206 protein-coding genes and 1 pseudogene (2 of these 207 cut by a window edge) are annotated in these 226,531 nt (G+C 63.0%); 106 read left to right on the plus strand and 101 right to left on the minus strand.

Going from position 1 to position 226,531, the window contains the following annotated elements:
* Positions 1-425 carry the 5' portion of an O-methyltransferase gene (locus DKK67_RS05300; protein ID WP_111495097.1) on the minus strand. The gene continues 202 nt to the left of window position 1, outside the view, so the window shows 425 of its 627 coding nt (coding positions 1-425); its start codon is at positions 423-425; the stop codon falls past the left edge of the window.
* Positions 426-901: 476 nt separating this feature from the next.
* Between DKK67_RS05300 and DKK67_RS05305 the strand changes: the two genes are divergently transcribed.
* Entirely contained in the window at positions 902-1,921 is a 1,020-nt protein-coding gene (locus DKK67_RS05305; protein ID WP_111495099.1) for a porin, read from the plus strand.
* Positions 1,922-2,043: 122 nt separating this feature from the next.
* Here DKK67_RS05305 and DKK67_RS05310 read toward each other — a convergent pair whose 3' ends face one another.
* Positions 2,044-3,309, minus strand: a complete 1,266-nt coding sequence (locus DKK67_RS05310; RefSeq protein ID WP_111495101.1) for a LysR family transcriptional regulator — start codon at positions 3,307-3,309, stop codon at positions 2,044-2,046.
* 234 nt (positions 3,310-3,543) lie between these two features.
* On the opposite strand from DKK67_RS05310, the gene DKK67_RS05315 reads away from it, so the two are divergent.
* The 5 genes from DKK67_RS05315 (at position 3,544) to DKK67_RS05335 (ending at position 10,254) form a co-directional block, all read left to right on the plus strand.
* On the plus strand, positions 3,544-3,744 hold the full coding sequence (locus tag DKK67_RS05315) for a DUF1656 domain-containing protein (RefSeq protein ID WP_111495103.1): 201 nt from the start codon (positions 3,544-3,546) through the stop codon (positions 3,742-3,744).
* An 8-nt stretch (positions 3,745-3,752) separates the two neighbouring features.
* Positions 3,753-4,616, plus strand: coding sequence for an efflux RND transporter periplasmic adaptor subunit (locus DKK67_RS05320; protein WP_111495105.1), 864 nt, complete (start codon positions 3,753-3,755; stop codon positions 4,614-4,616).
* A 9-nt stretch (positions 4,617-4,625) separates the two neighbouring features.
* Entirely contained in the window at positions 4,626-6,728 is a 2,103-nt protein-coding gene (locus tag DKK67_RS05325; protein ID WP_111495107.1) for an FUSC family protein, read from the plus strand.
* A gap of 458 nt (positions 6,729-7,186) precedes the next feature.
* A complete protein-coding gene (locus DKK67_RS05330) occupies positions 7,187-7,873 on the plus strand; it encodes a hypothetical protein (RefSeq protein ID WP_162628754.1) in 687 nt (228 codons plus the stop codon).
* 260 nt (positions 7,874-8,133) lie between these two features.
* A complete protein-coding gene (locus DKK67_RS05335; protein ID WP_111495111.1) occupies positions 8,134-10,254 on the plus strand; it encodes a TonB-dependent receptor in 2,121 nt (706 codons plus the stop codon).
* A 100-nt stretch (positions 10,255-10,354) separates the two neighbouring features.
* Here the strand turns inward: DKK67_RS05335 and DKK67_RS05340 are convergent, their stop codons facing one another.
* The 3 genes from DKK67_RS05340 to DKK67_RS05350 are packed head-to-tail and all read right to left on the minus strand — an operon-like array spanning position 10,355 to position 13,366.
* The gene (locus tag DKK67_RS05340; protein WP_111495113.1) at positions 10,355-11,386 is read right to left on the minus strand and encodes a FecCD family ABC transporter permease; all 1,032 of its coding nucleotides are present in this window, start codon (positions 11,384-11,386) and stop codon (positions 10,355-10,357) included.
* 13 nt (positions 11,387-11,399) lie between these two features.
* Entirely contained in the window at positions 11,400-12,404 is a 1,005-nt protein-coding gene (locus DKK67_RS05345; protein ID WP_111495115.1) for a FecCD family ABC transporter permease, read from the minus strand.
* On the minus strand, positions 12,398-13,366 hold the full coding sequence (locus tag DKK67_RS05350; RefSeq protein WP_111495117.1) for an ABC transporter substrate-binding protein: 969 nt from the start codon (positions 13,364-13,366) through the stop codon (positions 12,398-12,400). The genes DKK67_RS05345 and DKK67_RS05350 overlap by 7 nt, the downstream gene beginning before the upstream one ends.
* 155 nt (positions 13,367-13,521) lie before the next feature.
* Between DKK67_RS05350 and DKK67_RS05355 the strand changes: the two genes are divergently transcribed.
* Both DKK67_RS05355 and DKK67_RS05360 read left to right on the plus strand, forming a co-directional pair.
* Positions 13,522-14,367, plus strand: coding sequence for an ABC transporter ATP-binding protein (locus DKK67_RS05355; RefSeq protein ID WP_111495119.1), 846 nt, complete (start codon positions 13,522-13,524; stop codon positions 14,365-14,367).
* Between the two features lie 8 nt (positions 14,368-14,375).
* Complete coding sequence (locus tag DKK67_RS05360) at positions 14,376-15,329, plus strand: sucrase ferredoxin (RefSeq protein ID WP_111495121.1); 954 nt, start codon at positions 14,376-14,378, stop codon at positions 15,327-15,329.
* Positions 15,330-15,332: 3 nt separating this feature from the next.
* Here the strand turns inward: DKK67_RS05360 and DKK67_RS05365 are convergent, their stop codons facing one another.
* Positions 15,333-16,034, minus strand: a complete 702-nt coding sequence (locus DKK67_RS05365; RefSeq protein WP_111495123.1) for a lytic transglycosylase domain-containing protein — start codon at positions 16,032-16,034, stop codon at positions 15,333-15,335.
* Positions 16,035-16,336: 302 nt separating this feature from the next.
* Here DKK67_RS05365 and DKK67_RS05370 point away from each other — a divergent pair, with 302 nt between their 5' ends.
* Positions 16,337-16,972: a DUF1326 domain-containing protein gene (locus DKK67_RS05370; protein ID WP_111495125.1), complete on the plus strand. Its 636-nt coding sequence runs from the start codon at positions 16,337-16,339 to the stop codon at positions 16,970-16,972.
* Positions 16,973-16,982: 10 nt separating this feature from the next.
* Positions 16,983-17,771: a DUF2182 domain-containing protein gene (locus DKK67_RS05375; protein ID WP_204355733.1), complete on the plus strand. Its 789-nt coding sequence runs from the start codon at positions 16,983-16,985 to the stop codon at positions 17,769-17,771.
* A gap of 35 nt (positions 17,772-17,806) precedes the next feature.
* Here DKK67_RS05375 and nfsA read toward each other — a convergent pair whose 3' ends face one another.
* Entirely contained in the window at positions 17,807-18,544 is a 738-nt protein-coding gene (gene nfsA / locus DKK67_RS05380; RefSeq protein WP_111495129.1) for an oxygen-insensitive NADPH nitroreductase, read from the minus strand.
* Positions 18,545-18,843: 299 nt separating this feature from the next.
* Between nfsA and DKK67_RS05385 the strand changes: the two genes are divergently transcribed.
* The 3 genes from DKK67_RS05385 to DKK67_RS05395 all read left to right on the plus strand — a co-directional run bounded on the left by DKK67_RS05385 (position 18,844) and on the right by DKK67_RS05395 (position 21,590).
* On the plus strand, positions 18,844-20,727 hold the full coding sequence (locus DKK67_RS05385) for a methyl-accepting chemotaxis protein (protein ID WP_111495131.1): 1,884 nt from the start codon (positions 18,844-18,846) through the stop codon (positions 20,725-20,727).
* Between the two features lie 202 nt (positions 20,728-20,929).
* Complete coding sequence (locus DKK67_RS05390; protein ID WP_111495133.1) at positions 20,930-21,310, plus strand: SpoIIAA family protein; 381 nt, start codon at positions 20,930-20,932, stop codon at positions 21,308-21,310.
* Positions 21,311-21,410: 100 nt separating this feature from the next.
* A complete protein-coding gene (locus DKK67_RS05395; protein ID WP_111495135.1) occupies positions 21,411-21,590 on the plus strand; it encodes a hypothetical protein in 180 nt (59 codons plus the stop codon).
* A gap of 33 nt (positions 21,591-21,623) precedes the next feature.
* On the opposite strand, the gene DKK67_RS05400 is transcribed toward DKK67_RS05395, so the two are convergent.
* Together DKK67_RS05400 and DKK67_RS05405 are read right to left on the minus strand one after the other, a co-directional pair.
* Positions 21,624-23,459, minus strand: coding sequence for an ABCB family ABC transporter ATP-binding protein/permease (locus tag DKK67_RS05400; RefSeq protein ID WP_111495137.1), 1,836 nt, complete (start codon positions 23,457-23,459; stop codon positions 21,624-21,626).
* A 240-nt stretch (positions 23,460-23,699) separates the two neighbouring features.
* Entirely contained in the window at positions 23,700-26,015 is a 2,316-nt protein-coding gene (locus DKK67_RS05405) for a CehA/McbA family metallohydrolase (RefSeq protein WP_111495139.1), read from the minus strand.
* A 240-nt stretch (positions 26,016-26,255) separates the two neighbouring features.
* Between DKK67_RS05405 and DKK67_RS05410 the strand changes: the two genes are divergently transcribed.
* The 9 genes from DKK67_RS05410 (at position 26,256) to DKK67_RS05445 (ending at position 33,918) form a co-directional block, all read left to right on the plus strand.
* Entirely contained in the window at positions 26,256-27,563 is a 1,308-nt protein-coding gene (locus tag DKK67_RS05410) for a hypothetical protein (protein WP_111495141.1), read from the plus strand.
* 255 nt (positions 27,564-27,818) lie between these two features.
* Complete coding sequence (locus DKK67_RS05415) at positions 27,819-28,208, plus strand: encapsulin-associated ferritin-like protein (protein WP_111495143.1); 390 nt, start codon at positions 27,819-27,821, stop codon at positions 28,206-28,208.
* Positions 28,205-29,011, plus strand: a complete 807-nt coding sequence (locus DKK67_RS05420) for a family 1 encapsulin nanocompartment shell protein (protein ID WP_111495145.1) — start codon at positions 28,205-28,207, stop codon at positions 29,009-29,011. Before DKK67_RS05415 ends, DKK67_RS05420 begins: the two co-directional genes overlap by 4 nt.
* A gap of 6 nt (positions 29,012-29,017) precedes the next feature.
* Positions 29,018-30,004 carry an FAD-binding oxidoreductase gene (locus tag DKK67_RS05425; RefSeq protein WP_111495147.1) on the plus strand — a complete coding sequence of 329 codons (987 nt, stop codon included), beginning with the start codon at positions 29,018-29,020 and terminating at the stop codon, positions 30,002-30,004.
* A 296-nt stretch (positions 30,005-30,300) separates the two neighbouring features.
* Positions 30,301-31,095: a DUF6615 family protein gene (locus DKK67_RS21545; protein WP_162628755.1), complete on the plus strand. Its 795-nt coding sequence runs from the start codon at positions 30,301-30,303 to the stop codon at positions 31,093-31,095.
* A 76-nt stretch (positions 31,096-31,171) separates the two neighbouring features.
* On the plus strand, positions 31,172-31,480 hold the full coding sequence (locus DKK67_RS05430; RefSeq protein WP_111495149.1) for a hypothetical protein: 309 nt from the start codon (positions 31,172-31,174) through the stop codon (positions 31,478-31,480).
* 68 nt (positions 31,481-31,548) lie between these two features.
* The gene (locus DKK67_RS05435) at positions 31,549-32,151 is read left to right on the plus strand and encodes a DUF6988 family protein (protein WP_162628756.1); all 603 of its coding nucleotides are present in this window, start codon (positions 31,549-31,551) and stop codon (positions 32,149-32,151) included.
* Positions 32,152-32,244: 93 nt separating this feature from the next.
* Positions 32,245-32,787 (plus strand): hypothetical protein, encoded by a 543-nt coding sequence (locus DKK67_RS05440; RefSeq protein ID WP_111495153.1) that lies wholly within the window; start codon positions 32,245-32,247, stop codon positions 32,785-32,787.
* A gap of 501 nt (positions 32,788-33,288) precedes the next feature.
* The gene (locus DKK67_RS05445; protein WP_162628757.1) at positions 33,289-33,918 is read left to right on the plus strand and encodes a hypothetical protein; all 630 of its coding nucleotides are present in this window, start codon (positions 33,289-33,291) and stop codon (positions 33,916-33,918) included.
* Between the two features lie 93 nt (positions 33,919-34,011).
* Here DKK67_RS05445 and DKK67_RS05450 read toward each other — a convergent pair whose 3' ends face one another.
* On the minus strand, positions 34,012-35,733 hold the full coding sequence (locus tag DKK67_RS05450; RefSeq protein WP_111496775.1) for a bifunctional protein-serine/threonine kinase/phosphatase: 1,722 nt from the start codon (positions 35,731-35,733) through the stop codon (positions 34,012-34,014).
* Positions 35,734-35,789: 56 nt separating this feature from the next.
* Complete coding sequence (locus tag DKK67_RS05455; protein ID WP_111495157.1) at positions 35,790-36,632, minus strand: formate/nitrite transporter family protein; 843 nt, start codon at positions 36,630-36,632, stop codon at positions 35,790-35,792.
* Between the two features lie 448 nt (positions 36,633-37,080).
* On the opposite strand from DKK67_RS05455, the gene DKK67_RS05460 reads away from it, so the two are divergent.
* The 5 genes from DKK67_RS05460 (at position 37,081) to DKK67_RS05480 (ending at position 42,455) form a co-directional block, all read left to right on the plus strand.
* Positions 37,081-37,962, plus strand: a complete 882-nt coding sequence (locus DKK67_RS05460; protein ID WP_111495159.1) for an AEC family transporter — start codon at positions 37,081-37,083, stop codon at positions 37,960-37,962.
* Between the two features lie 599 nt (positions 37,963-38,561).
* Positions 38,562-39,644 carry an extracellular solute-binding protein gene (locus DKK67_RS05465; RefSeq protein ID WP_111495161.1) on the plus strand — a complete coding sequence of 361 codons (1,083 nt, stop codon included), beginning with the start codon at positions 38,562-38,564 and terminating at the stop codon, positions 39,642-39,644.
* On the plus strand, positions 39,641-40,723 hold the full coding sequence (locus tag DKK67_RS05470) for an ABC transporter ATP-binding protein (RefSeq protein WP_204355734.1): 1,083 nt from the start codon (positions 39,641-39,643) through the stop codon (positions 40,721-40,723). Before DKK67_RS05465 ends, DKK67_RS05470 begins: the two co-directional genes overlap by 4 nt.
* A complete protein-coding gene (locus tag DKK67_RS05475) occupies positions 40,720-41,580 on the plus strand; it encodes an ABC transporter permease (protein WP_111495163.1) in 861 nt (286 codons plus the stop codon). The genes DKK67_RS05470 and DKK67_RS05475 overlap by 4 nt, the downstream gene beginning before the upstream one ends.
* Before the next feature lie 11 nt (positions 41,581-41,591).
* Positions 41,592-42,455 (plus strand): ABC transporter permease, encoded by an 864-nt coding sequence (locus DKK67_RS05480; protein ID WP_111495165.1) that lies wholly within the window; start codon positions 41,592-41,594, stop codon positions 42,453-42,455.
* Here the strand turns inward: DKK67_RS05480 and DKK67_RS05485 are convergent.
* Both DKK67_RS05485 and DKK67_RS05490 read right to left on the minus strand, forming a co-directional pair.
* Positions 42,449-42,805: a hypothetical protein gene (locus tag DKK67_RS05485; protein WP_162628758.1), complete on the minus strand. Its 357-nt coding sequence runs from the start codon at positions 42,803-42,805 to the stop codon at positions 42,449-42,451. The genes DKK67_RS05480 and DKK67_RS05485 overlap by 7 nt on opposite strands.
* Positions 42,798-44,141 (minus strand): GMC oxidoreductase, encoded by a 1,344-nt coding sequence (locus DKK67_RS05490; protein WP_111495169.1) that lies wholly within the window; start codon positions 44,139-44,141, stop codon positions 42,798-42,800. The genes DKK67_RS05485 and DKK67_RS05490 overlap by 8 nt, the downstream gene beginning before the upstream one ends.
* 218 nt (positions 44,142-44,359) lie before the next feature.
* On the opposite strand from DKK67_RS05490, the gene rarD reads away from it, so the two are divergent.
* The 3 genes from rarD to DKK67_RS05505 all read left to right on the plus strand — a co-directional run bounded on the left by rarD (position 44,360) and on the right by DKK67_RS05505 (position 46,811).
* Positions 44,360-45,265, plus strand: coding sequence for an EamA family transporter RarD (gene rarD / locus DKK67_RS05495; protein ID WP_111495171.1), 906 nt, complete (start codon positions 44,360-44,362; stop codon positions 45,263-45,265).
* Between the two features lie 131 nt (positions 45,266-45,396).
* Entirely contained in the window at positions 45,397-46,014 is a 618-nt protein-coding gene (locus DKK67_RS05500; RefSeq protein ID WP_111495173.1) for an ABC transporter ATP-binding protein, read from the plus strand.
* The gene (locus DKK67_RS05505; RefSeq protein ID WP_111495175.1) at positions 46,005-46,811 is read left to right on the plus strand and encodes an ABC transporter permease; all 807 of its coding nucleotides are present in this window, start codon (positions 46,005-46,007) and stop codon (positions 46,809-46,811) included. The genes DKK67_RS05500 and DKK67_RS05505 overlap by 10 nt, the downstream gene beginning before the upstream one ends.
* A gap of 47 nt (positions 46,812-46,858) precedes the next feature.
* Here the strand turns inward: DKK67_RS05505 and DKK67_RS05510 are convergent, their stop codons facing one another.
* The 4 genes from DKK67_RS05510 to DKK67_RS05525 form a co-directional block, all read right to left on the minus strand.
* Positions 46,859-47,056: a hypothetical protein gene (locus tag DKK67_RS05510; protein WP_111495177.1), complete on the minus strand. Its 198-nt coding sequence runs from the start codon at positions 47,054-47,056 to the stop codon at positions 46,859-46,861.
* Between the two features lie 9 nt (positions 47,057-47,065).
* Positions 47,066-47,347: a hypothetical protein gene (locus DKK67_RS05515; protein ID WP_111495179.1), complete on the minus strand. Its 282-nt coding sequence runs from the start codon at positions 47,345-47,347 to the stop codon at positions 47,066-47,068.
* A gap of 248 nt (positions 47,348-47,595) precedes the next feature.
* Positions 47,596-48,102, minus strand: coding sequence for a DUF2244 domain-containing protein (locus DKK67_RS05520; protein WP_111495181.1), 507 nt, complete (start codon positions 48,100-48,102; stop codon positions 47,596-47,598).
* A 145-nt stretch (positions 48,103-48,247) separates the two neighbouring features.
* Positions 48,248-48,703: an aminoacyl-tRNA deacylase gene (locus tag DKK67_RS05525; RefSeq protein WP_111495183.1), complete on the minus strand. Its 456-nt coding sequence runs from the start codon at positions 48,701-48,703 to the stop codon at positions 48,248-48,250.
* A 259-nt stretch (positions 48,704-48,962) separates the two neighbouring features.
* Between DKK67_RS05525 and DKK67_RS05530 the strand changes: the two genes are divergently transcribed.
* The 3 genes from DKK67_RS05530 to betA all read left to right on the plus strand — a co-directional run bounded on the left by DKK67_RS05530 (position 48,963) and on the right by betA (position 53,807).
* Complete coding sequence (locus DKK67_RS05530) at positions 48,963-49,847, plus strand: chemotaxis protein (RefSeq protein WP_111496777.1); 885 nt, start codon at positions 48,963-48,965, stop codon at positions 49,845-49,847.
* 165 nt (positions 49,848-50,012) lie between these two features.
* The gene (betT, locus tag DKK67_RS05535; RefSeq protein WP_111495185.1) at positions 50,013-52,097 is read left to right on the plus strand and encodes a choline BCCT transporter BetT; all 2,085 of its coding nucleotides are present in this window, start codon (positions 50,013-50,015) and stop codon (positions 52,095-52,097) included.
* Between the two features lie 24 nt (positions 52,098-52,121).
* Entirely contained in the window at positions 52,122-53,807 is a 1,686-nt protein-coding gene (gene betA / locus DKK67_RS05540) for a choline dehydrogenase (RefSeq protein WP_111495187.1), read from the plus strand.
* Between the two features lie 44 nt (positions 53,808-53,851).
* Here betA and DKK67_RS05545 read toward each other — a convergent pair whose 3' ends face one another.
* The 5 genes from DKK67_RS05545 to DKK67_RS05565 form a co-directional block, all read right to left on the minus strand.
* Positions 53,852-54,142: a DUF6482 family protein gene (locus tag DKK67_RS05545; protein WP_111495189.1), complete on the minus strand. Its 291-nt coding sequence runs from the start codon at positions 54,140-54,142 to the stop codon at positions 53,852-53,854.
* A 159-nt stretch (positions 54,143-54,301) separates the two neighbouring features.
* Positions 54,302-55,006, minus strand: coding sequence for a peptidase associated/transthyretin-like domain-containing protein (locus DKK67_RS05550; RefSeq protein WP_111495191.1), 705 nt, complete (start codon positions 55,004-55,006; stop codon positions 54,302-54,304).
* A gap of 93 nt (positions 55,007-55,099) precedes the next feature.
* Positions 55,100-55,822, minus strand: coding sequence for a response regulator (locus tag DKK67_RS05555; RefSeq protein ID WP_111495192.1), 723 nt, complete (start codon positions 55,820-55,822; stop codon positions 55,100-55,102).
* Position 55,823: 1 nt separating this feature from the next.
* A complete protein-coding gene (locus DKK67_RS05560; protein ID WP_111495193.1) occupies positions 55,824-57,224 on the minus strand; it encodes an ATP-binding protein in 1,401 nt (466 codons plus the stop codon).
* Between the two features lie 119 nt (positions 57,225-57,343).
* Positions 57,344-57,958, minus strand: coding sequence for a LysE family translocator (locus tag DKK67_RS05565; protein ID WP_111495194.1), 615 nt, complete (start codon positions 57,956-57,958; stop codon positions 57,344-57,346).
* Between the two features lie 136 nt (positions 57,959-58,094).
* Here DKK67_RS05565 and DKK67_RS05570 point away from each other — a divergent pair, with 136 nt between their 5' ends.
* Both DKK67_RS05570 and DKK67_RS05575 read left to right on the plus strand, forming a co-directional pair.
* The gene (locus DKK67_RS05570; protein WP_111495196.1) at positions 58,095-59,222 is read left to right on the plus strand and encodes a patatin-like phospholipase family protein; all 1,128 of its coding nucleotides are present in this window, start codon (positions 58,095-58,097) and stop codon (positions 59,220-59,222) included.
* A gap of 798 nt (positions 59,223-60,020) precedes the next feature.
* The gene (locus DKK67_RS05575; RefSeq protein ID WP_228160516.1) at positions 60,021-61,208 is read left to right on the plus strand and encodes a Fic family protein; all 1,188 of its coding nucleotides are present in this window, start codon (positions 60,021-60,023) and stop codon (positions 61,206-61,208) included.
* 121 nt (positions 61,209-61,329) lie between these two features.
* Here DKK67_RS05575 and DKK67_RS05580 read toward each other — a convergent pair.
* Together DKK67_RS05580 and DKK67_RS05585 are read right to left on the minus strand one after the other, a co-directional pair.
* Positions 61,330-61,943: pseudogene (locus tag DKK67_RS05580) on the minus strand (tyrosine-type recombinase/integrase).
* Between the two features lie 111 nt (positions 61,944-62,054).
* Complete coding sequence (locus DKK67_RS05585; protein ID WP_111495197.1) at positions 62,055-62,522, minus strand: Lrp/AsnC family transcriptional regulator; 468 nt, start codon at positions 62,520-62,522, stop codon at positions 62,055-62,057.
* A 147-nt stretch (positions 62,523-62,669) separates the two neighbouring features.
* Between DKK67_RS05585 and DKK67_RS05590 the strand changes: the two genes are divergently transcribed.
* The 3 genes from DKK67_RS05590 to DKK67_RS05600 all read left to right on the plus strand — a co-directional run bounded on the left by DKK67_RS05590 (position 62,670) and on the right by DKK67_RS05600 (position 65,623).
* Entirely contained in the window at positions 62,670-63,710 is a 1,041-nt protein-coding gene (locus tag DKK67_RS05590; protein WP_111495198.1) for a zinc-dependent alcohol dehydrogenase family protein, read from the plus strand.
* A 525-nt stretch (positions 63,711-64,235) separates the two neighbouring features.
* The gene (locus DKK67_RS05595) at positions 64,236-64,652 is read left to right on the plus strand and encodes a DUF2628 domain-containing protein (protein WP_111495200.1); all 417 of its coding nucleotides are present in this window, start codon (positions 64,236-64,238) and stop codon (positions 64,650-64,652) included.
* A 194-nt stretch (positions 64,653-64,846) separates the two neighbouring features.
* On the plus strand, positions 64,847-65,623 hold the full coding sequence (locus tag DKK67_RS05600) for a CLCA_X family protein (RefSeq protein ID WP_111495202.1): 777 nt from the start codon (positions 64,847-64,849) through the stop codon (positions 65,621-65,623).
* Here DKK67_RS05600 and DKK67_RS05605 read toward each other — a convergent pair whose 3' ends face one another.
* From DKK67_RS05605 to DKK67_RS05615, 3 genes are all read right to left on the minus strand, one after another.
* A complete protein-coding gene (locus DKK67_RS05605; RefSeq protein WP_111495204.1) occupies positions 65,624-66,835 on the minus strand; it encodes an MFS transporter in 1,212 nt (403 codons plus the stop codon).
* 168 nt (positions 66,836-67,003) lie between these two features.
* Positions 67,004-69,427, minus strand: a complete 2,424-nt coding sequence (locus DKK67_RS05610) for a response regulator (protein ID WP_162628759.1) — start codon at positions 69,425-69,427, stop codon at positions 67,004-67,006.
* Positions 69,428-69,600: 173 nt separating this feature from the next.
* Positions 69,601-70,386: a ZIP family metal transporter gene (locus DKK67_RS05615; RefSeq protein ID WP_111495208.1), complete on the minus strand. Its 786-nt coding sequence runs from the start codon at positions 70,384-70,386 to the stop codon at positions 69,601-69,603.
* 209 nt (positions 70,387-70,595) lie between these two features.
* Here DKK67_RS05615 and DKK67_RS05620 point away from each other — a divergent pair, with 209 nt between their 5' ends.
* From DKK67_RS05620 to fes, 3 genes are all read left to right on the plus strand, one after another.
* Complete coding sequence (locus tag DKK67_RS05620) at positions 70,596-71,702, plus strand: mandelate racemase/muconate lactonizing enzyme family protein (protein WP_111495210.1); 1,107 nt, start codon at positions 70,596-70,598, stop codon at positions 71,700-71,702.
* A 167-nt stretch (positions 71,703-71,869) separates the two neighbouring features.
* Positions 71,870-73,201: a DUF2252 domain-containing protein gene (locus tag DKK67_RS05625; RefSeq protein WP_111495212.1), complete on the plus strand. Its 1,332-nt coding sequence runs from the start codon at positions 71,870-71,872 to the stop codon at positions 73,199-73,201.
* Between the two features lie 202 nt (positions 73,202-73,403).
* Positions 73,404-74,957: an enterochelin esterase gene (fes, locus tag DKK67_RS05630; protein ID WP_162628760.1), complete on the plus strand. Its 1,554-nt coding sequence runs from the start codon at positions 73,404-73,406 to the stop codon at positions 74,955-74,957.
* Between the two features lie 74 nt (positions 74,958-75,031).
* On the opposite strand, the gene DKK67_RS05635 is transcribed toward fes, so the two are convergent.
* The 7 genes from DKK67_RS05635 to DKK67_RS05665 form a co-directional block, all read right to left on the minus strand.
* Positions 75,032-76,558, minus strand: a complete 1,527-nt coding sequence (locus DKK67_RS05635; protein WP_162628761.1) for a LamG-like jellyroll fold domain-containing protein — start codon at positions 76,556-76,558, stop codon at positions 75,032-75,034.
* 26 nt (positions 76,559-76,584) lie between these two features.
* Positions 76,585-77,373 carry an HAD-IIB family hydrolase gene (locus tag DKK67_RS05640; RefSeq protein WP_111495218.1) on the minus strand — a complete coding sequence of 263 codons (789 nt, stop codon included), beginning with the start codon at positions 77,371-77,373 and terminating at the stop codon, positions 76,585-76,587.
* 20 nt (positions 77,374-77,393) lie between these two features.
* Positions 77,394-78,203 (minus strand): carbohydrate ABC transporter permease, encoded by an 810-nt coding sequence (locus DKK67_RS05645; RefSeq protein ID WP_111495220.1) that lies wholly within the window; start codon positions 78,201-78,203, stop codon positions 77,394-77,396.
* Positions 78,204-78,223: 20 nt separating this feature from the next.
* Entirely contained in the window at positions 78,224-79,090 is an 867-nt protein-coding gene (locus DKK67_RS05650; protein WP_111495222.1) for a carbohydrate ABC transporter permease, read from the minus strand.
* 111 nt (positions 79,091-79,201) lie between these two features.
* Positions 79,202-80,482, minus strand: coding sequence for an ABC transporter substrate-binding protein (locus tag DKK67_RS05655; RefSeq protein WP_111495224.1), 1,281 nt, complete (start codon positions 80,480-80,482; stop codon positions 79,202-79,204).
* Positions 80,458-81,513, minus strand: coding sequence for an ABC transporter ATP-binding protein (locus DKK67_RS05660; RefSeq protein ID WP_111495226.1), 1,056 nt, complete (start codon positions 81,511-81,513; stop codon positions 80,458-80,460). Before DKK67_RS05660 ends, DKK67_RS05655 begins: the two co-directional genes overlap by 25 nt.
* Positions 81,510-82,289: a DeoR/GlpR family DNA-binding transcription regulator gene (locus DKK67_RS05665; RefSeq protein ID WP_111495228.1), complete on the minus strand. Its 780-nt coding sequence runs from the start codon at positions 82,287-82,289 to the stop codon at positions 81,510-81,512. The genes DKK67_RS05660 and DKK67_RS05665 overlap by 4 nt, the downstream gene beginning before the upstream one ends.
* A 250-nt stretch (positions 82,290-82,539) precedes the next feature.
* Here DKK67_RS05665 and DKK67_RS05670 point away from each other — a divergent pair, with 250 nt between their 5' ends.
* Positions 82,540-83,199 carry a hypothetical protein gene (locus tag DKK67_RS05670; protein WP_111495230.1) on the plus strand — a complete coding sequence of 220 codons (660 nt, stop codon included), beginning with the start codon at positions 82,540-82,542 and terminating at the stop codon, positions 83,197-83,199.
* Positions 83,200-83,205: 6 nt separating this feature from the next.
* Here the strand turns inward: DKK67_RS05670 and DKK67_RS05675 are convergent, their stop codons facing one another.
* A complete protein-coding gene (locus DKK67_RS05675) occupies positions 83,206-84,024 on the minus strand; it encodes an ATP-grasp domain-containing protein (protein WP_228160517.1) in 819 nt (272 codons plus the stop codon).
* A gap of 132 nt (positions 84,025-84,156) precedes the next feature.
* On the opposite strand from DKK67_RS05675, the gene DKK67_RS05680 reads away from it, so the two are divergent.
* Positions 84,157-85,035 (plus strand): TIGR02285 family protein, encoded by an 879-nt coding sequence (locus DKK67_RS05680; RefSeq protein ID WP_111495234.1) that lies wholly within the window; start codon positions 84,157-84,159, stop codon positions 85,033-85,035.
* Positions 85,036-85,045: 10 nt separating this feature from the next.
* On the opposite strand, the gene DKK67_RS05685 is transcribed toward DKK67_RS05680, so the two are convergent.
* The 3 genes from DKK67_RS05685 to DKK67_RS05695 form a co-directional block, all read right to left on the minus strand.
* The gene (locus DKK67_RS05685) at positions 85,046-85,453 is read right to left on the minus strand and encodes a DUF2721 domain-containing protein (RefSeq protein ID WP_228160518.1); all 408 of its coding nucleotides are present in this window, start codon (positions 85,451-85,453) and stop codon (positions 85,046-85,048) included.
* Positions 85,454-85,587: 134 nt separating this feature from the next.
* Positions 85,588-86,382 carry an SDR family NAD(P)-dependent oxidoreductase gene (locus DKK67_RS05690; protein ID WP_111495236.1) on the minus strand — a complete coding sequence of 265 codons (795 nt, stop codon included), beginning with the start codon at positions 86,380-86,382 and terminating at the stop codon, positions 85,588-85,590.
* 64 nt (positions 86,383-86,446) lie between these two features.
* On the minus strand, positions 86,447-87,640 hold the full coding sequence (locus DKK67_RS05695) for an MFS transporter (protein ID WP_111496780.1): 1,194 nt from the start codon (positions 87,638-87,640) through the stop codon (positions 86,447-86,449).
* A gap of 149 nt (positions 87,641-87,789) precedes the next feature.
* Between DKK67_RS05695 and DKK67_RS05700 the strand changes: the two genes are divergently transcribed.
* Both DKK67_RS05700 and DKK67_RS05705 read left to right on the plus strand, forming a co-directional pair.
* Complete coding sequence (locus DKK67_RS05700) at positions 87,790-88,701, plus strand: LysR family transcriptional regulator (RefSeq protein WP_111495238.1); 912 nt, start codon at positions 87,790-87,792, stop codon at positions 88,699-88,701.
* A 65-nt stretch (positions 88,702-88,766) separates the two neighbouring features.
* Positions 88,767-89,894, plus strand: coding sequence for an ion channel (locus DKK67_RS05705; protein ID WP_111495240.1), 1,128 nt, complete (start codon positions 88,767-88,769; stop codon positions 89,892-89,894).
* 21 nt (positions 89,895-89,915) lie between these two features.
* Here DKK67_RS05705 and alr read toward each other — a convergent pair whose 3' ends face one another.
* From alr to DKK67_RS05720, 3 genes are all read right to left on the minus strand, one after another.
* Positions 89,916-91,004 carry an alanine racemase gene (gene alr, locus DKK67_RS05710; RefSeq protein WP_111495242.1) on the minus strand — a complete coding sequence of 363 codons (1,089 nt, stop codon included), beginning with the start codon at positions 91,002-91,004 and terminating at the stop codon, positions 89,916-89,918.
* Positions 91,005-91,032: 28 nt separating this feature from the next.
* A complete protein-coding gene (locus DKK67_RS05715) occupies positions 91,033-92,292 on the minus strand; it encodes a D-amino acid dehydrogenase (RefSeq protein WP_323528333.1) in 1,260 nt (419 codons plus the stop codon).
* Positions 92,293-92,593: 301 nt separating this feature from the next.
* On the minus strand, positions 92,594-92,950 hold the full coding sequence (locus DKK67_RS05720) for a RidA family protein (protein WP_111495246.1): 357 nt from the start codon (positions 92,948-92,950) through the stop codon (positions 92,594-92,596).
* A gap of 215 nt (positions 92,951-93,165) precedes the next feature.
* On the opposite strand from DKK67_RS05720, the gene DKK67_RS05725 reads away from it, so the two are divergent.
* Positions 93,166-93,672, plus strand: a complete 507-nt coding sequence (locus DKK67_RS05725; protein WP_111495248.1) for a winged helix-turn-helix transcriptional regulator — start codon at positions 93,166-93,168, stop codon at positions 93,670-93,672.
* Between the two features lie 19 nt (positions 93,673-93,691).
* Here DKK67_RS05725 and DKK67_RS05730 read toward each other — a convergent pair whose 3' ends face one another.
* A complete protein-coding gene (locus DKK67_RS05730; protein WP_111495250.1) occupies positions 93,692-94,609 on the minus strand; it encodes a LysR substrate-binding domain-containing protein in 918 nt (305 codons plus the stop codon).
* 215 nt (positions 94,610-94,824) lie between these two features.
* Here DKK67_RS05730 and DKK67_RS05735 point away from each other — a divergent pair, with 215 nt between their 5' ends.
* Complete coding sequence (locus DKK67_RS05735) at positions 94,825-95,526, plus strand: FMN-dependent NADH-azoreductase (RefSeq protein WP_111495252.1); 702 nt, start codon at positions 94,825-94,827, stop codon at positions 95,524-95,526.
* A 3-nt stretch (positions 95,527-95,529) separates the two neighbouring features.
* On the opposite strand, the gene DKK67_RS05740 is transcribed toward DKK67_RS05735, so the two are convergent.
* Positions 95,530-96,564 carry an MBL fold metallo-hydrolase gene (locus DKK67_RS05740; RefSeq protein WP_111495254.1) on the minus strand — a complete coding sequence of 345 codons (1,035 nt, stop codon included), beginning with the start codon at positions 96,562-96,564 and terminating at the stop codon, positions 95,530-95,532.
* 318 nt (positions 96,565-96,882) lie between these two features.
* Between DKK67_RS05740 and DKK67_RS05745 the strand changes: the two genes are divergently transcribed.
* The 14 genes from DKK67_RS05745 (at position 96,883) to DKK67_RS05810 (ending at position 114,548) form a co-directional block, all read left to right on the plus strand.
* Complete coding sequence (locus DKK67_RS05745; protein WP_111495256.1) at positions 96,883-98,133, plus strand: methyltransferase; 1,251 nt, start codon at positions 96,883-96,885, stop codon at positions 98,131-98,133.
* Between the two features lie 360 nt (positions 98,134-98,493).
* Positions 98,494-99,519 carry a CobW family GTP-binding protein gene (locus tag DKK67_RS05750; RefSeq protein WP_204355736.1) on the plus strand — a complete coding sequence of 342 codons (1,026 nt, stop codon included), beginning with the start codon at positions 98,494-98,496 and terminating at the stop codon, positions 99,517-99,519.
* A 56-nt stretch (positions 99,520-99,575) separates the two neighbouring features.
* On the plus strand, positions 99,576-100,316 hold the full coding sequence (locus DKK67_RS05755; protein WP_162628762.1) for a GntR family transcriptional regulator: 741 nt from the start codon (positions 99,576-99,578) through the stop codon (positions 100,314-100,316).
* A gap of 205 nt (positions 100,317-100,521) precedes the next feature.
* Positions 100,522-101,583: a phosphotriesterase family protein gene (locus DKK67_RS05760; protein ID WP_111495262.1), complete on the plus strand. Its 1,062-nt coding sequence runs from the start codon at positions 100,522-100,524 to the stop codon at positions 101,581-101,583.
* Positions 101,580-102,554, plus strand: a complete 975-nt coding sequence (locus DKK67_RS05765; RefSeq protein WP_111495264.1) for a phosphotriesterase family protein — start codon at positions 101,580-101,582, stop codon at positions 102,552-102,554. The genes DKK67_RS05760 and DKK67_RS05765 overlap by 4 nt, the downstream gene beginning before the upstream one ends.
* Positions 102,555-102,605: 51 nt before the next feature.
* Complete coding sequence (locus tag DKK67_RS05770; RefSeq protein ID WP_111495266.1) at positions 102,606-103,724, plus strand: FAD-dependent oxidoreductase; 1,119 nt, start codon at positions 102,606-102,608, stop codon at positions 103,722-103,724.
* Position 103,725: 1 nt separating this feature from the next.
* Positions 103,726-104,664: an alpha/beta hydrolase gene (locus DKK67_RS05775; RefSeq protein WP_111495268.1), complete on the plus strand. Its 939-nt coding sequence runs from the start codon at positions 103,726-103,728 to the stop codon at positions 104,662-104,664.
* Positions 104,661-105,596 carry an MBL fold metallo-hydrolase gene (locus DKK67_RS05780; protein ID WP_111495270.1) on the plus strand — a complete coding sequence of 312 codons (936 nt, stop codon included), beginning with the start codon at positions 104,661-104,663 and terminating at the stop codon, positions 105,594-105,596. Before DKK67_RS05775 ends, DKK67_RS05780 begins: the two co-directional genes overlap by 4 nt.
* Positions 105,593-107,290, plus strand: a complete 1,698-nt coding sequence (locus DKK67_RS05785; protein ID WP_111495272.1) for a CocE/NonD family hydrolase — start codon at positions 105,593-105,595, stop codon at positions 107,288-107,290. Before DKK67_RS05780 ends, DKK67_RS05785 begins: the two co-directional genes overlap by 4 nt.
* A 156-nt stretch (positions 107,291-107,446) precedes the next feature.
* Positions 107,447-109,159 carry a DUF1302 domain-containing protein gene (locus DKK67_RS05790; RefSeq protein ID WP_204355737.1) on the plus strand — a complete coding sequence of 571 codons (1,713 nt, stop codon included), beginning with the start codon at positions 107,447-107,449 and terminating at the stop codon, positions 109,157-109,159.
* Between the two features lie 23 nt (positions 109,160-109,182).
* Positions 109,183-110,550, plus strand: a complete 1,368-nt coding sequence (locus tag DKK67_RS05795; RefSeq protein ID WP_204355738.1) for a DUF1329 domain-containing protein — start codon at positions 109,183-109,185, stop codon at positions 110,548-110,550.
* A 12-nt stretch (positions 110,551-110,562) separates the two neighbouring features.
* Complete coding sequence (locus DKK67_RS05800) at positions 110,563-111,624, plus strand: WD40/YVTN/BNR-like repeat-containing protein (RefSeq protein ID WP_111495274.1); 1,062 nt, start codon at positions 110,563-110,565, stop codon at positions 111,622-111,624.
* 10 nt (positions 111,625-111,634) lie between these two features.
* Positions 111,635-114,103, plus strand: coding sequence for an efflux RND transporter permease subunit (locus tag DKK67_RS05805; protein ID WP_111495276.1), 2,469 nt, complete (start codon positions 111,635-111,637; stop codon positions 114,101-114,103).
* 223 nt (positions 114,104-114,326) lie between these two features.
* The gene (locus DKK67_RS05810; protein WP_111495278.1) at positions 114,327-114,548 is read left to right on the plus strand and encodes a hypothetical protein; all 222 of its coding nucleotides are present in this window, start codon (positions 114,327-114,329) and stop codon (positions 114,546-114,548) included.
* 257 nt (positions 114,549-114,805) lie between these two features.
* On the opposite strand, the gene DKK67_RS05815 is transcribed toward DKK67_RS05810, so the two are convergent.
* Together DKK67_RS05815 and DKK67_RS05820 are read right to left on the minus strand one after the other, a co-directional pair.
* Positions 114,806-115,423 (minus strand): flavodoxin family protein, encoded by a 618-nt coding sequence (locus DKK67_RS05815; protein ID WP_111495280.1) that lies wholly within the window; start codon positions 115,421-115,423, stop codon positions 114,806-114,808.
* A 1-nt stretch (position 115,424) separates the two neighbouring features.
* Positions 115,425-116,357, minus strand: a complete 933-nt coding sequence (locus tag DKK67_RS05820; RefSeq protein ID WP_111495281.1) for an AraC family transcriptional regulator — start codon at positions 116,355-116,357, stop codon at positions 115,425-115,427.
* Between the two features lie 241 nt (positions 116,358-116,598).
* On the opposite strand from DKK67_RS05820, the gene DKK67_RS05825 reads away from it, so the two are divergent.
* From DKK67_RS05825 to DKK67_RS05835, 3 genes are all read left to right on the plus strand, one after another.
* Positions 116,599-117,516: an alpha/beta hydrolase gene (locus DKK67_RS05825; protein WP_111495282.1), complete on the plus strand. Its 918-nt coding sequence runs from the start codon at positions 116,599-116,601 to the stop codon at positions 117,514-117,516.
* 86 nt (positions 117,517-117,602) lie between these two features.
* Entirely contained in the window at positions 117,603-118,538 is a 936-nt protein-coding gene (locus DKK67_RS05830; protein ID WP_204355739.1) for an alpha/beta hydrolase, read from the plus strand.
* Positions 118,539-118,674: 136 nt separating this feature from the next.
* Positions 118,675-119,841: an NADH-dependent flavin oxidoreductase gene (locus tag DKK67_RS05835; RefSeq protein WP_111495283.1), complete on the plus strand. Its 1,167-nt coding sequence runs from the start codon at positions 118,675-118,677 to the stop codon at positions 119,839-119,841.
* A gap of 48 nt (positions 119,842-119,889) precedes the next feature.
* On the opposite strand, the gene DKK67_RS05840 is transcribed toward DKK67_RS05835, so the two are convergent.
* The 4 genes from DKK67_RS05840 to DKK67_RS05855 form a co-directional block, all read right to left on the minus strand.
* The gene (locus DKK67_RS05840; RefSeq protein ID WP_111495284.1) at positions 119,890-122,139 is read right to left on the minus strand and encodes a hypothetical protein; all 2,250 of its coding nucleotides are present in this window, start codon (positions 122,137-122,139) and stop codon (positions 119,890-119,892) included.
* On the minus strand, positions 122,136-122,888 hold the full coding sequence (locus DKK67_RS05845; protein WP_111495285.1) for a TVP38/TMEM64 family protein: 753 nt from the start codon (positions 122,886-122,888) through the stop codon (positions 122,136-122,138). Before DKK67_RS05845 ends, DKK67_RS05840 begins: the two co-directional genes overlap by 4 nt.
* 328 nt (positions 122,889-123,216) lie before the next feature.
* Positions 123,217-125,172, minus strand: a complete 1,956-nt coding sequence (locus DKK67_RS05850) for a sensor histidine kinase (protein WP_111495286.1) — start codon at positions 125,170-125,172, stop codon at positions 123,217-123,219.
* 315 nt (positions 125,173-125,487) lie between these two features.
* On the minus strand, positions 125,488-126,702 hold the full coding sequence (locus tag DKK67_RS05855; protein ID WP_111495287.1) for an MFS transporter: 1,215 nt from the start codon (positions 126,700-126,702) through the stop codon (positions 125,488-125,490).
* Positions 126,703-127,143: 441 nt separating this feature from the next.
* Here DKK67_RS05855 and DKK67_RS05860 point away from each other — a divergent pair, with 441 nt between their 5' ends.
* The 3 genes from DKK67_RS05860 to ypfJ all read left to right on the plus strand — a co-directional run bounded on the left by DKK67_RS05860 (position 127,144) and on the right by ypfJ (position 131,137).
* The gene (locus DKK67_RS05860; RefSeq protein WP_111495289.1) at positions 127,144-128,538 is read left to right on the plus strand and encodes a sigma-54 interaction domain-containing protein; all 1,395 of its coding nucleotides are present in this window, start codon (positions 127,144-127,146) and stop codon (positions 128,536-128,538) included.
* A gap of 360 nt (positions 128,539-128,898) precedes the next feature.
* Positions 128,899-130,008 carry a DcaP family trimeric outer membrane transporter gene (locus DKK67_RS05865; protein WP_111495291.1) on the plus strand — a complete coding sequence of 370 codons (1,110 nt, stop codon included), beginning with the start codon at positions 128,899-128,901 and terminating at the stop codon, positions 130,006-130,008.
* A 220-nt stretch (positions 130,009-130,228) separates the two neighbouring features.
* On the plus strand, positions 130,229-131,137 hold the full coding sequence (gene ypfJ / locus DKK67_RS05870; protein ID WP_111495293.1) for a KPN_02809 family neutral zinc metallopeptidase: 909 nt from the start codon (positions 130,229-130,231) through the stop codon (positions 131,135-131,137).
* A gap of 46 nt (positions 131,138-131,183) precedes the next feature.
* On the opposite strand, the gene DKK67_RS05875 is transcribed toward ypfJ, so the two are convergent.
* From DKK67_RS05875 to DKK67_RS05895, 5 genes are all read right to left on the minus strand, one after another.
* Positions 131,184-134,036 (minus strand): mechanosensitive ion channel domain-containing protein, encoded by a 2,853-nt coding sequence (locus DKK67_RS05875; RefSeq protein ID WP_228160519.1) that lies wholly within the window; start codon positions 134,034-134,036, stop codon positions 131,184-131,186.
* A 146-nt stretch (positions 134,037-134,182) separates the two neighbouring features.
* The gene (locus DKK67_RS05880; RefSeq protein WP_111495297.1) at positions 134,183-134,893 is read right to left on the minus strand and encodes a pseudouridine synthase; all 711 of its coding nucleotides are present in this window, start codon (positions 134,891-134,893) and stop codon (positions 134,183-134,185) included.
* 22 nt (positions 134,894-134,915) lie between these two features.
* Positions 134,916-135,356 carry a RidA family protein gene (locus tag DKK67_RS05885; RefSeq protein WP_111495299.1) on the minus strand — a complete coding sequence of 147 codons (441 nt, stop codon included), beginning with the start codon at positions 135,354-135,356 and terminating at the stop codon, positions 134,916-134,918.
* Positions 135,353-136,273 (minus strand): sigma-70 family RNA polymerase sigma factor, encoded by a 921-nt coding sequence (locus DKK67_RS05890; RefSeq protein ID WP_111495301.1) that lies wholly within the window; start codon positions 136,271-136,273, stop codon positions 135,353-135,355. Before DKK67_RS05890 ends, DKK67_RS05885 begins: the two co-directional genes overlap by 4 nt.
* Positions 136,274-136,285: 12 nt before the next feature.
* Positions 136,286-136,762, minus strand: coding sequence for a carboxymuconolactone decarboxylase family protein (locus tag DKK67_RS05895; protein ID WP_111495303.1), 477 nt, complete (start codon positions 136,760-136,762; stop codon positions 136,286-136,288).
* Positions 136,763-136,911: 149 nt separating this feature from the next.
* On the opposite strand from DKK67_RS05895, the gene DKK67_RS05900 reads away from it, so the two are divergent.
* Both DKK67_RS05900 and DKK67_RS05905 read left to right on the plus strand, forming a co-directional pair.
* A complete protein-coding gene (locus DKK67_RS05900) occupies positions 136,912-137,421 on the plus strand; it encodes a GFA family protein (RefSeq protein ID WP_111495305.1) in 510 nt (169 codons plus the stop codon).
* Between the two features lie 155 nt (positions 137,422-137,576).
* Positions 137,577-138,596 (plus strand): class I fructose-bisphosphate aldolase, encoded by a 1,020-nt coding sequence (locus tag DKK67_RS05905; RefSeq protein ID WP_111495307.1) that lies wholly within the window; start codon positions 137,577-137,579, stop codon positions 138,594-138,596.
* A 33-nt stretch (positions 138,597-138,629) separates the two neighbouring features.
* Here the strand turns inward: DKK67_RS05905 and DKK67_RS05910 are convergent, their stop codons facing one another.
* On the minus strand, positions 138,630-139,211 hold the full coding sequence (locus DKK67_RS05910) for a GNAT family N-acetyltransferase (protein WP_111495309.1): 582 nt from the start codon (positions 139,209-139,211) through the stop codon (positions 138,630-138,632).
* Positions 139,212-139,416: 205 nt separating this feature from the next.
* Entirely contained in the window at positions 139,417-140,043 is a 627-nt protein-coding gene (locus DKK67_RS05915; RefSeq protein ID WP_111495311.1) for an HPP family protein, read from the minus strand.
* 227 nt (positions 140,044-140,270) lie between these two features.
* Between DKK67_RS05915 and DKK67_RS05920 the strand changes: the two genes are divergently transcribed.
* Complete coding sequence (locus tag DKK67_RS05920; RefSeq protein WP_111495313.1) at positions 140,271-141,050, plus strand: SGNH/GDSL hydrolase family protein; 780 nt, start codon at positions 140,271-140,273, stop codon at positions 141,048-141,050.
* A gap of 61 nt (positions 141,051-141,111) precedes the next feature.
* Complete coding sequence (locus tag DKK67_RS05925) at positions 141,112-142,152, plus strand: hypothetical protein (protein ID WP_111495315.1); 1,041 nt, start codon at positions 141,112-141,114, stop codon at positions 142,150-142,152.
* Between the two features lie 9 nt (positions 142,153-142,161).
* Here DKK67_RS05925 and DKK67_RS05930 read toward each other — a convergent pair whose 3' ends face one another.
* Positions 142,162-144,582, minus strand: a complete 2,421-nt coding sequence (locus DKK67_RS05930) for a putative bifunctional diguanylate cyclase/phosphodiesterase (protein WP_111495317.1) — start codon at positions 144,580-144,582, stop codon at positions 142,162-142,164.
* Between the two features lie 268 nt (positions 144,583-144,850).
* Between DKK67_RS05930 and DKK67_RS05935 the strand changes: the two genes are divergently transcribed.
* Complete coding sequence (locus DKK67_RS05935; RefSeq protein WP_111496784.1) at positions 144,851-145,117, plus strand: DksA/TraR family C4-type zinc finger protein; 267 nt, start codon at positions 144,851-144,853, stop codon at positions 145,115-145,117.
* 40 nt (positions 145,118-145,157) lie between these two features.
* Here DKK67_RS05935 and DKK67_RS05940 read toward each other — a convergent pair whose 3' ends face one another.
* The 9 genes from DKK67_RS05940 to DKK67_RS05980 all read right to left on the minus strand — a co-directional run bounded on the left by DKK67_RS05940 (position 145,158) and on the right by DKK67_RS05980 (position 153,377).
* Positions 145,158-146,105: a patatin-like phospholipase family protein gene (locus DKK67_RS05940; protein WP_111495319.1), complete on the minus strand. Its 948-nt coding sequence runs from the start codon at positions 146,103-146,105 to the stop codon at positions 145,158-145,160.
* Positions 146,106-146,262: 157 nt separating this feature from the next.
* The gene (locus DKK67_RS05945; RefSeq protein ID WP_111495321.1) at positions 146,263-147,222 is read right to left on the minus strand and encodes a hypothetical protein; all 960 of its coding nucleotides are present in this window, start codon (positions 147,220-147,222) and stop codon (positions 146,263-146,265) included.
* A gap of 86 nt (positions 147,223-147,308) precedes the next feature.
* Positions 147,309-148,346: a sodium:calcium antiporter gene (locus DKK67_RS05950; protein WP_111495323.1), complete on the minus strand. Its 1,038-nt coding sequence runs from the start codon at positions 148,344-148,346 to the stop codon at positions 147,309-147,311.
* Positions 148,347-148,509: 163 nt separating this feature from the next.
* Positions 148,510-149,238, minus strand: coding sequence for an amino acid ABC transporter ATP-binding protein (locus DKK67_RS05955; RefSeq protein ID WP_111495325.1), 729 nt, complete (start codon positions 149,236-149,238; stop codon positions 148,510-148,512).
* The gene (locus tag DKK67_RS05960) at positions 149,225-149,875 is read right to left on the minus strand and encodes an amino acid ABC transporter permease (RefSeq protein WP_111495327.1); all 651 of its coding nucleotides are present in this window, start codon (positions 149,873-149,875) and stop codon (positions 149,225-149,227) included. The genes DKK67_RS05955 and DKK67_RS05960 overlap by 14 nt, the downstream gene beginning before the upstream one ends.
* Complete coding sequence (locus tag DKK67_RS05965) at positions 149,872-150,558, minus strand: amino acid ABC transporter permease (RefSeq protein ID WP_111495329.1); 687 nt, start codon at positions 150,556-150,558, stop codon at positions 149,872-149,874. Before DKK67_RS05965 ends, DKK67_RS05960 begins: the two co-directional genes overlap by 4 nt.
* 41 nt (positions 150,559-150,599) lie before the next feature.
* Positions 150,600-151,412 carry a transporter substrate-binding domain-containing protein gene (locus DKK67_RS05970; RefSeq protein WP_111495331.1) on the minus strand — a complete coding sequence of 271 codons (813 nt, stop codon included), beginning with the start codon at positions 151,410-151,412 and terminating at the stop codon, positions 150,600-150,602.
* A 34-nt stretch (positions 151,413-151,446) separates the two neighbouring features.
* Complete coding sequence (locus DKK67_RS05975) at positions 151,447-152,121, minus strand: FadR/GntR family transcriptional regulator (RefSeq protein ID WP_111495333.1); 675 nt, start codon at positions 152,119-152,121, stop codon at positions 151,447-151,449.
* 359 nt (positions 152,122-152,480) lie between these two features.
* Positions 152,481-153,377, minus strand: a complete 897-nt coding sequence (locus tag DKK67_RS05980) for a LysR family transcriptional regulator (protein WP_111495335.1) — start codon at positions 153,375-153,377, stop codon at positions 152,481-152,483.
* A gap of 148 nt (positions 153,378-153,525) precedes the next feature.
* On the opposite strand from DKK67_RS05980, the gene DKK67_RS05985 reads away from it, so the two are divergent.
* Positions 153,526-153,843 (plus strand): hypothetical protein, encoded by a 318-nt coding sequence (locus DKK67_RS05985; protein ID WP_111495337.1) that lies wholly within the window; start codon positions 153,526-153,528, stop codon positions 153,841-153,843.
* Between the two features lie 19 nt (positions 153,844-153,862).
* Here DKK67_RS05985 and DKK67_RS05990 read toward each other — a convergent pair whose 3' ends face one another.
* Together DKK67_RS05990 and DKK67_RS05995 are read right to left on the minus strand one after the other, a co-directional pair.
* The gene (locus DKK67_RS05990) at positions 153,863-154,465 is read right to left on the minus strand and encodes a CBS domain-containing protein (protein WP_111495339.1); all 603 of its coding nucleotides are present in this window, start codon (positions 154,463-154,465) and stop codon (positions 153,863-153,865) included.
* A 96-nt stretch (positions 154,466-154,561) separates the two neighbouring features.
* Positions 154,562-154,870, minus strand: a complete 309-nt coding sequence (locus DKK67_RS05995; RefSeq protein ID WP_111495341.1) for a hypothetical protein — start codon at positions 154,868-154,870, stop codon at positions 154,562-154,564.
* A gap of 411 nt (positions 154,871-155,281) precedes the next feature.
* Between DKK67_RS05995 and codB the strand changes: the two genes are divergently transcribed.
* The 4 genes from codB to DKK67_RS06015 all read left to right on the plus strand — a co-directional run bounded on the left by codB (position 155,282) and on the right by DKK67_RS06015 (position 159,676).
* Positions 155,282-156,565, plus strand: coding sequence for a cytosine permease (gene codB, locus DKK67_RS06000; RefSeq protein ID WP_111495343.1), 1,284 nt, complete (start codon positions 155,282-155,284; stop codon positions 156,563-156,565).
* 3 nt (positions 156,566-156,568) lie between these two features.
* A complete protein-coding gene (locus DKK67_RS06005) occupies positions 156,569-157,318 on the plus strand; it encodes a PucR family transcriptional regulator (protein ID WP_111495345.1) in 750 nt (249 codons plus the stop codon).
* Positions 157,315-158,613 (plus strand): cytosine deaminase, encoded by a 1,299-nt coding sequence (codA, locus tag DKK67_RS06010; RefSeq protein ID WP_111495347.1) that lies wholly within the window; start codon positions 157,315-157,317, stop codon positions 158,611-158,613. The genes DKK67_RS06005 and codA overlap by 4 nt, the downstream gene beginning before the upstream one ends.
* A 277-nt stretch (positions 158,614-158,890) precedes the next feature.
* Positions 158,891-159,676, plus strand: a complete 786-nt coding sequence (locus tag DKK67_RS06015; protein ID WP_111495349.1) for a substrate-binding periplasmic protein — start codon at positions 158,891-158,893, stop codon at positions 159,674-159,676.
* A gap of 25 nt (positions 159,677-159,701) precedes the next feature.
* Here the strand turns inward: DKK67_RS06015 and DKK67_RS06020 are convergent, their stop codons facing one another.
* Positions 159,702-160,130, minus strand: a complete 429-nt coding sequence (locus DKK67_RS06020) for an organic hydroperoxide resistance protein (protein WP_111495351.1) — start codon at positions 160,128-160,130, stop codon at positions 159,702-159,704.
* A 239-nt stretch (positions 160,131-160,369) separates the two neighbouring features.
* Between DKK67_RS06020 and DKK67_RS06025 the strand changes: the two genes are divergently transcribed.
* The gene (locus DKK67_RS06025) at positions 160,370-161,221 is read left to right on the plus strand and encodes an NAD-dependent protein deacetylase (RefSeq protein ID WP_111495353.1); all 852 of its coding nucleotides are present in this window, start codon (positions 160,370-160,372) and stop codon (positions 161,219-161,221) included.
* A 22-nt stretch (positions 161,222-161,243) separates the two neighbouring features.
* Here the strand turns inward: DKK67_RS06025 and DKK67_RS06030 are convergent, their stop codons facing one another.
* The 4 genes from DKK67_RS06030 to DKK67_RS06045 all read right to left on the minus strand — a co-directional run bounded on the left by DKK67_RS06030 (position 161,244) and on the right by DKK67_RS06045 (position 165,106).
* The gene (locus DKK67_RS06030; protein WP_111495355.1) at positions 161,244-161,612 is read right to left on the minus strand and encodes an STAS domain-containing protein; all 369 of its coding nucleotides are present in this window, start codon (positions 161,610-161,612) and stop codon (positions 161,244-161,246) included.
* A gap of 33 nt (positions 161,613-161,645) precedes the next feature.
* Positions 161,646-162,071: an ATP-binding protein gene (locus DKK67_RS06035; RefSeq protein WP_111495357.1), complete on the minus strand. Its 426-nt coding sequence runs from the start codon at positions 162,069-162,071 to the stop codon at positions 161,646-161,648.
* Positions 162,068-163,993: a SpoIIE family protein phosphatase gene (locus tag DKK67_RS06040; protein WP_111495359.1), complete on the minus strand. Its 1,926-nt coding sequence runs from the start codon at positions 163,991-163,993 to the stop codon at positions 162,068-162,070. The genes DKK67_RS06035 and DKK67_RS06040 overlap by 4 nt, the downstream gene beginning before the upstream one ends.
* Positions 163,994-164,167: 174 nt before the next feature.
* Positions 164,168-165,106, minus strand: coding sequence for a succinyl-CoA synthetase subunit beta (locus tag DKK67_RS06045; RefSeq protein WP_111495361.1), 939 nt, complete (start codon positions 165,104-165,106; stop codon positions 164,168-164,170).
* Between the two features lie 359 nt (positions 165,107-165,465).
* Between DKK67_RS06045 and cfa the strand changes: the two genes are divergently transcribed.
* Positions 165,466-166,617, plus strand: coding sequence for a cyclopropane fatty acyl phospholipid synthase (gene cfa / locus DKK67_RS06050; protein ID WP_228160520.1), 1,152 nt, complete (start codon positions 165,466-165,468; stop codon positions 166,615-166,617).
* On the opposite strand, the gene DKK67_RS06055 is transcribed toward cfa, so the two are convergent.
* On the minus strand, positions 166,610-168,223 hold the full coding sequence (locus DKK67_RS06055) for a L,D-transpeptidase family protein (RefSeq protein WP_162628763.1): 1,614 nt from the start codon (positions 168,221-168,223) through the stop codon (positions 166,610-166,612). The genes cfa and DKK67_RS06055 overlap by 8 nt on opposite strands.
* A 233-nt stretch (positions 168,224-168,456) precedes the next feature.
* Here DKK67_RS06055 and DKK67_RS06060 point away from each other — a divergent pair, with 233 nt between their 5' ends.
* The 3 genes from DKK67_RS06060 (at position 168,457) to cysQ (ending at position 170,574) form a co-directional block, all read left to right on the plus strand.
* Positions 168,457-169,119 (plus strand): murein L,D-transpeptidase catalytic domain family protein, encoded by a 663-nt coding sequence (locus DKK67_RS06060; protein WP_228160612.1) that lies wholly within the window; start codon positions 168,457-168,459, stop codon positions 169,117-169,119.
* 96 nt (positions 169,120-169,215) lie between these two features.
* Complete coding sequence (locus DKK67_RS06065; RefSeq protein WP_111495367.1) at positions 169,216-169,701, plus strand: PaaI family thioesterase; 486 nt, start codon at positions 169,216-169,218, stop codon at positions 169,699-169,701.
* Between the two features lie 99 nt (positions 169,702-169,800).
* A complete protein-coding gene (gene cysQ, locus DKK67_RS06070) occupies positions 169,801-170,574 on the plus strand; it encodes a 3'(2'),5'-bisphosphate nucleotidase CysQ (protein ID WP_111495369.1) in 774 nt (257 codons plus the stop codon).
* A 116-nt stretch (positions 170,575-170,690) separates the two neighbouring features.
* Here cysQ and DKK67_RS06075 read toward each other — a convergent pair whose 3' ends face one another.
* Complete coding sequence (locus DKK67_RS06075) at positions 170,691-172,052, minus strand: 8-oxoguanine deaminase (protein ID WP_111495371.1); 1,362 nt, start codon at positions 172,050-172,052, stop codon at positions 170,691-170,693.
* A gap of 393 nt (positions 172,053-172,445) precedes the next feature.
* On the opposite strand from DKK67_RS06075, the gene DKK67_RS06080 reads away from it, so the two are divergent.
* Complete coding sequence (locus DKK67_RS06080; protein ID WP_111495373.1) at positions 172,446-173,837, plus strand: nucleobase:cation symporter-2 family protein; 1,392 nt, start codon at positions 172,446-172,448, stop codon at positions 173,835-173,837.
* A gap of 45 nt (positions 173,838-173,882) precedes the next feature.
* Here DKK67_RS06080 and DKK67_RS06085 read toward each other — a convergent pair whose 3' ends face one another.
* Positions 173,883-174,107, minus strand: a complete 225-nt coding sequence (locus DKK67_RS06085) for a DUF308 domain-containing protein (protein ID WP_111495375.1) — start codon at positions 174,105-174,107, stop codon at positions 173,883-173,885.
* Between the two features lie 297 nt (positions 174,108-174,404).
* Here DKK67_RS06085 and DKK67_RS06090 point away from each other — a divergent pair, with 297 nt between their 5' ends.
* Complete coding sequence (locus tag DKK67_RS06090) at positions 174,405-175,592, plus strand: AI-2E family transporter (protein ID WP_111495377.1); 1,188 nt, start codon at positions 174,405-174,407, stop codon at positions 175,590-175,592.
* Between the two features lie 81 nt (positions 175,593-175,673).
* On the opposite strand, the gene DKK67_RS06095 is transcribed toward DKK67_RS06090, so the two are convergent.
* From DKK67_RS06095 to DKK67_RS06110, 4 genes are all read right to left on the minus strand, one after another.
* On the minus strand, positions 175,674-177,080 hold the full coding sequence (locus tag DKK67_RS06095; protein ID WP_111495379.1) for a sodium-dependent transporter: 1,407 nt from the start codon (positions 177,078-177,080) through the stop codon (positions 175,674-175,676).
* 295 nt (positions 177,081-177,375) lie between these two features.
* Entirely contained in the window at positions 177,376-178,476 is a 1,101-nt protein-coding gene (locus tag DKK67_RS06100) for a Glu/Leu/Phe/Val family dehydrogenase (protein WP_111495381.1), read from the minus strand.
* A gap of 132 nt (positions 178,477-178,608) precedes the next feature.
* Positions 178,609-182,127, minus strand: coding sequence for an indolepyruvate ferredoxin oxidoreductase family protein (locus DKK67_RS06105; protein ID WP_111495383.1), 3,519 nt, complete (start codon positions 182,125-182,127; stop codon positions 178,609-178,611).
* Between the two features lie 593 nt (positions 182,128-182,720).
* Entirely contained in the window at positions 182,721-184,274 is a 1,554-nt protein-coding gene (locus DKK67_RS06110; RefSeq protein WP_111495385.1) for a sensor histidine kinase, read from the minus strand.
* A 170-nt stretch (positions 184,275-184,444) separates the two neighbouring features.
* Between DKK67_RS06110 and DKK67_RS06115 the strand changes: the two genes are divergently transcribed.
* The gene (locus DKK67_RS06115; protein ID WP_111495387.1) at positions 184,445-185,218 is read left to right on the plus strand and encodes a TSUP family transporter; all 774 of its coding nucleotides are present in this window, start codon (positions 184,445-184,447) and stop codon (positions 185,216-185,218) included.
* Positions 185,219-185,228: 10 nt separating this feature from the next.
* On the opposite strand, the gene DKK67_RS06120 is transcribed toward DKK67_RS06115, so the two are convergent.
* Positions 185,229-186,194: a nucleoside recognition domain-containing protein gene (locus DKK67_RS06120; RefSeq protein WP_111495389.1), complete on the minus strand. Its 966-nt coding sequence runs from the start codon at positions 186,192-186,194 to the stop codon at positions 185,229-185,231.
* A gap of 168 nt (positions 186,195-186,362) precedes the next feature.
* On the opposite strand from DKK67_RS06120, the gene DKK67_RS06125 reads away from it, so the two are divergent.
* Entirely contained in the window at positions 186,363-187,235 is an 873-nt protein-coding gene (locus DKK67_RS06125) for an MBL fold metallo-hydrolase (RefSeq protein ID WP_111495391.1), read from the plus strand.
* 71 nt (positions 187,236-187,306) lie between these two features.
* On the opposite strand, the gene DKK67_RS06130 is transcribed toward DKK67_RS06125, so the two are convergent.
* From DKK67_RS06130 to DKK67_RS21905, 3 genes are read right to left on the minus strand one after another with little or no spacing between them, the layout of a single operon-like run.
* Positions 187,307-188,302: a DUF4340 domain-containing protein gene (locus DKK67_RS06130; RefSeq protein WP_111495393.1), complete on the minus strand. Its 996-nt coding sequence runs from the start codon at positions 188,300-188,302 to the stop codon at positions 187,307-187,309.
* A 3-nt stretch (positions 188,303-188,305) separates the two neighbouring features.
* Positions 188,306-191,206, minus strand: a complete 2,901-nt coding sequence (locus DKK67_RS06135) for a Gldg family protein (RefSeq protein ID WP_111495395.1) — start codon at positions 191,204-191,206, stop codon at positions 188,306-188,308.
* A complete protein-coding gene (locus DKK67_RS21905) occupies positions 191,199-192,107 on the minus strand; it encodes an ABC transporter ATP-binding protein (RefSeq protein WP_111495397.1) in 909 nt (302 codons plus the stop codon). Before DKK67_RS21905 ends, DKK67_RS06135 begins: the two co-directional genes overlap by 8 nt.
* A gap of 464 nt (positions 192,108-192,571) precedes the next feature.
* Between DKK67_RS21905 and DKK67_RS06145 the strand changes: the two genes are divergently transcribed.
* The 5 genes from DKK67_RS06145 to DKK67_RS06165 all read left to right on the plus strand — a co-directional run bounded on the left by DKK67_RS06145 (position 192,572) and on the right by DKK67_RS06165 (position 198,623).
* Positions 192,572-193,552 (plus strand): helix-turn-helix transcriptional regulator, encoded by a 981-nt coding sequence (locus DKK67_RS06145; protein ID WP_111496786.1) that lies wholly within the window; start codon positions 192,572-192,574, stop codon positions 193,550-193,552.
* Positions 193,553-193,722: 170 nt separating this feature from the next.
* Positions 193,723-195,804: a TonB-dependent siderophore receptor gene (locus DKK67_RS06150; RefSeq protein ID WP_228160521.1), complete on the plus strand. Its 2,082-nt coding sequence runs from the start codon at positions 193,723-193,725 to the stop codon at positions 195,802-195,804.
* A 194-nt stretch (positions 195,805-195,998) separates the two neighbouring features.
* Positions 195,999-196,553 (plus strand): isochorismatase family protein, encoded by a 555-nt coding sequence (locus DKK67_RS06155; protein ID WP_111495402.1) that lies wholly within the window; start codon positions 195,999-196,001, stop codon positions 196,551-196,553.
* Positions 196,554-196,613: 60 nt separating this feature from the next.
* Positions 196,614-197,969 (plus strand): nicotinate phosphoribosyltransferase, encoded by a 1,356-nt coding sequence (locus DKK67_RS06160; protein WP_111495404.1) that lies wholly within the window; start codon positions 196,614-196,616, stop codon positions 197,967-197,969.
* Positions 197,970-198,083: 114 nt separating this feature from the next.
* Positions 198,084-198,623, plus strand: a complete 540-nt coding sequence (locus DKK67_RS06165) for a hypothetical protein (RefSeq protein ID WP_111495406.1) — start codon at positions 198,084-198,086, stop codon at positions 198,621-198,623.
* 35 nt (positions 198,624-198,658) lie between these two features.
* Here DKK67_RS06165 and DKK67_RS06170 read toward each other — a convergent pair whose 3' ends face one another.
* From DKK67_RS06170 to DKK67_RS06185, 4 genes are all read right to left on the minus strand, one after another.
* A complete protein-coding gene (locus DKK67_RS06170; protein ID WP_204355740.1) occupies positions 198,659-198,958 on the minus strand; it encodes an ACT domain-containing protein in 300 nt (99 codons plus the stop codon).
* The gene (gene ilvG, locus DKK67_RS06175; RefSeq protein ID WP_111495408.1) at positions 198,955-200,682 is read right to left on the minus strand and encodes an acetolactate synthase 2 catalytic subunit; all 1,728 of its coding nucleotides are present in this window, start codon (positions 200,680-200,682) and stop codon (positions 198,955-198,957) included. Before ilvG ends, DKK67_RS06170 begins: the two co-directional genes overlap by 4 nt.
* Before the next feature lie 305 nt (positions 200,683-200,987).
* Positions 200,988-202,160 carry a GNAT family N-acetyltransferase gene (locus DKK67_RS06180; RefSeq protein WP_111495410.1) on the minus strand — a complete coding sequence of 391 codons (1,173 nt, stop codon included), beginning with the start codon at positions 202,158-202,160 and terminating at the stop codon, positions 200,988-200,990.
* Positions 202,161-202,224: 64 nt separating this feature from the next.
* Positions 202,225-202,797 (minus strand): Spy/CpxP family protein refolding chaperone, encoded by a 573-nt coding sequence (locus DKK67_RS06185; protein ID WP_162628764.1) that lies wholly within the window; start codon positions 202,795-202,797, stop codon positions 202,225-202,227.
* 205 nt (positions 202,798-203,002) lie between these two features.
* Between DKK67_RS06185 and DKK67_RS06190 the strand changes: the two genes are divergently transcribed.
* Together DKK67_RS06190 and DKK67_RS06195 are read left to right on the plus strand one after the other, a co-directional pair.
* Positions 203,003-203,689, plus strand: a complete 687-nt coding sequence (locus DKK67_RS06190) for a response regulator transcription factor (protein WP_111495414.1) — start codon at positions 203,003-203,005, stop codon at positions 203,687-203,689.
* Complete coding sequence (locus DKK67_RS06195) at positions 203,686-204,999, plus strand: sensor histidine kinase (protein ID WP_111495416.1); 1,314 nt, start codon at positions 203,686-203,688, stop codon at positions 204,997-204,999. Before DKK67_RS06190 ends, DKK67_RS06195 begins: the two co-directional genes overlap by 4 nt.
* Positions 205,000-205,004: 5 nt before the next feature.
* Here DKK67_RS06195 and DKK67_RS21715 read toward each other — a convergent pair whose 3' ends face one another.
* Entirely contained in the window at positions 205,005-205,178 is a 174-nt protein-coding gene (locus tag DKK67_RS21715; protein ID WP_204355741.1) for a hypothetical protein, read from the minus strand.
* 91 nt (positions 205,179-205,269) lie between these two features.
* Here DKK67_RS21715 and DKK67_RS06200 point away from each other — a divergent pair, with 91 nt between their 5' ends.
* From DKK67_RS06200 to DKK67_RS06240, 9 genes are all read left to right on the plus strand, one after another.
* Positions 205,270-205,896, plus strand: coding sequence for a YigZ family protein (locus DKK67_RS06200; protein WP_111495418.1), 627 nt, complete (start codon positions 205,270-205,272; stop codon positions 205,894-205,896).
* A gap of 59 nt (positions 205,897-205,955) precedes the next feature.
* Positions 205,956-206,477: a DUF4136 domain-containing protein gene (locus DKK67_RS06205; RefSeq protein ID WP_111495420.1), complete on the plus strand. Its 522-nt coding sequence runs from the start codon at positions 205,956-205,958 to the stop codon at positions 206,475-206,477.
* Between the two features lie 10 nt (positions 206,478-206,487).
* Positions 206,488-206,838, plus strand: coding sequence for a putative signal transducing protein (locus DKK67_RS06210; protein ID WP_111495422.1), 351 nt, complete (start codon positions 206,488-206,490; stop codon positions 206,836-206,838).
* Between the two features lie 46 nt (positions 206,839-206,884).
* On the plus strand, positions 206,885-207,241 hold the full coding sequence (locus DKK67_RS06215; RefSeq protein WP_111495424.1) for a translation initiation factor Sui1: 357 nt from the start codon (positions 206,885-206,887) through the stop codon (positions 207,239-207,241).
* A gap of 76 nt (positions 207,242-207,317) precedes the next feature.
* Positions 207,318-208,073 carry a glutathione S-transferase family protein gene (locus DKK67_RS06220; protein WP_111495426.1) on the plus strand — a complete coding sequence of 252 codons (756 nt, stop codon included), beginning with the start codon at positions 207,318-207,320 and terminating at the stop codon, positions 208,071-208,073.
* A gap of 165 nt (positions 208,074-208,238) precedes the next feature.
* On the plus strand, positions 208,239-209,492 hold the full coding sequence (locus DKK67_RS06225; RefSeq protein ID WP_111495428.1) for a D-amino acid dehydrogenase: 1,254 nt from the start codon (positions 208,239-208,241) through the stop codon (positions 209,490-209,492).
* 72 nt (positions 209,493-209,564) lie between these two features.
* Complete coding sequence (locus DKK67_RS06230; RefSeq protein ID WP_111495430.1) at positions 209,565-210,437, plus strand: DMT family transporter; 873 nt, start codon at positions 209,565-209,567, stop codon at positions 210,435-210,437.
* 107 nt (positions 210,438-210,544) lie between these two features.
* Positions 210,545-211,210, plus strand: a complete 666-nt coding sequence (locus DKK67_RS06235) for a glutathione S-transferase (RefSeq protein ID WP_111495432.1) — start codon at positions 210,545-210,547, stop codon at positions 211,208-211,210.
* Entirely contained in the window at positions 211,197-211,610 is a 414-nt protein-coding gene (locus DKK67_RS06240; RefSeq protein WP_111495434.1) for a hypothetical protein, read from the plus strand. The genes DKK67_RS06235 and DKK67_RS06240 overlap by 14 nt, the downstream gene beginning before the upstream one ends.
* Before the next feature lie 20 nt (positions 211,611-211,630).
* On the opposite strand, the gene DKK67_RS06245 is transcribed toward DKK67_RS06240, so the two are convergent.
* The 4 genes from DKK67_RS06245 to ppnP all read right to left on the minus strand — a co-directional run bounded on the left by DKK67_RS06245 (position 211,631) and on the right by ppnP (position 214,951).
* Positions 211,631-212,104, minus strand: a complete 474-nt coding sequence (locus DKK67_RS06245; RefSeq protein WP_407657829.1) for a DUF4442 domain-containing protein — start codon at positions 212,102-212,104, stop codon at positions 211,631-211,633.
* A gap of 15 nt (positions 212,105-212,119) precedes the next feature.
* Positions 212,120-212,632, minus strand: a complete 513-nt coding sequence (locus DKK67_RS06250; protein WP_111495438.1) for a DUF2780 domain-containing protein — start codon at positions 212,630-212,632, stop codon at positions 212,120-212,122.
* Between the two features lie 214 nt (positions 212,633-212,846).
* Positions 212,847-214,493, minus strand: coding sequence for a fatty acid--CoA ligase (locus DKK67_RS06255; RefSeq protein WP_111495440.1), 1,647 nt, complete (start codon positions 214,491-214,493; stop codon positions 212,847-212,849).
* A 176-nt stretch (positions 214,494-214,669) separates the two neighbouring features.
* Complete coding sequence (ppnP, locus tag DKK67_RS06260) at positions 214,670-214,951, minus strand: pyrimidine/purine nucleoside phosphorylase (RefSeq protein WP_111495442.1); 282 nt, start codon at positions 214,949-214,951, stop codon at positions 214,670-214,672.
* A 66-nt stretch (positions 214,952-215,017) separates the two neighbouring features.
* Here ppnP and DKK67_RS06265 point away from each other — a divergent pair, with 66 nt between their 5' ends.
* A complete protein-coding gene (locus tag DKK67_RS06265; RefSeq protein ID WP_228160522.1) occupies positions 215,018-215,524 on the plus strand; it encodes a DUF4112 domain-containing protein in 507 nt (168 codons plus the stop codon).
* Between the two features lie 10 nt (positions 215,525-215,534).
* On the opposite strand, the gene DKK67_RS06270 is transcribed toward DKK67_RS06265, so the two are convergent.
* The 6 genes from DKK67_RS06270 to DKK67_RS06295 are packed head-to-tail and all read right to left on the minus strand — an operon-like array spanning position 215,535 to position 221,330.
* Entirely contained in the window at positions 215,535-215,867 is a 333-nt protein-coding gene (locus DKK67_RS06270; protein ID WP_111495444.1) for a Na+/H+ antiporter subunit G, read from the minus strand.
* Between the two features lie 10 nt (positions 215,868-215,877).
* Complete coding sequence (locus DKK67_RS06275; RefSeq protein WP_111495446.1) at positions 215,878-216,147, minus strand: K+/H+ antiporter subunit F; 270 nt, start codon at positions 216,145-216,147, stop codon at positions 215,878-215,880.
* The gene (locus DKK67_RS06280) at positions 216,144-216,635 is read right to left on the minus strand and encodes a Na+/H+ antiporter subunit E (RefSeq protein ID WP_111495448.1); all 492 of its coding nucleotides are present in this window, start codon (positions 216,633-216,635) and stop codon (positions 216,144-216,146) included. Before DKK67_RS06280 ends, DKK67_RS06275 begins: the two co-directional genes overlap by 4 nt.
* Complete coding sequence (locus tag DKK67_RS06285; protein ID WP_111495450.1) at positions 216,632-218,155, minus strand: monovalent cation/H+ antiporter subunit D; 1,524 nt, start codon at positions 218,153-218,155, stop codon at positions 216,632-216,634. The genes DKK67_RS06280 and DKK67_RS06285 overlap by 4 nt, the downstream gene beginning before the upstream one ends.
* Positions 218,152-218,535: a Na+/H+ antiporter subunit C gene (locus DKK67_RS06290; protein WP_111495452.1), complete on the minus strand. Its 384-nt coding sequence runs from the start codon at positions 218,533-218,535 to the stop codon at positions 218,152-218,154. Before DKK67_RS06290 ends, DKK67_RS06285 begins: the two co-directional genes overlap by 4 nt.
* Positions 218,535-221,330 carry a monovalent cation/H+ antiporter subunit A gene (locus tag DKK67_RS06295; RefSeq protein WP_111495454.1) on the minus strand — a complete coding sequence of 932 codons (2,796 nt, stop codon included), beginning with the start codon at positions 221,328-221,330 and terminating at the stop codon, positions 218,535-218,537. The genes DKK67_RS06290 and DKK67_RS06295 overlap by 1 nt, the downstream gene beginning before the upstream one ends.
* A gap of 450 nt (positions 221,331-221,780) precedes the next feature.
* On the opposite strand from DKK67_RS06295, the gene DKK67_RS06300 reads away from it, so the two are divergent.
* On the plus strand, positions 221,781-222,269 hold the full coding sequence (locus DKK67_RS06300) for an EF-hand domain-containing protein (protein ID WP_162628765.1): 489 nt from the start codon (positions 221,781-221,783) through the stop codon (positions 222,267-222,269).
* A 61-nt stretch (positions 222,270-222,330) separates the two neighbouring features.
* On the opposite strand, the gene DKK67_RS06305 is transcribed toward DKK67_RS06300, so the two are convergent.
* Positions 222,331-223,143 (minus strand): crotonase/enoyl-CoA hydratase family protein, encoded by an 813-nt coding sequence (locus tag DKK67_RS06305; protein ID WP_111495458.1) that lies wholly within the window; start codon positions 223,141-223,143, stop codon positions 222,331-222,333.
* Positions 223,144-223,248: 105 nt separating this feature from the next.
* Between DKK67_RS06305 and DKK67_RS06310 the strand changes: the two genes are divergently transcribed.
* Positions 223,249-225,303: an NADPH-dependent 2,4-dienoyl-CoA reductase gene (locus DKK67_RS06310; protein ID WP_111495460.1), complete on the plus strand. Its 2,055-nt coding sequence runs from the start codon at positions 223,249-223,251 to the stop codon at positions 225,301-225,303.
* 16 nt (positions 225,304-225,319) lie between these two features.
* Here the strand turns inward: DKK67_RS06310 and DKK67_RS06315 are convergent, their stop codons facing one another.
* Positions 225,320-226,390, minus strand: coding sequence for a YeiH family protein (locus DKK67_RS06315; protein ID WP_228160523.1), 1,071 nt, complete (start codon positions 226,388-226,390; stop codon positions 225,320-225,322).
* Positions 226,391-226,494: 104 nt separating this feature from the next.
* Here DKK67_RS06315 and DKK67_RS06320 point away from each other — a divergent pair, with 104 nt between their 5' ends.
* Positions 226,495-226,531: the 5' portion of a LysR family transcriptional regulator gene (locus tag DKK67_RS06320; protein WP_111495463.1), read on the plus strand. It continues 875 nt past the right edge of the window; 37 of the gene's 912 nt are visible here — the first part of the coding sequence; it begins with the start codon at positions 226,495-226,497; its stop codon lies off the right edge, out of view.

Below are 226,531 nucleotides of genomic sequence, written 5' to 3' on the forward strand. Positions count from 1 at the left end.
CAGGGCACGTACAGATCTTTCCAAAGATCCAGCAGCACGAAATCGATGCCTTCATCCAGATCGTTGATCATGGCGACCGCGTCGCCCACGCGGAAGTCGATGAAGTCGGCAAGGCCCGCCTTGGTGGCCATTTCCCGGGCGAACTCCGATTTGTGCGCTTCCTGCTCCATGGTGATCACCCGGCCACCGCTGGCCCGTGCGGCGTCGGCCAGCCAGATGCCGGAGTAGCCCATCGACGTGCCCAGTTCGAGAATGCGGGGGCGATCGAGGCTGCGCACCAGGGTGTTGAGCAGCTGTCCGGTTTCCGGGCCGACGGCCATGAAGCGATGGGCACGATCCTGTCGCTCCGGATCACGCGGTTTGTCCCGCTCCTGTCGAATCAAGTCGTGATAGTGGTCGATGACGGCCTGAACCTGAGTGTCCATAGTGAGTTCCGTTCGCAAAACTGAATGAAATGACGGGCGATCGAACGAGCGCTTCGCCCGGCCGGTCCGCGCATTACGGCACAGCCCGGCGGTCCCTTCAAGCCACGCCTGATACGAAATCATGCTCTTCGTCACATGGCTTCGGGGTGAGCCCGATTTCCGCAGTCGTCAATTTCTCCGCCTCCTTCGCAACGTGTCATGGCGGTCGCTTCATTACGGCTGGAGAGGCTGCTGCGCGTGGGTGATTCACAAAAAAGAATGGCGCTTCATAAAATCCGATTTCTCCGCTCCGATTTGGTTTGGTTCTCTAGTCTTGCCTTTTTTGAATCGATAGAGAGAACAAAGAATTTCCAACGGAACCATTAAAAACTGAAGATTTTTCTAACTGCTAGCCGCAGTTGGTATTCGCGGCCGATTCCCGGAATTGGGTCGCTTGCCAAATAAAAACAATGTTTTATTGCAGGAGCGACAACTAGATGAATAAGAACGTGCTGAGCCTGTTGGTTGCAGGCGCAATGACCGTCCCCATGGCCGCTCAGGCCGAGATGAACTTCGACGTTGATGCTGATCTTTATGGCTCCATCCGTGCTGGCGTGAATGATTTCAGCGGCGAAGACGCTGAGTTCACCGACGAGCTGTCCCGTCTCGGGGTCAAGGGTGAAGTGGATATGGGCCTGGATGACGTGAAGGGGATCTTCCACTACGAGGGCCGTCTGCGGGTGGACACCGGTGAATTCGCCGGCTCCGGCGAAGACAATGCCCGTCTCGCCTACGCCGGCGCGAAAGGTAGCTGGGGTACCGTGCAGGGTGGCCGTATGTGGCTGCCGGGCGCCATCTGGACCCACCTGATGGCCGGCGGCGGTTTCAACGACGTCCAGATCAACGACTCCCACAACGTGCATCACCGCATGCCCAACGCCATCACTTACATCTCGCCGAACCTGGGCGGTCTCCAGGCCTCCGCATCGGCGGTGCTGGGCGGTTCCGGCGGGCGTATCGGTGATTCCATCTTCGGCACCGTGGATTCCAGCAATTTCGACGACAACGACGAAAACATGGACATCTACGCGGTGGCGTTGCAGTACAACATCGGCGGCTTCCACGTCGGTGCCACACGTACCTCCACCAAGCTTGACGATTACGAGGGCGATTACGACGTCAACACCGTCGCGGCGACCTACAAGTTCGACAGCGGCATCTCGCTGGGCGGCCTGTACCAGGACGAGAGCAACGACACCGGTCAGGGTTCCTTCGAGGACGTGGAGATCTACAACGGCTCGGTCCAGTATGCCTACAAGGATACTTCCGTGCGTGCCATGTACACCCACCAGGACGTTGACGATGCCGAGAACAACCGGGTATCCCTCGGCGTTCAGCAGATTTTCGGCAAGACCCGTCTGTGGCTCGAATACGCCGATGTCGATAGCGACAACGGCCTGAAGTACAGTCTGGCCAGTTCCGATCTGATCAGCCTGGGTTTCCGGGTCGATTTCTGATGCGGTCAGCGGGAGGGTCCCGGACCCTCCCGCACTTCCTTCCTGTTTGCTGTCCTTTCCTTCCCGTCCGTGACGCGCGGCCTTAGCCAAACGGCTTGTCTTCGTGGCATCGGTTTACCCGCCTAACGGGCAATCCTGGCGCGAAAGCGTTTCTTGGCGTCCTTGATCTGCCGATCGATCTCGGTGGCCTGGGTTTTCAGGGTGTCGATGAAAACCTGCTGGGTCCGGGTGGGGCGCCAGTCCTTGCGCAGGGTGATGCCGATGGGGCGGCTGTTGCCTTCCAGTTCATAGGGCAGTACCCGCAGCGCGCCTTCGTTCAGCTCGCGCTGGATCTGGTGGACGGAAATCAGCGTCAGCCGGTCGCTGTCCTCGAGTATCGCCCGGCTCAGGTTCTGGGAGCCGGACTCGATCAGCTGTCCGGGGACCGGTTTGCCGTGATCGGTGAAGATCTTCTCGAAGATGCGTCGGGTGGGCGTGCCTGGCCGGCCGATGACCCAGCCGGATGCCGCCAGGTCGTCGAGGGACAGTGGGCCGCTGGAGAAATAGGGGTGATCGGGCCGGGCGACAATGACCAGCTCCGACTGGAAGAGCTCGACCTGCACCACGTCGTCGCTAGGCAGCGGTGAGCGCAGGGCGCCGACGATCAGGTCAATCTCCGCATGGCGCAGGTGATTGAGCAGGTCGTCGTAGTTGCCGTCGAAAATGCTGATGCGGAAATCCGGATAATGACTGGAAAAGGCGTTGATGGAGCGGGGCAGCACCGCCGCCCGCGCCAGCGCCATGCTGCCGATGTGCAGATGACCCACTTCCCGGTTCTGCAGGGACTGGATTTCGTCGCGACCCTGGGCCACTTCCGAGAAGCCGATCTTGGCGGCACGGATCAGTGACAGCGCGGCCTTGGAAGGTGTGATGCCGGTACTGGTTTTCTCCAGCAGCTTGATTTCCAGCAGGCTTTCCAGATCCCGTGACGACCGGTACAGCGACGATTGCGACACGCCCAGGTTGCGACCCGCCAGGCTGAAGCTGCGTGCCGCCGATACGGTGACCAGGGCCCGCAGCTGGGTCGTCGTCAGCAGGTTTATCAACTGACTGGCCCGGGCTCCGGAGCGGTCGCCGCCGATGCGCAGGGCTTCGCGCAGGCCGTCCTGGATGGTTTCCAGAGCCCGTCGGACCCGCTCGGCAAAAACCTCCCCGGTGGCGGTGAGGTACATGCCATCGCTCTTGCGGTCGAACAGCCGGGTCTCGAAGCTGGTTTCCAGCTTGGACAGAGCCTGGGTAATCGCCGGTTGGGAGAGATAGACCTGGTTCGTGGCCTTGCTGATGCTCTGGCATTCGGCAACCGCAAGGAAGGCTCTTAAATGTCTGATGTTGGGGGAATTATTATTCATTGAAGTCTCTTCGAACATCTTTGCCCAATATAAGGGAAGGGCAGGGGGCGTTCAATAGAGGCCATTGACCGCGGCGGTCTTGATGGGGGCCATCGATTACGGCCAACGTCAGGTGGTGACTGGCTTGTGCCGGGACGAATCCCTAGAATAATCGCTCGGGTGAGCCTTCCACTCGCAATCCGTTTGATTTGACTATCCTTTCGGTCAGGTTGGTCGCAAAACGACAGGATTTTCATGCTGCACGAACTGGGATTTGGCGGACTGCTGTTCAGTCCATTGGTGGTGTTGGTGCCCCTGGCCTTTCTGATGGCCTTTGTTACCCGCCTGGCACTGCACCAATTGAACCTGCGACACCTGATCTGGAAAGAAGCCTGGTTCGATGTGGGACTCTTCGTGTGCTATCTGGCACTGGTGATCTATTGGCTGGGGGATTGAGCCGACTCATGGGCAAGCTTTTACGCATTGGTTTGACGCTGGTTGTGGTTGCGGTGGCGATTCTTGCCGGAACCTGGGTCTGGAACCACTACCTGTATTCGCCCTGGACCCGTGATGGCCGCATCCGGGCCGATGTGATCACCATTTCCCCGGACGTCTCCGGCTGGGTGACGAATCTGGCGGTGGCCAACAACCGGCCGGTGGCGCAGGGGGATCTGTTGTTCACCATCGACAACACCCGCTACCAGGCCCAGATTGCCGAGGATGAGGCCCAACTGGCCCAGAAGCGCGCTGCCTGGGAGCTGGCCAAGCACCAGTACCAACGGCGCCAGCGGCTGACCGACCGCCAGGCTATCAGCGAGGAAGACCTGGAAACCTACCGCATCAACACCGAGTCGGCGAAGGCGAGCTTTGAGCTGGCCCAGGCCGAGCTGGACTCGGCGCGCATCGATCTGCAACGCACCGAAGTGCATGCGCCGGAGTCCGGTACGGTCAATAACCTGTCATTGCGGCAGGGCAACTACGTGAGCAAGGGAACGCCGGTGCTCTCCCTGGTGCGGCAGGGCTCCTTCTACGTGACCGGCTACTTCGAGGAAACCAAGATCCAGATGATCCACGAAGGCCAGCACGCGAAGATCCGCCTGATGGGCGGCGACCGCACCCTGACCGGCGAGGTGGTCAGCATCGCCAAAGGCGTGGCCGATACCAACACCAGCAGCAATGAGCAGTTGCTGCCCCAGGTTCAGCAAACCTTCAACTGGGTGCGCCTGGCGCAGCGGATCCCGGTGGACATCAAGCTGGATCCACTGCCCGACGACGTTAACGTCAGCGCCGGCATGACCGTCTCCATCTATCTGGACAGCGACGGGTAAGCCGCGCCCATGACGCTCCATCCCGCCTTCGCGCAACTGCTGATGCCGCAACGGAGTGCGGTCATCTATGCCTTCAAGGGGGTGATCTCCATGGCGCTGGCCCTGTTTGTGGCCATGTACCTGGAGCTGGACCGTCCATACTGGGCACTGGTGTCCGCGGTGTTCCTGCAGGTGCGTCCGGAAAGCGGACTGGTCATCGAGAAGGCGATCTGCCAGATCTTCGGGTCCGCCATTGGCGGGGTGGTGGGCATCCTGATCCTGGCCTACCTGATGCCGTACCCGATGCTGGCGCTGGGCTGCCTGACCCTGTGGATCGGCCTTAACTCCGCCGCCGGCACCATGATGCACAGCACCAACTTCATCTACGCCTTTGCCATGGCGGGCATGACCGCGGCGCTGGTGGTGATTCTGGTGATGGTCAATGCCAGCACCGCCAGTAGCCAGTCGGTCTTCGAGATCGCCCAGGCGCGCATCAGTGAGATCACCGTGGGGGCCATCTGCGCGATGCTGGTGAGCCAGCTGCTGTGGCCGGTCAAGGTCAAGGACGGGCTGCGTGGGCATGCCCGCAACGTCATCAACAAATCCCTCGATTACCTGGCCCTGGAGCTGGATCCGGAAGGCTCTCACGACGACCGCCACCAGCATGCCGATGAGATTCTCGAGACCCTGATGTTGCTGACCGACGACTCCAGCGCCGTCGTCTACGAGGGGCCCGAAGGACCGGGACGGGCGCGGGCCTCGAACCTGCTGTGCAACAAAGTGATGTCGCTGCTGGCGGTGGTACAGATCCTGGGGCGTTTCCAGCGGAATCACGCCGAACTGATGACGCCGGCCTTCCGTGAACTGCTGGCCCGGGTGCGTGAACAGTTCCAGGCCATCGCCGCGACCGACAGCTACGAAGAAGGCTACCGGCTGGCCCAGGCCCTGCGCCGGCGCCTGCTCCAGTATCGCAGTGACCATGAGGCCAGCTCGCCGATCGAATCGCGCATGACCCAGGCGGCGCTGGAGCTGGTGGCCGACCTGGTGCTGGTGCTGCGCGCCTACAACGCGCTGGAGAATCGTGACAATACGCTGTTGAAGGCGGCCAAACTCAAGCCCCACCGGGACCTGCTGCTGGGCGCCACCAACGGTTTTCGCACTGCGCTGGTGTTCCTGATCGGCGCCTTCGTCTGGATGCAGACGGCCAGCTCGGCGGCGCTGATGCTGATGATCCTGCCGGTGGTGTTTTCCATCATGTTTGCCCGGTTGCCCCAGGGGATCCAGTCGTTCGTACTCAAGCGGCTGCTGGTCGGGGTCATGTGGGCGATCCCGGTGTCGCTGTTTTTCGCCCTGGGGCTGCTGGCCCAGAGCAGCGGTGACTTCGAGATTCTGGTGCTGGTGCTGGCCGGACCCTATTTTGCCGGCCTGTTGCTGCTGGCTGAACGACCCACGCTGCCCTACGGGCTGGGCTTCTGTATCCCGTTCACCATCATCACCCAGCCGGCCAACAACATGAGTTTCAGCATCGACACCTCGGTCAGCACCGCACTCGGGCTGTTTGTCGGGGTCAGCGTGCTGTTCTGGGTGTTCCGTCTGGTGACACCGCCGGACAGCCTGCTGATGCAACGCCGACTGCTCAAGGCCACCGCTGCCGACCTGAAAGACATCGACCGGCATGACCAGCCGGAAGACTGGTTCAACGGCCGCATGGGGGACAGGCTGCTGAAACTGGCGAACTACGACCAGGGGACCGGCACCCGTGACCGTTACATGACGGATCTGGGGTTCACCGGGCTGAACCTGGGGCACGTCTCCATCCGGTTGCGCCGCCTGATTGAGGGGCGGCGCACACCCCAAGTGGAAACGCGTTTGCGGCGTTGGCAGATGGTCCTGGCCGACACCTACCTGCTCAGCGCCCGGGGAGAGGTCAGTTCCGACTTTCGCGAGGCCAGTCACGCACTTTTGCGGGCCCTGCACGGCGATGCCGAGGCGGACCCGCAGATCGCCAACGTCGAGGGGATGTTCGAGCGCCTGGCGCTGACCTTCGAACGCACCGCTCACACCATTGCCGAGGCCACCGGCAAGCGGCTTCCCGCAAACGAACCCGTCGAGGGTAACGCCGCAGCGTCCTGACAGGGGCAGTCGATGCCCCTGCCATGTTTCCCCGGCATCGGTGATGCCTCTGTACATTCATGCCTTCGTCTTGCCCTCCTTTAACTTGCCCTGAAATCGCCTCGACGTATTGGGTGACAATGTGACCGCTTTATCTATTGATTGGTTGTTTTATTGTCATGGATTGCGTGCCGATCATCGTCCTTGAATATGTTTTTTATATGTCAGATATACGCTTTATGAATGCTTGATAGGAGTATTCGCATATTGCCGGTGACCGAAAATGATTTATCTTTGACGGGTGTTTGACACCAATTTGATGTTTGCGGATTTGCCCCGGGATTTTCGGATCATTCCGATGCATTGATCCGGGAACGGCGCCGCCTGGCGCCACATCCAGTCGCTATCCCAACCACCTTCATGCCCTGGTGCATGGCCTTGCGCCGTTGTCGGGCCGGTTCGCTGTATTGGAAAAGCTGATGAAAGAAAACTGGAAAATCATTTATGCCGCTTTGGCGCGTTTTATTCTGGTAGCCGTAGGCTTTGCGGCGTTATTGGGAATACTGCTTTTTGATATTGTTGTCTTGGGAAACGATATTCCTGAAATATCAGCCACGGAAATATCCCAGGAGTTATTATTGGGGGCCACGGCGATTCTGTTTCTGATGCTTGGTCGTCACTATCCAGCGCGTCGTGGCTTATACGTCCTGGTGGCCGGGTTCTTTGCAGCCTTTCTGATACGCGAGCTGGATGCGCTGTTTGATCTGGTCTATCACGGTTTCTGGAAAGTCCCGGCGCTGGCCGTCACCCTGGGCGCGATTGCCTACGCCCGTCGCCAAAAGGGAACGACGCTCAAGCCTCTGGCTGACTTTGTGCGCTCGCCAGAGTTCACAACCATCGCCTACGGCCTGGCCATCGTGTTCGTTTTCAGCCGCCTGTTCGGCATGGGTTTCCTGTGGGAGAACGTGATGGGGGCTGGCTTCCAGCGTATCGTCAAGAACGTGGCTGAGGAGGGGGTCGAACTGCTGGGCTATGGTTTCGTGTTCAGCGGTGCGTTGCGTTATTACCTGTTGAGCCGGAACCCCGGCCAGACCGCGACGGTGTCGCAGGAGCGTGTCGTGATCGATCTCTACAGCGCCTCCGAGGCTGACCACCAGGCAGCCTGACCGCGCGTTTCATGCGCGTTGTCCGGGGCTCGTCGTTGCCGGCGGGCCCCACTTTCCCTCCAGAACCTCTGTCCGGCTTCCTGTCGGCCTGTTCCTGCGTCTTCATCTTGAATGTGTGATGTTTGCAGTTGTTAATAAGAATATTTAACATCTGCGGCTCTTCCGTGATCCGGCTGGTTGGGCCCGCACGTTGGATTGCGACATTCCCATAACGACGTATCCCATGACGACGTTCCCCATAAAAAAGGAATCCGACAGACATGATTGCTGTACCCAAACGACGTGCCCTATGGCTGGCACCGTTCCTGTCCGGCGCGGTATTGCCCGGCGTTGCTTCCTCCAACACCAACACGAACACGGACGAGCTGGCGCCTTTGGTGGTCTCCGCCACCCGTAACAAGAGCGTGGAAGGGGAGACGCCTCAGAAAGTCACCGTCATCACCCGTGAGCAGATCGAGCAACAACTGGCCATCACCAATGACCCCGGCCAGGTGCTGAGCAACCTGATCCCGTCCTATTCACCCAGCCGGCAAAAGCTATCGAACGCCGGCGAGACCTTTCGCGGCCGTTCCGCGCTGTTCCTGATTGACGGTGTTCCCCAGACCAATCCGCTGCGTGACAGTGCCCGGGACAGCTATACCATCGACCTGAGCATGGTTGAACGCATCGAGGTCATCCACGGCGCCAGTGCGGAGCACGGCCTGGGGGCGACCGGCGGTATCATCAACTTCGTGACCAAGCGCGCGGAAAGCGGGTCATTCAACCAGTCCGCCGGTGTGCAGCTGACCTCGGATGACGACTTCGAGTCCGACGGCCTGGGTTACAAGGCGAATTATCAGGCCAGCGGCCAGAGCGGCCAGTGGGATTACCTGGCGGGCGGGACCTTCCAGGAGCGGGGCGTTTTCTACGGCGGCGACGACGAGCGCATCGGTGTGGCCTATCCCGGCGAAATACAGAACTCCACCAGCTACGATGTGATGGCCAAGCTGGGCTATTGGATCGACGACAACCAGAATGTCGAGTTTTCGGTGAACCGCTTCGATCTGGAAGGCAACGGCGACTACGTGCCCGTCTCCGGCGACCGCGATGCGGGCATTCCGACCACCGCGGAGAAAGGCGACCCCGACGGCGATCCCGGCTACAACGAGGTGACCACCGCGAGCCTGTCCTACGCCCACGGCGACTGGCTGGGTAATCAGGTGGACGCCAAGCTCTACAGCCAGACCTTCCGCGCGCGCTTTGCCACTACCCCGTACTTCCCGTACGACGACGGCAACGGCAACACGCTTTACGACCAGACCCGCAATGAGTCGGACAAGCTGGGCGGCAAGTTCACGCTGGTGCGCGACGGGCTGTTCAACGACCGCCTGAAGCTGACCACCGGGGTGGACGTGCTGCAGGACGAAACCCGACAGGAGCTGGTGCACACCGGTCGCACGTACGTGCCGGAATCCACCTTCCGTAACTACGCCGCGTTCCTGCAGGGCGACCTGTCGATCACCAATGATCTGACGCTGCACGGCGGCGCTCGGTACGAGTACGCCGAACTGAACGTCGACACCTACCAGACCATCGACCGCAGCAACGTCACCCAGGACAACGTGACCGTCGATGGCGGCAACCCGGACTTCGACGAGACCCTGTTCAACGTCGGCCTGGTCTACAACCTGACCGACTGGGCGCAGGTCTACGGCAACTACTCGGAAGGTTTCGGTATGCCGGACGTGGGCCGGGTGCTGCGCGGTATCAGCGATCCGGGGCAAGACGTGGACACCCTGCTGACGCTGCAGCCGATTGTCACCGACAATCGCGAGATCGGCACCCGCTTCAACTGGGACCGTTATGAGCTGGAAATCAGCTACTACGAATCCGACTCCGACTACGGCGAGCGCCTGACCGAAGTGAACGGCGTCTGGGTCGGTAATCGGGAGAAGACCGAAATCCAGGGTGTGGAAGTCAGCGGCGCCATGCAGGTCAACGACGCCCACCGCGTGACCTTGAGCTACGCACACTCCGAGGGGGAGTCGGACACCGACGGTGATGGCGACGTGGATACCGAGCTGACCGGCATCAACATCGCACCGGACACCTTCCGTCTGGGCTGGAGCAGCACCTGGACCGAGCGTCTGACCACCCGCTTCCAGGCATTCCACTACCTGGATCGCAACGTCGATAACGACGAGCTGGACTTCGACGGTTACACGCTGGTGGACGCGGCCGTGGGCTACCGCCTGCCGAAGGGGCGCATCAGCCTGGGTATCGAGAACCTGACTGACGAAGACTATGTCACCTACTACTCCCAGGCGGCACGGGTCAGCGACGACTACTACTTCAAGGGACGCGGACGCACCGTGACCCTTGGCTACGCCGTCAACTTCTGATCAGGATGATTCGGATTCAGGGATGAATAGCTCGCAGTAACGAACAGGCCGGTCTGTTCGGGCCCCCAGGGCGGACCGGCTCTTTCCTCTTTCTCCTGCCTCAGCGCCGCAGTCGATAGAGCTGATAGACGAACCAGGGCGCGCCAATCCCCGCGACAAACACCCCGGCCGGCAAATCCCGCGGCAGGAAACCAATCCGACCCACCAGATCCGCAAACAGCAGGATCAACCCGCCGATCAAGGCAGCGGCCAACGCGATTGCCGCGCTGCCCGAGCGCAGCAGGTTGCGCGCCATGTGCGGCGCCACCAGACCCAGGAAGCTCAGGCCGCCGGCAAAGGCCACCGCCGAGCCGGCCAGGGCCACCGCTGCCAGCAGCAGGATCAGGCGGTTTCGTTGCAGGGCGCTGCCCAGCCCCGTGGCCATGTCGTCGCCCATGGCCATCACGTCCAGGTGCCGGGCGCTCCCCAGGGCCAGCGGCAGGAAAACCACCAGCCAGGGCAGCAGCCCCAGCACGTCGCCCCACTGGGCCGCGTAGAGGCTGCCGGTCAGCCACAGGTAGGCGTTCATGGCGGTGGTGTCCGGGCTCATCACCAGCATCAGGGTGATCAGCGCGCCCATCGCCGCGGCAATGCCCACGCCCACCAGAATCAGCCGTCCCGGCGACATGTGTCGCTCCCAGGCCAGTGCCAGGATCACCAGCGCAACGACGAAGGCGCCGGCAATTGCACCGGCCGGCAACAGCGGGCTGCCCTGGGGGGCGATGCCGAGGGTGAGCAGCAGCACCGCAGCGGCCGAAGCGCCGGTGGTGATGCCGATCACGTCGGGAGAGGCGAGAGGGTTGCGCACCAGGCCCTGCAGCAGCAGGCCGGCGATCCCCAGCGCCGCGCCGACCATCATGGCGAGCAGCACCCGGGGCAGGCGGATTTCCCGAACGATCAGGGACAGCTCGGTATCGCCGGTGAGGGCCTGCCACACCGCCAATGGCGAGGTGTCGCGCGTACCCAGGCTCAGCGACACAAAAGCGCTGACGGCCAGGAACAGGGTCAGGCCCGCGATGGTTGTGAGCGTGCGCAGCGGCAGTTTCAGGGCCAGGCGTTCGCCAGCGGTTCTCAGGACCAACGTTTTGCTCATGGCGTACCCCGTGTCATAGCGCGTGTTTTTGTCGGCTGGCCAGGAACAGGAACAGCGGTGTGCCCAGCAGGGCCGTCATCACGCCTACAGGGATTTCCTGTGGCGGGATGATCAGCCGCGCCGCCGTGTCGGCCAGCAGCAACAGGGCCGCGCCCAGCAGGGCGCAGGCCGGCAGCAGCCACCGGTGATCGCGGCCGAAGAGACCACGCGCCAGGTGGGGCACGATCAGGCCAATGAAGCCGATCATGCCGGCCAGGGCCACTGATGCTCCGGCCAGCAGGATGACAATCACGCCCACACCCAGTCGCACCAGCCCGGTTCGTTGGCCCAGCGCGCGGACCAGCTCGTCGTCCAGCCCCAGGATGTTGAGCTGGCGGGTGAGCAGCAGGCACAGCACCAGCGCCGTCAGGAACAGGGGAAGCAGGGACCGCACGGTCTCCAGATCGCGGCCCGATACCGAGCCGGCCAGCCAGAACAGCAGGCTGCCGAAGCGTTCCTGGTTGATCACCAGCAGTCCCTGGGCGAACGACACAAACAGGGCCGTCACGGCAACGCCGGCCAGCACCGTGCGCAGCGGGGAGATGCCGCTGCCGGGCTGGCGGCCCAGCGCGTAGACCAGCGCCGCGGCGACGGCGGCTCCGAGAAACGCGGCCCACACCAGCGTCTGCGGGGCGGAGGTCTGCAGCAGCGCGGCGCTGACCACCACAAACAGCATGGCGCCGGCGTTGATGCCGAGGATGCCTGGTGAGGCCAGGGGGTTGCGGGTCAGCGACTGCATCAGCGCACCGGACACCGCCAGGCTGGCGCCCACCAGCATCGCCAGAACCGCCCGGGGCAGGCGCTCAGCGGTGATGATCAGGTGGCTGGTGGACGCCGGATCAAATGCAACCAGTGCATCGATCACTACGGCCGGAGCCGTGTGGAAGGTGCCCAGCGCCAGGCTGCCGGCAAAACCGGCCAGTACCAGAACCAGGGCGCACAGCAGTCCGGCCAGCTTGCCGGCGCGGGAAGTCAGCACGATGGGCACTCCCTGGCGCTGTCGTCCTCGCCGTCGAACGGCGTCAGGTCGTAGTGGGCGTAGAGGTCGTCCAGCATGCGATTGGCCGCGAGGTAGCCGCCGCCCATGTTCCAGGTCACCGGATCGACGCGGAACACGTCGTGATGTCTGGCGGCCTGCAGTTGTTGCCAGAGCGGGTGGTGGGTCCAGGTCCGGTAGGTGTCCATGACCGCCTCGTCCGACGCCACCATGAAGATAAAGATCGCCTGCGCGTCCATGGCCGGGATGCTTTCCTGGCTGGTCAGCTTGATGCCCCAGCCGGGTTGCTGCTGGGCTTTGGGGCGGCGAAAGCCCAGATCGTCCAGCACCGTGCGGGCAAAGCCGCCGTAGTAGATGCGGGCGTGGTTGCTGCGGAAGCTGATCACCGACACGGTGGGCGGCCAGCGATCCCCCAGTTGGTCCGCCATCTTGCGACGAAAGTCATCGGCGCGGCGTTGCCAGTGAGCCAGCAGCCGTTGCGCCCGGGCATCACGTCCGGTGGCGTGTCCCATGCTTTGGAGCAGCGCCTTGAAGTCGTAGAGCTGATCGGCGATCAGCGTGGGCGCCATGCGCGACAGCAGCGGCTCGATCAGGGTGTGGCGATTGCGGGCGCCGACAATCAGGTCCGGCTTGAGCCAGGCGATACTCTCCAGGTCCGGCTGGGTTTCCAGACCGAGGAACTGCACGTTGGGCAGCGCCGGGCGCAGATAGCGGTACATGGGCTGTTCCACCCAGGATTCCACCACGCCGACCGGCTTCAGCCCGAGGGCGACCGCCGTGTCGGTGGCGCCCTGAAACAGGGTGACCAGGCGTTCGGGCCGGGTTCCGGAGGCATCCGTTGGCGACGCCGGGGCGCCCGTCGCCAGGGACGGAGCGCCGGCAAGCGCGGCCAGGAGAAGGGTGGAGGCGCCCAGCGCCCGCCAGGGTCGTGGGAGCTGAGGCATAGAACGGGCTGGGCTGGGTGGCATGTCCGGTGAGTGTCGTAACGATTCGCGGAATTGAAAATGAGAATCGTAAATAATACCATCCCTCGTCATTCTATTTCGACCTTGATGCCGCGTTGACTCCGGCCAGGAACCTCCATTGCCCGATACTGCCTATGTCTTCACCGCAAGACCCTGATGCCCGCCATCGCCTCGAAGGCCGTGGTCTGGAGGTGACCTACGGCGACCGGGCCGTGCTGCACGGCGTCGACTTCCAGGTCGCCGACGGCGAGGTCACCGTCCTGCTCGGTCCCAACGGCAGCGGCAAGTCGACCCTGCTCAAGACCCTGGCGCGCACCATCGATCCACGCGCCGGGCAGGTCATTCTCGACGGTGAGGGCATTCACGGCCAGTCCACGCTGTCGGTGGCCCGCCGCCTCGGGTTGCTGCCCCAGAGCCCGACCGCGCCTGAGGGCCTGACGGTCCGTGAGCTGGTCGGTCTGGGGCGTTTCCCTTACCAGAGCCTCTGGAAGCAGTGGACCCGCCGTGATGAGGCCGCGGTCCTTGAGGCCATGGATACCGCCGGCGTGTCGGCGCTGGCGGATCGGCCGGTGGATGCGCTGTCCGGCGGGCAGCGTCAGCGTTGCTGGATTGCCATGGTGCTGGCGCAACAGACCGACTTGATCCTGCTGGATGAGCCCACCACGTTCCTCGACCTGAAAGTCCAGGTCGAGCTGTTGGAGCTGCTTGTCCGACTGGCCCACGACCATGGCCGGACGCTGCTGATGGTGCTTCACGACCTCAACCTCGCCGCCACCTACGCCGACACCCTGGTGATGCTCAAGGCGGGGCGGGTCGAGCACGTGGGATCACCGGCGGAGGTCTTCACCGCCGATCGCCTCAAGCACGTCTTTGATCTGGACAGCCACATCATTCACGACCCGCACTCCGGTCGGCCGGTGTGCGTGCCCCGGGTTTCGGTGAGGCAGCCGGCGACCGGGCGTCGCAGCGAAGCATCCTAGGAGCGGTCATGGCCAGTGAAGCAACCGTATTCTGCGCCACACAGAGCCGACAGGTGGACGACCCGCTCCCGGGCTCTGGCGCCCACGCTACGTGCAACCTGCTGATCAGCTGGCCCAGCGGCAAGTGGCTGCGCAGTCTGCGAAAGGCGCGGGACATGAGCGACGCCGTGCTGGACCGCATTGAAGCGGTGTTTGCCGGCGGGCGGCGGGTTAACCTGATTCACCGGCAGCAGCAGGCGTCGGACCGTCACCGCATCTACCTGATGCCCGAGAACCTGACGCTGGAGGTGCCCCGGAAGCAGCTTCCCGATTTTCTGGAGGCGCTGCTCAACGGCGACGACCTGGAAGCCTGGGGAGCGACCCGCGCCGATAAACCGCTGATCCTGTGCTGCACCCACGGCAAGAAAGACAAGTGCTGCGCCAAGTTTGGCAACGCGACTTTCCAGGCACTCGAACGCGCGGTGGCGCAGGGTGGCGGACGGTTTGAGGTGTGGCAGAGCTCCCACCTGGGCGGTTGTCGCCTGGCGGCCAGCACCATGGTGTTTCCGGCGACCCGTAAGTACGGCCGACTCGATGCCGGGCATATCGAACCGTTACTGGCTGCCGAGCTGGCGGATCGTCCCTATTGGCCCTGTTATCGTGGTAACTCGATGCTGAACCCCTTACAGCAATGCGCGGAGGTAGCGGCCCTGCAGTGGCTGGAGAACAACGGGGTTGTCGCCCGGGTTGAGCTGGAGAGCGGCGGGGAAGTGGCCGAAGGCAGGGCGACGGTGTTGTGTGCGTGGCGCAGCGACGACGCGCAGGGCCGGCTCGTCGTCCACTGCGCTCAATCCCGGGTTTTACGCTACGACACCTGCGCGGATATCGGGCCGGATGGTCCCGCCACCGCGACCGTCTGGCGAGCCAGTGATGTGCAGGCCCTCGAATCCTCCCGTTCCCTGAACGTCACGGCGGGCGGCTAAGCGTTACTGGCTGTCCGCGTAGCGATCCCGCAGAATCCCCACCCGCTTCACGTAGGCCTTGGTTTCCGCATAGGGCGGCACGCCGCCGTAGCGGGAGACGGCGCCAGGCCCCGCGTTGTAGGCCGCCGTGGCCAGACGCACATCACCGTTGAACTGCTTGAGCATGCGGGCCAGGTAGTCGACGCCGCCACGAATGTTCTCCGACGCCACCAGGGCGTTATTCACGCCCAGTTCCCGAGCCGTTGCCGGCATCAGTTGCATCAGCCCCTGGGCGCCCTTGGACGACAGGGCCTCGGGGTTGAACGCCGACTCCGCGTGAATCACCGCCCGGACCAGGGACTTATCCACACCGTAGCGGTCCGCCGCCTCCTGGATTTCGTGACGATAGGGCGTGCGGAACAGAGGGGTCGTATGCCAGTTCACTGACGAGTTGGGGTTGCAGGCGTAGCAGGAGAAGCGGATCACGTCGTCCACCTGGCCGTGGTCGGGCCGCTCCCCGCTGTAGGACACCACGCCGTTGTCGTCCCGATAACGGTAGACCACCTCATTCTTGGTGGAGGCGATGGCATCGCCCTTGACGTTGGTGAACTCCACCGAACCGTCCGGGAGCACCACGCGCTTGATGGTGTCGGCCGCCAGGGGGGCGCACAAAAGCAGACCCGCCAGTGCGAGAAACGCTAGGGGAGAGTGGGTTTTACCTGTCATGGTCGTTCAGCTGTTCCGGTCTTCCTTGTCACACGCCGCTGTGCACAGAGCATAGCATTTGCGTGCATCATAAGCGTTTGAGCCCCGGATGAAATCCCTTCGTTTGTGAGAGAACTGTTACGTTTGGAACGCTGTTAACCGGTTCCGTTTCTCCGGTGTTCCTCGCCGTCGTAACGGACGCCACTATCCACGCTCTGCTTGCGCCACATCGATCTAACAGACTGTAAAACGGGGCTTGGGTACAGGCCCCGCGCGTTATTAACCTGAGGGTTGAGGCGGCGAGACTCAGAGGAGCCGCAGCAATGGACACGGTTGATTGGCGACTGAAGGGTTTCGAATTCATTAACTGCAATTGCGACTACGGTTGCCCGTGCCAGTTCAACGGGCGGCCGACGCAGGGGGACTGCAAGGCGATTGGCGCCGTCCGCGTGGACGACGGTTATTTCGGGGATGTCCGGCTCGACGGTCTGTCCTTTGTGATGACCCTGAAATGGCCGGGAGCGATCCACGAAGGCAACGGTGAGGCCCAGGCGTTCATCGACGAGCGGGCCACCCAGGAACAGCGCGATGCCCTGCTGGCGATCCTGTCGGGAGAAACCTCCGAGCCGGGGGCCACGTTCTTCAATGTGTTTGCCAGCACCATGACGAAGATGCACGACCCGGTGTTCTGTGACATCCGGATCGAGGGTGATGTGGACGACCGGACCGCCCGGGTCAAAGTCGGTGACATGATTGAGGCCGAAGGCCAGCCGATCATTAACCCGGTGACCGGTGAAGCGCACCGGGCGCGTATCGACCTCCCCGGGGGCTTCGAGTATGCGGTGGCGGAAGTGGCCAGTGGCCGAACCCGGGCCAGCGGCGCGATTCCGCTGGCACTGGATGCCAGTCACAGCCATATGTCGCGCCTGGATATCGGGCCGACCGGCGTGCACCGTTAGGTGATTCGGCATGGGCAATGTCGGCTCCCGGGCGCTACCGAACCAGTCTCTCTCGCGTCAGAGTATGGCCCTGCTCGGCGGTGTCGGGCTGGTTATCCTGCTGAGCTGGTGGTACCTGGTGGACATGGCGCTGGGCATGGACAGCATGGCGTCCATGGGGCAGATGATGACGTTCCGGCCCTGGACCGCGACCTACGCCGTCATGATGTTCCTGATGTGGGCCATCATGATGATGGCCATGATGCTGCCCAGCGCGATTCCCATGGTCCTGGTACACCGCCAGGTGGCGGCCTATAACCGGCAGCCTCGACAAACCGCCGGAACGCTCCTGTTCGTGACCGGCTACGGCCTGGTCTGGGTGCTGTTCAGCGTCGTGGCGACGGTCCTGCAGTGGCTGCTGGAGCAGTGGGCGATCCTGTCACCCATGATGCGCAGCCAGAGCCTGGTGTTCAGTGGCGTGGTGTTGTTGCTGGCCGGGCTGTACCAGTGGTCTCCCTGGAAAGCGGCGTGCCTGCGTCACTGTCGAGGCCCGGCGGGGTTTATCATGCAGCACTGGCAACCGGGGCTGGCCGGCGCGTTGCGCATGGGGCTGGTGCACGGCGCCTACTGTGTGGGCTGCTGCAGCGCCCTGATGGTGTTGCTGTTCGTCGGCGGGGTGATGGATCTGCTGGTGATCGCCGGCCTGACCCTGGTGGTGTTGCTGGAGAAGGTGATGCCCGGCGGCGAATGGCTGGCCCGGGGCCTGGGGGGGTTATCGGTCCTGGCGGGGAGCTGGTTGCTGGTATCGGCGTTGGCCTGAAGCCGGGCGCTGGCCGGCTCCAGGTACGCGATTGGCTACTTCAGCCCGAAGCCTCGCTGCTTGAGGAAGTCGCTCATGTGCGGGCGCAGCTTGGAGGTGAACAGCGGCTTGAGCTGTTCCGACCAGTTAGTGTCCTTGGTGCCGCCGGTGCGGGAATGGTAGTAGTCGCGCATGGTGCTGTCGAAGGCGGCCACCAGCGGATCGTCCTGGGCGTCCTGGTAATAGTCCTCCTTCAGCACGGCCTCGATGGGCAGGCGTGGCTTCACTTCCGGCGACTGATCGGGATAGCCCAGGCACAGGCCGAAGACCGGGTAGACGTGCTCGGGCAGGTGCAGCAGCTCGCTGACCTCCGCCGGGTTGTTACGGATGCCACCGATGTAGCAGATGCCCAGCCCCTCGGACTCGGCCGCCACCACCATGTTCTGGGCCATCAGCGCGGTATCCACGCTGGCCACCAGCAACTGTTCCATCATGCCACGGACCACGTCCGCCCCGGCGCGCTCGGCCGCTTCGGTGGAGCGTTTCATGTCAGCGCAGAACACCAGGAAATCCGAACACTCGGCGATGTAGGCCTGGCCACCGGCCAGTTCGGCCACTTTGGCGCGGTTGTCCGGATTCACCACGTGGATGATGGAATAAGCCTGCACGTGGTTGGAGGTGGCCGCGCTCTGGCCCGCGCGCACCAGGGTTTCCAGCAGGGGGCGGGGGATTTTCCGGTCGCTGAACTTGCGGATGGAGCGGTGCGATAACAGGGTCTCGATGGTCGGATTCATGGAACCTCGCTGTAATCCGGTGGGACGAACGCTCATTCTGCCTGTTTTTCGGGTGAGCTCAATCGTTGGCCTTGACCGGGGAAACGTCTGAAACCGGCAATCAATACGGCAACATGACCGTGAGCATGTTAAAAGCTGTTAAACGCATAGAAAGTAACAAAAAACACATAGAATCTCGTGCGACCAACCGGAACAATTCGCCCTAAATAGAATAAAAGCAATGGCGGATTACCACAGCATTCATTTCACGAAGTCGTGCCGTTCGCAACAACGTGCCGTTCATAATAAGGAGAAGGCCGGTGTCCCTGAATCTGTCCTGGCGTCAGAAATTTCTCGCGTTGATCGTGGTCACGCCCCTGGGCTTCCTCGCCATCGCCCTCGCTGTGATCTGGGGGTTGGAGTCTGTGTCCTCGTCCTACCGGGACGCCTTCGACATGATCAATCACCAGAGTCGCTACGGCGATCTCATCACCCGCTACAACGGCGTCGAAAAAGACCTGGCGAATTTCCAGTCAGCGGATCGCGATGCCGTGATCCAGCGCCTCGATACTTTTCTCGCCAAAGCCCAGGATCTGAGCGCCCAGAGCAAGAAGCTGGACGACCCGGCGGTGCGCAAGCTGGCGGACCAGGTGTCCAGCCAGTCGCGCCAGTATGTCGAGCAGCGCAAGACCTGGATCGACGAGCTGCAGACCCTGGGCCTGACCGATGAGGAGGGCATGCGCCAGACGCTGACCAAGGCGCTGCTGGACCTGAAGAATCTGTCCATCAGTCTCTTCGACGAGACGGTTGAAGCGGTTGAGCAGGGCAAGTCCCGCTACATCAACGAGCGCGATGTCACCGGCGCCGAGGGGGCTCGTCAGGCGGTATCGGATCTGGAAGCCCTGGTCAAACAGTACGATTGGGAAGACAACGTGATCGGCGAGAAGGTCAAGGCCTACCGCAAGACCTTCGACCAGGCTGACAATCAGATGCAGGCCCTGCTGGCTGTGGACAGCCAGGCCACCGCCTCGGGTGAGGCCCTGCAAGCGGCCGTCATGAAGCTGAGCGAGACGCTGCACTCCAGCATCGTGGCCCGCTCGCTGGCCGAGGCCGAGAACGCGGAAACCTCAGCCCGCTGGGCCAGCCTGGGCACCCTGGGCGTTTTCGGACCGGTGCTGGTGATCGCGCTGTTCATTGCGTCCCGCACCCTGGTGCGCCGCCTGCAGCGGACGGTGGAAGTGCTGTCCGGCGTGTCCGACGGCGACCTGACCCGGCACCTGACGCCCGGCAAGAATCCCCGCGATGAGTTCAACCAGCTGGCGTCGGCGGTGAACCAGATGATCGACAACATCGGCCACCTGATGCGCGACGCCATCGGCAGCACCGACAGCCTGGTCCAGGTGCGCCAGCAGCTCGACCAGAGCATGGCGCGTCTGGCGGCCAACAGCGACACGGTCGAATCACAGACCGTGCAGGCGGCCACCGCCAGCCAGCAGATTTCCGTCACCCTGGCGGATGTGGCCCAGCGCACGTCCCAGGTGGGCGTGTCCACCCAGAAAGCCAATGAAGCGGCCCAGTCCGGCGCCGAGGTGATCCAGAAAAACATGGCCACCATGGACAGCCTGTCTGACCTGATCCAGGAGTCCCACAATCACGTCAAGCAGCTGACCCAGTCCAGCTCCCGCGTCACCGGCATCATCGACGTGATCAACGGGCTGGCGGACCAGACCAACCTGCTGGCCCTCAACGCGGCCATCGAGGCGGCCCGGGCGGGCGAGGCGGGTCGTGGCTTCTCGGTGGTGGCCGACGAAGTGCGCACCCTGGCCCAGAAAACCGTCGAGGCCACCAACAGCATCGTCAGCATCATCGATGACCTCAACAAGCAGACCCGCCTGATGGACCAGGTGATCGGCAACGGCCTGAAACTGGTGGAGGAAAGCGAAGCCAGCGCCGGCGAGATCGCCAGTGCCATGGGCCATGTCACCGAGTCCATTGCCTCGCTGACTGCCGAGATGGACCAGGTGGTGGTCGCCGTCGAGGAAATCTCCACCACCACCGACGACATTGCCCAGAAGATGGAGGAAATCCGTCACCAGAGTGGCGAGTCCCAGACCATCGGCACCGAGCTGGGCGAGCAGAACCAGCGCCTGGCGGATCACTCCGAGCGCCTGTCCGGCAGCACCCGCCGCTTCCGGGTGGCCTGAAGCAGGCCCTCTCCGGTGCGGCCCGGACGGCGGCCGTGCCGGGGTTTTCCTCCCGCCTGTCTGGCACCCGGAGATTGTCTGAGCTGGATCAAACTGTTGCCTCGCGTCGGTGTCAAACTGAATGCAGGAGCAGTGTCAGTCGCTCCCGAAAAGTCGCCCCCGGAAAAAGGGGCGGACATGAGCTGGGATGGGAGGAACGGTGATGGACATCAGAAGACATGGCTTGGCCATCGGTATCGCGCGGGTCGACAATCAGTTCCTGCTGACTTTCAAGGCGCAGGGCAAGCTGACCCACGAAGACTATGAGACCATCACGCCGATGATCGAGTCCGCCCTGGCGGCGGTGGAGAAACCGAGGATTAAAGTGTTGTTCGACGCCTCCGAGCTGGAAGGCTGGGGGCTCCGGGCGGCCTGGGATGACTTCAATCTAGGCCTCAAACACGGCAAGGAGTTCGACCGGATTGCCATCTTCGGCGACAGGCACTGGCAGGATCATGTCGCCAAGATCGGTGCCTGGTTCATCTCCGGTGACCTGAAGTTCTTCAAGACGGAGGCCGAGGCGCTGGCCTGGCTGAACGGCTGAGCTTGTCCGGTTGAGACTGTCAGGTTGAGATTACCGGCGAGGGCGGCGGCTTTACCCGGCGTCGACCGCGTGATGCAATGGCCGTCAGGAGGTACCGATTGTGACAACACTGCTGATCATCCTGGCGGTCCTGTTCCTGACCCTGTTTATCCTGATACCGATTCTGGAGAAGTACGCCGGCAACGACGACGGGCGCGACTACAGCAAACTGACCCGCTGGATTTTCCCGCTGCTGGCGCTGCTGATCGTCATGCAAATGGTGCAGCATTTCTTCTTCTAGGGAGCCGGGCAAGGGGCTCCCCAAAGGGCCTTTCTAGTCGGGTCCGGGCGTTCTGGCATCGGCGATCGGGGACTCCTGCCGGGCATCGTCCCGGTGCTGCTGGCGCCAAAGCGCCGCGTAATGGCCGTTTCTGGCCAGCAGACTGGCGTGGTCGCCGCTTTCGACGATGGCGCCCTGGTCCAGCACCAGGATGCGGTCGGCGTCGCGAATGGTGGACAGGCGGTGGGCGATCACCAGGGTGGTGCGGCTGCGGCTGACCTCGTTCAAAGCGCCGAGAATGGCTTGCTCCGAGAGAGAATCCAGTGACGAGGTGGCCTCATCCAGGATCAGCAGCGGCGGGTTCTTGAGGATCACCCGCGCGATGGCCACCCGCTGCTTTTCACCGCCGGACAGCTTCAGTCCGCGTTCCCCCACCCTGGTGTCATAGCCCTCCGGCAACGCTTCGATAAACCGGTCCAGATGGGCCAGCCGGGCGGCGTGATGCACGTCCTCCGCCGTTGCCTCCGGTCGCCCGTAGGCCAGGTTGTTGTAGAGGCTGTCGTTGAACAGCACCGTGTCCTGGGGCACCACGCCGATGGCGCGGCGCAGGCTGTCCTGGGTGACGTCGCGGATGTCCTGGCCGTCGATGGCGATGCCGCCGCTGTCCACGTCGAAGAAGCGGAACAGCAGGCGGGCCAGGGTGGACTTGCCGGCGCCGCTGGCGCCGACCACGGCGACCTTGGTGCCGGCTGGGATCGTAAAGTCGATGTCCCGCAGAATCGGGCGATCGGGACGGTAGGCAAAGCCCACGTGTTCAAAACGGACGGTCGCGCCGTCGGTGGCCAGCTCTGGCGCGTTCGGTTTGTCGGTGATCGTGGGCGGCTGCTCCAACAGCCCGAACAGCCGTTCCACATTGACCAGAGCCTGGCGAATCTCCCGGTACACGAAGCCCAGCGCATTGAGCGGGATGAACAGTTGGATCAGGTAGGCGTTGATCATGGTGAAGTCGCCCAGGGTAATGGCGCCGCTGATCACGTCCGACACCGCCATACCCATGATCACGATCAGCGCCACGCCGATGATCAGCGCCTGGCCGGCGTTGAGCGTGGCCAGTGACAGCCGGTTTTTCAGACGCGCGCCTTCCCAGGCCTTGAGGTCCTCGTCGTAGACTTTCGATTCGTGGGCCTCGTTATTGAAGTACTTCACCGTCTCGTAGTTGAGCAGGCTGTCCAGGGCGCGGGCGTTGGACTCGTTGTCCCGGGCGTTGGATTCCCGCACGAAGCCCGTGCGCCACTCGGTGACCTTGACCGAGAAGATGATGTAGGCCAGCACCGCGACGACAATGGCCACCACATACGCGGGCCGGAAGGCGACCAGCAGGATGCCGGCCACCAGAATGATTTCCAGGATGGTGGGCACGATGTTGAACAGGGTGAAGCGCAGCAGGAAGCTGATGCCGGTGCTGCCGCGCTCCATGTCCCGGGCCAGCCCGCCGGTCTTGCGATCCAGGTGGAACGCCAGCTCCCGGGCGTGCAGGTGCTCGAACACCTTGAGCGACACCCGCCGCATGGCGCGTTCCGCCACCCGCGCGAAGATGGCATCGCGCACCTCGTTGAACAGCGTGCCGCTGAAGCGCAGCAGGCCGTAGCCCACCACCAGCATCACCGGCACCCACAGGGCGGCCTCGCCGCCGCGGCCCTGGTCGAGGGCATCGACGATGTATTTCAGCGCCACCGGCGTGGCGACCGTGGCCAGTTTGGCGATCACCAGGCAGACCGCGGCCAGGATCACGCGGCCGCGGAATTCCAGGAAGTAGGGCCAGAGGCTGGCGATGATGCGCCAGTCCGGTTTTCTGCTGGCGAAATCGTCTTTGTCGGCGTAAGGATTCAAAGCCGTGGTTGTCCTGTGACGGTGGGAATGATCAGGAAGTACGTGCACTGAGCGGTGACCGATCTGTCGAGTATCGCGGTGTCGAACGGCCCCGGCAAGCCCGCATTGGATGCGGCGACGCAAATGAAAGGCGCAGCCAAAGAGCGGCGTTGCGAGAGAATCGTGCTGTGAAAGAAGAATGCTGCGAAGGGAAAGAGACCGATCACGGAGCGGGCGGCGCCCCGTGACCGGTTGGAGGGATCAGCTTTCGGTGGAGGCGTCTTCGTCTTCGGCCGCTTCGGGGTCAGCCGGGGCCGGACGGTGCTCCATGGCGTTGATCCAGATCGGGTTGGAGAACGCCTTCTTGCCCTCGGCGTCTTCCACCACGACCGCGTAGAAGGTGTCTTCGTAGGCGGTGATCTCGAACTCGGCTCGGCCCTTCACGTCATCCTCGTCGAAGGAACGCTGTTCGACCACCTGGCCGTCCTGGCCGATTAGCTGGATCGACTTGAGGCCGTTGGCCGCTTCCAGGTCGAAGCCCAGGGTGGTGCTGTCGCCGAGCTTCATGTTCAGGTCGTCGCCGAACACCTGGTCCGGGTAGACCATCGGCCCGAAGGTGACGAACGCGTGGCCGTCACGCAGGGCAGTGACAAAGCTGGGGGCGTCGAGATGGCCGGACACCTTGGCATAGGCGCGTACGGCGCCCGAGCGGTGCTTCCAGACGTCGTGCACGTCGGAGCCGGCGCTCAGGTAGATACGCTCGCCGTGGCTCCAGTGATCCCAGGCCTTGCGCAGGGTCTTCTCGTACTCGCCCTCGGCGTTGATCTCCATCAGGTCGAAGCGCGGGAAGTAGCCGCCGGTCGCGGTGCCGTTCTCCACGTTAGTGTAGTAGCCGTACTTGATGTACGGGTGGTTCATCTGGATGGCCTCGCCGCCCAGAGCCTGCGTCTGCTCCATGATGTCCTGCACCGACGCCTCACCGGAGTTGAGGGTGTAGTTCGCTTCCGGATCGATCGGGTAGGGGTTGAAGTGGCCCCAGGACGGCGAGATCTCGATCGACGGGATGAACGGCACATCGCGGCTCGCGGACAGCTTGGCCGCTTCCGGCAGGTTGCGGGTGGTGTCGTGATCCAGCAGCAGGGTCAGGTCCAGACCGGCGGCCAGCTGCGAGCGGATCGCGAACTCCGGCGGTGTGAAGCCGTCCAGCACGTCGGAGTGATGGTGCATGTCGGCGGCGTACCAGCCGTGCTGGTTGGGGAAGGCGACCTGCTCGACCTCGACTTCCTCGGTGGTCGTCTCGCCGGCGTCCACATCCACGTCAACCCGCGTGGCGCGGCTCAGGAAGTTCTCGCCGTAGCTCACGTCGAACTCGTAGTCGCCCGGGGCGATGGCGATTTCCCGTTCGCCGACCGTGTCCAGCTCGGTGAAGTAGGTGGTCTGCCCCAGGAAACCGACCAGCGGCGTCTGCCCTTCGCGGATGGTCAGGCGGGCATCGCGGGGTTCTTCGCTGTCCTCGTCAACGACCTTGAAGTGCACCTTGCCGGGCGCGCGCACGTCGTCGAAATCGATCGTCCGGTCGCTGTCGGCGGTGACCGTGACCGAGACCGACTCACTGTCGGCGTAGCTGCGGCCTGTGGCGTACAGCTCGTACTGGCCGGTGGGCAGGTTCAGGTCGTAGGCGCCGTCCTGGCCGACCACCCAGGTGTAGGGCTCGCCGTCGCGTTCCACCACGACCACGGGCTTGTCGACGCTCTCGCCGTCCGGTGTCTGGACGCTGCCGGAGAGGTGGCCGGATTCCATGCCCAGGCGCTCGATGTCAGAGTCGACCGCGCGGGCGATGCTGCCGTCCGGCAGCACCTGGATCCAGGCCTCGAAGATGCGCGACGCCTTGGGAGCGAGGTCCTGCTGCTCGTACAGGTCGCGGGCGTCGTAGTCGATGTAGTTCATGTAGGGCGCGTGCAGCACGAATCCCCAGTTCTCGTCATAGGCGGCGGACCAGTTCGCCACGGCCTTGTCGGTGGGGCCTTCCTCGGTGCCGTGCATGCCCGGCGGACCAAACAGGTGGCCGCCGTCCGGCCACATCACGTAGCCGGACAGGATGTCCTTGTAGTGCTTCTTGCTGTGGTTGGTCATCTCGGTGACCACGTGGATCTGGTCGGATCCTTCCTCCAGCGAGTAGACGGTGACCAGCTCCACGCCTTCCCAGTCCCGCTCGACGCGGACAACCGCGCGATCGTCGTCGTCCTCGACGATCCGGAAGCGCTGATAGGTGGTGGGCCAACTGGACCAGTTGTTGGGAATGAAATCGATCAGGGACACCTTGTCCCGGGCCGGCTTGCCGTCGATCACCGGCGCGGCGTCGATGATGCCGCCAGGCGCCACGCCCCACGGCGGCGGGGTCTTGACGGCGATGGACGCCACCAGGCGGTCGTTGCGCAGGGTGATGTCTTCAGCGGATTGGGCGTCCCCGTTGACCAGCGGGGTGGCGCCGCGCTCGACGGAAACGTCGGCAGAGGCTTGGCCCGCGCCCAGGGCGAGGCCCAGTAGCGCGAATGCGGTCAGGCGTGCAGTGGACATGGTATCTCCTTATGGCCTTGTCGTATGCGAGTCGGGTGTCGGAAACCGGTTTGTTGGATCTTGTGTCGTCCGTGTGCGGTGCCCGGCTGAAGGGAAGGGTACGAAGCCTTGAATGTCTGTTCAATAGCCATCTTTGTTCCGGCGTTCTGCCGGAACTGTCAAGAACCCTCGCACAATTGCGAATACCACCGGTTGCATAGCTTGCTTAGAATACAGGCTTCGCTCGCTGAAGGATGCCCCATGCCGTTTTCGCCCCGCTCGCTGCTGGCCTACCTGTCCCTGATCCTGGCGGTTTTTGCGTTCCTGCCCGGCGCCACCTATGCCGGTGCCCTGGCGGTGGCGATCGTCGTCATACTGGGCTGGAAGGACATGCGACGGGTGCCGCAGGGCGTCTTCCTGGTGGCCTGTATCGGCCTGGTCTATGCCCTGTGGCGCGATATCGACCTGCTGGCGCCGGCGGTGGCCAACGTCACCCGGCTGGCGGGGCTGGTGCTGGCGGTGATGCTGCTGTCGACGGTGCTGGGGCGCTCAAGGGATCTGCAGCGGATTTCGGTGAGCCTGTTCGCGGGCCGCCCCACCACACGGTACCTGAGTCTGGCGTTTGGTACGGCGATGGTGTCCATCCCCCTGAATTTCGGCTCCGTCGCCGTGGTGGGCAGCCTGGTGGGCGAACGCATCCGCCGGGACGGCGACTCCGCCGCCACCCGCAACGCCACCCGGGCGGTACTGCGCGGGTTCGGCACCACGCCCTCGTTCTCGCCCCTGTCCATCTCGGTGGTGCTGACCCTCACCCTGCTGCCGGGGCTGACCAGCGCTTCACTGATGGCTGTGGCCATTCCGTTTGCGGTTTTGATGGTGTTTCTGGGGCTCATCTGGCGCGAGCCGGAAGCGCCGGAGGAAGAGGCGGGCACGGACGAATCCGCCAACCTGGCCGCGTGGTTGCGCTTCGCCGGCGTGATCGTGGCGATCTGCATTGGCGTCTTTGTGCTGAGTCACCAGTTTGCCGTGAGCTACGCCCACGCAGTGACGCTGAGCTGTCTGGCGGTGGTGATCGGGGCCCGGCTGCTGGCCTGGAGCCGTCGCCGGAACCCGCCGCTCGCCAGCATGGACAAGGTGAGCAACGAGCTGGCCATCGTCGGTGGATCGGCCTTTATCGGCGCCATCATCAGCGGTCTCGTCCTGGGCCAGATCAACGGCGCCGCCGAACTGCCGCACTGGAGCTGGCCGCTGCTGGCCGCCTGCGTGCCCTGGATATACTTCCTGGCGGGCCTGGCCGGCATCAACCCGATCGTCATCGGCACCCTGGCCGGCGGCATCCTCGGGTCGATCTGGCCGGAAGGCGCCGTCCTCGGTCTGGGCGTGGCCATGGTCACCGGCTGGGGCATCACCGCCTTCGGTACGCCCTTCGCCGCCAACGCCCTGATCATGGAGCGTCTGACCGGCTACCGGGCCAACGACGCCTCCCTCAAGTGGAGCCTGGCGCTGTCCTGCACCGGGCTGGGCCTGGCCAGCGTCCTGTCTGCCGGCATCACCTACGCCCTGAACTGATTACGCCCTGAACTGATTCGTTCGTCCTGCCGGGAGCGGCGTGACCTGCGCCATCGGGGCCTTGTGTCCATCAAACGCCGTTTCCTGTTGCTTGTCGGAAGCATCCATGGCCCGTTACCGACGTGTCATCTCCCCTTGTAATCCGCTTTTTGTGTCATAAGGTTAGTAAGTAAGCCTCTTTACGCGTCCCGAATGCGGACAGCGCTGATTTCGATCCACCCATGCGTTTCAATTCATTCGACTCTGGAGATTGCGATGGCGGGTGCAAGTGAGAGCTTTCATGAATCCGAGGAGCTGTTATCGGAGCAGACCAAGGAGATGCACCGGGCCCTGGTGTCCGTGCAGGAGGAACTGGAAGCGGTCGACTGGTATCAGCAGCGCGCGGATGCCAGCAGCAATGAGGAACTGAGAGGACTGTTGCTGCACAACATGCGCGAAGAAATCGAGCACGCCTGCATGGTGCTGGAATGGCTGCGGCGCAACCACCCGGACTTCGCCCAGCAGATGTCCATCTACCTGTTCTCCGACAAGCCCATCCTGGAGGCCGAGGAAAGCGACAAGGACCTCAGCGATGCCAGGGCGGACGATTCCGGGGGCACGCTCAACGCGTTCACCATTGGTACCATGAAGGGGGCGTCGTCATGAATTACCTGAATCGGGGCAACGCGTCTTTCTCCCAGGAGATCTGGGAGCAGATCGATCAGGTGGCCGTTACCGCCGCACGGGAAATCCTCACCGGCCGCCGCTTCCTGGACGTCGACGGACCCTACGGTGTGGGCCTGACCGCCATCGAAGTGGGCGAGGAGGGCTACTGCCGTCAGCCGGCACCCGATGAAGCCGGCGCCGTGCTTAGTCGCGCGGTGGCGATTCCCATGCTGCGCAAGAGTTTCGACCTCAGCGTGCGGCGCCTGGAAGGCTTCCAGTCCATGGGGCAGCCGCTGGACCTGCGTTCGGTGGAAGACGCCGCCGAAGCCGTGGCCCGGCGCGAAGAGGAGTTCATCTACTACGGCCAGCCTGATTTCGGTCTGGAAGGCCTGATGACCGCGCAGGGCCGCAATGAGGTCAAGTGTGCCGACTGGAGCAAGATCGAGGAAGCGCTCAACGACGTGCTGGCGGCGGTCAACCACCTGGACGACAAGGGCTTCCACGGCCCCTACGCCCTGGCCCTGTCGCCGCGTTGGTACAACCTGCTGTTCCGGCGCTACGAAGGCACCGACATGCTGCAGCTGGAGCATCTCAAGCGCCTCTGCGAAGTGGGTGTGTTCAAGGCCGAAATCGAGGGCGGGGTGCTGGTCGACCCGCGCGCCGGCCGCATCATCGTCGGCCAGGACCTGATGACCGGCTACTCCAGCAACGACGGCATCCATCACCAGATGTTCGCCAGCGAGAGCCTGGTGCTGCGGGTGGAGGAGCCCGGCGCCATCTGCTCCCTGTCGAAGAAGAAGTAAGCCGCCATGGCGAGCCCGTCCGACATCCGCCGGGCCCGACAGCTCGCCCAGGCCACGCTGGAGGACCTGGACAGCCTGGATCAGTCACGCCGGAACAGCGGGGATGCGGGACTGCGGTCGATGCTGTCCCGCATTCACCAACGCCGCTGGGCGCAGTCGTCCCGGTTGCTGGAATGGGCCGGGCGCCAGATGGGCGGCGTGGTGCCAGAGATCCCCGCCGACCACGGCGAGGCCGGAACCGACGCCGCCGAACCCGAACCTGGGGCAAACGGAACCCCATCACCAGCAGCAGAAGACCCGACTCGTCCGACCGTCAGCGAGATCGTCACCGTGGCCGACGATCTGGTGCGCTTTATCGTACCGCGCCCGGCGGATTTCCGCTTCGAACCCGGCCAGTCGGTCAAGGTCGGCGTGGGCGACGTCCGACGCAGCTTCTCCATCGTCTCCGCGCCCCACGAACCGCAGCTGGAATTCTTCGTGGAATTGGTCCCGGGCGGGCGCATGTCGGAGCAGTTGCGGAACCTGACGGTCGGCCAGCCGGTCGAGTTGGGCCAGCCCAAGGGCGGACTGCGCTTCGACAGCCGCTTCACCAATCACCTCATGATCTCCACCGTCACCGGTGTGAATCCCTTCATCAGCATCCTGCGCGCCGCGTTCCAGCAGACCGGTCCCGGACACCGCTTCCACGTCCTGCAGGGCGCCAGCTATCAGGACGAATTCGGCTACGCCGACGAACTGACCGAGCTGGCCACCGCCCATCCGAACCAAGTGTGTTACCTGGCCACCGTCAGTCGCCCGGACGAGGCGCGTAATGCGGGTTGGTCCGGCTGCACGGGTCGGGTGGATACGCTGGTGGAAGACTACATCCGGGAAGCGGGGCTGCAGCCGGAGGACACGCTGGTGTACCTGTGCGGTCACTCCGGCATGATCGATGCGCTGGCGCCGCGTTGTCGGGAACTGGGGTTTGAGGTGCGTACTGAGAGTTATGACTAAGAGCCCGCCGCCCCTCGGGAAACCGGCACAGACCCGTTTTGCGGATCACCAACCCCTAAATTAAACCTGCCCCGGCTTTCCTGTCCGCGATACTGTTTTTTATACAGTTATATTGAAATGACAAAATGAAGAAGCCAAACGAAGACATGGCGCTAACGGCGACGAGACGCTAAAGTGTTGTTTAAATGGAATTAACGACCGTGCCGAGACCGCCCGTAGGGCGACATTATCGAGAACGCACGATTATTCGATATTGCGGAACGCGGTCTAATCACTGTTAAAACTCAAGGGAAGTCATGACTCAATATCAGGAGAGCTTCAACCTTCTCCGAAGACTCGCAAAGGACACCTTTTATCGGATGCTTCATGGTCATGAATTAGACTGTGTTCAATCTGAGGAGACGCTAACTGATATAAATCTTCTCGAAATAAAGAGAGAAGGCCTATATTTTTTCCGTGTGGATAAGCCGACAAAACATGAAGAAAAAGAGAAAGGCTTCGACTGGGAATTTTGGATTGGTTGCAATCTAAGCGGATGGGACCGATATGCTGTTCAAGCGAAGAGAATGTATTTGGAATCTGGAAAGTACGAACGGCTCAGGCATAAACATAAGGGCGCCACTAAATTCCAGATCGAAGTATTAGAGGATTTTGCCCAATCGACCGGAGCGATCCCTTTGTATTGTTTCTATAATGCTATTGATCATGCACAGCTTAAAGGTCACTGGCATTGCACCTATCCGCCAGAGCTCGAACAAATGGGATGCACGATTGTTCCACTTCGAATAGTGAAACAGGCTCACAAGCCTAGAAAACCAAAGTCATTCAAAGACCTGCATAAGGACTCTTCCGCAAAGCCTTGGCAGTGTCTTTTATGTCCAGGTGTTTTGAACCCTAAATTGGCTCAGCACCCTAATGGATTTTTGCCAGAGGACGGTAGTTACAAGAAATACGAGCGTCTACCGAGTCATTTGACCTACTTTCAAGAAACGGGAATTATCGAAGACCTACCTAGCGATCTCTATACATCAGAGCTGGGCGGTTACCCTAAGAGAATCATGGTGATAGACACCGGCGGCAAAGAGTTTTAACAATCGGCTGCACCGCGACCGATTTTCCGCCGCTTTGCGGCTCCAAACCGGCGCGTGAGCCGGGCGTTAACTGCTTATGAAGCTGTCAGATAGAGAAAGAAAACTGGCCGAGGTATTGGAGAGGCAAGTACAGACAACCCAACGCCTTAGGTGGTTTTTTCTGGCTATGGGCATTTTTCTGATTTCGATCTCCGTGGGCGCCTACCTTTTCTTTCTTGCATCAGGTCAGCATGCGGTTGTGGAGCAGATTGAAGCTCACCCAATGTTCTATCTCGGAGCTATCGGTGCCGGTATTGCGTTTGCCTGGAGCTTTCAGGGTTTTAAAGGTAACCCTCAAAAAGAGTTACTCATTAAGCTGTTACGGGACCGAGAGCCCGGCAGTTAACCAAGTGGTCAACGGGACGCCAACTACGCTGCGCTTCGTTGCCGCCCATTACGACCGGCGTTAAAAATATGGATGTAGCTCCAGCGTTAAAACGATCAAAGGGTATTCAGGACTGGTTCGATCAAGAACTTAGTTCCATAAAGTATCCAAATACTCAGAGGAACTTGCTTGCTTGTGCGTGTTTTGACATGGCTCTGGAGCATTATAAGGCTATCGTGCAGCTGATTAATCTGAGACTGACAGGCTCTGCCTTTGCCTTGGCACGTTGCGTATTCGAGTCATACATCAGAGGCGCATGGCTATATTTGTGTGCCTCGGAGAAGGAACTCGAAAAGTACCAAAAAGATACGTTACGGATGAAAAAAATGGATCTTCTGATTGAAGATGTTGAAAGGAATGAGGACTTTCAATCAGGGGTCTTGTCGAGGGCAAAGAGCGCTACTTGGAAAGACCTGAATGGCTTCACTCATAGCGGCTACCAACAGCTGAGCCGGCGTTTCACAGGTAATGTCCAGTCGCCACAGTATGATGATCAGGATATTGTCCTGGTGATTAAACATGCTACAGCGCTAGCTTTTTTGAGCGTTCACATGGTTGCCCAAGTGGCTGGTAACTCGGAACTTGATGGACGCCTCGATCAGAAAGCCAAGGATGAACTTGGGAATTTTTAACCAGTAGCGCAAGCGGACCGCTTTTCCGGCGCGGTTGCGCCTCCAAATCGGCCGCTTCGCATGGCGTTACGTGTAGAGGGAGCTGACACGCGAATGAAGACCAAGTTGAAGCAGTTCATTCAGCACCTCTTCCATGAAATTGAGGATGAGGATAAGGCAGAAGAATATTTAGACAACGCCCTGCCTTATATCGGAATGATCGTGATGTACTTCAATTCGCTGGAGAGCACTCTGGATTCGGTTCTTTGTGAGAACTTCACAGACCGAACCGATGCGACTGGACTTATCGTCCTTAACAAAATGAACTATTCCTCTAAAGTCGATCTGCTGAAGAGATTTTGCGACGACTTTCAAATCGGTATGTCCAGTCGTCTCAAAGGGTACGATAAGCTTTTAGTGGATCTCAGAGAGTGTGCACGGCTACGAAATTTAGTCGTCCATGCTAATTGGGAAAGCACAGATGAGGACGGATTCACCTACGTTCGTCTTCGAATGTCGAAGAAGGGAATGCAGCAAGAGTATGTCCAGTTTACTGAAGAGTCTCTTCAAAAAATCTTCGAACTGATCATACAAACTCGTTCTGACCTTTATGAGTTTTGGGAACACCGGAATGATGTTCTGTATGGCAGGGCATAGTCACGTAACAAGGCGCGTAAGGCGGACGCCCCTGACGGGCCGCCGCTTCGCTTGGCGTTAAATGCTTATGAGAACGTTCTTGATAAATAACGATGAAGGGCATCTCACCGGGTTCGAGATTGCGAATTCGTTCCTTTCGTCAGGTGGTATTGCAAAGTACGTTCGCCGAATCAAGGGGGGCGAGGTTACTGGCAGGCGCGGATGGTTCTCAGCTGATGAAGTTCATGTGCGTTTTTCATTTTCTGGCAAACGGTTCATCGTTTGGGAGCCGTTTGGAGATAACAGCCGCTTGTGGGTTGGCCCGGAGGACGGAGAGGAAGCTCCGCCAGATGTAATTGATGAATTGAGGGCGAAATTTGAGGGCACAAATAGAATGAGGTTTTCGCCTTGATCCAGTTCGCATTTAACCAGGCCAATCACAGCGACAGCTTTTTCGTTGCGGCTCCGCCTTCACTACAAAGCTGCGCGTGTTGGCGGCGTTAGAGGATGAATCAAGCTTTCATGAAAGCTGCTTTAAAGTTCATAAACGTTGCATGGGGCATAGCCTTTTCTGCTTTTTTCGTGGGAATTCTTTACGGAAGCATTGTAGGTCCCCTGCCGCCGGCTATGGCGGCCTATGTATCAGTATTTCAGGAAGGGCTAGAGGCTTTTCTTTCGTCCTGGCTCTTTTTTGTCGTGTTTGTGGTGGGCTGGATTTTTGCGATTTACCACATGAGCAGACAGAGCGGTTGGGCGGCGCTAGCGAGACGCTACAGATTCACAGGTGGGCCGTTGGGGGCCAAAAACAAGTTTCATACGGGTAGTGGTCGGATTGGCAACGTTGGTTACAACAACATGGTAAAAGTCGGAGTGTTTGAATCTGGGTTAGTGTTAAAAGTTTTCTTTTTGTTTAGGCCGGGGCACCCTTGCCTGCAAATTCCTTGGCACGACATTGAATCCATTGCCTTCCAAAATAGTGCAGCCGACAGATTTAGGAATCCGGTAGTTCACGCTATTTCAAGCAAGCTCTCCCGGTCTAAATACGCGAAGATTTCACTTAAAATGGTGCCCGGACAGAATCTCACTATCCCTTGGACAGATGAGTTTAACTCAAAGGTTCCAAGTGGGGTTGTAGTGCATGATGACCTCTAACAAGTAGTTGTAGTTGGTTATGGACTTCCCAAGCTGCAGTGAACACTCCATAGCGCCTCTGCGGCGGGTGTTGTTCTCAACATTTAAGAAACCCTACCGCACCAACAAATAAACCACCGCCGCCGCCAAAACCGCCGAAACCCCCTGCCAAACCGCCACCGGATTGCGCTCCAGTAGCGGTGGCCGCGTCTTGTTGAGGTACGCCTTATTGGGGTGCCGCAAGTCGTAGGTGAACTCGGAGAGTTCCTGGAAGCGTTTGTCCGGGTTGGGGTGCAGGGCCTTTTTCAGGGTTTCGTCGATCCAGGCGGGAATCGGGCGTTCATCGTCCAGCACCGAGCGGTACTTCAGGGTGCGCTGGGCGGCGGCGGTTTTGGCTTTGGCCACATCCGGGCCGTAGGGAAAACGGCCGGACAGCAGATGATAGGTGAGCACGGCCAGGGAGTAGAGATCCGACCGCGCGGTGCCCACTTCGCCCATGAAATACTCCGGCGCCATATACAGCGCGGTGCCGGGCAGGGCGAGGGGATCGTGGTTGGTGCGCGCTTCCTCGATGCCGGCCACCCGGGCGGCGCCCAGATCGATCAGGCGCACGGTGCCGTGGGTGTCGATCATCACGTTGTCCGGCTTCAGGTCCTGGTGCAGGATTTCCATTCGGTGCAGGGCGTACAGGCCCTTGCTGATCTGCTCGACCAGGCCGCGCACGGTTTCCAGATCCGGCTGCGGGTTGTCGGCCAGCCACTGCTTCAGGGTCTGTCCCTCAATGTATTCCGTGACCGTGTAGAGGTACTGGCGCTGGCGCGTCTGTGGGCCGGCTTTCATGACGTGCGTGCTGTGGACGCGGCGGGCAATCCACTCCTCCATCAGCAGCCGCTCCAGGTAGTCCTCGTCCTGTTGCAGGTCGATGGACGGCAGCTTGAGTACCACCCGCCCGCCGCTGTCCTGATCTTCCGCCAGATAGACGTGGCTGCGGCTGGTGGCGTGCAGTTCGCGCAGGATGGTGTAGCCGTCGAAGTTCGCTCGGTCTTCCAGGACTGGCGGCAGGGGCAGGTCGGCGATGGTGGCGTGGAAATCGGGCGTGGTGGCCCGGGGGAGGGAATCCACCCGCGCGATCTGCAGGGTCAGGTTGTCGGTGCTGCCGTTGTCGAGGGCGTGGTCGATGATGCGCCTCGCGGCTTCGTCCAGATCGTTGGCATATTCCTGGCAGCAATGGAGAATGAAGGCGGTGTCGGCGTGTTCGTAGACGCCGTCGGTGGCCAGGATAAACAGGTCGCCCGGCCGGATGGCGACGGACCGGTAATCGAGTTCGACCGTCTCGTCGATGCCCAGCGCCCGGCTCAGGTAGTTCTCTTCGGGCGAGACCCAGAGGCGATGGTCGTGGGTCAGCTGTTCCAGCCCGGCTTCGTTCAGACGGTAGATGCGGGTGTCGCCCGCGTGGATCAGGTGCGCCCGGTCGGCCTTGAACACCAGCGCGCTGAGGGTGCAGACGTAGCCGCGGTTCTTGTCGAAACGGCCATCGCCCCGCTGGCTCTGGGAGTGCAGCCAGCCGTTGGTGGCGGTCAGCACCCGCTCCATGGCGTGGCGCACGGACCATGCGTCGGAGGTGCAGTAATAGTCGTCCAGAAAGGCGCGCACGGCGGTTTCGCTGGCGATGTGGCTGACATCGCTGCTGCTGATGCCATCCGCCATGGCCAGGGCAATGCCCTTGAGATCCCGCATCGAACCGGTCGGGTTGTGGCAGCCGTGGAAGTCCTGGTTGGACGGTTTGTGCCCGCGGTCGGTGTGCTGGCCGAGGGCAATGGTCAGTCGGTTTTCCATATCCAAAGCGGACACCCCCGCCGCTGAGGCGGAGGTGTTCCGGGACGGCAAGCCGCTCAGGCGGTCGCCCGCTCGGTAGACGGATGCGTGTCGATCTTACGCTTGGGCGCGGTGCGCACGTGGGTGGTGTACAGGGTCAGGCCGGTGAAGGCGAGGCCGCCCACCAGGTTGCCCAGCGCCGTGGGGATCTCGTTCCAGATGAAGTAGTCGGCCACGGAGAAGCCGCCGCCCATGATCATCGCGGACGGGAACAGGAACATGTTCACCACCGAGTGCTCGAAGCCCATGAAGAAGAACAGCATGATGGGCATCCACATGGCCAACACCTTGCCGGTCACGTTGGTGGAGACCATCGCACCGACCACGCCCATGGACACCATCCAGTTGCACAGCATGCCGCGGATGAAAATGGTGATCCAGCCGGCGGCGCCGTACTCGGCGTAGCCCAGGGTCCGGGACTCGCCGATGCCGGCGATCTTCTGGCCCACCGGGCCGGGATCGGCGTTGAAGCCGTAGGTGAAGATGAACGCCATCATGAAGGCGACGGTCAGGGCGCCGGCAAAGTTGCCCAGGAACACCCAGCCCCAGTTACGCAGGATCTGGCCGACGGTAACGCCCGGGCGCTTGTCCAGCAACGCCAGGGGCGTGAGCATGAAGACCCCGGTCAGCAGGTCGAAGCCCATCAGGTAGAGCATGCAGAAGCCGATGGGGAACAGTATGGCGCCGATCAGGAAGACGCCGGTCTGCACCGCGACCGTGACCGCAAAGACCGCCGCCAGGGCCAGGATGGCACCGGCCATGTAGGCGCGGATCAGGGTGTCGCGGGTGGACATGTAGATCTTGGATTCGCCGGCGTCCACCATCTTGGTGACGAATTCCGAAGGAACCAGATAGGACATGGTAGCTACCTCACTCAGTGATCACGTGTTGAATCGCTGTCGGGCCGCCTCGCGTGGACGGCTTTCTTGTCGTCGGGCATAAAACCTTCGGGCATAAAAAAACGACGCCGGCAGCGCACCGGGTGTGCCGGTGGTTGCGGACGTCGTTGTCCGGGAGAGCCCGAGAGCTCCGGTATGTTTGCCAGGCCGGCGTGGTGCCGGCACTGGATTCAGAGCAACTGCCGTGCCCGTTTCCGGATTCATGTGAAAACATGAATGGATTCATTCGGTTGCGATCTGGGGGCGGATGCGTTGCCGGGGTGTCCGGCGGCCAGTCGGTGTCTTTGGCGCACTATTCTGGTTCGTCAGCACGTTCCCCTGCGATTTGTGCTACCTCATTGATCACGCTGCGAAAGTCCCTCCGGGACGCTACAATGGCCGGCCGTGTTATCGCCTGGAGGAGTGGAGAGTGCTGTCGGCTTACCTGAATGCGTTGTTCCCCGTGGTGTTCTGTGCCGGGCTCGGGCTGTTCCTGGGGATCAAAACGACGCTGCTGGATTCCCCCAACCTGTCGAAGCTGGTGACGTTGATCGGCCTGCCGGCGCTGATCCTCAAGGCGCTGCTGGGCATGGACACGCCGGTGTGGTCGGTGTCCGACACCTTCACCGCCATCCTCGCGGTGCTGGCACTGTCCGCCGTGGTCGGTGCCATTGCCCTGAAACTGGCCGGGCTCGAAGTGCGCGGCTACCTGTCGATGCTGGTGAATCCCAACACAGGCAACCTGGGGATTCCGTTGGTGTTCTCCTTGTTGGGCGAGGAGGCGCTGGTGCACGCGGTGGTGATCTCCACCGTGGTCCAGATCAGCCATTTCACCCTGGGTGTGTGGCTGTTGTCGGGACGCTTCTCGCTCAAGGCGATCCTGTCGAATGCCTCGATCATCGCGCTGATCCTCGGGCTGATCTGGATCGCCACGGGCCTGCAGGCGCCGGAGACGGTCACGCGCACGCTCGACATGCTGGCCGGTATGACCATTCCGGTGATGCTGCTGCTTCTGGGTCGTTCGCTGTCGACCATCAACCTCAAGGAGATGGGGCAGGTGGGGCGCATCGTGGGCCTCTCCATCGGCCGGGTCGTGCTGGGTATGGGTGCGGCGGCCGCCGTGATCGCCGTGCTGCCGCTGCCGTCTATAGTCGCCCATACCCTGCTGATCCAGGCCAGCATGCCGGTGGCGGTGATCAGCTACATCCTGGCCACCCACTACGACGGTCCCAAGGACGACATTGCCGCCGTGATCCTGCTGAGCATGCCGTTCTCGCTGCTGGCGGTGTTTGTGGCGCTGCACTTCTTCTAGGCGGCTGTCGCGGCGGGCGCGCACCGAGAATGTAGCCGAAACTTCAGTTTCGGAGGGGCCTGCCAGGGCCCTGGTTTCGCGTATCGGGCAGCCCTGCGGTCTGCTCGGAAGCTGAAGCGTCCGCTACATGGGTGCCGGGTATCGGTGAACTCTGGCGGTTACCGCGAGTGGAATGTAGCCGAAACTTCAGTTTCGGAGGGGCCTGCCAGGGCGCTGGTTTCGCGTATCGGGCAGCCCTGCGGTCTGCTCGGAAGCTGAAGCGTCCGCTACATGGGTGCCGGGTATCGGTGAGCTCTGGCGGTTACCGCGAGTGGAATGTAGCCGAAACTTCAGTTTCGGAGGGGCCGCCAGGGCCCTTGATGGGTCTATCGGGCAGGCCTGCGGCCTGCTCGGAAGCTAAAGCATCCGCTACATGGGCTTGGGGTATCCGCGCTTTTCTGCTCATTGATCCAAATGACCCCGGCCATCCGAATGGCCCGTTTCCTGCTGCAGATTTCACCAAAGTGTCATATCTGGTCTATACCGTTCTGGTAACCCAATGAATCCCCGGTTGTTGTGTCCTGCCGGGGCCGATTGAATGGCAGACGCGAGGAAGCAGCATGGAAGGCAAGCACTGGACATCCCTGACCCGAACCGGCATCGCCACGGCGCTCGTAACCGCGCTGTTCTCGACCCACGCGAGTGCCGAGGAACTGCGGCTGATCACCTGGGGCGGCTACGCGCCCGATGACGTGGTGGCGCAGTTCGAGGAAGAAACCGGCATCGACGTGCAGGTGACCCTGTCCAACAACGAAGACATGATCTCCAAGCTGCGGGCCACCGGCGGCGCCGGCTTCGATCTGGCCCAGCCCAGCCAGGACCGCATCATCGGGGTGCAGCGTCAGTTCAACGTTTACCAGCCCATCGACGTGAGCCGCATCGACGCCGCCCAGATCCAGCCCTCCATGCTCAAGGCCACGCAAGAGTCCACGTCGCTGAACGGCCAACAGTACGGTGTGCCGGCGGTGTGGGGCACCAGCGGCCTGATCGTCAACGACGCGGTTGCCGACCAGGTGACCGATTACACGGACCTGTGCAGCGACGCGGTGGCAGGCAAAGTGAGCTACCGTCTCAAACGTCCCACGCTGATCGGCTTTGCGTTTGCCCTGGGCGAAGATCCGTTCGCGGCCTATAACGATCCCGACCAGTATGAGTCGATCATGGCCAAGGTCGAGGACAAGCTGATCGACTGCAAGCCCAACGTGAAAACCTACTGGACCGGTGGCGACCAGCTGCTGTCCCTGATCCGCACCGGCGAGGTGACCGCGGCCATGGCCTGGGACGCCGGCGGCTGGAAGCTGCACGCCGAGGACCCGTCGATCCGCTTCGTGGCGCCCGAGTCCGGCGCCCTGGGCTGGATCGATACGTTCGCCCTGCCGCGTCGCAGCGAGAACGTGGACGCCGCCTACAAGTGGATCAACTTCGTCATGCAGCCGGAGATCGCCGCGAAGATTACCAACCAGTCGGGCAACTTCACCGCCTCCAAGGGCGCCGACGAGTTCGTCAAGGCCGATCTGCGCGACGCCTACCGCCAGAGCTTCGACGAGGACGCCCTGAACAACATCAAGTGGTACCCGCCGGTGCCGCCGGGTCTGGAGTCGATGGAAGGGCAGGTGCTCGACCGCGTACAGGCCGCCAATTGAGCGGGGGTGACGCCACCCCGGACCTGTTCTGCGACCAGCTCGTCCGTCGCTTCGGCAGTCACGCGGCGGTCGACCGGGTGTCCCTGGACGTCCCGGCCGGTTCGTTTTTCTCCATCCTCGGGCCGTCCGGCTGTGGCAAGACCACGCTGCTGCGCATGCTGGCCGGTTTCGACCGGCCCGATGCGGGGGAAATCCGCATTCGCGGCGAGCGCATGAACGAGGTGCCGCCCAATCGCCGGCCGGTGAATATGGTGTTCCAGCACCTGGCGCTGTTCCCCACCATGACCGTGGGGGACAACATCGGCTACGGCCTGAAGCGGCGCAAGGTGCCGGCGGCGGAGCGTCGTCAGCGCATCGCCCGGGTGCTGGAGCAGGTCGGCCTGCCGGATCTGGCGGACCGCCAGCCGGCACAGTTGAGCGGCGGCCAGCGCCAGCGCGTGGCCCTGGCCCGCTGCCTGGTGCTGGAACCCACGCTGCTGTTGCTGGACGAGCCCCTGGGCGCGCTGGACCTCAAGCTGCGCGAGCAGATGAAGGTGGAACTCAAGCACCTGCAGAAAGCCTTCGGCACCACCTTCGTTTACATCACCCACGACCAGTCCGAAGCCATGGTCATGTCCGACCGCGTCGCCGTGATGCGCCAGGGCCGGTTTGAACAGGTGGCCGCGCCGGAAACCCTGTACCGCGAGCCCGCCACCCCATTTGTGGCCGGCTTCGTCGGCGACAACAACCGCCTGCGCGGTGAAGTGTCGCGGCGGGAGGGCGAGCTGGCGTACCTGCGGCTGGCGGACGGCTCGGAAGTGTGTGGACGGATCGCCGGTGATGCCCTGGAAGCTGGCGCTACGGCGGACCTGTTTGTACGACCGGAGTCGCTGATGCTGTCCCCGGAGGGCGTCTCGCAGCTGCGCGGCCGGGTCATCACCACGCTGTTCGACGGCGCTAACAGCCGGGTCGAGGCCAGCGCGGCGGGGCATACGCTGTTCGCGCGCCTGCCCCAGGACGGCTCGGTGGGCCAGCTCGCGGCGGATGCGTCCCTGAATCTGTCCTGGGACCCGCAACGGGCCACGGTGTTCGCCGCATGAGACCTTCCGCCGGCAAGCTCTCCCTGTGCCTGCTGATGGCGCCGTTCGTGCTGTGGATCGTGCTGCTGGTGGTCCTGCCGCACCTGCAGATGCTGCGGGTGTCGTTCCACGTTCGCGAGACCTGGGACACGGTGGCTTTCGGCCTGGAGCAGTACGGCAACTTCTTCTCCGAGTCCTACTACTGGCGCACGTTTGTGCGCACCGGCGTGATGTCCCTGTTCACCACCTTCCTGACCCTGGTGATCGCCTTTCCCATCGCCTGGTACATCGCCCGGCTGGCGCGTGGGCGGTCGAAAGGGGTCTTGTTCCTGGCCTGCCTGATCCCGTTCTGGGCCAGTGAACTGGTGCGCACCTACGGCTGGATGATCCTGCTGCGCGAAAGCGGCCTGTTCAGTGCGATCCTGCAGGCCGTGGGGCTGGCGGACGGGCCGGTGGAGATGCTCTACAACGACGCCGCAGTCATCGTCGGCCTGGTCTACAACGGCCTGCTGTTCATGGTGGTGCCGCTGGTGACCACGCTCGACGGCATGGACGAGCACATCGTCGAGGCCGGCTACGACCTGGGCGGCAACCACTGGACCGTGCTGCGCGAGATCATCCTGCCCTGGGCCATGCCTGGCGTGGTCTCCGGCTGCATTGTGGTGTTCATGCTGACCCTGGGCAGCTACCTGACGCCGATCCTGATGGGCGGCAAGGACAGTGCCTGGTTCACCGAGCAGATCTTCACCCAGTTCATCACCCGCTTTAACTGGGAACAGGGCGCGGCGCTGGGCGTGTTGCTGCTGGTGTTGTCCTCGGTGATCGTCTGGGCCGGCCTGCGGGTGACCGGGCAGAATCTGCGCAAGGTGATGGGGTGATGGGGTAAGTCATGCTGCGATCGGTTCCGCGTTCGGCCTGGTTTGATCGCCTGTATCTGGCGTACCTGGTGGTGTTCTTCCTGTATCTGGCGCTGCCGCTGCTGGTGACGGCGGTGTTTGCCTTCAATGACGCGCCTTTTCCCTCGCTGCCCTGGCAAGGCTTCACCCTGGACTGGTTCTTCGCCGACGGCAGCGACGGGCGCACCGGCCTGTTCCACGACGACGGGCTGCTGTCGGCGCTGTGGGTCAGCGTGGTGGTGGCGTTCTGGGTGACGCTGTTGTGCGTAGCGATCGGCTGCGCCAACGCCATCCTGTTCGAGCGGCTGGAATTTCGCGGCAAGGAGCTGCTGTATCTGGTGATGCTGCTGCCGCTGGTGATCCCTGGTGTGATTCTCGGTGTGTCGATCCTGGTGTTCTACAGCGGCATGGCGAATCAGGCCTCGCAGCAGTGGGGCATCGAGCTGGACGTGTTTCGACCGGGGCTGCCGCTGGTGATCGCCGGCCAGGTGGCGTTTATCACCACCCTGTGCACCCTGGTGATCGCGGCGCGGCTGCGCAAGTTCGATCGTCAGTTGGAAGAGGCGGCGCTCAATCTCGGGGCAACGCCCGTGGTGGCCTGGTTCACCGTTACCCTGCCGTGGCTGATGCCGTCGATCCTCGGCGCGGCCGCCATGGCGTTCCTGATGTCCTTCGAGAACTTCAATACCACCGTGATGTTGACCGGCAGCGACACGCCGCTGACCGTCGCCCTGTTCAATCGGCTGCGGGAAGGTTCGACGCCGGTGCTCAATGCCGTGGCGCTGTTGCTGATGGTGGGCTCGGCCCTGCTGGCCGTGCTCGCCATGGGCCGCGGCGGCAAGGGCCGGTCTCAGTAGCCCAGCGGCGGGCGGTGGGTCAGGTAGGCCAGGGCGTAGAGGTCGAGTTCGGTCGGCGCGTAGTAGAACCCCTGGTAGACGCGCAGTGGCTCCTCGCGCGCCAGCATCGCCAGGCGTTGGCGGTCGATACCGTCGGCGGAGATCACGCCTGCCCGGGCCAGCTGCGCCCGTAGGGTGTCGGCCGAGCACTGACTGGCATAGCCGCCGAAGTGGTGTTCGGAAAGCGCGGCCAACTCCTGCGAGAGCGCATTCGACATCGTGCTGCCGTCCAGCCCGTCGGCATCGACCCGGCCCAGCCAGCTCCAGGCCACCAGCCCGGCCAGCCCACGTAAAAACGTTCGCCTATCCATGCTGGATGCCTCCCAGCAGGTGGTCCGCCAGCCGCAGCGCCAGCGCGACGATGGTGAAGGTGGGGTTGGACGCGCCGCCGGCGGGGAACACCGACGACCCTGCAACGTAGACGTTGTCGGTGGTGTGGACCCGGCAATGACGATCCACCACCGAGGTGTCCGGTGAAAGCCCCATCCGGGTGGTGCCCATCAGGTGGCCCCCGCCGTGAACCCTGAACGTGGGTGCCAGCAGGGAGGGGCGTCCCAGGCCAGAGTGCAGCAGGGCCCGGGCAAAGTGTTTCCAGGTGGTCCGGGCCAGCTCATCGAAGGCGAAATGGAAATCGACCCGGGGCCGTGGCTGCCCCAGGGCGTTGTGCTGGTCGCTGTCCGATACCCGGTTGAAAGGGTGGGGCGGCAATTCGGCACGCAGGCTGACGGGGGTCAGGAGCGCCTCGCGACGCCGCCCCAGCAGGGGCTCGGAGGTGACCTGAACGCGGTTGAAATCGGCGCTGAGCGAGATCAGGCCCTGCTCGACGCAGTAGTCATCCGCCAGCTGCAGGGCGTGCACCACGCGTTCGCCTTCGTCGATAACCGGCTGCAGGCGCGGCCAGTCCAGATACATGTGCGCCACGGCGTAAAGGTGCGGGTGATCCATCAGCCCCACACCCACCGGCAGATCGTCTCCCAGCCCGGACAGCTGCAGCAGCCGCGGATTACCGATACCGCCGCAGGCCAGGATGAAGCGGTCGGCGGTCAGCCGCATGGCCGGGGTTTCCGGAGCGGAGGTGCTGCGCAGTTCAAGCGCCGTGGCGTGGCCGCGACGATGCAGCAGCCGGGTGCAGGTTGCGTTTAGAACCAGATCAATGCCGGTGTGGTTGGCGATGGGCTCGTGGAACTTCCGGTTGAAGCGCACGGGCGGGCTCAGGAAGAAGGGTTTGTAGACCAGCGTGTCGCTGTCCGGGATTGCGACCGACGCCCGGTGGCTGGCATTGGCCGGCAATTCCAGGATGGCGGCGGCGTCCGGGTACCAGCGGCTGAGCGTGGCGAAGGGAATCGGCCATTCACCCGCCAGGAAGGCGCGTTCCTCCAGCACGGCGCAGAAGCCGCCCCAGATGGTGGAGCTGCCGCCGAAACAGCGCTGGGTGTGCATCGGGAAGTAGCCGTCGCTCAGATCGCCGTGCAGTTCGACGCGGGCCAGATCCTGGGCGGTCGCAGACGCGGTCAGCCCGCCGCTCTCGATCAGGGCAATACGCCGCCCGGACGCCTGCCCCAGGGCCAGGGCCGTGGTGATGCCGGCCGGGCCGCTGCCGATGATGGCGAAGTCGTAGTGCCGTTGTGGCGGGGTTTCCAGGATCACCGGTCGATGTCCCTATCAGGATGGCGAAGGGCAAACAGTCACGATCTCTTTTCAGTATCGGTGAGGGCGACGTCGGCAATAGATTTTTTTGCTACATCGAAGCGATCCGGATAGGACAAAAATGCAAGTAACTGTATGGGTGGGGCGTCGCCCATCTGTCCCGTTCATTGGCATCGCCGTTGTGTTAGCTTGTTTCCTTTTTCGTTAGCGGGAAACCTATGTCGGCGGATAACACCGGGGAAATCACCAAGGGCGTCCTGTTCGGGGTGGGCGCGTACACCATGTGGGGATGCTTCCCCCTGTTCTTCGCGCTGTTCGAAGGGGTGCCGGCGTACGAGGTGCTGTTCCACCGGATTATCTGGTCGAGTGTGTTCCTGGCTCTGGTGATCGCGCTGCTGCGGCGCTGGACGCCGGTGCGCGACGCCTTCCGCAACCCGCGCCAGTTGTGGCGGGTGCTGGCCTGCGCGGTACTGATCGCCACCAACTGGGGGATCTACATCTACGCGGTGGAAACCCACCACGTGCTGCAGGCCAGCCTCGGCTATTTCATGACGCCGCTGGTGAACGTGGGCCTGGGGATGCTGGTGCTGCGCGAGCGCATGGTGCGTTTGCAGATGGCCGCGGTGATCCTGACCGCCATCGGCATTCTGGTGCAGTTGGTGGTGCTGGGGAGCCTGCCCTGGATCACGCTGGTGCTGGCGGGCACGTTTGGCACCTACGGTCTGCTGCGCAAACAGGTGGAGCTGGACGGTCTGTCGGGACTGTTCGTGGAAACCCTGTTGCTGTTGCCGGTGGGTTTGATGGCCCTGGGCTGGTTATCGTCCCAGGGACTGTCCCACTTCGGTGACGGCGCACGTGCCACCGCCCTGCTGATGGCCAGCGGTGTGGTGACCGCGCTGCCGCTGCTGGCGTTTGCAGGCGCCGCGCGGCGCCTGAAGCTGGCGACCGTCGGCTTCCTGATGTACATCAACCCGAGCCTGCAGTTCCTCATCGCCCTGTTCGTGTTCAACGAGCCGCTCAGTACGACGCAACTGGTGAGCTTTGCCATCATCTGGGCGGCGCTGCTGCTGTATTCCTGGTCGTCCTGGAACACGCGTCCGGTGGCGGCGGCCAAGGCGACCTGAAGGGCGCTGCGGGCGGCTGTTCCGTTCCCGGCATTCAGGGATGACCGCTGGGGTCCGGCGCTCGGGCGGCGACGGTCGCCATTGTCGGTTACACTCCCGGCTGTCGTTCAGCAGAAGGCGTGCTTTCATCCATGTCGCAGTCTCCCGGCATCCTGTCGATTCAGGCGCTCTCGGTCGGTTCCCTGTCTGACGTCCACCTGGACGTCCGGCCCGGTGAAGTGGTGTGTCTGTCCGGCCCGTCCGGCTCGGGCAAGAGTCGCCTGTTACGGGCGGTAGCGGACCTGGAGGCCCATGGCGGCCAGGTCAGCCACGACGGCCGCTCACAGGGTTCGCTGGCGGCCCACGAGTGGCGCCGCCGGGTGATGATGGTCCCGGCCGAGAGTCAGTGGTGGTTCGATCAGGTGGGCGCCCACTTCCCGGACGACCTGCCCGAGGCGGACCTGCACGCCCTCGGGTTTGACGGCGCGGTGACGGGCTGGTCCGTCAGCCGCCTGTCGTCCGGCGAGCGCCAGCGGCTGGCCCTGCTGCGGGCGCTGGTCAGCGGGCCGTCGGCGATCCTGTTGGACGAACCCACCAGCAACCTGGACCCCGAACGCACCCTTGCCACGGAAGACTGGCTGCGCCGCTGCATTCACCAGCGACGCCTCTGCGCCTTGTGGGTTGCCCACGACCCCGCCCAGATTGAGCGCGTTGCCGACCGACATGTCCGCGTCACGGATCATGGACTGGAGGTGGTGTCATGGGCGTGATCGATCTGGCCTGGTGGAAGCTGGCCCTGGCGGCGAGCATGGTCCTGCTGCTGGCCCTGTTCACCCATCTGGGGCGCCTGGGCATGACCCGCAGCCTGGTGATCGCCGCAAGCCGTACCGTCGTGCAGCTGGCGCTGATCGGGGTCGTGCTGGAGGCGCTGTTCTCCACATCGAGCCCGGTCTGGGTGCTGCTCATGGCGATGGTCATGCTGCTGGTGGCCGGGCGCGAAGTCACGGCCCGTCAGAACCGGCGGCTCACCGGGTGGTGGGCGTTTGGTCTGGGCACTGGCGCCATGTTCGTGTCGTCCTTTGCGGTGACGGTGTTTGTCCTTACGGTGGTGATCGGTCCCGATCCCTGGTACGCGCCCCAGTACGCCATCCCCCTACTGGGCATGATCCTGGGCAACGCCATGACCGGCGTGTCGCTGTGCCTGGAGCGGCTGACCGAATCGGTCTGGCGGCAGCGGGCGGTGATCGAGGCGCGCCTGATGCTGGGCCAGACCTGGCGCGAGGCGATCGGCGATATCCGGCGCGATGCCATGCGCAGCGGCATGATCCCGTCGATCAATGCCATGGCGGCGGCGGGGATTGTGGCCCTGCCGGGCATGATGACCGGCCAGATCCTGGCGGGCAGCTCGCCGGGTGTGGCGGTGAAGTATCAGATCCTGGTGATGTTCGCGATCAACATCGGGTCCGGGTTTGGCACGGTGATGGCCGTGTCCTGGGGCAGTCGGCGACTGTTCGATGAGCGCGAACGCCTGCGCCTGGATCGGTTGACCCGTTCTCCGGCGCGATGACGTGCGCTGACCGGTGCGCTCAGGCGCCCGGTTCGGGGAAGGCGTGCTTAGCCAATCCGGAAACCCGGATTACGCTTGCGCAGGCAGGCGATGACTTTCTCGCGCGGGGTGGAGCTTTCGAACGCGGTGGGCAGTTCGTCGCTGCCAAACAGGTCGATCAGTTGCGCGGTATGGGGACCGTCGTGCTTGGCGATCCACAGACCGTTGCCGGTTTTCAGTTCGATACTCGATTGTACGGTATCCAAATGACCTCCTTAGTGGGGGTGTGGGTTCCAGCGGCTCATTGTCCAGAACAGCCCGGCCAGGGCGTAGGTAACGCACATCGGCAGTAGCCAGAGCTTGTGTTCGTAGGGTAGTTCGATACCCGTGGACTGCGTCAGTTCCGGCCATACCGATTCCAGGTTGACCAGGATCAGGATGGCGAGTGACGAGAGAGTGACAAAGCCGCCGATCAGGACCGGTGCGCTGTCCGTGTGATCACGGTGCGGGCACTCGGTTGAGTCGGGTTGCGGTCCTTCCGCGGTGTATCCTTCCATGACGTCTTCCCTCTTCCGTGAGTTTTTGCCGCAGCTAAAAAATCAGGTTCAGAATGATCAGGAATCCATACTGACGGGACTGCTTATACCCTTGGTCCTTCTCCAAGATGGGGGCATTCCATCCGAATTCAAGGGCCAGTATCCCGAAATTTGGTTGCAGTTATGTGATACGCAATCTCCAATCCATTGGATCACTGTCACCAACATGGGCGTTGAGCCGCCATCAACGGTGGCCACAGCCGGCTTCTTCAGAACCGGAACCCCTCATCCGCCTGGCGTTGCTCGACGCGGATGCCCTGCCGTTCCAGCAGGCCCACCAGGGCGTGGGTGTCGTCCATGTTGAGAAACGGCGCCAGGCCGATTTCCAGTTCCCGGTGCATCAGGAAAAGCCGCGGTGGAGTCCAGGGATGCCGCGCCGCCACCAGGTGAATCCGGGTGTCCCGGCGTGGCAGCTGCCACTCGGCCAGCTTGCGTTGCCGCCCTCGTTCCAGGCACAGGGTATCGGCATCGATCGACAGCACCTCGCAACGCTGGCACTCGCGACAGGTGGTGTAGATGGCCCAGGCCAGGGCGCTCAACTCAAGGCCGGCGAACGGCAGGATCAGCCACGCGCCGGCCCAGGCCATGCCCCCGGCGATCAGCACCGAGACCACGAGCAGTGCGAACCAGACCCGCAGATTGCCGCGCCAGCTGAGAGAACGATTGGGTGTCAACAGCAGGCTTGTACCGCCACTCCGTTGTAGCCGCTGGACCATCGCAATACTCCCACGTGCCCACAACCGGGCGCCGCTTCCGGCATCGGTTGGCTTTTCAGTATAGAAGCGATCCGGAGGGTGGCCAAAAAATGACCTGTTATGGGCGGGCCGGCGTTGCAGGTGCCGGCCCGCCATGGGGGACGGATCAGAAGTGCAGGACCTGCGGCTGCACCAGCCGGTCGTAGTCCTGATAACGCATCTGCATGACCTCGTCATGGCTGCCGGCGTTGAAGGAGATACGATCGTCCTCACGCAGGTGCTCGCTGACGAACACGTCCATGTTGTAGAGGTTGCCGAAAGGCGGCATTGCACCGAGCTCGCAGTCCGGAAACGCCTGGCGGATGTCGTCTTCGTCGGCCAGCTCCACGTCCTGGGAGCCCATGGAACGGCGCAGTTCGTCCAGGTGGACCCGGTCGGTGGACGGCAGGACCGTCATGAACAGGCGTCCGTTGGACTTGACGACCACGGTCTTGGCGAATTCGCGACCCCGGACGTGCGCCGCCTGGGCGGTCCGTGAAGCGTCGACGGTGGGTTCGTGCAATGCGGTCTGGTAGGTGACAGCGTTGCTGTCGAGATACTGCCGGAGTTTTTGACTGATCATGGCGTTGACCTCCCTCACCGAAGTGAAAGTCCCATGATGGCTTGCCCTTTCAGTTTAACACGGCTGGAGCCGGCCGGCGGAAGAGGTGCGCATGGGCCGTGCGCTTGCCGGTATACCGGGTAACGCCGGTCACAAATGGAAATTGAACCGGGGGTACAGGCGTATTACTGTTGGCACTGACGACCCATTCGACGTTGGATCGGCACGTGCACCAAGGGCCCGATTCGCGTATTCCGGTAACCCCATGTCCACAGACACCATGACCTCACAAAACAGCCATTCCCAGAAACTGCTGCTGTTCGGCCTGTCCGGGCAGAAATCCTTCGCTATCGGCACCCTTAAGATCCGGGAGATCATGCCGTTTCCCCGGTTGACCAAGCTGCCGCACAGCCACCCTTCGGTGATCGGGACCACCACTTTCCGCGGTTCGGCGGTGCCGGTGATCGACATGGGCGCCGCGGTGGGTTATCCGCCGCTGTCCCGTGAAGAGCTGGCGCAAAGCTCGGTGATCGTCACCGACATCCAGCGCAAGGAGATCGGTTTCGTCGTGCGCTCAGTGCGCCAGATCATCGAAGCCGACTGGAAGGCGGTCAAGGCGCCGCCCAAGGCGCTGGGCAAGCAGGCCTTCGTGACCGGTCTGCTGGATCTGGAGGGCGAGGTCATCCAGCTGCTGGACGTGGAGCTGCTGCTGGCGCTGGTGTATCCCAGTGCCGTGGACACCGGCGAGGTGGTGCTTACGGACGTGCAGCGGGAAACCCTCAAAGGGCTCCGCATCCTGCTGGTGGACGATTCCCAGGTGGCGCGCAAGCAGCTTTCCGACGTGCTGGACAGCAAGGAGATTCCCTACCAGGTGACCACCAGCGGCGACGACGCCCGACAGATCATCCTGGAGGCGGCGGCCAGTAACCGATCCATCGACGTGCTGGTGAGCGACATCGAGATGCCGGGGCTGGACGGTTACGAGCTGGCTTTCCAGGTGCGTGACAACGCCACCATCCAGCAACCGTATATCATCCTCCATACGTCCCTGAACAGCGAGATGAGCGTCAGCTACGCCAATCAGGTCGGCGCCAACGAAGCGCTGACCAAGTTCGACGCCAACGAACTGCTGCAGGCCATGCTGCGGGGAGCGCAAAGCCGCTGAGCGCCTGCCGCCGTCTTGACGCTCCGGGGCCCGTTACCTATACAGATTGAACAGATAACTCATTAACAGGCTGTCTGTTCGGGAGTGTGGGTCAGGGATCGCTCCGGTAGTACGCCCGGCATTCGGCGACTTGAGGAAGTCGCCGGGCAGCGTTGAGGGCGGCGTATGGCGGACACGGGGCAGTCGCAATCATCGGAAGACGGACCGCATGAGCCAGAGGTCCGCGATCGCCTGAACCGGGTGGTTTTCTACGGCTCGGTCATCGGCATTGTCGGCTTCGCCTTGCTGACCATGCTCTTTACGGAATCGGCCAGCGCCGTGATCAATCAGGTGCTGGGCTGGATCTCCAGCAGTTTCGGCTGGTTTTACTTCCTCGCGGTGGTGGTCTACCTGGTCTTTGTGATCGGCATCGGACTGTCCCGCTACGGCAAGCTGCGCCTGGGGCCGGCCCATTCCAAACCGGATTTCAACGTGGTGACCTGGGCGGCGATGCTGTTCTCGGCGGGCATCGGTATCGACCTGCTGTTTTTCTGCATTGCCGAACCGGTGACCCAGTTCCTGGCGCCGCCCACCGCCCAGCCCGACCAGGTGGCCGCCGCCCGCCACGCGATGCAGCTGACGTTCTTCCACTGGGGCCTGTCCGGCTGGGGCGTCTACACGCTGGTGGGCATGGCGCTGGCGTTTTTCAGCTACCGTCACGGGCTGCCGTTGACCATCCGCTCCACCCTGTATCCCATCTTCGGACGACGCATTCACGGACCCATTGGCCACGCCGTGGACATTGCGGCCGTCCTTGGAACGGTATTCGGAATCGCCACCAGCCTGGGGATCGGCATCATTCAGCTCAATTTCGGCCTCAACTACATGTTCGGCATTTCCGAAAGCACGCTGACCCAGTCGATCCTGGCGATCCTGATCGTCATTTTCGCGACTATTTCGGCGGTGACGGGTGTCGACAAGGGCATTCGCCGGCTGTCTGAGTTCAATATGGCGCTGGCACTGCTGTTGATGCTGTTCGTGCTGTTCACCGGCAAGACGGTGTTCCTGCTCAACGCGCTGGTGATGAACATCGGCGATTACCTGTCCGACTTCGTGAGCCTGTCGATGGACACCTACGCCTTCGATCCGCCCACTGACTGGCTCAACGCCTGGACCGTGTTCTTCTGGGCCTGGTGGATTGCCTGGGGGCCCTTCGTGGGGCTGTTCCTGGCGCGCATCTCGCGGGGCCGGACCATTCGCCAGTTCGTCGCCGGCACCCTGATCCTGCCGCTGACCTTCATGATGGCGTGGATGTCGATCATGGGGAACAGCGCCATCGACCTGGTGATCAACGACGCCGGCGTCGCGGAGTTCGGGCAGCGGGCCATGGAAAGTCCCGGCTCCTCGATCTACCTGTTCATGGAAAGCTATCCCTGGGTCAGCTTTACCACCATTGTGGTGACCATCCTGGCGGTGGTGTTCTTCGTCACCTCCGGCGACTCCGGGTCGCTGGTGCTGTCCAACCTGACCTCCATTCTCCGTGATCCGAACCACGACGCCCCGTCCTGGATGCGGATCCTGTGGGCGGCGGTGATCGGTGTGCTGACGCTGGCGCTGCTGATGGCCGGTGGCCTGTCGGCCCTGCAGAGTACGGTGGTGATCATGGGGCTGCCGTTCGCCTTCGTGTTGTTCCTGATGATCGTCGGCGTGTTCAAGGCGTTGCGACTGGAAGGGCTGAAGGAGGACAGCCACCTGGTCAGCATGTCCGGCTACCTGTCCGGAAGGGTGGTGTCGACCGAGCAGAAGGGCACACTCAACTGGCGCCAGCGGTTGTCCCGCAGTGTCAGCTTTCCGAGTCACGCCGATGTCCGTAAGTTCCTGGATGAAACCGCACAGCCCGCCATGGACGACTTTGCCCGGGTGCTGGGGGAAAAGGGATTCACGGTCGGCGTGGACAGTGGGGAAGGGGATCAGGAGCACGTCGGTCTGGTGGTTGACCTGGGCGGCGAGCAGAACTTCACCTATCAGGTGTGGCCCCGCAAATGCCTGATGCCAGCCTTTTCCATCCGGGCCACGCGCGGCGACACGCACTACTACCGGGCGGAAGTGCACATCGGCGAGGGCGGACAGGGCTATGACCTGTTCGGATATAGCCAGGAACAGGTGATCGCCGACATCCTCGACCAGTACGAGCGGCATCTTCTTTTCCTGCATACGCAGCGCGAATTGCCCGGCGGTGATACCATCATGCCCGACAGTCATACGCAGTAGGGCATTGGGGGGAGCCAGTCCAGAATGAGTCAGCAAGATTTTGATGCAACGTTCGATTACGTCGTGGTCGGTGCCGGGTCCGCCGGTTCGGTCCTGGCCGATCGCCTGAGCGCGGACGGCAGCAACCAGGTGTTGGTGCTGGAATACGGCGGCCGCGACAATTCCATTTTCATCCAGATGCCCACAGCCCTCTCGATTCCCCTGAACAAGCCGAAATTCGACTGGGAGTTCTACACCGAACCCGAGCCGGGCCTGAACGGCCGTCGCCTGCATCAGGCGCGCGGCAAGGTGATCGGCGGCTCGTCGTCCATCAACGGCATGGCCTACGTGCGTGGGTGCGCGGGGGACTTTGAAGAGTGGGAAACGCTTGGCGCCCGGGGCTGGGGTTACCGCGACGTGCTGCCGTATTTCCGGCGCGCGGAGGATTGCCTCTACGGTGAAGACGACTACCGGTCCACGGGCGGCCCGGTCGGCGTCTGCAACGGCAACAACATGAAGAACCCGCTCTACCGTGCCTTCATCGAAGCCGGCAAGCAGGCGGGTTACGGCGAAACCAGCGACTACAATGGCTATCGCCAGGAAGGTTTCTGCCGCATGGACATGTCGGTGCGCAACGGCGTGCGCAGTTCCACCGCCAACGCGTACCTCAAGCCGGCGCTCAACCGCTCCAACCTCAAGCTGGAAATGCGCGCCCTGACCACGCGTATTCTGCTGGACGGCAAAAAAGCGGTGGGCGTGGAATACGAGCAGGGCGGTCGCACCGTGAAGGTGGCGGCGCGCAAGGAAGTGATCCTGTCAGCCAGCGCTTTCAATTCGCCCAAGCTGCTGATGCTTTCCGGCATCGGGCCGGCCGATCACCTGCAGGAAATGGGCATCGACGTGGTGCACAACCTGCCGGGTGTGGGCGAGAACCTGCACGATCACCTGGAGGTCTGGATCCAGCAGGCCTGCACCCAGAAGATCACCCTCAATGGCTGGCTGAACCCGTTCGGCCAGGCGTGGATCGGCGCGCGCTGGATCCTGTCCAAATCCGGACTGGGCGCCACCAACCACTTCGAGTCCAACGGCTACATCCGCAGTCGCGCCGGGCTCAAGTATCCGGACCTGCAATACCACTTCCTGGCCGGCGCTGTGGCCTACGACGGTTCCGCATCGGCCGAGGGCCATGGTTTCCAGGCTCATCTGGGTGCCAACAAGCCCAAGAGCCGGGGTCGGGTGCGCCTGCGCTCCAGCGATCCGGAAGCGCCGCCCAGCATGTTTTTCAACTACCTCAGCGACGAGGACGACCGCCGCACCTACCGCGACGGTATCCGCCTGACCCGGGAGATCTTCGGTCAGCCGGCGTTCGATCCCTATCGCGGCAAGGAACTGATGCCCGGTGACGACGTCCAGAGCGACGACGAGCTGGACAACTGGGTGGCGGACAATGCGGAAACCGCCTATCACCCCTGTGGCAGTTGTCGCATGGGCGAAGACGACATGGCGGTGGTGGATTCCGAATGCCGCGTACACGGCATGGAAAACCTGCGGGTGGTGGATTCCTCCATCATGCCAGCGGTCACCAACGGCAACATCAACGCGCCCACCATCATGATCGGCGAGCGCGGCGCGGACCTGATCCTGGGCCGCAAGCTGCCCCCGGCCGAGGTGGAATCCTTCGCGCCGGAGAACTGGTCAACCAGCCAGCGTGAAGGCAGCGCCAGCCGGTAACGAGACGGCTGGACACGCCGTGATCGCGTTCGCGGGGCCCGGGCCTATAAGCGGACGCGCATCTCGGTGACGCTGTCCGGCGTCATGCCAATCATCTCGTCGGTGCCTGCCGGCGGGATGATCTCTGTCTGCTGGATCTTGAAGCCGTGGAAGGCTTCCCGCACTTCGCAGCTGCTGGTAAACAGCACCGGCCGCTGATCCTTGCCCGCCAGAATGAAACCATCGTCCCCGATATAGAAGCGCGCCATGTAGTAGCGACCCTCCATGGAGACGACTTCCAGCAGGTCGATGTGAGTGTCCGGTCTGAGTCTGGCTTCCGCCATGGTGATGTTCATGTCCGCTCTCCTCTGTCCGATGCGCCGGGCCGGAATACCTGCTGGTGATACGACGATATACGCTGGCCGTCGCGGACGGGATGGGTGCCTGTGGTTGTTTTTTGCACATTTCAGCATAGGCCTGTCAGGCGGCGGAGGACAATGATTTTTCGCAGTGGCCTACCCCAGGTCGATGCCCACCTCCAGGCTGGCCCGGAAGCCCTCGGCAACGCTGCCGGAGATGCTGGCGGTCTGGTGGGGCGCGCCGTCGCGGAACAGGAAGTCGGCGTCGACGGTCGCGACCGACCGGTTCGGCCCCCGAGGATAGAGTGGCGAGTGGTACACCGCCCGGGTGACGGCGTCGGGAAACACCAGCTGTGAGGTGGCGGTCGTGTCGCCGTGCAGGAATACCTGGAAATGAATGTGGGTGATCCGGCCCCGGTACCAGCCCGGATAGACGGTTTCGAACCGCACCCGGCCGTGCTCGTCCACCGGCTGGAGCCCGCGCATGAACGTCTGCCCGGTGGCGCTGCCATAGCCGGAATAGACGCCGTCCCGGTCGCAATGCCAGACGTAGACCGAGGCATTGCCCGAAATCGGCTGGCAGACGTGGTGGATGTCCAGCAGCGTGAAGGTCAGCTCCAGCGGAATGCCAGGGCGGCCTTCGGTGATGTCGGAGCGGGTCAGGGCATCGTTGTCGAGCTCGGCGGACAGCGGGAAGGGCCCGGCGGTTTCGCGCGGAATCAGCACGCAGCGGCCTGCTTCACCCGGATCCGCGGCGAAAGCGCGGCGCCAGCCGGTCAGGGGCGTTGCGCCTACAGCGCCCAGCAGGGCCAGCATCCGGCGACGGCTGAACGGCGCGCTCCACGATCGTTGCTTGCTCATGGCGTTGTCTCCCTTGCAGGGCGATCGACCACGGTCTGATTCCGGTGTCCTTTAACACGAGAACAAACTTGGTGACGGCGAAGCCGTCCCGGGTCAGGCGCGGCCGCTGGCGGCCACCGCCCGGCGCCGCTTGCGCCCGCCTGTTCTCTGGGGCAGTTCCAGCTTGTAGCCCACGCCATAGACCGAGTGGATGATGTCTTGCCCGGTCAACGAGAACAGTTTCTTGCGCACCTTGTTAATGTGCGAGTCGATGGTGCGGTCATTGACCACCCGCTGGTCATCGTAGGCGTGAGACATAATCTGATCGCGAGAGAATATACGACCGCTTTGCGAACACAGTGCACTGAGGATACGCCATTCCACCAGCGTCAGCTGGACGCGGCTGCCATCGTAGGCGGCGGTCAGGGTGCCTTCATCCAGGGCCAGGCCAGGGCGGCCGTCGGACAGCGGCGACGCCGCCGCGGTACGGCGCATTACCGTTTTGACCCGGGCCACTACCTCGCGCGGGCTGAAGGGCTTGCAGATGTAGTCGTCGGCACCCAGCTCCAGGCCGATCAGGCGATCCACCTCTTCCACCCGGGCGGTGATCATGATGATCGGCACGTGGGAGGTCTGGCGCACCCTGCGGCAGATGTCGATGCCGTCCGCCCGCGGCAGTCCCAGGTCCAGCAGGACCATGTCCCACGGGTGGCTGAGGATCGTCTGGGTCGCCAGGTGACCGTCGGTCAGGTGGGTCACTTCGAAACCGTGTTGATGCAGGTATTCGCCCAGGATACTGGCCAGTTCGATCTCATCTTCGATCAGCAGAATGTCCATATTACACCTTTGCCAGGGGGAGGGAGACGGTCACACGCAGGCCGCCCAGGGAGCTCGAGGCGATATCGATCGATCCATGATGGGCCTCGACGATTTTGTGGCACAGACTCAGGCCCAGGCCTGCCCCGCCGCTGTTGCGGCTGCGTGAAGGGTCGACGCGGTACAGGCGCTCGAACAGGCGTGCCTGCAGTGGCTCCGGCACGCCGGGCGGCGAGTCCTCGACGACGATACGGGCCCGGCCGTCCGTTGCCTCGAGACCCAGGATCACCTGTCCCGGCGCATGGGTATGTTGTTGGGCGTTGTTGAGCAGGTTCAGCAGCAACTGTCCCAGCCGGTCGCTGTCACCCAGCACCATCAGGCGATCGCGCTGGTGCGTTTGGAACGAGAACGCCAGGCCAGCCCGTTCGCAGGCCGGTGCGATGGAGGCCGCAGCCTGCTCGGCGATGACCGCCAGGTTGCAGGCTTCCTTGCGGTAGCTCAGGGCGCCGATGTCGGAAAGGGACAGTTCGTAGAGATCGTCGATCAGGTGCTTGAGCCGGCCCACATGATGCAACAGGCGGGTGACCGCGGCCGGATCCAGCGGGCGAATGCCGTCCTCCATGGACTCCAGATCCGCCTGCAGCACCGCGATAGGCGTGCGCAGCTCGTGGGAGGTGTCCGCCACCCACTGGCGCTGGGCCTGTTCGCTCTTGCGCAGACTGGCCCCCAGGTCGTTGAGGTGGGTGGTCAGCACATTGAGCTCGTCGTGGCCGGCCACGACAAGTCGCGCGTCGTACTGTCCCAGGCTGAAGTGCCGCACCTGGCCCACCAGCTTGCGGATGCGGTTGGTCAACAGATGGGACAGGATCAATGCCACCAGCACCGCCGCCGCCAGGGCGATGCCGGTGATGATCAGCAGGGCGTCGGTCTGTTGTCGCAGGAAGCCTTCATCGTGGTAATCGCGCAGCTCTGGAGGTGGCGGCAGGCCCAGGTAGCCGACGGTGGCGCCGTCCACGTCGATGGGCAGCAGCAGGGCGTCGTCGCCGGGCCAGTCCGTGTCCGATACCGGCTGGCGCCGGGCATCGAGCAGGAACAGGGGCAGGCCCGGATGGGGGCGGTTGTCGGGCCCGGTTTCCGGTGGGGGGAAGGGAGCGTCCCGGTGGTCGAAAGCGGGCGGCAAGGGTGCCCGACGGGCCCGGAACTCATGCCAGCGTGCGGGGGAGGCGAGAGCATCCCAGCTTTGCCGCTCCCGGTAGACATCCGCCAGTTCGTTGACCAGCGGCTGCAGCCGGGTGACCGCGCGCTGCTCGACGTAGTCCCAGAAGCCCTCGCGGATGCTGGACCCCATGAAAAACCACATGCCCGCGGCAATGGCGATGCTCACCACAAGGATGGACGCGAAGAGCTGACCTCGAAAACTCACTGCAGGCTCCTGGTGGACCGAGCGAATCAATGTCGCCGTCAGGATAAGCACAAAATGTGCAAACAATGTTGTGTTCTGTAATGGCTTGTCCGTTTTGGCGGCAGGCCGGCGTTGGTCGGTCAGCTACGCAGGATGCTCACCACCAGGCGGCCTGCCAGGCCCAGCAGGATGACGCCGAACAGCCGCTCGAACCAGAGCGTGTGCCTTTGCAGGGCCGACAGCCAGCGCGGACTGGAAAACAGCCAGGCGACGATCAGGTACCAGCCGGCGTCGATGGCCATGGCAGTGGCGGCGTAGCCGAGTTTGGCGAGAAAGGAGGTGTCGACGCCCACCACCTGGCTGAACAGGGCAATGAAGAAGATGCTGATCTTGGGGTTGAGGAACACCACCAGGAAACCGTCCCGTGCGGCACCGGAAGTGGCCACGTCGGGCAGTTCGGTGGCGGCCTGGCGTCTGGCCCGCAGTCCTTTCACGCCAAGCCAGGCCAGATAGAGGGCGCCGCCCCACTGCAGCAGACCGAAGGCCACCGGCGACGCCTTGATCACTGCCGCCAGCCCGACGATGCTCAGGAAGGCGTAAAGTCCCACGCCCAGGCCGTGACTCAGGGCGGCCACCACGCCGTGCCGGCGTCCGCCGGAGAGCGTCTGCTTGAGGACGACGGCCAGGGACGGGCCCGGCGACATGGCGCCGAGAATGCAGATGGTGACGACGGTGAGCCAGGTGGCCAGGGTCATGGGGAGAGTCCGGGTAACGACGTTCGAATCGCGCCAGTTTAATGCAGCCGCCTGATGCACGTCATCTTTTTGGCCCCGGACCGGGTTGGCTGGACTATGCTGGCAAAGGGCGAATCCGGCAGAGGGGAGGAACAGCATGCAGCAAACCGGCGTGGTACTGACCGGTGGTGGCGCCCGCGCCGCCTACCAGGTGGGGGTGCTGAAAGCCATATCCGAGATGTATCCGGACTGGGCCCATCCGTTTCAGCAGATCGTGGGCACCTCGGCGGGGGCGATCAACGCGGTCGCCATTGGTGGCGGTGGCGGGCGGTTCCGGCACAACATCGCCAAGCTGGAGGGCATCTGGTCGAAGCTGAACATCGACCAGATCTACAAGAGCCACAGCTACGACATCCTGCGCAACCTGACCGAGGTCGCCCGCCTGCTGCTGGCGGACGGCCAGGGGGAGAAACCCTTGTCCCTTCTCAACAACAGCCCGCTGCGGCAGTTACTGGAGAAGGAGCTGGACTTCGACACCCTGCACCAGACCATTGCCGACAACCGGATCAGCGCGATCGGGGTCAATGCCTGTGGCTATTCCACAGGGCAGAATATCTGCTTCTTCGAGGCCAACGAGAAACTGGCGAACTGGACCCAGGGTCAGCGCGCTGGGGCCCATACGCAATTGAATCTGGACCACGTGATGGCCTCCTCGGCGATTCCCACTTTGTTCCAGCCGGTCAAGATCAACCGCGAATACTTTGGTGACGGCGTCACCCGCCAGATGGCCCACATCAGCCCGGTGTTGCGGCTGGGCGCGGAAAAGGTGCTGGTCATCGGCGTCAGCGCCAATCACGTGTGCTTCCCGCAGCGTCCCCGGCAACCTTCGGTACCGGGGTTTGCCCAGGTGCTGGCCCATGTTTTCAACGGTATGTTCCTGGACACTCTCGACTACGACATTGACCGCCTGAGGCAGGTTAACGGCCTGCTGGAGCTGGTTCCGGAAAAGAAGCTGGGGCAGGCCGGCCTGGACCTCAAGCCGGTGCGGCTGCTGGAAATCTCCCCCAGCGCCGACATCGGCGAAATAGCCACCCACTACATCGACAGCTTGCCGCTGGTGCTGCGAAAGCTGCTGGGGGCCAATGTCGGGAGTTACACACCGGGCGCCACGCTCGCCAGCTACCTGCTGTTCGACCACCGCTTCTGCAGTGCCCTGATCAGCCTGGGGTACAAGGACGGCCAGGCCCAGGCACGGCAGATTGAGAGTTTCTTCGCTGACAGCTGATGAGCGTCGGTCGGGCATCGTCTGCAGACAGATAATTGTTTTTACAACTTTTCTCAGACAATCCGCGCTGGGTTCACTCGGGTATGAATGCCCAATCTCGCTTTGATCGCGTTATGTCCCGGTACTGTGATTACACCAGTCTCAAGGGGTGATGTTCTGGATTCAGAAGGGCGGCTGGTTACGGAGATGGGGATCTCCAGAGGCAAGCCTCACGGTGCTTTTGTTGAATAGTCCGCGACGGGGCGGGCCGTTTCCCGAGGCAGCCTTACCTATGGCCGGAAGGATGGAGAAGTACAGTTTTATTTTGAAGATGGCGAACTGGTTTTCAGTAATGTGTTTGATTCCGGAGAACGGCTCGGTCTAGACGGCACTCGGCATCGAGGTCGGCGCTGAGCAGAGACTCTCTTTGAAAGGTTCTGTGCATGCGGCCATAAGTTGGCTGCGTCAGCCGCGCTGGTCGCAAAGCGGGCGTTGAGGAGAGGCGGTATGACATGCTCCCCTCTGGCTTAACTGTTGAGCACCTTTCCCTCCATAAAAGATTAAGAAAGCCAAACAGGATTTTGCCGGACAAATTGCCGGTCACGTGGCCGGACAGGAAAATAGAAAATATGACCAGATGAAGCTGAGCTTCAAAACCTGGCAATGATGTAAGTGTCTATTTATACTGGCTAAAAGGCAAATATATTACCGTCATTGGGAACTTTGTGCCGCTGCTGGCAACCGGTCATAATGCCGGACAAATACCCGGACAAACTGCCGGTCAGAAACTCAGAATCACTACACGAATTAAGGTATCAGATGACATCCTGGATGAGTGCCGCGCCTTTTGCGCCAAACGAGAAATCCTGTACGGAAGAGGGGCTTCTCGATCTGGCCAGCATCCTGAACAGGAAGGCCGCTCAGATCGCAGGCCAGCTTGAGCCGGAGACAGCGGATACGTTGCGCCGGCACATGGCTGTCATCAACTCGTACTACAGCAATCTGATTGAAGGCAATCGAACCCTTCCTCACCAGATCCGCGAGGCCCAGCGGGGAAATTTTGAGGACGATCCGGTTGCTAGGGACAAACAGATTGAGTCTCTTGCCCACATCGACGTACAAGCGTGGATAGCTTCTGAGGATCGGAGTCTGGAAGAAGTTATTTCCGTGGACTTCATCAAAGAGCTGCATCGTCGATTTTACAGGGACTTGCCTAGCGATCTTAAAAAGGTCGAGCTGGATGAAACGGGGGAAGTCGCCTGGGTTGAAGGTGGAAAGTTCAGGGATCGAGGGGTAAAGGTTGGTCAGCACATACCGGCTGACGCCGAACACCTGGAGCAGTTAATGACGCAGTTCTGCAACGAATATAAAAGCGTCAGACACCAAGGTGATCGACGTCTGATCGCAATCGCAGCTGCACACCACCGATTCCTCTGGATCCATCCATTCCTGGATGGCAATGGCCGAGTTGTTCGTCTATGGACGGATGCGGCATTCCGGGCGGCTGGACTGGAAAGCGTGGGCGTCTGGTGCTTGAGCCGTGGGCTTGCGATTTACTCCGAGAAGTACAAAAGCAACTTGGCTCAAGCTGACGCCGTCCAGCAGGGCCAAACCGATGGCAGAGGCCCGCTCAGTGAGCTTGGTCTGGCCCGGTTCTGTCATTTCGTTCTGGACACCTCCGTTGACCAAGTCAGCTACATTTCAGAGCTTCTGAACCTGAAATCAATGAAACGTCGAATCGAAGACTTCGTGGCGAGCAGGGATGACCTGAAACCCGCTTCTACATGGGTTCTGTATCAGGCGTTCATTCAGGGATCGATCTCAAGGTCTGATGCCCTGACATTAACAGGGGAGCGTGATGAGCGGACTGCCCGGCGACTACTTAAAAAGCTTCGCGATCTAGGCTTGCTGGTCGATGCAGACCCAAAGGATAGTCGCTCGCCACTTCTTTGGTCTGTTCCGGAACATGCTGAGCCAGTCTATTTCCCAAAACTCTCACCCCAGTAGGTGGTTTCATGGAAAATCCCGACCCAGAGGGGGGCTACCCCGTTACTGCGAACATTTCTGCGGAGTATTCCAAGACTTTAATGGCTTAAAAATCGGCGAAAGAGGGGCCTCGTTACACGAATTAGATCTCAATACTCTCAGCTATCTCCAGAGCGTCTTCGACCTCGACACCAAGATATCGCACGGTACTGGGCATGTTGGTGTGGCCCAGCAGCAACTGGACAGCTCGAAGATTTTTGGTCTTCTTGTAGATCAATGTTGCTTTGCTCCTTCTCATTGAGTGAGTGGCATAGACGGAAGGGTCAAGTCCAATGCTTCCGATCCACTTCTTGACGATACGGGCATACTGATGGGGGGTGATGTGGTCGCACCTCCTGATCCGGCTCGGCCACAGATAATCCATACCCGTTAGTCCGCGATACTTGATCCACGCCTCGACCGATTCACGTGTCTTTTTCGTTATTTCAAACCTGACGGGCTGATTGGTTTTCTGTTGAACCACTTGAGCGCGCTCCAGCACTTCTCCGTTTCTGGAAATATCTCGAACCAAGAGCTTTACCATATCGCAGGATCGGAGTTTGCAATCAATCGCCATATTGAACATCGCCAGTTCGCGGATGTTCTTAGCAATCTCCAACCGAATGCGGGTATTCCATATTGTTCGAGTTTGAGCGGTAGCTTCTGGCTGACGAGCTTCCCTTTGTTCCAGGGAGCTTTGCTGATAGGAAATGTCATGACGTGGCCCTCTTTGGAGGGAAAGGGCCTTTAAGTATGGTTCAGAAGATCGTTATCTGCTGGTCAACCAGGTCGCAAAGCGAACATTGAGACCTCGTAAATTTCCGCCATCTAAATCGGTATCGGTAGCCGGTTGGACGATTTAAGTTCGCGTAGGGAGACGTTGGATCGGATGCTCGTAACACCTGGCAATCGCCGCAATACATGTTCAACGAAGCGACTGTAATCATCCAGATCTTTAGCAACGACTTGAAGTAAAAAATCAGCCTCGCCAGTCGTGTTGTGGCAAGAAAGAACGTTCGGGCTGCATTGAATAATCCGTTGAAATTCCTCTGTTGTTTCCTCGCTATGCTCATTACACCCTAGCTGGACGAACGCCAAGACACCCAGACCTAGCGCTCGCCGATCCAGGACTGCCTGATACCCGGCGATTACTCCGCTCTCCTCAAGTCGCTTTAATCGACGCCAGCATGGCGTTTCGCTTATCGAAAGTCGCCCCGCTACCTTGGCATTGGATAGCCTTCCATTCTCTTGGAGCATATCGAGAATATCGGCATCCACTCTATCAATTTTGAACATTTAGAAAGATCCATTCATTAAAAAACCGTCTATTAAAAGACTATTTCATTTTATCTCAATTTTGTAGTGTGAATAGCAAGGCATTTTCAGGCTGTCGGAATTAACATAGAGAATCCGAAGCATTCACTGAAAAGAGGAAAGCACCCCATGAAGGCCGTTCTGATTGAGAAGTTTCAGGAACTACCCAAGCTCGTTGAGGTGAACGATCCAACCCCTGAAACACATGGCGTGGTCATTAAAGTAGAGGCCACCGGTGTATGCCGATCTGATTGGCACGGCTGGATGGGGCACGACAAAGACATCGATCTACCCCATGTGCCCGGACACGAACTGGCTGGAGTGATCACTGCGGTCGGCAAGAACGTCTCCAACTGGAAAACTGGCGATCGTGTGACCGTCCCTTTTATTTCCGGTTGCGGTTCATGCTCGGAATGCCATGCTGGTCATCAGCAGGTTTGCCACAATCAGGAACAGCCAGGTTTTACTCATTGGGGTTCCTTTGCCGAGTACGTCGGTATCCACCAGGCTGATTTAAATCTTGTGGCCTTACCCGAAAATATGGATTTTGCGACAGCAGCCAGTCTTGGGTGTCGGTTTGCCACCTCGTTCCGGGCCGTTGTCGATCAAGGCAAGGTAAGTGCCGGACAGTGGGTTGCGGTCCATGGCTGTGGCGGAGTCGGTCTATCTGCGATCATGATCGCAAATGCTGTTGGCGCAAATGTGATCGCAATCGATATAGATGACAAAAAGCTTGCATTGGCAAAGAACTTGGGAGCAGTTGCAACCCTGAACGGCGCAGCTGTAACAGACGTGCCTGAGGCAGTCATTGAATTAACCAAAGGCGGGGCTCATGTGTCTTTGGATGCTCTCGGCCATCCCATGACCTGCTTCAACTCAATTCAAAATCTTCGACCACGCGGGAAGCACATCCAGGTTGGCCTGATGCTGGGAGATCACACCACACCGCAAGTCCCGATGGCCAAGGTGATTGGTAAGGAACTGGAAGTTCTTGGTTCCCATGGCATGCAAGCATATCGTTATGGTGCGATGCTGGACATGATCAGCTCCGGCAAGCTCGATCCGTCCCGCCTTGTCGGCAATAGGATTTCTTTGGAAGAAGCTCCAGAGGCCCTCATTAACATGGACAAGTTTCAGTCTCTCGGCGCAACTGTAATCACGAGTTTCTAACTGCAAGGATCCAATGTGTCGTAAGTAGTTAAACATGATCAATGCACGCAGAAAGCAGCGGAAATAGAGATCTTCGAACGCTGAGACTATGAGAAGGGTTCATCGAGTGTGGTGCGAATGTTCGCTTTTGTTTAAAAACCGAGAGCCTGAAAAGAGCGCAGGCTAATACATGACGACAATCCTCGGCCACAACCGGTGGCCTCTGTCACCCGATTGGACAATCTCCGGCGTCAACAGGGTGCCTCGCCCTCGACGAGCCTTACCTAGGTCAAGATGGATTAGAACGTTGGGGGCAGGTTACGGCGGACAAATTATCTCGCGCTCGCTACCGAAGGCTGGCCAAAGCGGACAACTTATGCCCGCATGCACAGTTCTTTCAGGACGCGTAGGTGGTAGCACGCACTTGTCGGGGATTTGTCGATTCTGGTTCACTCCGGCGCGTGGATAGGGAATATCCATCGACCCGTCGGGCCGATTGAAAGGCCTGACATTCAACACAGGATCGATTTCAAAGGAGGGATCCCCATGAACAGTTATCACATCTATACCCACCAGGACGGCAAATCCGAGGCGGTGAAGCAGGGCTGGTCCTGGCCCGCGTTTTTCTTTGGCATGTTCTGGGCGTGCGCCAAGCAGCTTTGGAAACTGGCCGCCGGATTGTTGGTTCTGGGGCTGGTGTTCATTTTCGCGCCGTTTGTGCTGGATATGAGCTATGACGGCGTCAAGGCCTTCAACCTGTTGTGCAACATACTGGGACTGGGCATCGGGCTCTGGCTGGGCGGCCAGGGCAACGCCATGCGCGAGAAGAATCTTCAGGAGCGCGGGTTTCGTCTGGTCAGCAACGTGGAAGCCCAAAGCCCTGAACTGGCCCTGACCGAGCATCGTACTGAAGCCGGTGCCGACGCGGCGGAGAAGTCGCCCGCTGCTTCGATGCAGGCCTGATGCCGTCCTGACTGTCGATTTGCAAGGCCGCTCCGCCGCGCCGCGGAGCAGGCCGATCCCGCGCCCCTTCCGGTAATCTCGTGTGCGGCCGGCATTCTGGTGTCGGCGCGTGTGGCGGCCACTTGATCCCGGCCTATTATCTGGTGCATGCTGTATAAATAAACAGCATCCAGGTCAATTCTTCCTTTGTCGCCATGTCCCAGTCCTTCTATCGACGCGGCCCCGACCATCGCGCCGGGGCGTCTGTGACCTTTCTCGATGTGCGCCGTCGTTTCCAGTTCCGCTCGGTGGAAATCGGGCGCTGGGTGACGGAGCCGGAGAAACAGCGCAGCGCCGGACTGTTCTACGATGCGCTGTGTGACCTGATGACCACGCTGGGCGGGACCGAATCGCTGATCTCCCTGCGGGGCACGCTGGGGCTGCAGTACGGCATCGGCGGGCAGCGGGGCGTGTCGGCCCACTACACGCCGGCGACTCGCAGCTTTGCCCTGGCCAAGAACGCCGGGCCCGGGAGCATCGCCCACGAATGGTTCCACGCCTTCGATCACTATATCTGCGACAAGCTGTATACCGGTAGCCCGCCGGGGGCATTTGCCTCAAAGCGTTGGCTGGGCAAGGCGTCGGGCACGGAACACCCACTGAATCGCCGGCTGCAGAGGTGTTTTGCGGCGGTCATGCTCGATGCGGATGGCAACAACCCCAGCCACCTTTTCCGGCAGTCGGTGAAGGCCGACAAAGCCGCCGGCACGCTGTACTTCAGTCAGCCGGAGGAACTCTGCGCCCGGGCGTTCGAAGCGTTCGTGCAGGATGGCCCGTGCAAGAACGCGTTCCTGGTCAAGGGTACCCGCGCCACCGAGGAAGCGCGCCTCGGGCTCTACCCGACCGGGGAAGAACGGGAGCGGATCAACCGGGCGTTTGCGGACTATTTCCGGTCTCTGGGTGCGGCCCTGAAGTGGACCGAATCGGTCTGATCAGCGCCCGGCCGTGTTGGTTTCTCCAGCCGGTTGGGTGGGTTCGGTCAGCCAGAAAAGCACGCCGGCGACGCCCAGCGCCATCCCCAGGAGACAGGCGCCAAGCCAGCCGCCTATCTGGAACAGGTAGGCCGCTCCGGCCGATCCCGCCGCACCGCCGAGGAAATAGCAGGTCATGTAGGCGGTGGTAATGCGGCTGCGCGCGTCCGGACGAATCTGGTAGATGGCGCTCTGGTTGAGGATCTGGTTGCCCTGCACCCCCAGGTCGAGCACGATCACGCCCACGATGATGGCGGCCAGGCTGTGGGGCAGTATGGCCATTAACAGGAAGGACAGCCCCATCAGTGCCTGGAACAGCCCCGTGCCGAGGCGTGAATGGCCCTTGTCGTGCAGGCTGCCGGCGAGATTGGCGCACAGGGCCCCGGCGATACCGAGCAGTCCGAACAGGCCGATCACCGAATCCCGGTAGCCGTAGGGCGGCTGGGCCAGCAGGAACGGCAGCGTGGTCCAGAAAGCGCTGAAACTGGCGAAGCCCAGGGCGCCGTAGAGGATGCGTCGGCGCAGCAAGGGTTCGTCGCGCATCAGGGCCAGCACCGAAAGCAGCAGGCGACCGTAGGACATCTTCGATTGGGGCGGTTCCGCCGGCAACAGGCGAGCAAGCATGACTGCCTGCAGCAGCATCACACCAGCCGCCAGCCAGTAGACCGCGCGCCAGCCCCAGATATCGGCAATACCACCGGACACGACCCGTGCCAGCAGAATGCCCAGCAGCAGGCCGGTCATCACCCGCCCCACCACGCGCCCGCGCTCGGCATCGCTGGCCATGTGCGCGGCGAACGGCACCAGAATCTGGGCCACCACCGCGGTCACCCCAGTGGCCAGCGCCGCCATGATGAACAGCGCGATGCTGGGCGAGAGGGCGACGCCGGCCAGCGAAACAGCGGTCACCAGCGTTATCACCGTGATCAGCCGGCGGCGTTCGAGCAGGTCCCCCAGTGGCACCAGCAGGATCAGGCCGGCGGCGTAGCCCAGTTGAGTCATGGTGATGATCAGCCCGGCGGTGCCACGGCCCACTCCGAAATAGGCGGCCAGCGTGTCCAGCAGCGGTTGGGCGTAGTAGATGTTGGCCACCGCAATACCGCAGGCGGCGGCCATGACGAACGTCAGCAGGTCATTGGGGCGCAGGCTGGCACTGGGCGATGGGCTGGACATGGCGCGTCGTCTCCGGACGTCAGGATGAACAGAAATCGTGCGACCATTAGCTGGAAAGGCCGCCGGGCCGGAGTGAGTCCGGCGTGGGCGGCGCAGTATACCGGACCTGACAGACGTCCGGGCCGGATGGTTTGCCTGGATCAATCGGGGGGCGCGACGCCAGGGGAATCAACCGGCGTCGGAATAGTGCATGGCGATGCCGGGTTTCTGGATGAAGTAGCCCTGGAAGTAGCGGATGCCCTGTTCCCAGAAACGGGACAGCACCCGGGCGTCTTCGACCCCGGTGACAATGATGTGTTCCGGGGACCCGAAATGGGCCGACAACTGGGTCAGCAACTGGTCCAGTTCGCGGGTTTGGCCGTCACGTGAGCCAAGCGCAGGGCGGAGTTTGACGAAGTCGACGTTACCCACGTCTTTGAGCAACTGAACGATATTACTGTTGAGGGTGACGTGCTCAACGATGATGCCGAATCCCAGTTGCTGCAGGGTCGCGAACAGACTTTGCGCGGTTGGAATTTCCTTGACGACGCTGGGGCAGGAAAACGCCAGGAAGATGCGCCGCTGGCCCTTGACCCGTGACGAGCGGATGACGTTGGTGATAAACGGCTGCATCCGCGCCACGTCCGCCAGCGACGAGGACAACTTGATGATCACCGAATGGGAGGCCGAGGCCTTGCCTTCAAGCTTGGCCAGGTTTTCTACCGCGTGTTCGATGACCCAGCGATCCAGATCGTAGTGGCCGCGGTCGGATGGCAGCGATGGCAGGAACTGGCTGGGCATGTAAACGACCTGATCGTCGTCCACCAGGCGCACCAGGGACTCGAACATCGTGTCCTCGGTCTCCATGTTCATGACCGGCTGGAAGTGCAGGGTGAAAGACCTGTTCTGCAGCAGTTCCTGAATGTGCTCGTTGAGTTTTGGCTGCTCTTCCGGGGGCTCTTCCTCATGCCATTCGATCCGATCACCGCCTTCGCGGATGGCGGTGGCGCAGGCCTGTTCCACCTGGCTCAGGGCCTGGTCCACGTCCAGCCCGTGGTTGAGCGGGAGCGCTCCCATACTGACCGTCAGCGACTTGCCGACCTGCTCCGTCAACCAGGGGAGTTCAGACAGCTCCGTGCGCAACGCTTCGATCAGGGTACGGTTGTCGTCGGGGGTCGTGCCCTCCGCCAACAGCAGATAGCTGCCGCCGCCGAGATGGCAGCCGCGGCCGCCGATGAGGGGATGACTGGCCAGGTGTTTCTCCAACTGACCGGTCAGTTCGATCATCCGGCGAGTGCCCAGGCGTGCCTTGATGTATGGCTCGTTGTCGATGGCCAGTTGAATCAGGGTGCGGGCGAGCTGGGTTTCGTCCGTGCTCAGGCGTCCCATCAGGTGCTCCAGGCTGTCGATGAAGTAGTCCTGGTTCTGCAGGCCGCTGACCTCGTGGCGCTGGCTGAGCAAGTCGATGCGGGCGGCAATCAGCTGTGCCTTGACGATCTGCGCCTGGAGGCAGTTGATGAATGCTTCGTCGTCCAGCGGTTTCTGGAAATAGGCGTTACCCACCAGACTGCCCAGCCCCTCGGTGTTCTGCAGGTCCGCTGTCGCCGAGACGAACAGAATGGGGATGGTCATGTAGCGGGGGTCCTGGCGTAGGATACGGGCCAACTCGAGACCGTTGCACGAGGGCATCTGATAATCCAGAACAATCACGTCCGGCTGGAAGCGTTCGATCCGTTCCAGCAGGCGCACCGACTGGGACAGGCAATCCACCTGATAGCCGCGCTCGGTCAGCAGGTTCCGGTAGTAGTTGAGCAGATCCTTGTCGTCGTCCACCCAGAGCACGCGGGGGCAGACATCGGTGGCGCTTTCGTGCAACTGGCGGATGCGACGGGCCAGGAAATTCAGGTCCAGCGGCTTGGTCAGGAAAATGTCAGCTCCGGCTTGCAGCGCACGCATGCGTGCCACCATGTCGGTGCGGGCGGACATGATGGCGATCGGCACGTGGCTGCCCACGTGTCCGCGCAGCCGTTCCAGCCAGGCCAGCCCCTCCAGGGGGCCCTCGGGAAAGCCTACGTCCAGCAGGATCAGTTGGAACACTTTCTCCTGGGCGCGTCGGGAATAGGTTTCCGGGTCGGCGAAGACGTCCACATGGTAACCCTGGCCGCTCAACTCCTGATAAAGCTGGGAGGCCTGCGCCGGATCGTCCTCGACGACGGCGATGTTGAACTCGGGTTTGGCGGTCTCGTCCTCGCCCGGCGTTCCCGTTTCTTCCTCCTGGCCGCCGCTGGCCTGATTGATGGCGCGGTTCAGGGCCTCCAGACTGCTGACGATCAACTGACGTTCTTCCGGGCTGGCTTCTGCCTTGGCCTGCAATTCGATCAGCTGCTGCTCCAGGGTGCTGGCATTGGCCGTGATCTCGGGGAAACGAAAAGTGGAACCGCTGCCGGTCAGCTTGTGCACGGCGTGAGTCATGAAGGTCAGCACTTTCGGATCCCAACTGACATGCTGCAGGCGGTCCCAGGCGGTGCGAATCTGCTGGATTCGCTGGGGTAAGCCCTGAACATACTGTTGTCGGAGTTGCTGGAATTTCTGCTTGGCCTGGGGGTCTGCCATTAATCCTTCCCTTGCCTGTGTCGATGAAGTTGTCGGCTTGGCGGGCCTGCTGCCAGTGTGAACTGGATCACCATCAGACCATACAAGAAATGCCCGAAAAATGGGGCCAACCTTTCTCAGAGTTAATGCGCGGTCGCTGATCCAGATCATGCCCGTTGCGCGGGGGAGAGGGATTAGCCAAGCGTCGTATCCAGGAACATCATCACCGCAAAACCGCCCAGCAACGAAAACGTGGCATGGGTGCGGAATTCGCCGCGATGGGTTTCCGGGATAATCTCGTCGCTGATGATGAACAGCATGGCCCCGGCGGCGAAGCCCAGGGTCCAGGGCATCACCGGCTCTGCCAGCCACACCATTCCGGCCCCGAACAGCCCGCCGATGGGCTCCACCAGCCCGGTCATGACCGCCAGGCCAAAGGCCTGCAGCCGCGAATGCTGGATCGACAGCAGCGAGATCGCCACCGCCAGGCCTTCGGGGATGTTCTGCAGACCGATACCCATGGCGAGCACGATGCCGTTGTTAAGATTGTTACCGCCGAAACCCACGCCGACGGCCATGCCTTCGGGAAAGTTGTGCAAGGTGATGGCGATGATGAACAGCCAGATGCGCTTGACCCGCGCGCTGTCCGGTCCGTCCTCGCTAAGGGCAAAGCGTTCGTGTGGGACACGCTGATGAAGCCAGAACAGCAGCATCGCGCCGATCAGGACGCCGGCTATGACCATGAACGCGGCGATCCAGGTCTGGCCGGTCAGCTCTTCGCCGTACTCCAGACCGGGCAGCAACAGAGAGAAGAAAGACGCCGCCAGCATCACCCCGGCGGCGGCGCTGAGCATGCTGTCCTGCATGCGGTCGGACAGGTTGCGGATCAGGAAGACGCCCAGAGCGCCCAGGGCGGTGCCGTTGCCTGCCAGGAAGCTGGCAATGGCGCCTTGCCAGACGACGCTGAGTTCGGAAAACATGCTTCTCCCCACCGGGTCCGGGCTTTCATGGCCCGGCCGGCCAATCGAATCAATCGGATAAAGTGTCGGGCGATACGCTTAAGCGTGCCATTGTGGCGGTTTTTGGCGGGCTTATGGAAGCGCCTGGCGGCACAAGTTTCAAACGAGTGACACCCGCCCAGGGTCGGGGTAACGTGGAGACTCGTCGTCAACGGTCGTTTGGAGCGGCCATGCGGATCGAACGTCTGACCCTTTACACCGCAGAACTTCACTATGCCGGAGCGGCCTACGCTTTTGCCGGCGGCCGTTCCTATCGCGCCTTCACCAGTTCGGTGGTGACGCTGACCACTGACGACGGCCGGCAGGGATTCGGGGAAGTGTGTCCCTGTGGCCCCAACTACATGCCGGCCTTTGCCGGGGGAATGCCGTCCTGCCTGGAGCAACTGGCGCCGGCGGTGCTGGGAGCGGACCCGCGACAGACGCTGGCCATCAACGCGCGTATGGACCAGGCCCTGTGCGGCCATGCCTACGCCAAGGCTGCCATCGACCTGGCGTGCTGGGACCTGCTGGGCAAGTCCGCTGGTGTGCCGGTCTACATCCTGCTGGGCGGCCTGCTCAGCGACGCCATGCCGTTGCACCGGATCGTCCCGCTGGCGGACGCGGACAGCATGACCCGCGATCTGGCCGGATTTCGCGCCGATGGCTTCCGCCATTTCCAGATCAAGCTGGGCCACGCCATGGCCGACGACGGCGCCCTGTTGCGAGAGCTTGCCGTTGCCAAGCAGCCGGACGAGATCTGGGTGGGTGACGTCAACGGTGCCTGGCGGCGTGACGAGGCCCTGCGCTTTTCCCGCTCCCTGGCGGATCTGGACATCTATCTGGAGCAGCCCTGCGCCAGCTACGAGGCCTGCCGCTCGGTGCGACGGCTCGGCTGCCATCCGGTCAAACTGGATGAAAGCATCAACAGCCTTGCCGACGTCCGCCGCGCGCTGGAGGACGATGCCATGGACGCCATGTCCCTCAAGGTCAGCAAGTTCGGCGGCCTGACCCGCTCGCGGGTTATTCGGGATCTGTGCGTCGATGCCGGCATCCCGCTGACTATTGAGGACGCCTGGGGCAGCGGTATCGCCACGGCCGCCTACGCCCATCTGGCGGCCAGCACCCCGCCGTCAGGGCTGCTCAATACCACCGACCTGCATGGCTACAACACCGTGCAGCTGGCCACGGGCGCACCGCAGGTCAGCGACGGTCGGATGGTGCTGAGTGATCGGGCGGGGCTGGGCGTCGAGCCGGATTTCAGCGTGCTGGGTCAGCCGGTGCGGCAGTGGCCGGCCTGATTCTTTTGCAGGAGCCCGGGTAGCCAGCTCTCTGTTGAAATAACCTGGCACGCAGTCTGGTCAGTCGGCACGGCTTGCCCGGCAAGACAGGCCGGGGGCGACTTCGGTACGCTGGTCAGTCTGAATCGAGACGCCCGCCAGTGCATCGACCCACGACGAGGAGAGGCATGATCAAATCGCTGACCCTGCACAATCGCAAGCACCAGGTCATTCGCGCGATTACCGCCAACAACCGGGATCTGGACCCGATCGCCCGGGAGCGCAAGTTCGCTGCCATGGCGGAATCGCCCTACCGTTTCTTTCGCGGAACCAGCCACCTGTTCTGGCAGGATATGTACAACGACTGGCGCTTTGCCCTGTTCGGCGGGGTGGAAGGTACCCAGACCTGGATTCAGGGGGACGCCCATGTCTACAACTTCGGTGCCTTCGCCAACCATGATGGTGAGGTGATCTACGGCCTGGACGATTTCGACGACGCCATCGTCAGCGATTACCAGTACGATCTCTGGCGCCTCGCCGTCAGTCTGGTGCTGGACTGCCGGGCCAATGGCCGCTTCGACGAGTCGGCCCAGGCCGACGCCCTGGACGCGTTGACCGGCCGCTACCTGGATGCCGCCACCCAGTGGGACCAGGATGACCTCGGGCGCGAGGTGCACTTTACCGCCGATACCGCCGGCAAGCCGCTCAAGTCCTTCCTCAAGAAGGTGGCGAAGAAGAAGGGGCGGCAGCGCATGCTGAACAAGTGGACCCGCTTCCAGAAGAACGGCAAGCGCGTGTTCGACACCGCCAATCCCAAGCTCAAGCGGCTGTCACCCCAGGCCCGCAAGACGTTCATGGACGCGTTCGAGGCCTACCGGGACACCCGGGACGACACCTCCGATTTCTTTGCCGTCAAGGATGTGGTGCGCCGCATCAAGGCGGGCACCGGCTCCATGGGAACGCCGCGCTATTACGCGCTGATTGAGGGCCTGGATGGCGGGCATGACGACGACATCATCCTCGACATCAAACAGCAGGACGGGCCGTCCATCTGCCAGGCCATGGACGCCGACGAACGGGCGGCCTATGAAGCCGCCTACGACAACGAGGGCGTTCGCCACGCCAGGGCATTCCGGGCGCTGGCGGAGCATCCCGACCGCTACCTGGGCTGGCTGGCCATGGACGGTGCGATCTTTTCGGTGCGCGAACGCTCCCCGTTCAAGGATGATTTCCCCACCGACAAGCTGGACAAGAAGAAGCATCTCCGAAAAATGGCCGCCCTCTGGGGCGACGTGCTGGCCACCGAGCACAAGCGCGCCAGTCGCACCCTGAATCCCGACAACCCGTTTCAGTTCGAGCAGTCCCTGCAGCGGTTGATCGTTGGCCGCGAAGGCCGTTTCCGCCGGCTGGTCAGCGCCATCGCCCGCCATTACGCCGCCTGTGTCGAGCAGGACTACCGCACCTTCCTGGGGGCCTTCGTCGACGCAACCGAAGACGACGAGCGGGGAGACGTGGTCTAGTGTCCCGTCTGGTTAATTCGCTGAACGACTGAGCGGCCTGGTCTCCGCATCACGGACCCCCGCCCATTCCCTGTATCATGCGAATCGTTATCATTATTTATTGCGTGCTGGTATAAAGGCCTTCCTTCAAACGCGTCTCAACGGCCGAACGAGCACACGATGGGTAACGACTTTCATGCGACAGGCAATACTAGGGCTGGTGATGGTAGCTAGTGGATGGGTTCACGCACAGACGGTCCTGACGCCGGACCAGCCGGTCGCCGGCACACTCGCGGCGGGCGGCACGATCCAGGTGGATCTGGAAACCCGCGCGGGTGATTACTTGGCGGGGGATCTGGACATCCCGACCTCCGATTTCCGGTTGGAACTGGTCGACCGCAACGGCGCCGCCATCCGACGGTTGGTCAGCGAAGGCGACAACCGCCGGCTTTTCCAGTTTGTGGCGCCCGCCGAACCGGTGGCATTGCGCCTGAGTGGGGCTTCGGGCGGCGATTACGCGCTCTCGCTGGTACGTCAGGTCGCCAGGGCGGATCAGCAGTCGCCGGAGCCTGACTATCGCAGCCCAACCGTGGCCCGCCTGGCCGCTGAGCTGGCCGGCGGCGATGACGTCGACGCCCTCTGGCGGGCGATCAGCGAACGCGGCACGCCGCTTGAGGAAACCGGTCCCGACGGCGAAACCCTGCTGACGTTCCTCTATCGCGGCGCACGGCACAACGCGCGCGTCGTGGGCTCGCCCTCTGGCGATCACGCCTGGATGAAGCGGCTGGGGACGACGGACATCTGGTACCACAGTTTCGAGGTCCCGGCGGACACCCGCCTGTCCTACCAGATCGCGCCGGATATCCCCGAATTCGACGGTACCGACCGGGAGCGCCGCGTGGCCCTGCTGGCGACCGCCCAGGCCGACCCGCTGAACCGTCACCCCTGGCCGACCGATGCGCCGGACGTCTATAACCGAAAGTCGACCGTCGCCCTGTCCAAGGCACCGGCCCAGCCCTGGCTGGCGGCGCGGGACGTACCGCATGGCGAGCTGCGTTCCTATCGCTTTGCCAGCGAGGCGCTGGGGAACGAGCGCGATGTCATGATCTATCGCCCCCCGGGTTTCCAGCCGGATAACCCCGACAACCTGCTGCTGGTGCTGTTTGACGCCGAGGCCTATACCACCACGGTGCCCACACCCACCATCCTCGACAACATGATCGCCGAGGGCGTCATTCCGCCGGTGGTGGCCGTGTTCGTTGCCAATCCCGACCTGGAAACCCGGGGCCGGGAACTGCCTGCCAACCCGGATTTCGCAAAGGTGATGGCCGAGGACCTGGTGCCCTGGGTGGCGCAGGAAACCGGCCTGGAGCCGACGGCCGCGCGCACCATCCTGTCCGGTTCCAGCTACGGCGGGCTGGCGTCCACCACCATCGCCCTGGCGTATCCGCAGGTGTTCGGTAACGTGCTGGGCATGTCCTCGTCGTTCTGGTGGTCACCGCCGGGTACACCCGCTGAGGAACAGGAATACGTAGCCCGGGAGTTGGTGGACATGCCGGCCCGGCCCGTGCGTTTCTTCCTCAGTGCCGGCCTGTTCGAACGCCAACACGCCGGCGCCGCCGGTATCCTGGAAACCAATCGCCACGTGCGTGACCTGCTGCAGGCCAAGGGCTTCGACGTGCGCTATCGCGAATACGCCGGCGCCCACGATTACCTCATCTGGCGCGGTGTGCTGTCCGATGGGCTGCTGGCGTTGGCGGATATGGCGGGCTGGTAAAACCGGAGCGTGCCGAGAGAACAACGGCCATGAGCCCCGGCCCTGTGTCAGCGACCGGGGAATAAGGCGAGGCTTCAGTGATTGGCCCAGTCCTGGATCGACAGCATCTGGACGTTGATGTTGCTGTGGAAGCGGGTGTCGGACGCGCCCTGCGGGTCGGCCGCGAGGACGACCGGCGAGTTATTGCGCGTCACCTCGGTATTGAAGGAACTTCCCGCGCTGATCTGGGCGCTGTTGATGTAGAGCCGCACACCGCCGTTGCCGTCGTAGGCGCCGGTGACGTAGTAGCTGTTGCCCTCGCTGAGCGCACTGGCGTCGTAGGTGACGTAGCGGTAGGCGCCGTCCACGTGAACGCCGTAGCGCAGCACCGGACCGGGGATGCCGGAAGGGTTGTATAACTCGAGAGCGAAGCCGGCGCTGTCCGATTTGTTGACGATGGCCCAGGTGGCGCCGTCGGGCACCGACAGATCGTTGAACTGCACCAGTGCGTTGACCAGGTAGCCGTTGCCGCTGCCCTGGTCGGCGTCGTAGAAGCTCAGATGATCCTCTTCGCTGTTATCAAACAGGGCCACGGTGCCAAAGAAGGGGGAGCCGCTACCGGCTTCGCTCAGAGATGGGGCCGTTGCGCCGTCTGCCGATACGCTGTAGGCGATTGCCCCGGTGCGGTAATAGCTGAGGCTGCTGGCGCCGCTGTCCTGGTCGGCGGTGTTGAAATAGAGGAGCTGGTTGCTGTCCGCGACCACCTGGCGGGCGCTGGCCAGGTCGTAGTCGGTGGTCATTTCGTCGACTTCATCCCGGAACAGGGTCAGGCCCACTTCGCCCATGCTGGACGGAATCGTCCAGAGCCCGACGCCCAGGTCCAGTGATTTGGCGTACTGGATATGGGCGCCCAGGTTGGGCGTCTGATAGTTGAACTCCACCATGTCGAAACCGTCCGCCCGGGCGGATGCCACCTGGCTTTGCAGACCGCCGAGATCGCTGGTCGAACTGTACAGTTCACTGTAGTGCACGTAGGGCGCGAGATTCGGGTAATTGTTCGCCAGGTACTGTTGGGCGTAAACCAGATTGGCGCGGCCGCTGGCGAAACTGCGCAGGAACACCGGCCGGCCTTCGGTCAGGTAGCCGCGGTTGCGCAGGCTCTCGATGATGCCCACCACGTAATCCGGCATCAGGCTGGTTTCCTTGAGCTCCAGGAACAGGGGCTGGCTGGCGCCCTGCAGCTTGGCATCGCTGAGCACATCGTCCAGCACCGCCTTGTTGCCATGAAGGGTGCCCGGGTTGTGGGAAACCTTCACCATCTGATCGTTCCCGTCGTACACCAGGTCCAGTTCCAGCAGATCGGCGCCGGCGTCGATGGCGTCCGACAGCTTGGTCAGCGTGCCGCTGAGATTCAGGCTGGCGGCCAGGTGGGCCTCGGTGTAGGCGTTGTGGGCGGACACCGCCGCGGTGTTGTTCATCGGCGTCTGGATCATCGCGTGGTCCAGACCCGACTGGCTTTCCACATCCTCCCAGAAGCCGGCATGGGCCGGGACGGCGGCGGCCAGCAACAGGGTCGTCACACTGATGCGAGCCATAGAACGATTACGGGCAGAGAAACGCATGAAACCTCCTTGCTTTGCGATTGGGTTTAAACGTCCGCGATGCGAACGGCGAGCTCGGCGAAACCGTGTCCTCCCTGTTGGCGGGTGATGTAGCGCGGGTGGTGGCGCATCAGCGGCAGGAATTCGCGAATGTTGGCCACCCCGACGGTGAGGCGGAAATGCTCGAACATGGATTCGTCGTTGGGGGAGTCACCGATGAACAGGCTGTCGTCCGGCGACAGACCGTGGTCGCCGAGCCAGGCGAGGGCGCCGCTGGCCTTGCTGTGATCCCCCACCCAGGCGTTGATGTGGATGGAACTGAGTCGCGCGGACAGTCCCTGGCGCCGCAGCCAGTCGGTGGCTTCCTGCGCGGTCTGACGGTCTACGGTGGCGGCTTGCCCGACGTCAAAGGCCATCTCGCTGATGCGGAACGGCTGGTCCTGGGTCGGGCGTATGTCGGGATAGCGGGCCTGCAGGTCGGTGCTCAGCTGGCACAGGCGCCGGCGATCCCCGGCAATCGATGATTCGGGCTTGAGCCAGCGCCGCTGCACCACGCCGTTGCCGGTTCGATAGAGGTAGAACGCGCCGTTCTCTCCGACGATCGCCCGAATGGGCCAGGTCTTCATCAGGCAGTCGCACCAGCCAGCGCTGGCTCCGGTCACCGGGACCACATCGACGCCGCCGGCGGACAGGTTGTACAGCGCCTGCATCGCTTCGACCGGCACCCGGCCCTGCCAGGTCAGGGTGTCGTCCACGTCGGTGAACAGGATCTGTGGACGGTCGGATAGCCGGTCGGGAAGCGGCTTGGGCTGAGGCACGGGCAGGCCGGCGTTCATGGCGGTTTCCTTGAATCGGATTACTTGAGCCCGGCCCGCAGGAAGGACTGGACGAACTGGCGCTGGAACAGCAGGAAGAGGACGAGCAGCGGACCAACGGTGATCAGCGTGCCGGCGGAGATCACCGCCCAGTCGACGCCGGACTCCGGGGCGCCGAAGATCGACATGCCCACGGTCAACGGACGGCTGTCCTCGGTGTTGGTCACCACCAGCGGCCACAGGAAGTTGTTCCAGTGGTAGCTGATCGAGACCAGCGCAAAGGCCAGGTAGGTGGGTTTTCCCAGAGGCACGAACACTTTCCAGATGATGCCCAGCTCGCTGCATCCCTCCAGCCGGGCCATGTCCTCGAATGCCTGGGGCACGGTCCTGAAGGTCTGGCGCAGCAGGAAGATGGCGAAGGCGCTGGCCAGGTAGGGCAGACCCACGCCCAGGTAAGTGTCCACAGCGCCCAGGCTGGCGACCGTCTGGTAGTTCTCCACGATCAGCACTTCCGGGACCACCATCAGTTGCAGCAGGATCAGCGCGAACACCGTACCGCGGCCGCGAAATTCGAAGCGAGCCAGGGCGTAGGCCGCCAGGGTGCAGAGCACCAGCTGGCAGGCCAGGATCAGCCCGGTGATCAGCACGGTGTTGAGCATGTAGCGCAGGAACGGCGCCTGGTGCCAGGCGGTGGCGAAGTTCTCCAGGGTCAGCGGCGCCAGCAGCTCGAAGTGGGTGGTGTAATCCGAGCCGTGGAAGGCCGACCAGAAGGCGTAGAGCAATGGGAACAGCCAGGCGATGCCGACGATCCAGGCCAGCAGGCCGGACAGGGAGCGGAAAAGTGTCTGCATGAGCCGTTTCCTAGCGATAGTTAGCGATAGTGGATGCGTTTTTCGAAGACGCCGAACTGCAGCAGCGCCAGCGCCATCAGGATCAGCAGCAGGACCACCGTCAGGGCCGCCGCGTAGGCGGTGTCGAAGAAACTGAAGGCGTTTTCGAAGATGTAGTAGAGCAGCAGGTTGGTGCTGTTATTGGGGCCGCCCTTGGTCAGGATGAACAGGTGATCCACCAGCTTGAACGCGTTGAGGATGGCGTTGACCAGGACGAACAGGGTGGTCGGCATCAGCAACGGAAAGGTCACCCGGCGGAAGGTGTACCAGCGACCGGCGTTCTCCACGGCGGCGGCCTTGTAGTATTCGGGGCTGATGGTCTGCAGGGCGGCCAGGTAGAAAATCATGAAGAACCCCGCCTCTTTCCAGATGGTCATCGCCATCAGGCTGTAGAGGCTGACATCCGGGTCGCCGAGCCAGTTCAGGCCCGGGTGGCCGAAGAACGCGAGCACGTGGTTGAACAGTCCGATTTCCGGGCTGTAGAAAAACAGCCAGATGTTGGCGACCGAGATCATCGGCAGGATGGTGGGTGTGAAATAGGCCAGGCGCAGGAAACCGACGCCGCGCAGCCGGTCGTTGACCCACAGCGCCATGGTCAGGGCCAGGATCATGGAGACGGGCACTGTGATCGCCGCGTAGAGGAAACTGTTGGACAGCACCTGCCGGAGCACCGGGTCGTGCAGCATGTACTGGTAGTTATCCAGGGTCAGCTCGCCGGCCGGCTGGACGCCGATGGCGCTGATGCTGCGCCAGAGCGTGGCCACGGCCGGGTAGTGGGTAAAGGCCACCAGCAGGACCAGGGCCGGCAGCAGCAGGAGCCAGGCGTAGAGGGTTTTGGTGTTTTGCATACAGTTTGGCTGTCTTGATGGCGGTTCGGTTGAGTGGGGCGGCTTGATGGATGTTGAACCCTTGCCCCGATCCCCCCTCGCCCGCAGGGAGAGAGGGGGGCGAAGATTCCTCTAGCGATACCGCCTCAGGATTCGGTCGGCCTGCATCTGCGCGGTGCTCAGCGCGTCTTCGGCGGATTCCTGACCGCTCAGGGTGGCCTGGATGGCATCATCCAGGAACTTGCGCACGCGGCCGGACTGGTGGGTGGACAGCTCGGCGGTGGCGTACTTGAGCTGGTTGCGGGCCACCAGAGCCGGCGGGAAGGTCTCGGTGTACTGTTCCAGCTCCGGTGTCTCGTAAGCGGCGGGGCTCACGCCCATGTAACCGGTGGCGATACTCCACTGGGCGGCGCGCTCCGGGGCGGTCATGAATTTGACCAGTTGCAGTGCCGCCTGGCGCTGCTCGGGCGTGGACTGCTTGAACAGATAGAAGTTGCCGCCGCCGGTGGGCGAGCCCGGTTCTTTCCGGGCCGGCAGCATGGCAACCCCGAAGTCGAAGTTGGCGTTTTCCTTCACGGCGGTCAGGTTGCCGGTGGAGTGCCACATGATGGCGGTCTTCTGGTCCAGGAAGTTCTGGCGCAGGGTGCCCCACTCGATGGTGCCGGTGGGCATGATGTGATGCTCGGCGCCGAGCGAACGCCAGTACGCCAGGGCCTCCACCACGGCCGGGTCGTCGAAGTGGGTTTCGGTACCGGCCTGGTTCATCAGGACTTCGCCGTTCTGCTTGGCCAGGGCGCCGAACATCCAGTACGGATAGCCGGTGGAGGGGATCATCGCACCCCACTGGTCCACGTTGCCGCTGTCGTCTCGTTTGGTCAGGGCCTTGCCGTATTCCACCAGCTCGTCCCAGTTCTTTGGTGGCTGCTCAGGGTCGAGGCCGGCTTTACGGAACAGGTCCTTGTTGTAGTACATGACGATGGTGGAGCGCTGGAAAGGCACACCCCAGGTCTTGCCGTCCACCTTGCCGTTTTCCATCAGGGCGGGGTAGAAGCTGTCGAGCCACTCGCGGTCGGCGTCGGTTTCGACCACCTCGTCGAAGGGCACGATGGCGTCCAGGTCGCGCAGCTCGTGCAGGTCGATGGAAAACATGACCGACAGCTGGGCCGGTTCACCGCTTTTCAGGGCGGCCAGGGATTTGACCCGGGCGTCGTTGTAGTTGCCGGCGTAGATGGCATCCACGTCCACGTCCGGATGGGCGGCCTCGAAATCGGCGATCATGCCGTCCACCACCTTGGTCAGCGGGCCGCCGACGGAAACCGGGTAGTACATGGTCAGTTGGGTCTGGGCACTGGCGGCGGACACGAGTCCGGCGCTCAGCAGGGCGACCTTCAGGCCGTTCTTGAAGTTGAGCATTGTCGAGTCTCTCCATGAGGTTCGGTGGGTGTTGGCGTAATGCCGGGTGCTGCAGGCAGGCGCCGCCCGGTGTCCGGGCAGAACCGGTGTTCGTCTTCGATTGGCCAGGCGATGCGCAGGCGGGTGCCGCGCAGGGAATGGGTGCGACCGGGCCGGGTCAGGCGCAGGCGTTCGCCGTGCAGGTCGACGGTGAGGATGGATTCGGCGCCGTGGTAGTCCTCGTCGATCACCTCGACCATCAGACCGCCGTCGTCCACCACCCGGATGTGTTCGGGGCGCACGCCAATGATGACGCCATCCCGCTCGAACAGGTTCATCGGCGGCTGGCCGATAAAGCCGGCGGTAAAACGGCTGGCGGGCTGGTTGTAGAGCGCGTCGGGGCGGTCGTTCTGCTCCACCTGGCCCTGGTTCAGCAACAGGATGCGGTCGGCCATGCTCATGGCTTCCACCTGGTCGTGGGTGACGTAGACCACGGTCAGCCCCAGCTTTTGCTGCAGGGCGCGGATCTCCGAGCGCATCTCGTTGCGCAGCTTGGCGTCCAGGTTCGACAGCGGCTCGTCCATCAGGCACAGCGGTGCCTTGGAAACGATGGTTCGGGCCAGGGCGACACGCTGGCACTGGCCGCCGGAGAGCTGTCCCGGCTTCTTGTGGACGTGGTCGTTCAGGTCCACCAGCGCCAGGGCGTGCTCCAGCCGGTCGGCCTGTTCCTGCCTGGGGACACGCCGCGCCTTGAGGCCGAACAGGATGTTTTCCTTCACGCTCAGGTGGGGCAGCAGGGCGTAGGACTGGAACACCATCGACAGGTTGCGTCGGCCCGGCGGCAGGGCGCTGATGTCCTGACCATTGAGATGGATCTCTCCCGAGGACGGCGTCTCCAGCCCGGCGATCATGTTGAGGGTGGTGGACTTGCCGCAGCCGCTGGGACCGAGCAGGGCGACGAATTCCCCTTCGTCGATGGTCAGGCTCAGATCGTCCACGGCGACCTTGTCGCCCCAGCGCTTGGTCAGTTGGCGTATTTCCAGGAAGCTCATGCGTTCTCCCCGTGTGCGTCGGCCTCAATCACTTCCACGCCCATCTCGTTGCACAGCGGGCGCAATCCCTCGGGCAGGCGGTCGGTGAAGAAGCGATCGATGGAGCGCAGGTGCCCGCTCTTGACCGGTGCGCTGCGCTGGAACTTGTGGTGATCCGCCACCAGCAGTCGGGATTCGCAGTTCGCCAGCAGGGTCTGGGTCAGGTGCGCCTCTTCCGGCGAGAAGTCCAGCAGGGCTCCCTGCTCGGAGATGCCGCCCACTCCGCAGATGCCGTAGTTCACCTGGAACTTGCGGAAGTAGGCGGTGGCGTCCTCGCCAACGATGTCCTGGTCGGCGTTGCGCACCCGACCGCTGACGCAGTAGGTGGTGATGTTGGGGTTCTGGCACAGCGCCAGGGCGGCGTTCAGGTTGTTGGTGATGGCCGTCAGGCCGGGGTGATGGATCAGCTTCTGGGCGATCTGCTGAGGGGTCGTGCCGATGCCCAGGAAGATGCTGACGCCCTCGGGCAGGAACCCGGCAATCAGTTGGCCGATCCTTTCCTTTTCCGCCAGGTTGATCACCTTGCGGTTGTCGAACGACAGGTTCTTGTTCTGCACCGGCAGGGTCACGCCGCCATAGACCCGTTTGACCAGACCGTACTCGCTCAGCTCGTTCAGGTCCTTGCGGATGGTCTGTACCGAGACGTGAAGCTGGTCGGTCAACTCGCCGCTTTCCAGGACCCCGCCCTTGTCGCGGAGCAGGTCCAGGATGGTGTTCTGTCTTTCGCTTAGCTGCATGGAGGTTCCAATCGAATGTTTCCGTGTTTCGATCGAAACTGTAGAGACGTAATATTTCAGGAGAGTGGCGTTCGAATGTCAGTTTTGTTGCTTTTTCCTGACACAGCGCAGGCCTTCCCCGCGGTTTGTGTTTCGAACGAAGGTTTGCGCTTCGATGGAAGAGGCCGGCATCGCGCCCGGCCCCGAGGCGTATTTCGAAGCGGTGCTGTGCTAATTTGAGCGTGACGACGTTACTCAGGGAGCGGTAGGTATGCGCATACGGATCACCCACCAGCGGATCACGATAGCGCTGCAACTGGTGTTATTGGTCCAGGCTGTGTTTGCCCTGATCGAGCGTCAGTGGATGACCGCGGCGTTCGTCCTGCTGATCATCGGCATTACCTTTCTGCCGGTGCTGGTGGAGCGTCGTTTCCGCATCTTCGTGCCGCCGCAGATGCAGTTGCTGGCCATTGGCTTTGTCTTCGCGGCGCTGTTCCTGGGGGAGGTGCGCGGTTACTACACGCGCTTCTGGTGGTGGGATATCGTCCTGCACACCAGCTCGGGGTTCCTGCTGGGAATCCTCGGCTTCCTGCTCGTGCACATCCTCAACGAAACCGAACGCCTGGAGATGCATCTCAAGCCCGGTTTCGTGTCCTTCTTCGCCTTTCTGTTCGCCGTCGGCTTCGGGGCGCTGTGGGAGATCTTCGAGTTCAGTATGGACCAGTTGTTCGGGATGAACATGCAGAAAGCCATGCTGGGAGATCCATCCGGCCTCACCGACACCATGTGGGACCTGATCGTCGACACGATTGGTGCGCTGGTGATTGCGATCCTGGGCTGGCGCTACCTGCGCCAGGGCACCGGCGAGTCCTTCCTGGCGCGCTGGATCAATGCCTTTATCGAGCGCAACCCGCGGTTCTTTACGCGCTGAGGCGGCTTAGACCGCAATCGGCATCGGCGGTTCGGGATCCAGCGGGGTGTCCGGATCCTTTGGGTCACTCTCGTTGCGCAGGTAGTCGAGGATGGCGTCGCGCAGGTCCGAACCCCGGTTGAGGCCCTGATTGCCGAACAGGCGGTTGAACTCCAGCACGTAGGGGTAATCGCCCACCATGGCGATGTCGAACCCGGCGTGGTTGATGTCCAGGTCGCGGGCGATCTGCAACGCCAGCGCCGTCGCCGCCCTGGGGACCGGGCCGTTGTCGATGCGTCCGCCGCGCGCCACGTTGTTGTAGAACCCCTGCGGCGCCTGATGGCGCCAATAGGCGGTCACCACCCGGTCGCCCACGATCACCACCCGGATGTCCCGGTCGATCGGCAGGTACTCCTGGGCGTAGAGCACATGCGCCGCCTCGCAGTAGCGCTGCCAGTCCTCGCGCGTCTCGATCAGCCAGACGCCTTCGCCCATGCTGGCGCGGGGAGCCTTGGCGACAAAGGGGAGTGGCATCGCCTGCCAGATGGCCTCGCGTTCCTGCGGGCCGTTGGCTTCGATCATTGTCCAGGGCGTGTGGGCCGGGGCGACGGTCTGGAAGGCGCGGGTCATCTCGATCTTGTCGTGGCCGATGCGGTAGCTGGCTTCACTGGGAAACACCCGGCACTTGAGCCCATGCACCAGGGCGTTGAGTTGCCAGTATTCGGGAAACAGCACCCAGTCAGCCTCGCCCAGCTCGCTCTTGTGACGCAGGAACGCCTCCGGTTTCAGGACCGAGGTGTCGGGAAAACCAAGGGTTCGGAACACATCAAAGGAAATCAGTCGCACGGCTGCCTGCACAGGTGACCAAAGATTGCGCATTCTAAGCGGTTGCTTGAGGCGGCGGTAGCATTTTTGTCAGGCCGTGATCCATCAGCTGCTAAGATGGGTGGATTCTAGAACCAGTCGGAAGCTGATTTAATGTCCTTCAAGGCCATTGGCTGGCTGTGCGTCGTCCTGTTGTGGTGCGCTGACGTTTTGGCCGATACCGATAAGCCGGTGATCACCTGGCGCGCGCCTGATTTCCCGCCTTTCTTTGCCGGTATCGACGGCCGTAACGGTGGCGTGCTGGATCGATTGCACCTGCTGGTCACCGACGCCATGCCCGAGTATCAGCATCGCTACCGGCAGTCGGATTTTGCGCGGATGATCTACGAGATGGAGCGGGGTGTTTCCACCTGTTCCTATGCGTTGCTCTGGACCCCGGAGCGATCCACCTTCGTGGCCTATTCGGATCCGGTGATTCCCATGCTGCCGCCGGGGCTGGTGCTGCGACGTGATCAGGCTGACCGCCTGGCGCCACTGTATGGCGGTGAGCGGCGCGTCAGCCTCACGGCATTGCTTGAGAACGAAAGCCTGCGATTGGGGGTCGTGCGCGGGCGTAGCTATGGGCGCGCCGTCGACCAGATTGCGCGTCAGTACTTCAACCGGGTCGGCCAGAACGACCCGCGCACCGTCCGCTTGCGTCACGCGGAGTTGCTGTTCGGGCTGCTCGAAGCCGGGCGGGTCGACGCTATCCTGGCTCACTCATCCGAGGTTCACTATTACGCCGGCTCCGGCGACACCGACCTGGTCTTCCTGGCCCTGACCGAGCAGCCTGCCTATCTGCTGCAGTACTACGGCTGCCCGCGCGGGGCGTGGGGCAATGCCATCATCGATGTCGTTGATAAGGTGCTGGAGGATCCCGTCATCCGCCAGGAAGGGCGGGATCTCTATCGCCAGACGCTGCTGCCGGTCGACCGTCGTGCCTACGACGATGTGTTCGACCTCTTCATGGAGCGGCGCAGGGCGCTGCCGTAGGGTTCCGGGATCAGTCCGCGGTCTTGTGCCGCGCCTCGAAATCCTCCAGCTCAATATTGATCGCATTGTTGGAAATCACGATCTCATACAGCGAGTAGAGCAGTGACATCGACAGCAGCACCAGGCTGGCCCCGAAGCAGATGATCCCGGTGGTGTGAAAGCCCAGGAACAGGGTGAACATGGAAATGGTGCACAGCAGGAAACTCAGCACACCGCAGGCCTGCATACGCTTGGTCAGCACGATGCGCTTGCGCAGCCCGCCGATCTGTCGCGCCAGCAGCTCGTAATCCCGCTCGCTTTCCATCTGTTTGAGTTGCCGGATCAGCTGTGCCAGAACCAGGAAACGGTTGGTGTAGGCCAGCAGCAGCAGGGAAATGGCGGGAAACAGCAGGGCGGGCGTGGTGAGAGTCAGGGTCAAAGAGGGCTCCTTGCGCGGGATGAAAGTCTATCTTCCTGTGATTGTGGAAGAATTCCGGGGAGCCGTCGAGTCAGCGATTGTACGGGCCGCGACCCGGCTGGCTCCACCCGGTCGGGCGGAGCCAGGGGGCGGGATCAGGCGATGCTGTCCACAACCCCACCATCGACCCTCAATGCGGCGCCGGTGGTGGCGGAAGACAGCGGCGAGGCCACGTAAACCACGAGGTTGGCGACCTCGTCCACCTCGGCGGGACGCTGGATGATCGAGCTGGGACGCTCGGCCTTGACGAAGTCGATGGCGGTTTCCTGCACGCTCTTGCCGGAGGCTTCGGCGGCCTCCTTCAGCATGCCTTCCACGCCCTCGGACATCGTCGGCCCCGGCAGCACCGCGTTGACGGTCACGCCGGTGCCTGCCATGCGCTTGGCCAGGCCGCGGGAAACCGACAGGTTGGCGGTCTTGGTGAAACCGTAGTGGATCATGTCCGCCGGAATGTTCAGCGCGGATTCGGAGGACAGGAAAATCACCCGGCCCCAGCCCTTGTTCTCCATGCCCGGCAGATAGGCCCGGGACAGCCGCACGCCGGACATCACGTTGACGTCGAAGAAGCGCTGCCACTCGTCGTCCGGCGTGTCGAAGAAGTCCTGCGGACCGAACACGCCCACATTGTTGACCAGAATATCGGCGGTCGGCTCGGCCTCAACCAGCGCCTGGCAGCCCTCGGCGGTGGCCAGGTCGGCGGCGACGCCGCGTACTTCCGCACCGGTAGCGCTTTCCCGCACCTTGGCCACGGCCGCGTCCACGGCGGCCTGCTTGCGGCCGTTCACCACAACCGTGGCACCGCATCCGGCCAGGCCTTTGGCGATGGCCAGGCCGATGCCCTGGGTGGACCCGGTGACGATGGCGACTTTACCTTGAAGATCGATGTTCATAGCGACTCCTTTCAGTCAGTGGGGTTGCTCAGTCAGCGTGGTTGCTGCGTTGACAGTGAATGGACTACTCACTCGGACAGGCCGAGTCGAAGGAAAGTTCTTGCGGCGCCCTGCGCTGTTCCAGCCGCAGGCTCAGCAGCGCCGTGGCGATGGCGGCCAACGGAATGAGGGCCGCAACCCAGGGCAGTGCCGACAGGCCCAGACCCTGATCGATGACCGCACCGCCCAGCCAGGCGCCGATGGCATTGCCCAGATTGAACGCGGCGATGTTGATGCTGGACACCATGCTCTGGCCCGCCCCTTCGGCTTTCGACAGCACCCACATCTGCAGGGGCGCGACGGTGGCGAACGCGGTAACGCCCAGCAGGCCGACAAAGGCGATCGTCAGCCACTGGCTTTCCAGCACCAGCGACAACAGACCCAACGTGGCCGCCAGCGCCAGCAGGCTGCCCAGCACCGTCGGCACCAGGTGGCGATCCGCCAGACGCCCGCCCAGCAGGTTACCGATGATCAGCCCGCCGCCGAATACCAGCAGGATGGGCGACACAGCGGCGTCTGCAAACCCCGAGACTTGAGTCAGGATGGGTGCGATGTAGGTGAATACGGCGAACACACCGCCGAAGCCCAGTACCGTGGTCAGCAGGCCCAGCACCACCGGCAGCCGCCCCAGGGCGCGCAGGTCGGCCCGCCAGTCGGGCGTTTCCGGCGTGCCCTGGTCGCGGGGAACGAACAGGGCGATGACCGCCAGTGCGGCCAGGCCCACCAGGGTGACGGCCCAGAATGTCGCCCGCCAGTCGAGGGTCTGACCGAGCCAGGTGCCGAAAGGCACGCCCAGGATGTTGGCTACCGTCAGCCCGGTGAACATGACCGCAATGGCCGAGGCCTTGCGCTCGGGCGCGACCAGCCCGGTGGCGACGATGGAGCCGACGCCGAAGAAAGTGCCGTGGGCGAAGGCGGTGACCACGCGGGCGACCATCAGAACTTCGTAGTTGGGGGCCAGGGCGCAGACGGCGTTGCCCACGGTGAAGACCACCATCAGGATCAGCAGCGTCAGCTTGCGCGGCCAGGCGGCGGTCAGGGTGGTCATCACCGGGGCGCCGACGACCACGCCCAGGGCGTAGCCGGAGATCAGCATGCCGGCTGACGAGATAGTGACGTCCAGGTCTGTGCTGACTTCCATCAGCAGGCCCATGATGACGAATTCGGTCACGCCTATGCCAAAGGCGCCGACGGTCAGGGCCAGCAGCGCGACGGGCAGGCGTGGGGAATCGGAGTTCGTTGGGGTGTTCATGAAGCGTTTTCCGTGTCTTTCGCAGTGAGCGATGAATGATGAACGCTATTGTGTTGGCTGAAGCGGCGACTGATAATTGGCCTGAGCGATAAAACACTTTCAATCAGATTTTGAAAATGACCAATCTTGCAGATCTGCGCCTGTTCGTGGAGGCGGCCCGGCTGGGTTCCCTCAGTGCCGCCGCGCGCACCCTGGAGCGTTCGCCCGCTGCCGCCAGTGCCAGCCTCAAGCGTCTGGAGGCGGAACTGGGCGTGCGGCTGGTGGAGCGCAACACCCGCAACCTGCGTCTGACACCCGAGGGTCTGCTGTTCCGCGAGCGGGTGGCGCCGGGGCTGACCCTGATCGACGAGGCCCGGCATTCGGTGAGCCACGACTGCGCCGAAATCAGTGGTGAAATCCGGTTCACGGCACCGGTGGATTTTGCCCGCCAGTGGCTGCGCCCACTGATGGACGAATTCCGCGCCCTGCATTCACAAGTGCGATTCATCCTGCAGGCGGGGGATTCCATGCGGGATCTGGTGTCCGAGCCGCTGGACCTGGCGATCCGCTACGGTGAGCTGCCGGACTCCGCGCTGGTGGCCCGTCGGCTGCTGGACAATCGACGCATCGTGGTCGGCTCGCCGGACTATTTTGCCCGCCACGGCCGGCCCGGCCACCCGCAGGACCTGGCCTCCCACAACTGCCTGACCTACTTCTTCGGCGGCAGTGCCTACCGGCGCTGGTCGTTCCGCCGGGGCAGCGAGGCGGTGGTGGTGGAGGTCAGCGGCGACTGCACCAGCAACGACGGCTCCATTGTCCGGGACTGGGCGCTCGACGGCGTCGGTCTGGCCTACAAGAGCGAGTTGGACGTCAGGGCGGACCTGCTGGCCGGCCGCCTGGAGCCGGCCTTCCGCGACTGGCGCGGCGATTCGGTGCCCCTCAACGCTGTGTATCCGGGCACCGGGCCGCGACCGGTGCGGGTGCGCCAGTTCGTGGATTTTCTGCGGGAGCGGCTGAGGGCCCAGCAGGCGACTGGTCCGGGTACCTGACTGGCGGCGGCCTGCCGGAATGGTAGGATGCGCTTTCTATCCGTTTGAGAAGGCAGGCTTTCCGGATGATCGTATTCAGCACGCTGCGCCGGCATTCGCGTCAGGAACTGACCCGACGGCTGCAGGTCAACATGGCCTCGCGCCTGCGCCGTATCCTGGGCTGGTTACTGGTGCTGGCCGTGCTGCACGTCGTGGCCATGGTGGTCTTCGAGAATCTGGCGGTGGGCGACGCCACCTGGCTGACGCTCACCACACTCACTACGGTCGGCTACGGCGATTTCTCCGCCACGACCGCGGCCGGGCGGGCGGCGACCACCGTGCTGCTCTACCTGGCCGGCATCACGATGATGGCGCAGCTGGCCAGCGATTACATCGATTTCCGGCTCAAACGCAAACAGGACATGCTCAACGGCCGCTGGAGGTGGCAGATGAAAGATCACGTACTGATCATCCACAGCCCGGCCCGTAACCCGGACGTCTACTTCCGCCGTCTGGTGGACCAGTTGCGAGCCACCGACACTTTCGCCGACCGGCCGGTGCAGATCCTCACCGACGCCTTTCCCGATGGCCTGCCCGCCAACCTGCGTGAACGCGGCGTGGTGCATCACCACGGTGAGTCGTCCGACCCGGAAGCCCTGCGTGCTGTCACACCCGAAGCCGCGCGCGCCATCATCATCCTGGCCCGGGACGAGGACAGCCGCATCTCCGACAGCGTCACCCTCGACGTGCTGATGCAGCTCAATACGCTCTGCGGCGAGCACCAGCCCTACACCGTGGCGGAGTGCGTGGATACGGACAACCGCGTCCGCGCCAGCCAGTTGGGGGCTGACAGCACCCTGCGCCCGATCCGCGCCTATCCGGAAATGCTGGTGCGTTCGCTGGTGGCACGGGGCTCCGAGAAGGTGCTGGAAAACCTGTTTACCCACCACGACGACCACCCGATGCGTTATCCGGTGGACCTCAGGAACGCGCTGTGGGCGGAAGTGGCCTGCAAACTGGTGGCCGGCGGCATGGGCACGCTGATGGCCTATGTCACCGCCGACGAGGAAGTCATCTGTCACCCGGCCCACAACCACCGTTTCGACGCCACCGCCCTGATCCTGATGGTGCGTGAAGAATACATCCCCGGCGAAACCGAGGTGCGCGCCTGCATCGACCGGCCCATGGCGTCCTTCATGGCTGACAGTCAGTAACCGGCGGTTGTCGGTGTCCGATCAGCGTCCGCGGTAAACGCGCGGTACTCGGGCGGTGACACCGGTGAACAGGTGATAGGCGATGGTATCGCAGCATTCGGCCACCTCGTTGGCGGACAGGCGCTTGCCCCAGAGTTCCACCTCGCTGTCGATCCGCGCGTTGGGAAGGTCAGTGAGGTCCACGGTCAACATGTCCATGGACACCCGGCCGACCAGCGGGGCACGCTGACCGTCGACCAGAACCGGCGTGCCCTCCACCGCCTGACGCGGGTAGCCGTCGGCGTAGCCCATGGCGACCGTGCCGATGCGGCGGCGATCCCGGGCGACGAAGCGGCCGCCGTAGCCGACCTGCTCGCCGGGCTCGACCCAGCGCATGGCGATGATCTTGCTCTTCAGGGTCATGGCCGCCTGCAGCTGTTGGCTGTGATCGTTCTCCACCGCCAGCGGCGAGGCGCCATAGAGCATGATGCCAGGCCGCTGCCAGTCCAGCCGGGCCTGATCGTGGTCCAGCAGGCCGGCCGAATTGGCGACGCTGGTTTCGATGCCCGGCGCACGCAACGCCGGCGGCAACCGTTCGATCTGGTCCGCCACGGACACGCGGTCCGCCACCGCCTGATCCGCGTTGGCCAGGTGCGTCATCACCACCACGCGCTCGACCTGGGGCAGGCCGCTCAGCCGCTGGTAGGCCGCCACCGCTTCCGCGCCGCTGAAACCCAGCCGGTGCATCCCCGTGTCCACCTTCAGCCACACGGTAATGGGGCGGGGCAGGTCAGCCCGGGCAATCTGGTCGATCTGGGCGGTATCGTGCACCGCGCTCCAATAGCCTTCGCGGGCGATCTCGTCCAGCTCCGATTCCTCGAAGAACCCTTCCAGCAGCAGAACCGGATGCGGCAGCCCCGCATGGCGCAACGTTCTGGCTTCCTCGATGGAGGCGACGGCAAACGCTTCGGCCTCGCCCGCCAGGCTGCGGGCCACGCGCACCGCGCCGTGGCCGTAGGCGTCTGCCTTCACCACGGCCAGCGCTTTACCCTGCGGGGCCAGCGTGGTGGCCAGGCGGAAGTTGGCGCGGATACTGTCCAGATCGATGTCGGCAACGGCGGGTCGGGCCATGGGATTCCTCGTGCGATGGCGGTTGGCGTCAGTGGAGGTAGCGCTGGATGGACAGGCCGTCGGTGTCGATGTCCGGGCGGCGCCCGTTGATGACGTCGGTGACGAGACGCGCGGAGCCCTGGGACATGGTCCAGCCCAGCGTGCCGTGCCCGGTGTTCATGTAGAGATTGCGGATCGGGGTCTGGCCCACCACCGGCACGCTGTCCGGCGTCATGGGGCGCAGCCCGCACCAGAAGGACGCGTTGTCCAGGTCGCCGGCGCCGGGGAACAGGTCGTTCACCACGAACGCGGTCGGCTTGCGGCGCTTCGCCTGCAGGCTCAGGTCGAAGTCGGCGATCTCGGCGGTGCCGCCCACGCGGATGCGGTCGTCGAAGCGGGTGACGGCCACCTTGAAGGACTCGTCCATCACCGTCGATTGCGGCGCCCTGTTGGCGTCCAGCAGCGGCAGGGTGAGGGAATAGCCCTTGATGGGGTAGATCGGCAGCCGGAAGCCCAGGGGATGGAGCAGCAGCGGTGAGTAGCTGCCCAGGGCCATCACGTAGGCGTCCGCCTCAATCCGCCCCCGCGACGTGCGGATACCGGTGAGGGTGTCGCCGGATCGCTCCAGGCCGTCAATGGTGGTGCCCAGTAGGAACTCGACGCCGGCGTCGGCGCAGTGACGGGCCAGCCCCTTGGTAAACCGGTTGCAGTCACCGGTGCCGTCCTGGGGAAAACGCAGGCCGCCGACGAACTTATCCGCCACGTTGGCCAGGGCCGGTTCGTGCCGGATGCAGCCGGCGTGGTCGATGACCTCGTGGGTGACGCCGCATGCCCGAAGCGACGCCAGGTCGGCGCCGATGCTGTCCATTTTCTGCTGCTCGCGGAACAGCTCGATGGTGCCCTGGCTGCGGTGGTCGAAATCCAGAGCCACCCGACGGGTCAGGTCGTCCAGGCAGGTGCGGCTGTACTCCGAGATGCGCAGCATACGCTGTTTGTTGATCCGATAAGCCTTTTCCGAGCACTGGCCCAGCATCTGGAAGAGCCACTGGGCGGTGCGCCCGTTCATCGCGCTGGGGCTTACCAGGATCGGCGCCATGTCCTGCATCATCCACTTCAGTGCCTTGAAGGGAACGCCCGGAGCGGCCCAGGGGCTCGTATAGCCGAACGACAGCATGCCGGCGTTGCCGAAGCTGGTTTCGTCCGCGACCGCCTCGCGCCGCTCGATGACCGTGACCTCATGCCCCGAATTGGCGAGATACCAGGCGCTGGATACGCCCGCCACACCGCCACCCAAAACCGCAATCTTCATGCTGCGTGAACCCCCAGTTTCCAGGACAGCCGCTCCGGGGCCGTCGTGTCTTTGGGAAAATTCTAATGCAAGCCGTGGATGAAAATGCTTCAAAAAAAGAGTTTTTGCAGATGATATAGCTGCGTTTTTCTATTTTTGAAGTTATAAAACCTGAATGTTTCCTGGCGCTTGCTGATGAAGGGGTGGCGGGCAGGCGCGGGCGTGAGAGGCGCGACGTAAAAGGGGAATCAGGCGTAGGGTGCCCTTGGAGGAAAAAACACGACCGCACGCCCGGGACAGGCGTGCGGACGGTACTCAAACGTCAGGCGTTTTCGGCGGCGACGACCGACATCTCGACCAGGATGGGCGGACGCGCCATTCGCGCCTCGACGCAGGCGCGGGCGGGTTTGGGCCGTTCGGCGAACCAGTTGTCCCAGACCTCGTTCATGGCGGCAAAGTCCTTCATGTCGCGCACGTAAATGGTCACCGACAGCATCCGGTCCACGCCGCTGCCAGCTTCCTCCAGCAGGCCCTTGATCTTCTCCAGGCAGCGTTCGGTCTGCTCCGCGATATCCCAGTTCTCATCGCCGGCGGTCTGGCCACACAGATAGATCACGCCCTGATGCTTGACGATGCGGCTCATCCGCTCGGTGGAGTGAAGGCGTTCGATCTCGGACATGAATAGGCTCCTCGTAGTCGGTCATTGGGGCGGTCGGCGAAAGCGGGCGGCCTCGGCAACCGTGTCGTCCGGTGCATTGTAGTACAGGCCTGACATGGAAATTTCGTGTATATGCGTCGGTTCCAGCAGATCCAGCTGTGATCGCTTGCTATGCCAGTGCATCGCCCTGATCATGTTGTCGATAATGGGGATAATACAGACGAGGGGGCCGAATCGTGCCAAGAACCGCTGCAAGAGAGACCGGAAGCCGGAAACGCACTCTGGACCGGCTGGATCGCCGCATCCTGGCCGCGCTCCAGGACGACGGCCGGCTCAGTTACGTCGAGCTGGCGGAGCGGGTCGGGCTCAGTTCCACACCCTGCATTGAGCGGGTCCGGCGCCTGGAGAAAGACGGTTACATCGAGGGCTACCACGCCCGGCTGAATCCGGACCTGCTGGGCTTTTCCATGCTCGTGTTCGTGGAGATTTCCCTGTCCTACCAGTCCCGGGATGCCTTCGAGAAGTTCAACGAAGCGGTGGAGAACCTGCCGTTCATGCTCGAGTGCCACCTGGTGTCGGGTGATGCCGACTACCTGATCAAGGCCCGTATCAGTGACATGTCCGAATACCGGGCGCTGCTGGGCGACATGCTACTGGTGCTGCCCGGGGTCAAGAATTCCAAGAGTTACATCGTTATGGAAGAGGTCCGTGAGTCGATGCGCCTGCCGGTGGACACCGCCTGACGGCGCTAAATCGACTTCGTCAGGCGCCGGGCGTTCCGGCGGCACAGCGGCCCAGTCCCGGCAATCCCAGCACCCACTCGCGAACGACGGTAATGGTCGGATCGTGGCGCCGCGCCTCCGGGTAAACCAGTTGGAAAGGTTCCCCTTGCAGCGCCGGGCCGAAAGGCTCCACCAGTTGCCCGTTGGCCAGTTCGTCCGCGATCAGCGTGCGGCTCATCAGGGCGATGCCCTGGCCGCCGACCGCGGCGGGGATGGTGTGGGTTTCGTCGGAGAACACCAGCCCAGCGCTGACGTCCAGACCGGGTACGCCGGCTTCAGCCTGCCAGGTGCGCCAGTCTAGTGGCAGGCTGCGGGACGTCTGGGGCTCGAAGTGGATCAGCGTATGCCGGGGCAGGTCGGCCGGGTCGGTGAGGCCGAGCGATGGGCTGCAGGCGGGGACAAACGTGTTGTCGAACAGCTTTTCCGCCACCAGCCCCGGCCATGGGCCCGTGCCGTAGCGGATGGCCAGGTCCGCCGTCACGCCGTCCAGCGGCGTCAGGTCGTGGGTGGCGTGGACGCGAAGGTCGATGCGGGGCCGGATGTCCTTGAGCTGGCAGACCCAGGGCAATAGCCAGCGCACCGCGATGGCGGGCGTGGTTGAAATCGTCACGGCGCGACGCTCCGGAGGCGCCTGCAGCCGTTGCACCGCATCGGCCATGGTGTCGAAGGCATCGGTCAACGACGTCAGCAGTTCCCGCCCCTGAGCGGTGAGCAGCAGTTGCCGCGGTTTGCGCACGAACAGAGATACCCCGAGCGTGTCTTCAAGCTGCCGGATCTGGTGGCTGACGGCGGTGGGCGTCACCGACAGCTCCTGAGCCGCCTGCTTGGCGCTCAGGTGGCGGGCGGCGGCCTCGAAGGCACGGAGGGCGGATAGCGAGGGCAGTCGGCGCGTTCTCATGGATGAGTTGAATTTTGTCGTGGCTGCAAATATTCATCGTTTGTCGGCTTTACCAGTATTTGGTCTCCTGAAGTTCCCTGTCAACGGCAGGTGAGTTCTTTTCATCTGGTTGAACGCTTTTCATCTGGTGAGCGCTTTTCATCGGGTTGAGTGTTTTCAACCCGTTGCGTGGCTCTCACCCCGTTGCGTTTCTTTGACATCAACAGGAGACCGTCATGACCCGCATTCTGCATCTCGACGCCAGTGCCCGTCCCGGCCGTTCCGGCACCCACGAACATGGCTCCCACTCACGCCGCCTGACCCACCGTTTCGTGTCCCGGTGGCTCGCCGCCCGGCCGCAGGACGCCGTGACCTACCGTGATGTGGGCGCCGAGCCGCCGACGCCGGTGTCCGGCGAATGGATCGAGGCCGCCTTTGCCTCACCGGAAAAATACCAGCCCTGGATGGACGATGTGCTGGCGGAAAGCGATGCCCTGATCGACGAAGTGATCGGTGCGGACGTTCTGGTGCTTGGCGTGCCACTGTACAACTTCAGCATGCCCTCGGCCTTCAAGGCGTGGATCGACAACATCGTAAGAGTGAGGCGCACCGTCGATTTTGACCCGGATAACCACGACGAGCCCTTCACCCCGCTGCTGGCCGACAGGCCGCGCAAGGTCATCCTGCTTTCGTCCCGTGGTGGCCACCAGCAGGATCCGGGCGGTCGGTTCGCCCACATGAACCATCTGGAAAGCAGCGTGCGCACGGCGCTTGATTTCATCGGGCTGACCGACGTGCAGAACACCGCCATCGAGTATCAGGAAGCCGGCGGCGAGTTGCTGGCAGCGTCCATCCGGGCGGCGGAGGACTGGGTCGACGCACGGGTGCGGGAACTGCTGCGCGACCACGCGCCGGCCACCGCCGATGCCACGGCGTAGGGCTCAGGCGGCGCCGTCGGCCAGCGGGTCGGCGGCGGAATCCTGCATCGGGAACGCGCGCGTTTCGCCGTGCTGCATGATCCGGAAATCCGCCTCGGCGACGCCCTGGTCCGCCAGGGCCTGGTGCAGGCGCCGGGGCGGTTCATCCATGGGCTCGTCGGTCAGCACGAAAGTGCCCCAGTGCATGGCCACCGACTGACGCGCGCCGATGTCCCGGTGAATGCGAACCGCCTCTTCGGGATCGACGTGGACCGGCGACATGAACCAGCGCGGGTCGTAGGCGCCGATGGGTAGCAGGGCCAGATCGATGGGCGCGAACAGTTCGCCAATCTGTTGGAAAACCGTGCCGTAGCCGGTATCACCGCCGAAATAGAGACGATAGCCGTCGATCTCCAGCAGCCAGCTGCCCCAGAGGGTGGTGTTGCCGTCCCGCGCGCCGCGGCCACTGAAATGCTGGGTGGGCAGGAAGAACACCTCTTCGCTGGCGGAAAGCGCCTGCGACTGCCACCAGCCCAGCTCCACAAGGTTGCGGATGCCACGCTTCTCGAACCAGCGCCGCAGCCCCTGAGGAATGCAGAAGCACAGATCGTCGCCGAAGCGCCGGTGCAGGCGGCGCACCGTGGCCTCGTCCAGGTGATCGTAGTGGTTGTGGGAGATCAGCACGCGGTGGATCGTTGGCATCTGCTCCACGCTCAGCGCTGGCGGCGTATAGCGCCTGGGGCCGACGAAGGCAAACGGGCTGGCCCGGTCCGACAGCACCGGATCGGTCAGCACATTGAGCCCTTCATACTGGAACAGGAAGGAAGCGTGGCCCAGCCAGGTCAGTTGGGGCTGGGCCGGTGGGTGCGCGAGCTTGCCGGCGTCCGGCGACAACAGGGTGTAGCGACGCCCCTTGGGGAACCGGCGCCCCGGTGCCAGCTGCCAGCGCAGGAAGTCTCCCAGGCCGTGCGCCACGGTGGGTTCCAGGTTGCGGAACCGCCCGCCGGAACGGGGCTGGCTTTCGGCCAGCCGGGCCAGGTGCTGTCGATCAACGGTCATGCACGGTCTCCTTTGAGAACACCTGTGGTTGCCCTGGCGCAGCGGCGTCGGTCGTGCGTCGGCGCGTGGCAACATACGTGCGAACAGAACGAAGTGTATGAACAGAACAACGATTATGGATAGAACAAAGACTGCGAACAAACCGCCCGGGATGCAACTTTGGCCGGTTCGCCGGACGGCTTCTATACTGATGTCGTGCCCGGCTCTGTGTCGTCATCGATGACCGGAGTCCGCCTTTCAACGTGCCATGCACCCGCGCAGTCGGGGCGAGCTTGATGCCGTCTCCCCGGAGGTCCATCTGGGAGTCACTGTGACGCCATGGACAAACACCTGCACTGGACCGAGCTGACCGGCGGCGACCCTCCGTTCGCCCGCCGCGATATCGTTCCCTATCGAACCCAACCTCTCTACCGCAGCCGCTGGGGCCAGGCCCATGTCAGCCGGGGGCTTCTGGCCGGTCGCGACTGGGTGATCAAGGATGTCGCCGCCAACCGGATCACTAAATTCCTCTGGGGGCGCTGGCTGTTGTCCCGGGAACATCGCGCCATGCATCGGCTGACCGGGTTGCCGGGAATGCCCGCGGAGGCCTTCCGGCTGGACCGGGACGCCCTGTGCTATCGATTCGTGGCCGGGTCCACCCTGCGCCAGTACCGCGAGGACAAAGCGCCCCTGCCGCCGGATTTCTTCCCGCAGCTGGAGGCGGCGGTCGACCAGGTGCACGGTCGTGGCGTGGTGCACATGGACCTGGGAAACACCCGCAATATCCTGGTCAGCGACGACACCGGCGAACCCCGCCTGATCGATTTCGGCTCCTGCGTGTTTACCGAGCGACTGCCGTCCCGTCTGGCTGAACGACTGCAGCGGATTGACCGCAGCCGCGTCTACAAGAGCTGGGCGAAACTGGCTCCGGACTCGTTCGATGCCGGGCGTGCCGAATACCTGGCCTCGCATTACCACCGCCATCATCTCAAACCGAAACACTGGGGTAGTCGGATGATTCGATCAATGCGAGGTTTCTTCCACAACCCGACCCTGCGCCGGGGGTTCCGCAAGACCCGGTTGCCGCTGGGGATAGCGTTTCTGGCCCTGGTGATGAGCCAGATCAGCGCCGCCTGGTTCTGGCCGGGCGCCATGGTGGCCACGGTAGGTGCCCTGTTGCAGGCCTGGTGCTTCGCCTGCATCGATACGCAGAAAACCCTGGCGGATCGCGGTCCATACAGTCTGGTGCGCAACCCGCAGTACCTGACCCGCTTCCTGCTGATTATCGGTGTGGTGCTGATGACCGGCAATCCGTGGCTACTGGGGCTGACCGCCGTGATCTATTACTTCTATGCGGTGACGCGGGTCGAGCGGGAAGAGGCGCTGTTGCCGGAGGTCTTCGGCGCCGCCTATCGCGACTACTGCCAACGAGTGCCGCGCTTCCTGCCGCGCCTGGCCAACCTCGACGGTGAGCGGTTGCGATACTGGAACCCACAGGCTTTCCGCAAGAACCACGGCGTCACCAACCTGGCGACCGTCGCACTGTGCCTGGTGCTGTTGTATGGGTGGGCGTTTCATGTGATGGGGTAACGCGGTTGACGGGGCAGACCCGTGATTGGCGGCTCCAGCAAGGGGAGCGAGATCATTCGGGCAACCGGGCGTATCGCTCCTTTCTTGGGACCGTTCGGTCTCTGTTGACCCTGCGACGGATTGACCCCGGCAGACGTGTGTCAGTTTCGATGGCTCCTGCCTTGGGTCGCATGACCGCCTACGCGACCTCCACTTCGCTGCGCTAAAGAATCGGGTGGAGCGCTTCCGATAGCGTCCCGGATTCAATTGACCTGCATTCATATCTCACATTAGTCTTGATGGCTACCTCTTCGATTTTTTTGAGGTTTTTGTTGTATAACAAGTTGAGTTACAAGGTAAAATAATATGAATCTCATATCAGTGACGATCCTTACCGGCTTTCTGGGCTCCGGTAAAACCACGCTGCTCAAGCGTGTTCTCAGTGAAGCCCATGGCCAGAAAATCGCCGTCATCGAGAACGAGTTCGGTGAGGAAAACATCGACAACGATATACTGATATCCGATAGCGAAGAACAGATTATCCAGATGAGCAATGGCTGTATCTGTTGCACCATCCGTGAGGATCTGCGCAGCACCCTGACGATGCTGGCAGCCAAAAAGCACGAGGGCCTACTCGACTTCGACCGGATTATCATTGAAACGACGGGGGTTGCCGATCCCGGTCCGGTGGCACAGACGTTCTTCATGGATGAAGACGTGGTGGAGAGCTATGTTCTGGACTCCATCGTCACGCTGGTGGATGCTAAGCATGCGACGCAGCAACTGAACGACCGACAGGAGGTTCGCCGGCAGGTTGGGTTTGCCGACCGGATCTTTGTCAGCAAGGCCGATTTGGTGGATGCAGAGACAGTCGAAGCGCTGATTCCCAGGCTCAGAAGCATGAACCCTCGTGCGCCCGTTGAGACGGTGCATTTCGGTGAGGCGCCGCTGACCAAGGTCCTGGACCTGCAAGGCTTTAACCTGAACGCCAAGCTCGACGTGGATCCGGACTTCCTGAAAGAGGGTGACGATGCGCATGACCACTGTGAGCACGAGCATTGCGATCATCCGTCCCATCGGCATGGCCACGGCAGTCACCACCATCATGACGACGATGTGAAGAGCTTTGTCTACAAGGCCGACCGTCCCTTCGACCCGCGCCGTCTCGAGGATTTTCTCGGTGCCGTCGTTGAAGTGCATGGGCCCAAGATGCTGCGTTACAAAGGGGTACTGGATATGAAGGGCACGGACCGCAAGGTCATTTTCCAGGGCGTGCACCAGGTTATGGGCAGCGACCTGGGGCCGGAATGGAAACCGGACGAAGTGCGTCAGAGCAAGATGGTCTTTATCGGAGTGGATCTGCCCAAAGAGATACTCGAAGAGGGGCTAAGCCAGTCTCTGGCTTGAACGGTTGGTCGACTCTTGGCTAACTAACTGATTGAAAGTTGAAAAATATGCTAACAATGAATCGTTTACTCGACCGAAGTTCTTCCGAACCACTGTATAGCCAGATCAAGCAAATCCTGATTCATGAGATGAGGGATGTCGATAAGGTGGCTGAATTGGTCCTTACCGAAAGCACTCTGATGAAGCGTTTTCGTGTTAGCCGCGCGCCCATCCGTCAGGCTTTGAAGGAGATGGAGGACGAGGGCTACGTCGTTCGACACCGAGCCAAAGGGACTTTTCCGGTCCGCCGCGTGAATGTGAGTCTCCCGCCCGCCCTGGAACTTGGTGGAATCAGCCGATACCTCACCGAGCAGGGATTAAAGCCGACTTCTCGCGTTGTCAGCCTTGAAAGGGTTGAGGCACCTGAGGAAGTGGGGCAGGCGCTGGATCTCGGAGCGTCGGCGAAAATGCTTCATCTCAAGCGGATTATCTTTGTCAAAGGCACCCCGCTCGCCTGGGTTTCAACCTACCTTTACACGCCGCCGGACTTTTTCCCGGAAGTTGAAGAACTTGAGCGTTTGGGCTCCGTTTTCGGATTGATCGAAAGTGGGCTGGGGCTAAAGTTCACTCGGGGAACGCAGCACATCTGGGCGTCGGGCGCCACTCAGGAAGAGGCCGAAGCGCTTGAGGTCAGCATGGGAACCCCGGTCCTTGTCGCCGAAACCGTGATGTTCACCGATGATGGACAGCCGGGAGGGTGGCGGCGTGCGGTGCATCGCGCGGAAGACTTCAAATATTCATTCGGTCTAGGTGGTTGACAGGCCATTTTCTGCGCAATACATTGTCATAACAATATAACAAATGGCCAATGGGTTTCTCTCGTATTGTTATAACAATATAACAAATACTGGGAGGAAGCATTGGCCCGAACAGAACAAATAAAAAGGAGTTCTCGCTTGACTGATATGACCCTGATTTCCGCCTGGGAAATGCATGGTTTCTCCATGCTTCAAGGAGGTCGGTATGTGCCTTAAACACAGCAAGGGCGCATCCGAGCCGGTTCCGCCGTTTACCTCGCTCTTTCTCGATAAGCCCTCAAACAAGTCCGCTGTTGCATCGGTCAATACCGTGCTCGGCCCGGTCGACGCCAGCCAGCTGGGCGTCACTCTGCTCAGCGAATCGTTGCTGAACGTGTTGCCCGGGGCGCAGTACGCCTACGACATCAAGATCGACCGCGCTGAAGTCTTCGAAGCACTGGAAGAAAAGCTGACGGCGTTCAAGGCAGCCGGTGGCGGAGCCATTGTCGATTCCACCGGGATGTTCCATGGGCGCGACCTGCGTTTGTACGAAGCGTTGTCGCGTGCCACGGGCGTCCACATTGTGGCGACCACGGGGCAGGGACCGGAAGCTTTGCTCGGCGGATACTTCCTGACACCGCAGACCAATCCTCCTACCCCGTGGCCGGCGCAAAAGTTCGCCGAACTGTTCGGTCGTGAAGTGAACGATGGCATGGTCGTGCCCCGTCTGGAGCGCCGCGCTCCCGCGGGCATGATCTGTACGGCGGTGACCGTCGAGGGCATGACGCCGACGGATGGAAGTCTGGTGCGTGGCGCCGCTCGCGCCGCAGCCGCCTACGGGGTGCCGGTTCTTATCCGGTGCGGGTCCGATGCGCCCGCGGAACTGCAGCTGGCCGTCGACGAATCCCTCGACCCGCAACGCATTGCGATGGGCGGTATGGATCGCCGTGACGCCGTGGAAAAAGGCTGGCCCATGGACGTGGCCAATGCCGGGGCTCAGGTGTGTATCGATCACATCGGTTCGACGGACCCGCAGTACCTTGATGATTCCGAACGGGTTGCACTGGTTCTGGAATTGATCGAGGCGGGCCATGTGGAGCGCATTGCTCTGTCCTTGAGTGCCACTGGCGTCTCTTTCGGGGAGCCGGGCAATGACCTGCCGTACAGCAACGTATTGACGGAGTTCGTACCCATGCTCCTGGAGGCGGGCGTGTCCCGGGAACAGGTTACACAGATGCTGACCACCAACGCAGCGCGACTGCTGAGTGTAAGTGGAGACGTTAAATGAAGCGCGTAAATACAGTGCTTGGCACTATTCCGGCGGCGGAACTCGGGTTCGTTGCCGTTCACGAACACGTTGGCTACGGCATGCCTGGCTGTGAGCTGGACAGTCGCTGGTGGAAAACGCCGGAAGAGCGATACGACGAGACCGTGCCGAAGCTGCGCGAGTTCCACGAGAATACCCAGAAGTGGGGGGCAGCAACCTTTGTGGATGCCACCGGCATCTGCAATGGCCGCGATATCGATTACTACAAGTCCCTCTCCGCAAAGACCGGGGTGCACATTATCGCGAGTACCGGTTTTGTCGGCGGTGACACGGCCCTGCCTTTCTTCGAACGCGCCAGCGTCGAGTATCTGACCGACCAGTTCGTCCACGAAATCACCGTCGGTATCGGCGACAGCGGCGCGAAGGCCGGGATCATTAAAGTGGGCGTCAGTCGCGGCTTCAAGATGAAGGAGCTTGACCTTCGCATTTACCGGGCCGCCGCGCGTGCCTCCAAAATCACGGGCGCGCCGATCTTCACGCACCTTGCGGTCGACTGTGAACCCGCTCTGAAGATCTTTGCCGAAGAGGGGCTGCCCTGCCACCGCGTGTTGTTCGGGCATGCCGACGATGGTGTCAGTCAAGGCAAGATCAACGAGAAAGCTCTGCTCGAGGCCGGTGGCCGAATTGGCTTCGACACCTTCGGCTATGACTCCGAGTTGCCCGATCCGCCGTTTTGGGGGCGCCCCCGCAAGGAGCGTCTCGAACACTTCCTCCGTTTCCTGAACAGCGGCCGGATCGATCAGGTCCTGGCATCGGCCGACGCGAACTGTTCGCCGCTGGGCTGGCCGGGCGTTAAGGGGCACACGGTTAACTATCTGTTCGATCAGCTGATACCCGATCTTCGCGAAGAGGGCATCGACGATGCGGTGATCGATAAGTTGTTTGTGCACAACACCGCAGAGTTCCTGACGTTGCAGCCGATCTCCGACTAAACCCCGCAAAACAAAAGCATAAAAACCGAGAAGTAATACTGGAGAAAAACAATGACACCAGAAGCTTTTAAAAACCTGAATGTCGCCGTCATCGGTGCGGGTTACGCCGGTGCGACGACAGCATATGCCCTCCATCTGTTGGGGGCGAAAGTGACCGTTTACGAACAGGCGCAGGAAGTGAAAGAGGTCGGCGCCGGGATCGGGCTGCGCCCCTCAACCATGGAGCAGTTCCGCAAGCTCGGGATCTTCGATGACATCGATGCGGTGACCTCGCCGAGCGACTACTTCGAAATTCTGACGGCCCAGGGCCAGCGGATCGCCATGGAGGAATGGCCCGAGAAAGAGGCGTTCAACGCATCAACCCATTTCGTGCACCGCGGTGATTTCATTGACGTTCTGCTGGGTGTTCTGCCGGCCGATATGGTCAAGCTGAACCATCGTCTCAGCAAAGTGATCGATAACGGCGCAACCGCGACCGCCGTGTTCGAAAACGGGGAGAGCGTGGAAGCCGACCTGATCGTTGGTGCCGATGGTATTCGCTCGCAAGTGCGCCATCACCTGTTTAGCGACAAAGCGCCCGTATTTGCGGGCGAGCATGCCTATCGAGTGGTCATCCCCGCGGCCGATACCTTTGGGTTGGTGGACGACGGGAACCTGCGCATGTACATGGGGCGCGGCACCAAGATTTACATGCTGCCGTTGCTTCATCGTAAAGAAGTGTCGTACGACGTCACGTGCCTTGCAGCCGACTCGACGCCTGCACCGGCTGCCAGCAAAGAGCATTTGCTTGAAGTCGTCGAGGGTTTTGATGAGCGCCTGGTGAAAATCACCGAAGGTCTTGATATTGACCGGGTGAACTTGCGCGCCGTCTACGATATCGATCCCATTGAGACATGGCATTCCGACTCTGTCGTTCTGGTGGGCGATGCGGCTCACGCCATGTGCCACCATCAGGGGCAAGGCGCCAACTCCGCCGTTCTCGATGCGGGCGCTCTCGCCGATTCCCTCAGAGAAGCCTTGTCCATTCCCGAAGCTCTTGCGCAATACCAAGCGAATCGCAAGCCCGTAACCGATGTACTGCAACGCGAGTCCCGTCACGGCTGGAGCGACGACGAAATCAAGGATGTCTTCCCCAGCCAGCACGCGGGCCAACTGGGAGCACGGAGCTGATATGCCATTACATCCGACTATCGCCAAGTTCATCGCCGAGATGCCCGCACCGCCGCCCGGACCTCTCGATCCAGAAGCCATGCGAGCCGCCGATGAGAGTCACGTGGCTCCGATGGAAAAGCGGCTGCCCGTGCATTCGGTGCAGGACAAGACGGTGCCGACATCGGTGGGTGATGTCCCCGTGCGTGTTTACACGCCGACGCCGGCGGAATCCCACCCGGTACTGATTTACTTTCACGGGGGCGCGGGCTTCCTGGGCAGCCTCAATACGCATGACCACGTCACGCGGGAGCTTGCAAACGCCACTGAATGTGTCGTCGTAGCCGTCGATTACCGCCTGGCACCTGAACACGCTTTCCCGGCGGGGCTGGACGATTGCTACGCCGTGGTTCAGTGGGTCGCCGAACACGGTACAGAGCCGGGTAACGGACTGGGCTGGGATGGCCAGACCCTGGTGGTGGCCGGCGATAGCTCAGGCGCGAACTTTGCCGCCGCGGTGTCGGCGAAGGCGCTGGACGAGGGGCTGAATGGCATCACTCACCAAGTGCTGTACTACCCGTCGCTTGACCTCGATTTTGATGTCGAGCGCTACGAGTCATTGAAGACCAACGCGGTAGGCAACGGTTTGGAGACAGCGATGCTGAAACCATTCAATGCCTTTTATCTCGATAGTGGTGCCGACCCCGCCGATCCGCTGGTATCGCCCATCAAACGCAAAGACCTGTCAGGACTTCCGACCACGCTCGTGATCACCGCCGAGTACGATCCGCTTCGCGACGAGGGGGAAGTGTACGGTCAGAAACTCGCCGATGCCGGCGTGCCGGTGACCGTGCACCGCTACGACTCGGCCGGGCATGGTTTTGTCCAGCATTTCTCCTGGCTGCCCGAGTTCCAAGGCGTTTTTGCCGAGACGGCCGAATTTCTGAGAGGCCAGGGATGAGTGCGGTGGATATTCATTCGCTGTACTCCGAATGGGGCCGTTTTGGTCTGTACAGCTTCTTTATCGATGGCAGCGAGCCGGCGATTGTCGACACCGGCATCGCCAGCTCCCCCGCGGGCGGGATTTCATCGGGGCTGAAAGCGCTGGGGCGCCGTATCGAGGACGTGCGCTGGATTCTCCTTACGCATGGGCACATCGACCACATCGGCGGTGCCTATGCGCTTTGGGAAATGACCGGCCGCAAGGCCAAGGTGGTGATCCACGAGGCGGACGTTCCCTTTCTTGAGTCGCGCCGCGCGCATGTCGAGGAATACCTCGCCGCGAGGGGGCGTTACATCAACGATGGCGCGGGTGAATCCAAGGTGGCGGCCGCCTGTCTGGCAGCGATCTCGGGTGAAATGGAGCCTCACATTGTGGTGCGAGATGGCGACGAGCTGTCGTTGGGCCCGGATGTGACCATCAAGGTCCATTCCGTGCCGGGGCACACAGCAGGGTCCGTTGCTTACGAAGTCAAAGGGCAGGGCGACGTTTTCGTAGGCGATGCCGTACAGATTCACGGCGCTGCCAACGGTTTCCCCAGCTACGTCGATCCCGACGCCTACCGCACCAGCCTGCTGCACCTGCGCGATCAGGTCCGGCCCAGCCGCTTGTTCCTGGGGCATCCGTACCGCAGCCAGGGAGCTGAACCGTTGGGTGTCGAACTCAATCGGGAACAGGCCGCGGAAAAAATTCAGGAGAGTCTCGATATCGAGACCCGTGTTCGTAATGCCACCGACGAGGTGGGTGTCGATGGGGCTGAAATAGCCGAAGCGCTGTGTTCGCCGTTCTGTTGTATTGCCGATTATCTGCGCTACAGCGGTGACCCGACGCTGGAACCGTCACCCTTTTTCACCACGATGCACGGCTATTTCAACAAAGGTTATCGATCATGATGGTAGTTCACAAAGACCTGCGTGTCCCCATGCGTGACGGCGTTCACCTGGCTGCCGATGCCTACCATGACCAAGGGGATGAACCGCGTCCGGCGCTGGTCGCGCTGAGCCCGTACGGCAAAGAGCTGCAGGCCCTGGCGCTTACCGTTCCGCCGCAGAAACGCCCCTCTCCCTTGTGGGACGGTTGTATCGAAGCGGGTGACATTGCTCGTGTCGTCAAGGAAGGCTATGTCCACGTGATCGGTGACGTGCGCGGGTCCGGCGGTTCCGAAGGGGAGCACATCGGCAACTACAACGCCGGCGGTGTGCCCTTAGGCCAGGACGCCTACGATTTCATCGAGTGGGTGGCGGCCCAGCCCTGGTGTAACGGGGTCGTGGGCATGATTGGTATTTCGTACTTCGGCTCCATGCAAATCTTTGCGGCGTCGGAGCGCCCGCCCAGTCTTAAGGCGATCTTCGTCAGCGGCGGCCATTTCGACTTTTACGAGACGACCTACCACGGTGGTGTCATGTGGTTCATGCCACGGGCCGCGCGTGAAGGGCGGGGCGGAGACTCGGGCTGGGCGTTCACGCACCGGCATAAGTCCCGGATGCTCGAGGCGTATTCCGAGGAAGAGATCAAGCGGCGCGTTTCCGAACGCCTCGCCGATCCCGATGTGGCCGCCTGGCCCAACCTGGTTCATGTACTGAACTACCCGATCCATCACGAGTCCTGGTTCGATATCATCACCAACGAAGTCGATGGTGAATGGTACGAAGAGCAGAACCCGATCAACCTGGCCCGGAACATCGACATCCCGGTGTACCTGCAGATCAACCAGGGTCGCGGCTGGACACTGGATGGCACCATTGAGCTGTTCGACGTTCTCGATTGTCCGAAGAAGCTGGAAATCGGGCCGTATCCGCCGATGCAGACCCGGCCCTGGGTCGATGAGCATGACACGATGTTCCGCTGGTACGACTACTGGCTGAAGGGCATCGACAACGGCATCATGGATGAGCCGGCCGTCAAGGTGCATGTTGAAGGCACGCGGCATTGGGCCACCGGTGAAAACTGGCCCGTGAAGGACGTCGAGTATCGACCGCTGTATCTGCGCGCCCGCGGCAAGCTGGCTTTCGAACCCGAGCCTTACGGCGTCGATGTTGCCCACCCGGAAGGTTTCTTTCAGGCGCCGCTCACCATTACCGACAAGGTCGAGAAGCTCTCATGGGCGACCGAACCTTTTACAAAGGTGACGTCGGTGCACGGTGTCGGTGCCGCACACCTGTTTGTCGAGATCGATCAGCCGGATACCAACCTGATTCTGCGTTTCTGGGATGAGTCGCCGTCGGGCAAGCGTCGGCTGGTGACGACCGGGTTCCTCAAGGCGTCACACAACGAGCTGGACGAACGCACCACCGAAGGCAACCCCTACCACCCGCATACCCGCAGTGTGCCTGTCGAGCCCGGCGCCATTAACGAATATGTCGTTCGGATCTATCCCTTTGCCAACGACTTCCTGCCCGGACACAAACTGGTTGTCGAGCTCATGTGTAACGAGCCGCTGGTCGACGACCATAACGCGTTGCTGCCGCCGGACGCCTTCCATCTGCCCGTAGGGCGACCCGTGACTCATACGGTCTACCGAGACGCCGAACACTGGTCGCGTCTTGTGCTGCCGTTTGTGACGGCCAACGACTGGTCGGACGTTTAGCGGATTGATGGGTATCTCCAAATCAAATGCATAGGTTGGAACACCGCCCAGGGCAGGGAGCCCGGGCTGCCTGAACGATGAAAGGGCGCTGGACCGCCCGGGCCCAGCCTGATGCCGGGCCTCACCGCAATACAATAACAAAAGGTGTATCTCACAATGACAAGCGACAAGAAGACGTTGCCACAACAGGTGGGCAACCGATATGCGTGTGCCTTTATCGCCGCCACGATGATGGCGGGAACGCCCGCCTACGCCATCGGAGATTTCGGTAAGCCGCGCATCAACTGGACCAACAACCTGCAGTACAACCTGCTGTATCGTTTGCAGGACCCGAATTCGGCTCTGTTGGCCAACCAGCCGGGGAACAAGTACAGCGCGAACGTCGATGACGGCAATGCCAGCTTCGATAAAGGCGTCGTCTCGAATCGACTGGAATTGCTGAGCGAACTGGACGTCATTTTCCAGAACGGCTGGGGCGCACGCGTCAGCGGCTTGGCCTGGTACGACACCGTCTACAACGAACGCAATGACAACCCTGGCTTTGCCGGCGGCGCGGTGCCGAACCAGACATCCGTCCCCTACAACGAGTTCACCGACGACACGCGGGACCTGCAAGGCCGTGATATCGAGCTGCGCGATGCCTTTGTGTTCGGCCGGACAACCGTCGGCGACGCCGCTCTGCGTTTTCGCGCGGGCCAGTATGCCTCGGTGTGGGGCGAGAGCCTGTTCTTCGCCAACAACTCGATTGCCGGTGCCCAGAACGCCTTCGATATCGACCGTCTGCTGCGTGATCCCACCGCCGAGGCGAAGGAGTTCGTTCTCCCCGTGCCCCAGGTGGGCGCCGATCTCCAGCTGACGTCCGACCTCACCTTCAGCGCCTACTACCAGTTTGGTTATGAACCCAATCGTCTCCCTGGCGTGGGCAGTTATTTCTCAAGCCAGGACCAGGGCGTCGTGGGCGCCGAAAACATGTGGATCGGCCCTGGCCAGTCCATTCCCCGAAGCGGCACGGATGAGCCGGACGACAGTGGGCAGTTCGGCTTCAAAGTGCGTTGGCGCCTGGGTTATACCGATCTCGGTTTCTACGCCCTGCGTTTCCACGACAAGTCCTACCAGCAGGTGGTTCGTCTGGGGCTGCAGCAGGTTGGCCCGAATCCAGGCGACGTAGCCGCGGTCCCCGAGGATTACTACCTGACTTACAACGAAGGAACAACCGCCTACGGCGTGAGCGTCAGCCACAGCTTCGGATCCGTCAACGTAGCGGGGGAGGCGTCCATCCGTCACAACCAGGCTCTGGCCTCCACGGGCGCCGCCGACACGTCGTCGTTCACGTCCGCACCGGCAAGTGATAACCACGATCATCCAGCCTATGCCGTTGGCGATACCGCCCACATCAACCTGTCCACCATCTGGTCGCTGGAGCCGGGCCTGTTGTGGCAGGAAGCCACCTTCCTCGGGGAAGTGGCCTGGAACCGGCGACTGAATTGTCACGAGAACTGCGATGTGGCCCTGGACCCCAACGCGACCCGGGATGCGGTGGCCTTCCGGGCTGTTTTCGAGCCGGTCTACCGCCAGGTGATCACAGGCCTCGACCTGGGCGTTCCCGTCGGGGTGGGGTACTCGCCGAAAGGGTCACGCTCCAGCCTCGGTGCCGGATTCCCGGCCGAGAACGGCGGTGACGTCACCCTGGGCCTGAACGGCACTTACCTGAATAGCTGGCAGATCAGCCTGGCCTACACCCATTTCTACGGCCGTGACGAAGCGTTCCTGGTGGAGCGCGAGAACGATGCCAATAACCCGGCTTTCAGTTATCAGCAGTCGTTGAAAGACCGAGATTTTGCGTCGCTGACGGCCAGTCGCCGGTTCTGAGAACAACAATACGGAGTACAAACATGATGACAACAAGCAAAAGAGTCCTGATCGCCCTGTTATCGACGTTGGCCCTGCATCAGACCGCCTTCGCGGCGGTATCGGAACAGGAGGCCCAGCACCTGAAGACGGATCTCACGCCTCTGGGCGCCGAGCGGGCGGGTAACGCGGATGGCAGTATCCCGGCCTGGGACGGTGGCTACACGCAGTCCGCTCCGGGAGACGAACGCGGTGGCCGCCGCAGCGATCCGTTTTCCGATGAGAAACCATTGTTCACGATCAATGCCCAGAACATGGGGCAGTATGCCGATCAGCTGACGCCGGGGACTCAGGCGCTGCTCGAAAAGTACCCGGATACCTTTTACCTGGACGTCTACGAGACCCACCGCACCGCGGCCGCACCCCAGTGGGTGTACGACAACACCTACGAGAATGCCACTCGCGGTACGCTGGATGGCACCGTGCCCCAGAATGTCTTCGGAGGCATTCCGTTCCCGATCCCGCAGAGCGGCGCGGAAGTGATGTGGAATCACCAGCTGCGCTGGCGCGGTGGCGACCTGGAGCACGCCGACAACTGGTATCAGGTTCTGTCGGACGGTCGTCGGGTGCTGATTTCCGACGCGGCGGTGGACGAGCAGGTCCCCTACTACTTCAAGGACAGCAACCTCGAATCGTTTACCGACGACAACAGCCCGTTCTGGAAAGTTCTGATCAAGAACATGGGGCCGCCGATCCGCGCCGGACAAGCCCTGCTGGCCCACGAATACCTGGACCAGGACGACACGCAAACCTGGGTCTATCTTACCGGCCAGCGCCGGGTGCGCCGCCTGCCCAACGCCTGCTGCGATACGCCGCAGCCGGCTTCCGCCGGGGCCATGACCTTCGACGAACTCTATGTCTGGACCGGTCGCCTGGACCGCTTCGACTGGAGCATCGTGGGCAAGCAGGAAATGTACATCCCATACAACACCAACGGCTTCATGCAGCCCAAATCGGATGACGAAGTTCTCGAGAAGCACCACTGGAATCCGGATTACATGCGTTGGGAAAAGCACCGTGTCTGGGTTGTGGAGGCCACGCTGAAAGATGGCGAGCGTCATCAGGCGCCGCGCAGCCGCTACTACTGCGACGAAGACACCTGGATCTGCGTGCTGGGCGACCGCTGGGATGCCAATGGGGAACTCTGGAAAGTACTCTGGACCGCCACCTTTGTGGCGCCTGAACTGCCGGGCGTCTCCATGGGCGCGTTCGGCCTGTACGACCTGGTGGACGGCTCGGCGTTCTTTGCCCATATCGTCAACGAAAAGGACAAGCAGTTCCATTACCTGGAAGAGCCGCGTTCGCCCATCACCTTCTCGCCGGACTCCATGGCCGGCAACAGCTTCCGCTAAGGAGCCGACGAGATGCGTCCAACCCGCAGTAGTCTCGCAACAATCGTCGCCGGGCTGGGTTTGCTGCTGGGGGCGTTCTCGCCCCTGGCACAGGCTTCCGAAGCGGTGGCCGATGCTCTGAAACGGGATGCGATCCAGGTCCGGAACCCCCAGGCCGCTTTTATGATCGGGGCCGCCAAAGCGGGGGCCACTCTGGTGACCGTCGGGGAGCGAGGGCTGATTCTGCTGTCCGAGGATGGCGGCGAGCGCTGGCGTCAGGCCGATGTGCCGGTCAGTACTGGCCTGACGGCGGTGCGTTTCGTGGACGCCCGGCACGGCATGGCGGTGGGCCATGGCGGCGTCGTTCTGGGGTCGTCCGATGGCGGCGAATCCTGGCGTTTGCTTCTGGACGGTCGCAAAGCCGCTGAACTGGCCCTGGCGGCCGCTCAACGGGGCGACGATGACCGTGCCGTCATGGAGGCGCAGCGGCTGGTGGAGGAGGGCCCGGACAAACCCTTCCTGGATGTCGTGCTGACCGACCCGAATCACGCGGTGGTCGTAGGGGCTTACGGGCTGGCTTTCGAAACCGCGGACGGCGGCCGGAGCTGGACCCCGATCATGGACCGGATGGCCAACCCGAACCTGTTGCACTTCTACTCGATTCGCCGGCAGGGCAGTCGCATGGTGGTGGTGGGCGAGCGCGGTCTGGTGAATCTGTCCGATGATGGCGGCAAGACGTTCCGCGCGATCGAGACGCCCTATAGCGGCAGCTTTTTCACCGTCGAGCTTCCTTCCAGCCATAGCATCGTAGCGGCCGGCCTGAAAGGCAATGTCTGGCGCAGCGACGATAACGGCGATCAGTGGTCTTCCGTGCAAAGCCCCATCGAAGCGTCGGTTACGGCGTCCCGGGTCACCTCCTCCGGTTCGATCCTGTTGGGTAATCAGGCCGGGATGGTGCTGAGCCTGGACAATACCCGCCTGACGCCCGTCACGCAGAAGCGGTTTCCGCCCATCAATACGTTCATGGTTGAGAACGACGGCATCGTTGTGATGACCGCCGAAGGTATCCGCCTGGCCCGTACCAGCCGTCAATGAGGTAAAGACAATGACAACAGGAACTGACGCGGATAAGGCGTTGAAGCCCTTTGGCAGCCGGAGCGGGTCGCTGCTGGAGCGAGCGATCTTTGGGCATCGCTGGCTGGTTTTGCTGGTGTGTGCGGCGATTACGGCTGTACTGGGCTACCAGGCCAGCAAGCTGGAGCTGGGGGCCAGCTTCGAGAAAATGATTCCCCAGGGACATCCCTATATCCAGAACTTCAACGCCCATCGGAACGACCTGATGGGGCTGGGAGATGTTATCCGCATCGCCGTCGAGAATCCGGACGGCACGATCTACGACGCCGACTATCTCGCGACGCTGCGCAAGATCAGCGATGAAGTCTTCCTGATGCCGGGCGTCAACCGCGGCCAGATGCAGTCGCTGTGGACGCCCAATACCCGCTGGACGGGCGTCACGGAGTACGGTCTCGAGGGCGGTCCGGTCATTCCGGACGGCTACGACGGCTCGCAGAAGAGCCTCGATCAACTGGCCGCCAACATCGCCCGCTCGGGGGAAGTTGGACAGATCGTGGCGGAGGACTATCGCTCATCGATTGTCTTCGTCCCCCTGTTGTCGGAGACCGCGGACGGTCAGAAGCTGGACTACGCGGCCTTGGGCAAACGGCTGGAAGCGCTGCGTAGCGAGTACCAGTCCCAGGGCGTGAAAGTCCACATCACCGGCTTCGCCAAGCTGGTCAGCGATCTGATCGACGGCGTGTCGGCCGTCATGGCTTTCTTTGCGGTTACCCTGGTGACGGCGGCCGTGTTCATCCTCTGGTTCACCCGGTGCTGGCGCTCGACCCTGCTGGTGGTATCGGTCAGCGTGGTCGCGGTGGTCTGGTTGCTGGGCGTATTGCCCACGCTGGGTTATGTGCTGGACCCCTACTCAATCCTGGTGCCGTTCCTGGTCTTTGCTATCGGCCTGAGCCATGGGTCCCAGAAAATGAACGGTATCATGCAGGACGTCGGTCGCGGTTGGAACCGGCAAGCCGCCGCGCGATTGACGTTTCGTCGTCTTTTCCTGGTCGGAGTGACGGCGTTGCTGTCCGATGCGGTGGGCTTTGCCGTGCTGCTGGTGATCGACATCGGCGCGATCCAGCAACTGGCCCTGGCGGCGTCACTCGGCGTTGGGCTGCTGATCGTCACGAACCTGATCCTTCTGCCGGTGCTGCTGAGCTACATTGGCGTCAGCCCGAAGGCCGCACGACGCAGCCTGCAGGCCGAACAGGCGGATGAAGCCGGTGCGGCCCGTCATCCGGTCTGGCGTGCGCTGGATCTGTTTACCACTCGCCGTTGGGCCCAGGGCGCCATTGGTGCAGCGGTCCTGCTGGCCATCGGTGCCGCGCTGTTGTCGACGCAACTGAAAATCGGCGACCTGGACCCGGGCGCGCCCGAGCTGCGCAAGAACAGCGTGTACAACCAGGATGTTGCCTTCATCAACCAGGCGTACGGCGCTTCCAGCGACGTCATGGCCATCATGGTGGAAACACCGCAGGGCTATTGTTCCGCCTACGACACCCTGAACAAGGTGGACGCTCTGGAATGGCGACTGCGTCAGCTCGACGGCGTGGAAGGGACCAACACCCTGGCGTTGCTCAATCGGCGCATGCTGTCCGGCCTGAACGAAGGTAATCCCAAATGGTATGAATTCAATCGCAACCAGCAGATGCTGAATCTGGTGACCTCCAGTGCACCGCGTGGCCTGTACAACGACGCCTGTTCGTTGCTCACCCTGTATGTCTATCTCAGCGATCACGAGGCGGAGACGCTGTCCCGGGTCGTGGACACGGTCGAAGGTTTTGCGGCCGTCAACGACACCGATGACGTCAAGTTCAAGCTGGCCGCCGGCACCGCCGGGATCGAGGCGGCCACCAACATCGTGGTCAGCGACGCCTGGAGCAAAATGATGCTGCTGGTGTACAGCGCCGTTTTCGTATTGTGCCTGCTGACCTTCCGTTCCTGGCGGGCGGTTCTGGTGGCGATGCTGCCGCTTTTCCTGGTGTCGCTGCTGGCCGAGGCACTCATGGTGCTGCTGGGCATTGGGGTGAAGGTGGCGACCTTGCCGGTTATCGCCTTGGGAGCCGGGATCGGCGTGGACTACGCGTTGTATATCCTGTCAGTCACCCTGGCGCAGCTGCGAGAGGGTCGGAGTCTGTCCGAGGCCTATTACCGGGCGCTGCTGCTCAGCGGCAAGGTCGTCATGCTGATCGGTGTGACGCTCGCCATTGGCGTGGTGACCTGGACTTTCAGCCCGATCAAATTTCAGGCGGACATGGGGTTGATGCTGGCGTTCATGTTCATTGGCAACATGCTGGCGGCGCTGATTCTATTGCCTGCACTGGCCCATTTTCTCCTCAAGTCACAAGTCCCGGCGACGGCGAGTAGGTTGCAGCCGGACGAGAATGCGGGCTCGCCTGAAAGCGCAGAATACCGTGCTGGCACGGCGAACGAACGCTCCTGCGTGTCAGCGCAGTAAGCGGATCTGGAGAGAGAAAGCGGGGCCGGACCGGCCTTCTGAAAAAAACGACCCGCATCCCTGGACCATAGCGTTCTGTCAACGCGGTCGGTGTGGCCTCGAAACAGGGACAGGGCGAGGGCGGTAGGCGTGGGCGAAGCAGGGATTGCTTTATCGAGCTGTACATTGCGGTCACTAAAAGATTTCGACCGGAAAATAAGCATCATATTCGGAGACTGGAAAGATGACGTTTAAAACCCGCGAAGCGATAACCGCCGGTGCCATCGGCGGGGTGATAGCCGCATTGATCTGCCTGCTGGTGAACTACTTTTTGGTGCCATTCCCGGAAACGGCGATCGAGAACACCGTCAACCATGGTATCAGCGGCTTGTTCAGTGGCCTGTTGAGCGGATTTGTCGGGGTGATGGTCGCGCTGACGAAGGTCAATAAAGCCAGTCGGGACTGAACCCGCCGTGCCGTATTTCAACGGCACGGCGGGTTCCACCTGCAGGGGCGACCGCCCAGGAAGGAACGGTGCGCCGGATGGCTGGGCTTGAGCTTGCGGGTGTAGTCGGGTTGTTCAATACGGTCCTTTCTTTTAATGAGTTGTAACTCCGCTTTCAAAAGAGGAGGGTGCCAAAGTTGTCGAACCGACGTCGGGGTGCAAGAGGGTTAGGCTGTAAAAAGTGGGATTTGACGGGGCGAGTCTGGCGCGCGCGCCGTTCAGAGCTCATCGAATGCCTCTATCATCTCATCGATGGATAGCTGCTGCCCCATACGACCGCGTTTCACGAAGCGGTGTTCGAAGGATCGAGCTCCGCGGTCGAGAACATTTTGCCGGAAGGCGTCGATGTAGCCTGGCTCGAAGTTGCTGTTGAAGGTGTTGAAAAGCACCACATGCTGGCCGTCAAAGCGATTCCGGTCGACGAAGGCCCAGATGGGTGGGGCCGGGCTATAGAGCCAGATCGGCGAGCCCAGGTAAACGGTGTCGTAACCTGACAGGTCGACGGTTTGCGGGGTAATGACCGCCTCGCTGCTACGAGCATCCCGCATGGCTTGAATCCATCCCATCAGGCCCAGTTTGTAGGCGCTCGCTTCCAGCCGAAAATAGTCCGCGCTCTCCTTCCTGGCAATGTATTGGCCCAGCACGGCGGTATTGCCTGAGCGGGAGAAGACGATAACGGCGCTCCGTGCAGCCCCGTCTGAAACCGGCCGCGCATCCAGGTGCTGGCGGTTCTCGCGTGCCTGGTGATACTCGATCTGTGTGACGACGATGGGCACCAGAGCAGCCAGAACGGCGGCCACTGCAAGTGAAACCAGAAGCCATTTCAATATAGCCATGTCATCCCGCCCCGGTCTCTACGGTGCGCAGTCTCCTGATGTCCCGCAGCGGTGGTTCGCCGAACAGTCGGGCGTACTCACGGCTGAACTGGGACACGCTTTCGTAGCCCACCTGCAGTCCGGCTGCCCCGGCGTCCACATGCTGGTTGAGCATGAGTTGCCGGGCCTCCTGAAGCCGCAGCTGCTTGAGGTATTTCAGGGGGCTCAGGCCCGTTACGGCCTTGAAGTGCTGGCGAAAGGTTGAAGGGCTCATGTGGGCTATGTCCGCCAGGGCCTCAATGCTGATCGACTCCATGAAATGCTGCTTGAGCCAGGCCATGGTCTGGGCGACATGACGGCTGGGTGAATCGCTGGCATTGAGCTTCATGAACAGGGGGCCGTGCGGGCTAAGCAGGAGTCGGGCGATGATCTCCTGTTCGATCAGCGGCGCCACACTGGGGGCGAGTTTGGGTTCGTCGGTCAACGCGACCAGACGGTCGACGGTACCGAGCAGGCCGCTGTCCAGGCGGTCCTGCGACAGGGCAGCAAACCCTATGTTGCGCGGCGCCCGACCGATGGAAAGGCCCGCAGCCACTTTCAGCACCAGGCTCGAATCCAGTCGTATGACCAGACCCAGGTAAGGATCGGCGTCGCTGGCCCGTGTCACATAGGACACAACCGGCAGATCCACCGAGGCCAGAAGTCCTTGCCCCGGGTTGTTGTCGAACACCTCGGTGCCGACGAGCACCTTCTTCGCGCCCGTCACCGTGACGGTCAGACCCAGCTCGTAGATACAGGGGACGGGGTCGGTAACGGCGTCTCGGCGGTGGATAGACAGCGCCGGCACCAGCGTCGAGAAGTCACCGGCGGTTCCGGCTATTTTCAGCAGTCGTTGCTCGAGTGATTTCAGCGCGGCCGTTGCACTCGAAGCATGGTTTCTTACGTCGTCAATCATCGGATTCCCCGGTGTTTTTTCACGTCCTTGAGTATAACGCCCGCTATGAGATCTGTTGCCGGTAAAGAAGTCAGTTCATCGTTTTGGGCAAAAATATAGGCGCAAATAGCAAGTTTCCGTCTTTTGTCTGGCGGATACTGGGTCTGTCAAACGAATCGGGAGCTGTCCCGCACCCCGTCCGGGAGGGCGGGAATTCCCGGTTATGTTTGCCACGCCAACAGTCCAGACGGGAGAAGCGCTCATGCACAAGATCAGTATTCCGACCCATAACGGCCAGAACATTACCCTGTCGGCCGTCATGAACTTTCCAGGCGGCTTTGACGAAAGCCAGGTTTATCCCGCCGTCGTCGTATCGCACCCCGGCGGCGGCGTGAAGGAGCAGACCGCTGGTCTGTACGCCCGCAAGCTCGCCGAATCCGGCCTGGTGGCCATTGCCTTCGATGCTTCCTATCAAGGTGAGAGCACTGGCGAACCGCGTCAGTTGGAGAACCCGTACATCCGTACCGAGGACGTGAGTGCTGTCATCGACTACCTGACCACGCTCCCCTACATCGATAACGATCGGATCGGTGCCATGGGCATCTGTGCCGGTGCCGGCTACACCGCCAACGCGGCGATCAACGACCGCCGCATCAAGGCCGTAGGCACGGTGAGTGCCGTGAACATCGGCCAGATGTTCCGCAACGGCTGGGAAAACGACATCCAGGATGCGGACGCGCTGCCTGCTCTCCAGGCGGGGTCGGACGCGCGGACGGCCGACGCCGCCGGTAGCGAGATTGCGACCATTCCCCTGGCGCCGATGCGGGAAGAGGACGCGCCCAACGAAGAGTTGCGCGAGGCTTGGGAGTATTACCACACCGATCGCTGCCAGTATCCGACCGCGCCCGGCTATGCCACCGCCCGCAGCCTGAATCAGATCATTAGCTATGACGCCTATCACAAGGCCGAGGCCTTCCTGACCCAGCCGCTGCAGATCGTGGCGGGCAGTGATGCCGGCAGCAAGTGGATGAGCGACGACCTGTATGCGCGCGCTGCCAGTGTCGACAAGAGCTTTCACGTGGTGGAAGGCGCCAACCACATGTCGCTGTATGACAAGACCCCTTTTGTCGACGAGGCGGTGTCCGTCCTGTCGCCCTTTTTCGAACGCACACTCAAGTAATGGGTACCGGGAGTCGGGTCCCATGGCGCGGCCCCGGACTGTCCAGCATCTCCACGTAGACAAACGCTTAACACAGAGGCCATCCAATGAGCACCAGCAACGTCATGAGTGTCACCTACCAGAACCTGGGATGGGAATCGGCTGCGGATCTGTACTTGCCGCCGGATTTTGATGAGAGCCGGCGCTATCCGGCCATCGTCAGCACCCATCCGATCGGCAGCTGCAAGGAGCAGACATCGGGCAATGTCTACGCCGCAGCCCTGGCGCAAGCGGGTTATGTAGCGCTCGCTTTCGATGCCAGCTTTCAGGGTGAAAGCGGCGGTTCCCCGCGCTTTGTCGAAGACCCGTCAATTCGCGTGTCCGACATTCGCTTTGCCATCGATTACCTGGTCACGCTGCCCTACGTGGACGAGAACCGGATCGGCGCGATCGGCGTCTGTGGCGGTGGGGCCTACACCATTCACGCGGGAATCACCGATCACCGCATCAAGGCCCTGGCCTCGATCACGGGCGTCAACTTCGGCCGTCTGATCCGGGAAGGGTTCAGCGAGTTCAACCCGGTCGCCGCACTGGAGGCCATGGGCCAGCAACGCACCGCGGAGGCCCAGGGGGCCGAGCGTAACGTCATCAACTACCTGCCGGGGTCGGTTGAGGAAGGCCGCCAGGCGGGGATCACCGACATCGACGTGCTGGAAGCGACTGACTACTACAAGACGCAGCGCGGTCAGCAGCCTAATGGCGCCACCAGCGGCCTGTTCTCGTTCAACAGCGCAGCGATGGGATGGGACGCGTTCACCAACGCCGAGGTCCTGCTCACCCAGCCGCTGATGGTGGTTATCGGCGACAAGCCGGGTGGATTCGGTGCTTATCGTGATGGCTGGGAGATATACGGCCGCGCCGCATCCACGGATAAGCACATCGTGGTGGCGGAAGGTTATTCCCATTACGACCTGTACGACCAGCCCGAGCCGGTGGAGATGGCCCTGTCACGGGTGATCCCGTTCTTCAGGGACCGGCTGTAGTCGCCGGGCACCGCCGCAACGCCCCGTTAAGCGGACTCGCTACCGGGGTATCCCCGAATCCATCCATCGATACATCGCCTGCTGATATCAAACACGCCGCCTTGCCCATGCCGGGGGCGGTCTACTTGGGGTCCTTATGTCCATTGAAGCAACATCCACTCCGTTGACCCATCTGTTCGAGCCTTTCGCGTTCGCCAAGGGCGTCGAACTGCGCAACCGGATTGTCATGGCGCCCATGACCACCTGGTCCGGCAACCGGGATGGCACGGTATCCCATCAGGAGCTGGCCTACTATCGGCGCCGCAGTAAAGGAGCGGGAATGATCATCACGGGGTGCACCCACGTTACGGAGAATGGCATTGGCTTCCAGAACGAATTTGCTGCCCACAATGATTGCTTTATCCCAAGCCTGCGTCACCTTGCCGAATCTGCGAAAAGTGGCGGGGGTAAGGCGATCCTGCAAATATTCCACGCTGGTAATAAGGCGGTGCCTGAGTTGATTGCCGATGGTGACCTGGTCAGCGCCAGTCAAGTAAAGGCCAGTCCGGGGCCGTTCAACAGCGGTGAGCGTGCTCCACGGGCACTGAGCGGCCGAGACATCGCAGACATGATTGAAGCATTCGGTCTAGCCACGCGTCGGGCGATCGAAGCGGGCTTTGATGGCGTCGAATTGCACGGGGCTCACGGTTTCCTGATCCAGAATTTCCTGTCGCCGCGGTACAACCGTCGGCAGGACAGTTGGGGGGGATCGTTGGAAAACCGCATGCGGTTCCCGTTGGCATTGGTTGAGGAGGTGAATCGAGTAATTGACAGGCACGCGAATCAGCCGTTTCTGGTCGGTTACCGACTTTCGCCCGAGGAATCCGACCCTGGTGGCCTGCGCATGGAAGAGACGCTGGCACTGGCTGATCGTCTGGCGGACAGCCGGGTGGATTACTTGCATGTGTCGCTGTCGAACTTACTTGAGGACCAACCCGGACAGGCTTCAGACGGTGTGCTCACCGTCGAGCAATTTATCGAGCGCGTGAACGGACGGATTCCGGTAATGGCGGCCGGGGGATTGCGCACGCCGGAACAGGCCTCCCGGGCCCTGGACCTCGGCTTGCCCCTGATTGCCGTTGGCAAGGGTCTGGTTATGAACGCGGACTGGGTGTCGTTGGCGGAGCAGGGGCGGCAGGACCGGATTCGCACGGAACTGCCGCGCGACGAGCTGCGGCGTATCGGTATCCCGGACAACCTCAGGAAGGTGATCGCCGCGAAGAGCGGCTGGTTTCCCATAAAGGACGACGGGGTTTCCGCTTAGCGTCGACCCGCGTCGTCCTGAACGATAACCTGCCGCCAGGATAGACCGTCACGCATACAACGGCCTCAGCGTCACGGCGCTGTCCCCGTCCGGCACGATGGTGGCCTCGCAGCCCGGCAGTTGCAGGTCCAGCGTGGGGGCTTCGCTGAACCAGTCCGCCTGCCACTCCACGCGATGGGCGCCGTCCGCGGCCGGGCGGATGCACAGGCTGATGGGGCCGAAGGCGGTGGGGGCCGGGCCGAAGCGAATGGGCTGGTCCTGGTCGAGCCAGCGTTCGGGAATGCCGGCGCACAGTACCAGCACGTCGTCCTCTTCGCGCACAAAACAGTTGCGGATCATCAGCACCCACTCCGCTGACGCCCATACGTGGTGGCCATCCCCCATACAACCGCCCAGGGTGGCCGGGTGGATGGCTTCCGGCCATTGCCCGGTGGGGGAGGCCAGTTCCGCCACCGCATCCATCAGCTCCACGTGGCGCGGGTCGCCGGCGCGCAACAGCACCTGCGCCACGTGCAGGGTGAGGTAGGCGTTGAGGCCGGAGTGGATCATGTCCTGGTTGAAGGCGCCTTTGACGAAGCAGCGCTCGATCAGGAAGTCGGCGCCGTCCAGCAGGCGCGGGTCGTCCGGTGCGCACAGCTGGGTGGGGTAGCCCAGTGCCAGGGAGCCGATGGCACCCGCGTCCAGGCGACGATAGGGCGAGGCGGGCATGGCCAGCCGACCCAGGCGGCGCTGGCATTTCTCCAGGCTGCGGTCGACGGCACGGGCGAAGTTGTCCGCCTCGCGCCGGAAGTCGGCGCTGTCGTCCGGCGCTTCGTGGCGCAGCAGGCTGCAGGCGGCCTCCAGTCCGGCAATGCCCCAGAAATCGTCCCAGTAGTAATAGTCGTTGGGCCCCAGGTGCTCGGCACTGAAACCCGCCGGCAGCAGGCCCGCGTGGGGCGCTTCCAGCGTATCCTTGAGTCGCTTGCGCACGATCCAGCGGGCACCGCGTTTGACGGGCCCGACCCAGTTCCTGGGCAGGGGCCGGCCGGTGACTTCCAGAAAGCGGCGCATGATCCACAGGGCCTCGCCGTTGGAGTCCCATTCCCCTTCCTGGGAGCGGAAGTAGCCCAGCGTCGTCTGTCGCTCCGGAAAGCGCGAGAGGGCCCGCTCGGCACGTTGCGTCAGGCCGATGTTGAGCAGGGCATTGATGATGAAGGCGGCGTCCCGGAACCAGAAGCGCTTGTAGGTGAACGGGCCGGGGTAGACGTCGTCCGGCGAGTGCAGCACCAGCGACGCCACCGCCGCATCGTAGAGGAACTGGTAGCGGCTGTCCGGGCATTGCAGTCGGGCAGTGCCGGACAGTTCGTTGGCCCAGCTGTCCGGCAGCGCCGGTGTGGGGGCTTTGCGGGCCAGGGGAATGCGCGCGGTAATGGAGGTGATGCGCCCGCCTTCAACGGGGAACAGGGCGGCGGTGGTGACCATGCCCACATCGCACACGGCGCGGGTCTGCTCCTGGCGGTCCATCAGATGGATATGGACGTCGCCGTTGTGGTAGTCGGAGACATAATGCCGCTGGGCCGGCTCGCTGAAGTCGACCCGGTGTTTGCCGTCCACGGTCCAGCTGTGGCCGTCATCGGACAGGTGCGCCTCGTGGATAAAGCTGATGCCTTCCGGGTTGCTGGGGCGCAGGGACAGCACCAGTGAGGCGTCCACTTCGGCGTGGGCGTCCAGACGCATCTTGCACACCGGAACGCCGCCCTCAAGCTCCACCCAGCAGGTGGTGGTCAGGGCCAGGCCGTCCTGGGCGGATTCGGTGACGATGCGTACGCCGTCGTCGTGCAGCACCTGGCGCTGGCGCGCTTCCGGGGCCCGGGAAGGCAGCAGGCAGCGTCCGTTGCTGGACAACAGCCAGCCGTCCAGCGACCAGCTGTCGAAGAAGGGCGTCAGCAGGCCGCGCGGGTCGACGATGGGCAACTCGTCGCAGTCCGGATGGCCGATGGCGGTCCAGTTGCGGTGGCTCAGGTTGATGTGGGTGATCGAGAAAGCGCGGGGAATGAACGACGGGTCTGTGGGGTCGAACTGGCGCTCGATCCAGTAGGGCCAGACCCAGTCCAGATTGTGCTGGATGACCCGGCTGTTGATCAGTCCTCGGGCGTGGAACACGACGCCCGCCCGTAGCAGTTCGATGGGTTCGCCCACCTCCGATGGCTGGGCGAAGCTGTGCAGCCGGGCCAGCAGGCTGATGGGGTCGAGGAAGTCGTGCTTACGGGCGACGTAGCGGACGATAAAACGCCAGGGCAGCCATTTCATCCAGCTCATGTTGAATCCTCCACGATGTCCTCCTTGCGCGTGTAACGGGCGAGGGCGCGCCGGGCCAGCCGGTTGAGGAAAATCACCGCCACCACGGTACCGACGAAACCGGCGCCGTAGATGGTCCATTCCAGCGGCGAACGGGCGCTCTCACGCACGCCCAGGGTGGTCAGGTCGGCGGCGATGGACCCCAGGTAGACATTGTGGAGAGAAAACGGGATATAGCCAATCAGGCTGCCGACGAAGAAGCCGCGGAAGGAGAAGTTGGTCAGGCCGAAGAAAAAGTTGGAGATCTTGCTGGGAAAGAACGGGATCAACCGCGTCAGCAGCACGATCTTCCAGTCGTGGGGCGTCATTTCCTCGCTCATCAGTTGCAGGTGGGAGCGGGCCATCACGTACCGGCGCGCTTTCTCGCCGAAGAAGTGGCGGGCGATGAAGAACGCCAGCGAACCGCCCAGCACCGTGCCGATGACGACATAGAGGGTGCCTTCCACCACACCGAACACGAACCCCGCGCCGGTGGTGAAGAGCACGCCGGGCAACAGCAGCACCATCACCAGCACCATGATCAGGATAAACAGCAACGGCGCCCAGGCGCCCTGGGCGTCGAACCAGCGCAGCAGGTCCATGACCTGGTGGTGGATGCCGAAGGCGTAAAGCACCGCCAGTATGATGGTGACCGACAGGATACTGGCCACGATGCCCATGACAGGGGAGCGCAGCCAGCCGGCACGGCGATCCAGCTCGGTCTGTTCCATGGCAGGGGACGACCTCCTCGCAGTTCGCTGATCATTGGTTTCAGAGTCTGACAGCCGCCCGGTCGCGCGTGTTCCGTTCGGTGGCGGCGTCATCGATCCCGGCGGCGGTTGCCGCCACGCGGGTTGGACGCTCCCCTTAAATGTGGTGCAGCAACGCGCAACCCTCAAGCCAACTTACAGGATGGCAATGCGCCATGCTGGCTCAGAGAGTCTGGATCGGGGGCCATAGGGTGGATCGGAGGGAATCGCAACAGGGGGCTACCGCATACTCGTGGTGTCGGTGCTGCCCCGCCTCGGCAAGGGGCGCAAATGCATGGCCCGGCCCGACTCAGCGGGACAGGTACACCGGCAGCGAGAGGGTCACGCGGGTCCCGTTGCCCGCAGTGGAATCGATGCTCACGCGGCCGTGCAGGATCAGCGTCACCCACTGGTGGATCTGGTAGAAGCCGAGCCCGGCGTGGCCCTGATCCCGGGCGGAGGTCACGAACGGGTCGAACAGGCAGGTCCGGATGTGGGGCGGAATGCCGCTGCCGTTGTCGCGCACTTCCAACTGAAACATCTCAGAGTCCAGGGGCCGGGCCCAGACCAGCACATGGCCGCTGGTCTGGTTAGTGAACGCGTGGGTGACGGCGTTTTCGATCAGGTTCTGCACCAGTTGTGAAATCAGGCCGGGAAAGGAGCGCAAGGTCAGGTCCGCGGGTACCTGCAGCTCCAGCGTGATGTTGCGGCCGTTCAGTTGGGCTTCCATGGTGCGTACCAGATCCTCCAGTCGCCCGGCTAGCCGGAACAGTTGCAGGGATTCCCGGGAGCGGTCGACGGCGAGGCGCTTGAAGCTGCTGACGCGCTCGACCACCTGTCGCAAGTCGGACTGGGCGCGCTCCAGGCCGTCGGTGCTGGCGCTGATCATCCGGTCCAGTTCATCGGGGTTCCGGGCGCCGCTGGCGAGCCGCTCCAGCAGGTCCAGTTGCTGGTTGCGTACGTTGTCGATCGTGATCAGCGCGTTGCCCGCCGGCAGGCCCAGCTCGTGGGCCACACCGCTGACCAGCGTCCCCAGGGACGACAGCTTGCGGGCTTCCACCACTTCATCCTGCAGGTACTGGGTTTCCTTGTGGGCCTGTAGCAACTGGTTGTAGGCGTCGTTCAGTTCGGTCTTGTCCTGCTGCAACTGGTGGCCGAGGTTGGCCTGCGCCCTCAGGCTGTCGGACAGGCGCATGGCCAGGGCACCGGTCACGGCCGAGAGCAACAGCGCCGTTGCTGCAACCATCAACCCTGTGGTGGTGGCGATACGCCCTGCCAGGTAACCCCGTGTGCCGGTCAGGGCAATCAGCCGCCGTTCCGGCGTACCGCTGCCGGTATTGATGGCCACGCTGCGGGCTGACCACAGGTTGCCGTCGACGATCACGCCGGATAGCCGCTCCCGCCCGCTGATTTGCTGCCACAGCTCAGGCATTGCCTGGTTCAGGGACAGGTTGTTGCGACCCAGCACGTGCCCCCATTCCCGGCCTGGGTCCCCGTGAACCAGCCAGTAACCGCGCTCGTCCAGTAACTGCACCTGGCTCGTCGCGTTGTTGTGACGGCGGATGTCATCCAGAAGCGGCGCGAGGTTCACGTTGGCGACCAGCAGACCGCTGTACATCCCCTGGCTGCTGCCGGTGCGTATGGCCGCGCGCAGGGTTGGCTCGAAGGGGCGCACGATCAGCTGGTTTTCAACATTGAGATTGATGGGGGACAGGTAGACCGACTGCTCGTCCAACTGCAGTGTTTCCTGGACATAAGTGCGATGCGCCTTGCCTTGCAGCCGGTTATCCGGCGCCGGTTGGGCGCCGTCAGGGCCAAAGTTGACGCGAGCCTGTTCCTGCCCGTTGGCATCGATCCAGCGCAGTTGGGAGATCAGTGGCGAGAGTTGCTGTAAGTAGATGAACGCCTGCTCCAGCCTGTCCCGGTCGACCGGCGCATTGCGGCTGAGGGCGGCACCGACGTCGGGATGGGCGCGAATCAGTCTCGGTACCCGCTGCAGGTAGCCCAGCTCCCGGGTCAGCTCGCGATGCATGCTGTCCAGGGTGGCTGTCTGTTGGGTGGTAATCGGGTCGAGGCGTAGCTGCACCAGCGTCTGGTAACCAAAGATCGCCGCCAGCAGGATCAGCGCGCTGACGCTCAGCCAGATCTGGTAGAACAGCCGGTGCCGGGTCAGGTGGGCGGACAGCCCCTCACCTCCGGCGGGTGCCTCGGACACGTCTGGAACCAGCCTGAAATGGCCGACGGTCTCCTGACTGTTAGTCGCCATGGTGCTCTACCCGACTGACGGGTGGCGACCCGGTCTGGACCGGGGACGTGCTTGTCGGTCCCCTCGGGAGTTGCCCGGCGCTGGTTGCGCGGGGAGTGCGTCTGTCCGTGAGCATGATCGGTTCCATCGCCGGATGGCCCGGGAGACGGGCCTGCACTGATCGAGCAGGGCGTTAGGGCGACGCCTGCCGGGTAGCGACCGACTCCCTGTGGCCGCTTACCTGTATCCAGTGTAGACGATTCGAACCGTGGTCAATGTGAAATATGGCCGCGCTCCGCAGAGGAGCGCGGCGTCGCTGGACGGCAGGCGAGCGCGTCAGGCATCACCGGCTTCGGCCGCCACCGGGGCGACGCTGTTCTCCTGGCGCCAGGCCATCAGGAAGATCATCAGGCCGGCCACCGCCGCGCCGGCGCCCACGTAACCGGTGGATTGCCAGCCCAGGCCGGCGGTGATCGCCAGCCCGCCCAGCCAGGGGCCGAGGGCGTTGGCCACGTTGAATGCGGCGTGGTGGGAGGCGGCGGCCAGGGTCTGGGCCTCGTCGGCTACGTCCATCAGCCGGGTCTGCAGGGCCGGGCCGAGTGCGGACATCAGCGCCACCATGAAGCAGACCGCCAACAGCGTCCAGATCGATGCTGTGGCCGTTGGGAAGATCATCAGGACGCCGGCGCTCCAGATCAGCAACCAGCCCACGCTGCGGAACTGCAGGCGGTCGAACAGCCAGCCCCCCAGGATGTTGCCGACGAAACCGCCCAGGCCGAACACCGCCAGGGCGATGGGGATCCAGTTTTCGTCGACGCCGGTGACGTTCAGCAGCGTCGGCGCCAGGTAGCTGAATACACAGAACATGCCGGCAAACCCGACCGCGCCGATGGCCAGCGCGTACCAGAGCTGGGCACCGCGGAAGGCCCGCACCTCGTGCAGCGGGCTGTTGCGCTGCTCGTCCCGGTTCAGCGGCAGGAAGAAGAACACCAGAATGGCGGTCAGCGCGGCGACGATGCTCACGAAGTAGTAGGCATAGCGCCAGTTCAGCGACTGGCCCAGCATGGTGGCCAGCGGGTTGCCGATCAGCAGCGCCAGGGTCAGCCCCATCATCACCCGACTCACCGCCTTGGCCCGCTGGTTGGCGGGTACCAGGGAGGCGGCCACCAGCGCGGCGACCCCGAAGTAGGCACCGTGGGGCAGGCCGGCGATGAAGCGGAAGATCATCAGCGACTCGTAGGTCGGCGCCAGGGCACTGGCGATGTTGCCCAGGGTGTAGAACGCCATCAGCAGGATCAGCAGATGCCGCCGGAACAGCCGTGCGCCGAGGATCGCCAGCAGCGGCGCACCGACCACCACGCCCAGCGCGTAGGCGCTGATCAGGTGGCCCACCTGGGGTTCGGTGATGCCCAGGTCAGCGGACATGTTGGGCATCAGGCCCATGATGGCGAACTCACCGGTGCCGATGCCGAATCCTCCCATGGCCAGGGCGAATTCAATCAGCAGGACCTTGAATTTTGAAAACCCGTGCGAGGGTGTCTGAGCCGTCATGGCATCCCTATCCGTTAAGTGCTTGCTTGAGAACGAGGGCCCGGACCAGCGCGTTGAACGCAGCGCCTTGGGCAAGAGTGAGAGTTTCGATTATCCCAGAAAGGAAGCTTGCGACCTATAAGCGGTTTTGCGAATGCCGAGCGCCTTCAGCCCTGCAGGAAAACGTCAGCTCCCCTCGACAGGCCCTGTGGCACAAGGATGGCGAACGGCTGGATCGCCCGCGCCGTAAGGCGTCATCCTTGAAATCAGAGCCCACAGCCAAAACTGCGTACTCCTGAGCAAGACGCCCCGCCCGTAATTTTCCAGAATCGGTGAATGTTGCGTCACTGTTCTGCGGCATACGGCAGGCCAGGCGGCAGCCTGAAGAGTAGCCGATGTTTGTGTCAGCCGAATGGCAGTGGTGCGTCACGACAAGAACGATAAGACCAAGGGACGAAACCCATGAACGTCCTCGCTGTTCTGGAGGCCTCCCGTACCCTGTTCGATCTGATCGACAGCCCCATGCTGCGCGAACTCGATAGCGCCTGCGAGGGCGTCATCGTGGTCGATCACCAGGCGCGTATCCGCTGGATAAGCCAGCGGTTTCGCCACTGTATGGACCTGCCTGAAGCCGGCTATTTCAACGGTCGGCCGGTTGAGGAAGTGCTGCCGGACAGCTTGCTGCGTCAGGTCACCCGGGACGCTCGGCCGGTGCGTCTGGACCTGTGTCAGCTGAATGGCGTATGGGTAGTGGAAAGCCGTATGCCGTTGCGGGACCGGAGCGGCAAACTGATTGGCGCCATGGGCGTCACCCACAGTCGTCAGCCTGAGACCATCGGCCATTTCGCCGCCAAGTGCCGGCAACTGTTCGACCTGCCCAAGGTGAGCCCGGCCCGGTCGCCCGGGTTGCGCGCCCGCTACCGGTTCAGCGATTTTATTGGCTCCAGCGAGGCGTTGCAGTCCACTCTCGACCGGGCCCGGCAGGCGGCGCGCCTGGACACCACGGTGCTGCTGGTGGGAGAGACCGGTAGCGGCAAGGACATGTTGGCCCAGGCGATTCATAACGCCTCGCTTCGTCGGGACTTGCCGTTCGTTGCGATCAACCTGGCCGCGATACCGGAGGATGCCCTGGAGGCGGAACTGTTCGGCAATGGGGCTCAGACTGCGGGGATGGGCGGACTGATCGAGGCGGCCGGCGGCGGTACGCTGTTTCTTGATGAGATTGGCGATTTGCCCATGGCCTTGCAGTGTAAGCTCTCGCGGTTGCTGCAGAGGCAGGAATACGCTGCTACGAAGGCCGGCCCGGGAGCGCTTCGGATCATCGCCTCCAGTAGTGTAAGCCTGGCCGACCGGGTGCGAGATGGTGATTTCCGTCCGGAGCTCTTCTATCGTCTCAATGTCCTACCAATCGATGTGCCGCCTTTGCGCCAGCGCCCGGGCGATCTGCACGATCTGTGTGATGCTTTCCTGCGACAGATCTGCCTGGCTACGGGGATTTCCCGCAAGCGCCTGTCGCAAAACGCGCTTGAATGCCTCGCCGGCCACAGCTGGCCGGGCAACGTTCGTGAGCTGCGTAACATGCTGGAACAGGCCAGTATCTTCTCTCCCACTGAAACACTCGACGTGGCGGATTTCAACGACCTGGCTTCGCTGCCAGCGCGCGTGATTTCCTTCGCTGGAGACACCGTAGCGCCGCTGAACGATACCCTGGCGCTGGCGGAACTGCAGGCCATCGAACAGGCTTTGCGCGCCAGCGACAACAACCGCACCCAAGCCGCGCGCAAGCTGGGAATTTCCCGCGCCAACCTCTACGACAAGATGCGTCGCCTGGGACTTTCCGTCCGTCCGGCGCACTGATCGCTCCCAGCCGGTTTCCTCCGATTCCCCTTTTTCCGTGCCGGGTCGACTGGCACCGGTATCGTCTGTGGCGTCCGCGATTTTTTGTCCGGCCTTGGCCGCCCGCTTCCGAGTCTGGCGCAATTCAGAGAAGAATGCCGACGAATTTCCCGCCCGTGTGTCCAGTTGAAGAGACACCTGTCCAGACTTTAAGTCATCTACGACTTTGGTCTTAGCCTAATGTGCATAAGTCACTGAATTACAAGCTTGTTACATTCCCGTTTGCGGGTGCGGCCACGTTGTTGGCCACCCTGCGGAACCATAAAAGACCGAACCGGCACAGCGAGGTCGGCGGTAAAAATATCAGGGAGCTTTCTCAGAATGACAGTTAAATTGATGCAACAGGTGTCCCGCTTCAGTGCAATCGGCGCTTTGCTGGTTGCCGGCGGAGCCCATGCCGTGAGTCTGGAAGCGGGCGATTTCGATGTCTCCATGTACGGGTATGCCCGACTCAATATGGCCTATGACCTGGATGCCAACCTGGGCGACGGCGGCACCACCGGTGCGGCCAACATCGGCAACGTGAACACTGGCGACAGCGATGTCGCCGAAGGTCATTTCAACGCCGACGCCAACCAGTCCCGTCTGGGCTTCAGCATAGGCCACACCTCTGGCGTGAACGTGAAGATTGAGTCGGATTTCGTGGGCGGTCCGCGTCTGCGCCACGCTTACGGTACCTACCAAGGCGTTCTGGCGGGGCAGACGTGGTCCAACTACACCTCGTTTGTTGGCAATACATCCACGCTCGATTTCAACAGTACCTACGGTCTGGCCGGCTTTCAGGCTCGCTTCACGCAGCTGCGTTACACCACCGGGGGACTGTCGTTCTCCATTGAGGACCCGCGCACCGTGCTGGCCGGAGGGCTGGAGAAGAAAGACAGCATGCCGGCGGTGACCGCCCGGTATGAAGGGAAGGCTGGCGACCTGTCCTATTCGGTGGCTGGGCTGGTTCGCCAGGCGGGCTATGACGATGGCGCCGACGACGACACGGTGATGGGCTACGGTGCCTTCGCTGCGGCCCGCTTCAGCCTGACCGACCGCATCACCATCCAGGGTGCGGTGAACTACAGCGACGGCACCACCTCCTACCTCTACATCGCGCCGGGTCCCGACGCGTTCCTGGATTCCGACGGCGACCTGGAAACCGTGTCCGGCTATGGCGCCACGCTGGGTATGGGCGTGAAAACCGGGAGCGGCAGCTTCAATGTCGGCTACGGTATGGTCTCGATGGACCTGGACGACGCCGTCGATGCGGGTGCCGTGGCCTCCAGTCAGGATGAGACCCGCAGCACCGCTTTCGTGAACTACCAGTGGAACCCGGTCGAAAATGTTATGTACGGCGTTGAACTGGGCCACTTCGCGGTGGACGATCAGAGCGGCGACGACGGCGATGCCACCCGCATCCTGTTCGCGGCTCAGTACAACTTCTGATCCCTTCTCTGGTTAAGCGCGCACGAGTCTGGCGTCTCGGTTTCGTGCGCGACTCAGGTCATCGATACTCCTCTCCCGCCTCTTGCGGCCCGGCTGTGATCCAGCCGGGTTTTTTTATCGCCAATAGATCCAAGTCCGGCCGGCGGCCTGCGCTATAGTCTGTGAAAGCCCGAGCCTGCGCTGTCCGGGGCTGACCTGAGTGGCGAGCGGGGAGGTGGTCATGCGCTGGCGCGGAAGACGACAGAGTTCCAACGTGGAGGACCGGCGCGGGCAGAGCGCGGGCTATTCGGCCGCCGGGGCGGGCGGGATGATGCTGTTGCGGTTCCTGCCGGCCCTGTTGCGCAGCAAGACCGGGCGTACGGTGCTGATCGTGGCGGTGGTGGCCGTCGTGGGTGCGCGCTTGCTGGGCATCGATCTGTTGCCGATGCTGCTGGGCACCGGTGTTGCGCCCACCACCACATCGTCATCGCGGGAGCTGACCCAGGCGGAACAGGACCGGGTCGACTTCGTGTCCGTGGTCCTGGCGGAAACCGAGGATACCTGGCACGGCATCTTCGCCGACCTGGGTGGGCGCTATCGCGAACCCACGCTGGTGCTCTTCTCCGACCGCGTCAACTCCGCCTGCGGCATGGCGAGTTCCGCGGTCGGCCCCTTTTACTGTCCTGGTGATCAACAGGTCTACCTGGATCTGGCTTTCTTCCGGGAACTCAAGGACCGCTTTGGTGCACCCGGCGACTTCGCCCAGGCCTATGTGGTGGCGCACGAGGTCGGGCATCACGTACAGACGCTGATGGGCATCAGCGATCAGGTGCGCCAGGCGGGGCAGGGGCAGTCAAAGGCCCGGATCAATGCCCTGTCGGTGCGCCAGGAATTGCAGGCGGACTGTTTCGCGGGTCTCTGGGCCCACGCCGCGTCGGAAGGGCAGATCCTGGAAGCCGGTGACCTTGAAGAAGCCCTCAATGCCGCGGCGGCCATCGGGGATGACCGCCTCCAGCGCCAGGCCGGCGGTGCAGTGGTGCCGGACAGCTTCACCCACGGCTCGTCAGAGCAACGGGTGAGCTGGTTCCGGCGTGGTTACGAGAGCGGCGATATTCGGCAGTGCGATACCTTTTCCGAAGTTAATCCATAGTTTGTCGCATTTCATGGATCGTTTCCGGGGCCGTTCATAGCGCGCCTCAGTCTTTGCCGTCGGCATTGTCTGTATCGCCGATGTCCGGGCGATTGTTCTCCGTGCCGTCACTCTTTGCGCTGTTACTGGCGGCACCGGCTCTCCCCGCGCTGGGGGCTTCTGTCCCCGGAAGTTCGCTGCCGGCGGTGCGGATGTGGATATCCCGCTGCGGGAATGGAATCGACACGCCGGCATCGCTTAGCGCTCGGGTGATGGCGGCGTGCAGTTCGTGGTACAGCGGCATGAAATCCAGCAGGTCGCGTACGAACACCCGGACCTCGAAATCGATGCGGCTATCGCCCAGGCCCACGCAGAATACCGCCGGAGCCGGATCGTCGACCACCCGTTCGTTGTCAACGGCCACTTGGTAAAGCAGGTCGCGTACCTTGTCCACGTCGGAGCCGTAAGCGACGCCGACCCGGATGATGACCCGGGTGATGGCGTCGGTCAGGGTCCAGTTGGTCAGATCCTGGGTGACGAAGGTCTTGTTGGGAATGATCTGTTCCTTGCGGTCCCAGTCCACCAGGGTGGTGGCGCGGATGCGGATCCGTGAGACGGTGCCGGTGATGCCGCCGATGCTCACCGTGTCGCCGACCCGGATGGGGCGTTCGAACAGTAGGATGATGCCAGAAACGAAGTTGGCCACGATTTCCTGCAGGCCGAACCCCAGACCCACACCCAGGGCGGCCACCAGCCACTGCATCTGTGACCACTGCACGCCGATCACCGACAGCGAAATAATCACCCCCAGGAAGACGATGATGTAGTTGGCCAGGGTGGTAATGGCGTAACCGGAGCCGGGTTCCAGCTTGAGGCGGCTCAGTATCAGCACCTCCAGCGTGCCCGGCAGGTTCTTGGCCGCCAGTACCGTGCCGGTGCCGAACAGCAGGGCGATCATCAGGTCGCCCAGGGTGATGGGGAGCGGATCGCCGCCTTCGATGCTGGTGGAAATGGTCCACAGGGTCATGTCGTCGAACAGCTGCAGGGCGGGGATAACCCCGTCCCAGAACAGCCAGAGCCCGGTGACGGCAATGGCCAGGATGATGATCCGCACCAGCGAGGTACTCTGCTGGTTGATGTCCTTGAGGTCCATTTCCGGCATGTCGAGGGTGGGCGGCAGGCCCTCGCCTGAGCTTTCCGCGGCTTCCCGGGTTTCCGCCAGTTTGCGTTCAGCCGCCCGCTGCTCGCGCAGACGCTCCAGGGTCATGCGCCGCTCCCGGACCGACAGCCCGCGCAGAGCGAGGTAGTAAAGCAGCGTGGTGAACGCCAGCCAGCAGATACTGACAAAGGCATTGCGCTCCAGTTGCACCGCCGTGTAGTGGTACCCCAGCAACGAGGCAATGGCCAGGACGATGGGCGTACCCACCGCCAGCCAGTGCAGTACACGCAGGGTTTTCTTTTCCTGCTTGCCCCGACGTACCGAACGGATGATGCGGTGGGCGAAGTAGGCCAGCGCCGCCGAGGTGATGGCGAAGACGATGCGTCCCAGGCTGTCCTGATAGGGATCCCCGGCGCTGGTGTTCAGCGTGGCGATGATCACGGTGCCCGGAATCAGGAAGCACAGCAGCAGGGGAATCTGGCGGCGTATCGAGGCCAGTGTATGGGTGTTCCACTTGAAATGCCGCTCCCCCAGACCATCCTGGCGGGCCACCTTGTGGACCAGGTTGAGCAACAGCATGATGAAGGCCCCGGCGCCGAGGCCGCGGGAGACGGCGCTGAAGAAATCGTTGCCTTCCTTGATCAGCAGCGCCCCGAGCGACAGCGCCAGAACGCCGGGCAGCGCCATCAGCACGCTGTAGAACAGGGCCATCAGGGTATACGGGAAGCGATCGCGCCCGACGTTGCCCACGTACTTGCCGGTGGCCTTCAGTGCCGCCTGGATCCGGCGTCGCTTGAACAGCAGCGCACCCAGGAGCAGCGCGATAACCAGCATGCGCATGCCGCGGTCGTCGAAGGACTGGCTCACCGCGTCGGTAAAGGCATCCCACTGGAAGGAACCGACCAGCCAGGCGACGCCCTTGAAGGCCTGCAGGAACACGTCCGCACTGATGACTTCCGCGCTGGGCAGCCAGAACAGGCGCTGCTGCAACAGGCTGCGGTAGGCGTCGATCCGTGTCTGCAGATCGCCAACGGTATTGAAGTATTCGTTGAGTACGTCGATGTGATCGGTTACGGCACCGTGCAACTGGCGCAGCAGTTCGGCGCGTTTCTGGCGCAACTGGCCGCGGGCATCGTCTTCCGGGTTGAGGACCGCCTCGTATTCCTCCAGCCGCAGTTGCTCTTCCCGGGCGGCGGACAGTTTGTCCTTGATGCCTTCACTCAGGCTGGTGGCGATGGTCTGGCGCTCCAGGCGGTCGAGCCGCTGCTGCAGCAGGTTGGCGTATTCCTCGGTGAGGTTCAGCCCGGCCCGCTCCAGGCGCAGCTCGAAACTCTCGTACTCGTTGTCCAGGCGCTTGAGCAGGGATTGGGCGTAGGCCAGGCGATTGCGGGTGGAATCCAGCGCCACCAGGCGCTCGTCGAGGGATTCGCGCAGGGCCTGGATCTGCTGGCGGATATCCGCGTTCTCACTGGAAGGCAGCCGGGTTTTCAGCGGTTCGGACTCGTCTTCCTCGATGTTGGGCTGGACCGGTTCCGCCTTGGGCTCGGGCGGTGGCTCCTTCTTCTCCTCCTGTTTTTCGGACTCGGCGCTCTCGTCGTTGGAGGCGTCGGACGCGTCGGCGGATGAGGACTGTTCGGGCGCGGCCTCCGCCGACGACGGCTCTTCAGCGGCAACCGGTCCGGCCAGCAGCAGGAACAGAAACAGGCCCATCAGGCCGACGGCGGGAGACTTCCGCCAAAGTCGTGGGAACGACAGCACCATGCAGCAACATCCTATGCCCGTAAAAATACCTGAGTGTACACGGCCCGGACGGTGGGCGGGATGACGAGAGCGTTAATCGCCAGTGGTCCGTCACCGTTGCCCGGGCGCGGCGCGCAATGCCAAGCCAATCAAAAGGATAGCGGATTTTACCGGATATTGGCGTTTTCCCGGACCGAGTCGATCTCCGCCGGGGTCAACGGGCGGCTTTCGCCGGGGGCCAGGGTCGGGTCCAGACGGATCGCGCCCATGCTCTCCCGGTGCAGGGCGGAGACACGGTTGCCGACCGCCGCGAACATTCGTTTGACCTGATGGTAGCGGCCTTCATAAATGGTGAGCCGGCTCTCCCGGCAACTGATGGGGTCAAGCCGCGCCGGGGAGGTGGTCAGGTCTTCATGGGCCAGGTAAATGCCTTCGGCAAAGCGGTTGGCGGTGTCCGGTGAGATGGGATCGCGGGTGGCCACCCGGTAGGTCTTGGGCAGCTTGAGGCCGGGTTCGGTGAGCTGGCGCGACCAGCGGCCGTCGTTGGTCAGGATCAGCAGTCCCGACGTGCTGCGATCCAGGCGTCCGCCGATATGCAACTGGTCGCGCACACCCGCCGGCATTAGCTCGATCACCGTGGGCAGGGCCGGATCGCTGGTGGCGCTGAGGTAGCCCACCGGTTTATGCAGCATCAGGTAATGCGCCGTCTGCGCCTGCAGCACCTGGCCGTCCAGGCCGACGTGGCTGAAGCGGTCGACGTTGCGATTGGGTGCCCGCACAGGACGATGGTCGAGCGTCACCCGACCCGCCGCGATGTGACGGCGCACCGTCTGGAAGGGCAGGCCGGTGTGTTTGCTGATAAAGCGGTCGAGTCGCATGAAGTCCCGGCGGTGGATGGCGTCAGAGCATTTCCGCCATTGTCGCGTCCTGCGGCAGAACCGCAAGCGCTTCGACCTCGAACAGCATGCCTTCGAGCGCCAGCCGGGGGACGGGAATCAGCGTCTGGGTCGGCAGTGCGGCGTCGCCCCAGGCGGCTTTGAGCTCCTCGCCCAGGATCGCCAGCTTGTCCTCGTCGTGGTCGACGATCAGCGTGGTGAGCTTGGCGACATCGCCGAGTTCGGCGCCGGCGGCGTTGACCGCCACCTTCAGGTTGGCCAGGGCCCAGCGGACCTGCAGGTGAAAGTCGGCGGGCAGTTCGCCGTGGACGTTTTCCCCTCCTTGCCCGGCGACCAGGATCAAGCGGCTGTTGGGGGCCACCTGCGCCAGGTGTGAATAGCTATTTTCGGTGGGATCGTACAGACCTTCCGGATTGCTCAGGGTCAGTGCGTCGTCGTGGCTCATGAGTCGTCTCTCCCGTTTGGGGTGTCGCAGATTGAGTCTGGTACGTGATGGGCCAAATGATCCAGCTTGGCCGGATTGCGGATGACATAAATTTCGGTAATGCGGCCGTCACGGCAGGCGACCGCCGTGGCCTGCAGGAAGCCGTCGGCCTCCACCGTCAGCCAGCCCGGCAGGCCATTGACGGTTACCGCCCGCCGCCAGCGCGGAGGCTGGTTGCGCTTGCGGGCCAGGCCGGCAAACATGCGGCTGACACGATCGGCGCCGTGAATTACCCGCAGCGCCGCGGCGCGCACGCCGCCACCGTCGGCATGCAGGCGGACGTCATCGGCCAGCAGCCGGCTCAGGGCATCGGTGTCGCCGGCTCGCGAGGCGCGAAAGAAGGCGGCGGACAGCTTCTCGCCCTGGGCCGGGTTGGTTTCGAACCGCGGACGGGCCGACTGGACGTTCAGGCGGGCGCGGCGCGCCAACTGACGGCAGGCCGTTTCGCTGCGCTGCAGGGCCGCGGCGACCTGGGTGAAATCCAGCTCGAACACGTCGTGCAGCAGGAAGGCGGCACGCTCCAGTGGCGACAGCCTTTCCAGCGCCAGCATCAGGGCGAAGTGCACGTCCCGGGCCAGTGCCTCGTCGGCGTCGGGGCCTGCGGCGTCCGCCACCAGCGGTTCCGGCAGCCAGGGGCCGACGTAGGTTTCGCGCCGGTGCCGGGCCTCTTTCCAGCGATCCAGGCACAGCCGGCTGACCACCGTCGACAGCCAGGCCCTAGGGTTGTCGATGCTCGGCCGGTCGGCGTTGTGCCAGCGCAGGTAGGCGTCCTGCACCACGTCGTCAGCCTCTGACACGGTGCCCAGCATGCGATAGGCCAGGCCCTTGAGCGTCGGACGATGGGCTTCGAAGTCGGTGGCCGGTCCATCGCTGGGCATGATCGATTCTCCCTAGGATGCCACCGCCGGTTCAGCGGACGCCTGAGGCGTCGTGGGGTGGACGTTGCGGAAGCCGACGGCAATGCGGTTCCAGACGTTGATGCCGCCGATCAGCAGAGTCAGGTTGACCAGCTCCGTCTCGCTGAACTGGGCCCGTGCCTGCTCGTAATCGGCATCCGGGGCGCCGGTGTCGGCCAGCCGTGTCAGGCTTTCGGTCCAGGCCAGGGCGGCGCGTTCCCGCTGTGAGTACAGCGGCGATTCGCGCCAGGCCGGCAGCAGATACAAGCGCTCTTCGGATTCCCCGGCCGCCCGGGCATCCTTGGTGTGCATATGGATGCAGTAGGCGCAGCCGTTGATCTGCGAGGCACGGGTCTTGACCAGTTCGATCAGACTGTACTCCAGACCACAGTGACGTGTGTAGTCTTCCAGTTTCGTCATGGCTTCGATGGCGTCCGGCGCCGCTTTGTAGGCATTCAGTCGTGCTTGCATGGAGGCTCCTCCGGTTGGATTGGCTTTCAGTAACAGGACGAGACAGCCACACGGAATGTGACACGGCGGGCTGTTTTTTTAACGGCGGCTTTTCAGGCTTTGTCAGTCGCGGTAGCTTGGAAGGTACATGGCCAATCGGGAGAGGCAGTATGAAGCTTGATGGATCCTGTCATTGCGGCGCCGTGAGGTTCTCGGTGCAGTCGGCGCATTTCTATCCGTTCAATCTCTGTTACTGCACCATCTGCCGCAAGACCGGCGGTGGCGGTGGTTACGCCATCAACCTGGGTGCCGATTACCGCACGCTGCGGGTCACCGGTGAGGAGAACATTACCGTCTACCGGGCGCGCCTGGCGGATGCTGAAAGTGGCACCATCGCCCAGAGCTCGGGCCAGCGCCATTTCTGCAAGGTCTGTGGCAGCAATCTTTGGCTGTACGACCCGAACTGGCCGGACCTGGTGCATCCGCTGGCCTCGGCGATCGACACCGAGCTGCCGGAGGCGCCGGAACGGACGCACCTGATGGTGGCCTTCAAGCCGGGGTGGGTGCCGCTGGCGCCGGGCCCGCGGGACAAGGTGTATGACGAGTACCCCGAGGAATCCCTGGCGGAGTGGCACCAGCGCCTGGGTCTGGAAGACCAGTGGCCGGACGACGCGTGTTAGGACGAATGGCGCCAGCCGGAACGGCTATTCATAAGGGGGCGAGGCGCTGGTCGGTCTTCCATGACGACTCCATTAACACCTTGTTGGACACCTTGCCGCTTGTTCAGAAATCAGCAAGTATCTTGGAACCAGAGTAGACACAAGGAGGAGTAAACATGTCGAGCAGCGCTGAGCTACAGCAAACCATCGAAGACATGATTGATGCCAGCCGCGGGATCCTGGCGGCCGATGAAAGCACCGGCACCATGACCAAGCGGCTCAACGCGGTCGGGGTGGATTCCACCGAGGAGAACCGGCGCTGGTATCGATCCATGCTCCTGTCGACGCCGGACGTGGGGCGTTACATCTGCGGCATCATCTTCTACGAGGAAACCCTGGGCCAGAAAGACGACAAGGGTACGCCCCTGCCGGAACTGGCGGCGTCCCAGGGGATTGTTCCGGGCATCAAGGTGGACAAGGGCAAGGGCGACCTGCCGGGCGCGCCGGGTGACCAGATCACCTACGGCCTGGACGGCCTGGCCGAACGCCTGGATGGCTACAAGGCCCAGGGGGCTCGTTTCGCCAAGTGGCGCGAGGTCTATCCCATTACCGATCACAACCCCACCGCCCTGGGGCTGACCGCCAACGCCGAGATGCTGGCGCGCTACGCGGCGGCCTGCCAGGCAGCCGGCATCGTGCCGATCGTCGAGCCGGAAGTCCTGATCGACGGCAACCACAGCATGGAACGGGCGGCGCAGGTGAACGAGCAGGTCTGGCACGCCGTGTTCCATGCCCTGCACCAGCATAACGTGGTGCTTGAGCACATGATCCTCAAGCCCAGCATGATCACCCCGGGCAAGGAACGCGGCAAGGCGTCGCCGGAAGAGGTGGCGGACATGACCATCCGGATCCTGCGGCGTACGGTTCCGGCGGCGGTGCCGAGCATCAATTTCCTGTCCGGCGGCCAGACGCCGGAAGAAGCGACCGCCAACCTCAACGCCATGAACCGGATGCGTGAGCGGGCTCCCTGGCACCTGAGCATGTCTTATGGCCGGGCCCTGCAGGAAGACGCCATGCGCGCCTGGGGCGGCGATCCGGCCAACCTGGAAGCGGCCCAGCAGGCGTTTCTCAAACGCGCGCGGCTGAACAGCCAGGCCCGGCTGGGCGAGTATTCGGCGGATCAGGAAGCCGCCTGACGATTCCCGGGCAGGCTTTCAGGCCTGCCCGGTTCACTGTCCTACGCGGCGGATCAGCAGGAGAATGCGCCCGTCGTGGGGCATGCTGGGGTGGCCGACCACCGGTCGGCTGTCCACTTCCATATAGCCCAGTCGCCGGTATAGCCGGACGGCGCCCTCGTTCTTCTCGAACACCTGAATGCTGATCAGCTCGCATCCCGCCTCGATGGCCCAGCCGTCGACCCGTGCCATCAGCGCACTGCCAATCCCCTGGTGACGATAGGCCGGATAGGTGGCCAACATGTTGATGTAGTAACTGCCAGGGACGCGTTGCTCCAGCTCGACCAACGGCCGGATAAAGTCGGGCAGGGCATCGAGGTCTTCGAATTCCCCCGCGTCAGGCAGGCGGTAGGCCAGTAGCATCCCGGCGACGCGATCGCGGTCCATGGCCAGGTGAACATTACGGTAGGAGAAGTTCTGCGCTCCGCCGGCGGCTTTTTCCGCGCCGTATTCCAGGGCGCTCTGGTGTGGCTGGCGCGCCTGTTCCCAGAAGTAGCCGGGAACCCCCTCGCCGGCAATAAGGGCCAGCTCAGCGATGCTCAGCCCGTACTCCGGTGTCGCCTTGATAACATCCATCCCACCCTTCCTCCCTGAGGACAGTCTCGATATAGCGCCGATGGCCTGGACGGAGCGTTCATCCAGCGCGTCGTGCCACACGTCGGCGCAGGCGCTTTCAGACGCCGCCCTGTCTTCGATGCGGCGGTCTTTCTATGGTGCTATTACGGCGCTATATAGAGTTATAGGCGGTCTGTGCCGTCAGGCCAAGCCGGCCGGCGAACGCTCACTGACCCGCGGTGGCAGTCGCGCCGGGAGGGTCGGGCGCATGGCGCCAGAGCGGGTAGCGAAGGCCGGCCAGGCGATTGAGGGTAAAGGCCTGCAACAGCAGCAGGGTCACCCCCGCCAGGACGATCGGCAACTGATGGAAGTCGGGCATCAGCCCCAGTGACACGATCAGTGCGGTAGCCCCGGCCGGCGGATGCGGTACGCGAAGCCACACCATGAGGAATCCGGTTGTGCCCAGGGACATCGCCGCTGCCGCCACCCGCGGCAGATCCACCCCGGTAAAGATGGCCGAGGGTGCATGGGCCAGGCCGAACAGGTGCAGACTGGCGTAGCCCATCAGTGCCCCCACCAGGTGCCCGCAGAACGTATTGCGCGGAGACGCGGCCGACGCCATGGGCGCATGGAACAGAATGAACGCGGTGGCTCCCAGCGACGGGAAGATGAAAGCCTGCTGGGTGATCAGTGCGACGAAGGCGATCAGGGCGATACTGATGGTGCCGTTGATGAAGCTGAAACAGGCCACCACCGAGCGATGGCTGTAGCGGTTGGCCAGGCGCTCCAGATGCAGGGTCTGGAGGACACCGGAGACGAGTTGCCAGCGTCGGCGTTCGTTTCTGTTTCCCATGGCAGGCGGTCGGTCGGAAGAAAAAGGGTGTAGACGATACGCCCCAAAACAATGCGCGCGCAATAAAATGGTGCGTACCGGGATGATGTGCGTCAAAAATGAGCGGCTGACGCCGGAATATCAAGGAGGATTGCCTGTTTGTTAACCAGTTCCCAAAGTGGCGGCCGACGGTGTTGCTAGAGTGCCTGTGCAGTTCTTGTACAACGACAACAAGACAGGGAACGACAATGGAACAAGTGACACATCAGGGGCCAATGGTGCCCGGACATTATTTCAAACATCTCCTGCGGGCCGCCGGTGCGGTCGCTTTGGCGGCCGTACTCACCGGTTGTGGTGGCGCCGGCAGTCTGCTCAGCAATCCCCGCGTGACCGATGCCGACAATGACCAGGTGGTCACCGTCGGCGACTCGATCTTCGCGCTGTCCGGGGAGCTGCAGGATTTCCTCGAGGAAGAAGCGGGTGAGACCTTCCGCCGTTACACGCTCTCCGGTGCGGAGATTACCGGCGGCGCCCTGGCGACGTCCGTGGCGAACCAGTATCGGCAGGCCTACGCGGACAATCCGGCCATCGACACGGTGGTGATGGATGGCGGCGGGAACGACATCCTGATTCCGGCGATCGCCCTCGATCCGTACGACTGCAAGACCCAGTGGTACGAGTTCGGCCAACTCAGCGACAAGTGCAAGGCGCTGGTGGACGACATCTACGTGGACGCGGTCAACCTGCTCAACGAGATGCACGCGGACGGCGTCGATAACGTCATCTACCTGGGCTACTACTACACCAAGAACGGTGTTTTCCTGCTCGACAGCATGGAGGAGGCCGTGGATTACGGCGATCTCCGTCTGGGGCAGGCCTGCAGTTTCTCGGTGGCCAACTGCCAGTTTGTCGATCCGCGCGCGTCGATCAGCGACGGCGACATCATCGCCGACGGCATCCACCCCAACACCAACGGATCGCGCAAGCTGGCCGACCTGGTCTGGCCCAGGCTGCAACCGTTGCTCTGATAACGCATCGGGCGGCGGCAATGCGTCGCCCGCTTTCCGCATCCCACTCGAATGAAGCCTTATGAAACGTTGGTTGTTTGCCGCCTGTGTGCTGGCTACCGGCACGGTCGCCGCCGTGGTCACATCGCCGTTGGTGGAGCGTCTGGATAGCGACCGGTCTGCAGCGTCACCGGAATCCCGGGTGTCGACCCCGGCCGTCGGGGACGCCGCCCCTGCCGAGCCATCGCTGCCGGGCGAGTCCGACCGGCAGCGCTTTGTCCGCGAACTGGCGCAGCAACTGCGGGAAACCTACGGCGACAATATCGCCAATGCAGGGGTCCAGGCCTCGTTGCTGGAGGTCAAGCGCCGGCTGCTCAAGCGTTATCCGGATGAGGGCGCGGCGCTGTTCGAGGCGGCCGTCAAGCGGGCGTTTGCCGACAGGGCGCCGATGGTCCTGCGGACGGTCAGCCGTATGGAGCGTTATCGCGACTGGCTGCTCGATCATCAGGTCGCGCTGGCGGACATGGCGCCGCTGGAAAAGAACGGCGCGCTGTGGAGTCAGCGTCGGGCGCTGTTTGGCGCCGATGCGGACGTCATCTGGGCGCACGAGAAAGCCGCCTGGGCACAAAAGCGTGAGGCGCTGAAGGAAGACATTCGCCGCCTGGATCAGGACCGGACCGTTTCACTCAACGAAGCCCTGTATCAACTGCAGACCAGCCTGGACGAAGCCTACGGCTCGGAGCTGGAAGCCCTGGCCATGGACCGCGGCACCGTGGCCAACGTCTACTTCGGACTGGACTCGGTTCAGGACAGGCTCGCCGGGCTGGACGCCGACGCCCGTCAGGCCCGCATCAACGACATTCGCCGCCAGCTCGGCTACAGCCAGGAGCAGTTGGCGCAGCTGGAAGCCGAGGACCAGTATCGCGAAGCACGCTGGCAAAACGGCTATGCCTACATGGCCGAGCGTGACCGGCTGACGCAATCGCTGGATGGTGACGCCCTGCAACAGGCTCTCGTCCAGTTACGCCAGGACTATTTCGCCGCCGAGGCGCGAACGATCCGCCTGGAGGAGCAAAACGGGTTCTTCCGCTACGAACGGCCGCGTCTGTACGGTCGCAACTGAGCCGGGATACTAGCCGGGAATCACGCCGACGCGCAGCGCCGTCGTATCGGGAGGCTCTTGCAGCAAATCCGTCAACGGGCGTGGTCGATGCAGCCCGAAGCCCTGCAGGTAATTGACGCCCAGGCGCTCCAGGTTGGCACGCACCGCCTCCGTTTCCACGAACTCGGCGATGGTCTGCATACCCAGTGTGTGTCCGATCTCGTGGATCGCCCGGACGATGGCCCGGTCGGTTGGCCGGTCGCCGATGTGGCGCACGAAGCTGCCGTCGATCTTGAGAAAGTCCACCGACAGCAGGCTGAGGTAGCTGAAAGAGGAGACGCCGGTGCCGAAATCGTCCAGCGCGAAGGTGCATCCCAGCCCGGCCAGGCGCTGCATGAAATCCTGCACGTCCGAGAGATTCTGGGCGGCCGCCGTTTCAGTGATCTCGAAGCAGAGCTTGTGGGCCGGCACCCGGGACTGTTCGATCTGCGCCACCACGAAACCGGTGAAATCCGGCTGGTCGAAGGAGCGACCCGAGAGGTTGATGTGGCAGGCCTCGAGTTGCGTCAGGTGATCGGGATGGCGGGCCAGGGTGCTGAGCACCTCGGTAACGACCCAGCGATCCAGCTTGTTGATGATGCCGAAGCGCTCCGCCGCCGGCAGGAACGCCGAGGGCGGTATTGGCTGTCCTTCCTCGCCGGTGAGCCGGATCAGAACCTCATAGCGCAGCCCCGGCCTCGCGCCGCTTGAGGGCACAATCAGTTGCGCGTCCAGGTGGAAGCGATTCTCCAGCAGGGCCGTCTGGATGCGGTTGAGCCAGGCCATTTCCCCCTGCTGGCGGTGCAGCTGCTGGTCGTCCTCCGCGGACAGGTAGACCCTGTTGCGGCCGCCCTCCTTGGCCATGTAACAGGCGATATCCACCGCGCGCAGCAGGCCACTGATGTCCGGTGCCTGGGCGCTGACTGGTACCACACCGATACTGGCGCCGATGGAATGGCTTTTCCCTTCCCAGGTGAAGACGATGTCCTCCAGCGCCGCGCGCAGCTTTTCCGCAATCCCCGAGGCGGTTTCCAGGTCGCAGTCCTCCAGGATCAGGCCGAATTCGTCGCCCCCCAGCCGGGCCAGCACGTCGCGCTCACGAACGGAGTCGGCGGCCAGCCGCGACACCTGGCGCAGCAGTTCGTCGCCGGCGCCGTGCCCGGAGGTGTCGTTGACCACTTTGAACTGGTCCAGGTCGATAAAACACAGGGCGTGCTGGCCGCCCTCGGCACGGGTCTGACCCAGCATGGCCGCCAGCCGGTGCTCGAACTCGCGTCGGTTGAGCAGGCCGGTGAGTTCGTCGTGGGTGGCCTGGTAACTGAGTTTCATGGCCATGCGGCGCGATTCGGAAATGTCCTCAAGCATGACCACGAAATACCCCGGCCCTTGTTGTCCCTCCTGCATCCGGGACACGGTCAGGCGCGCCCACAACAGATCACCGCCGGTTTTCTGCAGCCGCTGCTCCACCGTGTAGCTGGCGGTGTGGCCAGTGAGCAGGTCGCGCCGGGACGATTCACTCAGTAGCCGGTCCTCGGGGTGGATCAGGTCTTCCAGGCGATGGCTCCGGAGTGAGTCCACCGGACGCCCGAGGATCTCCGCGGCTGCCTGGTTGGCGTCCAGCATCCGGCCGTCGGCGCCGACCTGGAGGATGCCAACCGCCGTCTGCTCAAAGATGGCCCGGAATTTCTGGTCGCTGCTGCGCAGCAGGAAGGTCAGGCGATTGGCCAGCAACCAGGCGAGAACCGCCAGCAGGGCGAGGAACACGATACTGGCGATCGACAGAACCTGGGTGGCCCAGCGCGCGGCCTCGCCCATGGCGCTCCGGAAGCGATGCGCATACACACTGAGCTGGTCGTTGACCTGCGATAGCCGGTCTCGCAGCGCCAGCAGGCGCATCCGGTCCGGTGAGGCGCTGCGCCTTTCCTCGGCCAGGGCAAGACTGATATCGCGCAGCTCGGTCAGGTACGGGTCGGTATCCCGCCAGGCCTGGATGGCGCGCTCGAATGGTGCCAGGCCGCCAAAGTAGCGGAACAGCCAGATCATCCCCGCGATGTCGTCGGGATGGTTGTCTCCCTGCAGCAGGCCGGCCCGGGCTGCCTCCCGGTCCAGCTCGCGGGCTTCCATGGCCTGGCGGGCGGCCATGTCACCCAGTGGAATCCGCAGCCATTGATGGCCTGCGTCCAGTTCGGCCTCTTCGCCGGTGGCGGCGTAGGCGTCAAGATGGATACCGGCGGTCAGGTGAGCGCGGGACCAGATGCTCTCGCCACCCACATAGGCGGTGATGGCTGACTGGATCTGGACCACGGATACCGTGAACCCGGCCGCGACGAGCACCAGTACGATCAGACCGGACACCAGGGCCGCGGTTTTCAGACGGTGTTGTCGGGAGGAGGGGGCTGCGCTCCCTGCCATGAAAGCCTCCTTGCAGGCAATGGCGCTGATGGCGTCCTTTGTACCGGCACTGGACTCCGCCGGAGGACGAACGAAGTTGCTGTGACGTCGCGCCTCGGGGGAGCGACACGGCGGGTCGTGTACCCGGGACCGTTCAGCCACTCCCTACTACAACCATAGCTGGAATGCGCCCCATTGCAGGCGGCTTGACAAAAATTGACAGGCGGCGCGATGGTAGGGGACGCGACGCCGATGGTGCGACGCTCAAGACATTGCGGAGGTCATGGATATGGCAGGTGGATGGACGCGGGATGGCGCCGTTCAGGATCAGATCGACAGCACCGTCGACGATGCCCTGCAACGTGCCCGCAGCGAATTGCCCCAGGGCGAGAGCAGCAAGTTCTGCGAGGAGTGCGATGCCCTTATTCCCAGGGCGCGTCGCGAAGCCCTGCCCGGGGTGAAACTGTGCGTGAGCTGCCAGGCCGAGCACGACCGTGAACAGACGTCGTTCAGCGGCTACAACCGCCGTGGCAGCAAGGACAGTCAGCTGCGCTGAGGGCTGACATTACCCTGAGGGCTGATATTGCGCTGAGGGCTCAACGGGCGGCTGGTCGCTCCTCCGGCCGGGAGACGCCGCCCGCCGGCAGATCCGGGGTGTCCGGCGAAGCATCGGCCTGGCTGCCCAGCGGTACGCCGAGATAGCGCCGGGCGGCGCGCACACCCTGCTGGTAGCCGGTTTCCAGCTTTTCGGCATCGGTGGTCAGCCTGCCTACCGGAAAGTCCTCGGGCGGGGCGACCACGCGGACCCGACAGCCGTCCGGCGGCGATTCGATGAAGTCCAGGGTGGCGTTGTAGCGCGCGGCGCGGGACACCACCGCCTGGTACAGCGCCGGATGCTCGCGGAACAGCGGGCGCATCAGCGCGGGGAAGCGGGACGGCTGCTTGCGGAACCCCTGTGGCCGGGACAGCACCACGGTGATGTCCCGAGCGCCTTGCTCATAGGCCCACTCCACCGGAATGGAATCGGCAATGCCGCCGTCGGTCATGGGCAGACCGTCCACTTCCGGGAACGTCCGGTAAGCCACCGGGATGGAGCAGGAGGCGGTGAACACGTCGTGCAGGTTATCGGCGTCGATCCGGTAATAGCGCGGTGTGCCGGTCTCGATGGCGGTGGTGCCCACCCACAGCGGAATACCCTGGCTGAGGTAGCGCTCGAAGTTGAGCGCCACATCGCGGTAGGACTGGTGCCATAACCAGCCCACATCGCACAGGTGCCCGCCGCGCAGGAAACGGCGCCAGTTGATGAATTCCGGGCGGCAGGCGTGGCCGGTGATGACCGTGTGGTTGCGGCCGTAGTCGCCGGCCAGGTAGCCGATCAGGTTGGTGGAGCCGGCGGACACCCCGACGGTGAAGTCGAAATCCATGAAATTCTCGGCCAGGAAGGCGTCGAGCACCCCCGCGGCGAAGATGCCGCGCATAGCGCCTCCTTCGACCACCAGGGCCGACGGCGCTGTGGTATTTCCCTCACCCGATACGACTTCCATGCGCGTTCCTCCGCCACCTGTGAACTGTCACGGATATGCTATTCATATGACGATGCACGAGAAAATCGGCTATGGCTATGGGTGCGATGCATTCGAGCGCATGTCGCTTGTCACAGGTCAACTGATTGCCAAGGCGGAATGAAAGACGGAAGGGGCACTACAGAATTTCGACACCTTCACACTTGTAGGCTCCGATCAAGGTATCCTCCTGCAACACGCGACCGTCCAGGTCAAAGCTGAACAGGTAGGTCTCGGTCCGGTCGCCGATTTCCACGCTCTTCAGCCCGATGCACTCGTTGGGTCGCCCCGGCACCAGCTTGATCGAGGATACGCCCCGCTCGGGCACACGCTCGCCGACCGTTAGGGTGCGGATATCGGTGAAGTCTTCGTCGGCAATCACCAGCGTGTTGCCGCCCTTGGTACGCTCGTCGACCGGCTCGTCGAAGGGCTCGGAAGAAATCTTGCGGGGGAAGAACAGCCATTGCCGACGCTCGGGATGCCATTCCGCCGCTTCGTGGATCACGTAGCCGTCCGGGCCGACACCCAGTGCCTCGCGCATCCGTTGGTAGCGGTCCTGCCAGTCTATGCTGCGCAGCCGGTAATCCCGGTCCAGCAGCTTGATCCAGGACTCCTGCGGATTCTTGCCGTGGCTGCCCACCACCAGCTGGTCGCCCCGCAGGGTCGCCCACTCGCTCTTGAACCCCTTGAAGCGTTCGTCGCCGCTACCGGTCATCAGGATCTGGCGCGGGATGAGCTGGTTTTCGTGGCGGATTTCACACACCAGGCCGGTACGGTCGTCGAAGGTGAGCAAGCGCTTGCCGAACATCACCAACTCGGAAAACTCGGCACCGCGCCCGCCCTCGGCGATCAGGCTGATCAGGTGATGCTCGCCGCCCTGGTCGGCGGGAATGTCCTCGAAGGTGTAGCGCACCTGGCCGGCGCCGGTTTCGCTGCGGTACAGACGGTCGTAGCGCAGGGTGGAGCGCCAGGCGGTCTGGCCGTCTTCCAGCTCCACCTGGGAGGCGTGATCCTCGTCGGTAATGATCGCCAGGGTGTACTGAGTGGTTTCCGGGGTGTAGCGGCGGTAGCGTTGCTGGTCGGCGGGAAGCGCGGTCATGGCGGCTGTTTCCTCCTGGTTGCGGCTACTGGAGAAGCAGGAATCACCCTGACCCAGGCGCTACCGGGCGTCAAATTAAGCCGTATTCACGCGGCGCCGGTCGCCGGCGGCAGGCTGGGAACCCAGTCGATGAGCCCAAAACACTCGGCGCTGATCCACACCACAAAGGCGGCATAGAACACCAGCAGGCCCACCGACTCAGCACGGGACAGCACCATGTGCGTGCGCATCATCAGGAACAGCAGAATGGTGGCGGCGGTGAGAATGGCTAGCATCGGCGCGGCGACGGAGAAATTGACCACTGTGGCACCGGCGATCAGAACGCCTGCGGGAATACACACCAGCAGGTCGAAGGTGTTGCTGCCCAGTACGTTGGCAATGCTGGTGATCCCGCGGCCGTCGCGGGCCGCGCGGACCGATACAAAGGCGTCCGGAATCGAGGTGCCGGCCGCCACCACGGTGATGCCCCACAGGAAACTGGGGGTGTCGAAAATCTCGCCGAACTGGATGGCGGCCCGCACCAGCGCTTCCACGCCGGCCACGATCACGATCAGCGAAACGCCCAACCGCAGCCACTCGCGGCCCGGCGCGATGCCTTCGATGTCTGAGGGCTGGGACTGATCCAGCGTGTCCTGGTACTGCACGAAGATGTACAGCAGGTACAGCCCGACCGGCATCAGCGCCAGCCAGCGGGTCATCTCGCCCCGGATCGCTTCGCCGTCTTCGACCGGGTGGTAGATGGCGGCGAACGCGAACGTCAGGGTCAGCACCGCCACGGCGATCATGTAGAACTGGGCTTCCTTGTACACCAGATCCCGATTGGCGCGCAGCTGCTTGCGGGTGCTCAGGCCCGCTGCGGCGGGAATGATCAGGATGTTGAACAGCGCCGAGCCAACGATGGCCGCCACCCCCAGCTCGAACTCCCCGTGGACCAGGGTGGAGATGACCGTGGTGGACAGCTCCGGAAAGCTGGACCCGATCGCCACGACCACCGCTCCCTGCACGATGTCCGGCAGCGCGTAATAGGCCGCCAGCCGTGCGCTGGCGGTTTCCAGCAGGCCGCTGCCTTTCCAGATGACCGCGGTGCCGACGAGGGCGACCAGGGCCCAGATGAGGGTGTCCATGGGCTGTCCTTAACCGGTGGAACGGAGTGCATCAGGCTGCCTGATGGCGACCGCGCGCCGCAAGGCCCGACCCTGGCTGTCCGGGTTACGATAGGGATAGAAAAGGACCGAACGGCACCACGGGGCAACAGAACGGCGACCCGCCGAACGGGCCGCCGCCGGCTCAGGTGACGGACTGGATGAATGCAGACAACTCGGGCGTCCCGGGCGCCGTGAACAGGTCCCTGGGATCACCGGACTCGTGCACCCGGCCTTCGTGCATGAACACCAGCTTGTCGCTCACATCCCGGGCGAAGCGCATTTCGTGGGTCACCATGATCAGTGTCATGCCCTCGTCGGCCAGCCTGCGGACCACGTTCAGCACCTCGTTGACCAGCTCCGGATCCAGCGCCGAGGTGATCTCGTCGCACAGCAGCACCTTGGGCGACATGGCCAGCGCCCGGGCAATGGCCACCCGCTGCTGCTGACCGCCGGAGAGCTGATCGGGAAACGCGTCGAAACGGTTCTCCAGGCCCACCTTGCCCAGGGCGTCCAGCGCCATCTGCCGGGCCTCCGCCTTGCTGATGCCCTTGACCACCTTGAGCGCTAGCATCACGTTCTCGCCGGCGGACAGGTGCGGAAACAGGTTGAACTGCTGGAACACCATGCCCACTTTCAGGCGCAGTTCGCGCAGATTCTTCTGGCCGGCCTCCAGGCCCACGCCGTCCACCCGGATGCTGCCGTCGTCAATCGCTTCCAGGCCGTTGATGGTGCGCAGCAGGGTGCTCTTGCCGGAGCCGCTGCGGCCGATGATGGTGACCACCTCGCCTTCGGTGACGTCCATGTCGATGCCTTTGAGCACGTGCAGGTCGCCGAAGTGCTTGTGGATTTCATTGAGGTTAACGAGTGACATGGAAAGCTCCTTCAAGGCGTCGGGCAAACAGCGACAGCGGCCAACAGAGGGCGAAATACCCCAGTGCGACCAGGCCATAGACCACGAATGGATCGAACGTGGCGTTGGCGATCATGGTGCCGGTCTTGGTCAGTTCGGCGAATCCGATGATCGAGGCCACCGCCGTGCCTTTCACCACCTGGACGGAGAATCCCACCGTCGGCGGAATGGCAATGCGCAGGGCCTGGGGCAGGATCACGTGGCGCATCTGCTCGCCGTAGCTGAAGGCCAGGCTGCCGGAGGCCTCCCACTGGCCGCGGGGAATCGACTCGACGCAGCCGCGCCAGATCTCCGCCAGAAAGGCGCTGGTGAACAGCGTCAGGCCAAGCGCTGCCGCCACCCACGGGGACACGTCCAGCCCCAGCAGCGAGATGCCGAAGAACAGCATGAACAGTTGCATCAGCAACGGCGTGCCCTGGAACAGTTCGATATAGCCTTTCGACAGGCTGCGCAGCAGCCAGTGGCTGCTGATGCGCGCGAACAGCACGAGCAGCCCCACAATGCCGCCCAGCACGAAGGCCAGCAGCGACAGCAGGACCGTCCACTGCAGGCCCGACCAGAGGCCGCGCAGCATGTCGAGCAGGGTGAATTCGGTCATGCGCCAGCCCTCCCGGTGATCGGTCGGCGGGCAATCACGTAGCGCCCGAGCAGATTGAAAATCTGGCGGATGCCCAGCGCCATCAGGAAGTAGATGACGGTGGTGATGGCGTAGGTCTCAAAGGCGCGGAAATTCCGTGACTGGATGAAATTGGCCGCGAACGTTAGCTCTTCGGTCGCGATCTGCGAACACACGGCGGAACCCAGCATCACGATGATGACCTGGCTGCTGAGCGCTGGCCAGACCCGTTGCAGGGAAGGCCGCAGCACGACGTGGCGGAAGATCTGGAAGCGGTTCAGGGCGAGCGATTCGCCGGCCTCGATCTGGCCCCGGGTGGTCGCCTGGATGCCGGCCCGCACGATCTCCGTGGAATAGGCGCCCAGGTTGATCACCATCGCCAGCACGGCCGCCTCCCATTCACTCATGCGAACGCCCATCTGCGGCAAGCCGAAGAAGATGAAGAACAACTGCACCAGGAACGGGGTGTTGCGGATGACCTCGACGTACACCGTTGCGATCCAGTTGAAGGGGCGGATGCCCCACGCCCGGCACACCGCGCAGGCGATACCGAGCCCAATGCCCAGCACGCTACCGACGGCGGTCAGCGCCAGGGTAAACCCCGCGCCCTTGAGCAGCAGGTCGCTGTACTCAAGGGTCGCGGCAAAGTCGAATTCATAAGCCATAGTGAATCACGTGACGTTGCGTGGCTTGGTGCCGGTCCGGATCAGAACGTTTCCGGCAGCGGCGCGTTGAGCCAGCGCTCGGAAATGTCGTTGAGACGGCCGTCGGCATGGGCGCCCTCGATGATCTCGTTCACCTTGGCGATCAGAGCGTCCTCGCCCTTGGCGACCCCCACGTAGCACGGCGAGTTCTTGATCAGGAACTTGACCTCAAGGTCGCGGCCGGAGGTGCGCTCGCCAACGGCGGCGGCCACGACGTTACCGGTGGCAATCAGGTCGGACTGCCCGGACAGGAACGCGGAGATGGTGGCGTTGTTGTCCTCAAAGCGCTTCAGGGTGGCGCTGTCCGGGGCGATCTTGGTCAGCTCCAGATCCTCGATGGAACCGCGAGTGACTGCGATGACCTGATCCTGCAGATCGTCTGCGCCACTGACAGCCGCATCGGCCGGGCCGAAAACGCCGTTGAAGAACGGCGCGTACGGCTCGGAGAAGTCGATGACCTTGGCGCGATCCGGGTTCTTGCCCAGGCTGGAGATCACCAGGTCCGCCTTGCCGGTGGTCAGGAAGGGGATGCGGTTGGCGCTGGTGACCGGAATCAGTTCCACGTCCACGTCGAGGTCTTCCGCGATCAGCCTGGCCATATCGATGTCGTAGCCCTGGGGCTGCATGTCGGTGCCGATGCTGCCAAACGGTGGGAAATCCTGGGGCACCGCGACCTTGAGCACGCCGCGCTGCTGGATGTCGTCCAGGGTATTGGCGTGGGTGGTGACCGCGCCGAACGCGGCGCAAAGGGCGAGCAGCGGAGCCAGCAGCCGGTGGGCCCAGCGCTGTGAACGGTTGCGGGTGGTTGCTTTCATCAGACAGTCCTCGATGGTTGGGTCGTATTGGAACTCAGGGTTGTTCGAAGCGAATGCCGATCCGGTCGGCCGCCGCGAGCAGGTGTCGCTGCATCGCCCGGCGTGCCTGTTCGGCATCGCCGGTGGCGACCGCCTGGATCACCGCGCGGTGTTCGTCGACGGTCTCCCAGACGCGTTGGGTGTTGGCGAATGGCAGGCGCAGGCTGTAGCCGATCTTGATCCGGCTTTCCTGCATTACCTCCGCCAGTGACGGATTGCCCGAATGGCGGGCGATTCGCTTGTGGAATTCCAGGTCCCACTCGGCGGCGGCCACAAGGTCCAGTCGGGTCAGTGCGCGCTCTAACTGGCCCTGTGTCTCCTGCAGTTCATCGACGGCGGTGTTGCCGTGTCGGGCGGCGAGGGCGGCGGCGGCCGGCTCCACGATGTAGCGCAGCTGGAAAATGGATTCGGCGGTGACGCCGGCGGGTCCGCGGGGCACATCATCGCTGCTGTGGGGCGTGCGTTCGCTGACATAGACCCCCTTGCCGGGATGGGAGCGAACCAGCCCCAGGGCTTCGAGCATTGAGATCGCTTCGCGCAGGGAGGTCCGGCTGATCCCCAGGCTTTCGGCCAGCGCCCGCTGCGAGGGCAAGCGGCTGCCGGGGGCGTAGTCGGCGCTGGTGATTTTCCGTTGCAGCGCCTGGGCTGCCACGCTGGAAAGCGTTGACATGGTGTGCGCACTCTCCCTCAAAAGACATGTGGGGTCAGACTGGTCCAACTGGTCTGATCAGTTATTCGGGTGAGAGCGAGTTGCGTGCCAGTTTTCTGGTCAGCTTTTAGTGCTATGAAAAATAGTAGGTTTCTGGCAATCATGGACGTACCAGTGCCGTCCGGGGCGTGGTCGTTCGCGGCGCACAGGGTCTTTGCCTTGCACCGGATTGGCGCGCCGCAGGAGCGTGGAGCCTTTGCTTTGAATCAGTCGGGCCAGAGTCCCGTCTGGTTAACTCACTGACCTACTGCTTGTCGATGGCGGCTCTGGCCAAGGCGCCCGCCCGCCGAAGTGGTGATTTCACATCAAGGGACGGGGCACTAGCTGTCTTTTCGCAGTCCCGCAAAGGCGTTGGCGACGTAGCCCGCCAGGGCGTCCACGGCTTCGCCGGTCTGGGTGTTCTGCAGCATTTCGATCTGGTAGTGCCCCAACGGTGGCAGACCGGTGTTTTCCGGCACTTCCCGGATGGGTTTTTCGAGCAGGCTCCGGGGGAAGGGCGCGACGGCCAGGTCGGCTTCCATGGCGGCGCGTTGGCCGGCGCAGTGCTCGCAGTTGTAGGCCACGCGATAGGGGATGTCGGCCTTGTCCAGCGCGGCCAGGGCGGCGCCACGCCAGACGCATCCGGGGTTGGCGAAGGCGACCGGCAAGGGGCGCCGATCGACGGCCGTGCCGCCGTCGCGATGGGCCCACACCAGCGGTTCGGTGTGCACCACGGTGCCGTGACGGGCCTGTCCGTCGTCGCCGTTGCAGGTGATCAGCGCCAGGTCGAGGTCGCCCCCATCGATACGGTCGCGCAGCAGTTCGCTGCTGGCGACCACCACGTCCACCTGCAGAGCCGGGTGGGAGCGGGCGGACTCGGCCAGGATGCTGGGCAGGATGCGGGTGCCGACATCGTCCGTGGTGCCGATACGGACCGTACCGCTCAGGGCGGGACGCAGGAATTCAGATACCGCTTCCTCATTGAGCTTGAGCAGCCGCCGGCTATAGCGCAGCAGGGTCTCGCCTTCCGGTGTCAGGCTGACCCGGCGGGCCTCGCGTACGAACAGCTTCTGCCCCAGGGTTTCTTCCAGTCGCTTGATCTGCATGCTGACCGCCGAGGTGGTCCGAAAGACCTGGCGGGCGGCGCGGCTGAAGCTGGCGGTTTCGGCGATGGCGACGAAGCTGCGCAGCACGTCGCTTTCCAGCAGCGGTAGCGAGGGTTTCATTTGGGTGCCCATGGATCCACCTGCGTTCAGAAATATTTAAAGTGCAGTGTAGAATATTTCGATTGTTTGAACAAAAAGAAGCGCGCAACCTGTCTAAAACGGTGAGAGGTCACCGTATTGCGAACACCGGCGCAGCCGGGACACTCGAGGAGGACAGACCATGTGCGAGATTCAGCAACAAACCCGACAGCAAGAGGCCCCGGTGCCGGATAAAGCCCGGGTCCGGATGCCCGAGTTCTACATGCCGGCCATGCCGCCGCTGGCACTGACTGAGGCATTGGACCGCTGGTTGAAGTTGTGGGCGCGCCGGCGTCGGTTCCGTCGCCTGCTGCAACTGGACGATCAGCAGTTGGGGGTTCTCGGGGTAACGCGTGAAGCGCTGATGGAGGCGGCGCGACAGCCGCTGCAGGAGGATGCTTTCGAGGTCCTGGCCCGGCGACTGCAGGGCCGGGCCTCGGAGCAGGGCGGTCAGGCCTGACGGCTGACCGCCGGTCGTATTACTCGAAGTGACCGTGGACGGCGTGCACGATGTCCGAGAAGGAGCGGGCGCGTGCACGGCTGTCCAGGGCGATGTGCAGGCGACGGGCTACCACGCTGGCGGAAACGAGGCCGCACAGGCAGGTGGTTCCCGGGTGCTGGGCGTCATCCTCGAACACCAGGAAGTGTTCGGTGTGGGCGCGGTTGAAGGTTTCCACCACGTCGCCCACACGCATCCGCTCCAGGTCCCGGATATGGACGCTGGGGAATTCGCTGGCCGGGTGCATGATGTCGCTGACCTGCAGGTCGTCCTGGCTGATGCCCATGGCGTGTGCCTGGGCCATGACCCGCTTGCCCAGGATGTCCTTGAGGCCGATCAGGCCGAGGAATTCACCACGGTGGTTGATCACCAGTTTCAGCGGCACGTCGGCGGACTTCATCAATGAGCGCGCTTCCTTCACATCCAGGTCGGCGCTGATGGTGGCCGGGCGCTTGTGCCGGAAGTCGCGCATGACGCTGGTGGCCGCGTCGTCCGGCGTCAGGTCCTGGTGCTGCTGGGGATCCACGATCCGCTGGTTACCGATAACTTCATGGGTCGGAAGTGCCTTGTAGTTCTGCATCATAAAACAATCTCTCAGCTCTGATTCGTAAAACGATTCGTCAAAACGTCGTTGTGATCCGCCGGTGTCGTTGGCGGACACGGTCGTGATGTCGGGGAATCAGTGCTGAGCTGGCGGACCCTGGGGTTGTACGGGGTAGTAGACCGAGCGGGCCTGGATCGCGGGGCGGGGTGTCGCGCCAAGGAGCTGACGCGCCACCAGCAGGAACAGACCGATGCTCAGCGTGATCAGCAGGGGATCCTCGGCCGGCGGTGAATCGCTGCCGGGGTTGGACTGGAGATCGAATGACACACCGCTGACCAGGGCCTGATCCACCGCCAGATCGGACGGTTGGGACAGACTGGAGCCGATCACGAACAGCGTAATCGCGAGTGCGATCAGGAGTCGGCTGGCGGGTGTGTTGAGCATGGCGCTTTCCTGCGTTTGATTTGACCTGTCGATGGGCATTGAACCGATGCTTCGGTGTCCTTCGACAGACTCTACGTTATTCCAATCCACACCTATGAGTATAGGTCTGAGCGGAGGGATTTAAATAACGTAGATTTACTTATATTTCGATAGCTACATATTGTGAGCGGTTATCGCGGGCACACTGTTGTGCATACCCTGAAAATTCGCACCTAATCAGTGCGCCTAAGAGAGGGTGTCATTGGTTTTTCGCGCAATATTGTGCGGTCTGCACAAAATTTACAGCCGCAAACAGGCATTCCGGGCATCCTGTCCCGAGTTGGCACAGGCGTTGCGCTGAGCGGGTTAAGCGTTTCATTCCAGAGCTGCCTGCCTGTTTCAGGCCTGTCCGACTATTTCAGGAGAGCAACCATGAGTCATTCCGTTCAGCCCGGAGAACAGGATTATCCGCTCAGCCCGGTTCCGGCCTCGGCCCGCAAGAGCGTCTGGTCGATGGGCCTCGTGCTGCTGGGCTTCACCTTCTTCACGGCCACCATGTGGGCCGGCGGCAGCGTCGGCACGGCTTTCCTCTTTGAGGATATGCTGCTGGTTCTGCTGGTCGGCAACCTGCTGCTGGGCAGCTACGCTGCGATTCTCGGCTATATTGCCGCCCGTTCCGGGCTCAATACGGCATTGATGAGCCGTTTCGCCTTCGGTCGAGCCGGCAGCAAGCTGTCCGATTTCATCCTCGGTTTCACCCAGATTGGCTGGTACGCCTGGGGGACGGCAACCATGGCGATGCTTCTGGTCAAGATGACCGGCCTGTCTGAAAGCTGGACCCTGCCGCTGATGGTCCTTTTTGGCTTCGGGTTCTGCATCAGTGCCTTTATCGGTTACCGCGGCCTGGAATGGCTGTCGCGCCTGGCGGTGCCGGCGATGATCGTGCTGATCGCCATCAGTCTGTCCATTGCTGCCTCCGACGGCGGCGGTCTGGCCGGACTCAGTGCCATTGTTCCCAGCGAACCGATGGGCGTGGCCGCGGCCATTACTCTGGTGTTCGGCACCTTCGTGAGCGGTGGCACCCAGGCCACCAACTGGACCCGCTTTGCCCGCTCCGGCAAAACGGCGGTGATAGCGACCCTGGCGGCGTTCTTTGTCGGCAACGGCCTGATGACCCTGGTGGGCGCCTTCGGCGCGCTGGTCTACCAGCAGTCGGACATCGTCGACATCATGGTCGCGCAGGGGCTGGCGACGCTGGGTATCCTGATGCTCTTCCTCAACCTCTGGACCACCCAGGACAACACCGTCTACAACTTCGCCGTGGCCGGCTGCAATATGTTCCACACCCGCCGGCGCAAGCTGGTGACGGTGATCGGCGCCGCGATTGGTACGCTGCTGGCGGTGCTGGGCATGTACGAGTGGCTGATCCCGTTCCTGATCCTGCTGGGAACCTTCATTCCGCCCATCGGCGGGGTGATCATGGCCAACTACTTCGTGGCGCATCGGGCGGACTACGGCGATCCCATGAGCGACGCACTGCCGGCCTTCAACGCCACCGGGCTGGCGGCTTATGCTATCGGCTCACTGGCGGCCTATACATCGCCCTGGATCGCGCCGCTGGTCGGCGTGCTGATTGCGGCAGCGGCCTACGCGCTGATCCATGTGGCCAGCGACGCGGTTCGGGATCGCCGGGCCCAGAGCCTGAAGGCGATCTGAATCATGGCGATTACCTGCGGCGCGATCCCCTCGCTGCCAGGACTGGAAGCGATCCAGTTACGCGGTGGTCGCAGCGGCGCCGATCGGGTGGTGCGCTGGCCTTATGTAGCGGAGAACCGGTCGTTCAGTCCCTGGGTGAAAGGCGGCGAACTGGTGTTCATCACCGGCATCAGCCGCCACCGCAGCCCGGACAACCTGGCCGAGCTGGTTTACGAGGGCGTCGAGGCCGGTATTGCCGGCCTGGTGGTCCTGACCGGCGCGGCCTACATCGGCCAGTTGCCGGCGCCGCTGATGCGCCTGGCGGACGAGCAGGGCCTGCCGCTGCTGGAACAGCCCTATTCGCTGCCCATGGTGACGGTGACCGAAGTGATTTGCCGCGCCCTGATCGCTGATGAGAACCGACCTGGTACGCCGGATAACGGGGAGACACTGGCGTCGGCGCTGGTCGAGCGGCTCGGTGGTCGTCAGGCGGTGGCCGCACTGGTGGACGGTCCGTTGAATCAGCGCGCGGACCTGGTCACGGCGATGGCGCCGACCCTCGACGCCTGGCTGGCCAGCGGCGGCAACCTGTCGGCGGCGGCCGAATCCCTCGGAGCGCATCGCAACAGCGTGCGCTACCGTCTCAATAAACTGTTTCGCGAGACCGGCCTGGCGCCGGACTCCGCGCAATCCATCGAAATCCTCGTGCTCGCCCGCGCACTGCTGCGGGATGCGGGAGACGCAGTACAGCCACATCCAGGAGACCTTTCATGACCGAATCGCTCAGCGCCATCTGCAACGCGCGCCTGCCCGGCCAGGCCGGACTGTTCCGGCTGCCCATTACCGCCGGACGCTTCGGCGCGCCGCAAGCCCAGTCGCATTCGAAGCCGCAGCCGGTGGGCGAGGGCGAGTTCGACGCTGCCGGGCAGCTGGTGACGGCACCTTTTGTGGAGCCACACATCCACCTGGATGCCGCCCTGACCGCCGGCGAGCCGCGCTGGAATCGCAGCGGCACCCTGTTTGAGGGCATCGAGTGCTGGTCGGAGCGCAAACCCATGCTGACCCGGGACGATGTGGTCGGTCGCGCCGAGCAGACCCTGAAGCTGTTCGCCGCCCACGGCATCCAGTACGTGCGCACCCATGTGGATGTGACTGATCCGTCCCTGGTGGCGCTGGACGCCATGCTGGAAGTGCGCGAGCGGGTGCGCGACGCCGTCGACCTGCAGATCGTGGCCTTCCCCCAGGAGGGCATCCTGTCCTTCCCGGACGGCCAGGCGCTGATGGCCGATGCACTGGAACGCGGCGCCGATGTGGTGGGCGGTATCCCGCATTTCGAGTTTACCCGGGACTACGGCGTCGAGTCGGTCAAGATCCTGATGGACCTGGCCGAGCGCCACGACCGCCTGGTGGATGTCCACTGCGACGAGATCGACGACCCCGAATCCCGTTTCCTGGAAGTGCTGGCCGCCGAGGCCCTGGCCCGGGACTACGGCCGCCGTGTCAGCGCCAGCCACACCTGCGCCATGCACGCCTACAACAATGCCTACTGTAGCCGCCTGTTCCGGCTGCTGACCAAGTCCGGTCTGCGTTTCGTGGCCCTGCCCACCGAGAACCTGCATTTGCAGGGGCGTTTTGACGGCTATCCCAAGCGGCGCGGCGTCACGCGGGTGCCGGAGTTGCTGGATGCGGGGCTGAAAGTGGCCTTCGGCCAGGATTCCATCCGCGATCCCTGGTACCCCATGGGCAACGGCAACCTGTTGCGTACTCTGGACGTGGGGCTGCACGCCTGTCACATGCTGGGCATGGACCGGATCGAGTCGGCGCTGGAGCTGATCACCGACAACGGCGCTGCGGTGATGAATCTGCCCGAGTACGGTATTGGCGAGGGCTTGCCGGCCCGCTGCGTGGTGCTCAACGGCGAATCTCCCTACGAGGTGCTGCTTAACCAGACCCCGGTACGGGCGTCGATCCGTGACGGCCGCGTGCTGGTACAACGCAGGCCGGAGACACCGGAAGTGGCCGGCTGGCCGGATTCGCCGGCCGGTGGTGCGTTGCACGCGAACCGGTGACATGAGGGCCGCCCGAAAGGCCGTTGCCCGGACGGGAGGGGCCGTGACACAGAGACAGTCGTACAGAGACAGCGGTACAGAACGAGTGGCACAAATGTGCCGTTGATTTTGCAAAGCTTGGCAGTCATCAACTGGCGGTCATGGGCTGCAGCGCCAATAATGGGAGTGGACGTCATCAACGTGATGCAGGGACTGGCAGCGCGATCATTCCCGGCATTTTCCAGGCCCGGACGCCCGCTCCTTTCGGGAGCCCCGGAATGCCAAGACCTGGTAGGCCATGTTGGTGCTGCATTCGCTTTACGCAACGGTTTTGATCATCGTCACTGTGCTGGCTGCTCCCGGCACCCGGGGAGCGGACCTCCGCGAGGATATCCCCGACGAATTGACCGCCGCCCTGGCGGAAGTGGATTACCCACCGTTCTATTTTGTTGAACAGGGCCAACTGACCGGAATCTCCATTGACGTACTGGAACACGTTGCCGGCAATCTGGGTATTCGCATCCGGTATACCCGCTTGTCCTGGCCACGGGTTCTGCAGTCGCTCGAGTTCGGTCGGGTGGATATGATCACCACCTTTTTCCAGACACCAGCCCGGGCCCGGTACGTGGTCTATACCGGTGAGTCCCACGCCTCGGAAAGCAATCACTTCTTCACCCGCAAGGGCAGCGAGGTCACCTTCAACGGTGACCTGCAGACCCTGTCCGGCTACCTGATCGGCACGATTCGCGGCTACAGCTATGGCGACGCCTTTGACGATGCGGGTTTCCTGACAACCGATGCGGTGCTCGACGAGCGGACGCTGGTGCGGATGGTGGCCGGCGAACGTTTCAAGCTGGCCATCGGCAACCCGTTTGCGATCCGGCAGGAGGCGCTGAATCAGGGCGTGGCGGATCAACTGGCGTTTCTTGACCCGGCCGTCGACAGCAGCCCGATTTTCATGGGGTTCAGTCGCGAGCTGAAGTGGGCGGACGAGCTGGCCGAGCACTTTACCCAGGCCATTCGGGCGTTCAAGGACACCGCTCGCTATCAGCAACTGCTGGAAAGGTACGCGCTGGCCGAATAGCGGGCCGGCCAGCGCGTGTCGGGTATCAGTCGACGCGTGTCAGGGTCACGTCGATGTTACCGCGGGTGGCGTTGGAGTATGGGCATACCTGGTGGGCTTTCTCGATCAGTTCATCTGCCTGGGCGTTGTCCATACCCGGCAGGCTGATGCGCAGCTCCACCTCAATGCCGAAGCCGACGCCCTGCGGGCCAATACCGACGACGCCCTCGATGGAGGCGTCCTCCGGCATCGGCAGCTTGTCGCGACCGGCCACGAATTTCATTGCCCCGATAAAGCAGGCGGAATAGCCCGCCGCGAACAGCTGCTCGGGATTGGTGCCGGAACCGCCGGCGCCGCCCAGCTCCTTGGGTGTGGCCAGGGAAACGTCCAGAACGCCGTCGGATGAGATGGCGCGACCGTCGCGACCACCGGTGGCTTCGGCATAGGCGCGATAGGCAACTTTTTCCAGGGACATGGTTAGAACCTCCTCAGTTCTGATGGTGGGGCCGGCGGAGACCGTTTCCGTGCATTCCGGACGATTCCGCAGCCAGGGGTTATCGTAGTATGGCTTTCCAAAAATAAATTGTGCACAACTTAAATTCAGCATAACGCCGATAAAGATTGTGCGCAATCTATTTCGTCACCCTTGGCGGCGAGACGCCCAATCCCTAAAGTAGAGCTGTTCTGTGACGGTTCGATGGAGACTGTGTATCCATGTCCAGTGCGACACTGAATGATCCTGCCGACGCCCACCAGGCCGGCGAGGCCCTGGCCGGGTTTATCCACCGCCACCCCAATCTCATGGTGCTCACCGGCGCCGGAATCAGTACCGATTCGGGGATTCCCGATTACCGGGACGGGGAGGGGGCCTGGAAACGCAAGCAGCCGGTACAGCATCAGGCGTTCATGGAATCGGATGCGGTGCGGAGACGGTATTGGGGGCGCAGTCTGATTGGCTGGCCGGTGATGCGTAACGCCCGGCCCAACCCGGCGCATTTTCTGGTGGCGGAGTTGGAGCGGCGCGCCCACACCCGCCAGGTGGTGACGCAGAACGTTGACCGCTTGCACCAGGGGGCGGGATCCCAAGCGGTGATCGACCTGCACGGCCGGGCCGATGAAGTCATCTGCATGGATTGCGGCTATCGGTGTCCCCGGGATGAGGTGCACGAGCGCTGCAGTGTCCTGAACCCGGCGTTCACCGGCTTCAGCGCCACCACGGCGCCGGACGGCGACGCCGATCTGGAAGTGGATTTCAGCGATTTCCGGGTGGCGGATTGCCCGCGCTGTAACGGCATCCTCAAGCCTGACGTGGTGTTCTTCGGCGACTTCGTGCCCAAGCGGCGGGTGACGGACGCGCTCGATGCGCTCCGCGACAGCGATGGCCTGTTGGTGATCGGCTCGTCGCTGATGGTTTACTCCGGCTTCCGCTTCTGCCGCTACGCCCGCGACTGGGACAAGCCGGTGGCCACCCTCAACCTGGGCCGCACCCGGGCCGACGCGCTCACCAGCCTCAAGCTCAATGCCCGCATCGGCGAAACGCTGGAGGTGGCGTTGTCCGCGTTGTAGCGCCGGGCGATCGAGCGCCGCCTTATTGAGCGGCGTTCTTCTGTATGGCGGCCAGGTAGTCGTCCATTTCCTGCTCGCTGGCAAAGACCTCCAGGTCCGGCAGTACCTTGACGATCTCGAACACCTTGCGCACGCCGTCCGACATGCGCGATACCGTGACCCGCCCGCCTTTCTTCTTGACCCGCTTGAGGGTCTTGAAAATCACCCGCAGTCCCGCCGAACTGATGAATTCCACGCCGCCCATGTCGAAGGCGACGGTCAGGGTCCGCTCGTCGAGGGCCTCGCCCAGGGCGGCGTCCAGCTCCGGCGCGGTCTGGCTGTCCAGGGAGCCGGTCAGGGAAACCTTGAGGGCCGTGGGGCCGGAAGATGTGATCGAGATCGAGAGAGCCACGGTGTTGTCCTTGTGCAGTGGTTGATGGGTCGGTCAGGTCCGTGTGGAAAAGGTCCGGGTGAGTTCCAGAATGTTGCGGTCCCCCAGGCGCCGGTAGTGTTGCCGGTCAGTCAGTTCGCGAATCAGAAGCACACCGAGGCCGCCGATGGGGCGCTCCTCGATATCGCCGAAATCGGTGTCGATGGGCTGCGCCAGTGGATCGAAAGGTACGCCGTTGTCGATGAAGCGAACCAGGACGTGGCCGGTGCGGATTTCCAGTTCCAGCTCCAGTTCCACGTCGCCGCCCGCCGGCGCACCGTGATTGAAGACGTTGGCCACCTGCTCGTCGAGCACCACCTTGAGATCGGCACTTACGCTGGCGTCGGCGCCGGCATCGGCGAAGTGGCCATCCAGCCACGCCAGGGCGTTGGGAAGGTCGCTGCTGTCGGTCAGTTGCAAACTCAGGTTTGTCATGGTCATGAACGGCGGATCGTTAAAACAGTGATGTCATCGGATTGTGGCGCTTCCCCGGTGAAGTCGGCGACCGCGTCCACCAGCGCCGGAGCGGAAAGCTGGCCGGATGCCCGGCTGGCGTTGGCGAACGCCAGCAGTCGCGCCTCGCCGAAGGCCTCCCGCTCCGGGTTAAAGCCTTCGGTCACCCCGTCAGTGTAGAGGATCAGGCCGGAACCGGCAGGCAGCTCGATCTGTGTGCCGGGAAACCCGGCGTCCTCGTACAGGCCCATGGGCGGTCCGTTTTCGACCGCCAACAGCCGCGCCGGGTTCCGGTCGCAGATGACCGGTGCGTCGTGGCCGGCACTGGCCATCTCGATGTGGCCGCTGGTGCGATCCACCATCAGGCACAGCAGTGTGACGAACATGCAGCTCTCGTTATCCTGGCTCAGGTGCCGGTTGAGTTCGGTCATGAGCGCCGCCAACGGCCGGCCCTGGCCGTATAGAAGCTTCAGCAGCGACACCGTGCGGGCCATGAACAGGGCGGCCGGTACCCCCTTGTCGGAGACATCGCCGATGGCCACCAGCAGCCGGTTACCGGGCAGTTCGGCAACGTCGAACAGGTCGCCGCCCACCGCTCGCGCCGGCTGCAGTGTGGCGTCCACCTGCCAGTCGTCAAACGTCCGCGCCAGGTGGCCTTCGCCGGCCACCATGCTCATCTGGATGTCGTGGGCAATGCCCAGCTCGCTCTCCAGACGTTCCTTGGCGGCTGTGGTGGCCTGCAATCGCGACATATGATCTTTGAGCGAGTCCTGCATCCGGTCGAAGGCCTGGGTCAGGTCGCCCACTTCGTCCCGGTGTCGGACCCGTGGCAGGCGGGCGTCGAAATCGCCCTCCGAAATCCGTGCCGCGGCGGACTGCAGGGCGCGAATGGGGTTGGAAACGCTGCGTGCGATGAGCCAGGTTAGCGGCAGTGTCAGAACGATAATGGCCACGGCGGCCCACAGCGCCCGGTCCCAGATCCGATAGGCATCGCCCAGGATTTCCCGGCGTGGGGCGGCAATCGCCAGGCGGGGTTTGAGCTCCGGGGTCAGTGGCAGCTCGACGGTTTTCTCCAGCCAGCCCTCCGGAGCGCTGTCGCCCTCCTGATTCACGCTGAGCAGGATAGGCACGTCGAGGTCATCCAGCCGGGCCATGCGGGCGTTGTGGTTGGCGTCGCTGACCACCAGCGGGCTGGCTTTTCCGTACGCCATGACGTCGCCGCTGGGCAAGTAGAGGATAGACTGGGCGCTTGGTGTGATGCTCAGGTCGCTGAGTGTGCTGGACAGGGATCGCAGGGTAACGTCCGATGCCACCACCGCGCGCCGGTCACCGGTACTCCGGGCCACGGTCAGGCCTGGTTGGCGGAAGAAGTGGAAGGCGTAGGGATCGGTCACGATGACGTCGTCGCTGGCCTGGGCTGCCCGGTACCAGGGGCGGGTCCGGGGATCGTAGTGCATCGGTGGCAGTCGGCGCTGCTCGATCTGACTCAGGTCGCTGCGCAGGAAACGTCGCGTCAGCAGCGCCTGCCCGTCGGCCTCCTGGACCAGGAAGTCGGTGATGAAGGCGGTGGCGTGGGGGGACTCGAAGCGGTCGGCGATGGCCTGCGAGCGGACTGCGCGGACGATGTAGTAGTCGCCGTTGTCGTAGCCGATCTGGATCGCCACCGTCGCTGACTGTCGCCGCAGGGCACTGGCAAAGATGGGTAGGTTGGTGGCGCGGGCGGCGGTGGCGGTATCGCTGGTCAGCGGCGAACGGGACAGCAGGCTGGTCAACTCATTGACCGGCCGATAGGTTTCCCGGAAAGACCGGGTGATTTCGCTGGCGGCCTGGTTGAACAGGGAATCCGCCGTATCCATCAGCAGCGTCTCGGTGCGCGACTGGTAATACAGCGTCAGCAGGGCCCCAAGCATGATGGCCAGCAGGGCAAAGCTGCCGGCGATGCGGAGATGCAGGGGAATACGCAGACCGTCCTTGGCAGACTTGATAACGACATCCTCGTGCTGTCCGGGCCGGAACGACAGCGGGCCGGCCCAGTCATCAGTCTTACCCCAGGCGTCGGCAAAAGTAAACGCTGGGTGGCCGGCTTAGTCCAGCGCCAGGCGCACCAGGAAAATCTCGCGAGGCGTTTTCAGGTGGGTCGTGAACAGCACCAGGCGGCGGATCTCGTCCATGTCCATGGTGCGCGTGGCGGGCGCGTTGCGGATCTCCGACAGGGGGATGCGGAAACGGTTGAGGCCCTGTTCCAGCGGCAGGCGCGTGTTGAAGCGGTCGCTGTACACGCTGTGGCCACGGTCGTGGACGATGTCATTGATGCGCAGGGTCATGTTGAGCGGCGCGTCGTCCGGGCTGTAGATCACCACTTCCAGCGCTTCGTAGTCGCGCCAGTCCTCCGGCAGATTGTCCAGGGAGGCGCCCGAATAGAGGTTGGTGCCCAGCAGGTCGATGCGCAGGCTGTGTCCGAAATCCCCCGCGTGCTCGCGGCTGCGGTGCACCCGGCCACGCCAGTGGTGCAGCGGGTGGGGATCGTCGAAGTTGTACAGTGTGGGCAGTTGGTGGGCGATCCGGTATTGCTGGTGGGCCACCTCGGCCACGGCCTTGAGTTCCAGGGTTAACAAGACCACCGCAACCAGCCGAGCACTCCAGAGCAGCCCGCTCCGCCAGACATTCCGGGACGGGCGATGGACCCAGGCCAGCACCAGCCAGGTGCCGATCAGGTTGCGGAAGATGTCGTGCCAGTCGCTCTGGCGCCCCACGTTGCCCTGAATCAACTCGATGACCACGCCCACGCCCGCGACGAAGACGGTGCTGACGACCCACACCCAGACCCCGCCAAACCAGCGGCGAGGCCGCACCGCAATGGTGAACAGCGCGAAGAAAAGGATGTGCCCCAGGTTCCAGGCGGCCTTGAACAGCGGCCCCGACGTCCAGTCCGGGCCACCGACGAAAAAGAACGGCAGCAGGACGGTCGCGGCAACAAGCGCGGGAACGTTGAAGGGGGTGTTGGCAAAGGTGCGGGCAAACATGGTCTGCGATCCTACTGCATCCGAATCCCGCTGTCCCATACCTGTCTAAACTTTAAATTGTCCGCAAAGTCAGTGCACAACGAAAAAACGCCGCTGGGTCATGATGAGGTGGCATAGGGCAATGATGAGACATCGCCGGGCCATGACAAAGGCTATCGGACCCGGGGCAAGGTCGATGCCGTGGCTCAACCGACTTGCCGTAGGCAACCTGCTGTGCTTTGCGCCATAGGGTGAGTCTGTTTCACTAATTAAAACGATCTAATTCTCATTATCGATAGTCGGAAGTTATTTTGGGGGACATTAAAACTCACACGATTCGGTAAGCAGGCCGGGTCCCGGGCAGTCGAGGTTACCAGCGCATGGATATGAAAGTGTCTCAGTCACCGTTCCTTTCGGAAAGCAATTCGACGCATCGCCTGATGGTCGATTTGTTGGCCGAAGCGGACATCCGGATCGGCGGAGATCGCCCCTGGGACATGCAGTTGAACAACACCGGCGTACCCGAGCGGGTGTTTGCCGGCGGCAGCCTGGGACTGGGTGAGAGCTACATGGACGGCGACTGGGACGTGCCGGCCCTGGACGAATTTTTCTACCGCATCATGAAAGCCAACCTGGAGCAGCGGGTGCGGCCCTCCACGGTGGTCTGGCAGGCGATCAAGAGCCGTTTCCTAAACCGTCAGACCCTGAGCCGTTCGCGCCGGGTGGGCGAGCAGCACTACGATCTCGGCAACGATTTCTACGCCGCCATGCTCGATGGGCGCATGACCTACACTTGCGGCTACTGGCGCGACGCCGAAACCCTGGACCAGGCCCAGGAAGCCAAGCTCGACCTGATCTGTCGCAAGCTCCAACTGGAGCCGGGTATGCGGATCCTGGACATCGGCTGCGGCTGGGGCAGTTTCATGGCCTACGCCGCCGAGCATTACGGCGTTGAGTGTGTGGGTGTGACCATTTCCAGGGAGCAGGTGGCCTGGGCCAAAGCCCGCTATCCGCACCTGCCGCTGGAGTTCCGCCTGCAGGATTACCGGGAAGTGGAAGAACAGTTCGACCGCATCGTCAGCGTCGGCATGTTCGAACACGTCGGTCACCGCAACTACCGCACCTTCATGGAGGTGGCCCACCGCTGCCTGAAGGATGAGGGCCTGTTCCTGTTGCACACCATTGGCAAGAACGAACGCAAGCCCTATTCCGACCCCTGGATTGACCGCTACATCTTCCCCAACGGCGAGCTGCCATCCATCGGCCAGGTCGGCGATGCGGCGGACAACCTCTTCGTAGTGGAAGACCTGCATAACTTCGGGCGCGACTACGACCGGACACTGATGGCCTGGCATGCCAACTTCGAGGCAAACTGGCCGCGCTTCGCCAATGAGCTGGGGCCACGTTTCTATCGCATGTGGCGTTACTACCTGCAATCCTGCGCCGGCCTGTTCCGCGCCCGGGATATCCAACTGTGGCAGTGGGTGCTGTCCAAGGGCGGCACCCCGGACGTGTTCCCGCGCATCAGTTGATCGACGGGCCGTCCAGTTGCGCCAGCAACGGCTGATCGCTGCCGTAGACGTCGGGCCGGTAGGTGATCCGACCATCGGCGTCCGCCTCGGCGGTCCAGTAGGCCATCAGGATATAGACGCCGCGAGGCAGATGGACGTTGTGGGATTCGCCCGACGCCTGGGCCAGCGCCAGCGCCTGGCGTCGCTCGCGACTGGCGTGCCGGAACAGCAGCCGGGTCAGGGTCTGGGCGTCCTCGACGCGCACGCAGCCGGAGCTGTAGAACCGGTTGGTGGTACCGAACAGGCCGCGCGCCGGGGTATCGTGCAGGTATACCGCAAACGGGTTGGAGAAGCGGATGACCACTCGGCCCAGGGCGTTACCCGGCCCGGGGTCCTGGCGTAGCATCAGGTTGTTGGTGTGCGACCAGTCCACATCCGACGGCATCAGTTCGTCGCCCGCGCGGTTGTATACCCGGATGCCGCGATCGCTCAGGTAAAACGGATCCCGCTGGATGGCCGGCAACGCGTCGCGCAGGAAAATACTGCGGGGAATGTTCCAGTGAGGATTGACGGTGACGTGCGTGATCACCGACTTCAGCTCGGGTGTTTCCCGTCCCGGCTGGCCCACCTGGGTGCGGCTCTGCCAGATCCTTTCGCCGTCCTCGTAGTACTCGATGCGGGCGGCCGCGATGTCCACCAGTACCAGCGAACTTTCCATATCCCGCGCCAGCCAGCGTAGCCGCTCCAGGTTGGCGCGAATCTGCTCCAGGCGTGCCTGGGGCGGTACGTTGAGCTGGTCCAGCGTCTGTGGCCCCACCTTGCCGTCCACTTGCAGGCTGTGGCTGTTCTGGAAGGTCTCGACGGCGACGGCCAACTCGGCGTCGTAGCGCGTCCGCAACGGACCCGGCTGTGGCGGCAGGGGCAGGATGCCGGCGGCTTCCAGGCGCAGGCGCAGGGCTTCCACGCGGGGGCCGTGATCACCCGGTTGCAGCAGTTTGCCGTCCGGTATCGTCGGCCAATGGTCGGGCAGCGACCGGCGTGCCAGCCGGTACCCCTTGCGCAGGTTGCGGTAGCGCTCGCTGTCCGGGCGAGCCTGCGCCATGGCGGAGAACGGATCGTCCAGCCCGGCCAGGGCCGTGGCGACCAGCAGCGTCGGGTCGCGCTCGCGGCTGACGTTGGCGGAATACCACATCGGCGCGCCGCCACTCTCGAAGGACCGGCCATAACGCAGGTCGATCAGGGCGCGCAGGTAGGCGTCGGAGGCCAGCTGTCGGTCGCATGCTCCCAGGTTGCCCCAGGTCTGCCAATGCTGTTGGGCGTGGCGGAGGGCGTCCAGATGGTAGTCGCCGGGTGTCAGGCCATCGTCTTCGAGGGCCGCCAGCGCCTCGATCAGGCCGCTCAGTTCGCCGTCGCCTTCCCAGACCGTGGTGTCGGTGTTCTGCTCGAACAGCTCCGTGACGCTGGCGTGGAACGGCGAGATTGCCGGCAGGGGCTCGCAGTTGTCCGGGTCGACGCGGTGCAGGGCGAGTCCGGTGGCGGCGTGGAGCAGGGCTACCAGGCCGCACGCCGCCGGAAACCATCGCCTTCCGTTGCGTCTTGTATGGTTTTTGTACAGCCGGATTTCCATCACGAAAAACCTTGGTAGAATGCGCCATCCTTTCGGGGCACGGCATTGAAGCCTGGCCCCGGAAGCCGACCGGCGTCGTAACGACGCGGCGGATTCACGCGGCCTGAACTTCCAGACACCCGAGAGGCTTGTACATGATCCACAGACGCACTCAACGCGTTCTGGCTGTCGCATTGGGCGCCCTGATGGCTACACTGGCGGCATTGCCTGCCCAGGCGGCGACGACTGAGTCGATGCCACGCACGCCCGCCACCTTTGACATCGGTCTCTACAGCCGTCTGAGTCAGTCGGCCCCCAACCTGAATCACAAAGTTCTGCGCCGCGCGTTGCAGGCGTCGTCCTGCGCCGTCAGCAACGGCATGGACATGCCCGCCCGGCTGGCGGTGATCGATTTTTCCCTTCCGTCCAGCAAGAAGCGCCTCTGGATCTTCGACCTGCAAAGCGGCGAACTGGTTCTGCGGGATCTGGTCGCCCACGGCAAAAACTCCGGCCTGGCCGAGGCGTCGGTGTTCTCCAATCGGGTGGGCAGCTACCAGTCCAGCATCGGATTGTTTCGGGCCAGTGAAAGCTACCAGGGGCGGCACGGTTACGCGCTGCGTCTGGACGGCCTGGAGCAGGGCATCAACGACCACGCACGGCGGCGTGCCATCGTGATTCACGGGGCCGATTACGTGGCTCAGTCGTGGGTGCGCGACTATGGGCGCATCGGGCGCAGCCACGGTTGTCCCGCGGTGAGCCAGAAGGTGATTCGTCGTGTGGTGGACAATCTCAAGGGCGGCCAGCTTGTGTTCAGCTATTATCCGGATCAGCATTGGCTTGAATCCTCCAGCTATTTGAACTGCGGCAGCACCCAGATGGCTGAATCGGGGAGCGGCGCCGGAGATTCCCGAATCTGACCGGAACACGGCACAGCCTCCCTGCTGCATCAACAATAACCAATGTGGCCGCCGGCTGACCATGTTTGTCGAGTGGCCCGGACAAGGGGACTTCCCATGCACCACCCGGCGGCACTCGCCTTTCAGGACCAGATTCCCGATAACCATTGCTACGGCTGCGGCCCCCTCAACGACCAGGGGCTGCAGATCAAGAGCTACTGGGTCGACGACAACCGGTCCGAATGCCGGTTCACGCCCCAGCCCCATCACTGTGCCGGCCCCACGCATTTCCTCAACGGCGGCATCATATCCACCATCATAGACTGTCACTGCATTTGTACCGCCATGGCCAGGGCTTATCGGGACGCCGGTCGGGCCATCGGCGAGGGCGAGCGGCTGTGGTTCGCCACCGGCGACCTGCAGGTGCGCTTCAAGCGTCCGGTGCCCATGCATGATGCGATCACGCTGGAGGCCACGGTGGCCGAGGCGGGCGAGAAGAAGATCCTTCTCCATTGCACATTGAGCGCCGGCGGCAAGGTCTGCGTCGAGAGCGAGGTGCTGGCGGTACGGGTGCCCAACGAGTGGTTCGAGCCGTCGAGCTGAGGGCGCGGCCCTCCTTCGGGCGCATCGCAGGATGTGATCGGTTCCGTTAAACTCGGTCCCCATTCGCATTCAAATCCGCCGTTCAGGAAAAGGACACAGATGGCATCCCTATCTTCCCTCTTGCCCGAAGTGATTCGCATCGCCGAAGCCGCCAGCGAGAAAGTGCTGGCCATTTACCAGACTGATTTCTCCGTTGAACACAAGGACGACAAGTCCCCGGTCACGGCGGCTGACCTGGCGTCCCACGACGTCATCGTGAAGGGCCTGAAAGCGCTGACGCCGGATATTCCCATCCTGTCCGAAGAGTCCGCCAACGCCCCCTGGAGCGAGCGCCGCGAGTGGCAGCGCTTCTGGCTGGTGGACCCGATCGACGGCACCAAGGATTTCGTCAATCGCAACGGGGAATTCACCGTCAACATTGCCCTGATCGAGGACAACGCGCCGGTTATGGGCGTGGTGACGGCGCCAGCCCTGGGGACCGTCTACTGGGGGATCGTGGGCGAAGGCGCCGGGAAGCGGGATGCCGAGGGCAACGAGCAGCGCCTGGCGGTGGTGGAACCGCCGGCCAGCAAGCGCGTGGTGGCCAGCAAGAACCACCTGAACGACGAAACCCGGGCGTTTATTGAACAGTTGGGCGAGCACTGCCTGGTGCAGGCGGGCAGCTCCCTGAAATTCTGCCGCATCGCCGAGGGTGCGGCGGACATCTACCCGCGCATCGGGCCCACCTGCGAGTGGGACACCGGCGCGGCCCAGGCGGTGCTGGAAGCGGCCGGTGGCAAGGTCCGCAAACTGGACGGTTCGCCCGTGACCTACGGCAAGGAAGACGTGCTCAATCCGTTCTTTGTAGCCTCGGGAAGCTGGTACAGGGACTGATCGCGAAAGGGCGACCCGGTCTGTGTCCGGGTTGCCCGCCTCGGGCGCCGATGGCCTTGATCCGCAAAGGCCTCGATCAGGAAAGACCTGGATCGTCCTTCCGGAGCAGCCCGGCGTCAGCGTCCCGTCGCTTTGGCGTAGAGGTGTCGCGCCGCTTCCCGGTGGCGCGTCATCAGCGCCGCAAGATCACCACCCAGCCATTGCCTGTCCCGCACTTTCCATTCGCCGCCGATCATGACTGCATCCGCCTGGCTGGCGCCGCACAGGACCAGTGCCGCTAACGGGTCGTGAGCACCGCTGAAGCGCGGCTCGTCCAGTTTGAACAGAGCCAGGTCGGCGCGTTTGCCCACCGCAATCTGGCCGATGTCCGGGCGCCGCAGGATATCGGCGGAGCCCCGGGTTGCCAGCGTCAGCGCGTCCTCATGGGTGAACTCGTCCGCCTGGTAGCGCAGGCGCTGGATCAGCAGGGCCTGGCGGATTTCCTGCATCAGGTTGCTGTGGTCGTTGGAGGCGCTGCCGTCCACACCCAGGCCCACCGGCGCGCCCGCCGCCTTGAGCTCGTTGATCCGGCAGATACCGGATGCCAGTACCATGTTCGATGACGGGCAGTGGCAGACACCGGTCTGCGCCTGTCCAAGCCGCGCGATCTCCTGGTCGTTGAAGTGGATGCCATGGGCCAGCCAGGTGCGGTCGTGCAGCCAGCCCACCGACGCCAGGTAGTCCAGCGGCCGCTGGCCGAACTGTTTGAGGCAGAACGCGTTTTCGTCTTCGGTTTCCGCCAGGTGGGTGTGCAGGTTGACGCTGTAGCGGGATGCCAGCTCGGCGCTGGCGCGCATGATGTCCGGTGTGACGGAGAAAGGCGAGCAGGGTGCCAGCGCCACTTCCAGCAGGCCCCGCTCGTCCTGGCGGTGGTAACGGCGGATCAGCCGTTCGCTGTCCGCCAGGATGGAGTGTTCGTCCTGCACCACGTGGGGTGGCGGCAAACCGCCGTCGTCGGTGCTGAGGCTCATGGAGCCGCGGGTGAGGGTGGCTCGCATGCCCAGCCGTGAGGCCACGTCGGCCTGGATGTCGATGGCGTTTTCCAGGCCATCGGGGAACAGATAGTGGTGGTCCGCCACCGTGGTGCAGCCGGACAGCAGCAGTTCCACCATCGCCAGTTCGGTGGCTGCTTCCAGGGCATCCGGGGTCAGCCCGGCCCAGATGGGGTAGAGCGTCTGCAGCCAGGGAAACAGTTTCTTGTTCAGCGCCGGCGGGCAGGCGCGGGTCAGGGTCTGGTAGAAATGGTGATGGGTGTTGACCAGCCCGGGCAGCAGCACGTGTCCGCTGGCGTCGAAGTTGAGATCGACCGGTTGTTCGGGGTGTTGGCCGGCAGGAACGAGTTCGGTGATGACGCCGTCTTCGACGACGATGCCGTTGCCGGCGTCCTGGTCGTTGGCGGTGAAGGTCGCCAGCGGATGGCGGATCCAGAGTGCGCTCATTGCAATGCTCCATGTGCCGTGAGCATGGTGTCACTCAACGACCATGCACACTGAAGAGGTTCAGGTACATGGCAGTGACTTGCGTGTTAATCTGCCAACCGCGTCGATAGTAGCACGCTGATCGGCCCCGCAAAATCCGCGTTGAATGCTCGTCGGCAAGTGTGCGATCAGGGTGCGTCCTGCTACCGAAAAGCACTGTTTTGGTACGTAAATTCACGTAGAGCACACAGGTCAGTGACTTTTCAGTCTCGGCGTTCCATTTTTACAGCAATGATTTTAATGATTTTTCAATAAAAGCTAACCAGTTGGTCAGTTTGTTGCAGGGTGAGTGGCCATTGAATGCCGTCCCATTCGACAAGGTCATGCGACCCTTAGACCAACTGGAGATCCCGAATGCCCGCGAACAACGCTCCGCAGCCGGAGTTGCTGTACGGCCTCGACGACCGGCCGCCCCTGCCCGCCGCCCTGTTGGCGGCGGTGCAACACATGCTGGCCAGCTTCATCGGGATCATTACGCCGACACTGATTATCGGTGGCGTCCTGGGCCTGGGATCCGAGATTCCCTACCTGATCAGCATGGCACTCATGGTCTCCGGGGTGGGTACCTTCATCCAGGCCCGGCGGATCGGGCCGGTCGGTTCCGGGCTGGTGGCGCTGCAGGGCACCAGTTTTGCGTTTCTCAGTTCCATTCTCGCAGCCGGCTTTATCGCCAAGGCCCGAGGCGGCGGTCCCGATGAGATGCTCGCGCTGATCTTTGGGGTGTGTTTCTTCGGGGCGTTCATCGAGATTTTCCTGAGCCAGTTCCTGCACAAGCTCAAGACGTTTATCAATCCGCTGGTGACCGGCATCGTGATTACTACGATCGGCCTGTCGTTGATCAAAGTGGGCATCACCGATCTGGCCGGCGGCGTCAAGGCCCCGGATTTTGGCAGTCTGACCAATCTTGCCCTGGGCGGCGGGGTGCTCCTGTTGATCATCGTCATGAACCAGAGTCGCAATATCTACCTGCGTTCGGGGGCCATCTTCTTCGGTCTGGTCGTCGGCTACATCGTGGCCATTGCGCTGGGCAAGGTGGATTTTTCGGGGTTGGCGGAGCTGGACTGGTACGCACTGCCGGTGCCGTTCAAGTATGGTATTTCCTTCGATATCGGCGCTTTCCTTCCGGTGGCGCTGATCTACCTGATTACCGCCATTGAATCGTCCGGCGACCTGACCGCCACGTCGATGATCTCGAAGCAGCCCATCCGGGGCCTGGCCTATCGCAATCGCATTCGCGCCGGGGTCCTGGCGGACGGCATCAATTCGCTGATCGCCGCGGTGTTCAATACCTTTCCCAACACCACGTTCAGCCAGAACAATGGCGTCATTCAACTGACCGGCATCGCCTCGCGTTACGTGGCCTATTGGGTGGCGGCTATCCTGGTGATTCTGGGGCTGTTCCCGGTGATTGGCGGGGTGTTTCAGGAACTGCCCAAGCCGGTGCTCGGCGGGGCCACGCTGGTGATGTTCGGAACGGTCGCAGCGGCCGGCATTCGCATCCTGGCGACCGTTGATCTCGATCGACGCAGCATGCTGATCATGGCGGTGGCGTTTGGTCTGGGGCTGGGTGTGGGCGCGGTACCCGACCTGTTCCAGAACCTGCCCAAGATGGCACAGAATGTCCTTGGATCGGCGGTGACCATGAGTGGCCTCACGGCGATCATCCTCAATACCGTTTTGCCCGGGCGCCCGGTCGAGGACGCCGAAACATCAGGCCCGGTCAGCGCGGAAACCGCCTCGGCGTGATGCATGGCGGGCGACGGGGTTGTCCCCGCGCCCGTTTCCCGGCCATCACAGTTTGTGGATTTTCTCCTTCCGCCCGATGACGTAAACCATCAGGGCCCCCAGACCGACGACGATCAGCACCCAACCGACGTTCTCGGCCATGTCAGTCTGCCCGGCGCCGGGCGACATCAGCGCGACAATACCGATTATCAGAGAGAAGACCGAGGAGACCAGCAGAACCAGCAGGCTCTTGCGGGGCTCGCGTTTCACGAGATTCTTTGGGGTATCCATGGTTGCCTCCGTCCGGGCGCCCTGTTGCTGCGACCCGTTTTTGTGTCTGGTTTCTGACTTCGAATGGAACGTGAGACCACCCTGTTGTCATGATCGGCACCAACGGACACCGATCCATTTTTCCAACCTTTGCGTCACGATGACACCGTACCGCGGTTCCACTCAATACGGTGTATTAGTGAACTAATCGAAATGTTAAACCGGGTCGGCAGGTTTTACTTTGATCTGGGACAGTTCCAGTCTGCATCAGCGGTTAGACTGAACTCAGGATCACTCGACAATCTCCGGGATAAACGAATGGAAACAAACATCGGCCAAGGGGCCGGATCGCGACCGGGTGCCGGCCGCCAGGCGGACGATGGTGAAGGCTCCGGGCCGCCGGTTCTGGCCAGTGCGGTCAACATACGCAGTTCGGCGCTGCTTGTTTTAACCACCGTCGCCTCCCTCTATTTCATCGACTGGGCCCAGGCTATCCTGCTGCCGCTGGTGGTCAGCATCCTGATCAGCTATGCCCTCGATCCGCTGGTGTCGCTCCTGGACCGGGCCCGCCTGCCTCGCCCGATTGGCGCGGCTGTGGTGTTGACCGCGATGCTTGGCCTTCTGGCCGGCGCCAGTGTGCCACTGCAGGAGGAAGCCTCCGCCATTCTCGACAAGGTGCCGGCCATGATCGAGCGCTTCCAGCAGCAGGACGCGGCGAGTGCCGAGAAAAACGGCGAGGGCGTGATGGAGAAGGCCCAGGAGGCGGCCAAGCAGATCGAGGAGACCGCCAACCAGCAGTCCGAAAGCGCCGCGGACACGCCGCCGGGTGTCACGCCGGTACGGGTGGTGGAAAAGCCGCTGGATATCCGCGCCTATCTGATGCGCGGATCGCCGGCCGCGCTGGTTCTGATCACCCAGTGCTTTTCGGTATTGCTGCTGGTGTACTTCCTGCTGGCGGTGGGCAAGCTGTACAAGCGCAAGGTGGTGCGCATTTCCGGGCCGTCCTTCGGACGCATGCGTAAGGCGGCGCGGATTATGGAGGAGTTCCACCAGCAGGTCCGTCGCTTCCTGTTTGTGATGCTCCTGGGCGCGGTGTTTGTCGGTGTGCTGACCTGGCTGGCTTTCCTGATGCTGGGTATGGAGCAGGCAGGGTTCTGGGGCGTGCTCGCCGGGGTGGCCAGTGCCATTCCCTACCTGGGGCCGTTCCTGGTTTTTGTCGGGAGTGGGCTGGCGGCGTTCGTCCAGTTCGGGGCTCTCGATATGGCGGTGCTGATCGCGGTGGTGTCGCTGATCATCACCAGCATTCAGGGCTATCTGCTCACACCCTGGCTGACAAGTCAGGTATCGAGTCTCAATGCGGTGGTGATCTTTATCGGGCTGTTGGTCTGGGGCTGGTTATGGGGGCCGGTCGGATTGATCGTGGCGACGCCGCTACTCATGATCATCAAGTCATTGTGCGATCACGTGGTCAATCTCAGACCGCTGGGCGAGCTGCTGGGAAAATAGAGACGGCACGCAGAACCGACATCAGGACGGGAAGCGAAGGGAAAGAAAAGCCGGAGCCCGCAGGCTCCGGCTGGCTGGCGATCAGGCCAGGTTGTAGATGAACACCACGGCCACGGCGACCGGGGTCACGAAGCGCAGGGTGTTGTACCACAGCGCGAAGCCACCTGCGGACAGGTTCAGTTCGTTTTCCAGCGCCTGACGCGAGATGATCCAGCCGGCGAAGAGGGCCACCAGCAGACCGCCCAGCGGCAGCAGGATGTTGGCGGTCAGGTAGTCCAGCAGATCGAAGATGGTCTTGCCTTCGAAGGCGCTGAACATGCCCAGTGGGAACACGTCGGACCACAGGTTCAGCGACAGGATGGACGCGATACCCAGGGCCCAGCAGGCGATACCCGCACCCAGGGTGCTGACCGTGCGGTTCATGCCTTTCTGCTCTTCCAGCCACTCCACCAGCGGTTCAAGCAGGGAGATGCCGGAAGTCCAGGCCGCGAAAATCAGCAGGATGAAGAAGAGCGCGCCGAACAGGCTGCCCATCGGCATCTGGCCGAAGGCATACGGCAGGGTCTGGAAGATCAGCCCCGGACCGGCACCCGGCTCGAGACCGTTGGCGAAGACCACCGGGAAGATGGCCAGGCCGGCCAGCAGCGCGACGACGGTGTCGATGACGGAGACCGTGATGGAGGTCTTGGCGATGGACACGTTCTTCGGCAGATAAGAGCCGTAGGCCATCATCACGGCCATGCCCAGGCTGAGGGTGAAGAAGGCGTGGCCCAGGGCCGTCAGCACGCCCTCGGTGGTCAGCTTGGAGAAATCGGGCTGGAACAGGAAAGCCGCCGCTTCACCAAAGTGGCCGGTGGTCATGGCGTAGCCGACCGCAACCAGCAGCAGCACGAACAGCGCCGGCATCAGGATACTGACCGCCCGCTCCAGGCCGGAGCTCACGCCACGGGCAACCACCAGCATCACCAGCGCCATGAAGACCGTGTGCCACAGCAGCAGGGTGCCCGGATCGCTGACCAGGCCGGAGAAGATCGCGCCGATGGCGTCCGCGTCCTTGCCCACCAGTTCGCCGGAGGCAGCGGTGCCGACGTAGGAGACGGCCCAGCCGCCAATCACGGAGTAGAAGGACAGGATCAGGAACGCGGCGATCACGCCGATAATGCCCACAATCGGCCAGAACCTGCCGAGGCTGTCGCGTTCGACGATCAGGCGCAGGCTGTTGACCGGGCTGCGGCCGCCGCGACGGCCGATCATGACTTCCGCCATCATGATGGGCAGACCGACCGCTGCAATGCACAGCAGGTATACCAGTACGAAGGCGCCGCCGCCGTTCTCACCGGTGATGTAGGGGAATTTCCAGACGTTGCCCAGACCCACAGCGGAGCCGGTGGCCGCCAGGATAAAGGCGAGTCGCGACGACCAGTGGCCGCGCTTGTCGTTGGAACCTTCCATAACGCCCTCTGCGCCGGTGGAAGAGGATGTAGACATAATCATAGTCTCCTGTCACTGAAATTGTTGTTGTCGGTGAATCCCTGTGTGTCGGCCATGTATTGGTTCTTTGCCATGCATCATGCCCTTGCCACCGGATGAAACCGGTGCCCCGTCCGCATGGTTGTTCGGGTGTTATCCACGCCCGCAATGTCGGCAGACACATCCTCCAAGCACAATCCTGTCGTGTCGGCGGCGTCTTGAAACGCCGCCCTGTCAAATGTCCTTACAGGGATTCCCAGGGGACCGAGGCCGGGAAAAGCCCCGGCCTCATCAACGGTTTAACTCAAACCGATCAGCTCACCTTGGCCAGTCGGCCCGGCTTGTGCTGCTGTTGAGCGGGGGTATGGCGGAAGCGCTCCTCCGCCAGATGGTCGGCGATGGTACCTGTAGGAAGGCCCTCTCTGCCAGCGCGCGTGAAGATTTCATCGAGGGTGGCGCCGATGGATTCCACATGCGCCCGGATCCGGTTGTGGTCGTGATCCGTGCGTTCATGGAAAACATCGATGATGCCACCGGCGTTGATGACGAAATCCGGCGCGTACAGGATGCCGCGCTTTTGCAGCGCCGCATCATGCTCGGGACGCTCCAGCTGGTTGTTGGCCGCGCCGGCCACTACCTTCGCCTGGAGCTTGGGAATGGATGTGTCGTTGAGCACCGCACCCAGGGCGCAGGGGGCCACCACGTCCACCGGCAGGGTGAGGATTTCCTCGGCAGACACCGGCACCGCGCCGAGTTCGTCGACGGCGCGCTGTACCTGGTCCTGATGGATGTCGTGAACCCACAGGTGGGCGCCGGCCTCTTTCAGGTGACGGGCGAGCCGGAAACCGACGTTGCCCACGCCCTGCACGGCGACTTTCAGTCCTTCCAGGTCGCTGCGACCCAGGCCGTGTTTGACGGCCGTGCGCAGACCGACGTAGGTGCCGTACGCGGTGGCCGGAGAGGGATCGCCATTGCTGGGCAGCCCGTCGAATCCGATGTGTTCCTTGATGCCGGCCACGTGGCTGGTCTTGCGGCTCATCACCTTCAGGTCGGTCACGCTGGTGCCGGAATCCTCGGCGGCGATGTACTGGCCGCCCAGTTGCTCCAGGAAACGCCCCATGGCTTCCATCAGCGCCTCGGTCTTATGCTTGCGCGGATCGCCGATGATCACCGACTTGCCGCCGCCCAGGTCCAGGTTGGCCAGCGCGGATTTATAGGTCATGCCGCGGGACAGGCGCAGCACGTCGCGCAGCGCTTCCTCGTCAGTGGCGTACGGGAACATGCGGCAGCCGCCCAGGGCCGGGCCGCGCGAGGTGTTGTGGATCGCCACGATGGCCTTCAGGCCGGTTTCCGGGTCGCAGAAAAAGGACAGGTGTTCGTGGTTGTCGAACTCGGGATGGCTGAATACGTTCATGATGTCTCACCTTACTTCCAGGGCCGCCTGTACCCTTGTGGGGCGGACAGGTGGCTGGTGTTTTGTTCGACCGGGCTCGGGATGGCCGCGCCCGGTCTGTTTAAAGTTTAGTCAGTTTGGCCCGCGTTGGGTTCAGGCCGCTGCGCTGGCAATCTGCCGGTGCCGCTGGCTTGTCGGGTTCAGCTCGTTACGCAGCCTGTCGCGCTCTTGGCGGGTGGCCTCGTAGGCGCCTTCCTTGACCGGCCCGTAGCCGCGCACTTTCTGCGGCAGGGCGGCCAGGGCGCGGGCGGCGTCCAGGTGGTCGCGGTTGAGATGGCGCAGGATCCAGGCCACATCCGCTTCGTACTCGCGAATGAGCTTGCGCTCCAGGCGGCGGTCGGCGCTGTAGCCGAAGATATCCAGCGGCGTGCCGCGCAGGACCTTGCCCTTGGCCAGGAAATGGAACACGCGCTCCATCCAGGGGCCGAACTTGAGCTTGCGGGGGCGGCCGTTGGCGCCGGGGCGACTGATCAGCGGCGGTGCCAGGTTGAACTCCAGTTCCACCTCGCCTTCGAACTGCTCTTCCAGCTGCCGGCGCAGGCTGCCGTTGCTGAACAGACGGGCCACTTCGTACTCGTCCTTGTAGGCCAGCACTTTGGCGTAGTTTTCGGCCACGGTGCGGACCAGCATGGGATCGCGCCCGACTCTCTTCTCCGCTGCCGTCTCCACCTGTCGTACCAGGCGCTCATAGCGCTCGGCGAGACCGGCGTTCTGGTACTCGGTGAGGTGACGCTTCTGGCGTTCCACCAGCTGATCGGTGGTTTCCATGATCTGGACCGGGTTGCCCTTGGGCTGCGGGAAGGCCAGCGCTTTCACCTGGTCCAGGTCGTGGGCGGCGCGGCGGCCCCACAGGAACGCCTGCTTGTTCTTGTCCACCGACACGTTGTTCAGCTCGATGGCCTCTTCGATGGATGCGGCCTTCAGCGGCAGCAGCCCCTGCTGGTAGGCGAAGCCCACGGTGAACAGGTTCACCGCCATGCCGTCGCCCATCAGCGCCTTGGCCAGGCCGCCGGCGTCCAGGAACCAACTGCCGTCGGTCGTGCAGGCGTCGCGCAGCGCCTGTTCCATGGACTGGCCCGGGAACTGGATGTCCGGGTTGCGAGTGAACGCCGCCGGCATCGCCGCTTCCACGTTCACTACGCTGCGTGAGAACCGGTTGTCCAGCTTGGCCAGGGCGTCGTCGCTGGCGGCGACCATCAGGTCGAAGGCGATCATCAGGTCCGCCTCACCCGCTGGGATGCGCACCGCGTGGATGTCTTCCTGGTGGTTGCCGATGCGGATGTGGCTGACCACGGCGCCGAACTTCTGCGCCAGGCCGGTCTGGTCCAGCACGGAGACCCCCTTGCCCTCGATGTGGGCGGCCATGCCCAGCAGGGCGCTGACGGTGACCACGCCGGTGCCGCCGACGCCGGTCAGCAGGATGCTGTACGGGTCGTGCTCGCCCTGCCAGCTCGGGTCCGGCAGTTCCGGGAAGTCGACGTTGCTGTCCACGCCGACCGGCTTGCGCAGCTTGCCGCCCTTGACGGTAACGAAGCTGGGGCAGAACCCGCGCACACAGGAGAAATCCTTGTTACAGGCAGACTGGTCGATGGTGCGCTTGCGGCCGTTCTCGGTCTCCTTGGGCAGCAGCGACAGGCAGTTGGACTGCACGCCGCAGTCACCGCAGCCTTCGCAGACGTCGGAGTGGATCATCACCCGCTGGTCCGGATCTTCCATGGTGCCGCGCTTGCGGCGACGGCGTTTCTCGGCGGCGCAGGTCTGGTCGTAGATCAGCACGGAACAGCCCTCGATCTCCCGCATTTCCCGCTGCACCGCGTCCAGGTCGTCGCGATCGTGGAACGTGGTGCGGTCGGCGAAATCGGCCCGGGAGGGGTACTTGTCGATGTCGTCGCTGACCACCGCGATGCGGCGCACGCCTTCACCGTAGAGCTGATGGGAGATCTGCTGCACCGTCAGCGTGCCGTCCACCGGCTGGCCGCCGGTCATGGCCACCGCGTCGTTGTACAGGATCTTGTAGGTGATGTTGGCGCCGGACGCGATGGACGCCCGGATCGCCAGCAGCCCGGAGTGGAAGTAGGTGCCGTCGCCCAGGTTCTGGAATACGTGCTTCTGGCTGGTGAACGGCGCCTGGCCCAGCCAGGTCACGCCTTCGCCGCCCATCTGGGTGAAGGTGTCGGTGCCGCGGTCCATCCAGGTGGCCATGTAGTGGCAGCCGATGCCGCCGAGGGCGCGGCTGCCTTCCGGCACCTGGGTCGAGGTGTTGTGCGGGCAGCCGGAGCAGAAGTGCGGCGTGCGCTCCAGGCGCTCCGGCGGCTGTGCCAGGCTGTTTTCCTTCTCGGTCAGGAAGTCCAGGCGCTGGCGCAGGGTGTCGTTGCAGTAGCGGTCCTTCAGCCGGGTGGCGATCGCCCGGGCCACCATGGCCGGGGTCAGCTCGTCGTTCGAGCGCAGCAGTTCGGCGCCGGCCTCGTCACGCTTGCCGATAATGCGCGGGCGCTGCTGGTCCTGCCAGCTGTAGAGCTGGGCCTTGAGCTGGTCTTCGATCAGGCCGCGTTTTTCCTCGACCACGAGGATTTCTTCCAGGCCGGTGGCGAACTCGAAAATGCCCTCCGGTTCCAGCGGCCAGGGCATCGCGACCTTGTACACGGTCAGGCCGATGGCCTCGCGCTCGGCCTCGCCCAGACCCAGGTCGGCCAGTGCCTGGATCACGTCCAGGTAAGCCTTGCCAGTGGTGATGATGCCCAGCCGGGGCTGGCTGGCGGAGAGCACGGTCCTGTCCAGGCGGTTGGCGCGGCAGAAGGCTTTGGCGGCCTCCAGCTTGTAGCGGTGCAGGCGCTCTTCCTGGGCCAGCGGTTTGTCCGGCCAGCGGGAGTTGAGCCCGCCTTCGGGCATGGTGAAGTGATCCGGCAGACGGATGTCGATGCGGCTCAGGTCGAGATTGACCGACAGGGAGGAATCCATCACCTCGGCCAGCGCCTTGAAGCCGATCCAGCAGCCGCTGTAGCGGGACATGGCCCAGCCGTAGAGACCCATGTCGAGGATGTCCTGCACGCCGGCCGGGTTGAGGACCGGCATGGAGGCGTCCATGAAACCGTAGTCGCTCTGGTGGGGCAGGGTGGACGACTTGCAGGAGTGGTCGTCGCCGGCAATGGCCAGCACGCCGCCGAAGCGGGAGCTGCCAGCGGCATTGGCGTGCTTGAACACGTCGCCGGTGCGGTCGACACCGGGCCCCTTGCCGTACCAGAGGGCAAAGACGCCGTCGTATTTGGCGCCCTCGAAAATATTGACCTGCTGGGAGCCCCACACGGCGGTGGCGCCCAGGTCCTCGTTCACACCGGGCAGGAAGTGAACGTGCTTGTCCTGGAGGTATTGCTTGGCTTTCCAGAGGATCTTGTCGAAGCCGCCGAGAGGCGAGCCGCGATAGCCGGAAATGAAGCCGGCGGTGTTGAGGCCGTTCTGCTGGTCGAGCTGGGCCTGCAGCAGCGGGAGACGTGCCAGGGCCTGGCCGCCGGTCATGTAGACCGGGCCGGAATCACGTTCCCAGACGTCGTTGAGACTGACCTTGTTGGGACCGTCTTTGTTAAGACTGGCGTTGTTAAGACTGACTTTACGCATGGCGAATCACCGTATTCTGGATACACGGGGACACGGCCGGTGACGACCGGACGCAACGAAACGAAATAACGGAACGCGATCAGCTCGAGGACAGGAAGTCCGTGCTGCGGCTCGACGTGATTCGTAACGAGAGGATTCGCGATGGAAGGTCGGATTCGATTGATCGGCGGGCGATCGGGGTGCTGCGATACGCGGTGGAATGCGCCTTGAACAGGCACCATCCCATCAGGGGAGCGGTCGATTGACTCATTGTTGAAATCCTTTCCACGTTGCCGGATCTCGGCGCTCGTGGTCGTCTTGTTTTTGTATTGTCCGGCTTGTGGCCGGCCTTGCGATTTCAGGGTCCGACATGAGCCCTTGTGGGGCGTCGAACAGGGATCAAACTAGAGGGTTCGGAAGGGCAGGTCAATGATTAAAAGCTGAACAGCTTGTCATGAGATGTAACGGGGAGGATGCGCCGGGTCGTTGAGGAACTCATGAATCGTCGGCAATTCCGCCGGTTACGTGCACCACAGCTCTCGCGGGCGGCTCCCGTGATTTTGACCAATGTCGCAGAGGTCTGGCGCACGTTGCTCAGGCTGCCGGCATGTTTTTCAGGCGGCCGGCACGATCACCCGGAAGTGCGTACCGGCTTCAGACGTCTCGAAATCGATCGAGCCCTGCATCTGCTCCACCAGCCCCTTGGCGATGGCCAGCCCCAGGCCGGTTCCTCCCGCGTGGCGTTGGGACGAACCGTCAGCCTGGGTGAAACGCTTGAAGATGCGATCCTGGAATGATTCGGGAATGCCGGGGCCTTCGTCGCTGACGGTCATTTGCCAGCCATGATCGACCGGCGCCAGCGTCAGCGTGACCGTGGACGCCTCGGGCGAGAACTTGAGTGCATTGGACAGCAGGTTGTCGAGCACCTGGCGCAGCCGTGTTTCATCCACCCAGGCCGGTGCGTCGCCGTCCGTGCCATTGAAACGGCGCGTAATGCGCTTGTTGGCCGCATAGGTCTCGTTTTCGGTCAGTACGGTGCGGATCAGGCCGTTCAGCTCGATGCGCTGTGGATTCAGATCCAGACGCCCCTCGACGATGCGGTCGATATCGAGCAGGTCGTTGATCAGGTGGATCAGGTGATCGCTGTTGCGCTTGGCGATCCCGACCAGTTCGTTGCCCTTGTCCGTCAGCGGGCCGGCCACGCCGCCTTCTATCAGCCCCAGGGTGCCGCGAATGCTGGTCAGGGGCGTGCGCAGCTCGTGACTGATGGTGGACACGAACTCGTTCTTGAGGCGGTCGGTCTCTGCCCGCACCAGCGCTTGCTTGTGTTCGAACTGCAGCGTGCGGTACCGGTGGTAGCCCGAAAAACCGGCCAGCAGGAACAGGCAGGTGTAGGGCAGGGCGTAGTAGGACAGTGGCAGTGCCGGGTTTTCCAGCACCTGGCCCACCAGCAGCCAGTCGTCGCCGGGCAGGGGAATACGTGATGTTTGACGGGTGACGTTGGCGTCCAGTGGCTCGCCCCAGATCAGGGTCGAATCGTCGCGCCGGTCATCCTTTAAGCGGCGCAACTGGTAGCGCAGTGCATGCAGTCGGGCAATGTCCCGAATGTCACCCAGCAGGGCTTCGGCATCGATGACGGTGCTGATCAGGCCCCAGTAGTCGTCACCGATGAAGACCGGCGAGCGGTAGATAAACGCCGTGCCACCCTGCACCAGCTCGATCGGGCCGGCGAGTATGGGGTCCCGCGTCCGGATCATGCGCTGGACGGAGGGCCACTGGTCCGGCATGTCCGGATAGTACAGACCCAGGGCCGCTTCGTTGCCTGTGCGCGGATAGATGACTTCGATGCGGTTATCCGGCGCAAAGCCGATGTTGATGATGTATTCGCCCGCCTGGAACATGCTGCCCAGCCAGGCTTCGATGCGCTGGTTGGTGTATTCCCCGTTCTGGCTCTCGATGTAGAACACCAGACCGCGTGTGAGGTAGATGGCTTCCTTGATGCGGGTTTCCAGGGTGCCGCGCAGCTCGCTCAGATCCTGCAGCAGCTGCTGTTCCTGTTCGAATTTTCGGGTTTCCTGAACCTGCAGCAGGGCCCAGTGGATCAAACCGACGCCTGCCAGCAGCAGAAACAGCGGGAACCGAAAGCTGGCCCAGAGTTTGTCTTTCATGGATACATCGCGTTGTTGTCATTGAGGTGCTCGTGCCCCTTCGTTCGACAAGACTAGCTCAGATCGACGGCGTTGTGCGGGAATTGTCGCCCAGGACGCCCGGCAGGGTATTCGAGAGCGGCGCGGGGGGATAGAATCGTCGGTTTGCACGGAGGCGTGTTTCCCCGCTTATGAGCGATCTCTCCCTGGTTCAGTACGTCCTGATTGGCCTGATTTTCGTCTGGAGCGGCTTCGTGCGCTCGGGGCTGGGATTTGGTGGCGCTGTTCTGTCGCTGCCGTTCCTGTTGCTGGTGCTGGACGATCCCGTCGTCTTCCTGCCCATCATTGCCGTGCACCTGCTGGTGTTCTCGTCCCTGACCATCGTCATGAACAATCGCAAGAGTCAGGTGGCGCAACGGCCCGAAGGCGGCACCGTGGACTGGCCCTACCTGTGGCGCATCCTGGGGATCATGATCGTCCCCAAGCTGATCGGGGTATTCGGGCTGATCACGCTGCCGGCGCACGTGATGAGCGCCATTATCTTCGGCATCGTGGTGGTCTACTCGCTCTCGTACATCTTCAACCGGCCGTTTCGCAGCAAGAACAAGTGGGTGGATACGGTTTTCCTCATGCTCGGTGGTTACGTCAGCGGCACCTCGCTGATCGGCGCGCCGCTGATCATTGCGGTCGTGGCCCAGCACCTGCCCAAAGAAAAGCTGCGGGATACGCTGTTCGCCCTCTGGTTCATCCTGGTGACCATCAAGATGGCGGCGTTTCTCGCCGTCGGCGTTGACCTGCAGTTGATTCACCACCTGTGGCTGTTGCCCTGTGCCGCCGTGGGGCATGTGATCGGTCTGCGTTTCCACGACTACGTGCTGCGCTCGGAAACCCCGCTGTTCTTCCGTCTGTTGGGCGGGGTGCTGCTGGTGGTGAGCAGTATCGGGCTCTGGAAGGCGGTGGCCTGAAACGCCCGTCTCAGGAGGCGTCGGCGCGATCGGCTCCGGGGTGTACGGATTTGCGCTGGCTGATGGGTAGCCGGGCCAGCACGCCGATCACCAGGAAGGCCAGCGCCAGTCGTGCCCAGAGGATGCCGGACAGGTGTGCGCCCAGCAGCATGACCAGCAGGGTGTCCTCGATCAGGCTGTGGCAGAGCCCCAGGAATGCCAGGGTCAGGAAGGCATCGCGCGGGCTGAGTCGGCCCGATTCCGCATCGCGAATCAGCAACCCGCCACCGAAGCTCAGGCCCAGCGTAATGCCGATGATCGCGGTGCTGGCGGCGTCCCGGCCGATGCCCAGCAGGCGCAGCAGCGGGAACAGCAGGGCATGCAGCAACCGTTCGACACTGATGGCCCGTAATCCGCGCAGCAGGGTGATCAAGGCCAGGATCACGAAGAAGATGGTGATCAGCGTCTGGCCTTGGGCCCAGAGCCAGGCCGACAGGCTGGTATCGAGAGCCCCGGGCTGCCAGACCAGCGTGTTGTCCTGTTGCAGCCAGTCGAACGTCTGGTAGCTGTGATGCAGAATCATCCCCAGTATCAAGGCGCCCCCAACGCGCATCACCAGCGTCAACCACCAGGGCACCCCGGCCCGCCGCGCGACGGCCCCTTCCACCGGCAGACCGTGGCCGACCACCATCAGGGTGCCCAGCACCGTCACCTGGGCCACGCTCAGGGCCTGATCCAGCGACAGGTTGTAGAAGATCGCCATGCCGGTGTAGATGTTGGTCAGCAGGGTCGCCGCCCAGACAATGCTCAGTTCCTCCGGCAGGCCCAGCAGCCCCATCAGCGGCGCGAGCAGCGTCGCCAGCCACTGGGTGAAGCCGATGGATTCAAGGACCTTCACGATGATCAGTGCGGGCACCAGTATCTTCAGCAGCGTCAGGTAGACGACGCGGGTTTCGTGGAGGATGCTGAGGGCAGCGCGGCGCAATCGTGCAGGCATTGGGACGTCCCTGGTTCAGTAAAGGACGCAGTCTATCGGCTTTAGCGGGACGCCGACAGGCGTTGAAGGACGTCGGTGCCGCCCCAATCTTTCATAATGGCATAACCTTATTCCAGAATGGGTGACGACGTGCCCGGCACGGCGCTATCCATGACAGGAGGATCGACCATGAGTCTCCGCAATCCGCTCGTGCAGTCCTTCTTCGACGAGCCCACCAACACGTTCAGCTACGTGGTACGCGACCCGGACAGCCGCGCCTGTGCCATCATCGATTCGGTGCTGGACTTTGATTACGCAGCCGGTCGCACCGATGTCCGCTCCGCGGATGCCATCATCGACTACGTGCAGCGCAACGACCTGGCGGTGGAATGGGTGCTCGAGACCCACGTCCACGCCGATCACCTGTCCGCCGCGCCCTACCTGAACGAACACCTGGGCGGCCAGACCGGCATCGGCGCGCGCATCGTCGAGGTGCAGGAGATCTTCGGCAAGGTGTTCAATGCCGGCACCGACTTCGCCCGGGACGGCCGTCAGTTCAACCGCCTGTTCCACGAAGGCGACAGCTTCGCGATTGGCAACCTGGAAGCCCGTGTGCTGCATACGCCCGGGCACACGCCGGCTTGCCTGACCTACGTGGTCGGTGATGCGGCGTTCGTCGGCGATACCCTGTTCATGCCGGACTACGGCACCGCCCGCTGCGATTTTCCGGGTGGCGATGCGCGCACCCTGTATCGTTCCATCCAGAAAGTCCTGGCCTTGCCGCCGGAGACGCGGCTGTTCCTGTGCCACGACTACAAGGCGCCGGGTCGTGAGGCGTTTGTATGCCAGACCACGGTGGCGGAGCAGCGTGAGCACAATGTGCATGTGCACGAGGGCGTCGATGAGGAGGCGTTTGTGGTCATGCGCCGGGAACGGGACGCCACCCTGGGGATGCCACGGCTGATCCTGCCGTCGGTGCAGATCAACATGCGCGCCGGGCACATGCCGCCGGCCGAGGACAATGGTCAGGTCTACCTGAAAGTGCCGTTGAACCGATTCTGATTGAATGATGATCGGGAAGGAAAGGCCCCGGCAGCCGGATGGGCCGCCAGGGCAGGCGGGAGGATGTGAATTCAGCCGGCTTTTCCGCCGCCTTCCTCGACCGGTTTGACGGCCGTATCGGTCGAGGTTGCCTCTTTCAGCAGGGTGGCCGGTGCGGCGTCGTGCACCAGCGTTTCACCGACGGACGAGGTGATGCGGAACGTGCGGTCTCGGTTGGAGATCGACAGATACCAGGGCGCGTCCTTATTGCTCCCCTTCGCCAGCTTGTAGGTCATCGCCTGGTGATCCCGGGTGTCCAGGATCAGGCTCAGTTCGGGCTGGGCCAGGGCGGTGCGGGCCTCGGTGGCGTCCGCGGCGATGGCGTGAATGCGCAGGGCCGACAGTTGCCCCGCCAGAGTGGCTGCAGCCTTGGTGTCGAGGGATTTGCCATCCGGCAGCGTACCCACCTGCCACGGTGAGGCGCCGTCTTTCCCGCTATCCGCCTGGGTCAGCTTGAGACCGTTCACCTCGATCGCGCTGACCCGATTGAGTGGCAGCGTCAGCAGGTCACGATCCAGCCAGTCGTCCGTGGTCACCGGCGCCTGGTAGGTGCCCAGCTTGATCCGGTAGATGGGTGACTCCCCGTCAACACGCACATACGACTGGTCCGTGCCCGGCGACGTGCCCAGGTACAGGGTGGCCACGTCGGTGCCCTTGCGCCTGAGTACTAGCCGGCGCTCGAAGTCGTCCTGCGCGACCTTGAATCGCCCCCGGGCGCCTTCGGTGGTCGCGACGGGCATGCCCTGGGTGGCGCTGGCCAGAGTGCTTACCAGCTGATTGGCCTGCTCGGTGCTGGCCGGGAAGCCATCCAGCGCCGGCAATTGCCACTGGTCGTCCTGGTGCATCAGGGTGACCGAGTGGTCGTTGCCGTCGTTGATCCGGATTTCGTCCAGGTGATCGAGGGACTGGCTCAGCAGCGGTGACTCCGGCGTCGCTTCACCGATGTCGCTGTCGGTGAGGTTGAGGGCCAGGGCCAGCAATAGCTGGGCCCCGAGCAGCACGGACAGGATTCGAACTCGTTTCGCCATGACTTAAACCTCCGCAAGAATCCGTTGGTAACGGCGCTGGTCGCTGGCGTGCACCTTGCGCCGCCAGAGCCATACCAGCAGCAGCGCGAACGCCGCCAGACCGTAGTTGAGGTACTCCCAGAAGCGCTGCGTGCCGTTGTCCATGGGGACCAGCGTGCGCGCGAACTGGGTCTGGCCGCGCAGGGCCAGCAGGCCCGGGTCTTCCAGCGACCAGTCGATGGCGTTCTGCACCATGTCGATGGGCTTGGTGTAGACCGTACCCAGCTCCTGGGACACCAGGTTGATCATGGTGTCGGAGGCGAACGCGTTGCTGGCGATCAGCACCAGGCGGGCGGAGTCCGGCGACTGTTTGATCACGCTGGTATAGGAGGGCGCGTCGTCCTGCGGCTTGCTTTGGGCCTGGGCCCCAGCCTTGGCCGGTTTGTCGTCGGCTTTATCCGGCTGCGCCAGCGGCGATGCCTTGTCCGCGTAGTAGGACTGGAACTGGCCTTTCACGGCCACAGCCAGCAATTGCGACGAGGGGGCACCGTTGGCGGCAAAGCCCAGCGTCGGGTACCGGTCGAAGTCCGGCACCGCCTGGGTGGTATCGGCCGCCCAGCTCTGGTCGGAACTGTGCAGGAGCTCGACCACCTGGCGATCGCCCATGGCCTTGGCGTCGATATCGATCGGCGACGCCCAGCCGAGGGTCAACTGGTCCAGCGAGGCGGTCACCGGATGATCCGGATTCAGTTCATCATCGCGCAGGTCCGGGAAGGCGGCGTAGGGCACCATGCGGATCTCGCGGTAGCTCATCCCGCCGACGTTTTTGGTGACCGGCACCGGCAGCGACGAACTCTGGGCATCGACGACGAGCTTGTCCTCGATCGACAGCCCCATGCCTTGCAGCCAGTCTTCCAGGCCCGACTGGGTCTTTTGTGCGTTCAGCGACTGGCCAGCCTTGACCGTGATCGGCGATGTGGCGAGCACGATCCGTCCGCCCCGCATCAGGAACTGGTCCATGGCGAAGCGCTGCCTGTCGCTGAGGTCGTGCGGGGCCAGCATCAGCAACAGGTCGGTTTCGGCCGGCACCTTGCCATCGGTCAGCTGGCTCTGCTTGACGCGGACATTGTCGCCCAGGATATCCAGCAGCTTGCGGTACTGGGCCTGGCTGGGCATGCCGCGCATCTGGCGCATTTGCGCCATCGGATCGGGCGGGGTGACCACCGTGACGGTCTTGAGCACGCCGGGCGTCAGCCGCTGCAGGGCCGATTTCAGGGAGCGCTTCATGGCCGCCTTGTCGAGCGTGTCGGGCAGGGGCACGGGCACCACGTTGTCGCCGCTTTGCAGGGTCATGTTGAACCAGAAGGGCTGCGGGTCGCTCAGGCTGGCGATGCGCGGCTGGTAGCCGTACTGCTCGGTCAGCTGGTTGGCCAGTTGGCCGCCGTTGGCGTCCGGATCGTCGAGCTGGATCGACAGCTTGTCGCTGTTGTCGTCGGCCATCTGTCTGAGCAGGTCGGTGACATTGGTTTTCAGTTCCACCAGTTGCTGAGGCAGTTGCCGATCCGGCGAGAAGTAGCCGTGGAAGGTCACCGGCTGACCGATGGAGGCCAGGGCGTTGTCACCGGCGCGGTAGGTGCTGGCCAGTTTGTGGATGGTGCGGGTCAGGGCGTACTCGGGGCTCTTGAGGGCCACATCGAGCTGGTTGTCGCTCTGGGATTTCACCTCGATCAAATCCTTGAATCCGAGCACCTGATACTGGTCGCCATAGGACACCACCACGTTGAAGTAGGCGTTGACCACCGACGACTGGTAGCGGCTGGCGGTCTGGAAGGGTACCGGCTTGATGCCGTATTGCGAGGCAGCCTGTTCCTCCACCGCCCGGTCGTGGGTGGGGTCCAGGAACTGCACGCGGACGTTGTCGCCGCCGGCAATGGCGTATTCCTGCAGCAGGTCGCGGATGCGCGGCACCAGCGGCGCCAGCAGCGGATGGGTCTTGTCCGAGAAATAGCCGCGGATCACCAGCGGCTCGTGCAGGTGGGACAGCTCCTCGTGCGTCGCGTCGGACAGGGAATACAGCTGGCCGCCGGTGATGTCGGCCCGGGCGCTGGTGACCGGCTCCAGCCAGGCGTTGGCCAGCAGGAAGTTGGCGATGGCCAGCACGCACACCCAGGTCCAGCCCCGGTGACGGCGGTTGGGCGGGTTGCCGGCCCAGCGCAGGCGCTCCAGGCTGAGCCGGTTGAGCACCAGGAAGACGCCGGTGATCGACACGTAGTAATAGAGGTCACGGAGGTCGATCACGCCGCGGGTGATGGAGTCGAAGCGGCTGCCCGTGCCGATGGCCTCCAGCACACTGCCGATCTGCTGGCCGAACAGGTTGGTCAGCAGGTTCGACCCCAGCAGGTAGAACACGCCGCACACCAGTGTGGTCAGGATCAGCGCCACGATGGGGTTGTCGGTGCGACTGCTCATGAACAGGCCGATGGCCAGATAGGCGGCGCCCAGGAACAGGGTGGCCACGTAGCCGCCGACGACCGGACCCCAGTCCAGCGGGCCGAGGAAGGACACGGTGATCGGCAGCGGCAGGGTCATGGCCAGCGCCAGGGCCAGCAGCCCCATGCCGGCCAGGAACTTCCCACCGATCAGCTGCAGCGGGCCGATGGGCGAGGTCAGCAGGCTCTCCACCGTGCCGGAGCGGCGTTCCTCCGACCAGCTGCGCATGGTCAGCGCGCCGATCAGAAAAATCAGCAGCAGCGGCAGCCATTCGAACAGCGGCCGCAGGTCGGCGATGTTGCGGGCGAAGAACGCCTCGCCCCAGAACACCACGAACAGCGTCACCGCCAGGAACACGCCCAGGAACAGGAAGGCGGCCGGTGAGGCGAAGAAGCCGCGGAATTCCTTGCGCGCGATGGTCATCAGCTCAGACATGGGCGGCCTCCTCATTCACTTCGGCAAACACCTTCTCCAGGTCGCGGCGCTGGGGTTCCAGGGCGTGCAGCGGAATGCCGGCGCGGGTCAGGTTCTCAACCACCTGCGGGGCGCAGTCCAGCGGCGCGTCGAGATGATAGCGCCCGGGTTGGTCCGGCACGGCCGTCAGCGACTGGATGGCGTCGATCGATGCCAGCGTCGGTCGTGGATCGCCCTCGACGCTCAGCAGCAGACCACCGGACCGCTGCAGTTCTTCCAGCCGCGCGTCCACCACCAGTTCGCCGGCGCGCATGATCAGCACCCGCTCACAGACGGCCTGCACCTCCTGCAGGATGTGCGTGGAGACGATCACCGTGGCGTGTTGCGCCAGGTCGCGGATAAGCTCGCGCATCTGGCGGATCTGGGTCGGGTCCAGGCCGTTGGTGGGTTCGTCCAGGATCAGGATGTCCGGCTCGTGCAGCAGGGCCTGGGCCACGCCCACCCGCTGGCGGTAGCCCCGGGACAGGGTCTGGATCGACGCCGTCGCCTTGGCCTTCAGGTCGGCGCGACGGATGGCCATGGCGATGGCCTTGTCGCGTCGGGTTTCCGGTACATCGTGGAGGGCGGCCTGGAAATGCAGGTAGTCGATCACGGTCATTTCCGGCCACACCGGGCAGTTCTCCGGCAGGTAGCCGATGCGCCTCTGGATGGCCCGGGTGTCCGGGCCGAGGGTCAGGTCGGCAACCTGGACGCTGCCGGACGTGGGCTCCAGGTAGCCGGTAAGCATCTTCATGATGGTGGTCTTGCCGGCGCCGTTGTGGCCCAGCAGGCCCACCACTTCGCCGTGACCGATCTCGAAGCTGACGTTCCTGACCGCGGTCAGGTCGCCGTACCGACGTGTCAGGTGTTGCACCTGAATCATGTGGGTTTCTCCATTGTTTGACGTGTTGTTGGAATGAGTTTGACGTGTTGCTGGAATGAATCGCGGTGCCCGCAGGGCGGGCGCAACCGGGGTAATCCGGTTCAGGGCGGTGGGGGATGACGACGGCAATACAGGCCTTCGGTTACTGACAACTTCGCTTCTGTCGTAACAGCCATGGGGCATTCCGGTTTCGGTTTGTTGATGTTCGTGCGGGTTCCTGAAAGACCCGCCGTGTCCGGTCTAGAGAGACGAGGAGGTCCCGGTCGAGTTCCGGGAGGTGGTTGAGTTAGATCAAGCTCGACGACAACGGAGTACGGGGATCGGGCGCGTCTTGATCGTTACAAATGAGAACCATTTGCGGTAAAGTGAGCGGCGTGTCATTTCCCAGTTTCAGCACGGCGTACGACACCGGTTTCGGTCTCTCGAACCGGGATGTCGGTTCGTGTCGCCATAGGCATCTGATTATGCAACCTGCTTCCAGCATCGGTCTGACTCGTTCGTTCCGGATTCGGGATTTTCTCGATTTTGGTCAGCAGTACGGCATGGATTACCGCTTCCACGACTTGCCGCCGGAGGCCGATAACGATGAGGCGGCGGTAGGGGAGATGGTTGTCGCCAGGGGGCGGATTCACGAGGTTGCGTTGCCGTCCGGTTTTCGGTTTACCGGGTCTGAACTGGACGTTTTCCAGACATACAGCTCTCTTTCCCGAGGCCATGCGCCGTTACTGATCGTGATCGTGCTTGAAGGACGCGTGGGGTTATCGGTCGGCGCTGTCAGTCGGGAACTCTGTGCCGGGGACGCGCTTAGCCTGCAACTGCGACCAGAGTTCGCTCTCGAGGCAACGCAAAGGGCGGGCCAGCGCCTGAAAACCCTGACCCTCGCTTTCGACCCGGCCTGTCTTCTCCAGGCCGGGCCGGACAGTTCCACACTGACCTCCATCTTCAAGGGGATCCGTAAGCCCGTTCTGACCTGGTCCGTTCCTTCGGCACTGCTTATGCAGCTGGACCATTGCCTTGACGTGCAAGGGGTGGAGTTACAGAGGAATCTGATTCTGGAAGGGTTGGCCCTGCAGGTTGTTGGCCAAGGACTCCCGGAGGCGGACAGCGTGGGACAGGCCAACCATTCAGCCAACGCCCGAGAGTACCAGCGGCTCGAAGCGGTGAGGCAGACGCTTGAGTTCGCTCCGACCCGGGACTACACGCTCGAGAGCCTGGCCCAGCAAGCGGCGATGAGTGCCAGCAGTCTGCGCAGCAAGTTCCGCTCAACCTTCGGGGTGTCGGTCTTCGATTACCTGCGCCGCTGCCGCCTGGAACTGGGACGACGCTACCTGGAGCAGGGCTTCAGTGTTCAGCAGGCGGCTCACCGGGCCGGCTATCGTCACGCCACCAACTTCGCCACGGCTTTCCGTCGGGAATACGGGGTATCGCCCAAAGCGCTGCGATAAACCTTTTTGTCACCGGTTTTGGCATTGCGCATACGATACCTGTCATTCCGCATACCTAATCTTGATAAAAAAGAGAATAATTCGCATTAACTTTTCGTTAGCTTCAATGAGGTTTTTGCATGTTCCGACCTTCCAGGATATCCCTTGCAGTCGCCTTTGCCTTGAGCGGTATGAGCGGGTCTGCGGTCTTTGCCGCCGAGAATCAGGACGATTCGGTAACACTGGATGCATTGGAGGTCACCGCAACCCGCGGCGCGACCAAGACAGAAACGCCGTTCGTCGAGACGCCGCAGTCCATTTCCATCATCACCGATGAACAGATCGAGGAGCAGGGCTCCAAGAACGTGCAGGAAGCGACACGTTACACCGCTGGCGTGTTCACCCAGCAATACGGCGCCACGGCCAGCCGCTACGACGCCATCAAACTGCGCGGTTTCGGCAGTGACAGCATCGACAACCAGTACCTCGACGGCCTCAAGCTGCTGAATGACAAGGGCACCTACAGCATCATGCAGGTGGACCCTTACTTCCTTGAGGGGATTGAAGTGGTCAAGGGCCCTTCATCGGTTCTTTATGGGCGCGCAGCCCCGGGTGGCATCGTCGCGCTGACCAGCAAAAAACCGCTGTTCGAGCCTCACTATGAAATCCAGGCCGGCGCGGGAACTCAGGGCACCGCCAGCCTCGGTTTCGACATCGGTGACGAAGTCGGCGACTCCGGCCGCGCCGCCTACCGCTTGGTCGGCCGCGTTTACCATTCCGACACACAATGGGACAAGGTGCAGGAAGAGCACTACACCATTGCGCCGTCCCTGACGGTGGATATCACGGATGCAACGACGCTGACCCTGATGGGGTACTTCCAGAAGGATCCGGAGGGCGGTTATTACGGTGGCCTGCCGGCTGAAGGCACCCTGTACGACCATAACGGGCAGCGCATCTCCAACAATTTCTACGACGGCGAACAGGACTACGAAGAATTTGACCGCGAGCAGGCGATGATCGGCTATCAGCTCGAGCACCGCTTCAATGACGTCTGGTCCGCGCGTCAGAACTTCCGTTATGTGAACACCAAAACCGACTATGGCCAGGTCTACAACCAGGGCTATTGGGTTGGAAACGAGCTGCCGCGTACGTTCTTCGGTGCGGATGAAGAGCTCAGCGCCTTTGCCATCGATAACCAGCTTCTGGCGGAGTTTGGCATTGGCGCGACGGATCATACCGTCCTGACTGGTCTGGACTACCAGCATCGTGATACCGACGCCTACTGGACCGCCGGGTATACGCCGGCGTTTGCCTCGACCTTCCCGTCGATCAACGCGTTTGATCCGGTTTACGGCGGCACCGGAACGATCAACCCCTACCAGGATAATGATCGTGAACTCGAGCAAACCGGTCTTTACGTGCAGGATCAGATGGCGATCGATCAGTGGCGTGTGACCGTGGGCGGCCGTTACGACTGGGTCGATGTCGAGAACCAGTATGAAAACCTGCTGACCGGCGCGACGGGTGATGAGCAACTGGACGACGAGCACTTTAGCGGCCGTGCGGCGCTGATGTACCTGTTCGACAACGGGATTGCACCCTACGTCAGTTATTCCGAGTCGTTCAGCCCCAGCGCCAACGTGGATGAAAACGGTGACCTGATCGATGCGACCGAAGCCGAGCAGTATGAGCTGGGCCTCAAATACCAGCCCGTTGGAACCGCGGATCGATACAGCATCGCGGTGTTCCAGATCGACCAGGACAATGTGGCCAACTACATCCAGAGCATCAACGCCTATCAGGCCGTCGGGGAAGTTCGGTCCCAAGGTGTTGAGCTGGAAGCGGCCACCCGCGTTAACGAGAACATCACCCTGCAGGCCAGCTACACCTACACTGATGTTGAAGTCCAGAAATCGGAAACCGGCACCGAGGGCAACACGCCGGTGGCAACGCCTGAGCACATGGCGTCGGCATGGGGCTCCTATGAGTTCCTTGACGGTGTGTTCAACAGCCTGAAGCTGGGTGTCGGTGTCCGCTACATCGGCGAAAGCTGGGCGAACGAGTCGAACGACCTCGAAGTACCCAGCTACACCCTGGTCGACACCATGATCAAGTACGACCTGGCCAACGTGGGGCTAAAAGGCGTCACCGCGCAACTGAACGCCAACAACCTGTTCGACAAGGAATACGTGGGCTCCTGCTATTCCGAAGCGGTCTGCTACTACGGCGCCGAGCGCAGCGTGATGGGCACCGTCACCTACAACTTCTAACCCTTCAACTCAGGGCCGGACAAGGGAATGTCCGGTCAGCCGCTTTGCCGGCCGCCGTTTCAATGCGGTAGCCGGCGCTTCCTTTCCAGCTCTCGGCCTTTTCCTTGCAATGCCCCGCCTTAGGCCCAATCCTAGTAAACAGGAATCCACGGAAACCTGACGAACCCGACTGAACGCGGGTCGAGGAGTTCACGATGGCAGCGCCCGACCATACGGCCCTGTTACTGGTGGATATCCAGAACGATTTCTGCACCGGCGGCGCCTTGCCCGTGCCGGATAGCGAGGCGATCATCCCCGTCGTCAACGCCGCCATCGCCGATGCCCAGGACAAGGGTTGGCCCATTGTCGCCTCCCGCGACTGGCACCCGGTTGACCATTGCAGCTTCCATCATCGCGGCGGCCCCTGGCCCGTCCACTGCGTTCAGGACACCGACGGCGCCGCCTTTCACGACGAACTCGACCTGCCGGCCACGGCGGTTCGCGTCAGCAAGGGCAGCGCTTTCGAACAGGATGCCTATTCTGCCTTCGATGGCACCCAACTGGAGCAGTATCTCACCCGTCACGGCATCGAGCGCCTGCAGGTTGCGGGGCTGGCGCTTGATGTCTGTGTCCGTGCAACGGTGCTGGATGCCTTGCGCCTGGGCTTCGCCGTCGAACTGCTGGCCAGCGGTACCCGGGCGGTGGTTGCCGATGGGACGGAGGACGTGTTCGCCGAACTGGCCGAGGCGGGTGCCGGCGTGGTGCATTGACACCGGGCGCTCCCAACCGTTTTAGCGGGCTCAAGATAACCGTATCCAAGGAGACGAAGCATGGTGCCAGACGACGACCTGGCCCTGATGATCGACCTGTACGAGTTGACCATGGCCCAGGCCTATTGGTCGCGTGGTATGAACGAAACGGCGGTGTTCAGTCTGTTCTTCCGCAAGCTGCCCGAACACCGCAATTTCATGCTTGCCTGCGGGCAGCAGCACGTGACCCGGGTGGTCGAGTCCCTGCGCTTCTCCGACGCGCAGATCGAGCGCCTGCGCTCGCTGGACCGGTTCAGTGATGGCTTCCTGGCGTGGCTACGGAACTTCCGGTTCAGCGGCAGCATCCAGGCGATGCCGGAGGGGACGCCCGTGTTTCCCCAGGAGCCGCTGCTGGAAGTGGAAGCCCCGATTGCCGAAGCCCAGATCCTGGAAACCCTGCTGATGAACTACGTCCACCTGGAAACGGTGCTGGCGTCCAAGGCGGTGAGGCTGGCGCTGGCGGCCGATGGCCGGCCGGTGGTGGACTTCGGGATGCGCCGCATGCACGGCCTGGACGCGGCCTATCGCGGCGTCCGCGCTTTTCGCATGGCCGGGTTGGCGGGCACGAGCAACGTGCTGGCGGGGCTGGATTTCGGGCTGCCCATCCGCGGCACCATGGCGCACAGCTTCGTGCAGGCCTGCGACAGCGAGATGGAAGCTTTTCGGACCTACGCCGAGCGTTTCCCGGGCACTACGCTGCTGGTGGATACCTACGACACCGAGCGGGCCGTCGCGGCGATCATCCGCTGGCTCAAGTCGGAGCCGTCAATGGAGATCGGTGCCATTCGCCTGGACTCCGGGGATTTTGCCGAGCAGGCGGTGCACTGTCGGCGCATGCTCGATGAGGCGGGGCTGGGTCGCATCTCGATCATGGCCAGCGGTGGCCTGGATGAGCACAAGATCGACGCGCTGTGTCGCTCCAGTGTACCACTGGACGGCTTCGGCGTGGGCACCTCGGTGGGGGCATCGTCAGATGCGCCGTCGCTGGAACTGGCGTACAAGCTGACCGAATACGCCGGCCGGCCACGCATGAAGAACTCGCCGGGCAAACAGTCGTTTCCCGGCCCCAAGCAGGTGTTCCGGCAGCGGGATGCGGATGGGATCTTCCTCGGGGACACCATTACACACCGTGAGGAAACCGCCGAAGGCGAGCCCTTACTGGTGTCGACTCTGCGCGCGGGCCATCGCGTTGAGGGTGCCCTGTCGCCGTTGGCGGATGCCGCCGACCATGCCCGGGCGGCTGTCGCGGCCTTACCGGCATCGCTGCGAACGCTCCGGGATGGGGTTGCCTACCCGGTGGCGATCAGTGATCGGCTGCGGCGCCTGCAGCGGGAAACACTGGTCCGGGTGCAGCCTCATTATGACGACGGTTGCTAAACGAGGCAGGCTTAGCGTGAATCCATCTGAACGGTTGCGCGCCGCCATCTGTTGAAGTCGTATAATCGAGTCGTAAGTGCAACTATTTCCTTGCCAAATGGGGGAGGGATGAGCATGAAACGGCTCTATTACCTGACCCGGACCATCGACAGTGTGTCCGAGATATCCGAAGACCTGCACGATCATGGCGTCACCGACTGGCGCTTCCACATCGTGTCCAGGGACGAAGCCGGTCTCTACACCCACAGTCTGCATCGCGCCGGCGTGCTCGATCGTACCGATCTCGTCCGTTACGTCGAACGGGGCGTGATGATCGGCGCATTACTGGCGTTCACCTTTATCCTGACCGCCCAGGTGATCGGCGTTCCGGCCTGGCCCATGAGCGCCTGGATCGCGCTGCTGTTGTTTGCTGTGCTGGCCGGCGGCTGGCTGGGCGGTTTCGGTGGTATCGGCGCGGAGCACTACCGCATCCGCCGCTTCCACCAGGCCATCGACGACGGTCAGTACCTGGTGATGGTCGACTGTCCCGCCAAACACCTGGTGACGATGAAACACCTGATGGCCGAAAATCACCCCGAGGCCCAGCTCCAGGGCGCCAGCGGAACCCACACCAACCCGTTTGCAGCCGCCGACGGCCGGGTCCACATCGTCTGACGCCGAGTTGGAAGCGACGCCGGAAGGCCCTGCCGTCAGGCGCTCCGGCGTATCCCTTCGGTGGTTGATGTGGCGGATGCGGTGTACGACTGCGTGCTGACCGACTCCACACTGTGCAGTTTGGCGATCTGTGCCTGCAGCATGTCGATGGCGCGGGAGCCGCTGAGCGCCATGTCGATGGCCAGGTAACCGTCGTCGCTGTGGACCTGCATCTGCTCGATGCGGAAGCCACGAATCCGTGTGACCTGACACAGGCGCTCCAGAGCGGCGGGTTCCGCCTGCATCCGGCAGCGAATCGAGTGGGTGGTGGAGTGGGCGCGCGTCGAAGGCGTCATGCGGCGTTTTCCTTGTTCCGGGTTGACGGTGTGCGGTTGGGGCGCTGGCTTTCGTCCAGCATCTCGCGGTTGGAGGCGCCGGGCTTGACGATGGGCCAGACGTTTTCGCTGCGGTCGATGGCCACGTGCAGCAGCATGGGGCCGTCGTAGGCGAGGATCGTCTGGATGCCCCGGCGAATCTGGTCGCTGCGTTCGATGGCCAGCGTGGGAATGTCGAAGGCCCTGGCCAGGGCCAGGAAATCCGGGTTGTCGTCCAGGTTGATCTGGCTTTCCCGGTTGCCGTAGAACAGCTCCTGCTGCTGGCGCACCATGCCCAGGCACTGGTTGTCCAGAATAACCAGCTTGATGGGCAGGTTGTGGCGGCGGATGGTGGCCAGTTCCTGGGCGTTCATCATGAACGAGCCGTCGCCGGTCACGTTGATCACCGGCCGGTCCGGGCAGGCGAACTGGGCGCCAATGGCGGCGGGCAGGCCGAAGCCCATGGTGCCCAGGCCGCCGCTGCTGAGATGCGAGCGCGGGTGGTCGAATTGGAAGTGCTGCGCCACCCACATCTGGTGTTGGCCCACGTCGCAGGCGACGATGGTCTCCCGCGGGGTCAGCGCCGAGAGCTGACGGATGAAGCCCGGTCCGGAAATCGGCGCGTGCGGGTCGTCGTTGGTGGCGGCTTGAAAACCGTGGGTCTTGCGCCAGTCCGAACACCGGCGGCGCCAGTCGTCGATGGCCAGCGGTTGATCGTCGAGGGCGTCGGCCAGCGCGTCCAGGATCGGCGCGATGTCTCCGCGCACCGCCAAGTCCGCCGGCTTGAGCTTGCCCAACTCGGCCGCGTCGGTGTCGATGTGGATCAGGCGGGCGTTGGGCGCGAAACCGTCCAGCACGCCGGTGGCGCGATCGTCCAGCCGCGCGCCGACAACCAGCAGCAGGTCACAGGCGTCGACCGCCAGGTTGGCGGCGCGGGAGCCGTGCAGGCCAAGCATCCCCAACTGGTCCGGGTTGTCGCGACCCGGGTTGCCAATGCCCTTGAGCGTGACCACGTTGGGCAGTGCCGAAGCGCTCGCGAACCTGCGGAAGGCGTTCTCGGCGCCGGCCAGGCTGATGCCGCCGCCGCTGTAGAGCAGGGGCTGGCGGGCCTGGCGCAGCATGTCGAGGATCTGCTGGAGTGTCCCGGCGTCGGCGCTTTCGGCGTCCATGGCCGGTGCCTCTGGCGCCTGACGGTCCGCAATGTCCGTGAGCAGGATGTCCTTGGGAATGTCGATCCACACCGGTCCGGGACGGCCGGACTGGGCCAGTTGCATCGCTTCCTCCATGATGCCCGGCAGCGACTCGGCGTCTTCGATCAGGTAGCTGTGCTTCACGATGCCCAGGGTCATGCCCAGAATGTCCGTTTCCTGGAAGGCGTCGGTGCCGATCAGGGGCGAGGGCACCTGGCCGGTGATAACCAGCATGGGTACCGAGTCACGGTGGGCGTTGGCCACGCCGGTGATCAGGTTGGTGGCTCCGGGGCCGGAGGTGGCGATGCAGACACCGAGCTTGCCGCTGGCGCGGGCGTAGCCGTCGGCGGCCAGGGCGCAGGCCTGCTCGTGACGGCACAGCACGTGCTCAACGCCCACCTGGTCGTGGGCGACCAGGGCATCGTATAGCGGCATGATGCAACCGCCGGGATAGCCGAAAACGGTGTCGATCTGATGGCGCTTGAAGGCGTCGAGTATGTGCTGTGCAGCGTTCACGTTGATTTCCCTTTTTCGTGCAGCAAAAAAAAGCCCCCGGGACCTTTCGGTGCCGGGGGCTTTCGGTGTTCTGACTGGTTGTGGTCTAGCTCATCCTGTCATCCACGCAAAAGCCCCCGGTTGGCACCACGACCACCAGGACTAGCTTTACGATGACGACGACAGAGTTGAACAGCATGATTCGGTTCTTTCGACCACAAACAGGTTTAAGTGGCCAAAACATAACCTGATGTCCGGTTTGGGGGCAAGGATTTTTTTGTGTGTCGGCGAGATTCAGGCGGAGACCGCGCTGTCACCTATGCCCTCTAATTCTCCTGCCGATAAGGCAACGCCTCCAGTGCCGCATCCCGGTAGCCGCGCACGTCCATCGCCTCTTCTTCGCAGAAATCGGCAATGGCCTCGGCGAAGCCGGGGTGTGCCACCCAGTGCCAGGAATGGGTCAGTTGCGGTTCGAAGCCGCGCACCAGCTTGTGCTCGCCCTGGGCGCCGGCGTCGAAGCAGCGCAGGCCGCGCTCGATGGCCAGTTCGATGCCCTGGTAGTAGCAGGTCTCGAAATGCAGGTGGTCGTACTCCTCCAGGCAGCCCCAGTAGCGCCCGTAGAGCGTGTTTTCTCCGTGCAGGAACAGGGCGCCGGCGATCATCCGCTCGTCCAGGCGCGCCATGATGACGTGCAGCTGCTCCGGCTGGCCGTCGCGCAGGCGCTGGAAGAAATCGCGGTTCAGATAGGGACGCTGGCCGCGCTTGAGATAGGTGGCCTGATAGAACACGTGAAAGGCGTCGAGCACCGAGTCGGGCAGGGCGTGGCCGGGGTAGTGGTCGAATGCGATGCCCTGTTCGGCGATCTGGCGGCGCTCCTTGCGGATCGACTTGCGCTTGCGCGAGGTCAGTTGGGCGAGAAAGTCGTTGAAGCTGTGGTAATCCCGGTTGAACCAGTGGAACTGGCAACCCAGGCGATGCAGGCGGTTTGGGGCCTCCAGCAGGCGCTGATCGGCGCTATTGGGAAACAGCAGGTGCCAGGAATGGCACCCCAGTTCTACGGCAGCCTCATCCAGCAACGGGTTCAGGTCACCGGGCTTCAGACGGTCGCGCAGCGTGGGCGAGAGCAGCAGCCGGTGTCCCTGGGATGGCGTGAATGGTACGGCCATCAGCAGCTTGGGGTAATAGTCCACGCCGTAGCGCGCGTAGGCATCGGCCCAGCCCCAGTCGAACACATACTCGCCCATGGAGTGGGTCTTGCGAAAGGCGGGAATCAGACCGTGCAGTTGGCCGTCCAGGCGAATCAGAAGGTGGGCGGGTTCCCAGCCGGTGGTCGCGGTGGTGCAACCGCTGTGCTCCAGCGCGGCAAAGAAGTGGTGACGCAGGAACGGGTTCCCCGTCCTGCTGAGTCGATCCCAGTCGCCTGGGGCGATGGCGTCGACGGACGCCACCGGCTCGATCGTCAGGTTGTCGGTGCGGGACGGGGTGGTGGAATCGGCCATGGCGGGTCAGGTGACTCCTCGTTGTGACAGGCCACCTAACCATACGCTATTCCCGGCCGATCGATCACGCGTCGTCTTGAGGTGGCTCCGGTGGACGCGGTCCCGGACCGCAATCCGGGCCCTGGCCGGGACCACCGCGGCGCGGACCGGCATCACGCGGCGAGTGCTTCTTGCGCTCCGCCTGCAGTTCCGCCCAGATTTCCCGCTGATCGTCGTTGAGGATGTTGTAGATGGCGCGATATTGCTCGGCGCGGGATTCAATGCGCTGGCGAGCGAACTCGGCCGCCTTGTCAGCTGCTTCGGCGACGGCGTCCTTGTAGTCGCTGCTGTCGGGGTCGCCGCTCATCAGGTCGGGTTTCTCGCCGTTGCGCATGGCCTTGAACTGTTCCATGCGGGCCACGTGGGCTTCGTCGAACAGGTCGCGCAGCTGATCGCGCTGTTCGGCGCTCAGGTCCAGCTTGTCGCTGAGGAAATCGAGACGCTGCTGCAGGCCGCCACGCGGACCCTTGCCATCGTGGTGCATCGGCGGGCGGTCGTCGTGACCGCGGTGTTCGCCGGAAAAGGCCAGCGGGCTGGCAACCATCGCCGCGGCCAGCATGGCCGGGATCATCAGTCGGGATGATTTCATCGCTTTCATGGGCATACTCCCTGTTGGTGACGGCAGACAATGCGTTGCTGCCGGTGACACTGACCACGATACGCTTTCCTGTGTCAGGTTCTGTCAGGCCAACGTAAAGGTTGGGTAAAGGTGGAAAGCGGAATTTTGCCCGCGTGATAGACTGCAGGTCGTTGAATCGCCAGTACACAACGACTGTAGACACAAGACCGGAAGGATGGAGTGCATGCAGGACCGGATTCTGCTCATCGAAGACGATCAGGAATTGCGCACGCTGCTCAGTCGCTACCTCAGCGGCCAGGGCTTTGTGGTTCGCGAAGCGGGAACCGGCCAGGATGGCCTGACCCTGGCGCAGGAGCAGATGGCCGACCTGGTGGTGCTGGATATCATGCTGCCGGACATCAACGGCCTGGATGTGCTGCGCCAGTTGCGGATGCGTACCCGCCTGCCGGTGATCCTGCTGACCGCGCGCGGGGAGGAGACCGACCGCATCGTCGGTTTCGAAGTGGGCGCCGATGACTATATCCCCAAACCCTGCAATCCCCGGGAACTCGTGGCGCGCATCCAGGCGGCGCTGCGACGGGTCGCCTGGGACCATGAAAACCAGCCCCAACGTACCCTGGAAGTGGGCGACCTGCGCATTGATCCGGACCAGCGGCGGGTGTTCCAGAATGGTGAACCGGTGGAGGTGACCGGCACCGAGTACGAGATCCTGCAGGTGCTGATCAGCCGCGCGGGCTCGGTCGTGCGCAAGACCGACCTGATGCAGTGGGCGCTCGGTCGCCGCCTGACCCCGCACGATCGTACCCTGGACATGCACGTCAGCAACCTGCGCCGCAAGCTCGACCAGGGCGACGGTTCACGCATCGAGACCGTCCGCGGTCTCGGTTACAGCTACCGGGGGCTGGAATGAAGCTGAATTTCCAATGGCCCCTGTCCCTGCGCATCTTCCTGCTGATCTGGTTCGCCATGGCGCTGGCGGTGGTGCTGAGCAATATGGCGGTGCAGGAGCTGGGGCACCGTGAGCGCAAGCAACTGGAACAGCGTGAGGATCTGGCCCAACTGGCACGGCAGGCGGCGGAGCTGGAGGCTGCCGGCGAGCGGCGTGATGCCCGCAGGCTGCTGAGGGAGTCCGGCGAACGCCTGCGCATGCGGTTGTTCCTGGTGGAAACCGAAGACCTGTTCCGGGATCAGCGCCGCTCCCGCCACCGGCTGGATCTGCCCGGTGGTCTGCCCGGCCAGCCGGCGGTGATCGACGCACCGGGTGGCTACCGGATGGTGGTCTGGCCCCAGGCCGGCGGCGACGGCTGGCTGGATCCGCGTTTCTTCCGTTCCTTCGAGCTGGGACTGACGTTCCTGCTGATCACCCTGGCGTGCTGGTGGATCGCCCGGCACATCAGTCGCCCGCTGCGTAACGTTGAATCCACGGCCCGGGACATCGCCAGTGGCGATACCTCGTTGCGTGTGGCCCAAAAGGTCGCCCGCCGCCGGGATGAGATTGGCGCCCTGGCACGGGCGTTCAATGCCATGACCGATCGCCTGTGCACCCTGCTGGAACGCCAGCAGCAGCTACTGCGCGACATCTCCCACGACCTGCGCACGCCTCTGGCACGGCAGCGGGTGGCCATCGAACTGGCGCGGGACAGCATCGCCGACCCGGACATCATGGATTCGGTGTTGCGCCAGAACGAGCGCCTGGAGGCCATGACCGAGCAGATCCTCACCCTGCACCGGCTGAGCGCACAGGGGCAGTCCATGGCGCAGGAGCCGGTCAGCCTCGTGAAAGTCATCAACGATGTCTTGCAGGACGCCGCCGATTACGCCGAGCAACGTCGGGTCGATTGCCATCTGGACATTGCCGACGACGTTCGTCAGGCCACGATTCTGGGTGATCAGGGGTTGATTGGCCGGGCCCTGGATAATGTCCTGCAGAACGCCATCGACGTGACGCCACCGGCGCATACGGTCACCGTCCGGCTGCACTTTGCCGATCGCTGGCTGCGCTGCGAAATTGCCGACGAGGGGCCTGGCGTCACGCCGGAGGACCTGCCCAACCTGTTCGAGCCCTTCTTCCGTTCCGACAAGGCGCGTGGCGGCCAGGGCTGGGGGCTTGGGCTGGCCATCACCCGTGATATCGTTCAGGCCCACGACGGCCGGATTACGGCCTTTAACGGGGAGCAGGGCGGCCTGGTGGTGCGCCTTGACTGGCCGCCGTTCACCTGAGGGGATTAGTTGCCCGCGTCCGGGGTGTCCCCGTCGTCGGGAGTCGGCCGCAGCGCCTCGGCACCACTGAAGTCGATACCGGCGCTGGGCGCGTCTGGCTCATAGCGAATGCCGCAGCCGGCCTTGGTCGTTCCCGGCGGCGCGGCCGCGCCCGGGGCATCGTGGTCTTCGTCCCGCATGTTGGTTCCCTGTCTTGCCTGTTACTCTATCGGTGCTCGCCGGGGCCATTTATTACCGGCTCCAGCCCATCGAACTACTGCCGTAGGTGACATGTCAAAAGATTATCCCATTCCCGCAGAATCCATCGAGCGGGAAATCGAGATCAAGAAGAGCCGGTTCATCGGCCGGGTGGCGCCGGTGTCGTCGCGGGAGGAGGCCATGGCTTTCCTGGAACAGGCGCGCCGCGATTATCCCGATGCCCGCCATCACTGCTGGGCGTACCAGATCGGTCGTCCCGAAGCGGCCAGCCAGGCGGCCATGAACGACGACGGGGAGCCCTCCGGCACCGCCGGCAAACCTATCCTTAATGTCATTCAGCACAAGGATATGGGCGATATCATGGTGGTGGTGATCCGTTACTTCGGCGGTATCAAACTGGGCGCGGGTGGGCTGGTCCGCGCCTACGCCGGCGCCACGGAAGCGGTGCTGTCGGATGTGCCGCGCCGGGTTCAGCGCCCGACTGAGCGGATCGAGGCGCAGCTGGACTTTGCGCTGGAGCAGCCCGTTCGACACTGGTGCGAGCAGCATGAGGCGCAGGTGGCGGACGTGAACTATGGTGAAGGAGTAACGATGCGGGTCGAGGTTCCCCTGGAACATCGGTCTGCATTCAACGCGTTCTGCCGTGCCGAAGGCATCATCCTGCCGGCATCCGACCAGAATGCCTCCGAACCAGAGTGAGGGACGTATATCCCGGAACGGGAACGATTTTCTGGCGAATAAAACGGAGGATTCCATTGATGCGTAATCTGGTTTTGGTTCTGTGCCTGGCGCTGCTGACGGGCTGCGCCAGCATTGTGGCGACCGACTATGATGCCGGTGCCCAGTTCAACAGCTACCAGACATGGGCCTTCGCACCGGACAACGGGAAAGACGATTTCCTGAGCCTGGACGGTGCCCGGGTGGAAAACGCGGTCGAGCGGGAGATGGGGCAGAAGACCATGACACGCGGGCCTGCGGACAACGCGGATCTGCTGGTTACCTATCGCGTTGAGGAAGCCGAGAAGCTGGAGAGTTCCGGATTCAGCTACGGTCTGGGTTTCGGCCGTGGCAACTTTGGCTGGGGCGTGTCCACACCCACCGACGTGCGCCAGGTCAAGCAGGGCAAACTGGTGGTTGAGTTCGTTGACCGGGCCTCGGAGCGCGTTGTCTGGCGCGGCGTCAGCCGGCGTTACCTGGACGAACGTCAGTCGCCGGAAGACCGCGTCGAGCTGATCGACGAGGTGGTCGCCGCCATGTTTGACCGGTACCCGCCGAGCTGACGGGCCGCCTATGAGCTGGGTGACCGTCGCGCGCTATTCGTTACCGTTCGAAGCCCACGTGGCTCGGGCCCGGCTGGATTCGGAAGGCGTGGACGCCACGGTGGCCGATGAACACACCATTGGCATGCAGTGGCTCTATTCCGACGCCATGGGCGGAGTGCGGCTGCAGGTGCGCGCCGAAGACGAGTTCCGGGCGCGGGCGATTCTCGCCGAGGACCGCTCGGACGTGGTGGATGAATCCATCGCGCCCGGGCTGGCGCATCGTGAGGATGGCGACGAGCCACGCCTGTCACGGCTGGCCGATCCGCGCTATCGCCGCGGCTTCTTCCTTGCATTCCTGTTCTGGTTTATCGGATCCTGAGCGCGGCCTGCAAGGGCCGGAGAGTCACGCAAAGGGAGAAAAAGCTTTGAAGAAACGATCCTCAGGTGGTCTGGTCTTCTCGACGGACCAGGGCAGGATGTGTCCCGTTTGCCGCGAGCCGATGGAGTCCTGTCGCTGCGGCGAACCGGTGGCGCCGGCCGGTGACGGCATTGTGCGTGTCAGCCGGGAAACCAAGGGCCGCAAAGGCAAGGGCGTAACCCTGATTACCGGCATTCCCCTGGCGGGCGCCGATCTCAAGGCCTACGCCAAGACGCTCAAGGCCAAGTGCGGAACCGGTGGTACGGTGAAAGACGGCGTGGTGGAAATCCAGGGGGATCACCGGGATCTGCTGGTTCCGCTGCTCCAGGAAAAAGGCTGGACGGTCAAGAAGGCGGGTGGTTGATCCACTGGCCGGAGTGGGGCCGGACAGGTGCACTGAGAACGATCGATAACAACGGATAACAACAGGAAAGCCGCTCATGACGAAACCCGTGCTCTACCAGTTTCCGGTTTCCCATTACTGCGAGAAGGTGCGCTGGGCGCTGGACTACAAGCACATCGCCTACGAGACCCGAAACCTGTTGCCGTTGTTCCACATGCCGGCGGTGTTCCGTCGAACCCGCCAGAACAAGGTGCCTGTGCTCAAGCTGGATGGCCGCTACATCAACGAGTCGTCGGTGATCATCCAGACCCTGGACGAGCGTTTCCCGTCGGCGCCGGTGCTGTTTCCTGAAGACGATGCGCAGCGCGAAGAGGCCCTGGAATGGGCGGCTTTCGCTGACCGAGAGATCGGTCCGCACCTGCGGCGTACCGCCTATTTCCACGTCATCGACCACTCCCACGTGATGTTCGAGATACTCACGGAGGGCCAGAACACGGTGGGACGAATGACGTTCCGGGCCAGCCAGCCGGTCGTCGTCCGCGCCATGAAAGAAGGCATGGGAATCAACGAGCGCGGCTACGCCCGCAGCCTGGAACGACTGGAAGCGGCGCTGGACCGGCTCGACGCCCGCGTGGCGGACAACGCCTATCTCACCGGCGACCGGTTCTCCGTTGCCGATCTGACCGCCGCCTCGCTGTTGGGGCCGCTGGCCCGTCCGCCCGAGGCGCCGTTCCAGTTCCCGGACGACCTGCCACCGGCGCTGACGGACTTTATCGACGCCTTCCAGGAACGCCCGTCCATCGACTGGGTGCGCCGTATGTACCGGGAGCATCGTGGCAAGCGGGCCAGTTGAGCCGGGCCGCTCCGGTATTTCGCGCTGTTGTATTACAATCACCTGCCAGACAGACGTGGCGCCTTATAACCCGGTTGGACGCGTCATCATTCCCGCACGTTTGGTTTATTCGACGAACGTTGCGCTCTTAACTTGTTTGCCTAAAACCTCAGGAGAGATCACTGCATGCAGATTCTGGTTCTCGGAGCCGGTGTTGTCGGGACCACCAGTGCCTGGTACCTCCGCCAGGCCGGCCACGAGGTGACCGTGGTCGAACGACAGTCCCGGGCGGCCCTGGAAACCAGTTTCGCCAACGGAGGTCAGATCTCCGTCTCCCACGCGACGCCCTGGGCCAACCCGTCAGCGCCGTTGAAGCTGATGGCGTGGCTGGGCAAGCCGGACGCACCCCTGCGCTTCCGGCCGCGCCTTGATCCGGCCCAGTGGGGCTGGGGCGCGCGTTTCCTGCGTGAGTGCACATCGCGTCGGGCGCGCTACAACCTGCACCAGTTGGTGACCCTCGGCACCTACAGCCGTGAGCGGTTGCAGTCGCTGCGTGAGGACCTGGCGCTGGATTACGACCAGGTCACTCGTGGCATCCTGCACTTCTACACCGACCCGGCCGAGTTCGAGCGGGCCCAGTTGCCGGCGAGTCAGATGCGGGCGTTCGGCTGCGCACGCGAGGTCATCGACGCCGACCGGGCGGTCGCGCTGGAACCGGCGCTGGCCGGCGCGCGGGACCGTCTTGTGGGTGCCACCTATACCGCTGACGATGAGTCCGGCGACGCCCGCAAATTCACCCAGGCGCTGGCGCAAAAGGCAGCGGATGCGGGTGTCCGGTTCCTGTATGACACCGAGATCGTCGGATTCGAGCAGCGTCGCGATGACGTCGCCGGTGTGCGTGTGATCGAGAACGGTGTTCATCACACCCTTCGGGCTGACAGTTATGTCCTCAGTCTGGGTAGTTTCAGCCCACTCCTGGCGCGCCAGCTGGGTCTGAAGCTGAGCATCTACCCGGCCAAGGGCTACTCCATTACCGTGCCGGTGCGTTCGCCGGAGCGGGCCTATAAGGTGAGTCTGACCGACGATCAGTACAAGCTGGTCTATTCCCGTCTGGGAGACCGGTTGCGCATCGCCGGCACGGCAGAATTGAACGGCTACGGCCGTGACCTGGACCTGCGTCGCTGCCAGGCGATCGTGAGTCGGGTCTCGGACCTGATGCCGGAAGCCGGTCACTGGGACCAGGCCCGGTTCTGGACCGGTCTGCGCCCGACCACGCCGTCCAATCTGCCTTACATCGGCCGCAGTCGCTTGCGTAACCTGTTCCTCAACACCGGGCACGGGACCCTGGGCTGGACCCATGCCTGTGGCTCCGCGGCGGCTCTGGCGGACATTGTTGCGGGTCGCCAGCCGGATCTGGATTTTGCTTTTACCGCGGCCTGACGCCGTCGAGCGACAGGCCGCTCCCGGACCGGGCGCAGCCCAACCGGACCCATAACCAAGACAGGAGATCGTATGGCCGTAACCAGCAGCCCCTTGCGCATTACTGTCCTGACCACCCTGGCCATGCTCGCGTTCGCCGCCAATTCCGTATTCTGTCGCCTGGCGCTGGGGGCGGGCACCATCGACGCCGCGTCCTTCACCTTTATCCGCCTGCTTTCGGGCACGCTGATGCTGGTGATCCTGGTGCGCCTGCGTGTGGCGAAGCGTGATGGCTCGGTGCACGGTAGCTGGTGGTCCGCCGCCATGCTGTTCCTGTACGCCATCTGTTTTTCCTTCGCCTACCTGTCGTTGGACACGGGCGTGGGCGCGCTGATCCTGTTCGGCTGCGTGCAGCTGTCGATGATCGGTTGGGGACTGATTCAGGGGGAGCGGCCGTCCCTCGTACAATGGTTGGGAACGCTGCTGGCGGTGGGCGGCCTGGTTTACCTGCTGTCGCCGGGCGCTACGGCACCGCCGCTGTTTGCCGCCGTGTTGATGGCGATCGCGGGTGTCGCGTGGGGCGTGTACTCACTGCGGGGGCGCGGCGTGAGCCAGCCCCTGTTGGTCACGGCGGATAATTTCCTGCGCGCCTCGCCCATGGCGTTGGTGGCCCTGATGGTGGCGATGCCGGCCTGGTCGGTCGACCTTCATGGCGCCGTGCTCGCGGTGCTGTCCGGCGCTCTGGCCTCGGCGGTGGGCTACGCCATCTGGTACGCCGCGTTACCGGCCCTGTCGGCGACGCTGGCGGCCAGTGTCCAGCTTTCGGTGCCGGTGATTGCGGCCGCCTTCGGGGTGGCGCTTATGGCCGAGCCCGTGACGCCGCGGCTGGTCATTGCTTCCCTGGTTATCCTGGGTGGCATTGGCCTGGTGATCCTGGCCAGGAGTCGACAGGCGAGGGGCGGGTGATCCGGGCGGCGTTGCTGTGCGAATAAACGGACGCCAAAGATGTCTGGGTGTATGTCGTCGCGATAATGGCCACCACCCGCGGACCAATAACTGTCAGGGAGACCTGGATGCTAACTGTTCATCACCTCAACAACTCGCGCTCGCAACGTGTTCTCTGGATGCTGGAAGAGCTTGGTCTGGAGTACGAGATCAAGCACTATCAGCGTGACCCAAAAACCATGCTGGCGCCGGCCAGTCTCAAGGCGGTGCATCCGCTGGGTAAGTCGCCGGTGGTGACCGACGGTGAGCTGACGGTGGCCGAATCCGGCGCCATCATCGACTACCTGGCCCACCAGTACGGGCGTGACCTGCTACCCGAAGCCGGTACCCAGCGGTGGATCGACTACACCTACTGGTTGCACTATGCCGAAGGCTCGTTGATGCCGCCGCTGCTGCTGAAACTGGTGTTCGAGAAGGTCAAGACCAATCCCATGCCTTTCTTCGTGCGCCCCGTGGCCAAAGGCATTGCCGATAAGACCAACCAGATCTTTATCGGCCCGCAGATCAGGAACCACCTGGACTTCGTCGAATCCCACCTGAAGAACAACGAGTGGTTCCTGGGGGACAGGCTCAGCGCCGCCGATATCCAGATGAGTTTCCCGTTGGAGGCGTCCGTGGCGCGCGGTATCGTGGGTGACGACCGTCCGGCGATCCGGGATTATGTGCGGCGCTATCAGTCGCGTCCGGCCTATCGCCGTGCGCTGGAGAAGGGAGGTGACTATGACTTTGCATAGCCTGCGGGTGAACAGTCCCCGGCTGATCGGCCTGGCGGCCGTCGGCCTTGCGATGAGCGGTTGTGCCATGATGCAGCCGGACCTGACGGACAAACAGCGCCAGACCCTGCAGGGCGAACTGCAGAACCGCTTCGGCGCGTATCAGGATTGCATGGTGGCTTCGGCCGATCCGTACGTTGGGGTGGAATCGGCGCCGCCATCGGATATCGCGGATGCGGCCCAGGCCGCCTGTGACGGGGCTTTCCAGGCCTATGAAAAAGCCGTGACCCGCTATTTCACCGCGGTGGTGTCCGGCTCGGGACAGGACGAGGCCCGTCAGCGAGCCCATGAGCATGCCGCCGAAGCGGGCCTGAAAACCCGCCGTCAGATCATGCAGCGGGTCCTCGACCAGCGGATCTGACCCGACGACGCGCGGGCCATCTAGCTGGTCCGCTTACGTCGCACGTACAACGTCTTGTGCACGCGGGCGACGGTATCACCGCTGTCGTCCAGCACATCCACCGCCCATTCCGGCAGCACCTTGCTGCCATCCGCCGCCTGCTGGCGGATGTCCTCCACCCGGTCGTCGGACAGTTGGAAGCGGGCGGTCATGCGCCCCTTGCCGGGTTTGAGAAAGTCGATGTGGGCACTCTTGTCCCAGACGATGTAATCCGGCCCCAGCCGGTTCATCAGGAGCAGCATGTACATGGGATCGGTCATGCTGTAGAGCGAGCCGCCGAAGTGGGTACCCACGTAGTTGGTGTTGAACCAGTGCAGTTTCATGGACACCGTGGCTTCGCTGAAATCCGGTGCGATGTGCTCCACGCGGATGCCGGCCCCGACGTAGGGGCCGAATACGTTCAGCGCTCGCTGCAGGCCACCGGCCGACGCCAGCAGCCGCCGGAAGGTATTGATCACGTCAGGCTCCGTTTACTCCGCAGGCATCCACAGGCTGGTCAGGTTGCCCAGCAGATCGCTGCCCAGGCCTTGTTCCTGCAGGAAATCCAGGATGACCGGCGCGAACTGCTCGATTGCAGATGGTTGCAGGCCCAGGGCTCCGAAGGCTTTCTCAACGCCGTCCATGGACGAAACGTTGGACAGGGCCGAACTCAGCAGGTTGCTCGATCCGTCTCCGGAACTGCCCAGCAGACTGCCCAGCCCGGAAACCTCATCGCTGACCTGGCTGAACGAAGTCCCGCCCAGTTGGCTCTGGGCCAGCTGCATCAGTGCTCCGGCACCGCCGGCGGCCTGGGTCTGGGTGACTCCCAGCTGTTCCTGCAGGTCGCTGACCAGGGCGCTGGCTTCGCCGGTCACTTCGACCGACTCTTCCGGCAACAGCATGCTGCCGGACTCCAGTTTGCTGCCGAGGTCCAGGGCGCCGGCCGACGGGGCCAGCAGGTAAAGACTCGAGACGATGAGAAAGCGTTTGATAATGGTATTCATGGTGGCTCCGGCATGTCCTTGTTGGCAGGGAGTCGGGCGTGACGACGCTGGGAAGCCGGCGGATGCCGCTTGGGCCTCGTCAGGCCTCTGGATGCATAGACACCACTATATATAGGGGCTTGGCGGCACGATTTAAAGCGCTGGAGGGTTACGGAAAGGCAAGGAAAGCAGGTGGTTACCGGCGCAGCGGGCGCTGCGCCGGTGTTGGTGATGATCAGGCCAGTTCGTCGCGGATGAGCTTCTTGTTGATCTTGCCCACGCTGGTCTTGGGAATGTCCTCGACGAAATCGATCATCTGGGGAATAGCCCATTTATTGATCTCGCCGGCGTCCACGTACTGTTGCAGGTGCGCCTGGATGTCCTCCAGCGAGGCGTCCTGGCCGGGTGCCAGCACCACCAGCGCGTGCGGACGTTCGCCCCACTTGTCATCGGGGACCCCGACCACGGCGGTGGCGGCGACGGCGGGATGCTGACTGATCAGGTTCTCCAGATCCAGCGAGGACAGCCACTCGCCGCCGGTCTTGATCACGTCCTTGATGCGGTCGCGGATGATCAGCGTGCCGTCCGGATCGATGGTGCCCACGTCGCCCGTGTGCAGCCAGCCGCCTTCCCACAGGGCTTCGCCTTTCTCCGGCTCTTTCAGGTAGCCCTGGGTGAGCCAGGGGGTACGGGCCACCACTTCGCCTTTGGTCTCGCCGTCGTGGGGCAACAGGTTGCCGTCCGGATCGACGATCTGCAGGTCCACCATGGGGTTGGCGACGCCGGTCTTGATCCGCTTGGCGGTCTGCTGTTCCAGCGGCAGTTCGAGGTCTGCTTCTTTCAGGAAGGTGGTGCTCAGCAGCGGGCACGTCTCTGACATGCCGTAGCCGGTGTACATGCGGATACCCAGTCTGGCGCCGGCGTTGCACAGGCCTTCGGTCAGGGCGCTGCCGCCGATCAGCACGTGCCAGTTGCTCAGGTCCGCGGTCTTGATCGACTCGGTGGCCAGCATCATCTGCATGATGGTGGGCACGCAGTGGGAGAAAGTGACCTGGTGTTTCTTCAGCAGGTCCACCAGCAGCTCCGGCTCATAGCGCCCCGGATAGACCTGCTTGATGCCCATCATGGTGGCCGCGTAGGGCACGCCCCAGGCGTGGACATGGAACATCGGGGTGACCGGCATGTAGACGCTGTTGGAACGCAGCAGCGGCATCTGGTCGTTGAAGCCCAGGGTGCCGGTCTGAGTCAGGGTATGCAGCACCAGCTGGCGGTGGCTGAAGTAGACGCCTTTGGGGTTACCGGTGGTGCCGGTGGTGTAGAAGGTGGTGGCGATCGAGTTTTCGTCGAAGTCCGGGAAGTCGAAGTGATCGGCGGCGTCGGCCAGCAGCGCCTCGTATTCGCCATGGACATTGTTCAGCGAGGTGGCTTTGGCCTGCGCCTCGTCACTGAGCTGGATGTAGCCCTTGACCGTCTCCAGCTGGCTTTCCACCTGTTCGACCAGCGGCAGGAAGTCGTCGTGCACCAGCACCAGGTCGTCTTCGGCGTGGTTCATGGTGTACACGACCTGCTCCGGCGACAGGCGGATGTTCACGGTATGCAGGATGGCCCCGATCATTGGAATCGCGAAGAAGCACTCCAGGTAGCGCGGCGTGTCCCAGTCCATTACCGCCACCGTGTCACCGGGCTTCACGCCGGCTTCGGTCAGGGCGTTGGCCAGCCGGTGGATGCGCTTCTCAAGTTCGCGGTAGGTGTACTCACTGCGGTCGGCGTAGACAATCTTCTGGTCGGGTGCGTAGCGTGGGCCTGAAAGCAGCAACCGCTTGATCAGCAGGGGATAGGTATACGCGTTGCTGACTGGCGGAATTATTTTTGTATCGGCCATTGTGAAACAACCTCGTCAGATTTTGGAAATGAGTTTTGTTTTGGTTGTACAACTAATCTGCCACAGAATTCTGAAAAGGCAAGGATGAGAAAGTATGATTTTGCGGGGAGAAAAAGCGGGGAAATGGAGCGGGCAATACGGGGCGACGCGCTGATGGCATCGCCCGCCGGATGCCCTTACTCGTAGGTGCAGAGGTAGGCGGTGTCCACGTCGGCCTTGGCTTTGAAACTGGCCTGTCCGGCCACTTCGAAGGTTTCGCCGGCGCCGTAGGTCATCCACTTGTCCATACCCGGCAGAAGAACCTCCAGCGCACCACTGATGATGGTCATGGTTTCTTTCTTGGTGGTGCCGAACTCATACTCACCCGGGCTGATGACGCCCACGGTGGCCGGCAGGTCTGCCGTCTGGAAGGCAATGGATTTTGCGTTGCCATCGAAGTATTCGTTCACGTTCAGCATAAAGATGTCTCCTGAAATCTGGATCGCCTACTATACGGGAAAACGATCCGGCATGGATGAAAAATAATGGACCCAGACAACACCCACAGAGCCATGCCCGACGCGGCCGAACGCGAGCGGCTGGAGAAGGCCCTGGCGCGGCTGGAAGGCTCGGCTCGGCTATTGGATAGCCAGTTCCGGATTCCGTTCACACGCATCCGCTTCGGGCTGGACCCGTTGATCGGTCTGCTGCCGGGGATCGGCGACGCCGCCGGGCTGTTGCTGTCGCTCTACCTGATGGTCGAGTCGGTACGGTTGGGGGCAGGCTCCCGTCAGGTGTTCAAAATGGCCGGCAACGTGTTGCTGGAGTTTGTGGTGGGCCTGATCCCCATCGTCGGGGATATATTCGACGTGACCTGGAAAGCCAATAACCGCAACGCCGCGCTGCTGCGCAAGCACATCGAGCAGCGCCTGGAGCCGGACAATCCCGGCCGGCCCTGGCGTCTCTATTTACTGATCGGCGTGTTTGGCGCGCTGCTGCTGTTCCTGCTGGCGATGATCTGGGGCGCGCTGTTCCAGGCCTCCGCGGCCTGATCGGGCGGCGTTACTGATCCCAGGGGTTGCCCCGGGTGTCGTCCATCCGCTTCACATCCAGATGCATGGCTGCCTTGGCCAGCATATTGGCGCTGATGGGTGCGGTCAGGAACAGGAACACCATGATCAGGATTTCTTCCACGTCCACGCTGCGGTCAGAGATCGTGAAGAACAGCATCGAGCTGAACACGATACCGCCCACCCCCAGGGTGGTGGCCTTGGTGGGGGCGTGCAGCCGGGTGTAGAAGTCCGGCAGGGTCAGCAGGCCGATGGAGCCGGCCAGGGCAAACAGGCCGCCGAGGATCAGTAAAACGACAATCAGTATTTCCAGTGCAACGGGCATGGGGCCTCCGCTATTCGATAACGCTGCCGCGCTTGAGGTATTTGGCCAGGGCCACGGTGCCGATAAAGCCCATGACCGCGATCAGCAGCGCGGCCGGAATGTACAGGCGCGAGTGGATGACCATGCTGAACAGCACAATCAGGGCGATGGCGTTGATGTACAGGCTGTCCAGCGCCAGGATACGGTCGGGCGCAGCCGGCCCCTTGATCAGGCGGATCAGGTTGAGCACCGTCGCCAGGGTGACCATGCCCAGAGTGACTTTGAGCGCGATGGCAATCATTTGAAAATCTCCAGCAGCGGACGCTCGTAACGTTTCTTGATCTCTTCCACCAGCGCCGCTTCGTCTTCCATGTCCAGTACGTGAATCAGCAGCAGCGATTCGTCGTCACTGACGTCGGCACTGACCGTGCCCGGTGTCAGGGAGATGGTGCCCGCCAGTGTGGAAATGGCCAGCGGGTGCTTCAGTTCCAGCGGGTAGGAAACGAACGCCGGGCGCGGTTTGCGCACCGGGTTGAGGACGATGTAGGCCACGTTGACGCTGGCCACCACGATGTCCCAAAGGACCCGCAGGATGTAGGTCAGGAACCGGAAAGGGCGTCGGATGGACGGGTTGTCGGGCCAGAAGTTGCGCGTGAACAGCGGCAACAACCAGGCCAGCAGCACGCCCATGACGATGCTGGCGCCAGAGATGCCGTTGCTCAGCGCCTGCCAGACCAGGAACAGGGTGACGCTCAACAGCGGGTGCGGCAGTCCGAAACGACCGTTCATAGTGTGTCTCCCCCGTTGACCATCGGTGTCTCCAGAATCTCGATGTAAGCCGACGGCGTATGCAACTGCTGTGCGGTGGCATCGGTGTAGCGGCTGATCGGGCCGGCAAAGGCCACGATCACCAGGCTCATGGCGATCAGGGCACCGGCGGAGACGGTCACCGGAAGGGTCAATTGGCCGGGATCGCGAACATGGCCCTCCACGTTACGCCAGAACACGATGCTGCCGGCGCGGCTGTAGGCCACCACGGTCAGGAAACCGCCCACCAGGATCACGCCCCAGAGCCAGCCCAGTTCGATACCTGGTTGCACCGATTCCAGGATCAGCACCTTGGCAAAGAAACCGCTCAGCGGTGGCAGACCGGCCGCGGCCGTGGCGCCAATCAGGAACAGTACGCTCAGCAGCGTACGGCTGCGCATGCGCGGCGCGGTTACGATGCGGTCCTGGGCCGAGCCCCGCTGGCGGGCCACCAGGTCAACGACCAGGAACAGACCACCCACCACCCAGGTGGTATTGAGCAGGTAGAACAGTGCCGCCGACGTACTGGCCACGGTATTGAGACTGATCGCGGCCAGCAGCGTGCCCACGGAAATGATCACCTGCCAGGCGACCAGTTTGCGCAGCCCGTCCGAACCCAGCGCGCCGACCACGCCGGCGGCCAGGGTCACCAGCGCCAGCGGGAACAGCCAGTCCATGCCCAGGTGCGCCAGCGGGCCGGCGTCGTCGCCGAACACCAGCAGGTAGACCCGCAGGATGGCGTAGATGCCCACCTTGGTCATTACGGCAAACAGGGCCGCCACCGGCGCCGTGGCGCTGGCGTAGGCCCGCGGCAGCCAGAAGCACAGCGGCAGCAGCGCCGCCTTGAGGGCGAATACCACCAGCAGGAGCATACCCGCGGCCCGCACCAGCAGCAGGTCGTTGCCGCTGACCTGCGGCACCTTAACCGCCAGGTCCGCCATGTTGAGGGTGCCTACCACGCTGTAGAGCAGGCCCACGGCGATCAGGAACAGGGATGAGCCAATCAGGTTCAGCACCACGTAGTGCAGGCCGGGCACCGTGCGGGCGGTACCACCGCCGTGCATCAGCAGGCCGTAGGAGGCGATCAGCAGCACCTCGAAGGCGACGAACAGGTTGAACAGGTCGCCGGTCAGGAAGGCGATGTTCAGGCCCAGCAGCTGGAACAGGAACAGGGCGTGGAAATGCCGGCCCACCGCATCGGTGCCGCGGGTCGAGTAGATGTGGCAGAAGAAGGCCAGCAGCGCAGTCATGAACACCATCATCGCCGACAGACGGTCCAGCACCAGCACGATGCCGAAGGGCGGCGCCCAGTTGCCGAAGGCGTAGGCGCGGTAGGTGCCGTCATCGGCCATCAGCAGCAGGCTGAAAGCCACCACCAGCAGCAGCGTCGTGGTGGCCAGTGCCAGCGTCCGGCGCAGACCCAGGGGCGCGAAGCTCATGAAGATCTGGAGGATGCCTCCCAACAGCGGCAACAGAATGGGGGCGGTCAACAGGTGATTCATGACTTCTCCTCTGGTGCGGTCTCGGCACGTTTCTCGGCGCCGGACTCGGGCCAGAATTCCTCGATCTTGCCATCGACGTGGTCGTCACCGGTATCCGCCCGGCTGCGCAGAGCCAGCACCACCACAAAAGCGGTCATGGCGAAGCCGATGACGATCGCGGTCAATACCAGCGCCTGGGGTAGGGGGTCGGAGTACTGCTCCGTGCTGTCGATGATCGGCTGGCCGCCGGTCACGAGGCGGCCGGTGGAGAACAGGAACAGGTTGACCCCGTAGGACAGCATGGTCAGGCCCACGACAACCGGGAAGGTGCGTGCGCGCAGCACCAGGTACACGCCGGCTGCGGTCAGGGCGCCGATCACCAGGGCAAATACAATCTCCATCAGGAATCCTCCGGCATCGCGTCTGATTTCATGGAAAGCCGGCCCAAACTGGCCAGGATGGTCAGGGTAGCGCCGATCACCGTCAGGTAGACGCCGATGTCGAACGCCAGGGCGGAGGCCAGTTCAAAGTCGCCGACGAACGGCCAGTGAATGTGGCTGAAGGTGGAGGTCAGGAACGGATAGCCGAAGGCGAAACTGGCCAGGCCGGTCACCGTGGCGATCAGCAGTCCCAGGCCGATGGGCGTGCGCAGGCTGAACGGCATGCGCATATGGCTCCAGCGCATGCCGCTGGCGATGTACTGCAGGATCAGCGCCACTGACGTCACCAGCCCGGCGACGAAGCCGCCACCAGGCAGGTTGTGCCCGCGCAGGAAGATATAAACCGACACCATCAGCGCCAACGGCAGCAGTGGCCGGGAAATCTGCTTGAGCATGGTCGGGTGCGCATCCGTCGACCAGGGATGCCCCTGGCCGTCGGTGGGCGGTGCCGCCAGGTTGGCTTCGCGCAGCATGGCGAAGATGCCGAGTGCGGCGATGCCCAGCACCGCGATTTCACCCAGGGTATCGAAGCCCCGGAAGTCCACCAGGATCACGTTGACCACATTGGTGCCGCCGCCGCCGGAGACGCTGTTCTCCAGGAAGTAACTGGAAATCGAATCGAACGGCCGCGTCAGCATGGCCAGGGTCACCAGGAACATGCCGCCACCGGCAACCAGGGCAATGACGATGTCGCGCCAGCGGCGGAATCGGCCGGCTTCCTGAGGCGTCCAGGACGGCAGGTAGTAGAGCGCCAGCATCAACAGGATGATGGTTACCACTTCGACCGACAACTGGGTCATGGCCAGGTCAGGTGCCGAGAAGCGGGCGAAGCCCAGCGCCACCATCAGACCCACCACGCTCAGCAGGATCAGTGCGTAGACGCGTTCCCGGTGCATGGCCGCGGTGCCGATGGCCGCCACGACCAGGATGCCGGCCCCCACTGCCGTAGGCGCGTCCAGCGGGCTGACGCCGGCCGGGCCGATGAACCAGCCCAGCCTGGCCACTGGCCACAGCGCCACCAGCACCGCGCTGCCCAGCAGCAGGACGACATAGCGCTGCAGCGAGCCGTTCTCGATGCGGGCGGTCAGGTTGTGGGCGCGTTCGGTCACCCAGGACACCACGGCCTCGAACACCGCTTTCTCGTCCACTTCCTTGAAGCGGTCGTGGAAGGCGAACAGTTTGTGGCGCTGGGAATACATGAGCAGCCCGCCAAAGAAGGCAACGAAACTCATGATCAGCGGCAGGTTGAAGCCGTGGATGACCGTCAGGTGATAGTCGGGCACCGCGCCGGCGAGGGTGGCGGAGGCCGCGGCGTGCAGCAGAGGCCCCACCGAGATCGCCGGGAACATGCCCACCATCACGCAGGCAAACACCAGGATCTCCACCGGGATTTTCATGTAGCGCGGTGGCTCATGGGGCGGAAAGATGGGCAGGTCGCGCGGCTTGCCGTTAAAGAAGACGTCGTGGATGAAGCGGGCCGAATAGGCCACCGCGAAAATGCCCGCCAGAGTGGCGACCAACGGCGGCAGGTAGGCCCAGATGCCGGGCAGGTTCAGCTCCAGCGACTCGGCAAAGAACATCTCCTTGCTCAGGAAGCCGTTGAGCAGCGGTACCCCCGCCATGGACGCGGCGGCCACCATGGCCAGCGTGGCGGTATGCGGCATGAAGCGCCACAGACCATTGATCTGGCGCATGTCGCGGGTGCCGGTTTCGTGATCGATGATGCCGGCTGCCATAAACAGCGACGCCTTGAACGTGGCGTGGTTAATGATGTGGAACACCGCCGCCACGGCGGCCAGTTTGGTGCCCATGCCGAACAGCAGGGTGATCAGGCCCAGGTGGCTGACGGTGGAGTGGGCCAGCAGCCCTTTCAGGTCGTGCTTGAACAGGGCCACGTAGGCACCCACCAGCAGGGTCACCATGCCGGTGAAACTGACCATGTAGAACCACAGCTCGGTGCCCGCCAGGGCTGGATACAGCCGCGCCAGAAGGAATATGCCGGCCTTCACCATGGTGGCGGAGTGCAGGTACGCGGACACCGGGGTGGGCGCCTGCATGGCGTGCGGCAACCAGAAGTGGAACGGGAACTGGGCCGATTTGGTAAAGGCACCCAGCAGCACCAGCGTCAGGATCCAGGGGTAGAGCTCGTGGTTCTTGATGATATGCCCGGCGGCGAGCACATCGTCGATCTGGTAGCTGCCCACCACATTGCCCAGCAGCAGGACGCCGGCCAGCAGGGCCAGGCCGCCGCCACCGGTGACCGCCAGCGCCATGCGCGCGCCACGACGTGCATCCTGTTTATGGTTCCAGAAGCCAATCAGCAGGAACGACACCAGGCTGGTCAGCTCCCAGAAGATCAGCATCAGGATCAGGTTGCTGGACATGACGATGCCCAGCATCGAGCCCATGAAGGTCAGCAGCAGCCCGTAGAACTTGCCCACATTCTCGTGTTTTTTCAGGTAATAGCGGGAGTACAGGATGATCAGCAGACCGATGGCCAGGATCAGCAGGGCAAACAGCATCGACAGGCCGTCCAGGCGAAAGCTCAGGGACAGGCCGATGGACGGCAGCCACTCGTGGGTCTGGACCAGAATGCCGCCGGCCTCCAGAGTTGGCCAATGCGGATAAAGGGCGGCAAGAGCGATCACAGCCGGCACCGAGGCGGCAATAGCGATAGCGGTACGACCCGCCTGGGCAAACAGCGGTGTTACCGCAGCGCCCAAAAAAGGCAATAGAACGACCAGCGCGAGGGTCATCGAAACCTCATTCTTCTTGATTCGAAAGCGTGTGCGTTGAAAACAGGGGCAGCCTGAGTTTAGCCCTCAGACCTGTCGCCTGCACAGATCAGGCACGACTGGATTGGGATCAGCGAGCGCTGGGAGGATCGGGGAAATAGGGGAGACGCCCGGGGCGCAGGGGAACAAGCGCGTCGGGACCGGGGCTGTGAAGCGTCACAACATGTCGACTGGCAGGCATGATGACTCCATTGACGAACGGTGATCCGTCCGTGATCCACCGGTTCTGAATTGAACTCGAAAGGCGATGATACGTGCCCAATGTCCCACGTCAAGACAAACCGTTACGGTGGATCGATAGGATGCGATTATTTTTCTGCCGCTGGCGCAACCCTTCCTGCGCCCGCGGAACGACCATTTTTCACTGGCTGTTTTGGCCGCCTTCATCTTCAATAACAGAGGCAGTCACGTTTGCTTGATGGGCAGTCCTGCTATGTCATCGAACGTGTAAACAGGGGCGCGGGCGGCCACCGGGCGGTCGGCGCGATATTCTACGGATCAAATGCAACGCGACGTTTTGGTCTTGATGAGCACCGGGAGCCGGGCAAGCCGGTTCCGTTCAGGAGGTTCGTTATGAAGATCAGGATGTTCCCATGGATCGCCATTGTGGCCCTGGCCATTCCGGCCTCTTCGGCCCTGGCGGACGAAGCGATGGATCAGGAAGAAGGGATGATGGGGGAGCACGGCGAGGATATGTCCATGAAAGGCCCCCATTTTGACGAAATGGATACGGACGGGGATGGTGTCATCTCCTCGGATGAACTCAGTATCTATGGCGCGACCGCTGCTGGCGACTCGGAAGCCGAGCGCCATATGAATCTCATCGACAAGCACGATATGAACAAGGACGGTCAGATCGACCGGGACGAATTCGAGCAAGCGGTCGAGAAACGTCACTAAGCCAAGGTATTGACGGTGCCCGGGGTCTCCCGGGCGCCGTCATCGACCCCGCAAACGGCGGTCAGAAATCCCGCCGATCCCCATACGACTGTTCCGGCTTGCCGGAATTCCGGGCCACAGCGACGCGCTGGTTGGCGCGGCCCAGCACTTTTTTCTGCAGGCGGGTTTCCCAGGCCAGGCTCTCGCGATCACCGGCCTGCCAGGCGCGGTTGAACAGCAGCTTGGACGCGGCCACCGCGTCCGGCGACTGCTGGCAGAGGGTTTCGGCGAACTGCCGGGCCTCGGCCACCGGGTCGTCGCAAACCCGCGACACCAGCCCCATCGCCTTGGCCTCGTTGCCGTCGAACCGGCGCGCGGTCATGGTCAGTTCCTTGGCCAGGTCGATCGGAATCAGCTCGGGCAGGGTGACCGTCAGGCTCATGTCCGGGATCAGGCCCCACTTGGTTTCCATGATCGAGAACTCGCAATCCGCGGTAGTGAAGCGGAAATCCGCACCCAGCGCGATCTGGAATCCGCCACCAAAACAGTAACCGTGGGTGGCGGCGATCACCGGCGCCGGCACTTCCCGCCAAAGATAGCCGACGTCCTGCGCCAGGTTGCTGATCTTGCGCCCGGGCTTGATCAGCAGCTTGAGGAAGTTGACCGGATTGCTGCTGACCCGTTTGACGTCCAGGCCGGAGCAGAAGGCTTCGCCGTTGCCGTTGAGGATAACGGCGCGCACATGGCGCTCTTTCTTGAGCTTGCGGGCGGTGGCGGCGATGGCCTCGAACATGGGCATGTCCAGCCCGTTGTATTTGTCGGGCCGGTTCAGGGTAACGGTGGCGATGCCGTTGTCGATGTCCAGAAGGACCCGATCTGACTGATTTTTCGTCATAATTGTGAGTCTTTATTATCCTTTGGTCGTAGATGGGCATGCTACCATGACCGCTGCTGATGAGAACCGCTTTGCCGATAACGATAAACTGGAAGGCACCCGATCATGACCGACGCGTATCCCAACCTCCTCAAACCCCTGGATCTGGGCTTCACCGAACTCAAGAACCGCGTGCTGATGGGCTCCATGCACACGGGCCTGGAAGACCGTTTCTGGAACATCCACAAGCTGTCGCGTTACTTCGCCGAGCGGGCGGAAGGCGGCGTTGGCCTGATGGTCACCGGGGGCTTCTCGCCGAACCTGGTGGGGCAACTGGCGCCGCTGTCGTCCACCATGAATAACCGCGCCACGGCCTTCCTGCATCGCCAGGTCACCGGTGCCGTGCACGAGGCCGGCGGCAAGATCTGCCTGCAGCTACTGCACGCCGGGCGCTATGGCTACCAGCCGTTGATCGTATCGGCCTCCGCGACCAAGGCGCCGATCAGTCCGTTCAAGGCCCGTGCGCTATCTACCAAGGGTGTGGATCGCCAGATCGACGACTTCGTCAGCGCCGCCAGGCTGGCCCAGTTTGCCGGTTACGATGGTGTCGAGGTGATGGGGTCGGAAGGCTACTTCATTAACCAGTTCCTGTGCGAACGCACCAACAAGCGCACCGACAAATGGGGCGGGCCCTATGAGAACCGCATGCGCCTGCCGGTGGAGATCGTGCGCCGCATGCGTGAAGCGGTGGGACCCGAGTTCATCATCATCTATCGCCTGTCGATGCTGGACCTGGTGGAGGGTGGCCAGACCTGGGATCAGATCGTGACCCTCGGCAAGGCCATCGAACAGGCCGGCGCTACCATCATCAACACCGGCATCGGCTGGCACGAGGCGCGGGTGCCGACCATCGTCACCTCCGTTCCGCGCGGTGGTTTTGCCGACGTCACCGCCAAGTTCTACGGTGAAGTGGACATTCCGGTGTGCACCACCAACCGCATCAACACGCCCGACAAGGCGGAAGAGATTCTCGCTGGCGGCAAGGCCGACATGGTGTCCATGGCCCGGCCCATGCTGGCGGATAGCGAATTCGTGCGTAAGGCCGAACAGGGGCGAGCCGATGAGATCAACACCTGCATTGCCTGCAACCAGGCCTGTCTGGACCACGTCTTCAAGGCGCAGCGGGCGTCCTGCCTGGTCAACCCGCGCGCCTGTCACGAAACCGAGCTGACCCTGACCGTGGCGCCGGTGCAGAAGAAGGTGGCGGTGGTCGGCGCCGGGCCCGCCGGTCTGGCGGCGGCAACCACCGCGGCCCGACGCGGCCACAAGGTCACCCTGTTCGAAGCCGACGCCGACATCGGGGGGCAGTTCAACTACGCCAAGCGCATTCCCGGCAAGGAAGAGTTCTACGAAACCCTGCGCTACTACCGCCGTCAGATCGAATTGTTGGGTATTGACCTCGAACTCAATACCCGGGTGGACGCGGATGTGCTGGGAGCGGCCGGATTCGACGAGGTGGTGATCGCCACCGGCGTCAAACCGCGCACGCCGCGTATTGAAGGCATTGATCACCCGAAAGTGCTGGGTTACCTGGACGTGTTGCGCCACAACAAGCCGGTCGGCAAGACCGTGGCGGTGATCGGCGCCGGCGGCATCGGCTTCGACGTCAGCGAATTCCTGACGCACGACGCCGGCCACCAGCCGGAGGGCGAGCAGGTCAGCGTGGCGGACTGGCAGAAAGAGTGGGGTGTGAACCCGACGTTTGAAGGCGAAGGTGGACTGGCCGAGCGTCAGCCCACGTCCTCGCCGCGCAAGATCTACCTGATGCAGCGCAAGACCAGCAAGGTCGGCGGCGGCCTGGGCAAGACCTCTGGCTGGGTCCACCGCAACAGCCTCAAGCACCGGGACGTGGAGCTGCTGGGAGGCTGCCGCTACGACCGCATTGACGACGCGGGCCTGCACATCACCGTAACCGGCAAGGACGGCAAGACTTCCGAAAGCCGCGTGCTGGACGTGGACCACGTGGTGATCTGCGCCGGTCAGGAGTCGTTCCGCGAGCTGCACGATCAGCTCTCCGCCGCCGGCATCCGTTCCCACCTGATCGGCGGTGCCGACCTGGCGGAAGAGCTGGATGCGAAACGGGCCATTCGGCAGGGGACGGAGGTGGCGGCCGGCCTCTGACGCTGCTCGCACCGGGTTACGCCATCAGTTGGAGAACGCCCCAGTTGATGGCGTAACCCCCTGCCACCAGGAATCCGAACAGCAGGAACCCCAGCACCATCGGCCGTGCCCCGGCCTGTCGAATCGCGCCGATGTGGGTGCGCAGCCCAAGAGCTGTCATGGCCATCGTCAGCAGCAGGGTGTCGAGACCGATCAGCTCCTTCACGACGGCCTCCGGCACGACCTGCACTGAATTCAGTGCACTGACGCCCAGGAAGATCACCGCAAACCAGGGAATGCCCAGGCCCGCCTTTGTCTGCTGGCCATCGTTATGTCGACGTCGGAACCACTGGCCCAGGAAAAGCAGGAAGGGCGCCAGCATCATGACCCGCAGCATTTTCTCGATAACGGCGGTGTTGCCCGCAGCCGGGCCGATGGCGCTGCCGGCGGCAACGACCTGGGCCACTTCGTGTACCGTCGATCCGACGTAGACGCCGTAGGCGTGTTCGGAAAGCCCAAGCCACGGGTACATTGCCGGGTACAGGAACATCGCCAGTGTGCCGAACACCACAACGGTCGCCACGGCCACGGAGACTTTATGCGATGGTGCCCGGACCACGGGTTCGGTCGCCATGATGGCCGCTGCGCCACAAATGGAGCTGCCTGCGCCGATCAGCACGGCGGTCTCGCGATCCAGCCCCAGCACTTTGCGACCCAATGCCAGCGCGAGAGCGAAGGTCAGTGTCAAGGTTGCTATGTCGGCGACGACACCGCTCCAGCCGACGGCTCCGATCGCCTGAAAGGTAATCCGGAAGCCGTAGAGAATGATGCCGAGCCGCAGCAGGCTGTTCTTCGAGAAATCCACACCGGCTGCGGTTTCACGGGCAATTCGAGGGAAAATGGTGTTGCCCAGAACAATGCCCAGGACAACGGCCAGGGTGAGGGGGCTCAGTCCATGGGAGGCGATCCAGTCGTTGCGCGCCAGCAGCAGGCTGATCGCCGCGACAGCCAGCACCATTGCGAGCCCCAGCCGGAACTCGCGATGGCGCAGGCGGGGCAGGGGGTTGTGGGGCGTGGCCTGCAGGGCGTGCGTCAGTCGACCCATCATGGTCGTGTCCTCTAAAAGTGAGTGGCAGTGCGGACACGGTATGGTTTTCTTATAAGTAAAACGAATATATATTAATCATTTTGGAATAACTTCAGGTTATGGCTATGAATCTGCACCTGCTGCGCATCTTCTATACGGTGG

The organism is Marinobacter bohaiensis (genome assembly GCF_003258515.1).
GTDB lineage: Bacteria > Pseudomonadota > Gammaproteobacteria > Pseudomonadales > Oleiphilaceae > Marinobacter_A > Marinobacter_A bohaiensis.

Excerpts from the sequence above, each read along its gene's own strand:
- rarD (WP_111495171.1), top strand. The coding sequence starts at position 44,360 with ATGTCGGCGGATAACACCGGGGAAATCACCAAGGGCGTCCTGTTCGGG.
- DKK67_RS05350 (WP_111495117.1), bottom strand. The coding sequence starts at position 13,366 with ATGCCTCAGCTCCCACGACCCTGGCGGGCGCTGGGCGCCTCCACCCTT.
- DKK67_RS05880 (WP_111495297.1), bottom strand. The coding sequence starts at position 134,893 with ATGCGACTCGACCGCTTTATCAGCAAACACACCGGCCTGCCCTTCCAG.
- DKK67_RS06190 (WP_111495414.1), top strand. The coding sequence starts at position 203,003 with ATGCAGGACCGGATTCTGCTCATCGAAGACGATCAGGAATTGCGCACG.
- DKK67_RS05645 (WP_111495220.1), bottom strand. The coding sequence starts at position 78,203 with ATGCAGACACTTTTCCGCTCCCTGTCCGGCCTGCTGGCCTGGATCGTC.
- DKK67_RS05410 (WP_111495141.1), top strand. The coding sequence starts at position 26,256 with ATGCCGTTTTCGCCCCGCTCGCTGCTGGCCTACCTGTCCCTGATCCTG.
- DKK67_RS06060 (WP_228160612.1), top strand. The coding sequence starts at position 168,457 with ATGCCACGCACGCCCGCCACCTTTGACATCGGTCTCTACAGCCGTCTG.
- DKK67_RS06110 (WP_111495385.1), bottom strand. The coding sequence starts at position 184,274 with ATGAAAGACAAACTCTGGGCCAGCTTTCGGTTCCCGCTGTTTCTGCTG.
- DKK67_RS05720 (WP_111495246.1), bottom strand. The coding sequence starts at position 92,950 with ATGTCCGAGATCGAACGCCTTCACTCCACCGAGCGGATGAGCCGCATC.
- DKK67_RS05730 (WP_111495250.1), bottom strand. The coding sequence starts at position 94,609 with ATGAGAACGCGCCGACTGCCCTCGCTATCCGCCCTCCGTGCCTTCGAG.
- DKK67_RS06295 (WP_111495454.1), bottom strand. The coding sequence starts at position 221,330 with ATGACCCTCGCGCTGGTCGTTCTATTGCCTTTTTTGGGCGCTGCGGTA.
- DKK67_RS05415 (WP_111495143.1), top strand. The coding sequence starts at position 27,819 with ATGGCGGGTGCAAGTGAGAGCTTTCATGAATCCGAGGAGCTGTTATCG.
- DKK67_RS06210 (WP_111495422.1), top strand. The coding sequence starts at position 206,488 with ATGAGCTGGGTGACCGTCGCGCGCTATTCGTTACCGTTCGAAGCCCAC.
- DKK67_RS05975 (WP_111495333.1), bottom strand. The coding sequence starts at position 152,121 with ATGTCAACGCTTTCCAGCGTGGCAGCCCAGGCGCTGCAACGGAAAATC.
- DKK67_RS05995 (WP_111495341.1), bottom strand. The coding sequence starts at position 154,870 with ATGCTCAACACACCCGCCAGCCGACTCCTGATCGCACTCGCGATTACG.
- nfsA (WP_111495129.1), bottom strand. The coding sequence starts at position 18,544 with ATGAATCCGACCATCGAGACCCTGTTATCGCACCGCTCCATCCGCAAG.
- DKK67_RS06250 (WP_111495438.1), bottom strand. The coding sequence starts at position 212,632 with ATGAATACCATTATCAAACGCTTTCTCATCGTCTCGAGTCTTTACCTG.
- DKK67_RS05800 (WP_111495274.1), top strand. The coding sequence starts at position 110,563 with ATGCGTCCAACCCGCAGTAGTCTCGCAACAATCGTCGCCGGGCTGGGT.
- DKK67_RS06040 (WP_111495359.1), bottom strand. The coding sequence starts at position 163,993 with ATGCTTGGGGCCCTGCTGACGCTGTATTACCAGTCGCGCACCGAGACG.
- DKK67_RS05990 (WP_111495339.1), bottom strand. The coding sequence starts at position 154,465 with ATGATGCAGAACTACAAGGCACTTCCGACCCATGAAGTTATCGGTAAC.
- DKK67_RS05655 (WP_111495224.1), bottom strand. The coding sequence starts at position 80,482 with ATGCTCAACTTCAAGAACGGCCTGAAGGTCGCCCTGCTGAGCGCCGGA.
- DKK67_RS05605 (WP_111495204.1), bottom strand. The coding sequence starts at position 66,835 with ATGTCCAGCCCATCGCCCAGTGCCAGCCTGCGCCCCAATGACCTGCTG.
- DKK67_RS06095 (WP_111495379.1), bottom strand. The coding sequence starts at position 177,080 with ATGTCTACATCCTCTTCCACCGGCGCAGAGGGCGTTATGGAAGGTTCC.
- DKK67_RS05505 (WP_111495175.1), top strand. The coding sequence starts at position 46,005 with ATGGGCGTGATCGATCTGGCCTGGTGGAAGCTGGCCCTGGCGGCGAGC.
- DKK67_RS05425 (WP_111495147.1), top strand. The coding sequence starts at position 29,018 with ATGGCGAGCCCGTCCGACATCCGCCGGGCCCGACAGCTCGCCCAGGCC.
- DKK67_RS05765 (WP_111495264.1), top strand. The coding sequence starts at position 101,580 with ATGAAGCGCGTAAATACAGTGCTTGGCACTATTCCGGCGGCGGAACTC.
- DKK67_RS06270 (WP_111495444.1), bottom strand. The coding sequence starts at position 215,867 with ATGCCCGTTGCACTGGAAATACTGATTGTCGTTTTACTGATCCTCGGC.
- alr (WP_111495242.1), bottom strand. The coding sequence starts at position 91,004 with ATGGCCCGACCCGCCGTTGCCGACATCGATCTGGACAGTATCCGCGCC.
- DKK67_RS05920 (WP_111495313.1), top strand. The coding sequence starts at position 140,271 with ATGGAACAAGTGACACATCAGGGGCCAATGGTGCCCGGACATTATTTC.
- DKK67_RS05810 (WP_111495278.1), top strand. The coding sequence starts at position 114,327 with ATGACGTTTAAAACCCGCGAAGCGATAACCGCCGGTGCCATCGGCGGG.
- DKK67_RS06090 (WP_111495377.1), top strand. The coding sequence starts at position 174,405 with ATGGAAACAAACATCGGCCAAGGGGCCGGATCGCGACCGGGTGCCGGC.
- DKK67_RS06290 (WP_111495452.1), bottom strand. The coding sequence starts at position 218,535 with ATGGAGATTGTATTTGCCCTGGTGATCGGCGCCCTGACCGCAGCCGGC.
- DKK67_RS05485 (WP_162628758.1), bottom strand. The coding sequence starts at position 42,805 with ATGGATAGGCGAACGTTTTTACGTGGGCTGGCCGGGCTGGTGGCCTGG.
- DKK67_RS05865 (WP_111495291.1), top strand. The coding sequence starts at position 128,899 with ATGACAGTTAAATTGATGCAACAGGTGTCCCGCTTCAGTGCAATCGGC.
- DKK67_RS05680 (WP_111495234.1), top strand. The coding sequence starts at position 84,157 with ATGTCCTTCAAGGCCATTGGCTGGCTGTGCGTCGTCCTGTTGTGGTGC.
- DKK67_RS05635 (WP_162628761.1), bottom strand. The coding sequence starts at position 76,558 with ATGCGTTTCTCTGCCCGTAATCGTTCTATGGCTCGCATCAGTGTGACG.
- DKK67_RS05370 (WP_111495125.1), top strand. The coding sequence starts at position 16,337 with ATGGACACGGTTGATTGGCGACTGAAGGGTTTCGAATTCATTAACTGC.
- DKK67_RS05340 (WP_111495113.1), bottom strand. The coding sequence starts at position 11,386 with ATGAGCAAAACGTTGGTCCTGAGAACCGCTGGCGAACGCCTGGCCCTG.
- DKK67_RS05475 (WP_111495163.1), top strand. The coding sequence starts at position 40,720 with ATGAGACCTTCCGCCGGCAAGCTCTCCCTGTGCCTGCTGATGGCGCCG.
- DKK67_RS05315 (WP_111495103.1), top strand. The coding sequence starts at position 3,544 with ATGCTGCACGAACTGGGATTTGGCGGACTGCTGTTCAGTCCATTGGTG.
- DKK67_RS06125 (WP_111495391.1), top strand. The coding sequence starts at position 186,363 with ATGAGTCTCCGCAATCCGCTCGTGCAGTCCTTCTTCGACGAGCCCACC.
- DKK67_RS05830 (WP_204355739.1), top strand. The coding sequence starts at position 117,603 with ATGAGCACCAGCAACGTCATGAGTGTCACCTACCAGAACCTGGGATGG.
- DKK67_RS06100 (WP_111495381.1), bottom strand. The coding sequence starts at position 178,476 with ATGAACGTATTCAGCCATCCCGAGTTCGACAACCACGAACACCTGTCC.
- DKK67_RS05555 (WP_111495192.1), bottom strand. The coding sequence starts at position 55,822 with ATGGACATTCTGCTGATCGAAGATGAGATCGAACTGGCCAGTATCCTG.
- DKK67_RS05320 (WP_111495105.1), top strand. The coding sequence starts at position 3,753 with ATGGGCAAGCTTTTACGCATTGGTTTGACGCTGGTTGTGGTTGCGGTG.
- DKK67_RS05745 (WP_111495256.1), top strand. The coding sequence starts at position 96,883 with ATGGACAAACACCTGCACTGGACCGAGCTGACCGGCGGCGACCCTCCG.
- DKK67_RS05620 (WP_111495210.1), top strand. The coding sequence starts at position 70,596 with ATGCGGATCGAACGTCTGACCCTTTACACCGCAGAACTTCACTATGCC.
- DKK67_RS05845 (WP_111495285.1), bottom strand. The coding sequence starts at position 122,888 with ATGGAACAGACCGAGCTGGATCGCCGTGCCGGCTGGCTGCGCTCCCCT.
- DKK67_RS05330 (WP_162628754.1), top strand. The coding sequence starts at position 7,187 with ATGAAAGAAAACTGGAAAATCATTTATGCCGCTTTGGCGCGTTTTATT.
- DKK67_RS06180 (WP_111495410.1), bottom strand. The coding sequence starts at position 202,160 with ATGGCCGATTCCACCACCCCGTCCCGCACCGACAACCTGACGATCGAG.
- DKK67_RS05735 (WP_111495252.1), top strand. The coding sequence starts at position 94,825 with ATGACCCGCATTCTGCATCTCGACGCCAGTGCCCGTCCCGGCCGTTCC.
- DKK67_RS05310 (WP_111495101.1), bottom strand. The coding sequence starts at position 3,309 with ATGAATAATAATTCCCCCAACATCAGACATTTAAGAGCCTTCCTTGCG.
- DKK67_RS05780 (WP_111495270.1), top strand. The coding sequence starts at position 104,661 with ATGAGTGCGGTGGATATTCATTCGCTGTACTCCGAATGGGGCCGTTTT.
- DKK67_RS05455 (WP_111495157.1), bottom strand. The coding sequence starts at position 36,632 with ATGTCCTATCTGGTTCCTTCGGAATTCGTCACCAAGATGGTGGACGCC.
- DKK67_RS06265 (WP_228160522.1), top strand. The coding sequence starts at position 215,018 with ATGGACCCAGACAACACCCACAGAGCCATGCCCGACGCGGCCGAACGC.
- DKK67_RS21545 (WP_162628755.1), top strand. The coding sequence starts at position 30,301 with ATGACTCAATATCAGGAGAGCTTCAACCTTCTCCGAAGACTCGCAAAG.
- DKK67_RS05850 (WP_111495286.1), bottom strand. The coding sequence starts at position 125,172 with ATGGCGACTAACAGTCAGGAGACCGTCGGCCATTTCAGGCTGGTTCCA.
- DKK67_RS05610 (WP_162628759.1), bottom strand. The coding sequence starts at position 69,427 with ATGGCAGACCCCCAGGCCAAGCAGAAATTCCAGCAACTCCGACAACAG.
- DKK67_RS06230 (WP_111495430.1), top strand. The coding sequence starts at position 209,565 with ATGGCCGTAACCAGCAGCCCCTTGCGCATTACTGTCCTGACCACCCTG.
- DKK67_RS05930 (WP_111495317.1), bottom strand. The coding sequence starts at position 144,582 with ATGGCAGGGAGCGCAGCCCCCTCCTCCCGACAACACCGTCTGAAAACC.
- DKK67_RS06150 (WP_228160521.1), top strand. The coding sequence starts at position 193,723 with ATGAGCGGGTCTGCGGTCTTTGCCGCCGAGAATCAGGACGATTCGGTA.
- DKK67_RS05585 (WP_111495197.1), bottom strand. The coding sequence starts at position 62,522 with ATGTTCAAAATTGATAGAGTGGATGCCGATATTCTCGATATGCTCCAA.
- DKK67_RS06220 (WP_111495426.1), top strand. The coding sequence starts at position 207,318 with ATGACGAAACCCGTGCTCTACCAGTTTCCGGTTTCCCATTACTGCGAG.
- DKK67_RS21715 (WP_204355741.1), bottom strand. The coding sequence starts at position 205,178 with ATGCGGGACGAAGACCACGATGCCCCGGGCGCGGCCGCGCCGCCGGGA.
- DKK67_RS06105 (WP_111495383.1), bottom strand. The coding sequence starts at position 182,127 with ATGCGTAAAGTCAGTCTTAACAACGCCAGTCTTAACAAAGACGGTCCC.
- DKK67_RS05450 (WP_111496775.1), bottom strand. The coding sequence starts at position 35,733 with ATGGAAAACCGACTGACCATTGCCCTCGGCCAGCACACCGACCGCGGG.
- DKK67_RS05565 (WP_111495194.1), bottom strand. The coding sequence starts at position 57,958 with ATGACCCTGGCCACCTGGCTCACCGTCGTCACCATCTGCATTCTCGGC.
- DKK67_RS06225 (WP_111495428.1), top strand. The coding sequence starts at position 208,239 with ATGCAGATTCTGGTTCTCGGAGCCGGTGTTGTCGGGACCACCAGTGCC.
- DKK67_RS06020 (WP_111495351.1), bottom strand. The coding sequence starts at position 160,130 with ATGTCCCTGGAAAAAGTTGCCTATCGCGCCTATGCCGAAGCCACCGGT.
- DKK67_RS06160 (WP_111495404.1), top strand. The coding sequence starts at position 196,614 with ATGGTGCCAGACGACGACCTGGCCCTGATGATCGACCTGTACGAGTTG.
- DKK67_RS06315 (WP_228160523.1), bottom strand. The coding sequence starts at position 226,390 with ATGATGGGTCGACTGACGCACGCCCTGCAGGCCACGCCCCACAACCCC.
- DKK67_RS06305 (WP_111495458.1), bottom strand. The coding sequence starts at position 223,143 with ATGACGAAAAATCAGTCAGATCGGGTCCTTCTGGACATCGACAACGGC.
- DKK67_RS06135 (WP_111495395.1), bottom strand. The coding sequence starts at position 191,206 with ATGTCTGAGCTGATGACCATCGCGCGCAAGGAATTCCGCGGCTTCTTC.
- DKK67_RS05435 (WP_162628756.1), top strand. The coding sequence starts at position 31,549 with ATGGATGTAGCTCCAGCGTTAAAACGATCAAAGGGTATTCAGGACTGG.
- DKK67_RS05670 (WP_111495230.1), top strand. The coding sequence starts at position 82,540 with ATGCGCATACGGATCACCCACCAGCGGATCACGATAGCGCTGCAACTG.
- DKK67_RS05905 (WP_111495307.1), top strand. The coding sequence starts at position 137,577 with ATGTCGAGCAGCGCTGAGCTACAGCAAACCATCGAAGACATGATTGAT.
- betT (WP_111495185.1), top strand. The coding sequence starts at position 50,013 with ATGGCGGACACGGGGCAGTCGCAATCATCGGAAGACGGACCGCATGAG.
- DKK67_RS06130 (WP_111495393.1), bottom strand. The coding sequence starts at position 188,302 with ATGGCGAAACGAGTTCGAATCCTGTCCGTGCTGCTCGGGGCCCAGCTA.
- DKK67_RS05570 (WP_111495196.1), top strand. The coding sequence starts at position 58,095 with ATGCAGCAAACCGGCGTGGTACTGACCGGTGGTGGCGCCCGCGCCGCC.
- DKK67_RS05690 (WP_111495236.1), bottom strand. The coding sequence starts at position 86,382 with ATGAACATCGATCTTCAAGGTAAAGTCGCCATCGTCACCGGGTCCACC.
- DKK67_RS06165 (WP_111495406.1), top strand. The coding sequence starts at position 198,084 with ATGAAACGGCTCTATTACCTGACCCGGACCATCGACAGTGTGTCCGAG.
- DKK67_RS05355 (WP_111495119.1), top strand. The coding sequence starts at position 13,522 with ATGTCTTCACCGCAAGACCCTGATGCCCGCCATCGCCTCGAAGGCCGT.
- DKK67_RS05325 (WP_111495107.1), top strand. The coding sequence starts at position 4,626 with ATGACGCTCCATCCCGCCTTCGCGCAACTGCTGATGCCGCAACGGAGT.
- DKK67_RS05375 (WP_204355733.1), top strand. The coding sequence starts at position 16,983 with ATGGGCAATGTCGGCTCCCGGGCGCTACCGAACCAGTCTCTCTCGCGT.
- DKK67_RS05795 (WP_204355738.1), top strand. The coding sequence starts at position 109,183 with ATGATGACAACAAGCAAAAGAGTCCTGATCGCCCTGTTATCGACGTTG.
- DKK67_RS06080 (WP_111495373.1), top strand. The coding sequence starts at position 172,446 with ATGCCCGCGAACAACGCTCCGCAGCCGGAGTTGCTGTACGGCCTCGAC.
- DKK67_RS05550 (WP_111495191.1), bottom strand. The coding sequence starts at position 55,006 with ATGAGCAAGCAACGATCGTGGAGCGCGCCGTTCAGCCGTCGCCGGATG.
- DKK67_RS05960 (WP_111495327.1), bottom strand. The coding sequence starts at position 149,875 with ATGACCGAATTCACCCTGCTCGACATGCTGCGCGGCCTCTGGTCGGGC.
- DKK67_RS06185 (WP_162628764.1), bottom strand. The coding sequence starts at position 202,797 with ATGAAAGCGATGAAATCATCCCGACTGATGATCCCGGCCATGCTGGCC.
- DKK67_RS05390 (WP_111495133.1), top strand. The coding sequence starts at position 20,930 with ATGGACATCAGAAGACATGGCTTGGCCATCGGTATCGCGCGGGTCGAC.
- DKK67_RS05770 (WP_111495266.1), top strand. The coding sequence starts at position 102,606 with ATGACACCAGAAGCTTTTAAAAACCTGAATGTCGCCGTCATCGGTGCG.
- DKK67_RS06120 (WP_111495389.1), bottom strand. The coding sequence starts at position 186,194 with ATGCCTGCACGATTGCGCCGCGCTGCCCTCAGCATCCTCCACGAAACC.
- DKK67_RS05925 (WP_111495315.1), top strand. The coding sequence starts at position 141,112 with ATGAAACGTTGGTTGTTTGCCGCCTGTGTGCTGGCTACCGGCACGGTC.
- DKK67_RS05365 (WP_111495123.1), bottom strand. The coding sequence starts at position 16,034 with ATGACAGGTAAAACCCACTCTCCCCTAGCGTTTCTCGCACTGGCGGGT.
- DKK67_RS05650 (WP_111495222.1), bottom strand. The coding sequence starts at position 79,090 with ATGCAAAACACCAAAACCCTCTACGCCTGGCTCCTGCTGCTGCCGGCC.
- DKK67_RS05805 (WP_111495276.1), top strand. The coding sequence starts at position 111,635 with ATGACAACAGGAACTGACGCGGATAAGGCGTTGAAGCCCTTTGGCAGC.
- DKK67_RS05480 (WP_111495165.1), top strand. The coding sequence starts at position 41,592 with ATGCTGCGATCGGTTCCGCGTTCGGCCTGGTTTGATCGCCTGTATCTG.
- DKK67_RS05825 (WP_111495282.1), top strand. The coding sequence starts at position 116,599 with ATGCACAAGATCAGTATTCCGACCCATAACGGCCAGAACATTACCCTG.
- DKK67_RS05520 (WP_111495181.1), bottom strand. The coding sequence starts at position 48,102 with ATGGTCCAGCGGCTACAACGGAGTGGCGGTACAAGCCTGCTGTTGACA.
- DKK67_RS05815 (WP_111495280.1), bottom strand. The coding sequence starts at position 115,423 with ATGGCTATATTGAAATGGCTTCTGGTTTCACTTGCAGTGGCCGCCGTT.
- DKK67_RS05785 (WP_111495272.1), top strand. The coding sequence starts at position 105,593 with ATGATGGTAGTTCACAAAGACCTGCGTGTCCCCATGCGTGACGGCGTT.
- betA (WP_111495187.1), top strand. The coding sequence starts at position 52,122 with ATGAGTCAGCAAGATTTTGATGCAACGTTCGATTACGTCGTGGTCGGT.
- DKK67_RS06035 (WP_111495357.1), bottom strand. The coding sequence starts at position 162,071 with ATGACCATGACAAACCTGAGTTTGCAACTGACCGACAGCAGCGACCTT.
- ypfJ (WP_111495293.1), top strand. The coding sequence starts at position 130,229 with ATGCGCTGGCGCGGAAGACGACAGAGTTCCAACGTGGAGGACCGGCGC.
- DKK67_RS05615 (WP_111495208.1), bottom strand. The coding sequence starts at position 70,386 with ATGTTTTCCGAACTCAGCGTCGTCTGGCAAGGCGCCATTGCCAGCTTC.
- DKK67_RS05860 (WP_111495289.1), top strand. The coding sequence starts at position 127,144 with ATGAACGTCCTCGCTGTTCTGGAGGCCTCCCGTACCCTGTTCGATCTG.
- DKK67_RS06115 (WP_111495387.1), top strand. The coding sequence starts at position 184,445 with ATGAGCGATCTCTCCCTGGTTCAGTACGTCCTGATTGGCCTGATTTTC.
- DKK67_RS05890 (WP_111495301.1), bottom strand. The coding sequence starts at position 136,273 with ATGCCCAGCGATGGACCGGCCACCGACTTCGAAGCCCATCGTCCGACG.
- DKK67_RS05945 (WP_111495321.1), bottom strand. The coding sequence starts at position 147,222 with ATGACCGCGCTTCCCGCCGACCAGCAACGCTACCGCCGCTACACCCCG.
- DKK67_RS06280 (WP_111495448.1), bottom strand. The coding sequence starts at position 216,635 with ATGAACGGTCGTTTCGGACTGCCGCACCCGCTGTTGAGCGTCACCCTG.
- DKK67_RS06005 (WP_111495345.1), top strand. The coding sequence starts at position 156,569 with ATGGCGATTACCTGCGGCGCGATCCCCTCGCTGCCAGGACTGGAAGCG.
- DKK67_RS05915 (WP_111495311.1), bottom strand. The coding sequence starts at position 140,043 with ATGGGAAACAGAAACGAACGCCGACGCTGGCAACTCGTCTCCGGTGTC.
- DKK67_RS05855 (WP_111495287.1), bottom strand. The coding sequence starts at position 126,702 with ATGACGGCTCAGACACCCTCGCACGGGTTTTCAAAATTCAAGGTCCTG.
- DKK67_RS06285 (WP_111495450.1), bottom strand. The coding sequence starts at position 218,155 with ATGAATCACCTGTTGACCGCCCCCATTCTGTTGCCGCTGTTGGGAGGC.
- DKK67_RS06205 (WP_111495420.1), top strand. The coding sequence starts at position 205,956 with ATGCGTAATCTGGTTTTGGTTCTGTGCCTGGCGCTGCTGACGGGCTGC.
- DKK67_RS05790 (WP_204355737.1), top strand. The coding sequence starts at position 107,447 with ATGACAAGCGACAAGAAGACGTTGCCACAACAGGTGGGCAACCGATAT.
- fes (WP_162628760.1), top strand. The coding sequence starts at position 73,404 with ATGGTAGCTAGTGGATGGGTTCACGCACAGACGGTCCTGACGCCGGAC.
- DKK67_RS06235 (WP_111495432.1), top strand. The coding sequence starts at position 210,545 with ATGCTAACTGTTCATCACCTCAACAACTCGCGCTCGCAACGTGTTCTC.
- DKK67_RS05715 (WP_323528333.1), bottom strand. The coding sequence starts at position 92,292 with ATGAAGATTGCGGTTTTGGGTGGCGGTGTGGCGGGCGTATCCAGCGCC.
- DKK67_RS05590 (WP_111495198.1), top strand. The coding sequence starts at position 62,670 with ATGAAGGCCGTTCTGATTGAGAAGTTTCAGGAACTACCCAAGCTCGTT.
- DKK67_RS05445 (WP_162628757.1), top strand. The coding sequence starts at position 33,289 with ATGAAAGCTGCTTTAAAGTTCATAAACGTTGCATGGGGCATAGCCTTT.
- DKK67_RS05420 (WP_111495145.1), top strand. The coding sequence starts at position 28,205 with ATGAATTACCTGAATCGGGGCAACGCGTCTTTCTCCCAGGAGATCTGG.
- DKK67_RS05440 (WP_111495153.1), top strand. The coding sequence starts at position 32,245 with ATGAAGACCAAGTTGAAGCAGTTCATTCAGCACCTCTTCCATGAAATT.
- DKK67_RS06310 (WP_111495460.1), top strand. The coding sequence starts at position 223,249 with ATGACCGACGCGTATCCCAACCTCCTCAAACCCCTGGATCTGGGCTTC.
- DKK67_RS06275 (WP_111495446.1), bottom strand. The coding sequence starts at position 216,147 with ATGATTGCCATCGCGCTCAAAGTCACTCTGGGCATGGTCACCCTGGCG.
- DKK67_RS05530 (WP_111496777.1), top strand. The coding sequence starts at position 48,963 with ATGACCTCACAAAACAGCCATTCCCAGAAACTGCTGCTGTTCGGCCTG.
- DKK67_RS05600 (WP_111495202.1), top strand. The coding sequence starts at position 64,847 with ATGTCCCAGTCCTTCTATCGACGCGGCCCCGACCATCGCGCCGGGGCG.
- DKK67_RS06145 (WP_111496786.1), top strand. The coding sequence starts at position 192,572 with ATGCAACCTGCTTCCAGCATCGGTCTGACTCGTTCGTTCCGGATTCGG.
- DKK67_RS05885 (WP_111495299.1), bottom strand. The coding sequence starts at position 135,356 with ATGAGCCACGACGACGCACTGACCCTGAGCAATCCGGAAGGTCTGTAC.
- DKK67_RS05335 (WP_111495111.1), top strand. The coding sequence starts at position 8,134 with ATGATTGCTGTACCCAAACGACGTGCCCTATGGCTGGCACCGTTCCTG.
- DKK67_RS05625 (WP_111495212.1), top strand. The coding sequence starts at position 71,870 with ATGATCAAATCGCTGACCCTGCACAATCGCAAGCACCAGGTCATTCGC.
- DKK67_RS06075 (WP_111495371.1), bottom strand. The coding sequence starts at position 172,052 with ATGAGCGCACTCTGGATCCGCCATCCGCTGGCGACCTTCACCGCCAAC.
- DKK67_RS05705 (WP_111495240.1), top strand. The coding sequence starts at position 88,767 with ATGATCGTATTCAGCACGCTGCGCCGGCATTCGCGTCAGGAACTGACC.
- DKK67_RS05970 (WP_111495331.1), bottom strand. The coding sequence starts at position 151,412 with ATGAAAGCAACCACCCGCAACCGTTCACAGCGCTGGGCCCACCGGCTG.
- DKK67_RS06170 (WP_204355740.1), bottom strand. The coding sequence starts at position 198,958 with ATGACGCCTTCGACGCGCGCCCACTCCACCACCCACTCGATTCGCTGC.
- DKK67_RS05700 (WP_111495238.1), top strand. The coding sequence starts at position 87,790 with ATGACCAATCTTGCAGATCTGCGCCTGTTCGTGGAGGCGGCCCGGCTG.
- DKK67_RS06155 (WP_111495402.1), top strand. The coding sequence starts at position 195,999 with ATGGCAGCGCCCGACCATACGGCCCTGTTACTGGTGGATATCCAGAAC.
- DKK67_RS05305 (WP_111495099.1), top strand. The coding sequence starts at position 902 with ATGAATAAGAACGTGCTGAGCCTGTTGGTTGCAGGCGCAATGACCGTC.
- DKK67_RS05950 (WP_111495323.1), bottom strand. The coding sequence starts at position 148,346 with ATGGACACCCTCATCTGGGCCCTGGTCGCCCTCGTCGGCACCGCGGTC.
- DKK67_RS05640 (WP_111495218.1), bottom strand. The coding sequence starts at position 77,373 with ATGAACGCCGGCCTGCCCGTGCCTCAGCCCAAGCCGCTTCCCGACCGG.
- codB (WP_111495343.1), top strand. The coding sequence starts at position 155,282 with ATGAGTCATTCCGTTCAGCCCGGAGAACAGGATTATCCGCTCAGCCCG.
- DKK67_RS06085 (WP_111495375.1), bottom strand. The coding sequence starts at position 174,107 with ATGGATACCCCAAAGAATCTCGTGAAACGCGAGCCCCGCAAGAGCCTG.
- DKK67_RS05755 (WP_162628762.1), top strand. The coding sequence starts at position 99,576 with ATGAATCGTTTACTCGACCGAAGTTCTTCCGAACCACTGTATAGCCAG.
- DKK67_RS05910 (WP_111495309.1), bottom strand. The coding sequence starts at position 139,211 with ATGGATGTTATCAAGGCGACACCGGAGTACGGGCTGAGCATCGCTGAG.
- DKK67_RS05500 (WP_111495173.1), top strand. The coding sequence starts at position 45,397 with ATGTCGCAGTCTCCCGGCATCCTGTCGATTCAGGCGCTCTCGGTCGGT.
- DKK67_RS05465 (WP_111495161.1), top strand. The coding sequence starts at position 38,562 with ATGGAAGGCAAGCACTGGACATCCCTGACCCGAACCGGCATCGCCACG.
- DKK67_RS05940 (WP_111495319.1), bottom strand. The coding sequence starts at position 146,105 with ATGGAAGTCGTATCGGGTGAGGGAAATACCACAGCGCCGTCGGCCCTG.
- DKK67_RS06025 (WP_111495353.1), top strand. The coding sequence starts at position 160,370 with ATGTCCAGTGCGACACTGAATGATCCTGCCGACGCCCACCAGGCCGGC.
- DKK67_RS05595 (WP_111495200.1), top strand. The coding sequence starts at position 64,236 with ATGAACAGTTATCACATCTATACCCACCAGGACGGCAAATCCGAGGCG.
- DKK67_RS05875 (WP_228160519.1), bottom strand. The coding sequence starts at position 134,036 with ATGGTGCTGTCGTTCCCACGACTTTGGCGGAAGTCTCCCGCCGTCGGC.
- DKK67_RS05965 (WP_111495329.1), bottom strand. The coding sequence starts at position 150,558 with ATGGCTTATGAATTCGACTTTGCCGCGACCCTTGAGTACAGCGACCTG.
- DKK67_RS06255 (WP_111495440.1), bottom strand. The coding sequence starts at position 214,493 with ATGGCCGATACAAAAATAATTCCGCCAGTCAGCAACGCGTATACCTAT.
- DKK67_RS05840 (WP_111495284.1), bottom strand. The coding sequence starts at position 122,139 with ATGAGCTGGATGAAATGGCTGCCCTGGCGTTTTATCGTCCGCTACGTC.
- DKK67_RS05515 (WP_111495179.1), bottom strand. The coding sequence starts at position 47,347 with ATGGAAGGATACACCGCGGAAGGACCGCAACCCGACTCAACCGAGTGC.
- DKK67_RS21905 (WP_111495397.1), bottom strand. The coding sequence starts at position 192,107 with ATGATTCAGGTGCAACACCTGACACGTCGGTACGGCGACCTGACCGCG.
- DKK67_RS05820 (WP_111495281.1), bottom strand. The coding sequence starts at position 116,357 with ATGATTGACGACGTAAGAAACCATGCTTCGAGTGCAACGGCCGCGCTG.
- codA (WP_111495347.1), top strand. The coding sequence starts at position 157,315 with ATGACCGAATCGCTCAGCGCCATCTGCAACGCGCGCCTGCCCGGCCAG.
- DKK67_RS06065 (WP_111495367.1), top strand. The coding sequence starts at position 169,216 with ATGCACCACCCGGCGGCACTCGCCTTTCAGGACCAGATTCCCGATAAC.
- DKK67_RS05405 (WP_111495139.1), bottom strand. The coding sequence starts at position 26,015 with ATGTCCACTGCACGCCTGACCGCATTCGCGCTACTGGGCCTCGCCCTG.
- DKK67_RS05900 (WP_111495305.1), top strand. The coding sequence starts at position 136,912 with ATGAAGCTTGATGGATCCTGTCATTGCGGCGCCGTGAGGTTCTCGGTG.
- DKK67_RS05525 (WP_111495183.1), bottom strand. The coding sequence starts at position 48,703 with ATGATCAGTCAAAAACTCCGGCAGTATCTCGACAGCAACGCTGTCACC.
- DKK67_RS05775 (WP_111495268.1), top strand. The coding sequence starts at position 103,726 with ATGCCATTACATCCGACTATCGCCAAGTTCATCGCCGAGATGCCCGCA.
- DKK67_RS05935 (WP_111496784.1), top strand. The coding sequence starts at position 144,851 with ATGGCAGGTGGATGGACGCGGGATGGCGCCGTTCAGGATCAGATCGAC.
- DKK67_RS05545 (WP_111495189.1), bottom strand. The coding sequence starts at position 54,142 with ATGAACATCACCATGGCGGAAGCCAGACTCAGACCGGACACTCACATC.
- DKK67_RS05660 (WP_111495226.1), bottom strand. The coding sequence starts at position 81,513 with ATGAGCTTCCTGGAAATACGCCAACTGACCAAGCGCTGGGGCGACAAG.
- DKK67_RS05955 (WP_111495325.1), bottom strand. The coding sequence starts at position 149,238 with ATGTCACTCGTTAACCTCAATGAAATCCACAAGCACTTCGGCGACCTG.
- DKK67_RS06055 (WP_162628763.1), bottom strand. The coding sequence starts at position 168,223 with ATGGAAATCCGGCTGTACAAAAACCATACAAGACGCAACGGAAGGCGA.
- DKK67_RS05360 (WP_111495121.1), top strand. The coding sequence starts at position 14,376 with ATGGCCAGTGAAGCAACCGTATTCTGCGCCACACAGAGCCGACAGGTG.
- ppnP (WP_111495442.1), bottom strand. The coding sequence starts at position 214,951 with ATGCTGAACGTGAACGAATACTTCGATGGCAACGCAAAATCCATTGCC.
- DKK67_RS05665 (WP_111495228.1), bottom strand. The coding sequence starts at position 82,289 with ATGCAGCTAAGCGAAAGACAGAACACCATCCTGGACCTGCTCCGCGAC.
- DKK67_RS06045 (WP_111495361.1), bottom strand. The coding sequence starts at position 165,106 with ATGTTTGCCCGCACCTTTGCCAACACCCCCTTCAACGTTCCCGCGCTT.
- DKK67_RS06195 (WP_111495416.1), top strand. The coding sequence starts at position 203,686 with ATGAAGCTGAATTTCCAATGGCCCCTGTCCCTGCGCATCTTCCTGCTG.
- DKK67_RS06240 (WP_111495434.1), top strand. The coding sequence starts at position 211,197 with ATGACTTTGCATAGCCTGCGGGTGAACAGTCCCCGGCTGATCGGCCTG.
- cfa (WP_228160520.1), top strand. The coding sequence starts at position 165,466 with ATGGATATGAAAGTGTCTCAGTCACCGTTCCTTTCGGAAAGCAATTCG.
- DKK67_RS05985 (WP_111495337.1), top strand. The coding sequence starts at position 153,526 with ATGTGCGAGATTCAGCAACAAACCCGACAGCAAGAGGCCCCGGTGCCG.
- DKK67_RS05835 (WP_111495283.1), top strand. The coding sequence starts at position 118,675 with ATGTCCATTGAAGCAACATCCACTCCGTTGACCCATCTGTTCGAGCCT.
- DKK67_RS05740 (WP_111495254.1), bottom strand. The coding sequence starts at position 96,564 with ATGACCGTTGATCGACAGCACCTGGCCCGGCTGGCCGAAAGCCAGCCC.
- DKK67_RS05575 (WP_228160516.1), top strand. The coding sequence starts at position 60,021 with ATGACATCCTGGATGAGTGCCGCGCCTTTTGCGCCAAACGAGAAATCC.
- DKK67_RS05430 (WP_111495149.1), top strand. The coding sequence starts at position 31,172 with ATGAAGCTGTCAGATAGAGAAAGAAAACTGGCCGAGGTATTGGAGAGG.
- DKK67_RS05980 (WP_111495335.1), bottom strand. The coding sequence starts at position 153,377 with ATGGGCACCCAAATGAAACCCTCGCTACCGCTGCTGGAAAGCGACGTG.
- DKK67_RS06015 (WP_111495349.1), top strand. The coding sequence starts at position 158,891 with ATGTTGGTGCTGCATTCGCTTTACGCAACGGTTTTGATCATCGTCACT.
- DKK67_RS05895 (WP_111495303.1), bottom strand. The coding sequence starts at position 136,762 with ATGCAAGCACGACTGAATGCCTACAAAGCGGCGCCGGACGCCATCGAA.
- DKK67_RS05760 (WP_111495262.1), top strand. The coding sequence starts at position 100,522 with ATGTGCCTTAAACACAGCAAGGGCGCATCCGAGCCGGTTCCGCCGTTT.
- DKK67_RS06200 (WP_111495418.1), top strand. The coding sequence starts at position 205,270 with ATGTCAAAAGATTATCCCATTCCCGCAGAATCCATCGAGCGGGAAATC.
- cysQ (WP_111495369.1), top strand. The coding sequence starts at position 169,801 with ATGGCATCCCTATCTTCCCTCTTGCCCGAAGTGATTCGCATCGCCGAA.